Annotated in this window: 203 protein-coding genes, 1 tRNA gene, 2 other RNA genes and 5 pseudogenes (1 of these 211 only partly in view); 75 read left to right on the top strand and 136 right to left on the bottom strand. The window is 63.2% G+C overall.

The features are described 5' to 3' along the window. The 6 genes in view from cobW to NKH50_RS01030 are tightly spaced (at most 18 nt apart) and all read left to right on the top strand, a layout consistent with a single transcriptional unit that may run on beyond the window. Positions 1–108, top strand: the 3' portion of a protein-coding gene (gene cobW / locus NKH50_RS01055; RefSeq protein WP_352876095.1) for a cobalamin biosynthesis protein CobW. The gene continues 933 nt to the left of window position 1, outside the view; 108 of the gene's 1,041 nt are visible here — the last part of the coding sequence; the start codon falls outside the window, past its left edge; its stop codon occupies positions 106–108. 18 nt (positions 109–126) lie between these two features. Then, complete coding sequence (locus tag NKH50_RS01050) at positions 127–3,798, top strand: cobaltochelatase subunit CobN (RefSeq protein ID WP_352876093.1); 3,672 nt, start codon at positions 127–129, stop codon at positions 3,796–3,798. Further along, positions 3,795–5,285, top strand: coding sequence for a precorrin-3B synthase (gene cobG, locus NKH50_RS01045; protein WP_352876091.1), 1,491 nt, complete (start codon positions 3,795–3,797; stop codon positions 5,283–5,285). The genes NKH50_RS01050 and cobG overlap by 4 nt, the downstream gene beginning before the upstream one ends. A 2-nt stretch (positions 5,286–5,287) precedes the next feature. Further along, positions 5,288–5,920: a precorrin-8X methylmutase gene (locus NKH50_RS01040; protein WP_352876088.1), complete on the top strand. Its 633-nt coding sequence runs from the start codon at positions 5,288–5,290 to the stop codon at positions 5,918–5,920. Continuing rightward, complete coding sequence (locus tag NKH50_RS01035; RefSeq protein ID WP_352505692.1) at positions 5,917–6,675, top strand: precorrin-2 C(20)-methyltransferase; 759 nt, start codon at positions 5,917–5,919, stop codon at positions 6,673–6,675. The genes NKH50_RS01040 and NKH50_RS01035 overlap by 4 nt, the downstream gene beginning before the upstream one ends. After that, entirely contained in the window at positions 6,672–7,436 is a 765-nt protein-coding gene (locus NKH50_RS01030) for a precorrin-3B C(17)-methyltransferase (protein WP_352691656.1), read from the top strand. The genes NKH50_RS01035 and NKH50_RS01030 overlap by 4 nt, the downstream gene beginning before the upstream one ends. Here NKH50_RS01030 and NKH50_RS01025 read toward each other — a convergent pair. Beyond that, positions 7,400–8,182, bottom strand: coding sequence for a cobalt-precorrin-6A reductase (locus NKH50_RS01025; protein WP_352876087.1), 783 nt, complete (start codon positions 8,180–8,182; stop codon positions 7,400–7,402). The genes NKH50_RS01030 and NKH50_RS01025 overlap by 37 nt on opposite strands. 1 nt (position 8,183) lies before the next feature. On the opposite strand from NKH50_RS01025, the gene cbiE reads away from it, so the two are divergent. The 7 genes from cbiE to cobT are packed head-to-tail and all read left to right on the top strand — an operon-like array spanning position 8,184 to position 14,469. Further along, on the top strand, positions 8,184–9,425 hold the full coding sequence (gene cbiE, locus NKH50_RS01020; RefSeq protein ID WP_352505689.1) for a precorrin-6y C5,15-methyltransferase (decarboxylating) subunit CbiE: 1,242 nt from the start codon (positions 8,184–8,186) through the stop codon (positions 9,423–9,425). Continuing rightward, on the top strand, positions 9,422–9,802 hold the full coding sequence (locus NKH50_RS01015; RefSeq protein WP_352876084.1) for a cobalamin biosynthesis protein: 381 nt from the start codon (positions 9,422–9,424) through the stop codon (positions 9,800–9,802). Before cbiE ends, NKH50_RS01015 begins: the two co-directional genes overlap by 4 nt. Next, on the top strand, positions 9,799–10,563 hold the full coding sequence (gene cobM / locus NKH50_RS01010) for a precorrin-4 C(11)-methyltransferase (protein ID WP_352876082.1): 765 nt from the start codon (positions 9,799–9,801) through the stop codon (positions 10,561–10,563). Before NKH50_RS01015 ends, cobM begins: the two co-directional genes overlap by 4 nt. Continuing rightward, a complete protein-coding gene (cobA, locus tag NKH50_RS01005) occupies positions 10,560–11,366 on the top strand; it encodes a uroporphyrinogen-III C-methyltransferase (RefSeq protein WP_352691651.1) in 807 nt (268 codons plus the stop codon). Before cobM ends, cobA begins: the two co-directional genes overlap by 4 nt. Beyond that, positions 11,363–12,676, top strand: a complete 1,314-nt coding sequence (locus NKH50_RS01000) for a cobyrinic acid a,c-diamide synthase CobB (protein WP_352647041.1) — start codon at positions 11,363–11,365, stop codon at positions 12,674–12,676. The genes cobA and NKH50_RS01000 overlap by 4 nt, the downstream gene beginning before the upstream one ends. Then, a complete protein-coding gene (locus NKH50_RS00995; protein WP_352876079.1) occupies positions 12,673–13,434 on the top strand; it encodes an adenosylcobinamide-GDP ribazoletransferase in 762 nt (253 codons plus the stop codon). Before NKH50_RS01000 ends, NKH50_RS00995 begins: the two co-directional genes overlap by 4 nt. 24 nt (positions 13,435–13,458) lie before the next feature. Continuing rightward, entirely contained in the window at positions 13,459–14,469 is a 1,011-nt protein-coding gene (cobT, locus tag NKH50_RS00990; RefSeq protein ID WP_352821521.1) for a nicotinate-nucleotide--dimethylbenzimidazole phosphoribosyltransferase, read from the top strand. A 183-nt stretch (positions 14,470–14,652) separates the two neighbouring features. Here the strand turns inward: cobT and NKH50_RS00985 are convergent, their stop codons facing one another. The 3 genes from NKH50_RS00985 to NKH50_RS00975 form a co-directional block, all read right to left on the bottom strand. Continuing rightward, positions 14,653–15,636 (bottom strand): endonuclease domain-containing protein, encoded by a 984-nt coding sequence (locus NKH50_RS00985; RefSeq protein WP_352876077.1) that lies wholly within the window; start codon positions 15,634–15,636, stop codon positions 14,653–14,655. A 178-nt stretch (positions 15,637–15,814) separates the two neighbouring features. Beyond that, a tRNA-Lys gene (locus tag NKH50_RS00980) sits at positions 15,815–15,890 on the bottom strand. A 105-nt stretch (positions 15,891–15,995) separates the two neighbouring features. Next, positions 15,996–16,901, bottom strand: a complete 906-nt coding sequence (locus NKH50_RS00975; RefSeq protein ID WP_254820692.1) for a PhzF family phenazine biosynthesis protein — start codon at positions 16,899–16,901, stop codon at positions 15,996–15,998. Positions 16,902–17,012: 111 nt separating this feature from the next. Between NKH50_RS00975 and NKH50_RS00970 the strand changes: the two genes are divergently transcribed. From NKH50_RS00970 to NKH50_RS00955, 4 genes are all read left to right on the top strand, one after another. Further along, on the top strand, positions 17,013–18,305 hold the full coding sequence (locus NKH50_RS00970; RefSeq protein WP_352876075.1) for an efflux RND transporter periplasmic adaptor subunit: 1,293 nt from the start codon (positions 17,013–17,015) through the stop codon (positions 18,303–18,305). Between the two features lie 2 nt (positions 18,306–18,307). Then, positions 18,308–19,018 carry an ABC transporter ATP-binding protein gene (locus tag NKH50_RS00965; protein ID WP_352876073.1) on the top strand — a complete coding sequence of 237 codons (711 nt, stop codon included), beginning with the start codon at positions 18,308–18,310 and terminating at the stop codon, positions 19,016–19,018. Positions 19,019–19,020: 2 nt separating this feature from the next. After that, positions 19,021–20,238 carry an ABC transporter permease gene (locus NKH50_RS00960; protein ID WP_352876070.1) on the top strand — a complete coding sequence of 406 codons (1,218 nt, stop codon included), beginning with the start codon at positions 19,021–19,023 and terminating at the stop codon, positions 20,236–20,238. A gap of 114 nt (positions 20,239–20,352) precedes the next feature. Continuing rightward, positions 20,353–20,595, top strand: coding sequence for a hypothetical protein (locus NKH50_RS00955; RefSeq protein ID WP_352876067.1), 243 nt, complete (start codon positions 20,353–20,355; stop codon positions 20,593–20,595). Here the strand turns inward: NKH50_RS00955 and NKH50_RS00950 are convergent. Next, positions 20,592–21,314 carry a hypothetical protein gene (locus NKH50_RS00950; RefSeq protein ID WP_352644589.1) on the bottom strand — a complete coding sequence of 241 codons (723 nt, stop codon included), beginning with the start codon at positions 21,312–21,314 and terminating at the stop codon, positions 20,592–20,594. The two genes, NKH50_RS00955 and NKH50_RS00950, sit on opposite strands and share 4 nt — an antisense overlap. 7 nt (positions 21,315–21,321) lie before the next feature. Further along, positions 21,322–22,434, bottom strand: a complete 1,113-nt coding sequence (locus tag NKH50_RS00945) for an endonuclease/exonuclease/phosphatase family protein (protein WP_352876064.1) — start codon at positions 22,432–22,434, stop codon at positions 21,322–21,324. Between NKH50_RS00945 and NKH50_RS00940 the strand changes: the two genes are divergently transcribed. The 3 genes from NKH50_RS00940 to NKH50_RS00930 all read left to right on the top strand — a co-directional run bounded on the left by NKH50_RS00940 (position 22,433) and on the right by NKH50_RS00930 (position 23,666). Then, positions 22,433–22,570, top strand: coding sequence for a hypothetical protein (locus NKH50_RS00940; RefSeq protein ID WP_352876061.1), 138 nt, complete (start codon positions 22,433–22,435; stop codon positions 22,568–22,570). The two genes, NKH50_RS00945 and NKH50_RS00940, sit on opposite strands and share 2 nt — an antisense overlap. Before the next feature lie 51 nt (positions 22,571–22,621). Beyond that, entirely contained in the window at positions 22,622–23,206 is a 585-nt protein-coding gene (locus tag NKH50_RS00935) for a BA14K family protein (RefSeq protein WP_352876058.1), read from the top strand. Between the two features lie 175 nt (positions 23,207–23,381). Continuing rightward, positions 23,382–23,666, top strand: a complete 285-nt coding sequence (locus NKH50_RS00930; protein ID WP_352509657.1) for a PilZ domain-containing protein — start codon at positions 23,382–23,384, stop codon at positions 23,664–23,666. 12 nt (positions 23,667–23,678) lie between these two features. On the opposite strand, the gene NKH50_RS00925 is transcribed toward NKH50_RS00930, so the two are convergent. The 5 genes from NKH50_RS00925 to NKH50_RS00905 all read right to left on the bottom strand — a co-directional run bounded on the left by NKH50_RS00925 (position 23,679) and on the right by NKH50_RS00905 (position 28,346). After that, positions 23,679–24,176: a hypothetical protein gene (locus NKH50_RS00925; RefSeq protein ID WP_352509637.1), complete on the bottom strand. Its 498-nt coding sequence runs from the start codon at positions 24,174–24,176 to the stop codon at positions 23,679–23,681. A gap of 118 nt (positions 24,177–24,294) precedes the next feature. Continuing rightward, positions 24,295–24,816: a hypothetical protein gene (locus NKH50_RS00920; RefSeq protein ID WP_352738750.1), complete on the bottom strand. Its 522-nt coding sequence runs from the start codon at positions 24,814–24,816 to the stop codon at positions 24,295–24,297. 498 nt (positions 24,817–25,314) lie between these two features. Then, positions 25,315–26,292 carry a DUF3592 domain-containing protein gene (locus NKH50_RS00915; protein ID WP_352738753.1) on the bottom strand — a complete coding sequence of 326 codons (978 nt, stop codon included), beginning with the start codon at positions 26,290–26,292 and terminating at the stop codon, positions 25,315–25,317. Between the two features lie 357 nt (positions 26,293–26,649). Further along, positions 26,650–27,669, bottom strand: coding sequence for a ketol-acid reductoisomerase (gene ilvC / locus NKH50_RS00910; protein ID WP_352876054.1), 1,020 nt, complete (start codon positions 27,667–27,669; stop codon positions 26,650–26,652). Positions 27,670–27,692: 23 nt separating this feature from the next. Further along, complete coding sequence (locus NKH50_RS00905; RefSeq protein WP_352876051.1) at positions 27,693–28,346, bottom strand: TetR/AcrR family transcriptional regulator; 654 nt, start codon at positions 28,344–28,346, stop codon at positions 27,693–27,695. Between the two features lie 156 nt (positions 28,347–28,502). Here NKH50_RS00905 and NKH50_RS00900 point away from each other — a divergent pair, with 156 nt between their 5' ends. Next, entirely contained in the window at positions 28,503–28,931 is a 429-nt protein-coding gene (locus tag NKH50_RS00900; protein WP_352477519.1) for an anthrone oxygenase family protein, read from the top strand. Between the two features lie 36 nt (positions 28,932–28,967). Here NKH50_RS00900 and NKH50_RS00895 read toward each other — a convergent pair whose 3' ends face one another. After that, the gene (locus NKH50_RS00895) at positions 28,968–29,420 is read right to left on the bottom strand and encodes a MarR family winged helix-turn-helix transcriptional regulator (RefSeq protein ID WP_352509627.1); all 453 of its coding nucleotides are present in this window, start codon (positions 29,418–29,420) and stop codon (positions 28,968–28,970) included. Positions 29,421–29,521: 101 nt separating this feature from the next. On the opposite strand from NKH50_RS00895, the gene NKH50_RS00890 reads away from it, so the two are divergent. Together NKH50_RS00890 and NKH50_RS00885 are read left to right on the top strand one after the other, a co-directional pair. Beyond that, positions 29,522–29,827: a Rieske (2Fe-2S) protein gene (locus NKH50_RS00890; protein ID WP_352876047.1), complete on the top strand. Its 306-nt coding sequence runs from the start codon at positions 29,522–29,524 to the stop codon at positions 29,825–29,827. Between the two features lies 1 nt (position 29,828). Next, positions 29,829–30,554 (top strand): glutathione S-transferase family protein, encoded by a 726-nt coding sequence (locus tag NKH50_RS00885; protein ID WP_352876044.1) that lies wholly within the window; start codon positions 29,829–29,831, stop codon positions 30,552–30,554. Here the strand turns inward: NKH50_RS00885 and NKH50_RS00880 are convergent. Together NKH50_RS00880 and NKH50_RS00875 are read right to left on the bottom strand one after the other, a co-directional pair. Beyond that, positions 30,502–31,741, bottom strand: a pseudogene (locus tag NKH50_RS00880) (FAD-dependent oxidoreductase). The gene NKH50_RS00885 and the pseudogene NKH50_RS00880 sit on opposite strands and share 53 nt — an antisense overlap. A gap of 74 nt (positions 31,742–31,815) precedes the next feature. Then, on the bottom strand, positions 31,816–32,226 hold the full coding sequence (locus NKH50_RS00875; protein ID WP_352466906.1) for a winged helix-turn-helix transcriptional regulator: 411 nt from the start codon (positions 32,224–32,226) through the stop codon (positions 31,816–31,818). Between the two features lie 136 nt (positions 32,227–32,362). Here NKH50_RS00875 and NKH50_RS00870 point away from each other — a divergent pair, with 136 nt between their 5' ends. After that, positions 32,363–33,253, top strand: a complete 891-nt coding sequence (locus NKH50_RS00870; protein ID WP_352509621.1) for an SDR family oxidoreductase — start codon at positions 32,363–32,365, stop codon at positions 33,251–33,253. A gap of 43 nt (positions 33,254–33,296) precedes the next feature. On the opposite strand, the gene NKH50_RS00865 is transcribed toward NKH50_RS00870, so the two are convergent. The 3 genes from NKH50_RS00865 to NKH50_RS00855 form a co-directional block, all read right to left on the bottom strand. Then, positions 33,297–35,216: a potassium transporter Kup gene (locus NKH50_RS00865; protein WP_352876041.1), complete on the bottom strand. Its 1,920-nt coding sequence runs from the start codon at positions 35,214–35,216 to the stop codon at positions 33,297–33,299. A 158-nt stretch (positions 35,217–35,374) separates the two neighbouring features. Next, positions 35,375–37,288 (bottom strand): potassium transporter Kup, encoded by a 1,914-nt coding sequence (locus NKH50_RS00860; protein ID WP_352505658.1) that lies wholly within the window; start codon positions 37,286–37,288, stop codon positions 35,375–35,377. A 96-nt stretch (positions 37,289–37,384) separates the two neighbouring features. Then, positions 37,385–38,125, bottom strand: a complete 741-nt coding sequence (locus NKH50_RS00855) for a pyridoxine 5'-phosphate synthase (RefSeq protein WP_254818915.1) — start codon at positions 38,123–38,125, stop codon at positions 37,385–37,387. A gap of 115 nt (positions 38,126–38,240) precedes the next feature. Between NKH50_RS00855 and NKH50_RS00850 the strand changes: the two genes are divergently transcribed. After that, positions 38,241–38,645: a SpoIIAA family protein gene (locus tag NKH50_RS00850; protein WP_352876038.1), complete on the top strand. Its 405-nt coding sequence runs from the start codon at positions 38,241–38,243 to the stop codon at positions 38,643–38,645. A gap of 6 nt (positions 38,646–38,651) precedes the next feature. On the opposite strand, the gene NKH50_RS00845 is transcribed toward NKH50_RS00850, so the two are convergent. The 12 genes from NKH50_RS00845 to NKH50_RS00790 all read right to left on the bottom strand — a co-directional run bounded on the left by NKH50_RS00845 (position 38,652) and on the right by NKH50_RS00790 (position 50,926). Beyond that, positions 38,652–39,779 (bottom strand): ATP-dependent DNA helicase, encoded by a 1,128-nt coding sequence (locus NKH50_RS00845; protein ID WP_023720791.1) that lies wholly within the window; start codon positions 39,777–39,779, stop codon positions 38,652–38,654. A gap of 140 nt (positions 39,780–39,919) precedes the next feature. Next, positions 39,920–40,252 carry a nitrile hydratase accessory protein gene (locus tag NKH50_RS00840; RefSeq protein WP_352876879.1) on the bottom strand — a complete coding sequence of 111 codons (333 nt, stop codon included), beginning with the start codon at positions 40,250–40,252 and terminating at the stop codon, positions 39,920–39,922. 19 nt (positions 40,253–40,271) lie between these two features. After that, on the bottom strand, positions 40,272–40,931 hold the full coding sequence (gene nthB / locus NKH50_RS00835) for a nitrile hydratase subunit beta (protein ID WP_352703589.1): 660 nt from the start codon (positions 40,929–40,931) through the stop codon (positions 40,272–40,274). After that, the gene (gene nthA, locus NKH50_RS00830) at positions 40,928–41,533 is read right to left on the bottom strand and encodes a nitrile hydratase subunit alpha (protein WP_352876035.1); all 606 of its coding nucleotides are present in this window, start codon (positions 41,531–41,533) and stop codon (positions 40,928–40,930) included. The genes nthB and nthA overlap by 4 nt, the downstream gene beginning before the upstream one ends. A 55-nt stretch (positions 41,534–41,588) precedes the next feature. Continuing rightward, positions 41,589–44,747 carry an efflux RND transporter permease subunit gene (locus tag NKH50_RS00825; RefSeq protein ID WP_352876032.1) on the bottom strand — a complete coding sequence of 1,053 codons (3,159 nt, stop codon included), beginning with the start codon at positions 44,745–44,747 and terminating at the stop codon, positions 41,589–41,591. Continuing rightward, positions 44,744–45,991, bottom strand: a complete 1,248-nt coding sequence (locus tag NKH50_RS00820; RefSeq protein WP_352876029.1) for an efflux RND transporter periplasmic adaptor subunit — start codon at positions 45,989–45,991, stop codon at positions 44,744–44,746. The genes NKH50_RS00825 and NKH50_RS00820 overlap by 4 nt, the downstream gene beginning before the upstream one ends. 168 nt (positions 45,992–46,159) lie before the next feature. Further along, the gene (locus NKH50_RS00815) at positions 46,160–46,756 is read right to left on the bottom strand and encodes a LysE family translocator (RefSeq protein WP_352876026.1); all 597 of its coding nucleotides are present in this window, start codon (positions 46,754–46,756) and stop codon (positions 46,160–46,162) included. 61 nt (positions 46,757–46,817) lie between these two features. Beyond that, complete coding sequence (gene ilvN, locus NKH50_RS00810; protein ID WP_023676680.1) at positions 46,818–47,390, bottom strand: acetolactate synthase small subunit; 573 nt, start codon at positions 47,388–47,390, stop codon at positions 46,818–46,820. Positions 47,391–47,456: 66 nt separating this feature from the next. Beyond that, the gene (locus NKH50_RS00805) at positions 47,457–49,208 is read right to left on the bottom strand and encodes an acetolactate synthase 3 large subunit (protein ID WP_352644617.1); all 1,752 of its coding nucleotides are present in this window, start codon (positions 49,206–49,208) and stop codon (positions 47,457–47,459) included. Between the two features lie 291 nt (positions 49,209–49,499). Further along, on the bottom strand, positions 49,500–50,024 hold the full coding sequence (locus NKH50_RS00800; protein WP_352703577.1) for a GNAT family N-acetyltransferase: 525 nt from the start codon (positions 50,022–50,024) through the stop codon (positions 49,500–49,502). A 22-nt stretch (positions 50,025–50,046) separates the two neighbouring features. Continuing rightward, positions 50,047–50,358 (bottom strand): hypothetical protein, encoded by a 312-nt coding sequence (locus NKH50_RS00795; protein WP_352876023.1) that lies wholly within the window; start codon positions 50,356–50,358, stop codon positions 50,047–50,049. Between the two features lies 1 nt (position 50,359). Continuing rightward, on the bottom strand, positions 50,360–50,926 hold the full coding sequence (locus NKH50_RS00790) for a helix-turn-helix domain-containing protein (RefSeq protein WP_352703575.1): 567 nt from the start codon (positions 50,924–50,926) through the stop codon (positions 50,360–50,362). Positions 50,927–51,077: 151 nt separating this feature from the next. On the opposite strand from NKH50_RS00790, the gene NKH50_RS00785 reads away from it, so the two are divergent. Further along, a complete protein-coding gene (locus NKH50_RS00785) occupies positions 51,078–52,904 on the top strand; it encodes an ATP-binding protein (RefSeq protein WP_352505648.1) in 1,827 nt (608 codons plus the stop codon). 36 nt (positions 52,905–52,940) lie between these two features. On the opposite strand, the gene NKH50_RS00780 is transcribed toward NKH50_RS00785, so the two are convergent. The 3 genes from NKH50_RS00780 to miaA form a co-directional block, all read right to left on the bottom strand. Next, positions 52,941–53,327, bottom strand: coding sequence for an ester cyclase (locus NKH50_RS00780; RefSeq protein WP_352703571.1), 387 nt, complete (start codon positions 53,325–53,327; stop codon positions 52,941–52,943). 147 nt (positions 53,328–53,474) lie between these two features. Then, complete coding sequence (locus NKH50_RS00775) at positions 53,475–54,269, bottom strand: GGDEF domain-containing protein (RefSeq protein WP_352505646.1); 795 nt, start codon at positions 54,267–54,269, stop codon at positions 53,475–53,477. Positions 54,270–54,373: 104 nt separating this feature from the next. Further along, on the bottom strand, positions 54,374–55,342 hold the full coding sequence (gene miaA / locus NKH50_RS00770; RefSeq protein WP_352876876.1) for a tRNA (adenosine(37)-N6)-dimethylallyltransferase MiaA: 969 nt from the start codon (positions 55,340–55,342) through the stop codon (positions 54,374–54,376). On the opposite strand from miaA, the gene serB reads away from it, so the two are divergent. Both serB and NKH50_RS00760 read left to right on the top strand, forming a co-directional pair. Continuing rightward, positions 55,332–56,219 carry a phosphoserine phosphatase SerB gene (serB, locus tag NKH50_RS00765; RefSeq protein WP_352505645.1) on the top strand — a complete coding sequence of 296 codons (888 nt, stop codon included), beginning with the start codon at positions 55,332–55,334 and terminating at the stop codon, positions 56,217–56,219. The genes miaA and serB overlap by 11 nt on opposite strands. After that, the gene (locus NKH50_RS00760; protein ID WP_352505644.1) at positions 56,216–56,788 is read left to right on the top strand and encodes a GNAT family N-acetyltransferase; all 573 of its coding nucleotides are present in this window, start codon (positions 56,216–56,218) and stop codon (positions 56,786–56,788) included. Before serB ends, NKH50_RS00760 begins: the two co-directional genes overlap by 4 nt. A 46-nt stretch (positions 56,789–56,834) precedes the next feature. Here NKH50_RS00760 and NKH50_RS00755 read toward each other — a convergent pair whose 3' ends face one another. From NKH50_RS00755 to NKH50_RS00735, 5 genes are all read right to left on the bottom strand, one after another. Then, positions 56,835–58,352, bottom strand: coding sequence for a DegQ family serine endoprotease (locus NKH50_RS00755; protein ID WP_352505643.1), 1,518 nt, complete (start codon positions 58,350–58,352; stop codon positions 56,835–56,837). Positions 58,353–58,495: 143 nt separating this feature from the next. After that, a complete protein-coding gene (gene hflC, locus NKH50_RS00750; protein WP_352505642.1) occupies positions 58,496–59,452 on the bottom strand; it encodes a protease modulator HflC in 957 nt (318 codons plus the stop codon). Beyond that, positions 59,452–60,546: an FtsH protease activity modulator HflK gene (hflK, locus tag NKH50_RS00745; RefSeq protein ID WP_023676693.1), complete on the bottom strand. Its 1,095-nt coding sequence runs from the start codon at positions 60,544–60,546 to the stop codon at positions 59,452–59,454. Before hflK ends, hflC begins: the two co-directional genes overlap by 1 nt. Positions 60,547–60,707: 161 nt before the next feature. Further along, entirely contained in the window at positions 60,708–61,226 is a 519-nt protein-coding gene (locus tag NKH50_RS00740) for a dihydrofolate reductase (RefSeq protein WP_352876016.1), read from the bottom strand. Continuing rightward, complete coding sequence (locus NKH50_RS00735; RefSeq protein ID WP_352876013.1) at positions 61,226–62,236, bottom strand: DUF4424 domain-containing protein; 1,011 nt, start codon at positions 62,234–62,236, stop codon at positions 61,226–61,228. The genes NKH50_RS00740 and NKH50_RS00735 overlap by 1 nt, the downstream gene beginning before the upstream one ends. Positions 62,237–62,377: 141 nt before the next feature. On the opposite strand from NKH50_RS00735, the gene cobF reads away from it, so the two are divergent. Continuing rightward, positions 62,378–63,151 carry a precorrin-6A synthase (deacetylating) gene (cobF, locus tag NKH50_RS00730; protein WP_352876010.1) on the top strand — a complete coding sequence of 258 codons (774 nt, stop codon included), beginning with the start codon at positions 62,378–62,380 and terminating at the stop codon, positions 63,149–63,151. A 33-nt stretch (positions 63,152–63,184) separates the two neighbouring features. Here the strand turns inward: cobF and NKH50_RS00725 are convergent, their stop codons facing one another. The 6 genes from NKH50_RS00725 to NKH50_RS00700 all read right to left on the bottom strand — a co-directional run bounded on the left by NKH50_RS00725 (position 63,185) and on the right by NKH50_RS00700 (position 67,731). Then, the gene (locus tag NKH50_RS00725) at positions 63,185–63,526 is read right to left on the bottom strand and encodes a winged helix-turn-helix domain-containing protein (RefSeq protein ID WP_352876007.1); all 342 of its coding nucleotides are present in this window, start codon (positions 63,524–63,526) and stop codon (positions 63,185–63,187) included. Positions 63,527–63,607: 81 nt separating this feature from the next. Further along, positions 63,608–64,720: a molybdenum ABC transporter ATP-binding protein gene (gene modC / locus NKH50_RS00720; protein WP_352475329.1), complete on the bottom strand. Its 1,113-nt coding sequence runs from the start codon at positions 64,718–64,720 to the stop codon at positions 63,608–63,610. Further along, on the bottom strand, positions 64,717–65,421 hold the full coding sequence (modB, locus tag NKH50_RS00715) for a molybdate ABC transporter permease subunit (RefSeq protein ID WP_352799572.1): 705 nt from the start codon (positions 65,419–65,421) through the stop codon (positions 64,717–64,719). The genes modC and modB overlap by 4 nt, the downstream gene beginning before the upstream one ends. A gap of 16 nt (positions 65,422–65,437) precedes the next feature. Further along, positions 65,438–66,229, bottom strand: a complete 792-nt coding sequence (modA, locus tag NKH50_RS00710) for a molybdate ABC transporter substrate-binding protein (protein WP_502906826.1) — start codon at positions 66,227–66,229, stop codon at positions 65,438–65,440. 282 nt (positions 66,230–66,511) lie between these two features. Next, positions 66,512–67,306: a thymidylate synthase gene (locus NKH50_RS00705; RefSeq protein WP_352876004.1), complete on the bottom strand. Its 795-nt coding sequence runs from the start codon at positions 67,304–67,306 to the stop codon at positions 66,512–66,514. A gap of 113 nt (positions 67,307–67,419) precedes the next feature. Continuing rightward, positions 67,420–67,731: a DUF2853 family protein gene (locus NKH50_RS00700; protein WP_254818940.1), complete on the bottom strand. Its 312-nt coding sequence runs from the start codon at positions 67,729–67,731 to the stop codon at positions 67,420–67,422. A gap of 161 nt (positions 67,732–67,892) precedes the next feature. On the opposite strand from NKH50_RS00700, the gene ssrA reads away from it, so the two are divergent. After that, positions 67,893–68,248, top strand: a transfer-messenger RNA (tmRNA) gene (gene ssrA, locus NKH50_RS00695). 309 nt (positions 68,249–68,557) lie between these two features. Further along, positions 68,558–69,298, top strand: coding sequence for an SDR family oxidoreductase (locus tag NKH50_RS00690; protein ID WP_352876001.1), 741 nt, complete (start codon positions 68,558–68,560; stop codon positions 69,296–69,298). Positions 69,299–69,370: 72 nt separating this feature from the next. Here the strand turns inward: NKH50_RS00690 and NKH50_RS00685 are convergent. Then, positions 69,371–70,186 (bottom strand): annotated as a pseudogene (locus tag NKH50_RS00685) (LysR family transcriptional regulator); the annotation flags it as partial. Between the two features lie 101 nt (positions 70,187–70,287). Beyond that, entirely contained in the window at positions 70,288–71,493 is a 1,206-nt protein-coding gene (locus tag NKH50_RS00680; RefSeq protein ID WP_352875998.1) for a multidrug effflux MFS transporter, read from the bottom strand. A gap of 167 nt (positions 71,494–71,660) precedes the next feature. Between NKH50_RS00680 and NKH50_RS00675 the strand changes: the two genes are divergently transcribed. The 4 genes from NKH50_RS00675 (at position 71,661) to NKH50_RS00660 (ending at position 73,478) form a co-directional block, all read left to right on the top strand. Beyond that, positions 71,661–72,344, top strand: a complete 684-nt coding sequence (locus NKH50_RS00675; RefSeq protein WP_352875996.1) for a TetR/AcrR family transcriptional regulator — start codon at positions 71,661–71,663, stop codon at positions 72,342–72,344. Between the two features lie 134 nt (positions 72,345–72,478). Beyond that, positions 72,479–73,015, top strand: a complete 537-nt coding sequence (locus tag NKH50_RS00670; protein WP_352875993.1) for an SspB family protein — start codon at positions 72,479–72,481, stop codon at positions 73,013–73,015. 18 nt (positions 73,016–73,033) lie between these two features. Then, positions 73,034–73,237, top strand: a complete 204-nt coding sequence (locus tag NKH50_RS00665) for a DUF4169 family protein (RefSeq protein WP_352739953.1) — start codon at positions 73,034–73,036, stop codon at positions 73,235–73,237. A 19-nt stretch (positions 73,238–73,256) separates the two neighbouring features. Further along, positions 73,257–73,478, top strand: a complete 222-nt coding sequence (locus NKH50_RS00660) for a ribbon-helix-helix domain-containing protein (RefSeq protein ID WP_254818946.1) — start codon at positions 73,257–73,259, stop codon at positions 73,476–73,478. 3 nt (positions 73,479–73,481) lie between these two features. Here the strand turns inward: NKH50_RS00660 and NKH50_RS00655 are convergent, their stop codons facing one another. Beyond that, positions 73,482–75,275, bottom strand: a complete 1,794-nt coding sequence (locus NKH50_RS00655; protein WP_352875989.1) for a chloride channel protein — start codon at positions 75,273–75,275, stop codon at positions 73,482–73,484. A gap of 153 nt (positions 75,276–75,428) precedes the next feature. On the opposite strand from NKH50_RS00655, the gene NKH50_RS00650 reads away from it, so the two are divergent. Continuing rightward, the gene (locus NKH50_RS00650; protein ID WP_352622738.1) at positions 75,429–75,866 is read left to right on the top strand and encodes a MarR family winged helix-turn-helix transcriptional regulator; all 438 of its coding nucleotides are present in this window, start codon (positions 75,429–75,431) and stop codon (positions 75,864–75,866) included. Between the two features lie 11 nt (positions 75,867–75,877). On the opposite strand, the gene NKH50_RS00645 is transcribed toward NKH50_RS00650, so the two are convergent. Continuing rightward, entirely contained in the window at positions 75,878–79,936 is a 4,059-nt protein-coding gene (locus tag NKH50_RS00645; RefSeq protein WP_352875986.1) for an AsmA family protein, read from the bottom strand. Positions 79,937–80,032: 96 nt separating this feature from the next. Then, positions 80,033–81,448 (bottom strand): FAD-binding oxidoreductase, encoded by a 1,416-nt coding sequence (locus tag NKH50_RS00640; RefSeq protein ID WP_352687622.1) that lies wholly within the window; start codon positions 81,446–81,448, stop codon positions 80,033–80,035. Positions 81,449–81,567: 119 nt separating this feature from the next. Between NKH50_RS00640 and NKH50_RS00635 the strand changes: the two genes are divergently transcribed. Together NKH50_RS00635 and NKH50_RS00630 are read left to right on the top strand one after the other, a co-directional pair. Continuing rightward, a complete protein-coding gene (locus NKH50_RS00635; protein WP_352687620.1) occupies positions 81,568–82,053 on the top strand; it encodes a thioesterase family protein in 486 nt (161 codons plus the stop codon). A 164-nt stretch (positions 82,054–82,217) separates the two neighbouring features. Continuing rightward, complete coding sequence (locus NKH50_RS00630) at positions 82,218–82,415, top strand: hypothetical protein (RefSeq protein WP_352466944.1); 198 nt, start codon at positions 82,218–82,220, stop codon at positions 82,413–82,415. Between the two features lie 253 nt (positions 82,416–82,668). On the opposite strand, the gene NKH50_RS00625 is transcribed toward NKH50_RS00630, so the two are convergent. Next, positions 82,669–83,148, bottom strand: a complete 480-nt coding sequence (locus NKH50_RS00625) for an Lrp/AsnC family transcriptional regulator (protein WP_352687656.1) — start codon at positions 83,146–83,148, stop codon at positions 82,669–82,671. A 90-nt stretch (positions 83,149–83,238) separates the two neighbouring features. On the opposite strand from NKH50_RS00625, the gene NKH50_RS00620 reads away from it, so the two are divergent. Next, complete coding sequence (locus NKH50_RS00620) at positions 83,239–84,147, top strand: EamA family transporter (protein ID WP_352687619.1); 909 nt, start codon at positions 83,239–83,241, stop codon at positions 84,145–84,147. Here NKH50_RS00620 and NKH50_RS00615 read toward each other — a convergent pair whose 3' ends face one another. Then, positions 84,148–85,047, bottom strand: a complete 900-nt coding sequence (locus NKH50_RS00615; RefSeq protein WP_352875981.1) for a dienelactone hydrolase family protein — start codon at positions 85,045–85,047, stop codon at positions 84,148–84,150. A gap of 429 nt (positions 85,048–85,476) precedes the next feature. Between NKH50_RS00615 and NKH50_RS00610 the strand changes: the two genes are divergently transcribed. Beyond that, complete coding sequence (locus NKH50_RS00610) at positions 85,477–85,908, top strand: hypothetical protein (protein ID WP_254818955.1); 432 nt, start codon at positions 85,477–85,479, stop codon at positions 85,906–85,908. 10 nt (positions 85,909–85,918) lie between these two features. Here NKH50_RS00610 and NKH50_RS00605 read toward each other — a convergent pair whose 3' ends face one another. After that, on the bottom strand, positions 85,919–88,231 hold the full coding sequence (locus NKH50_RS00605; protein ID WP_352875978.1) for a glucose/quinate/shikimate family membrane-bound PQQ-dependent dehydrogenase: 2,313 nt from the start codon (positions 88,229–88,231) through the stop codon (positions 85,919–85,921). 253 nt (positions 88,232–88,484) lie between these two features. Here NKH50_RS00605 and NKH50_RS00600 point away from each other — a divergent pair, with 253 nt between their 5' ends. Further along, positions 88,485–91,208, top strand: a complete 2,724-nt coding sequence (locus NKH50_RS00600; protein WP_352875976.1) for an ATP-dependent helicase — start codon at positions 88,485–88,487, stop codon at positions 91,206–91,208. Positions 91,209–91,217: 9 nt separating this feature from the next. Here NKH50_RS00600 and NKH50_RS00595 read toward each other — a convergent pair whose 3' ends face one another. The 5 genes from NKH50_RS00595 to NKH50_RS00575 form a co-directional block, all read right to left on the bottom strand. Next, entirely contained in the window at positions 91,218–92,267 is a 1,050-nt protein-coding gene (locus NKH50_RS00595; RefSeq protein ID WP_352875973.1) for an ABC transporter permease, read from the bottom strand. Then, the gene (locus NKH50_RS00590; protein ID WP_352875970.1) at positions 92,264–93,061 is read right to left on the bottom strand and encodes an ATP-binding cassette domain-containing protein; all 798 of its coding nucleotides are present in this window, start codon (positions 93,059–93,061) and stop codon (positions 92,264–92,266) included. The genes NKH50_RS00595 and NKH50_RS00590 overlap by 4 nt, the downstream gene beginning before the upstream one ends. An 86-nt stretch (positions 93,062–93,147) precedes the next feature. Continuing rightward, positions 93,148–94,161 carry a substrate-binding domain-containing protein gene (locus tag NKH50_RS00585; protein ID WP_352875968.1) on the bottom strand — a complete coding sequence of 338 codons (1,014 nt, stop codon included), beginning with the start codon at positions 94,159–94,161 and terminating at the stop codon, positions 93,148–93,150. Between the two features lie 165 nt (positions 94,162–94,326). After that, on the bottom strand, positions 94,327–95,232 hold the full coding sequence (locus NKH50_RS00580; protein ID WP_502906825.1) for a sugar phosphate isomerase/epimerase family protein: 906 nt from the start codon (positions 95,230–95,232) through the stop codon (positions 94,327–94,329). A gap of 2 nt (positions 95,233–95,234) precedes the next feature. Next, complete coding sequence (locus NKH50_RS00575; protein ID WP_352875962.1) at positions 95,235–96,266, bottom strand: Gfo/Idh/MocA family protein; 1,032 nt, start codon at positions 96,264–96,266, stop codon at positions 95,235–95,237. Positions 96,267–96,462: 196 nt separating this feature from the next. Here NKH50_RS00575 and NKH50_RS00570 point away from each other — a divergent pair, with 196 nt between their 5' ends. After that, positions 96,463–97,488 carry a LacI family DNA-binding transcriptional regulator gene (locus NKH50_RS00570; RefSeq protein WP_352875959.1) on the top strand — a complete coding sequence of 342 codons (1,026 nt, stop codon included), beginning with the start codon at positions 96,463–96,465 and terminating at the stop codon, positions 97,486–97,488. Positions 97,489–97,796: 308 nt separating this feature from the next. Further along, entirely contained in the window at positions 97,797–99,275 is a 1,479-nt protein-coding gene (locus NKH50_RS00565) for an esterase-like activity of phytase family protein (protein WP_352875957.1), read from the top strand. A 147-nt stretch (positions 99,276–99,422) separates the two neighbouring features. On the opposite strand, the gene NKH50_RS00560 is transcribed toward NKH50_RS00565, so the two are convergent. Continuing rightward, positions 99,423–100,088 (bottom strand): L,D-transpeptidase, encoded by a 666-nt coding sequence (locus NKH50_RS00560; protein WP_352703521.1) that lies wholly within the window; start codon positions 100,086–100,088, stop codon positions 99,423–99,425. Positions 100,089–100,409: 321 nt separating this feature from the next. Between NKH50_RS00560 and NKH50_RS00555 the strand changes: the two genes are divergently transcribed. Next, complete coding sequence (locus NKH50_RS00555) at positions 100,410–101,882, top strand: MATE family efflux transporter (protein WP_352875954.1); 1,473 nt, start codon at positions 100,410–100,412, stop codon at positions 101,880–101,882. A gap of 9 nt (positions 101,883–101,891) precedes the next feature. Here the strand turns inward: NKH50_RS00555 and NKH50_RS00550 are convergent, their stop codons facing one another. Beyond that, positions 101,892–103,079 (bottom strand): MFS transporter, encoded by a 1,188-nt coding sequence (locus tag NKH50_RS00550; protein ID WP_352875951.1) that lies wholly within the window; start codon positions 103,077–103,079, stop codon positions 101,892–101,894. Positions 103,080–103,257: 178 nt separating this feature from the next. On the opposite strand from NKH50_RS00550, the gene NKH50_RS00545 reads away from it, so the two are divergent. Then, entirely contained in the window at positions 103,258–103,833 is a 576-nt protein-coding gene (locus NKH50_RS00545) for a TMEM175 family protein (protein ID WP_352475354.1), read from the top strand. Between the two features lie 113 nt (positions 103,834–103,946). Here the strand turns inward: NKH50_RS00545 and NKH50_RS00540 are convergent, their stop codons facing one another. Beyond that, the gene (locus NKH50_RS00540) at positions 103,947–104,228 is read right to left on the bottom strand and encodes a hypothetical protein (RefSeq protein ID WP_023721174.1); all 282 of its coding nucleotides are present in this window, start codon (positions 104,226–104,228) and stop codon (positions 103,947–103,949) included. 127 nt (positions 104,229–104,355) lie between these two features. On the opposite strand from NKH50_RS00540, the gene NKH50_RS00535 reads away from it, so the two are divergent. Then, positions 104,356–105,219: an SDR family NAD(P)-dependent oxidoreductase gene (locus tag NKH50_RS00535; RefSeq protein WP_352875948.1), complete on the top strand. Its 864-nt coding sequence runs from the start codon at positions 104,356–104,358 to the stop codon at positions 105,217–105,219. Positions 105,220–105,260: 41 nt separating this feature from the next. Here the strand turns inward: NKH50_RS00535 and NKH50_RS00530 are convergent, their stop codons facing one another. The 3 genes and pseudogenes from NKH50_RS00530 to NKH50_RS00520 all read right to left on the bottom strand — a co-directional run bounded on the left by NKH50_RS00530 (position 105,261) and on the right by NKH50_RS00520 (position 107,004). Next, entirely contained in the window at positions 105,261–105,692 is a 432-nt protein-coding gene (locus NKH50_RS00530) for a low affinity iron permease family protein (protein ID WP_352703676.1), read from the bottom strand. A gap of 87 nt (positions 105,693–105,779) precedes the next feature. Then, positions 105,780–106,421, bottom strand: coding sequence for a DapH/DapD/GlmU-related protein (locus NKH50_RS00525; RefSeq protein ID WP_352703514.1), 642 nt, complete (start codon positions 106,419–106,421; stop codon positions 105,780–105,782). A 96-nt stretch (positions 106,422–106,517) separates the two neighbouring features. After that, positions 106,518–107,004: pseudogene (locus tag NKH50_RS00520) on the bottom strand (CreA family protein). Between the two features lie 204 nt (positions 107,005–107,208). On the opposite strand from NKH50_RS00520, the gene NKH50_RS00515 reads away from it, so the two are divergent. Together NKH50_RS00515 and NKH50_RS00510 are read left to right on the top strand one after the other, a co-directional pair. Continuing rightward, positions 107,209–107,787: an SCO family protein gene (locus tag NKH50_RS00515; RefSeq protein ID WP_352875944.1), complete on the top strand. Its 579-nt coding sequence runs from the start codon at positions 107,209–107,211 to the stop codon at positions 107,785–107,787. A gap of 11 nt (positions 107,788–107,798) precedes the next feature. Continuing rightward, positions 107,799–108,671 carry a 50S ribosomal protein L11 methyltransferase gene (locus NKH50_RS00510; protein ID WP_352687590.1) on the top strand — a complete coding sequence of 291 codons (873 nt, stop codon included), beginning with the start codon at positions 107,799–107,801 and terminating at the stop codon, positions 108,669–108,671. Between the two features lie 39 nt (positions 108,672–108,710). Here the strand turns inward: NKH50_RS00510 and NKH50_RS00505 are convergent, their stop codons facing one another. Beyond that, a complete protein-coding gene (locus NKH50_RS00505; protein ID WP_254818972.1) occupies positions 108,711–109,055 on the bottom strand; it encodes a hypothetical protein in 345 nt (114 codons plus the stop codon). 36 nt (positions 109,056–109,091) lie between these two features. Here NKH50_RS00505 and NKH50_RS00500 point away from each other — a divergent pair, with 36 nt between their 5' ends. Further along, a complete protein-coding gene (locus NKH50_RS00500) occupies positions 109,092–110,936 on the top strand; it encodes an aminopeptidase P family protein (protein WP_352875940.1) in 1,845 nt (614 codons plus the stop codon). Here the strand turns inward: NKH50_RS00500 and NKH50_RS00495 are convergent. The 3 genes from NKH50_RS00495 to NKH50_RS00485 form a co-directional block, all read right to left on the bottom strand. Continuing rightward, complete coding sequence (locus NKH50_RS00495) at positions 110,926–111,816, bottom strand: LysR family transcriptional regulator (RefSeq protein WP_352752497.1); 891 nt, start codon at positions 111,814–111,816, stop codon at positions 110,926–110,928. The genes NKH50_RS00500 and NKH50_RS00495 overlap by 11 nt on opposite strands. 316 nt (positions 111,817–112,132) lie before the next feature. Next, positions 112,133–112,429: an AzlD family protein gene (locus NKH50_RS00490; RefSeq protein ID WP_254818975.1), complete on the bottom strand. Its 297-nt coding sequence runs from the start codon at positions 112,427–112,429 to the stop codon at positions 112,133–112,135. Further along, positions 112,426–113,154, bottom strand: coding sequence for an AzlC family ABC transporter permease (locus NKH50_RS00485; RefSeq protein ID WP_352687587.1), 729 nt, complete (start codon positions 113,152–113,154; stop codon positions 112,426–112,428). The genes NKH50_RS00490 and NKH50_RS00485 overlap by 4 nt, the downstream gene beginning before the upstream one ends. Positions 113,155–113,387: 233 nt before the next feature. Here NKH50_RS00485 and NKH50_RS00480 point away from each other — a divergent pair, with 233 nt between their 5' ends. Beyond that, the gene (locus NKH50_RS00480; RefSeq protein WP_352505607.1) at positions 113,388–114,185 is read left to right on the top strand and encodes a class I SAM-dependent methyltransferase; all 798 of its coding nucleotides are present in this window, start codon (positions 113,388–113,390) and stop codon (positions 114,183–114,185) included. A gap of 16 nt (positions 114,186–114,201) precedes the next feature. Here the strand turns inward: NKH50_RS00480 and NKH50_RS00475 are convergent, their stop codons facing one another. The 21 genes from NKH50_RS00475 to mraZ all read right to left on the bottom strand — a co-directional run bounded on the left by NKH50_RS00475 (position 114,202) and on the right by mraZ (position 140,248). Next, positions 114,202–114,894 (bottom strand): DUF2461 domain-containing protein, encoded by a 693-nt coding sequence (locus NKH50_RS00475; RefSeq protein WP_352875935.1) that lies wholly within the window; start codon positions 114,892–114,894, stop codon positions 114,202–114,204. Beyond that, the gene (ligA, locus tag NKH50_RS00470) at positions 114,894–117,101 is read right to left on the bottom strand and encodes an NAD-dependent DNA ligase LigA (RefSeq protein WP_352875933.1); all 2,208 of its coding nucleotides are present in this window, start codon (positions 117,099–117,101) and stop codon (positions 114,894–114,896) included. The genes NKH50_RS00475 and ligA overlap by 1 nt, the downstream gene beginning before the upstream one ends. Before the next feature lie 240 nt (positions 117,102–117,341). Next, positions 117,342–119,015, bottom strand: coding sequence for a DNA repair protein RecN (recN, locus tag NKH50_RS00465; RefSeq protein WP_352875931.1), 1,674 nt, complete (start codon positions 119,013–119,015; stop codon positions 117,342–117,344). A gap of 13 nt (positions 119,016–119,028) precedes the next feature. Beyond that, positions 119,029–119,898: an outer membrane protein assembly factor BamD gene (locus NKH50_RS00460; RefSeq protein ID WP_254818981.1), complete on the bottom strand. Its 870-nt coding sequence runs from the start codon at positions 119,896–119,898 to the stop codon at positions 119,029–119,031. Positions 119,899–120,102: 204 nt separating this feature from the next. After that, positions 120,103–121,050, bottom strand: a complete 948-nt coding sequence (gene lpxC / locus NKH50_RS00455) for a UDP-3-O-acyl-N-acetylglucosamine deacetylase (RefSeq protein WP_352703487.1) — start codon at positions 121,048–121,050, stop codon at positions 120,103–120,105. A gap of 279 nt (positions 121,051–121,329) precedes the next feature. Continuing rightward, positions 121,330–123,000 (bottom strand): cell division protein FtsZ, encoded by a 1,671-nt coding sequence (gene ftsZ, locus NKH50_RS00450; protein ID WP_254818983.1) that lies wholly within the window; start codon positions 122,998–123,000, stop codon positions 121,330–121,332. A 67-nt stretch (positions 123,001–123,067) separates the two neighbouring features. Next, a complete protein-coding gene (ftsA, locus tag NKH50_RS00445; protein WP_254818984.1) occupies positions 123,068–124,375 on the bottom strand; it encodes a cell division protein FtsA in 1,308 nt (435 codons plus the stop codon). Continuing rightward, positions 124,372–125,313, bottom strand: a complete 942-nt coding sequence (locus tag NKH50_RS00440) for a cell division protein FtsQ/DivIB (protein WP_352875927.1) — start codon at positions 125,311–125,313, stop codon at positions 124,372–124,374. The genes ftsA and NKH50_RS00440 overlap by 4 nt, the downstream gene beginning before the upstream one ends. Then, complete coding sequence (locus NKH50_RS00435; RefSeq protein ID WP_254818986.1) at positions 125,301–126,227, bottom strand: D-alanine--D-alanine ligase; 927 nt, start codon at positions 126,225–126,227, stop codon at positions 125,301–125,303. The genes NKH50_RS00440 and NKH50_RS00435 overlap by 13 nt, the downstream gene beginning before the upstream one ends. A gap of 310 nt (positions 126,228–126,537) precedes the next feature. Further along, on the bottom strand, positions 126,538–127,503 hold the full coding sequence (gene murB, locus NKH50_RS00430; RefSeq protein WP_352505601.1) for a UDP-N-acetylmuramate dehydrogenase: 966 nt from the start codon (positions 127,501–127,503) through the stop codon (positions 126,538–126,540). Next, positions 127,500–128,906, bottom strand: coding sequence for a UDP-N-acetylmuramate--L-alanine ligase (murC, locus tag NKH50_RS00425; RefSeq protein ID WP_254818988.1), 1,407 nt, complete (start codon positions 128,904–128,906; stop codon positions 127,500–127,502). The genes murB and murC overlap by 4 nt, the downstream gene beginning before the upstream one ends. Continuing rightward, positions 128,903–130,030: an undecaprenyldiphospho-muramoylpentapeptide beta-N-acetylglucosaminyltransferase gene (gene murG, locus NKH50_RS00420; RefSeq protein WP_352505599.1), complete on the bottom strand. Its 1,128-nt coding sequence runs from the start codon at positions 130,028–130,030 to the stop codon at positions 128,903–128,905. Before murG ends, murC begins: the two co-directional genes overlap by 4 nt. Position 130,031: 1 nt before the next feature. Beyond that, entirely contained in the window at positions 130,032–131,183 is a 1,152-nt protein-coding gene (ftsW, locus tag NKH50_RS00415; RefSeq protein WP_023676765.1) for a putative lipid II flippase FtsW, read from the bottom strand. After that, positions 131,183–132,583 carry a UDP-N-acetylmuramoyl-L-alanine--D-glutamate ligase gene (murD, locus tag NKH50_RS00410; RefSeq protein ID WP_352475373.1) on the bottom strand — a complete coding sequence of 467 codons (1,401 nt, stop codon included), beginning with the start codon at positions 132,581–132,583 and terminating at the stop codon, positions 131,183–131,185. Before murD ends, ftsW begins: the two co-directional genes overlap by 1 nt. Positions 132,584–132,591: 8 nt before the next feature. Continuing rightward, the gene (gene mraY, locus NKH50_RS00405; RefSeq protein ID WP_254818991.1) at positions 132,592–133,674 is read right to left on the bottom strand and encodes a phospho-N-acetylmuramoyl-pentapeptide-transferase; all 1,083 of its coding nucleotides are present in this window, start codon (positions 133,672–133,674) and stop codon (positions 132,592–132,594) included. 24 nt (positions 133,675–133,698) lie between these two features. After that, positions 133,699–135,132 carry a UDP-N-acetylmuramoylalanyl-D-glutamyl-2,6-diaminopimelate--D-alanyl-D-alanine ligase gene (locus NKH50_RS00400; RefSeq protein ID WP_352875922.1) on the bottom strand — a complete coding sequence of 478 codons (1,434 nt, stop codon included), beginning with the start codon at positions 135,130–135,132 and terminating at the stop codon, positions 133,699–133,701. Next, complete coding sequence (locus tag NKH50_RS00395; RefSeq protein ID WP_352687570.1) at positions 135,129–136,583, bottom strand: UDP-N-acetylmuramoyl-L-alanyl-D-glutamate--2,6-diaminopimelate ligase; 1,455 nt, start codon at positions 136,581–136,583, stop codon at positions 135,129–135,131. Before NKH50_RS00395 ends, NKH50_RS00400 begins: the two co-directional genes overlap by 4 nt. A gap of 54 nt (positions 136,584–136,637) precedes the next feature. After that, a complete protein-coding gene (locus tag NKH50_RS00390; RefSeq protein ID WP_352875920.1) occupies positions 136,638–138,383 on the bottom strand; it encodes a peptidoglycan D,D-transpeptidase FtsI family protein in 1,746 nt (581 codons plus the stop codon). After that, positions 138,380–138,757: a cell division protein FtsL gene (ftsL, locus tag NKH50_RS00385; RefSeq protein ID WP_352875918.1), complete on the bottom strand. Its 378-nt coding sequence runs from the start codon at positions 138,755–138,757 to the stop codon at positions 138,380–138,382. Before ftsL ends, NKH50_RS00390 begins: the two co-directional genes overlap by 4 nt. A gap of 4 nt (positions 138,758–138,761) precedes the next feature. Further along, complete coding sequence (gene rsmH / locus NKH50_RS00380) at positions 138,762–139,793, bottom strand: 16S rRNA (cytosine(1402)-N(4))-methyltransferase RsmH (RefSeq protein ID WP_352875916.1); 1,032 nt, start codon at positions 139,791–139,793, stop codon at positions 138,762–138,764. Further along, positions 139,790–140,248, bottom strand: coding sequence for a division/cell wall cluster transcriptional repressor MraZ (gene mraZ, locus NKH50_RS00375; RefSeq protein WP_352875914.1), 459 nt, complete (start codon positions 140,246–140,248; stop codon positions 139,790–139,792). The genes rsmH and mraZ overlap by 4 nt, the downstream gene beginning before the upstream one ends. Before the next feature lie 405 nt (positions 140,249–140,653). Here mraZ and NKH50_RS00370 point away from each other — a divergent pair, with 405 nt between their 5' ends. Next, positions 140,654–141,769, top strand: a complete 1,116-nt coding sequence (locus NKH50_RS00370; RefSeq protein ID WP_352875911.1) for a cystathionine gamma-lyase — start codon at positions 140,654–140,656, stop codon at positions 141,767–141,769. Here the strand turns inward: NKH50_RS00370 and NKH50_RS00365 are convergent. From NKH50_RS00365 to NKH50_RS00335, 7 genes and pseudogenes are all read right to left on the bottom strand, one after another. Next, positions 141,749–141,970, bottom strand: coding sequence for a type II toxin-antitoxin system RelE/ParE family toxin (locus NKH50_RS00365; protein ID WP_352875908.1), 222 nt, complete (start codon positions 141,968–141,970; stop codon positions 141,749–141,751). The genes NKH50_RS00370 and NKH50_RS00365 overlap by 21 nt on opposite strands. Before the next feature lie 72 nt (positions 141,971–142,042). Then, positions 142,043–142,326, bottom strand: a pseudogene (locus tag NKH50_RS00360) (type II toxin-antitoxin system ParD family antitoxin). 153 nt (positions 142,327–142,479) lie between these two features. Beyond that, an RNA gene (gene rnpB / locus NKH50_RS00355) (RNase P RNA component class A) lies at positions 142,480–142,878 on the bottom strand. Positions 142,879–142,937: 59 nt separating this feature from the next. Further along, positions 142,938–143,681, bottom strand: coding sequence for a lytic transglycosylase domain-containing protein (locus NKH50_RS00350; protein WP_352687560.1), 744 nt, complete (start codon positions 143,679–143,681; stop codon positions 142,938–142,940). Between the two features lie 185 nt (positions 143,682–143,866). Next, entirely contained in the window at positions 143,867–144,634 is a 768-nt protein-coding gene (locus NKH50_RS00345; protein ID WP_352740809.1) for an N-acetylmuramoyl-L-alanine amidase, read from the bottom strand. Continuing rightward, entirely contained in the window at positions 144,631–145,350 is a 720-nt protein-coding gene (locus NKH50_RS00340; RefSeq protein ID WP_352740811.1) for a TerB family tellurite resistance protein, read from the bottom strand. Before NKH50_RS00340 ends, NKH50_RS00345 begins: the two co-directional genes overlap by 4 nt. 247 nt (positions 145,351–145,597) lie before the next feature. Beyond that, entirely contained in the window at positions 145,598–145,798 is a 201-nt protein-coding gene (locus tag NKH50_RS00335) for a hypothetical protein (protein ID WP_352740812.1), read from the bottom strand. A gap of 174 nt (positions 145,799–145,972) precedes the next feature. Between NKH50_RS00335 and NKH50_RS00330 the strand changes: the two genes are divergently transcribed. The 3 genes from NKH50_RS00330 (at position 145,973) to NKH50_RS00320 (ending at position 151,840) form a co-directional block, all read left to right on the top strand. Next, positions 145,973–149,848 carry a hydantoinase B/oxoprolinase family protein gene (locus NKH50_RS00330; protein ID WP_352876870.1) on the top strand — a complete coding sequence of 1,292 codons (3,876 nt, stop codon included), beginning with the start codon at positions 145,973–145,975 and terminating at the stop codon, positions 149,846–149,848. An 82-nt stretch (positions 149,849–149,930) separates the two neighbouring features. After that, complete coding sequence (locus NKH50_RS00325; RefSeq protein WP_352875904.1) at positions 149,931–151,178, top strand: BtaA family protein; 1,248 nt, start codon at positions 149,931–149,933, stop codon at positions 151,176–151,178. Continuing rightward, entirely contained in the window at positions 151,175–151,840 is a 666-nt protein-coding gene (locus tag NKH50_RS00320) for a class I SAM-dependent methyltransferase (protein WP_352875902.1), read from the top strand. The genes NKH50_RS00325 and NKH50_RS00320 overlap by 4 nt, the downstream gene beginning before the upstream one ends. A 209-nt stretch (positions 151,841–152,049) precedes the next feature. On the opposite strand, the gene NKH50_RS00315 is transcribed toward NKH50_RS00320, so the two are convergent. Continuing rightward, the gene (locus tag NKH50_RS00315) at positions 152,050–153,429 is read right to left on the bottom strand and encodes a serine hydrolase domain-containing protein (protein WP_352875900.1); all 1,380 of its coding nucleotides are present in this window, start codon (positions 153,427–153,429) and stop codon (positions 152,050–152,052) included. 406 nt (positions 153,430–153,835) lie between these two features. On the opposite strand from NKH50_RS00315, the gene NKH50_RS00310 reads away from it, so the two are divergent. Next, positions 153,836–154,627, top strand: coding sequence for a glycoside hydrolase family 25 protein (locus tag NKH50_RS00310; protein WP_352644738.1), 792 nt, complete (start codon positions 153,836–153,838; stop codon positions 154,625–154,627). 80 nt (positions 154,628–154,707) lie between these two features. Continuing rightward, a complete protein-coding gene (locus NKH50_RS00305; protein ID WP_352875898.1) occupies positions 154,708–155,880 on the top strand; it encodes a lytic murein transglycosylase in 1,173 nt (390 codons plus the stop codon). 89 nt (positions 155,881–155,969) lie between these two features. Here NKH50_RS00305 and NKH50_RS00300 read toward each other — a convergent pair whose 3' ends face one another. Continuing rightward, positions 155,970–156,863, bottom strand: coding sequence for a LysR family transcriptional regulator (locus tag NKH50_RS00300; RefSeq protein WP_352875895.1), 894 nt, complete (start codon positions 156,861–156,863; stop codon positions 155,970–155,972). A 123-nt stretch (positions 156,864–156,986) separates the two neighbouring features. On the opposite strand from NKH50_RS00300, the gene NKH50_RS00295 reads away from it, so the two are divergent. Then, positions 156,987–157,718: an SDR family oxidoreductase gene (locus tag NKH50_RS00295; protein WP_352875893.1), complete on the top strand. Its 732-nt coding sequence runs from the start codon at positions 156,987–156,989 to the stop codon at positions 157,716–157,718. A gap of 80 nt (positions 157,719–157,798) precedes the next feature. Here the strand turns inward: NKH50_RS00295 and NKH50_RS00290 are convergent, their stop codons facing one another. Further along, the gene (locus NKH50_RS00290; RefSeq protein WP_352505580.1) at positions 157,799–159,019 is read right to left on the bottom strand and encodes an alanine racemase; all 1,221 of its coding nucleotides are present in this window, start codon (positions 159,017–159,019) and stop codon (positions 157,799–157,801) included. Positions 159,020–159,244: 225 nt separating this feature from the next. On the opposite strand from NKH50_RS00290, the gene NKH50_RS00285 reads away from it, so the two are divergent. Then, positions 159,245–160,162 (top strand): DMT family transporter, encoded by a 918-nt coding sequence (locus NKH50_RS00285; protein WP_352505579.1) that lies wholly within the window; start codon positions 159,245–159,247, stop codon positions 160,160–160,162. A 461-nt stretch (positions 160,163–160,623) separates the two neighbouring features. On the opposite strand, the gene metF is transcribed toward NKH50_RS00285, so the two are convergent. Both metF and NKH50_RS00275 read right to left on the bottom strand, forming a co-directional pair. Next, positions 160,624–161,541, bottom strand: a complete 918-nt coding sequence (metF, locus tag NKH50_RS00280) for a methylenetetrahydrofolate reductase [NAD(P)H] (RefSeq protein ID WP_254819012.1) — start codon at positions 161,539–161,541, stop codon at positions 160,624–160,626. Next, positions 161,541–162,563 carry an ArsR/SmtB family transcription factor gene (locus NKH50_RS00275; RefSeq protein ID WP_352875890.1) on the bottom strand — a complete coding sequence of 341 codons (1,023 nt, stop codon included), beginning with the start codon at positions 162,561–162,563 and terminating at the stop codon, positions 161,541–161,543. The genes metF and NKH50_RS00275 overlap by 1 nt, the downstream gene beginning before the upstream one ends. A 139-nt stretch (positions 162,564–162,702) precedes the next feature. Here NKH50_RS00275 and tsaA point away from each other — a divergent pair, with 139 nt between their 5' ends. Both tsaA and NKH50_RS00265 read left to right on the top strand, forming a co-directional pair. After that, entirely contained in the window at positions 162,703–163,227 is a 525-nt protein-coding gene (tsaA, locus tag NKH50_RS00270) for a tRNA (N6-threonylcarbamoyladenosine(37)-N6)-methyltransferase TrmO (RefSeq protein WP_352875888.1), read from the top strand. Continuing rightward, the gene (locus NKH50_RS00265) at positions 163,224–163,535 is read left to right on the top strand and encodes a DUF2293 domain-containing protein (protein WP_254819015.1); all 312 of its coding nucleotides are present in this window, start codon (positions 163,224–163,226) and stop codon (positions 163,533–163,535) included. Before tsaA ends, NKH50_RS00265 begins: the two co-directional genes overlap by 4 nt. 56 nt (positions 163,536–163,591) lie before the next feature. Here the strand turns inward: NKH50_RS00265 and NKH50_RS00260 are convergent, their stop codons facing one another. The 8 genes from NKH50_RS00260 to ettA all read right to left on the bottom strand — a co-directional run bounded on the left by NKH50_RS00260 (position 163,592) and on the right by ettA (position 169,219). Further along, positions 163,592–163,768: a hypothetical protein gene (locus NKH50_RS00260; protein WP_352875886.1), complete on the bottom strand. Its 177-nt coding sequence runs from the start codon at positions 163,766–163,768 to the stop codon at positions 163,592–163,594. After that, positions 163,769–164,386, bottom strand: a complete 618-nt coding sequence (locus NKH50_RS00255; RefSeq protein ID WP_352875884.1) for an MOSC domain-containing protein — start codon at positions 164,384–164,386, stop codon at positions 163,769–163,771. It lies immediately after the preceding gene. 140 nt (positions 164,387–164,526) lie between these two features. Next, a complete protein-coding gene (locus NKH50_RS00250; protein WP_502906833.1) occupies positions 164,527–165,597 on the bottom strand; it encodes a beta-ketoacyl-ACP synthase III in 1,071 nt (356 codons plus the stop codon). Between the two features lie 172 nt (positions 165,598–165,769). After that, positions 165,770–166,105, bottom strand: coding sequence for a hypothetical protein (locus NKH50_RS00245; protein WP_352875880.1), 336 nt, complete (start codon positions 166,103–166,105; stop codon positions 165,770–165,772). 114 nt (positions 166,106–166,219) lie between these two features. Continuing rightward, entirely contained in the window at positions 166,220–167,011 is a 792-nt protein-coding gene (tam, locus tag NKH50_RS00240) for a trans-aconitate 2-methyltransferase (RefSeq protein ID WP_352875878.1), read from the bottom strand. After that, entirely contained in the window at positions 167,008–167,271 is a 264-nt protein-coding gene (locus NKH50_RS00235; RefSeq protein ID WP_352740460.1) for a type II toxin-antitoxin system RelE family toxin, read from the bottom strand. Before NKH50_RS00235 ends, tam begins: the two co-directional genes overlap by 4 nt. A 2-nt stretch (positions 167,272–167,273) precedes the next feature. Further along, positions 167,274–167,510, bottom strand: a complete 237-nt coding sequence (gene relB, locus NKH50_RS00230) for a type II toxin-antitoxin system RelB family antitoxin (RefSeq protein ID WP_352740459.1) — start codon at positions 167,508–167,510, stop codon at positions 167,274–167,276. A gap of 59 nt (positions 167,511–167,569) precedes the next feature. Then, a complete protein-coding gene (gene ettA, locus NKH50_RS00225; RefSeq protein WP_352740457.1) occupies positions 167,570–169,219 on the bottom strand; it encodes an energy-dependent translational throttle protein EttA in 1,650 nt (549 codons plus the stop codon). 242 nt (positions 169,220–169,461) lie between these two features. On the opposite strand from ettA, the gene NKH50_RS00220 reads away from it, so the two are divergent. Continuing rightward, the gene (locus NKH50_RS00220; protein ID WP_352875874.1) at positions 169,462–170,757 is read left to right on the top strand and encodes a GGDEF domain-containing protein; all 1,296 of its coding nucleotides are present in this window, start codon (positions 169,462–169,464) and stop codon (positions 170,755–170,757) included. A gap of 48 nt (positions 170,758–170,805) precedes the next feature. On the opposite strand, the gene NKH50_RS00215 is transcribed toward NKH50_RS00220, so the two are convergent. The 4 genes from NKH50_RS00215 to NKH50_RS00200 form a co-directional block, all read right to left on the bottom strand. Continuing rightward, positions 170,806–171,399, bottom strand: coding sequence for a hypothetical protein (locus NKH50_RS00215; RefSeq protein WP_352740453.1), 594 nt, complete (start codon positions 171,397–171,399; stop codon positions 170,806–170,808). 73 nt (positions 171,400–171,472) lie between these two features. After that, positions 171,473–172,486 (bottom strand): ribonuclease T2 family protein, encoded by a 1,014-nt coding sequence (locus tag NKH50_RS00210; RefSeq protein WP_352875872.1) that lies wholly within the window; start codon positions 172,484–172,486, stop codon positions 171,473–171,475. Positions 172,487–172,605: 119 nt separating this feature from the next. Next, positions 172,606–173,055 (bottom strand): MarR family winged helix-turn-helix transcriptional regulator, encoded by a 450-nt coding sequence (locus NKH50_RS00205; RefSeq protein ID WP_352875870.1) that lies wholly within the window; start codon positions 173,053–173,055, stop codon positions 172,606–172,608. Continuing rightward, positions 173,052–173,837, bottom strand: coding sequence for an alpha/beta fold hydrolase (locus tag NKH50_RS00200; RefSeq protein WP_352875867.1), 786 nt, complete (start codon positions 173,835–173,837; stop codon positions 173,052–173,054). Before NKH50_RS00200 ends, NKH50_RS00205 begins: the two co-directional genes overlap by 4 nt. 265 nt (positions 173,838–174,102) lie before the next feature. On the opposite strand from NKH50_RS00200, the gene NKH50_RS00195 reads away from it, so the two are divergent. The 3 genes from NKH50_RS00195 (at position 174,103) to NKH50_RS00185 (ending at position 177,938) form a co-directional block, all read left to right on the top strand. Continuing rightward, entirely contained in the window at positions 174,103–175,038 is a 936-nt protein-coding gene (locus tag NKH50_RS00195; RefSeq protein ID WP_352740446.1) for an alpha/beta fold hydrolase, read from the top strand. Between the two features lie 78 nt (positions 175,039–175,116). Beyond that, on the top strand, positions 175,117–176,292 hold the full coding sequence (locus NKH50_RS00190; protein ID WP_352740444.1) for a CaiB/BaiF CoA transferase family protein: 1,176 nt from the start codon (positions 175,117–175,119) through the stop codon (positions 176,290–176,292). Further along, positions 176,289–177,938, top strand: coding sequence for a thiamine pyrophosphate-binding protein (locus NKH50_RS00185; RefSeq protein ID WP_352740442.1), 1,650 nt, complete (start codon positions 176,289–176,291; stop codon positions 177,936–177,938). Before NKH50_RS00190 ends, NKH50_RS00185 begins: the two co-directional genes overlap by 4 nt. A 69-nt stretch (positions 177,939–178,007) precedes the next feature. Here NKH50_RS00185 and NKH50_RS00180 read toward each other — a convergent pair whose 3' ends face one another. The 5 genes from NKH50_RS00180 to NKH50_RS00160 all read right to left on the bottom strand — a co-directional run bounded on the left by NKH50_RS00180 (position 178,008) and on the right by NKH50_RS00160 (position 182,887). Then, a complete protein-coding gene (locus NKH50_RS00180; RefSeq protein WP_254819028.1) occupies positions 178,008–178,460 on the bottom strand; it encodes a CHRD domain-containing protein in 453 nt (150 codons plus the stop codon). A 147-nt stretch (positions 178,461–178,607) separates the two neighbouring features. After that, a complete protein-coding gene (locus NKH50_RS00175; RefSeq protein WP_254819029.1) occupies positions 178,608–179,579 on the bottom strand; it encodes an ABC transporter substrate-binding protein in 972 nt (323 codons plus the stop codon). A gap of 40 nt (positions 179,580–179,619) precedes the next feature. Then, positions 179,620–180,756 carry an ABC transporter permease gene (locus NKH50_RS00170; protein ID WP_352740440.1) on the bottom strand — a complete coding sequence of 379 codons (1,137 nt, stop codon included), beginning with the start codon at positions 180,754–180,756 and terminating at the stop codon, positions 179,620–179,622. Further along, positions 180,753–181,631, bottom strand: a complete 879-nt coding sequence (locus NKH50_RS00165; protein ID WP_254819031.1) for an ABC transporter permease — start codon at positions 181,629–181,631, stop codon at positions 180,753–180,755. Before NKH50_RS00165 ends, NKH50_RS00170 begins: the two co-directional genes overlap by 4 nt. Positions 181,632–182,095: 464 nt before the next feature. Next, positions 182,096–182,887 (bottom strand): ABC transporter ATP-binding protein, encoded by a 792-nt coding sequence (locus tag NKH50_RS00160; RefSeq protein WP_352453396.1) that lies wholly within the window; start codon positions 182,885–182,887, stop codon positions 182,096–182,098. 161 nt (positions 182,888–183,048) lie between these two features. Between NKH50_RS00160 and NKH50_RS00155 the strand changes: the two genes are divergently transcribed. Beyond that, positions 183,049–183,453 carry a cupin domain-containing protein gene (locus tag NKH50_RS00155; RefSeq protein WP_254819033.1) on the top strand — a complete coding sequence of 135 codons (405 nt, stop codon included), beginning with the start codon at positions 183,049–183,051 and terminating at the stop codon, positions 183,451–183,453. Positions 183,454–183,488: 35 nt separating this feature from the next. Here the strand turns inward: NKH50_RS00155 and NKH50_RS00150 are convergent, their stop codons facing one another. The 6 genes from NKH50_RS00150 to aptA form a co-directional block, all read right to left on the bottom strand. Beyond that, positions 183,489–183,821, bottom strand: a complete 333-nt coding sequence (locus NKH50_RS00150; protein ID WP_352875862.1) for a hypothetical protein — start codon at positions 183,819–183,821, stop codon at positions 183,489–183,491. A gap of 38 nt (positions 183,822–183,859) precedes the next feature. Beyond that, a complete protein-coding gene (hydA, locus tag NKH50_RS00145) occupies positions 183,860–185,311 on the bottom strand; it encodes a dihydropyrimidinase (protein ID WP_352875860.1) in 1,452 nt (483 codons plus the stop codon). 87 nt (positions 185,312–185,398) lie between these two features. Beyond that, a complete protein-coding gene (locus NKH50_RS00140; protein ID WP_352875858.1) occupies positions 185,399–185,779 on the bottom strand; it encodes an endonuclease domain-containing protein in 381 nt (126 codons plus the stop codon). A gap of 246 nt (positions 185,780–186,025) precedes the next feature. Beyond that, positions 186,026–187,276 carry a Zn-dependent hydrolase gene (locus tag NKH50_RS00135; protein ID WP_352875856.1) on the bottom strand — a complete coding sequence of 417 codons (1,251 nt, stop codon included), beginning with the start codon at positions 187,274–187,276 and terminating at the stop codon, positions 186,026–186,028. Positions 187,277–187,279: 3 nt separating this feature from the next. Then, positions 187,280–187,726, bottom strand: coding sequence for an endonuclease domain-containing protein (locus NKH50_RS00130; protein WP_352875854.1), 447 nt, complete (start codon positions 187,724–187,726; stop codon positions 187,280–187,282). A gap of 112 nt (positions 187,727–187,838) precedes the next feature. Continuing rightward, positions 187,839–189,167 carry an omega-aminotransferase AptA gene (gene aptA, locus NKH50_RS00125; protein ID WP_352703430.1) on the bottom strand — a complete coding sequence of 443 codons (1,329 nt, stop codon included), beginning with the start codon at positions 189,165–189,167 and terminating at the stop codon, positions 187,839–187,841. 243 nt (positions 189,168–189,410) lie between these two features. On the opposite strand from aptA, the gene NKH50_RS00120 reads away from it, so the two are divergent. Next, positions 189,411–190,052: a TetR family transcriptional regulator C-terminal domain-containing protein gene (locus tag NKH50_RS00120; RefSeq protein WP_254819042.1), complete on the top strand. Its 642-nt coding sequence runs from the start codon at positions 189,411–189,413 to the stop codon at positions 190,050–190,052. Between the two features lie 22 nt (positions 190,053–190,074). Here NKH50_RS00120 and NKH50_RS00115 read toward each other — a convergent pair whose 3' ends face one another. Further along, the gene (locus tag NKH50_RS00115; RefSeq protein ID WP_352703428.1) at positions 190,075–190,947 is read right to left on the bottom strand and encodes a helix-turn-helix transcriptional regulator; all 873 of its coding nucleotides are present in this window, start codon (positions 190,945–190,947) and stop codon (positions 190,075–190,077) included. 105 nt (positions 190,948–191,052) lie between these two features. Between NKH50_RS00115 and NKH50_RS00110 the strand changes: the two genes are divergently transcribed. Both NKH50_RS00110 and NKH50_RS00105 read left to right on the top strand, forming a co-directional pair. Further along, positions 191,053–191,904, top strand: coding sequence for an SDR family NAD(P)-dependent oxidoreductase (locus NKH50_RS00110; RefSeq protein WP_352875851.1), 852 nt, complete (start codon positions 191,053–191,055; stop codon positions 191,902–191,904). After that, a pseudogene (locus tag NKH50_RS00105) lies at positions 191,901–192,622 on the top strand (SDR family oxidoreductase). The gene NKH50_RS00110 and the pseudogene NKH50_RS00105 overlap by 4 nt, the downstream one beginning before the upstream one ends. A gap of 27 nt (positions 192,623–192,649) precedes the next feature. Here the strand turns inward: NKH50_RS00105 and NKH50_RS00100 are convergent. The 5 genes from NKH50_RS00100 to NKH50_RS00080 all read right to left on the bottom strand — a co-directional run bounded on the left by NKH50_RS00100 (position 192,650) and on the right by NKH50_RS00080 (position 196,860). Continuing rightward, the gene (locus NKH50_RS00100) at positions 192,650–193,027 is read right to left on the bottom strand and encodes a DoxX family protein (RefSeq protein ID WP_352475415.1); all 378 of its coding nucleotides are present in this window, start codon (positions 193,025–193,027) and stop codon (positions 192,650–192,652) included. A gap of 52 nt (positions 193,028–193,079) precedes the next feature. Further along, a complete protein-coding gene (locus NKH50_RS00095) occupies positions 193,080–193,538 on the bottom strand; it encodes a carboxymuconolactone decarboxylase family protein (RefSeq protein ID WP_352475416.1) in 459 nt (152 codons plus the stop codon). 13 nt (positions 193,539–193,551) lie between these two features. Further along, positions 193,552–194,070, bottom strand: a complete 519-nt coding sequence (locus tag NKH50_RS00090; RefSeq protein ID WP_352644794.1) for an RrF2 family transcriptional regulator — start codon at positions 194,068–194,070, stop codon at positions 193,552–193,554. Between the two features lie 109 nt (positions 194,071–194,179). Continuing rightward, positions 194,180–195,493, bottom strand: coding sequence for an NAD-dependent dihydropyrimidine dehydrogenase subunit PreA (gene preA / locus NKH50_RS00085; RefSeq protein WP_352644796.1), 1,314 nt, complete (start codon positions 195,491–195,493; stop codon positions 194,180–194,182). Between the two features lie 2 nt (positions 195,494–195,495). Further along, positions 195,496–196,860, bottom strand: coding sequence for an NAD(P)-dependent oxidoreductase (locus NKH50_RS00080; RefSeq protein ID WP_352740676.1), 1,365 nt, complete (start codon positions 196,858–196,860; stop codon positions 195,496–195,498). A gap of 471 nt (positions 196,861–197,331) precedes the next feature. On the opposite strand from NKH50_RS00080, the gene NKH50_RS00075 reads away from it, so the two are divergent. Together NKH50_RS00075 and NKH50_RS00070 are read left to right on the top strand one after the other, a co-directional pair. After that, a complete protein-coding gene (locus NKH50_RS00075) occupies positions 197,332–198,108 on the top strand; it encodes a VOC family protein (protein ID WP_352875847.1) in 777 nt (258 codons plus the stop codon). A 156-nt stretch (positions 198,109–198,264) separates the two neighbouring features. Next, positions 198,265–198,657, top strand: a complete 393-nt coding sequence (locus tag NKH50_RS00070) for a DoxX family protein (protein WP_352875844.1) — start codon at positions 198,265–198,267, stop codon at positions 198,655–198,657. A gap of 105 nt (positions 198,658–198,762) precedes the next feature. On the opposite strand, the gene NKH50_RS00065 is transcribed toward NKH50_RS00070, so the two are convergent. Beyond that, positions 198,763–201,198, bottom strand: coding sequence for a GcvT family protein (locus tag NKH50_RS00065; RefSeq protein WP_352875841.1), 2,436 nt, complete (start codon positions 201,196–201,198; stop codon positions 198,763–198,765). 79 nt (positions 201,199–201,277) lie between these two features. After that, positions 201,278–202,816: a trimethylamine methyltransferase family protein gene (locus NKH50_RS00060; protein WP_352703411.1), complete on the bottom strand. Its 1,539-nt coding sequence runs from the start codon at positions 202,814–202,816 to the stop codon at positions 201,278–201,280. Positions 202,817–203,031: 215 nt separating this feature from the next. Between NKH50_RS00060 and NKH50_RS00055 the strand changes: the two genes are divergently transcribed. Next, positions 203,032–203,622, top strand: a complete 591-nt coding sequence (locus tag NKH50_RS00055) for a transglycosylase SLT domain-containing protein (protein WP_352740674.1) — start codon at positions 203,032–203,034, stop codon at positions 203,620–203,622. A gap of 14 nt (positions 203,623–203,636) precedes the next feature. On the opposite strand, the gene NKH50_RS00050 is transcribed toward NKH50_RS00055, so the two are convergent. From NKH50_RS00050 to NKH50_RS00025, 6 genes are all read right to left on the bottom strand, one after another. Further along, positions 203,637–206,057: a dipeptide ABC transporter ATP-binding protein gene (locus tag NKH50_RS00050; RefSeq protein ID WP_352752280.1), complete on the bottom strand. Its 2,421-nt coding sequence runs from the start codon at positions 206,055–206,057 to the stop codon at positions 203,637–203,639. Between the two features lie 95 nt (positions 206,058–206,152). Then, the gene (locus NKH50_RS00045; protein ID WP_352475425.1) at positions 206,153–207,310 is read right to left on the bottom strand and encodes an ABC transporter permease; all 1,158 of its coding nucleotides are present in this window, start codon (positions 207,308–207,310) and stop codon (positions 206,153–206,155) included. Positions 207,311–207,322: 12 nt separating this feature from the next. Next, a complete protein-coding gene (locus tag NKH50_RS00040; protein WP_352475426.1) occupies positions 207,323–208,357 on the bottom strand; it encodes an ABC transporter permease in 1,035 nt (344 codons plus the stop codon). Positions 208,358–208,575: 218 nt separating this feature from the next. After that, positions 208,576–210,228 (bottom strand): ABC transporter substrate-binding protein, encoded by a 1,653-nt coding sequence (locus tag NKH50_RS00035; protein ID WP_352740670.1) that lies wholly within the window; start codon positions 210,226–210,228, stop codon positions 208,576–208,578. A gap of 261 nt (positions 210,229–210,489) precedes the next feature. After that, positions 210,490–216,540, bottom strand: coding sequence for a translocation/assembly module TamB domain-containing protein (locus NKH50_RS00030; RefSeq protein ID WP_352875834.1), 6,051 nt, complete (start codon positions 216,538–216,540; stop codon positions 210,490–210,492). Then, on the bottom strand, positions 216,540–218,468 hold the full coding sequence (locus NKH50_RS00025) for an autotransporter assembly complex protein TamA (RefSeq protein ID WP_352799438.1): 1,929 nt from the start codon (positions 218,466–218,468) through the stop codon (positions 216,540–216,542). Before NKH50_RS00025 ends, NKH50_RS00030 begins: the two co-directional genes overlap by 1 nt. Positions 218,469–218,741: 273 nt before the next feature. Here NKH50_RS00025 and NKH50_RS00020 point away from each other — a divergent pair, with 273 nt between their 5' ends. The 4 genes from NKH50_RS00020 to NKH50_RS00005 all read left to right on the top strand — a co-directional run bounded on the left by NKH50_RS00020 (position 218,742) and on the right by NKH50_RS00005 (position 228,584). Further along, positions 218,742–224,222 (top strand): alpha-2-macroglobulin family protein, encoded by a 5,481-nt coding sequence (locus tag NKH50_RS00020; protein WP_352875830.1) that lies wholly within the window; start codon positions 218,742–218,744, stop codon positions 224,220–224,222. Between the two features lie 262 nt (positions 224,223–224,484). Continuing rightward, positions 224,485–226,575, top strand: a complete 2,091-nt coding sequence (pbpC, locus tag NKH50_RS00015; protein ID WP_352505540.1) for a penicillin-binding protein 1C — start codon at positions 224,485–224,487, stop codon at positions 226,573–226,575. A gap of 27 nt (positions 226,576–226,602) precedes the next feature. Further along, positions 226,603–227,334, top strand: a complete 732-nt coding sequence (locus NKH50_RS00010) for a M15 family metallopeptidase (RefSeq protein WP_352875827.1) — start codon at positions 226,603–226,605, stop codon at positions 227,332–227,334. Between the two features lie 221 nt (positions 227,335–227,555). Next, on the top strand, positions 227,556–228,584 hold the full coding sequence (locus tag NKH50_RS00005) for a sulfate ABC transporter substrate-binding protein (protein ID WP_352505538.1): 1,029 nt from the start codon (positions 227,556–227,558) through the stop codon (positions 228,582–228,584). Positions 228,585–228,636 lie beyond the last annotated feature (52 nt).

Below are 228,636 nucleotides of genomic sequence, written 5' to 3'. Positions count from 1 at the left end.
TATTACGACCGCGCCTGGACGGCTGAAGACGATCGCCGCTCGCGCCTTGTCGTCATCGGTCTGAAAGGGCTGAACCGCCCGGCGATAGAGCGTATCCTCGCCGGCTGACCCCAGGTACGAGCCGCGATGCACATCCTCACCACCACATCCGCCTCGCTCGACGATCTCGCCGAGCCTGTCGATCTCAGGCAAACGCCTGCGGATGTCGTGGCTCTGTCCTTCACCGACAGCGACCTGGCCGGGCTGGCGGCGGCGTGGAAGGCGGATGCGGACCGCCTGCCCTCGATGCGGCTCGCTGCCTTGCGCGACCTGCGCCATCCGATGTCCGTCGACCTCTGGACCGAGAGCGTCGCCCGCCACGCCAAGGTCATTCTGGTCCGCATTCTCGGCGGCTACGAGTGGTGGCGCTATGGCTGCGACCAGCTCGCCGTTATCGCGCGAAATCGCGGTATCAAGCTGGCGCTCCTACCGGGCGAGAGCCACGACGAGGATTTGCGACTGATCGAAGGCTCGACGCTGTCGCGCGAGGAGTTGGACGCCCTGCTGGGCTATTTCCGCGAGGGCGGGCCGGCAAATATGACGGCGCTGGTGCAGAGGCTGGCAAGTCTCGCTGGATCGGGTGCGGCGATAGCCGAACCTGTTAGTGTGCCAAAGGCGGGATTTTACGAGCCGGGGCTGGGGGTCGTCCCCCTCCCCCTCGAGGGGAGGGTCCGGCCGAAGGCCGGCGGTGGGGTCCTCTCCGAAGCGCGCCAACACTTTGAAGCGCGCCGACAGAAAAAAATGTCGAGCACTGCCGCAACGACCCCCGGCCCTTCGGGCCACCCTCCCCTCGAGGGGGAGGGAGAAGTCGTGCCGATCCTCTTCTACCGCTCGATGCTGCTCGCCGCCGACGTCGCGCCCATCGACGCGCTTTTCGAAGCGCTGAGCGCGCGCGGCATGGCTCCCGTGCCTATCTTCGTCTCCAGCCTCAAGGACCCGGCCTCACTCGCCTTTGTTGAAACCGCGCTTGCAACGCTGAAGCCTGCCGCCATCATCACCGCCACAGCTTTCGCCTCCGGGGCCGAGCCGGGCGTTGAAACCCTGTTCGACCGCGCCGGCGTGCCGGTGTTCCAGGTCATCGTCGCAACCACCCGCCGCGACATCTGGCAAACCAATCAGCGCGGCCTGGCGCCCGCCGACCTTGCCATGCATGTCGTCCTGCCCGAGCTCGACGGCCGCATCCTGGCCGGCGCCATTTCCTTCAAGGGCGAAAGCGAAACCGATCCCGCATTGGCCTTCCGCGCCTTCGCCAACCGGCCAGAGCCCGACCGCGTCGCGCAAGTGGCGAACCGTATCGAGGCATTCGTGCGCCTGCGGCGGACGCCGCGCGCGGAACGCAAGCTCGCCATCCTGATCCCCGACTATCCGAGCGCCCCCGGTCGCACCGGCTACGCCGTCGGCCTCGACGTGCCGTCCAGCGTGCTGGCAATGCTGCACGACCTGAGCGAACAGGGCTACGCCGTTGAAAGGATTCCGCAAACGCCAAGGGAGTTGTTGGATTTGCTGGAACGGGGCGGCCATGGGCTGGCATTGAAGGAGTATTTGACCTTCTCGACGGAATTGCCGCCGTCGGCCATCGCTGCGGTGGAAGCCGCATGGGGAAATCCAGAAGATGAGACAGGTTTGTGCGAGGCACCCCCCTCTGTCCTGCCGGACATCTCCCCCTCAAGGGGGGAGATTAGCAGTTCCGCCACCGGCTCTCCCTTAAGGCCCTCGGTAATTGGCGAAAGTAGAGACAACAGCGCAATCTCCCCCCTTGAGGGGGAGATGTCCGGCAGGACAGAGGGGGGCGCGACAGAACGCCAACCTTCGCTGCTGGTCAGCGAAAAACAATTCGCCTTCCGCACGGCCACGTTCGGCAACATCACCGTGGCGCTCGCCCCCGATCGCGGGCGCTCGGTCGACCGCCGCGCCGACTATCACGACCCGACATTGCCGCCGCGCCATGCGCTGGTCGCCTTTGGCCTCTGGCTGCACCAGTCGCTCGGCATCCATGCAATTGTCCATGTCGGCGCCCACGGCACGCTGGAATGGCTGCCCGGCAAGACCGTTGCGCTCAGCGAAAACTGCTTTCCCGAAATCGTCACCGGCGCCCTGCCCGTCATTTATCCGTTCATCGTCTCCAACCCCGGCGAGGCAGCGCAGGCCAAGCGGCGCGTTGCCGCCGTCACGCTTGGCCATCTGCCGCCGCCGCTGACCGGCGCCGGGCTGGACGAAAACCAGCACAGGCTCGAACGACTGGTCGACGAATATGCCCAGGCCGACGGGCTCGACCGCCGCCGCCGCGACCGCCTGGCGAAGCTGATAGTCGAAACGGCGGAAAAGACCGGCCTCGCCTCAGAGGCTGGTGTCGCCAGGACCGACGCAGCCGACGAGGCTTTGCGCCGCATCGACGCCTGGCTCTGCGATCTCAAGGATTTCGCCATCAAGGACGGCCTGCACATTTACGGCCGCTCGCCGGAAGGCGAAGCTGATCCGGTACGGCGGCAAAGTGCGGCAGCTGAAAAAACCGCGCTGCTTGCCGCCCTCGACGGCCGCCACGTCGCTGCCGGTCCGGCTGGCGCGCCGGCGCGTGGCCGGAGCGATGTGCTGCCGACCGGCCGCAATTTGTTTACCGCCGACCCGCGCACCATGCCGACGCCGACCGCCTATGATCTGGGTAAGGCGGCAGCGGAAGAAGTCGTCCGCAACTACATGCAATCGCATGGCGACTGGCCGCGCTCGCTGGTCATCGACCTCTGGGGGTCGGCCTCGCTGCGCACCGGCGGCGAGGAGATCGCGCAAGGCCTGGCGCTGATGGGCTGCCGGCCGCAATGGGATTCAGCCACCGGCCGCATCACCGGCATCGAGGTGCTGCCGCCGGCAACGCTCGGCCGCCCGCGCGTCGACGTCACCTGGCGCATATCGGGCCTGTTCCGCGATATGTTCCCGACCCAGATCGCGCTGATCGACGCCGCGGCCAACGCCGTGGCGACCCGCGACGAGCACGATTCGGAAAACCCGCTGGCGGCCAGGACCCGCATCGACGGCAAGATCAGCCCGCGCATTTTCGGCACTTCGCCCGGCACTTACGGCGCCGGCGTCGAGGACATGTTGTCGAGCGGCGACTGGTCGGCGCGCGAAGAGATCGGCCGCGCCTATCTCGACGCCACTTCGCATGCCTATGGCGGCGCCGAGGGCGAAGGCATTTCGGCGCCTGGCGCGTTTGAGGGTCGCATCGCTGAGGCCGACCTTCTGGTTCATACCGGCGACGACCCCGGCCGCGACATCCTCGAAGGCTCGGCCGACGTCGCCTTTATCGGCGGCTTTTCGGCAGCGCTTGCCGCGCTCGGCAAGAACGCCGACGTGATCGTGCTCGACACCACGGACCCGCAAAAGCCCAAGCCGCGCTCGGTTGGTGAGGCCGTATCCCGGGTAGTTCGCGCCCGCGCGGTCAACCCGCGCTTCATCGCCGGCCAGATGCGGCACGGGCCGCGCGGCGCCTCGGAATTCGCCGAGACGGTCGACCGGCTGGTCGGCTTTGCCGAGACTACCCATGCCATATCAGGCACGCTGATCGAGGCCGTGCACGACGCCTATCTCGGCGACCCCGTGGTGCGCGCCTTCATCCTGCGCGAGAACCCGGCGGCGGCGAAGGTGATTGCCGAGCGTTTGCTGTCAGCACGGCGGCGCGGGCTCTGGCATCCGCTGCGCAACTCGATCGATAACGATCTCGCCGCACTGATTGCCGAAGCGCAAGCTCTGGGAGTGGCGGCATGAACGCTTTCTCGCGCCGTGGCGCCTGCCCTGCCTTGTCCGCGCCGATGCAAACCGGCGACGGGCTGCTGGTGCGGCTCAATCCGGTCGCTGGAGGACTGTTGCCGAAGTCGTTGATCGGACTCTGCGAATCCGCCTTGCGCCATGGCAACGGCATCATGGAAGTGACCGCCCGCGGCGGCCTGCAGATACGCGGCCTGACGCACGAAAGCGCCCGGCTACTGGCGATGGAGGTCGATGCGCTCGGCATCGCCGTGCGCACCGGCGTGCCGGTTGAGACCGGCCCACTGGCCGGGCTCGACCCGGAGGAGATAGCCGACCCGCGCCCGATGGCGGAGCGGATTCGGGTGGCGATTGAAGAGGCTGGTCTGACGGCAAGGCTCGGTCCGAAGGTTTCAGTCGTCATCGACGGCGGCGGGCAACTGACGATGGATGCGGTGACGGCCGACATACGACTGGCTGCGATCAGAACCGACGCGGGCGTCCGCTGGCTGATAGCCGTTGCTGGCGACGGGCAGAATGCCAAGCCTCTCGCCATGGCCGAGGAGGAAGCAGCCCGTGATATCGCCGTCGCGATTCTCAGGATGGTCGCCGAAAAAGGCCGCGACGCTCACGCAAGGGATTTGACGGAACGGCAGCGCAGATCTCTCGCAAGCTGGCATTCCTTCGCGCCCCCCTCTGTCCTGCCGGACATCTCCCCCTCTAGAGGGGAGATCGGCAGTTCCGCCGACGGCCGTCCTTCTGCTGCCTTGGTATTTGGCGCGACTTCGGCGATTAGCGAAGGCGGAGACCAAGGCGCAATCTCCCCCCTAGAGGGGGAGATGTCCGGCAGGACAGAGGGGGGCGCCGTAGAGCGCCATCGCCCGCCCATTGGTATCTTCAACCTGAGTAACGGCCACGCTCTCGGCATCGGCCTGCCCTACGGCAGCATGCCCGCAGATAAACTCATCGGCCTCGCGCAGAGTGCCCTCACTCTTGGCACAGTCGAAATCCGCCTGGCCCCGAGGCGGGGCCTGCTTCTCCTCGGTCAGCCGGCAGCCGCCAACCAGCCCCTTCAAAACACCGCCGCAACCCTCGGCTTTGTCACCGACGCAGCCGATCCGCGCACGAAAATCGCCGCCTGCCCTGGCGCACCCGCCTGTGCCTCCGGCCGCATCGCCACCCGCGACATCGCCGAGATCATCGCTACAGAAAACGGCGACATCCTCGATTCCTCGCTGACGCTGCACATCTCCGGCTGCGCCAAGGGCTGCGCCCATCCCGGTCCGGCGGAGCTGACCCTGGTCGGTGGCGAAAACGGAGCCGGACTTGTCGTGGACGGGACGGCAAAGGCATTGCCCGCCGGATACAGGCCGGGCTACGACGCCGCGCACGGCATCGGCCGCGTTGCAGCGGCGATCCGCAGCGCACGACATCCCGGCGAAACCGTTGCCGCCTGCCTGGCGAGGCTCGGCACGGCGGGCGTCGTCAAAGCTTACCGACAGGAATGAACATGACCGCCTACGACTACATCCATGATGGCACGGCGATCTATGAGCGCTCCTTCGCCATCATCCGCGCCGAGGCCGACCTGTCGCGCTTTTCCGAAGCCGAGGCCGACGTCGCTATCCGCATGATCCATGCATGCGGCCAGATCGAGGCCGCGCGGCACTTCGTTTTCTCGACCGATTTCGTCGCCGCCGCGCGCACAGCGTTGGGCGCCGGCGCGCCGATCTTCTGCGACGCGCAGATGGTCTCGCACGGCGTCACGCGCGCCCGGCTGACTGCCGGCAACGAGGTAATCTGCACGCTGCGCGATCCGCGGACCGCCGACATCGCGAAAAAGATCGGCAACACCCGCTCGGCCGCGGCGATCGACCTGTGGGGCGAGCGCATGGCCGGTTCGGTCGTCGCCATCGGCAATGCGCCGACCGCCCTGTTTTATCTGCTGGAAAAGCTGCGCGACGGCGCGCCGAAGCCGGCGGCGATTATCGGCATGCCGGTCGGGTTTGTCGGTGCCGCCGAATCGAAGGATGCGCTGGCCGAAAATTGCTATGGCGTGCCTTACGCCGTCGTGCGCGGCCGGCTGGGCGGCAGCGCCATGACCGCCGCCGCCCTCAATGCATTGGCGAGGCCGGGCCTATGAACGTGATCGCAAAAGGTCGACTGGTCGGCGTCGGCACCGGTCCCGGCGACCCCGACCTGCTGACGCTGAAGGCGGTGCGTGCGCTGGCCGAGGCCGATGTCGTTGCGCATTTCGCCAAGCGCGGCAACAACAGCAATGCGCGCGCCATCGTCGGCGCCCATTTTCGCCCCGATTTGATTGAACTGCCGCTGCTCTATCCGGTGACGACCGAGATCGACAAGGATCACAGCGATTACCGCTCGCAGATCACCGATTTCTATGAGCAATCGGCCGAAAAGGTCGCCGCGCACCTCAGCGCCGGCAGGATGGTCGCGGTGCTTTCGGAAGGCGATCCGCTTTTCTACGGCTCCTACATGCATCTTCATGTCCGGCTGGCGCACCGTTTTCCGACCGAAGTCATCCCAGGCGTCACCGCCATGTCCGGCTGCTGGTCGGCGACCGGCCTGCCGATCGTCCAGGGCGACGACGTGCTGACGGTGCTGCCGGGCACGATGAGCGAATTCGAGCTGACGCGTCGCCTCGCCGATACCGACGCTGCGGTGATCATGAAGGTCGGCCGCAACCTGCCCAAGATCAGGCGCGCGCTGGAGGCAACCGACAAGCTGGCGCGGGCCATCTATGTCGAGCGCGGCACCATGCCGGGCGGCGTCTCGATGCGGCTGGCCGACAAAAAGGACGACCAGGCGCCCTATTTCGCCATCGTGCTGGTGGCCGGCTGGTCGGGCCGGCCTAGCGCATTGAGAGCCGAAGCATGAGCGGCCGCCTCACCGTCATCGGCCTCGGGCCCGGCAATGCCGATCAGGTGACGCCGGAAGCCAGCCGCGCCGTTGGCGAGGCAAAATTCTTCTATGGCTACAAGCCTTATCTCGACCGGCTAGATCTGCGCCCCGAGCAGACCCGCGTCGCTTCCGACAATCGCGAGGAACTCGCGCGCGCCAGGGACGCGCTGCTGAAGGCTGCGGAAGGCCACGATGTCGCCGTCGTGTCGGGCGGCGATCCCGGCGTCTTCGCCATGGCGGCGGCCGTCTGCGAGGCGATCGAGGCGGGCCCACCCGAATGGCGCACGGTCGACATCGCTATCGTGCCCGGCATCACCGCCATGCTCGCCGTCGCCGCCCGCATCGGCGCGCCGCTCGGCCATGATTTCTGCGCCATCTCGTTGTCCGACAATCTGAAGCCGTGGGATTTGATCGAGCTGCGCCTGCTTGCCGCGGCGGGCGCCGGCTTCGTGATCGCGCTCTACAATCCGATCAGCAAGGCACGCCCTTGGCAGCTTGGCCGCGCCTTCGAGTGCCTGACAGCGATCCTGCCCGGCACCACGCCGGTGATCTTCGGCCGTGCCGCCGGCCGTCCCGACGAGCGCATCGAGGTTTTTCTGCTGGCCGACGCCGATGCCGCGAAGGCCGACATGGCGACCTGCATCATCATCGGCTCGCCGGAAACCAGGATCATCAAGCGGCGTGACAAGGCCGCGCTGGTCTACACGCCGCGTTCGGCAGCGGGCCCAAGAACATGAACGACCAGAAAATGATCGACCATAGCGGCAAGCGATTCGATGGTTTCGGCCGACGTAACGTCCGGCAACGCCGGCCTGCGGATCATGACCACCTCGACGCCGAGGGCCCGCGCCGCCGCGATCTTGCCGTAGGTCGCCTCGCCGCCGCTGTTTTTGGAAACGACGACATCGATGCGGTGCTCTTGAAGCAGCGCGCGCTCATCGACCTCATGAAACGGCCCGCGCGCCAAGAGATAGGCCGCGTCGGGCACAGCGAGCCTGGGCTCGACCGGGTCGACACTGCGGATGAGATAATGATGCCGGGGAGCTGCCTCGAAGGCGGCGACCTCCTGTCGCCCGAGCGCCAGGAACACACGGCGCGGCACCGATCCCAAAGCCGTCACCGCGCTGGCAACGGTGTCGACCAACGTCCAGCGATCACCTTCGACCGCCTCCCATCCGGGACGCCTGAGCGCAACGATAGCCACGCCGGTCATGCGCGCTGCTTCCGCCGCATTGGCGGAGATTTGCGCCGCATAGGGATGCGTGGCGTCAATCAGCAGGTCGATCTTGTTCTGGTGGAGATAAAACGCCAGCCCGCCGGCACCGCCGAAGCCGCCGACCCGCACCGGCACCCCCTGCGCGGCCGGGTTTTCGGTGCGACCGGCCAGCGACAGCATGACCGAAATATCCGCGCGCGCGGCAAGCTTGCCGGCCAGTTGCCGTGCTTCGGTGGTTCCGCCGAGGATCAGAATGCGGTGGGTCATCATGCCTGCTGAAGCTCCGCGCGGCGCCAAGCTCACCTCAAAGTGGCTCACGATCGTCGGCATCGGCGAGGACGGTGTAGCGGGTCTCGGCGACGAGGCCAAGCGGTTGATCGCTGAGGCCGAGTTCGTCTTCGGCGGCAAGCGCCACCTCGCCCTTGTCGCATCACTGGTCAAAGGTGAAGCGCGCGCCTGGCCGACGCCTTTCGATGCCGAGATGCGCGACGTGCTGGCGCTCTCCGGCAGACGCGTCTGCGTGCTGGCCTCCGGCGATCCCTTCTACCACGGTGTCGGCGTCATCCTCGCCCGCAAGGTCGCGGCAGAGGATATGCGGGTGATCCCCGCGCCCTCGGCCTTTTCGCTGGCCGCCTCACGCCTGGGCTGGGCGCTGCAGGACGTCGAGACCGTCTCGCTGCATGGCCGCTCGCTCGACCTGATCCGGCCGTTGCTGCATGATTGCACCCGCATTCTCGCGCTGACTTCGGACCGCGATGCACCGGAAGCGATTGCCCGTCTCCTGACCGAGCTCGGCTTCGGCGCGTCGCGGCTGACGGTGCTGGAGGCGCTGGGTGGGCCGAACGAAAGGCTGCGCTCGGCGAGCGCCGGCACCTTCGACCTCGCAAAGATCAATCCGCTCAACGTGCTCGCGATCGAAGTTGAATCGACTCCGCAAGCACCCATCCTGCCGCTGACAGCGGGACGTGCCGATCTTTTGTTCGAGCATGACGGCCAGATCACCAAGCGTGAAGTGCGCGCCGTCACCCTGTCCGCTCTCGCGCCAAGGCGCGGCGAACTGCTGTGGGACATCGGCGCCGGATCGGGCTCCATCGGCATCGAATGGATGCTGGCCCATCCTTCCATGCGTGCCATCGCCGTTGAGGCCGATCCGTCCCGCGCCGCCCGCATCCGACGCAACGCCGCGGCCTGCGGCGTTCCCGGTCTCGCCGTCGTTGAAGATTCGGCACCGCAAGCTCTTGCCGGGCTGGAAACGCCGGCAGCGATCTTCATCGGCGGCGGCGGCAGCGATGCCGGCGTGCTGGAAACAGCCATCGATGCCTTACCTGCCGGCGGCCGCCTAGTCGCCAACGCAGTGACCCTGGAGATGGAGGTACTGCTGCTTTCCCGTCACGCTGCGCTCGGAGGCGAGCTTACCCGGATCGCTATATCCCGTGCTTCGCCGGTTGGTTCGATGCAGGCCTGGCGGCCGGCTATGCCGGTCACGCAATGGAGTTGGGCCAAGCCATGATGGTCGCGGGCATCGGCAGCCGCACAGGTGTCAGCGCACGCGACGTGCTTGCTGCGGTAGAAACCGCGCTGGAGGCGCACGGGCTTGCCCTGCCCGCGCTTTCAGCCCTCGCGACCGCGTCTCTCAAGCAGGATGAAGCGGCAATCTTCGCCGCCGGACGTGAACTCCGCCTCCCGGTGATCGTTGTCGAGCAGGACGAACTCAAAGCTGCATCTACGACCAGCCGTTCCGACCTATCACAGGAGCATGCCGGCACGCCGTCTGTTTCCGAAGCCTCGGCGCTTGCCGCCGCCGGCAAAGGCGCAAAGCTGCTCGGGCCGCGCACGGTGCTCGGTGCTGTCACCTGCGCCATCGCCATCAGCGGAGATGCGGCATGACCGTTCACTTCATCGGTGCCGGCCCGGGTGCTGCCGATCTCATCACCTTGCGCGGCAGCCGCCTGCTCGGCAGTTGTCCCGTCTGCCTCTATGCCGGATCGATCGTCGCGCCGGAGCTGTTGCAGCACTGCGCGCCCGGAACGAGGTTGATCGACACCGCGCCGATGTCACTCGACGAGATCGAGGCCGAATATTTGGCCGCCCACGCGGCCAGCCATGATGTCGCCCGCCTGCATTCCGGTGATCTGTCGGTCTGGAGCGCAGTTGCCGAGCAGATCCGCCGGCTGGAGAAGCATGGTATCCCTTATACGCTGACGCCCGGTGTGCCGTCCTTCGCCGCTGCGGCGGCAGCGCTGCGCCGCGAGCTGACCATTCCGGAAGTCGCGCAAAGCCTGGTGTTGACCCGAATCTCCGGCCGCGCCTCGAAAATGCCGCCCGGCGAAACGCTGGCCGGCTTCGGCCGCACCGGCGCCACGCTGGCCATCCACCTTGCCATCCACGCCATCGACCGCGTCGTCGCCGAGCTGACGCCGCATTACGGCGCCGACTGCCCGGTCGCGGTCGTCTTCCGTGCCTCCTGGCCGGACGAGCGCGTGCTGACCGGCACGCTGGCCACCATCGAGGCGCAATTGGCCGCCGATCCGATGGAGCGCACGGCAATCATCTTCGTCGGCCGCTCGCTGGCGGCGGAAGGCTTTGGCGAAAGTTCACTGTATGACGCGCACTACCAGCGGCGCTTTCGCGGACGGGACGGATTGTGAGCGGCAGCAATAGAAACACTACGGTCGAGCAGGCGCTCACCCGGCTGAACTTCAAGCCGCGCCAGCTGGAGCCCGGTCATGTCTGGCTGGCCGGTGCCGGCCCTGGCGATCCCGGCTGCCTGACGCTGGAAGTGCTGGCCGCCCTCGGACAGTGCGACGCGCTGGTTTATGACGCGCTGGTCTCGCCCGCGGTAGTCGCCGTCGCGGAGGGCGCGGAACTGTTCTATGCCGGCAAGCGCGGTGGCAAGCCATCGATGAAGCAGGACGACATTACCGCTCTGCTGGTTCGGCTGGCGCGCGCGGGCCGGCGCGTCGTCAGGCTGAAGGGGGGCGACCCCTATATTTTCGGGCGTGGCGGCGAAGAGGCGCTGGCGCTGGCCGGGAAAACCATCCCGTTCCGCATCCTGCCTGGCCTGACGTCCGGCCTCAGCGCGCTGGCCGCCACCGGCATTCCCGGCACCATGCGCGGCATCAACAAAGCGCTGATCCTGGCGACCGGTCACGCCGCCGGCACCGATGACGACCTCGACTGGGCGGCCATCGCCCGTACCGGCCAGCCGGTGGTCATCTATATGGGCATGGCCAATCTGCCGCTGATCGCCGCCTCGCTGCTCGAGGGCGGGCTGGCGCCTTCGACGCCCACCGCGGTGATTGTCGCTGCGACGACACCGCAGGAACGGATCGTCGTCGCCACGCTCGCCACCATTGCGGAAGAGGCAGCAGCCGCCGGTCTGACCTCGCCGGCGCTGATCGTCGTCGGCGGTATTGTCGCTATGCGTGCGGCACTGGCGGGCGAGCCATGACCCGCGCCATCATCATCGGCGCGCCGCGCTCGGGCTCGGGCAAGACCAGCGTCACCATCGGCATTCTGCGCGCGCTCGCCCGGCGCGGCCTGAAGGTGCGCGGCGCCAAGTCCGGCCCGGACTATATCGATCCCGGCTTCCACACCGCCGCCACAGGCTTGTCCGGCATCAACCTCGACAGCTGGGCAATGCCGCCCGCCCTGCTTAACGCACTGGCCGGCGAAGCGACCGAAGATGCCGATTTTATCTTCCTCGAAAGCGCCATGGGCCTGTTCGATGGAATTCCGGCTGCTCCGGGCCGCACCGGCTCGGCCGCCGACCTTGCCCGACTTTATGGCCTGCCGGTGCTGCTGGTGCTCGACGTTTCCGGCCAGTCGACCACGGCGGCGGCCGTTGCCAAGGGCTTTGCTACTTATGACCCCGATGTGCGCATGGCCGGTGTCGTGCTCAACCGATTGGGCAGTGAACGCCACCGCCGACTGTGCGGCGATGCCATCGAAGCGCTCGGCTTGCCTGTCGTCGGCGCTATCCTGCGCGATCCCTCGCTCAACCTGCCCGAACGTCATCTCGGCCTCGTTCAGGCCGGCGAATATGAGAATCTGATGGCGCATCTCGACCGGCTGGCCGATATGGTCGAGCACTCGCTCGACCTCGACGCCATCATGGCTCTGGCGGCGCCATTCACGCCCGCGCCGGGCAATTTCGGCGACGCGCTGCCGCCCCCCGGCCAGCGCATTGCACTCGCCGAGGACGCCGCCTTTACCTTCCTCTATCCGCACGTTGCCGCGCATTGGCGCAAGGCCGGCGCCGAGATCGTCCCATTCTCGCCGCTCGCCGATGAAGCGCCCGGCGACAATTGCGATGTCTGCTGGCTGCCCGGCGGCTATCCCGAGCTCCACGCCGGCCGCCTCGCCGCCGCTGCGAATTTCAGGGCGGGCATGGCGAGGTTCGCCGCCACGCGGCCGGTGCATGGCGAGTGCGGCGGCTTCATGGTGCTCGGCGAGGCGCTCGAGGACGCATCGGGCGAGACGCATCGGATGCTTGGCCTGCTCGGCCATTCGACCAGCTTCGCCAAGCGCAAGATGAATCTCGGCTACCGCGAGGCGCGGCTGCGGTCCGGCTGTCCGCTCGGCAGCCAAGGCACGCTGATCCGCGGCCATGAGTTCCACTACGCGCAGATGGTTGCGACCGGCAATGACGAGCCGCTGGCCGATCTCGCCGACGGGCAAGGCAACCCGCTCGGCGCCTCCGGCTACCGGCGCGGCAATGTCAGCGGCACGTTCTTCCATGCCATTGCGAGGGGCGGATGAAGGCCTCGCAACAGCAAATTCTCGATGATATCGCGCTTTGCCTCGTCTTCTTTACCCGGCTGCCGCTGCCGCGAGCCGACTTCCGTGGCCGCAGCCTTGCCGCTGCGATCTGGGCTGCACCGGTCGCCGGTCTCGCCGTCGCTATGGCCGGTGCGCTGGCCTACGCCGTCGGCACGAGGCTGGGCCTGGCCGGAGGTCCTGCTGCAGCGTTCGCCCTTGCCGCGATCTTGCTTGTCACCGGCTGCCTGCATGAGGACGCGCTGTCGGATGTTGCTGATGGTTTTGGCGGCGGCAAGACCCGCGACAGGAAACTGGAGATCATGCGTGACAGCCGCATCGGTGCCTACGGCGCCTGCGCGCTCGGCATCTCGCTGCTGATCCGCTGGAGCGTGCTCTCTGGATTCGCCGGCCCAGCCCACGTGTTCTTGGCTTTGATTGCCGCGCATGCCGCCTCGCGCGGCCTGCTCGGCGCCTTCATGCACCTGCTGCAGCCGGCCCGCAGCGACGGCCTTTCGGCCGAAGCGGGCACCGTCTCGGCTAAAACAGCTGGCATCGGTGCCGTACTCGGTGCGGTCGCACTGCTGACGCTTGGGTTCGGCGCTGCCGTTTTCGCGATCATCCTGCTCGGTCTGTTATTCGCCGCCTTCCGCGCGCTTTGCCTCAATCAGATCGGCGGCCAGACCGGCGACACCGTCGGCGCCCTTCAGCAGCTGGGCGAGATCGCAATCCTGCTCGTCGCTTCCATTTCCCTTTCCTGACTCTGTTTCGGAGATTTTGCCCCCATGCCTTTCAAATCGCTCGATGAACTGCGCGCCGCCTGCCTCGGCCTGCCCATTGGCAGCGACGCCGCGGCCAATACCGTCGCCCGCCGCCAGGACACGCTGACCAAGCCGCAAGGCAGCCTTGGCCGGCTGGAGACAATAGTCGCCTGGCTGGCGCGCTGGCAGGGCCGCGACATGCCAAAGCTCGACCGTGTCAAGGTCTTCGTCTTCGCCGGCAATCACGGCGTCACCGCGCAAGGCGTGTCGGCCTTCCCGTCGGAGGTCACCGTGCAGATGGTGGCGAATTTCGCCGGCGGCGGCGCCGCCATCAACCAGCTTGCCCGCATCGCCGGCGCGGAGCTAGACGTCATCCCGCTTGATCTGGATCATCCGACCGGCGATATCACGCAAGAGGTGTCGATGGACGACGAGGCCTTCCTCGCCGCTGTCTCGGCCGGCTACGACGCGGTCAGCAAGGACCTCGACCTCGTCTGCTTCGGCGAAATGGGCATCGGCAACACCACGCCGGCGGCGGCCATCTCAACCGCGCTGTTCGGCGGCGGCGCCGAACGATGGACTGGGCGCGGCACCGGCGTCGACGATGCCGGCCTCGTGCGCAAGATCGTCGCCATCGAGGCCGGCCTGAAGCGCCACGCCCCGGCGCTGGCCGATCCGCTGAAGGTAGCGGCAGCCCTCGGCGGCCGCGAGCTCGCGGCGATCCTTGGTGCGACGCTGGCTGCGCGTCATCTCGGCGTGCCGGTATTGCTCGACGGCTTCGTCTGCACCGCCGCAGCGGCACCCTTGGCAGCGCTGCACCCTGCTGGCCTCGCCCACACGCTGGCAGCCCATGTCTCGGCCGAATCCGGCCACCGTCGTCTATTGGAGGCGCTCGGCCTGCCGCCCTTGCTCGACCTCGGCATGAGGCTCGGCGAAGGCTCCGGCGCCTGCCTCGCAGTCAACATCGTCCGCTCGGCACTCGAATGCCATGCCAGGATGGCAAGTTTTGCGGAGGCTGGTGTTTCGGAGAAGTGATCCAGTTCAACATCGGCCTATGAGCTTGATCCGCAAGAGGTTGCGGCTGGCATTCTGGGACCGCAGCATGGATCCTGGTTCGCAGATCACAGTGACCCGCTAGATTGCCATGAAGGTCAAGTTCAAGCCCGGCCTTGACAAGCCCGCCCATAACACAGCTGTGGCCGGCCGGGCCTGCACATTCTACGGCGCTCTATTGGACTTACTCACACGCTCGATGCCGACCAACGTGCATATTTCGTCAAGGCAGTGGTCCAAGTTCTGATGAATTTCCGTCCCTGTAAATCGTAAGACGGTCCATCCTTGGCCATACAACCAGCGGTCTCGTTTTGCATCGTGGGTACGCTGGTACTTGGTCTTATGATATTCATGTCCATCGAGTTCGATGGCTATGCGCTTGTCGGGGATCGCAAAATCCAAGCGATATTTCCCGACAGGATGCTGTGGATATATATGCAGGTCTAGAAAGGCGAGCTCGTAGAACATCCGCTCAAGGGGAGAATCGAAGATATTCGGAGAAAAGGCATGGCGAACGGACGGGTCGCGCGTCAGCATCTTCGAAATAATTTCTTCGCCCTCAAAGACCGGAAGGATCAATTCTCCTTCTGCAGAAGCCCTCCCCTCTGAGATATCCACCGCAGGTGTGATATGGCCGGGCGCCTTGGTGTACCACATATCTACGATCCGGCATCCGACGCATGGGCAGTGCGGTGTTGCCCGGCAACCCCGTGATATGACACGCCCGTCCACGGTCGGCGAAACATAAGAATGGGTAAAAGTGCCGTCCTCCTCACGTTTGATGATGACAACGGCATCTGGAAATCTGAAAATCTTGTCAAGCTTCTCTTTGTTAATCGTACCCTTGTAAGCCTTGTACTTGTGCTTAGGGCCGAAAAGAAAGGTTTCTCCTTCCTCTGTGAATGAATAAGCCATCAGATTTTCATCCAGAGCCTTCGATCCATCAAGCTCAAGGACCGAGAATTCGGCTTCGCCAATCAGCACTTTCGACGAGAACATCATGCAGCCGATGCAGCCGCAATTCGAGCCGGAACAGCTCTTGGTAAGGACAAAATCACCGAAAATTTCAGAAATTATCACGAAGATTCTTCGCGTCTCTTCCGTATAAACGATGGCATAGTGATCAGGTACCAAGCGTTTTCTTCTCAATGACTAGAAGACAGCAAGCTCGGAAATTGCCATCTGTCTTTCCGTACGTCTAGCCAAGAGAAAAAATTTACTGCTGCTTCGCAGCTGAGCATCAAACCGGCGCCTTATCGCCACAGGCCCGAGACGCGTCAACGCGTCTCGCATTCCAGGGTCTTTTCCACCAAATTTTTGAAATCTTTGGTGGGTGCGCACAGGATTGAACTGTGGACCCGCTGATTAAGAGTCAGCTGCTCTACCAACTGAGCTACGCACCCACTCGGCCGGTAAAACCGGCGTTGGCGGGCATATAGCCGCCGCCATCCGCCATGTCCAGCCCCGTGGGATTCATTTCCCGACAAATCGCCGAAGTGCCGAGGTCGTCAAACAAAAAGCCTGCCTTCAGCCACCTTCACCGCATGGCCGCCGATGCGGGCGGCGGCCAGTTTGCCGCCGTCGACATTCAGTTCGAGGCGAATGCGCGAAGGCCGGCCCATCTCCAGCCCCTGCTCGATCCACAGTTGTGAAACGCCGTCTGTCGGGCCGTCGAAATGCATGATCGCGCCGGCGAACGCGGCCGCCGCTGATCCGGTCGCCGGGTCTTCGTAGGACGGATTGCCGGGCACCATCATGCGGACGTGGAAGGCACTGTCATGGTGCACCGTCTCGCGGCAATAGACATAGGGGCTGGCGAAGGCCCATTCGCTCTTGCGTGGTGCCAACTCCGACCACGCCTGGTTGTCCAGCCTGATCCGGGCGGCCGCCTCCAGATTGGCGACGGGGATGGTCACGTAGGGCACTCCCGCCGACCAGAACGAAACGCGGTGGTTCTCGAAGCCGATCTCGTGCGGCCCAAGGCCAAGGGCCGCGCCGATCGCCTCGGGATCGGCCGACAATTCCAGCTGGGCCGGCAGTTTCGCCAAGTCGAACTCGGCAAAGGTCGAACCATCGTGCTTGCTGACAGCGCAGCGCACCGGGCCGATATTCTCCTCGAGCACGAAGATACCGGCGGCCTCTCCCGCCATTTCGGCGAGCGCTATCGCCGAGCCAACGGTCGGGTGGCCGGCGAACGGCATTTCATAGTCGGGCGTGAAGATACGGATGCGGGCCCGGTGCTTCGGGTTATCAGGCGGCAGCACGAAGACGGTTTCCGACAGGTTGAACTCGCGCGCCACCGCCTGCATCGCAGCAAGGTCCAGCCCGTTACAGTCGAGCACCACGGCCAGCGGATTGCCCGCCAGCCGGTTGGTGGTGAATACGTCGTAAAGTAAGTAATTCCGCGGCTGCATCTCAGTAAGTCCTCTGCCTCATTCCCAACATGGGCGAAATTTAATTTGAATTTTGAACCATAAGGCCTGATTTGTGCACTGATGGGAAATCACTGAACATAGGGGTCCGGCGTGGACCAGATTGTCAATCTGCCAAAGACGGAATCCGCTTCCGCCATCGAGACGGCGCTCGGGCTCGACCACCAGGGCCTGAAGACAAAACGCCGTCGCGGTTGGCTTTACGCGCTGCTTGCGCTACTCGCGGTGGCCGCGGGTGTCGTCGGCTACCCCTGGTATGCGGGCGCGCCAGCCAAGATCGAGTATACCACGACACTGGCCGCCATGGCCGACCTTACCGTCGCGGTTTCGGCTACCGGCACGCTGCAGCCCCTCACCCAGGTCGATATTTCCAGCGAACTCTCCGGCGTCGTCCGCTCGGTTTCGGTCAACGAGAACCAGCTGGTGAAGAAGGGCGATGTGCTGGCTGCGCTCGACACCGCAAAGTTGGAGGTGCAGATCGAGCGCGCCCAGGCCTCCGCCAAGGCAGCGACGGCGAGCGTCGAGGACGCCACTGTGACCCTGGCCGAAAACGAAAAGGCGCTGGTGCGCGCGGCACAACTGACCAAGCGCGGCATGGCGACGGACCAGTCGCTCGAAGCGGCAACCGCCACGCGCGACCGCTCGAAGGCGGCGCTCGATATTGCCAAAGCCAACCTCGCCATGGCCAGTGCCGATCTCAAGGCGCAGCAGACGGATCTTGCCAAGAGCACCATCTACGCTCCGATCGACGGCATCATACTGACGCGCTCGGTCGATCCAGGCCAGACGGTCGCCTCTTCGCTGCAGGCGCCGGTCCTGTTCGTCATCGCCGCCGATCTGAAGAACATGGAGTTGAAGGCGGCGGTCGACGAGGCCGATATCGGCGCCGTCAAACCCGGCCAGCATGCGCGCTTCACGGTCGATGCCTTCCCGGAACGGCCGTTCGACGCCGAAATCCGAGACATCTCCTATGCCTCGGTCACCACCGACGGCGTCGTCACTTACGATGCAAGGCTGGATGTCGACAACAGCGAACTTCTGTTGCGGCCCGGCATGACAGCCACCGTCTCGGTCGTCACCAAGCAGGCCAGGAACGTGCTCACCGTGCCGTCGATCGCCTTCCGCTACCGGCCGGCCCAGACGGCGGAGCGCGGCTGGAGCCTCACCGACCTGTTCACCGGCCGCATGGGACGCCCCGGCGGCAACCGCCGGCACCAGGCGGCGACGAAGCCCACCGACGGCTCGCGCACGCTCTACGCGCTGGAGAATGGGCGGCCGCATCCGGTCAACGTCAGGGTCGGCTCGACCGACGGCGAACTGACCGAGATCGTCTCCGGCCTGGAGGAAGGCGCACAAGTCATTACCGCCTCGCAGCAGCGGAGTTGATCGTGGCATCGGGCGCGATCACCCTCATAGGCTTCGACAAGGTGTGGAAAAGCTATGGCCGGGGCGAAGCCCAGGTACATGCGCTGGCCGGCGTCGATCTCGCCATCAGGCGCGGCGAATTCGTCGCCATCATGGGCCCGTCCGGTTCGGGCAAATCGACGGCGATGAACATCATTGGCTGCCTCGACACGCCGACCGCTGGGACTTACAGCTTCGAAGGCATCGACGCCGGCCGTCTCGACCGCAACCGCCGTGCTCAGCTGCGCAATCTCTATGTGGGCTTCGTCTTCCAGGGCTATAATCTCTTGCCGCGCACTACGGCGGCGGAGAATGTCGAACTGCCGCTGATCTACCGCGGCGTTGGCGCCCGCGAGCGTCGCGGCCTTGCTATGCAGGCACTTGCCGAGGTTGGCCTTGTTGGCCGCGAGCATCATACGCCAGCCGAGCTGTCCGGCGGCCAGCAGCAGCGCGTGGCGATCGCCCGCGCCATCGTCACCAAGCCGACGCTGCTCGTTGCCGACGAGCCGACCGGCAATCTCGATACCGCCCGCACGCACGAGATCATGGAGCTCCTGACGCAGCTGAACAGCGAGCTCGGCCTGACCATCGCCATGGTCACGCACGAAGCAGATGTTGCCGGCTATGCCCAGCGCACGATCCGTTTCCTCGATGGCCATGTCGCCTCGGATACAGCCAGTCTCGAGATGGCCTAGCCATGATCTGGGAAACCGTCCGCCTCTCGCTCCGCTCCATCCGCCGCAACGTGCTGCGCTCGTTCCTGACGCTGCTCGGCATCGTCATCGGCGTTGCCGCCGTCATCGCCATGCTGACCATCGGCTCGGGCACCACCGAAAAGGTCAAGTCCGATATTTCCAAGCTTGGTAGCAACCTGCTCGTCATTCGTTCCGGCCGTCCGGCGGGGCCTGGCGGACCTGGAGGGCTCGATCAGGTCGTCCGACCGCTGAGCGACAGAGATCTTGCAGCGCTTGTCGCGCACCTGGACGGCGCGCGCGCCATCTCACCGGCGTCGCAAAAGCAGGTGCGCGTCATTTTCGGCACCGGAAGCCTGACCTCGGGCGTTACCGGCACCGACAGCGCCTATCTCGAGGCTCGCGACTGGAAGCTGGTTTCGGGCCGCCCGTTCAGCGATTCGGAAACCCGCTCGGGGACCGGCGTCTGCCTCGTCGGCGAGACGGTGCGCCAGCAGTTCTTCGGCGCCGGTGACCCCGAAGGCGAGATCATCCGCGTCAACCGCACCTCCTGCAAGATCATCGGCTTGCTCGAACCGAAGGGCTATACCGGCTTCGGCCAGGACCAGGACAATGTCGTGCTGATGCCGCTCGCCGCCTATCAGCGTCGGATTGCCGGCAATCGCGACATCGAATCGGTCTATGTCGCCGCCGACGACCGTACGCCAACCACGGTGCTGCAGCAGCGCGTCGAGGACATCTTGCGCGACACACGCCGCATCACGCCCGACCGAGACGATGATTTCTCGATCCGCGACATGACCCAGATCGCCGATGCCATGGCCAGCGCCACCACCACCATGACTGGCATGCTCGGCGCCGTCGCCGGCGTCAGCCTGCTCGTCGGCGGCATCGGCATTATGAATATCATGCTGGTGTCGGTAACCGAGCGCACGCGCGAGATCGGCATCAGGCTCGCCATCGGCGCCCACGAAAAGCACATCCTCATCCAGTTCCTGGTCGAGGCGACGGTGCTGTCGCTGCTTGGCGGCATCATCGGCATCCTGATCGGCCTGGCATTGGCCGGCCTCGCCTCGCTGACGCTGACGATCCCGTTTGCGCCAAGCCCGGCGGTCATCCTGCTTGCGGTCGGCTTTTCCGCGCTGATCGGCATGGTGTTCGGCTTCTTCCCGGCGCTGCGCGGCGCACGGCTCAACCCCATCGACGCGCTGAGGCATGAATAGAGCGTTGCAGCAAATGTCGCCTTGCGACGCTGCCAATTTTATAAGCAACCTGCCCTTGTCGCAGCACAATCTGCAATGATAACAATGCTGTTGGGGACTAAGGGGGAACAATGGATGAGCAAGAGAGGGCGACTGGCTCTGGCGATGGTGATCGTCGAAGCCGCATGGGCAGGGCTTTGGTGGAATTTGATCCGTTATGGAATGGATAATCCCGATCGCGTCACAGCTGACTTCCAGCAGGTAATTGGGCAGACGATGGGAACGGCCATGGGGGCACTCCTGGGTCTCGGCGTGCTGCTGTATTTTGTCGCTGCCCGCAGCGACCGCAAGGCTATTGAAGGCAGGTCGCGACGTTAGAGTCGGAATCCTTGCGCGAAGTGCCATTCGATCAGCGGTCTCATATGCGGCATCAATCCGTCCGGCAGGTCGGCTGCATTGCGGATGATCACAGGACCTTCGATTTCAGGCTCTGACTCGGCCGCGACGAAAGCGCGGATCCGCTGTGCCAGGTCGTCGGCGGAGGCCGTCTCGCGGTAGCGGCGAAAGATCACCGTGCCGCTTGCCGTCGACAGGGCGTAGTGGCGCCTGCCGCGTGTCGCGCCTGATAGGTCGAGGCCGGTTTCCTCCCGTACCTCGCGGATCATGTTGAAGTCGACGTCGACAAGGCCGTCGCGGAAATCGGTTGGCTCGAACGAACCGGCGGCGAAGTAGATGCGGCCGGCATTGACCGTATGCGGCGCCATGCGGATCGCCACCAGCGCATTGTCGCCAGCGACCAGCATGGCGTGCGCGTAGGCATGTTCGGCGCCAGGCACCTGTCTATTGCTGCGCCAAAGCATGAAGGTCGAATACCGCACGGCATGGCAGCGGCCGACGAGGCGATTGTCGCGGTAGCTGAGTGCGGAAAGCAGCACCACAGTGCCGTCGAAAAGCGCCGGCTTCGATGCGGTCTCACGCCGCCAGTTCGCCGCGATCGCCTCGGCATTATCGCGCTCGAACGGATGCGGGCCAGGATCGAGCCTGACGTCGATGGCATCGACCGGCAGGATGACGTTGCGCGGCAGGTCGAAACTCACGCCTGTCTCACGCCATGTCGAGGCCAATTGCTACCGGGCAATGGTCGGATGCCTTCGGCCGGTCCCACCCGGCGCGTGGGAAGCGCTCGACCTCCTGGCCTGCCGGAAATATGGTGCGCCAAGGCTGCCCGTTACGGATGATATCGGGAACGGCGGTGGCGTTCTGCCTGGCTAGCGCCCTCGACAAAAGGATGTAGTCGAGTTGGCAGAGATGCCGCTCTTCCGGTCCGCGCGTGTGATAGAAAGTCCAACGGTCCATTTCCGGCCGCCGCTCGACCGCGTTTTCGCAAAAACCGCCGGCGGTGAGCACGTCGATGCAGGACCGGGTCTCGTCGATCACCTCGAAGCGATAGCCGTCGAAAACATCGCCAGTGATCTTCACGCGCTGCCGGTAGTCGTTCATGTCGCCGCAGATTGCCCAGCGCTTGTCGGCGGCATGGTCCTTGCCGAAGCGCTCCTCGATGATCCGGCGCACCGCCTGCGCCTCGGCGATGCGCAGCGGCATTGTCGCCTCGCGGCCGTCGAGGCCGTTACGGGGCGAGCCCATCGACTTGAAATGCACGAGATAGAGCGTCAACGGCGCGCCAGCCACGGTCAGATCGATTTCCAGGCAGTCGCGCCGGAAGATGCGCTCATTGGCCTGATGTCCAAGTGCTGCCAATTCCGCCGTGTGCAGCCCGAATTGCTCGAACGTGACATAGGCGTAGCTGGTCATGCGCACGAATTCGATCGGCTGGCCCTGCGCGGTCTCGTTGCGCATCATCACGGCGACGTCGATGCCGCGCGAATCATTGCCGGCGGTGGTGTATTTCTGCCGGTAGCCTTGCCCCACCATCTTGAACAGATAGCCATATTCGAAGGCCCTCAGCGCCTCGATATTGTCGACCTCCTGCATGCAGATGATGTCGGCGCGGGTGGCCGCGATCGCCAGCGCCGTCAACTGCCGCGTATCGTCGGACTGCGCGATGGCCCGCGCCTGCTCGAGCATCTTGTATTCGGCCTCGCTCTGGATGTCGAAAAGCGCCAGCGTGCGATCTTCGTTGAGCTGATTGCGGTATCCGGAATAGTCAAACCTGTTCATCAGGTTTTCGACGTTGAAAGTGGCAAGGCGCAGCGACATGGCTTTGACCTTTGCCCGCAAGCGCGCCCGAAAACAAGGGCGCAGAAATCAGGCGGCTCTGCTTGATCGCGCGCCCGCTATGGCTGACGGAACCTTTTTGTTCATCTTCCGTTCAGATGGAAAGTTCCATCAATAGGCCCTTCCCCGGGGTATTCTGGGCGTGGGGCCTGAATCTTCGGAGAGTGCGATGAAACCGCTCTTTTTATCTTCTGTCAGATCCGGGCTGATGGCCCTCGGTCTGATCTCCGGCCTCTCGGCCCCCTCGCTTGCCGGGCCAATGCCCAAACCCCTGCTGCCGGTGGCGGGCAACGCTGCCGACATCGTGCAAATTCGTGAAGATTGGGCAGGCGGCAATGACAGGCAGATCTGGCGTTGGCGCAATCGCGGCTTTCGGCAATGGCACGGCGGCGACGATTGGAGATGGCGGTCCCACAATTTCCGCGGCCGTCATTTTTCGAGACACTGGGATAATGGCGGCTGGGACGACAGCTGGCGCTGGCGCCACCATCGCCGCCATTACCGCGGCGGCTACTATGATGATGGTGCGGGTGCCGCGATTCTTGGCTTGGGCCTGGGGCTCGGCCTTGGCAGCCTGTACAACAGCTACAACTACTACGACGCGCCGCCACCGCGCCGCTATTATCGCGCAGGGCGGCTTTCCAGTGCACATGTCCAATGGTGTTACAATCGCTACCGGTCGTACCGCGCCTGGGACAATACCTTCCAGCCCTATTACGGGCCGCGCCAGCAATGCTACTCGCCCTATAGGTAAGCAGGCCGACAACAAGCATCGTTCGGCGCCGTGCTTCGCGGCGCCTTTTTCTTCCAGCCAGGAACCGCGAACATCTCCCAGTCCCGACTGCTGATAACGCTATTTTTATCAGGCAGGTCTAATAATCCTCCCGATCAGAACGCCCGAGACGCGAAAAATGGCTGGATTGCGTGCGATGGCCGAGGACGAACAGAGGGACAAACGCCGGCAGCGCGTCTTGAAGGGCGCAACGATCCTGACCGGCATGACCAATTCCGAGGTCACATGCACGCTGCGCAACATGCATGCCGGCGGCGCCGAATTGAAGGTCTCGATCGACGCGCGCGTGCCCGATGAGTTCCTGCTCTATGTTCCGACCGACGGCATCGCCTACAAGGCCGTGGTCCGCTGGCGCCGCGAGGACCGCATCGGCGTGATGTTCACCGGCACCGAACCAAAGCCCAGTTGGCACTACGGCTGATATCTACCGGCGCTATCCGGGTGGCAGGACTTGCAGTGTCTGCTCGTCAAACAGCGGCTCATCCTGGCCGACGCGAACGAATAGAAGCTTTCGCAGTTCGGGTGATTGCACCTCGAAATACTGAATGCCGTCCGGGGCTTCGCCCCATTCGCCGCAAGGCGGTTCGCCGACCTCGTCAGGGTTGGCGACGGTCTTCAATTCCTCACGATAGGCGGCATCGGGACTGAAAACATACCGGAGGATGCGCGCGGGCGTCGCCGCGTCGGTGTAAGGCGTGAGCACGCAACGTGTGCTGATGGCTTTCTCGGTCTTCTGCGTAAAAATGCGCTGCAACGCAGCATCGGCGGCCTCGCCCGGCAGCATATCGAAGACTTCGACGACGGGATCGGCCGAACCGCCATCGCTGTATTTGATGGCAAGAGCATTGCCGCCAAGCTCGAAATGAATCCGGCGAAAACCGAAATCGCAGCGCTGTACCCAGGCAGCCAGCCCGACATCCCTGTCCGCCAAGCGTTCCCAGCTGCATTTATCGATAGGTGGACGCGACGGCTTGCTTTGGTCGGCACCAGCCCCCGTGGCCATGGCCACAAGGAACGACAGGGTGCAGATACAGGCCGGCAGACTCTTGTTATTCATCGCTGCAACCCGTCAACGTAAAGGCATCCCAAGCCACGCCGTCGGGATTGGCTTTGGCGAAATCGGGCCATTCGATAAAAATCGCGCCGAAGTCAGGCAACAGCAACCCTGCCGGTGCCGGCGAGGCTTCGCGGGAACTCAGCTGCTCGGCACCGCCTGCATTGAACGCATAGACCTGCCCATCCCACACTCTGCACAGTCCGGTGCCGTCCTCGAGACCCGCCTCGCGATCGTCGTCGGTGCAGGTGTGCCGGATCGTACCCACAGGAAATGAGTACTTGCCATTGGTCCAGGTGATGTCCGACGGCAGACGAAGGTCGGTGTTGGGTACGATCAGCGAAAAGACCTCGGTCGTCAGCGCAGCCGGCTCGTTGTCTGTGGGCCGGAACTGTATCGTCGCTCCCGAGCGCGGCTCGCGATAGGTCGCATGGCTGAGCGAACATTCTGTTGCGTTCGCTGCTTGCGACAGGCTCAGCATGCCCAGAAAAATAGCTGCTGCTTTGCGGATGATCATTTAAGTCCCTGGAGCAGCATCATTGTGAAGTCTAAGCATCGATGCTTTAGCATGGCCGATGTCATGGTCGAAAGAAAGAATCGATGATCCGAAATCTCTTGATGCTCATTTCGATCTCAACATTTTCGTGCGGGAGCGCCTTTGCCACGGAACCCTATGTCGGCACATGGTCCCGGGACAGATCGAACTGCACCGCCGTTGCGGATGTTCAACGCCAGACTGTCTACACATTGTACCGCGATGCGCTGTCGGTCCCTGCTCTCGGCTGTGAACACGCAATGTTTCTCAAGACACCCACGGGTTGGGTGGCGCGGGCCAGCCAATGCTACGGATCCGACCCGTCGGCGGAAGAGCCGTTCTCCCGTGTCATCCATATTGTGGTCGACGGGGCGACGGTGAGATTGACATGGCCTGGCTTCGACAGCGGAGTTCTTGTCAGGTGCTGAAGACAAGTGCCCTTCCTCTGGATCTACAGCGTCGAGGACGGCAGCTTCAGCCTTAGATCACCCCCACAAGCAGCGCGGCTCCACCTATGAAGCCAACTGCGCAGACCCACAGAAGCCAAAGCCCACTCACCCTGCATTCGAGAACCGCGGCAGCCGGATTGGCGGGATCGTAGTGGACTTCGACCTTGTCGCCCTCGAGGTAGCGCCGTGATTGGCCGCTGACGAGGCTCGGCAGCGAAGCCGTCACGTTTGCGCCGAAAGCGATGCGATCGGCGGCGTAGCGCTGGCCGGCGACGCTATAGCTGTAGACGATGCGGGATTTGAAGACTGTTCGCCAGGGCCGATAGCCGCCTCCGGACCTGTCGCGGGTCTCAAATTTCTGCAAGCCCGAAGCATCGATGTGTCCTGCCGTGATGGGCCATTTCGCCGCCTGTTCCGCTAGTGACTTCTGGGCGAAGCCCATGCGCAGGACAAACAATCCCATGAACAGCAGCAGGGCCGCGGCGCCGAGGTTCTGCGGCTTGGGCAAAAACGGCCGGATCGCTTCCAGGGCGCCGCCGACGGAGAAGACCAATACCAGCGCGCCAACCACCAGCCCAGCCGAAAGCTGGACCATGAATTTGAAGGAACCTTCGGGCATGGTGCGTTCGATCACGGCCTTGGCTGGATCGGCCGGATTGTAGAAGACGGTTACGCCAGAGCCGTTTGGAAATTTCGCAAGGGTTTCCGCCACGGCAAAGTTTCCAAGGTTCTCCTGCACGCTGTAGTGCGAACTGCGAAATGTCTTGCCGTTCACCTTGTATTCGAAGGTGATCGCCGGGAAGTTGCGCATTTCGGTCGACCCTCTGCTGTCCGAACCGGATCCCGAACTGGTCACCTCGCGAGCCTCGACCCGCGACGAGACGATCTTTCCCAGCGTCGGAGACCAGCGGCTGACCGCCCTCACCTCCCACCACTTCAGGAACGTGACGAGGGAGAGCATGCCGGCAACCGCGCAGGCAAACCCGACCAACAGAAATTTGAGTTCCAAGTCTCAGCCCCCTTTGGCACTTCTGTGCCATGCCCCGCACAGGCATACCACGGTGATGAGGATAATGCGCCTGTCCACAAGCGTGGGAACCACACAATCTTTATGCGAAAAGGCCGGCGGATCGCTCCGCCGGCCTTTCTTGATCGGCAATGAAATTGCGATAGTTCTTGGCCTTGTCGACCAGCTTGTTTTTGGAAATCCCCCGCGCGCCCGCAGCGCGAAGCCTGAGGACGCGCAACGAAACGAATGTGGATTTCCTTCAGTTCTTGGCCTTGTCGACCAGCTTGTTTTGGAAATCCCCCGCGCGCCCGCAGCGCGAAGCCTGAGGACGCGCAACGAAACGAATGTGAATTTCCTTCAGTTCTTGGCCTTGTCGACCAGCTTGTTCTTGGAAATCCACGGCATCATCGCGCGCAGCTTGGCGCCGACTTCCTCGATCTGGTGGCTGTCATTGTTGCGGCGGATGCCCTTGAAGCGCGACATGCCGGCGCGGTATTCCTGCATCCATTCCGAGGTGAACTTGCCGGTCTGGATATCCTTCAGCACGCGCTTCATCTCGGCCTTGGTCTCGGCGGTGATGATGCGCGGGCCGGAGACGTATTCGCCCCATTCGGCGGTGTTCGAGATCGAGTAGTTCATGTTGGCGATGCCGCCTTCATAGATCAGGTCGACGATCAATTTGACCTCGTGCAGGCACTCGAAATAGGCCATTTCCGGCGCGTAGCCGGCTTCCACAAGTGTCTCGAAACCGGCGCGGATCAATTCGACCAGACCGCCGCACAGCACAACCTGCTCGCCGAACAGGTCGGTCTCGCACTCCTCGCGGAAATTGGTCTCGATAATGCCCGAGCGGCCGCCGCCAACGCCGCAGGCGTAGGAGAGCGCCAGGTCGAGCGCATTGCCCGAAGCGTCCTGGTTGACCGCGACCAGGCACGGCACGCCGCCGCCCTTCTGGTATTCGCCGCGCACCGTATGGCCGGGCCCCTTCGGCGCGATCATCACGACGTCGACCGAGGCTTTAGGCTCGATCAGGCCAAAATGAACGTTGAGGCCGTGGGCAAAGGCGATCGCTGCGCCATCGCGGATGTTCGGCGCGATCTCGGATTTGTAGATGTCGGCCTGCAGCTCGTCGGGCGTGGCCATCATCATCAGGTCGGCCCACTTGGCGGCATCGGCCACGCTCATCACCTTGAGCCCGTCGGCCTCGACCTTCTTGGCGGTCGCCGAGCCGGCCTTGAGGCCGATGGCGATGTCCTTGACGCCGGAATCCTTGAGGTTGAGCGCATGCGCCCTGCCCTGGCTGCCATAGCCGATGATGGCGAGCTTCTTGCCTTTGATCAGGTTGAGATCGGCATCGCGATCGTAATAGACACGCATTTTTCTTCCTTCCCGTTTTGAATTCAGAGGCCTTGCGGCCCGGTTTTTGCCCCGTAAAGAGCTAGAAACTGCTGCGTCGCCCGGACGGCATCGCCGCCGATCGCCGCATCAGTCAATTCCAGCCGGTCGCCAAGCAGCAGGCGGATCTGCACGTCACGGGCGACCAGCCCGAAAAAGGTGCGGAACGCCGTCTCAGCATCGGAAAACTCGAGGAAACCAGCTTCCTTGCCTGCCTCGAGCACCGGCTTAAGGCGCCTGGCCAGTGCGAAGCGGCCGTTCTCCAGCACGATGGCGCCGAGATCGTCTTTCCCCGAACTAGCCTGGCCGACCGCCACCCGGTTCAACGCGATCGAGGTGTCGCTCGAAATTACCTTGAGCCAGTCCGAAGCGAAGCGTTCGAGGCTCCCCGTCAGCGAAGCAAGGTCGAGCCCCTTGCGATCAACCGGCACTACCCGCACCTTGGACGCCTGCCATTGCACCGTTGCCGTCAACAGCCCGTCGCGATCGCCGAACCATTTGTAGAGCGTCTCCTTAGAGCAGCTCGCCCGCCGCGCCACCGCGGTCATGGTCAACTGATCGCCCTCTTCGACCAGCAGGCGAAGGGCAGCGTCGAGCACGGCTTTCTGCCGCTCCGTCAGCGTCTCGCTGGTGTCGACGTCGGTCACAGCGTGCAACACGGTCTTTCCTCAGGAGGCGAACTCGCCCGCAGTTCAGATAGGAGCTCGATAGCGTACCGTACGTTACGGTTCGGCTTTATGGCGTATTGCCCGACCCGGCGCAAGCCTTTATTTCTGTAGCTTGCTCCATGCGGGGCATCACGGGAGACAGGGATCATGCTCGCCGGATTGCTTGCCTTGACCGTTACCGCAGTGTTCGCAGGCGCGGCTATCTACGTCAGCGTAGCCGAACAGCCGGCGCGGCTTCGCCTCGAGGACAAAGCATTGCTGCAGGAATGGCAGCCTTCCTACAAGCGCGGCGCCGCCATGCAGGCCTCGATCGCCGTCATCGCCTGTATTCTAGGCCTCGTCGCTTGGTGGCTGACCAGCAATCTCGCTTATCTGGCCGGCGCCGTGCTGATCATCCTGCCTTGGCCATGGACGCTGCTGGTGATGATGCCCGCAAATAGGTTGCTGGAGGCGATGGACGCGAACACCATCAATGCTGAAGCTCGGACATTGATCGTCAAATGGGGCAATCTGCATATGGTCCGCGTCGGGCTTGGTGTTCTGGCGACATTGGCATTCCTGTTGGGCAGTGCCTGACCTCGCCAATCGGCGCGTCTTCGCCATGAAGGCGTGTCACTCCAGGGCGGGCGGAACTCGCAGGCGCCCAAGCAGAGCTGACAGCGCATCGAGCTCATCATTGGAAAGCCGGGAGCCGACCAACTCCGCGATCGAGCGGCCGTAGACAGCCCACATGCGGCGACGCGTCTCGCGCCCCTTGTCGGTGACACGGACGGTTTGCCCGCGGCCGTCATCGGCAACGGGAAGCTTCTCGACCAGCCCGTCGGCTTCCAGCCGCGCCAGCAGCCGGGAGATGTTGTACTGCGCAAACAGGGTGCGCTCGGTGAGTTGGAACGGCCGCAATCCACCCTCGCCCGCCTCGGCAAGCTCATGCAGGACGTCGTACCAGGCAAGCGGCGGCAGGCCACTGTCCTTCAGCGCGTCCTCGGCTCGTTCCAACAACTGGCGCGAAACCCGCATCAGGCGGGCCCAGGCTTTGATTGCTGGAGGTGTAGGAATCCCGGTCATGATTGCATCGTAGGGGATAGATGCAATTGCATCAAGCTTGACGATCGATGCAAATGCATCTATATAGATGCAGTCGCATCAATCATGAGAGGCAAATTCCGATGAAGTATGAAATCTGCAGGATCGCCGGCGTTCCGGAAACAGGCAGCCTGATCGCTCCGTTCTTCGGCCGCGAGGTCCATGTCTACCGCAGCGGCGAGCGTATCCGCGCTGCCGCCAACGTCTGCCTGCATTTCGGTGGCCCGCTCGACTGCAAGGACGGCAAGCTCGTCTGCCAGTGGCACGGCGCCTCGTTCGACATGGCTAACGGTGATCGCCTCGAAGGCCCGGCGCCGAAGGGCTCCCGCCTGATGTTCCTCTCCACCCGCGTCGAGGACGGCGCCTTGAACTATGTCTGGGGAGAGTGAGATGACCGGTAAGCTCATCCTCGTCAGCCACCATCTTTGTCCCTATGTGCAGCGCGCGGCGATTTCACTTCGCGAAAAGGGCGTGCCGTTCGAACGCATCACGGTCGATCTCGCCAACAAGCCTGCCTGGTTCAAGGCGATATCACCGCTCGGCAAGGTGCCGCTGCTTCGCGTTCAGCATGACGGCCAGGAAACGGTGATCTTCGAATCGGCGGTCATCCTCGAATTCCTCGAGGAGACCAAGCCAAATCCACTGCATCCCACCGACCCCTATGTCCGTGCCCGGCATCGCGGCTGGATCGAGTTCGGCTCGGCAATCCTCAATGCCGTCGCCCGCTTCTATTCAGCGCCTACGGAAGCCGCGCTGCTCGCTGAAAGCGAGACGCTATCGGGAATGTTCGATCGCCTGGAAGTGGAACGGGCGAATGGCGCGGCTGGGCCATGCTTCGACGGCGAGCGCTTTTCACTGGTCGACGCGGTCTACGGCCCGATTTTCCGCTATTTCGACGTCTTCGACCGGATCGGCGATTTCGGCATCCTGGACGGAAAGCCGCATGTCCAGGTATGGCGCGAGGCGTTGCGCATACGCCCATCCGTGAAGGGCGCGGTCGCTCCCGATTATCCGCAACGCCTCCATGCATTCTTGCAGGCTAAGGGTTCGCACCTTTCGGAAATCATCCGCCAAGGCGATCCGGCCATAGCGCTTCCGCAAGCCCTATCGGCTTGAATGGATTGATCACCGTTCCTGTAACCATGGAAGCAAGAAACTGCGGCGCCGGCGGGACTTTTGCCAGCGTCGCCACCAGCCTGTCGCGGACGAACGGCATCACAATCGAATCCGACTGATAAAACGGCGTCAGCACCAGCGACAGCGCCTGGAAGACCCGCACATGCCATCGCCGCGTCCGGACATAGGCCTCCAGTGCAGTGTCGACACGGTCCGTTCCCATGAGTGCGTAGTTGAGCGCGGCTGCATCGAGCAGCGCCATGTTCGCGCCCTGGCCGAGCTGCGGGCTGGTTGAATGGGCCGCATCGCCGATGACAGCCAATAGCCGTCCGGCTGGCGTCTTCATCGTGTGATGGCCATAGCGCGCCAGCGACAGCTGCTCGAAACTGTCGATCTGGTCGATGAAGGCCGCGCATTCAGGCCACAGCCCGACCAATCTCGCCATCCATGCCTCGAGACCTGCCCCCCAGACGTACTCGGCATCCGCCGGCTTGAGGCTCCAGAAGAATGCCGCCATCTTCTGGGCATCCGGCTCGGGCCGGCCGATTGGCAGCACGCCGATCATCACGCTTGCGCTGTCGTAGCGCTGCAGCAGCGCGTGCTCGTCGAAACCCTCGCCGCGCCAGCCAAGCGATGCCCAGAAAGCGCCATAGGCGAGCGATCGCGGTTCGCCCGGATTGTTCACGCACCGCCGCAGTTTGGAGCGTGAACCGCTGGCGTCCACTACCAGGTCGAACGACCCCATCCGTTCGTCCGTTGCCGCAGATCAACGTTGCCCGTTCGCCGGTTTCCAGCGTCTCAAGCTCGATACCTGTCTCGATGTGGACCGCTTGGCGCCGGGCGGCGCGGAAAAGCACGCCGAACAGAGCCGCGCGATGTACCGCCAGCCCGAAACGGCCGCCACGCCGAGCATCGTAGCGGACGTCGAGCACTGTGCGGCCGGTCTTGGCATCTGCACCATGCAGGCGGTCTATGCGGCAGCCCAGCGCCAGAATGTCTTCGAGCAGGCCGGGATCGGCAAGCACCGTCAGCCCGGTCGGCTGCAGGATCAGCCCGGACCCGACCGGTTTTGGCTGGTCGAAGCGCTCGAAGATCGTGACCCTGTGTCCGGCGCGCTCGAGATAGAGCGCGGTGGCAAGTCCAGCCGGCCCGGCGCCGGCAATCGCGATATCCAGAGAATTGCCCATCTGCCCGCCCCAACCCAGGCCGGACAATCCTTCAGCGCTGTCGCTAAATCAAGGCGCCGTCTCGGCCTGGAGGCTCAGCCTTCGGCAGCATCGAAAACCTTCCGCGCCTCGCGTACAGCGCCGTGATTGAGCTCGGCCCATTGGATCAGCTGATGCAAGGGTCCAAACATCGAGCGCCCGAGATCGGTGAGGCTATATTCGACGCTGGGCGGCTTGGTCGGGAAGACCTGGCGATGTACATACCCGTCGCGCTGCAGATCGTGCAACGTCTGGGTGAGCATGCGCTGTGAAATATCGGGCACGAGGCGCCGCAACTCGCCGAAGCGGTACGGCTTCTCGGCCAAGGCCTCCATCAGCAGCGAACTCCATTTATTGCTGATCCCCTGGATCACGTCGCGAACCGGGCAATCCGCAAGGTTTCCGCCCCCGCTGCCTGCTTTGTATATCTCGAGCTTCGATCTCAGATTGACGATCTTGCCGTCCATGGCTGGTTCCCTGAGTGTGCCTACCTCCCGCAAAACTGCCTTCTTTACGAGGATGGGTCAATTCCTATTTTAGTGCTGGTCTCTTTTTGAGACTAACATATGCACCCGCCGCTCCGGCGCAACGTCAGGACCTTTCATGACCGACACCCTTCTTGTCACCGGCGCCTCCGGCCAGCTTGGCCGCGGCGTCATCAATCATCTGCTTGACACGCTCAAGATCTCCCCTCAGCGCATCATCGCCGCCACCCGCAATCCGGAAAATCTGGCCGATCTGGCAGCGCGCGGCGTCACTATTAGGGCGGCCGACTTCGACGACACCGCATCGTTGGCCAGTGCATTTACCGGCGCCGACAGAGTTCTGATCATTTCGACAAACGAGCTTGCCCTTCCGGGCAAGCGCCTGAAGCAACATGAGACCGCGGTCGCCGCCGCAAAAAGCGCCGGCGTTTCGCATCTGCTCTACACATCGATGCCCAATCCGGAGCCAGGATCGCCGGTGCTGTTTGCGCCCGATCACCACGGCACCGAGCAGGCGATCAAGGCGAGCGGCATTCCCTACACCATCTTCCGCAACGGCTGGTACCAGGAGAACCTGTTCATGGCGCTGCCGCACGCCATCGCCTCGGGGCAGTGGTACACATCCGCCGGAGACGGCCGTATTGCCCATGGCGCGCGCGACGATATGGCCGCGGCAATCGCCGCCGGTCTCGCATCGGGGGCAACCGAAAGCACGACATACACGCTGACCGGTCCGCAGGCCTATACGGTCGCTGAAATCGCGGCCCTCGTCACCGAAGTTACCGGCAAGCCAATCGAGGTCGTCCAGCTTTCGGACGAAGCGCTGACCGGGGGATTGAAGGCAGCTGGCGTCCCCGAAGGTTTCGCCCCGGTCATCGTTTCCTTCGACACCAATACCCGCTCCGGCCGCATCAGCATGGTGACGGACGCGATCGAGACGCTGTCTGGCAGGAGACCGCGGCCGCTGAAGCAATTTCTTGAAGCAAACAAGGCGGCTCTGGTAAGCTAAGCCTGACAAATGGTCGTGCCCTTCGAAGGGCACGACCATTTGTTCAGATAGCCACCTGCGTCCCGATCTCGACGACGCGTCCGGTCGGGATCTGGAAATATTCCGTTGCATCGGCCGCCGAGCGCGCCAGCCCGATGAACAGCTTGTCCTGCCAGACCGGCATGCCGGAATTGGGCGAGGCCTTGAGCGAGCGCCGCGACAGGAAGAAGGAGGTCGTCATGATGTCGAACTTCCAGCCCTGCTTGCGGCAGATCGCCAGCGCACGCGGGATGTTGGGCTGCTCCATGTAGCCGAAGGTCAGCGTCACCCGCATGAACAGCTCGTTGACGGTCTCCATCTTCACCCGCTCGCTGTCGGGCACGACCGGCTGCGGCGCCGTCACAACCGAAAGGATGACGTTCTGCTCATGCAGCACCTTGTAGTGCTTGAGGCTGTGCATCAGTGCCGTCGGCGCGCTCAGCGGATCGCTGGTCAGGAACACCGCGGTGCCCGACACCAGATGCGGCTTCTTCTTCAGCAGATTGCCGGCGAGGAAATCGAGCGGGATCTCGTTCCGGCGGGTCTTGTCGAACAAATAGCGGCTACCGCGGATCCATGTCCACATAGTCATCACGATAACTGCGGCGATGGCAAGCGATGCCCAGCCACCTTCAAACACCTTGACTATGTTGGCGGCAAAGAAGCCGGTATCGACGAAGGCGAACACGGCCATCAAGGCGATCGCGACGCCAAGCGGCCATTTCCAGATGCGCGTCATCACAACAAAAAGCAGCACATTCGTCACCAGCATGTTGCCGGTCACCGAAATACCGTAGGCCGAGGCCAGGCGGCTGGATTCGCCGAAGCCGACCACCAGCAACATCACGACCAGCGCCAGCATCAGGTTGATGCGCGGCAGATAGATCTGGCCCGACTGTTTTTCCGACGTGTGCTGGATGACGAAACGCGGCAGCATGTTGAGCTGCACCGCCTGCCTGGTCAGCGAGAAAGCGCCGGAGATCACCGCCTGGCTTGCGATGACGGTCGCAGCGGTGGCGAGAACGACCATCGGAATAAGCGTCCAGCCTTCGTTCATCTCGAAGAAGGGATGACCGACCACTCCGTTTTTCGCCAGCACGAATGCGCCTTGTCCGAAATAGTTGAGGAGCAAACAAGGGAACACGATGGCCAGCCAGGCGAGCACGATGGGCCTACGGCCGAAGTGGCCGAGATCGGCATAAAGCGCCTCGGCGCCGGTGACGGCGAGGAAGATGGCGCCGATCGTCACGAAGGCGACGTCTGGTGAATTGATCAGGAACGCGACGATGTAATGCGGGCTGACTGCCAGCAGGATTTCCGGATCGGCGATGATGTGGTTGAGACCGGAAAGGCCGATGGCCAGGAACCAGACTGCCGTGATCGGGCCGAAGATCAGGGCGACGCCGCCGGTTCCAAACCGCTGTGCCGAAAACAGAATCGCCAGGATGACCAGCGTCAGCGGCACCACATAGGGCTGGAAGGTCGGCGTGACGACGTTCATGCCTTCGACCGCCGACAGCACCGAGATCGCCGGCGTGATGACTGCGTCACCAAAAAAAAGCGAGGCACCGACGATGCCGATGCCGAGGATCACCGCCGAGCGGGTCGGGAAACTGTTGCGCGCCAGCGCCATCAGCGACAGCACACCGCCCTCGCCGCGATTGTCGGCCCTGAGCACGAACATGATATATTTGATGGTGACGATGATCGTCAGCGACCAGATGATCAGCGACAACACGCCGAGGATGTCGCCACGGTTGGCGACTTCGCCCCCCGACGATGCCACCAAGGCCTCGCGGAAAGCATAGATCGGGCTGGTGCCGATATCGCCGTAAACCACGCCGAGTGCGCCCAGCATCAGCACCTTGGTGCTGTGCTGCTCGACCTCAGAATGGCTCGATTGTTCGACCGGTTCTGCCTCGTTACCAGTACTGGTAAGGGCCATAGACAACACTCCGATAAGCGCGCGGTGCTCTACGCTTGCTGCGCTGCAATATCAAGTGCCGTCACGTAATGGCTCCGTCCCGATATTGCGAGTCCTCCACGACCTGGCAGACTCAGTCCCATCGGCAGACTACCTGGAATGTCGCAACGGAAACGTTTTTAAATAGCCACCTGCGTCCCGATCTCGACCACCCGTCCGGTCGGGATCTGGAAATATTCCGTTGCATCGGCCGCCGAGCGCGCCAGCCCGATGAACAGCTTGTCCTGCCAGACCGGCATGCCGGAATTGGGCGAGGCCTTGAGCGAGCGCCGCGACAAGAAGAAGGAGGTCGTCATGATGTCGAACTTCCAGCCCTGCTTGCGGCAGATCGCCAGCGCGCGCGGGATATTTGGCTGTTCCATGTAGCCGAAGGTCAGCGTCACCCGCATGAACAGCTCGTTGACCGTTTCCATCTTCACCCGCTCGCTGTCGGGCACGACCGGCTGCGGCGCCGTCACAACCGAAAGGATGACGTTCTGCTCGTGCAGCACCTTGTAGTGCTTGAGGCTGTGCATCAGTGCGGTCGGCGCGCTCAGCGGATCGCTGGTCAGGAACACCGCGGTGCCCGACACCAGATGCGGCTTCTTCTTCAGCAGATTGCCGGCAAGGAAATCCAGCGGGATCTCGTTCCGCCGGGTCTTGTCGAACAAATAGCGGGTGCCGCGGATCCATGTGGACATGATCAGCCCCATGCCGCAGGCGACCGTGATCGACACCCACCCGCCTTCGAGGATCTTGACGACGTTTGCGAGGAAAAATCCGGTATCGATCGTGCCGAACAGCAGTGTGAGCGCGGCCGCCAGTGCAAGCTGCCATTTCCACCGGAACCGCATCACCACGAACAGCAGGATGGTCGTCATAAGCATTTCGCCAGTCACCGAAATGCCATAGGCGGAAGCTAGCGAACTCGAACTGCCAAAGCCGACCACCAGCAACATCACGCCCAGCGCGACCACCAGATTGACCCGCGGCATGTAGATCTGGCCGGACTGCATCTCGGAAGTATGCTGCACCTCGATACGTGGCAGCAGATTGAGCTGCACCGCCTGACGGGTCAGTGAGAAAGCGCCGGAGATCACCGCCTGACTGGCGATCACCGTCGCTGCCGTGGCCAGCCCAACCATGGGCATTAGCGCCCAATCCGGCAGCATCTGGAAGAATGGATTGGTGGGTTTGCCGCCGTTGGCAAGAACGAACGCGCCTTGTCCGAAATAGTTGAGGAGCAAACAAGGAAACACGACAGCAAACCATGCCAGCACGATCGGCCTGCGCCCGAAATGGCCGAGATCGACATAGAGGGCTTCGGCCCCGGTGACCGCCAGGAACACCGCCCCGACCGTGACGAAAGCGCCGGTGGGCGTATTGGCCAGATAAGCGACCGCGTAATAGGGATTGACCGCCAGCAGGACCGACGGATCGTCAAGCAGATGGTAGACCCCGGCGGCGCCGATGGCCAGGAACCACGCTGCCGTCACCGGCCCGAACACGGCCGCCACCCTGCCGGTGCCGAACCGTTGCACGGCAAAGAGCATTGCCAGGATGACAAGAGTGATCGGAACGACAAAGGTTTCGAGCGTCGGAGCCATCACTTCCAGGCCCTCGACAGCCGAAAGCACGGAGATGGCGGGCGTTATTATCGCGTCGCCGAAAAAAAGCGCCGCGCCGCAAAGTCCGATCCCCAGAATGAACGGGGCTCCCTTTGGATAAGCACTACGCGCAAGCGACATCAGCGACAGCGTGCCGCCCTCGCCCTTGTTGTCGGCTCTGAGGACGAAAGCGACGTATTTTATCGTGACGATGATCGTCAGCGCCCAGACGATAAGCGACAGCACGCCGAGGACGTCGTTGCGCGCTACCGGTCCCGACGACGCGTGCAGTGCTTCGCGAAACGCGTAAATTGGGCTGGTGCCGATATCGCCGTAAACCACGCCCAACGCGCCCAGCATCAGCACCTTGGTGCTGTGCTGCTCGACGGTGGAGTGGCTGGATTGCTCGATGGGTTCTGCCTCGCTACCAGCGTTGGCAAGGGCCATGGACGACACTCCCATAGACGTTCGGTGCTCTATGCTGCGGGGATGGAAAGGGTGCGCTGCCATGCCGGGGACGCAGGGCTATCGGCTCGCCTCTCTCTACCAGCCACAAGCCTTCAGAAACCGCCTGACCGTTCCAGCCATGCCATACTCCAACGCATCGGCTGTCAACCCATGCCCGATCGACACTTCGGCCAATGCCGGGATGCGCCTGGCCAGTGCCGGCAAATTGCTCACCACAAGGTCGTGCCCGGCGTTGACCTGGAGCCCTGCGGCCAGTGCGGCATCCGCCGTCTTTCCCAATTTCTCCAATTCCTTCGCCGCTTTTGCCGAATCGGAATGATAGCTGCCGTACGGACCCGTATAGAGTTCGATCCGGTCGGCGCCGGTGTCGCGAGCGGCTTTCACGCCATCGGGGTCAGGATCGGAAAACAGCGACACGCGAAAGCCTCCCTTCTTCAGGCGCTTGACAACCGGTGTCAGGAACGCAGCCTCGGCAGCGAAGTTCCAGCCATGATCGGAAGTCGCTTGCGCCGGGTCGTCGGGCACCAGCGTCACCTGCTCGGGCTGATGCTTTTCCACAAGCGCCAGGAACTCCGCGGTCGGATAGCCCTCGATGTTGAATTCCGCATTCGGGAACTCGTCGTCGATCAGCGCCCTGATCTCAGGCAGATCGGAATGCCTGGTGTGCCGCTCGTCGGGTCGCGGGTGCACCGTCAGCCCGTGCGCGCCGGCGGCAAGGGCAATGCGTCCGAGCCCGGTCACGCTTGGCCACGGCAGGTCCCGCCGGTTGCGCAGCATGGCGATGGCGTTGAGGTTGACGGAAAGCTTTGCAGGCATTTGCACGGTTCCAGACTGATCTCGGCGCGCATCTATACCGCCTTTAAGGGGAACAGACAGAGGGTTTCAGGTGTTCCAAGGTGAACTAAGAAAATCGAGCGCAAGGAGTTGCCTGTTGAATTTTCTCGATGCCGTGCCGGCGATCCGCCGCATCGATACCGATCGCGAAGACCTCCTCGCCATCGATGTCGTCGGCCATGTCGCAGCGGCCGACGCCGAAAACCTGTTTGGATTGCTGGAAGCGGCCTACGCGCTGCACTCGAAAATCGACGTGCTGGTGCGCCTGATCGATCATGAGGGTGTCGACTGGACCGACGTATCGGACGAGACGATCGAACAGGGCATAGCTCATGCAGTGGAGCATATCGGCAGCTGCGCCGCGGTCGGTGAGCCGAACTGGATAGCCGAGGCAAGAGCCTTTCTGCCTGCCTCTGTGCCTATCGAACTCCGGCATTTCGAGGCCAAGGACGAGGCCGCCGCTTGGGAATGGCTTGGCGCCAACCCGATCGCCCAGCGCTGATGCGGCCTATCGAACGATCGTCAGCCGTTCGGCCGCGCGCGTGATAGCGGTGTAGAGCCAACGCTGCCGGGTTTCCTTGAACGCCCAGCTTTCGTCGAAAAGCACGATCTCGTTCCATTGCGACCCCTGTGCCTTGTGCACGGTCAGCGCGTAGCCATAGTCGAAATCGTCGAAACGCTTCTTCTGCTGCCAGGGAATGTCGGCGTCCGGATCTTCGAACGCCGCCTTGAGCAGCTTGATCTTGGCGACGCCGCGATCCGGGTCGTCTTCCTCCGGCGAAACCAGCAGATTGATGCCGGGCTTGACCGTCTCGCGCGACGAGGTCATCACCTTCCACAGCGAGCCGTTGAGCAGTCCCTTGGCCGGATCGTTGCGCAGGCAGACCAGCTTGTCGCCGGCTTGCGGATAATCGGCGTTGAACCCCTTCAGCTCGCGCAGCCGCTGGTTATAGCGGCGGCGCGTGCGGTTGGTACCGACCAGCACCTGGTCCGCCTTCAGCACCAGTTCCTGGGTGACGTCTTCCTTGCCGATCACTTGCGCCGCGCCATAGTCGCCGCGCATGAACTCGCGGCCCTCGCGCACGTCGAGCGCCAGCCTGATGATCGGATTGTCGCGCGCCTGGCGGTGGATTTCGGTGAGCAGAATGTCCGGCTCGTGGTCGGTGAAGAAGCCGCCGCCGGAGATCGGCGGCAACTGGCCGGGATCGCCAAGCACCAGGATCGGCGTGCCGAAGCTCATCAGGTCACGGCCAAGCTGCTCGTCGACCATCGAGCATTCGTCGATGACGACGAGCTTGGCTCGCGAGATCGGGCTCTGCCGGTTGAGCGAAAAGGTCGGCGACATCGAGGTTTTGCCGGTCACCTCGTCCGCTACCGATTCCTCGCCTTTCGGCCGGTAGATCAGCGAATGGATGGTGCGGGCATTGACCGCGCCCTTGGAACGCAGCACCTGCGCCGCCTTGCCGGTAAACGCGGCGAACTGCACCTGGCCGTCGACATGCTCGGCGAAATAGCGCGCCAGCGTCGTCTTGCCGGTGCCGGCATACCCGAACAGCCGGAACAGCTGCGGCTTGCCGGCTTTCAGCCAGCCGGCCACTGCCTTCAGCGCCTCGTCCTGTTGAGGAGAGAATTCCATCAGCGCGACAGACCGGATTCGCGAGGGAAAGACAAGGTGAGTGCCATCACCATCAATATCACCGCCGGCAACTGCGCCGCTGCGACAGGATTATCAGTGACGAACAGGAACGTAAAGAGAACAAACCAGGCGACCGCAGCTTACCGAGCCCGCTGTGGATCGTTCTCCAGCAGGATCGGCTTGCCATGCGGTGTTGCGTGCGCGGCGCGTTCCCAGGCAGCGGCAAGGCTGTCGACGTCGTTCTTGCCGGCAATGGCTTTGGCCGACAGCAGCTTTTCCAGCGCCGCCAGCCAGTGCTCGTAGTAATCGTGACCGTCGCGCGCGGCGCCCGGCCGCTTCACCTCTGCCGACAAAGCATCCGCCCATTCGCTCCACGAAAACAACCCGTTATCGTGCAGTGCTACCGTCATGGCAAAGGCCTCTGCTTGCCACGGCTCGGCAAACACAGGCGCCTCGACACCGGCTGGCGGCATAGCGGCGATTGAGCTCGTCTCACGCCGGCTCAAGGTAGTCCTCCCAGGCATCGATCGAAACGACAAGTGTCGGGTCGGCGCCCTCGCCCCAGATTTCGCTGCCGGTGAAGGCCACCGTATAGACCCATTGCGGGTTTTCACCCTGGCCGTGCGCGTTTGTGTCGGGAAAAACAAAGCCGCCGCGCACAGCCTCGACGACACCTTGCTTGCCGCGTGCATAGCGCGGGAGCCTGGTGTGGCCCGTCGGATGGAAATTCTTCGTACGCACAGTGTCGCCCGCCTTGAACCGCGCCGGCGTAGCGACCGGCCGGTCGCAAGGCCCGCCCTTGGCCAGCACCGCCGGAACATCTTTAGCCTTCAGCACCCGTTTGGGTGTCGCTGCCGGGTCGACTGCGTCGCCCGTGGTCAGGTCGCGGTCGCTGACGAAACCATGGCGTTTGAGCAGCACCTCCAGCGCCTTGATCCATATCTGGTAGTAGCTGGAGGCATAATAATCCGCTGGATGCAGCGATTCCCGCGCGTGCCGGCTCTCGTCGATGTTCCAAGCGCCCATGGCGCCGGCGCACAACGTCACACCCAGCGCCCGCCTTTCCCAATCGGCATGGAAATAGGGTTCGTCCGGTTCGGGCGCGACCGGCCCGAAACCCATCTGGCCGCCGAGATCCTGCGGCCCGTTCATGCCGACTCCCGCGCCAACGCGGTGCCGATCATGGCATCGCGCGTCACAAGATCGGCGAGCCGTGCCTCATCCCAGCCCTCAGTGCCCCTTGGCTGCATAGGCACCACCAGATAGCGAAGCTCGGCGGTCGAATCCCACACCCGGATTGTTGTCGTCGCCGGCAAGATCAGCCCGAATTCCTCGAGCACGCCGCGCGGATCGATCACTGCGCGCGAACGGTAGGGCGGCGCCTTGTACCAGACCGGCGGCAGGCCGAGCACCGACCACGGATAGCAGGAACATAGCGTGCAGACGACGAGGTTGTGTGTGTCGGCCGTGTTGAAGACCGCCTGCATGTGCTCGCCTTGCCGGCCGGTGTAGCCTAGCGATTCGATTGCCGCCGTCGCATCACGCTTCAGCCATGCGGCAAACGCGGGATCAACCCAGGCTTTCGCCACCACCTTTGCGCCGTTGCGCGGCCCGATCTTGGTCTCGTAGGTGTCGACAATGACATCGATCGCCGCCGGATCGATCAGGCCTTTGCGGGTGAGAATCGTTTCCAGTGCGCGCACGCGAACCGCAAAAGGATCAAGCTCGTTGTCATGGTGGTGACTATGCGGCATGCGTCAAATTACGATCGCGGACCCCCGGCCGCAAGCACCACGGCTTGGGCCAGCGCTATTCGGCTGCCGCCTTTTGCGGCACTGGTTCTTCCTCCTCGTCGAACAGTGACGGCTGGTCGACCGCTTCGACCGGCATCGGCTCGCCCAGGCGCCGCGCCCACAGGCTGACCAGCCAGCCGGAAAAATGCTCCATATAGACGTAGATGACGGGCGTGACGAACAGCGTCAGTGCCTGCGAGGCGACCAGACCGCCGACCACCGCCACGCCGAGAGGCTGGCGCAGTTCCGCACTGGCACCGGTGCCGAGCGCGATCGGGATGGTACCCATCAGCGCCGCAAGCGTGGTCATCATGATCGGTCGGAAGCGCATCAGGCAGGCCTTGTGGATGGATTCGACAGGCGACATCCCCTCGCGCCTGAGCTCGAGCGCCACGTCGATCATCATGATGCCGTTCTTCTTGACGATGCCGATCAGCATCAGGATGCCGATCACCGCGATCACCGACAGGTCCATCCCCGCCAGCCGCAGTGCCACCAGCGCGCCAAGCACCGCCGACGGAAGCCCGGTCAGGATGGTAAGCGGATGAATGAAGCTCTCATAGAGCATGCCGAGAACGATATAGATGGTGAGGATCGCGCCGCCGATCAGCAGTCCCTGGTTGGAAAGCGAATCCTGGAAGGTCTTCGCCGTGCCCGAGAAAGTGGTCGAGATCGTCGGCGGCATGCCGATCTTTTCCTTCAGCGCATTGATGTGGCTCACGCTGTCACCGAGGGCTACGCCCTGCGGCAGATTGTAGGAGATGGTCACAGCCGGAAGCTGGCCGAGCTGGTTGACGGTCAAAGCACCGGCGGTCCGATCGACACGGGCGAACGCGCCGAGCGGCACCAGGCTGCCGCTCGCCGTTCTCACCTTGATGGCCAGCATCCGCTCGGGCGACCACTCGATCTTCGGATCGAGTTCCATGATCACGTCGTAGCTGTCGGCCGAGCCGAAGATGGTCGACACCTGCTGGGTGCCGAAACCGCCATAGAGACTGGAGCGCAACGTATCGGTATCGACACCGAGGTTCGCCGCCTTGTCGCGGTCGATCACCAGCGTCGCCTGAAGCGCATTGTTCTGCAGGTCATTGGTAACGTCGGTGAAGGCGGCATGGTCGGCAGCCATCGCGTCCGTCAGCTTCTGCGCCCAGACGTTCGTCAGGCGGGTATCGAGGCCCTGCACGGCAAGCTGGTAGGCACTCGCCGAAGAACGCGCGCCGAGCCGCAGGTTCTGCACCGGCTGCATGTAGGTTTCGATGCCGGGCACGTTGGCAAGTTGGCGCCGCAGGTCCGAAAGCACCTTGTCGATGCTCGGTCGCTGGTCCTTGTCTTTCAGCTGCACAAACAGCTGGCCCTGGTTGAGCGCATTGCTTCCACTGCCCGCCGACCAGCCGACATGCGCGACGTAGGGCGAATGGGTGAAGACATCCGCCACTTGCCCCTGCAGCTTCACCATGGCGTCAAACGAAATATCCTGGCGCGCAATGGTCGTCACTGAGACCTGGCCGATATCCTCCTGCGGGAAAAAGCCCTTCGGCGAGATCTGGATCAGCCATACCGACAGCCCGGCGGTCACGAGGAAGACAAGGAAGACAAGGAAATTGTGGCGCAGGCAGAATGTCAGCAGCCTGTCATAGCCCCGCATGAAGACGTTTTGTCGGTGGTCTCCGCCATGCGCTGCTTTCTGCTCGGCTTTCGATAATGACAACAGCCGCGAGCACAGCATCGGCGTCAGCGTCAGCGAGACGAACATCGACGCCAGGATGGCGACCGTCACCACTACCGCGAATTCGTTGAAGATGCGCCCGATCACGCCGCCCATCAAAAGCACCGGAATGAACACTGCGACCAGCGAGATCGAGATCGAGATGATGGTGAAGCCGATCTCGCGCGCGCCCTTGAGCGACGCCTCGAGGGCCGAGAGCCCGTCCTCCTCCATATGGCGGAAAATATTTTCCAGCATGACGATGGCATCGTCGACGACAAGGCCGACCGCCAGCGTCAGCCCCATCAATGAGACGTTGTCGATGGAAAAGCCGAACAGGTACATCACACCCATCGTGGCGATGAGCGAAATCGGCACCGCCACGGCGGGGATCACCGTCGCCGTCACCCGGCGCAGGAACAGGAAAATCACCATCACCACCAGCGCGATGGTGAGCAGCAGCGTGAACTGCACGTCGTCCACCGCCTCGCGGATCGACGTCGAGCGGTCGTTGAGCAACTGGATGCTCGCCGCCGCCGGCATCTGACCCTCGAAGGAAGGCAGCATCGCCTTGACGCGGTCGACGACATCGACGGTATTGGCATCCGGCTGACGCTGCACCGCCATGATGATGGCGCGGGTGCCGTCGTACCAGCTTGCCGTCGTCGTGGTCTCGACCGAATCGATGACGCGGGTCACCTCGCCGAGCCGCACCGGATGGCCGTTCTTGGTTGCGATGATGATGTTGGAGAATCCCGCCGCGTTGGTCAGCTGCGTGTTCGCGGTGATCGTCAGCTGCTGTTTGTTGTTCTTGAGCACGCCGAGCGGCGTGTTGCTGTTGGCCGAGGCAATGGCCGCCTGCAGCTGGTCGATCGAGATGCCGCGCGCGGCGAGCGCCGTCGGATCGATCTGGACGCGTACGGCATATTTTTGCTGGCCGTAAATCGAAACCTGCGCAACGCCATCGATCGTCGACAGCGATGGCGAAATCACATTCTCGGCAAAGGCATCGAGATCGGTCAGCGGAATGGTGTCGCTGACCAGCGACATCAGCAGGATCGGCGCGTCGGCTGGATTGACCTTGCGATAGCTCGGCGGGCTGGTCATCTCCGGCGGCAATTGTCGTTGCGTGCGTGCGATCGCCGCCTGCACGTCGGCGGCGGCGTCGTCTATGTCGCGGTTGAGTACGAACTGAATGGCGATCGAGGTCGAGCCGAGCGAGTTGGTCGTCGAAATCGAATCGATGCCGGCGATGGTGGCAAACTGCTTGATGAGCGGCGTTGCCACCGAGGTCGCCATGGTTTCTGGCGAGGCCCCGGGCAGCGAGGCCGAGACGTTGACCACCGGAAATTCCGCGCTTGGCAGTGCCGCCACCGGCAGGAATTTGTAAGCAAATAGCCCGCCCAGAACCAGAGCGAACGACATGAGCAGCGTGGCGACGGGCCTGCGGATGCAGAATTCGGAAATCATGGCTGTGTTCCGCCCGTCCGGTCAGCCTCGGCGACCTTCGGAGCCGCCTGGTCGCCGGTGCCGGTCGAAGCCTTGCCTTCGCGCACCGCCGCGCCGTTTTTCAGCTTGGTCTGGCCCTCGACGACGACACGCTCGCCGCTTTTCAATCCTTGGCTGATCGCGGTGTTGGCGCCTTCTGTCAGCGCGACCTGCACCGGCCGCATTTCAACGGTGTTGTCCGGCTTGATCACATAGACGAACGGTCCCTTCTGGCTGGGCTGGACGGCAACCGTCGGAACCGACGTCATTTGCGGCATAATGCCGGCATCGAGCACGACATTGACATATTGGCCCGGCCACAGCGAAAGATCGGCGTTGGGCACGCTGGCCCGCGTTGCGATCGTGCCGGACGCCGTGTCCACGCTGGAATCGACGAAATCCACCGTTCCCTTGCCGATCGGCTTCGGGTCGCCATCCTTGGTCAGCGTCACCGCGCCTTGCTGCGGCGCCGCCAGCGCTTTGTGCAGTAACGCAAGATCGCTTTCGGGGAGATTGAAATTCACCTGCAACGGGTCGACCTGCGTGATCGTCACCAGCGGGGTCGACGTGCTGCTGCCGTTGCTGGTGGTGACGAGATCGCCGACGGCGACGCTGACCGCGCCAAGCCTGCCGGAGATCGGCGCCCTGATCGTGGCGAAGCCAAGCTGGATTTGGTCGGCATCGATCGTTGCCTTGTCGGCGTCGACGGTGGCCGCCGCGGATTTCTGCGCCGCGACAGCCTGATCGTAGGTCTGCTGTGTGCCGGCTTGCCTGGCGACAAGATTTTTGGCCCGCAGAAGATCGGCCGTAGCGCTGGCAAGCAGCGCCTGATCTTTTGCGAGCGTCGCCTGATCGCGTGCCAATTGCGCCTTCAACGAACGATCGTCCAGCGAGAACAGAAGGTCGCCTGCCTTCACCATCTGTCCGTCCTTGACCGCGATTGCGACGATCTGGCTCGAGACCCGTGCGTTGATGCTGACCACGGCAGGAGAGGACACGAAGCCGATGGCATAGCGCCGGACCGGAAAATCGGCCGTCGAGGCGGTGGCGGCAACCACCGAAGTCGAACGCGCTGCACTTGCCGCTGCAGCGGGTTTGTCCGCCGCCGCCGTCTGCTTCGCCGACAGCAGGTGCTGAAGATCGCTCATTGCGCTGGGCGAAAGATAGAGCCACGCCGCGGCAACGCAGGCTGCAGCGATCACCGCAAATACGATCTTTCCGCGCATCGACAAAAGGCCTCTCGATCCGACACGCCGCTATCCGGTGGCCGTAGTCTAGCTCAACTCGCAGCCGATTGCCGCGCTTTTGCCAGATAATAGAGGATGCCGAAGGCGAAAAAGGGCCAAAACCCGTCATTACGAAGATTTAATGTGCAGTGCACAATAAATCGGCAGCTAACGCAGCATCGGCCACAGCGTAGCCGCCAGCATCATGCCCATGGCGATGTTGAACCATTTGAGCCGCACCGCATCTGCCAGAAAACCGCGCAGCGCCATGCCGAAACCGGCCCAGGTCGAAATGCTCGGCAGCATGACGACGGCGAACGCAGCCGCGATCAGCACCACGGACACAAACGGGCGCTCCGGGTTCGTATAGACGGCCATGGCCGTAATCGCCATCACCCAGGCCTTGGGATTGACCCACTGGAAAGCCGCAGCCTCGATGAAGCGCATCGGCTGGCCCTTCGCCTCGCCTTCGCCGCCGAGCGACCGCGACATGGCGATCTTCCAGGCGAGATAAAGCAGGTAAAGGCCGCCGGCGATCTTCAACCCGGTATGCAGCACCGGAAAGGCCGTCAACACGGCGCCAAGCCCGAAGCCTACGGCAAGCAACAGCACGAGGAAGCCGAAGCCGATGCCGAGCATGTGTGGCACAGTCTTGACCAAGCCGAAATTCACACCCGAGGCCAGAAGCATGAAATTGTTCGGACCCGGCGTGACCGAGGTCACGAAGGCATAAACCAGCAGAGCAAGGAATGCATCGAAGGTCATGCCGTTTCCCTAAATCAATGCGATCGGTGGCAAAGCGATGAGACAGAGCCAAGCTGGATGACTACATCCCTTGCGGGCCGCGGTTCATCGCCGCCACCCCGGTGCGGCAGATCTCGACGAGCCCGAGCGGTTTCATGATGGCGATGAACTGATCGAGCTTGGACCCCTTGCCGGTGATCTCGAAGATGAAATGCTCGGTGTTGGCATCGATGACGCTGGCGCGGAATGCATCGGCGAGCCGGAGCGCCTCGACGCGGGCTTCGCCGGTGCCGGCGACCTTGACCAGCGCGAGTTCCCGCTCCAGTGGCCGCTCCTGTCCAAATTCCTGCGACCGCACGGTGAGATCGACGACGCGGTGCACCGGCACGATGCGCTCGAGCTGGTGCTTGATCTGCTCCAGCACGTGCGGCGTGCCGCGCGTCACGATGGTGATGCGCGACAGGTGCTTTTCGTGCTCGGTTTCCGAGACCGTCAGGCTCTCGATGTTGTAGCCACGTCCGGAAAACAGGCCGATGACCCGGGCAAGCACGCCCGGCTCATTGTCGACCAGGACCGAAAGCGTGTGGTTCTCTGGTTTTTCCGTCTCCTTGGCGATGAAATAGGCAGAGCCGGTCGGTTGCAACTGTGCGTTCATGACATGAATCTCGATTTAAAACTTTTGCGCTAATCTGCTGTTTCCGCACAGCTTCCTCGAACCAGGCTACACCAGTTCCCTGCCCTTGGCGTCGATCGCGTTGGCCACAGCTTCGTCGGTCGCCTCGTCAGGCAACAGCATCTCGTTATGCGCCTTGCCGGACGGGATCATCGGGAAGCAGTTGGCGAGCGTCGCCACGCGGCAGTCGAAGAGGACGGGCTTCTTGACCGCGATCATCTCCTTGATGGCGTCATCGAGCTCGTCCGGCTTGTCGCAGCGAATACCGTGGCCGCCATAGGCTTCGGCGAGCTTGACGAAATCCGGCATCGCCTCGGTGTAGGAGTGCGACAGCCGGTTGCCGTGCAGCAGCTGCTGCCATTGCCGCACCATGCCCATATACTGGTTGTTGAGGATGAAGATCTTGATCGGCGCCTCGTGCTGCACCGCCGCGCTCATCTCCTGCATCGTCATCTGCACCGAAGCGTCGCCGGCGATATCAATGACCAGCGCATCCGGGTGCGCGATCTGCACACCGAGTGCCGCCGGCAGGCCGTAGCCCATCGTGCCCAGTCCGCCGGAGGTCATCCAGCGGTTCGGTTTCTCGAAATGATAGTGCTGCGCCGCCCACATCTGGTGCTGGCCGACCTCGGTGGTGATGTAGGTGTCGAGGTCCTTGGTCAGCGCATAGAGCCGCTGGACGGCATATTGCGGCATGATCACCTCGTGGTTCATCTTGTAGGCGAGCGAATCGCGGGCGCGCCATTTGGCAATCTGCTCCCACCACGGGTGAAGCGCTTTCTTGTCGGCCTTGGCGGTTGCCCGCCACAGCCGCACCAGATCCTCCAGCACACGCCCGACATCGCCGATGATCGGCACGTCGGTGTGGACGTTCTTGTTGATCGACGACGGGTCGATGTCGATGTGGATCTTCTTCGAATTCGGCGAAAACGCCGTCAGCCGCCCGGTGATGCGGTCGTCGAAGCGCGCGCCGATGCAGAGCATGACGTCGCAATCGTGCATCGCCATATTCGCCTCATACGTGCCGTGCATGCCGAGCATGCCCATCCAGTTCTTGCCCGACGCCGGATAGGCGCCGAGGCCCATCAGCGTCGAGGTGATGGGAAAGCCGGTCAGGTCGACCAGCTCGCGCAGCAGATGGCTCGCCTCCGGGCCGGAATTGATGACGCCGCCGCCCGAATAGATGATCGGCTTCCTGGCGCCGGCCATCAGCTCGACCGCCGCCTTGATCTTTTCCAGGTCGCCCTGGACCTTCGGCTGGTAGCTGGTGCGCGGCGCCGTCTGCGGCGGGACATAGATACCCTTGGCGAACTGAACGTCCTTCGGAATGTCGACGACGACCGGACCGGGGCGCCCTGTCGTTGCCACATGGAAGGCCTCGTGGATCGTTGCCGCAAGCTCGTTGACGTCCTTCACCAGCCAGTTGTGCTTGGTGCAGGGCCGCGTGATGCCGACCGTGTCACACTCCTGGAACGCATCCGAGCCGATCAGCGAAGTCGGCACCTGGCCGGTCAGGCAGACCAGCGGGATCGAGTCCATCAGCGCGTCCTGCAATGGCGTCACCGCATTGGTGGCGCCCGGCCCCGAGGTCACCAGCATGACGCCGGCCTTGCCGGTCGAGCGCGCATAGCCTTCCGCCGCATGGCCCGCTCCCTGCTCGTGGCGGACGAGGATGTGCTCGACCTCGTCCTGCTGGAAGATTTCATCGTAGATTGGCAGAACCGCGCCGCCCGGATAGCCGAAAACATGCTTGACGCCATTGTCCTTCAGCGCCTGCACCACCATTTCGGCGCCAGTCATTTCAGTTCTTGGCATTTCAGTTCTTGGCATGTCGCGCCGCTCATTCTGTCCGCTGCTCATCGGTCTGGTCCCGTACTGTTCGCCATCTGGCGATTGCTCGTCGTTTAGTCGTGTTTCGGGCAATAAAAAAGGCCCCCGAGGGAGCCTGTGTCTTGCGCATGGGAGGTCATCGCCCGGCGGTTACACCGCCTCGCCCACGCGCTTTCCTACGAGAATGAGTGCCTTTTTCATGGTGGCGGACAATAGAATTGGTTTGACGCCGCTGTCAACGGCGAATGTGCACGGGCCGGATCAGGCTGAACCAATGCGTTTCCAGTAGATGAGGGTGGCTGTGAGCCCGCCATGCGGCTTCAGCGCATAATCCGGTATTTCGCCGGCCAGCGTGAAGCCGAGCTTTTCATAGAGGCCGGAAGCCCCCTCCTCTTTTGCCGTGTCGAGGACCAACAGCGTGCGGCCTTTCTCCACGGCAACGACTTCCGCCGCCTCCATCAGGCGGGTTGCTATGCCCTTGCCGCGGCAATCGAGGCGGGTCATCAGCTTGGCGATCTCGGCCCGGTGCGGCTGGTTGGGAGGGCAGTCGAGCAGCAAGGTGACTGTACCGACCAGAGCCTCGCCGTTCCAAGCCCCAAGCACCGCCCTTTTGCCTTTGGCGGCCGCCTGAAGCGACTTGCTCCAGAAGGCCGCGGCCATCTCCGGCGCTAGCGGATGCATGAAGCTGACCGAGCCGCCGGCAGCGACTGTCCCGATCAGCAGATCCGCCAGCATTTTTTGCGTTCCGTCAGTATTGCTGAGTGGCCTGATTTCGATCGAACTCATGTGGTTTCCCCTTCGCCGCCCGTCAGTCGAAATGACTGGTCCGCTTCCGCTTCCTGGCCCGGCGGATTTCCGCGATGCGATCGGCGTCTTCCTCTTGCAGATGTCGCCCGCGTTCCAGCAGTTCGAGCGTGTATTCCTCATAGGTCAGGCCCAGCCGCTCGGCGTTGTCCAGCCGCATCAGCATGATCTCGCGGCTCGGCGCTTTCCATGCCTGGGCATGGGCGGTCCGCCAGGCAAGAAAGACATAGGGATCGCCCTTGCCCCAGGGCGGACCGTCATAGTCGTCGAGCGGCGGCCCACCATTGTCGGAGCGTTTCGGACGGCGTGCCTTCACCTCAGCGCCTGGCCAACGCAACCAGATAGTCGGCGGCGTCCGGCCCCGGAGCGTGGAAGACGCAATCTGATGGCGCGCCGAGCGCCAGGCAGTCGCCGGTTTCGAGCTTGTGAACGATGTCGCCCTCGGTGAATTCGATGCGCCCGGAGATCAGCCATATCTGTTGCCTGATGAAGGCATAGGACGCCGCCGGGAAACTTACCTTGGCGCCGGCCGGCAACTGGACCCGGATCAGTTCGAGCGGCATGTCGGAGACCGGCGAAAGATGCCGCCGCACATAACCCGTAGCCGGATCGCGCCACAGCGGCTGGTCACCTTCGCGAAGCAGGCCACCGCCCTGCAATTCCGCCCTTGCGATCAATGTGGACAGCGTCATGCCGAAGGCGGCCGCAATGCGCACGAGGAGTGCCGCCGTCGGGCTGGTCATGCCGCGCTCGATCGTGCTCAGCATGGCTTTCGAGACATCGGACCGCTCCGCCAATTCAGCCAGGGACCAGCTGCGAGCCACCCTTTCGGTGTGTATCCTTCTGCCGATAGTCGAGGATATATCGTTCGCTATATCATCCATTAATCCAATATATCGAAATTTTTCTGCGAGGCAACAACCGTTTCGTCCAGTTTTCGCAAACTCCTTAATGTCCGCTAAACCATCCGGCCTCATCCCACCTTAACCCCGTTCGCCTAGGCTCATCGCTTGGGAAAAGGGGACCGGCCTGTCCATGCTCGTTGAACGCGAAGCCTCCATTGGGGAACCGACTTTGTTGGAGCGCCGCAGGGCGGAGCAGAACGACAAGCGCATTCTGGGCAATGTCGTGCAATGCGACGGCGCGCGCGCCACCATCAGCGCCTATGCCGACGACATCGAAGGCACGGTCACCGGCCTGTGGAGCGTCGGCAAGATGATCTCGATCAATCTCGGCACATCACGAACCGTCGGCCTTGTCTATGAAATCGGCAAGTCGGATCGTGCCTGGAGCAGCGAGGGCCAGAATCCGATCGAGGTCAGCATCGAATTGATCGGCGAGGTGCGCGACGGTGCCGAACCCGGCGCGAAGCCGATCTTCGACCGTGGCATCACAACCTACCCGCATATCGGCGCCATTGCCCATCGTATCCGCAGCCGCGACCTGCAGGCCGTCTACGATCTCGCCGGTCGTCATTCGATCACCATCGGCACGCTGTCGCAGGACGAGGCCATCGACGCCAATATCGCCATCGATGATACGCTGGCGCGCCATTTCGCCATTGTCGGCACCACTGGAGTTGGCAAATCGACCGCCGTGTCGCTGCTCTTGCGCAAGTCGATCGCCGCCCGGCCCGATCTGCGCGTGCTCATCCTCGATCCACACAATGAGTTCGCCGCATCGTTGCCCGAACATTGCGTCAGGGTCGATTCGACGACGCTCGACCTGCCCTTCTGGATGTTCAAGCTCGAGGAATTTGCCGAGGTGCTGTTTCGCGGCCGCGAGACGGTCCCGGAAGAGGTCGACGCCTTGCGCGATCTCATCCCCGCGGCCAAGAACCTCTACCGCAATCCGAACTCCGGCAACTACCTACGGCGCAGCACCGACGCGCTGACCGCCGACGCGCCGGTGCCCTATCGCATTGCCGACCTCATCAAGCTGGTCGACGAGCGCATGGGATTGCTGGAAAGCAAGAACGATCGCCCGACCCTCAGGTCACTGAAGGCACGTATCGAATCGGCGGCATCCGATCCGCGCTACCGTTTCATGTTCAACTCGCGCCTGATCGAGGACACCATCCACGAGACGATCGGCAACATTTTCCGCGTGCCGCATCACGGCCGCCCGGTAACCTGCTTCGAAATGGCCGGCATGCCGTCCGAGGTGGTCAATTCCGTTTGCTCGGTGCTGGCGCGGCTGGCCTTCGACCTGGCATTGTGGAGCGAAGGCCGCTTGCGGCTGCTCTTCCTGTGCGAGGAAGCGCATCGCTACATGCCGGCCGATCCGCGCCTCGGTTTCGCGCCGACGCGGCACGCGCTGTCGCGCATCGCCAAGGAAGGCCGCAAATATGGCTGTTATCTGGGCGTCGTCACCCAGCGCCCGGGCGAACTCGAACCGACCATCCTGTCGCAGTGCTCGACGTTCTTTGCCATGCGGCTCGCCAACGAGCAGGACCAGGCGATCATCCGCTCGGCGATCGCCGATTCCTCGGCCTCGACGCTGGCGTTCCTGTCTTCCATGGGCCAGCGCGAGGCCATCGCCTTCGGAGAAGGCGTGGCGACGACGATGCGGATGAAGTTCGAAAAACTCTCCGAGGATTTGATCCCAGGCACCGCCAAACGCGAGAATGCCTTGCCGTCCGAAACCGGCGACGAGGTCGACCTAGTGGCGATCGTCGAACGGCTGCGCAACATGCCGAAATCACAGCAGGCAATGCCTTTCGCGGAAGTCGTCGATCCGGGCCGGCAGGCCGGCGATTCGGACTATCGCAAGCCGTCGGCCGCACGCACCCAGCGGAACGACGATTTCGACTTGCGATACGGCCTCAAGCCGGCGACCTTCGGGCTGCGTCCGCCAGAATGATCGAGCCGAGCGACTTTTAGGCAGCGCTCGCAGATATTACAGCTGAGCTTCGATGGCTGTCTTGTCTATAATTGACCACACCTCGCGAATTTTCCCTCTCTGAAACTCATAGAATACGTTCTCGGCAAACGAAATTCTCTTCCCGCTCACATCGAGCCCAAGGAACATTCCCCTTGGCGTGCAGTCGAAGCTTAGCCGGCTCGCTACATAAGGCGGATCGGCAACCAATAGCTGAATGTCGAAGTAAAGGTCCGGAATTTGGTCGAAGTCTCTCACCAACATTTCGAGATAGCCGGACAATCCGAGCTTGCGACCGTTGTGGGTCACTTCATCATGGACAAACCGCCCCAGGTTTGGCCAATCCTGCTTGTTTAGACATGCAATATAGCCCCGATAACGATCTGAGAGGTCGGATTTAGTCACGGCAACACCTCTATTTCCGGCAAGCCCCACAAAGGCAGCATCTCAGCTTGACTGGGTGACGTCGGTCTGCGTGCACCGGAAACGCAAAAAAGGATACCAGACGGCCAGCATCACGAATTTCCACATCACGAATTTGACGACGGAATTTCAGGCGCAGACGCGGTTGCGCCCTTGCCTCTTCGCCTCATAGAGCTGGCGATCGGCGCGGCGATAGAACTCCTCGGCGGTTTCCTTGCGATCCCAGACAGCAAGCCCGACGCTGGTGGTGATTTTCAGTCGGACATTACCTGTCAGCACCGACATGTTGGCGATCGCCTTGCGGATGCGCTCGGCGAATTTGGATAGCAGCTCGGCATCCATATTGGGCGTGACCACCGCGAACTCCTCGCCGCCGAGGCGCGCCACCACGTCGTGATAGCGTGTCATGTCCTTGAGACAGTTGGCGACCGCCCGCAACACCTCGTCGCCGACATCGTGGCCGTGGCTGTCGTTGACCTGCTTGAAATGGTCGAGGTCGAGGATCATCAGCCCGACTGGTTTCTCGATGCGGCGGAACTCTTCGAGATATTCCTTCAGCGCATCGTCGAAGTAGCGCCGGTTCTGCATGCCGGTAAGGCTGTCGGTGAGCGCCGCATGCTCCAGCGTCTCTGAACGCGCGCTGAGCGAAACGGTCATGGCACGCAGCTTGCCTTCTTCCGTCGCCTGCTTTCGGATCAGCGGGTAGATGAAGAAAATGCCGAAGAACAGCGCAGTCGCCAGCAGCACGCCGGTCACAAACAGCAGCTTGTTGAGATAGATGATTTCATCGAGTTCCGAAGGCGTATTGCTAATGTCGGCGGCCAAGGTTTGCAGGAGCCCATAGGCGTAAAGCGTCACCAGGCCGGCGGCCAGGATCACAAAAATAAAGACGAAAAAGGCTGATTCCGCCTTGTGGAAACGCATCTGCTCCCCGTTGGAAAGTTCCTATCGATCTTATGGCATGCGGGAACTTACGGACAGTTAACCTGGACAACTTCAACGCGAAATGGCCCCTCGGTGTCGACTTTTCAGGTTGCGCTCGAAGGAGGGGGTGAGGGCATCGAGTCGATCCCCTCACCCGGACGCAATCTCCGCCATTCCGGGCCCAATTGGTGCCTGAACCAGGTCGTCTGCCGTTTGGCATATTGCCGCGTCGCGATCTTCGCGCGCTCGATGGCCTCGGGAAAACTGATGGCGCCGGCCAGCGCGGCCTGGAGCTCGCGAACACCGATCGCCTTCATCGCCGGCAGGTCGGGATCGAGGCCGAGCGCCGAAAGCTGCTTCACCTCGTCCAGTGCCCCCTTGTCCAGCATGCTGTCGAAGCGGGCATCGATCCGCTCCACCAGCGCCGCTCGCTCCGGCTCGATGACGAAAAAGCGCGCGCTGCTCCTGTCGATCAACGGCCGGCCACGCGCGGCCTGCCATTCCAGGATGGAACGGCCCGATGCGTCGAGCACCTCCAGCGCCCGCACGATGCGCTGGCCATCCGTCGGCCTCAGCATCATGCCGGCCGCAGAATCCTCGCGCAACAGGATGCGGTGCAATCTCACTGCGCCCTGTTCCTGGAGTTCGTAGCGCCAGCGATCGCGGATCGACTTCGGAATGTCGGGCATCTCCGAGATACCTTCCGTGAGCGCCCGGAAATAAAGCCCGGTACCGCCGACGAAAATCACTGGCCGCTCCGAGAGCGTGCCGTCGTCCATCAGCTTCGTGACATCACGCAACCAGGCGCCGGTGGAATAGGCGGTGGACGGATCGACGTGTCCATAAAGAAAGTGAGGGACGCGGGCGAGTTCGGCAGGACCTGGCCGCGCCGTCAGCACGTCGAGCACCGAATAGCCTTGCATGGAATCGGTGTTGACGATGACACCGCCATTGCGCTCGGCGAGGTCGAGTGCGATCGCCGACTTGCCGCTGGCGGTCGGCCCGGCTATCAGGATCGCGTTCTTCACGCGGCCTTCGCCCGCCTGTCCGCTGGAATTTTCGATGCCGCTGATCGCCACGCTTCTATCCCATCCCGCTGGCCGCGCATTGACGCCGACGCTAGCGAATATGGCCTCGCGGTCGGTCGGCGCAAGCGCTGTTCGCTGGCTGGCCGAAGACATCGCCTGCGAGCTCGACTTGCCGGAGACCGCCGACGCTTCCGAAATAACGGCGCGCCTGCATGCCGCGCTTGCTTCCGAACCGATCGACGTGGCCGTCCAGCCGGCTGAGAACAGGCGCAAGAAGATCCTGATCGCCGACATGGATTCGACGATGATCGACCAGGAATGCATCGACGAGCTTGCCGACGAGATCGGCGTCAAGGATCGTGTCGCCGCCATCACCGCGCGATCGATGAACGGCGAGATCGCATTCGAGCCGGCCTTGCGCGAGCGCGTAGCGCTGCTCAAGGGTCTCGATGCCGCAATCATCGACCGCATCATCGACAATCGCCTGACGCTTGCCTCCGGCGGCCGCACGCTCGTCCAGACGATGGCGGCCCGCGGCGCCTGGACGGCGCTGATCTCCGGTGGTTTCGACATCTTCACCAGCCGCATCGCGGCATTGCTCGGCTTTCACGAAAATCGCGCCAACCGCCTGATCGAGCAGGATCGCCGCTTCACCGGCTTGGTCGCCGAACCGATCCTCGGCCGCGCCGCCAAGGCCGAAGCCCTTATCGAGATTTCCGGCCGCCTCGGCCTGACACCTGCCGATGCCATTGCCGTCGGCGATGGCGCCAACGATCTCGACATGATCCGTCTTGCCGGCATCGGCGTCGCCTTGCATGCCAAGCCGGCCGTGGCAGCCGCGGCAAAGATCCGCATCGACTACGGCGACCTCACCGCCTTGCTTTATCTGCAGGGTTATCGCCGGGAGGAATTTGTCGAATGACGCCGATCTGCACCGAGCGCCTGATCCTGCGCAACTGGGAAGATCGTGACCGCGAGCTCTTCCATCGCATCAATTCCGACGAGTTGGTCATGGAATTCTTTCCGTTTCGCCGCGACCGCGCCCAGGCTGACGCCAAGATGGAGGAGTTGCGCGTGGCTATCGATCGCGACGGCTTCGGCTTCGCGGCCGCTGAGATCGCAGCCACAGGTGAATGCATCGGCTTCGTCGGCATAACCCGAACGGATCATTTGCCATTCCTGCCGCCCGGCACGATCGAGATCGGCTGGCGGCTGGCACCCGAATTCTGGGGCCGCTTCTATGTCACCGAAGCAGCCGAAGCCTGGCTCACCTATGGCTTTGAAAGACTTGGCCTCGACGAAATCGTGTCCTTCGCAGTCAAGGATAACAGCCGGTCCACTGCCGTCATGGAGCGCCTGGGCATGATCGCCGACCCCGCCTCCGACTTCAACTATCCAGGTGTTCCGGACAACCACACCGCACTCAGGCGACATGTCTTCTACAGGCTGTCACGCACAGACTGGCAGGCAAGAAAAAGAGCGGCCCGCTAGCCGCCCTTTTCCTTTCAACATCAGAGTGTTGCAGGCTCTTCCGGACTCAATCCATCCGGATTGTCACAAACCTCAGCTCGCCGGTCTTCGACGCCAGCATCAAAAGCGCGTTCTTGCGCCCCTGCTCCTTCAGCGCGCCGATCCGGTCCATGACGTCCTTGGGCGTTGCGACCGATTCCTGCGCGATCTCGGTGATCACCTCGCCCGGCTGGATGCCGCGTTCGGCCGCCGCCGAATCCTTTGAGACGTCGGTCACGACGACGCCGGAGATGTCGGCGGCGATGCCGAATTTCGTGCGCGTCTCGTCGTTGAGCTCGCCGATCGTCATGCCGAGCACGGAAGCCGTCGAAACCGCAGGCGCCTTGTCGGCGTCGTCCTGGTCGGTGTTGCCGTTTTCACCGCCGCTGGCGAGCTTTTCGCCGTCTTCGAGCCGGCCGAGCGTCACCTTGACCATCTGCTCGACCCCTTTGCGCACGATGATTACGTCGACCGCCTTGCCGACTGGGCTCTCCGCCACGACGCGCGGCAGGTCGCGCATTTCATGGATGTCCTTGCCGTCGAACTTGATGATGACGTCGCCGGCCTGGATGGTGCCGTTGTCGACCGGCCCGCCCTTGATGACGCCGGCGACCAGCGCGCCCTTGGCGGTCGCCATGCCCAAGCTCTCGGCAATGTCGTCGGTCACCGGCTGGATGCGCACGCCAAGCCAGCCGCGCCGCGTCTCGCCGAACTGGCGAAGCTGGTCGACGACGCCCGTGGCAAGCTGCGACGGGATCGAGAAGCCGATGCCGATCGAGCCGCCCGACGGCGAGATGATTGCCGTGTTGATGCCGATGACCTCGCCGCTGCTGTTGAACAGCGGTCCACCTGAATTGCCGCGGTTGATCGCGGCATCGGTCTGGATGAAATCATCATAGGGACCGGAATTAATGTCGCGATTGCGCGCCGAGACGATGCCGACCGTCACCGTGCCGCCGAGACCGAACGGATTGCCGATCGCCATTACCCAGTCGCCGACACGCATCTTGTTGGAATCGCCAAACTTCACAGCCGTCAGCTTGTGCCCTTTCGGATCGACCTTCAGCACCGCGACGTCGGTCTTGGTGTCGGTGCCGACCAGCGTCGCCTTGAGCGTCACCCCATCGGAGAAATTCACCTCGATGTCGTCGGCATCGGCAATGACGTGGTTGTTGGTCACCACGATGCCCTGCTCGGCGTCGACCACGAAGCCGGAGCCCAGCGATTGCACCTTTTGCCCGCCGCCGCCCTTGTCGCCGCCACGGTTCTTGAAGAAATCGTCGAAGAAGTCCTGGAAAGGCGAGCCTTCCGGCAGCTGCGGCATCGGCACTGCGCCCGGCCCCTCAGTGCCTTTAACAGTCTGCGACGTCGAGATGTTGACCACGGCGCCAAGCAGGCCGGCGGCGAGATCGGCAACCGAGGGCGGCCCGTCGGCTGCCATCGTCGGCGCCACGAACGAGGGAACGGCAACGGCGCCGACCAGAAGCGCAGCGGCCCCGGCGATGAACGTCCGCCTCGCTGCACGCAGAAGGGTGGTGGATGTCATCGAAAGGCCTCCGGGTGTTCTGAAAAAACCGCTTCGGCAAAAATGCCGGTCCGCGTCATGTTGGCAAGAAATAAGGCACGTTTGCGGCTATGGCTACGGCCAGAGGATAAATCCTCCGTTACGCCGGCGCCCCTGCACCGGCCCTACTGGCCGGTGCCTGGCTGTGCCGCCGGTGCGGCGGGAGCGGCAGGCGGTGGTGCCGCCGGTGCCGCAGGCGTTTCCTTGCTGTCCGGGTCGCGGAAAAAGCGGAAGAACTCGGAATTCGGCGACAGCACCATTGTCGTTCCGGTGCTGTTCAGCGCCGTGCCATAGGCATTCATCGACCGATAGAAATCGAAGAAGGCCGGATCGCGCTGATAGGCACCGGCAAACGTGGCGCTGCGCTGGGCTTCACCTTCACCACGCAGGATTTCAGACTCTTTTTGCGCTTCGGCGACGATTTCCACCACTTCGCGGTCGGCGCGAGCCCTGATCCGCTGCGCTGCTTCGTTGCCGCGCGCTCTCAGCCGCTCGGCTTCGGCGAGACGTTCGGCCTTCATGCGGTCGAAGGTCTGCTGCGAAACTTCGGCCGTGAGATCGGTGCGGCGGATGCGGACATCCTCGATCTGCAGGCCAAGCGAGGTGGCATCGGGCCTCAGCTGATCGCGCACCTCGCGCATCATCACGGCGCGCTCTTCCGAGAGCGCCGCCTCGAAGTCTCGCAGGCCATAGACGCGGCGCAAGGCGGCGTCGAGACGCGTCCTCAGCCGGGCCTCGGCCAGTTCGATCTGGCCGGAGACCGCGGCGCGGAACACACGCGGGTCCGAGATACGATAGGCGATAAAGGCATCGACCTCATAGAACTTGCCGCCCGAGACCTGGACGCGGATGTTGTCGAGGTCGAAGCGCAGCACCCTGTTTTCGATCAGCTGCACGGTGTCGGCATCGAAAAAGGAGAATGGCGCCTTGAAATAGATGCCCGGCTGGTTCTTGACGTCGACGATTTCGCCGAACCTGAGCACCAGCGCCTGCTGGCGCGCATTGACGACGAAGACCGACGAATAGAGCAGGAACAGGATGACCGCGGCGATGACCGCAATGACGGGAAGACGGTTGGCCATCACTGGTTTCCTCCGGTGGCCGGTGCCGGCGCCTTCTGCTGCAATGCCGGCAGCGGCAGGTAGGGAACCACCCCTTGCCCATTGCCCTGCTCGACGATGACCTTGCTCGAATCCTTCAGCACCCTCTCCATCGTCTCCAGGTAGAGCCGCTTGCGCGTCACTTCCGGCGCCTTTGCATATTCGTCATAGACCGAGATGAAGCGCTGCGCCTCGCCTTCGGCCTCCTGCACGACCCGGTTCTTGTAGGCGGCCGCGTCTTCGCGGATCTGTGCGGCCGCACCGCGCGCCTGGCCGAGCTTCTGATTGGAATACTGATTGGCCTGCTCGACGAACTTGTCCTCGTCCTGTTCGGCCCGCTGCACCTCGTCGAACGCGTCTGCCACCTCACGCGGCGGCGCGGCGTCCTCGATCGAAATTGCGTTGACGTTGAGGCCGGCCTTGTAGCCGTCCAGCGTCGTCTGGATGATCTCACGCACCGACGCTGCAATGCCTTGCCGGTCGTCGCGGAAAATGTCCTGCGCCGGGCGCCGGCCGACCGCTTCGCGCATCGCGCTTTCGGCGACCTGCTGCAGCATGCCGTCCGGGTCGGACACGTCGAACAGATAGGCCTTAGGGTCGGAGACCTGATAGGCCACAGAGAACTGCACGTTGACGATGTTCTGGTCGCCGGAAAGCATCAGGCCATTGCCGCTGGAACTGCCGCCGCCGATACTGACAAGCTGCTCGGCGATGTTGGCGGTCTCGACCGTTTCGATGGGCCACCAATGGAAATGCAGGCCAGGCTGCGAGAGCTCCGCCTTCGGCTTGCCGAACCTGAGCTCGACCGCAACTTCGTCGGGCTGCACAGTGTAGACCGCCTTGAACGCCCATAGCACCACCAGCGCCGCGGCAATCAGCCCGAACACGGCCGGGCTCGCGCCACCGCCGCCCGGCAGCGCGCGCCGCAACCTGTCCTGCCCGCGCCGGATGATATCCTCGAGATCGGGAGGCGAGCCTTGTGGGCCGCTGGGTCCCTTGGGTCCCTGACCCCAAGGCCCCTGATTGTTGCCGCCGCCCCACGGGCCGCCGCCGCCGCTCTTGTCGTTCCAGGGCATGGGTGTCCTTTCGCTTGGAATTCCCTCAAGCGCCGGCTCACCGGCGCAAAATCCAATATTATTCTTCTATAGGGATGCAACGGCACGCTTTCAACGCGATCGGCTGCCGCCACTGTCCGCCTTTTGGGTCCATTTAGACCTGTCGCGATCCTTTGTCGTCTTCAATGCACGTCGCGCCGCCGCTCGTAAACCGAATAGCGCGTCGCATGGCTGTCCTTTTCGCCAGCCGCCACGTCTTGCGAGCGGACGATCCGCCACCGCGCCGGATCGATCGGCGGGAAATGGGCATCGCCTTCGACCGTGGCCAGAACATGGGTCACGTGCAGCCGATCAGCCAACGGCAGCGCCTGAGCGTAGATCTCCCCGCCGCCGATGACGCAGATCTCGTCGGCGCCGGCCATGCAGCGCCCGCGCACCGTCGCCAGCGTGATCGCGTCCTCGATCGAGTGCGCGACTTCGACGCCCTCGGCGCGCCATGCCCTGTCTCGTGTCACCACGATGTTGAGCCTGCCCGGCAATGGCCGGCCGATGCCTTCATAGGTCTTGCGACCCATGATGATGGGCTTGCCCATCGTATCGGCCTTGAACCGCTTGAGATCGGTGGAAAGCCGCCACGGCAACCCACCCTCGCGTCCGATCACGCCGTTCTCGGCGATGGCGACATAAATCGCGAGATCCATCAGCCGCCGTTCCCGCCATCGGATGGCTCCAGCAGCAATATGTCGATGTCGTGCTCGGGGTAGAAGTCCTGCGCCTTCATCTCGAACGTGGTCGGTCCGATCTTCCTGACGTTTTCGCCGCAAAACGAGACAAGGTTCTTCGGATCGCCCTTGTCGACGGTCAGCTTGAACGTACCGATGTTTCCCGAGGCCCAGTTGCCGCCCGTGGTCAGGATATAGGCGATGCGGTTCTCGAAATATTTGGGGTAGCCGTCGGGATCGTCCTTGGCTGCCTTGCGCACGGCATTCTCGAAGGCATCGTCCATGCAGTAGCGTGTCTTGTAGGCGGCATACTGGCCCTGGAACTGGCCGTCATAGAAGAAGCTGACCGAGGAGGTGCCGCCGACGCTCGGCTTGTAGCGATGCGAGACATGGACCGCCTTGTTGGCCGGAAAGGTCGAGCGCCACCAATAGGTCGAGCGCAATTGCCAGAACGGCGTATAGACGGTCTTCATGCCCGAACCGTCGTCGGCGGTGTCCTCGATGATGATGCCGCGATTGACCCAGTCGTCGGTGACCGCTTGCGGCAGCTTTGCCAGCGCTGCCTTGGCCGCATCGCCGAACGGATAGAACGGCACGCCCTGCGCCTTCAGGTCAGCGCCGATGTCGATGCCGAGCGCGAACACCTTCTGCTCGAGCTGCGGCTTTGCCGGCACCCCGTCGACCGTCACTTCGAAGCCGAGGAAATTATCGCTCTGCGCGTCCGGAATTGCCGGTATTTCTTCGGGGTCGCCTTCGATGTCGGGCATCGGGAAGGCGACGATCGCATTGACATCCTTGTCGGTGTTGTTGCGGAAGACGTAGTCGACCGTCACCTTTTCCGGCGAGATGTAGAGATCCTCGCTTTCCATCGCCACCGCATCGCTGCGCGAAAGGATCAGCCCACCAGTGCCGAGTTCGGCGACCGAATCATTGGCGAGCGCAGGCGTAGCCGAGAGCGCCAAGGCTGCGGTCAGGACGTAACGGAACATGGAGACTCCCCCGGCGAGAATGCCAACATGACTCTAGCTGTTCAATGTGGCGTTTCAAAGCCTTTCGGCAAATGCGCCGGCGCCTGCCGGCATGTCGTGTCGGTCTGGACACACCGGTTCCGATCGGGCAGGAGTTGGCCCATGCGCAAGCTTCTCGTCATCGGCATCGGCGCCGGCAATCCGGAGCACATAACGGTCCAGGCCATCAACGGCCTCAATCGGGCCGACGTGCTGTTCATTCCCGACAAGGGCGCCAAGAAGAGCGATCTCGCCGAATTGCGCCGCCAGATCTGCGACCGCTTCGTCACTAATCCGAACTCGCGCCGTGTCGAATTCGAGGTGCCGGTGCGCGCCGAACCGGCGCCTTCCTACCGCTCGACCGTCGACGACTGGCACGAAGCGATCGCCGTGATCTACGAAGGCCTGATCCGCGACGAACTCCCCGAAGATGGCTGCGGCGCCTTCCTGATCTGGGGCGATCCATCGCTCTACGACAGCGCGCTGCGCATCCTGGATCGCGTGCGCCTCAGAGGCAATATCGCGTTCGAGCTGGAGGTCGTCCCTGGCATCACCGCCATCCAGGCACTCGCCGCCAGCCACAAAATGGCATTGAACCGAATTGGCGACGCCATTTTGATCACCACCGGCCGCCGGCTCACCGAGGAAGGTCTGCCCGAAAACGCCGGCAGCACCATCGTCATGCTGGACGGCAAATGCGCCTTCAACACGCTGGACGACAAGGACGTCACCGTCTACTGGGGGGCCTATCTCGGCACCCCCGACGAGATCGTCATCTCGGGCCGGATTGGCGACGTTGGCGACAAGATCGTGAGCACCCGTGACGAGGCCCGCCGGAAAAAAGGCTGGATCATGGACACCTATCTGCTGCGCAAGCCGGGCGAGCCGGAGGAGTAGCAGGGATCGAGCGCGGCATGAATTCCGCCGAGTTCACGCAGCGTCGATCTCGGCCTGCAGCGCCTCCATATGCGCCGCCGCTGCTGAAGACGCAGCCCGCTCGATGGCGCGGAAGCGGCTGACCACAGCAAGCCCGACCGACGTCAACTGGGCGCCACCGCCTTTCTTGCCGCCCGTCTGTGCCGCAACCAGCGGCTTGCCGAACACCCGGTTCATATCTTCGACCAGATCCCATGCGTGCTTGTAGGACATCTCCATGCCGCGTGCCGCGGCCGAAATCGAGCCGAAGGCGGCGATCTCTTCCAGAAGCTCGATCTTGCCCGGCCCGATGCGGCCATCCGGATCGAGATTTATCCGCAAACTCAGCGACGGCATTTGCTCCTCCGCGGTCACGCTATTCTACAAGTTCTGCAGCGATACCGCTATTCCCAAACGATATAGCGAATCATCGGCCGTTCACCCATCCGCCTCGGCCGGCAAGCCGGTGCCGGTATTCGCCCGGTCGAAGCTCACTGTCTTGACCACGGCGAAGACCTGTCGACCAAGCCGGAGCCCCAGCGTCTGCCGCGACTTTTCGGTGATGCGGGCAAGCACGGTTGCGCCATTGCAGTCGAGGCCAATCTCGACCGTAGGCCCTTCGCCCGGCTCTATCGCCACGATCGTGCCCGGCAATATGTTGAGCGCGCTGAGGCCAACCGGCTGCTCGGTGGCGATCATCACGTCGCGGGCTCGGATGCGGACGCGCACCGGCGCACCGACTGGCGTTGCCAGAAGCGGCACCCGGATCTCGCCCGCCAATGAGCCTAGCACCGTCATGCCAAAGGCTTCGTCGTGGCGCAGAACCGCGGTATCCAGCACGGCACCGCCCTCGCCGCGCTCTTCGGCCGGCAATAGATCCAACCGCTGCATGATCGCTCCGGTCGGACCGGAAGCGGCGACCTTGCCTTGCATCAGCACCACGACGTCACTCGCCAGCCGCGCCACTTCGGCGATCGAGTGGCTGACATATACGATCGGAATTTTTGTCTCGTCGCGTAGCCGCTCGATATAAGGCAAGATCTCGGCCTTGCGCGCCTCGTCGAGCGACGCCAGCGGCTCGTCCATCAGCAGCAATTTCGGACTGGCAAGCAGCGCCCGGCCGATTGCCACGCGCTGCTTCTCGCCACCGGAGAGTTTTGCCGGCCGCCGGTCGAGCAGATGACCGATGCCGAGCAGTTCGACCACGCCATCGATATCAGCGTAGCGCTCGGCAGCCGGCGTGAACCAACGGCCGTAGCGCAGATTGCTCGCCACGCTCATATGCGGAAACAGCCGCGCATCCTGGAACACCATGCCGATCCGCCGCTTGTGTTTCGGCACGAACAGGCCGGCGTCGCTATCGACCAGCACGCGGCCCTCGGCCGCGATACGGCCTTTGTCGGGGCGGATCAGCCCGGCAATCAAATTTATAAGCGTCGTCTTTCCGGAGCCGGAAGGCCCGAACAGCGCAGTCAGCCGCCCGGCGCTCTCGAAGCGGGCATTGACGGCGAAACCGCCAAGCCGGTGGCTGATGTCGACCTGAACCGTCATTCGATGTCCATCCGCCGGCCGACACGCCGCGCCAGCACTTCCGAGGCCACGAGTGCCGCCATCGATATGACGATCGAGATCAGCGTCAGCCTGAGCGCTCCGGCGTCGCCGCCGGGAACCTGCGTGAAAGTGTAGATAGCCGACGGCAGCGTCTGCGTCTCGTTCGGGATGTTGGAGACGAAGGTGATCGTCGCGCCGAATTCGCCCATCGCCTTGGCGAAGGAGAGGATCGCACCGGCGATCAGGCCGGGCAGGATAAGCGGCAGGGTGATCGTGCCGAATACCCATAGCGGATTGGCGCCGAGCGTGCCGGCGGCCGCCTCGATTTTGCGGTCGACGGCCTCGATAGACAGCCGGATCGCCCGCACCATCAGCGGAAAACCCATTACGCCGCAGGCGAGCGCGGCGCCCGTCCATCGAAAGGAAAAAACGATGCCGAAATGCTCGGCCAGGAAAGCCCCGGCCGGACCGCGCTTGCCGAAAGTCAAAAGCAGCAAATAGCCGGTCACCACCGGCGGCAGGATCAGCGGCAGATGCACCACCCCGTTGAGCAGCGTCTTGCCCCAGAACTGGCCGCGGGCAAGCACGAGGGCGATTGCTACGCCCGGCGGCAGGCTGGCGATCATCGCCACGGTCGCCACCTTGATCGACAGCCGGACCGCGTTCCATTCGTCGGGAGTAAGATCCAGCAGCCAGTTCATACGTCAGCGCGTTGCCCTAATTGCTCGGCGCGAGCACGGTAAAACCTTGCGCCTTGAAGAGTTCGCCAGCCTTGGCGGATTGCAGGCATTTTAGGAATGCCGGGGTATCCTTGCTCTTAGAATCCGCAAGCTGGGCGACTGGATAGATGATTGGCGGATGGGTACCCGCGGGGAAAGTGCCGATCACCTTCACGCCGGGCTCGGCATGCGCGTCGGTGGCATAGACGATGCCGAGTGCTGCCTCGCCGGTCGATACCAGTTCTAGAGCGGCGCGGACATTCTCGGCCTGCGCCACCTTGCCTTCGACGGAAGACCAGACACCGAGCGAGTCGAGGGCTGCCTTGCCGTATTTGCCGGCCGGCACCGCCTTGACATCGCCCATGGCAAGTTTGCCGTCGCCGACGAGCCCGGCAAGAGCGAACCCCTTTTCAATCCTGGTCTCGACCTTGGAATCCCGCGGCGCGACCAGCACGATCTGGTTACCGAGCAGTTTCACTTCGGTTTCGGGCTTGGTCAGCTTCCTGTCGGAAAGATATCTCATCCAGTCGAGATCGGCCGAGATGAACACGTCTGCCGGCGCGCCGCTTTCGATCTGCCTGGCCAGCGCCGAGCTCGCCGCGTAGGAAATGGTTGCCACCTCGCCGACGTCGGCCTCGCAGGCTTTGTTGACGGCGTCGAGCCCTTCCTTGAGGCTCGCCGCGGCAAACACGACCACCTTGTTATCGGCATAGGCCGCCGGCACCACGACCATCAGCATGGCGGCGAGACCGACTTTGGCAATCGTCGTCGAACCCTTGCGCGTCAGCATGAAACTCTCCTCGTCCCGGATCGCCCGAAGCCGTCTATCGATATATCCATGTGAACATAACAAGGAAAGGTTCTTTACCGGCCACGGTCTTCTGGGCTGAGGTTTTCCTGGCCTGCGATAATCTTCGTTGGATACAGCGGTATCGAGGCCGAAGGAAATATTGCATAAAAACAGCGACCAGGGATTGCGTCAGGTCGACGTCGGCCGATCAAGTTGAATGCTGACAACGCCCAAGGGCGTAGCCGCAGTAGGCAATTTCGATAGGGACGGTCAGGTAGGGTGCTAAACCGCGATCGGTGCCTTGATCGTCGCGTCGGCGAAATAGTTGTCGAGCCGGAAATCCTCGAAGCGGAAGGCAAAGAGATCCTTCACCTCGGGGTTTATCCATAGCGTCGGCAACGCCTTGGGCGTGCGCCGCAATTGCTCGCGCGCCTGCTCGAAATGGTTCGAGTAAAGATGCGCATCGCCGAGCGTGTGGATGAAATCGCCGGGTTTCAATCCGGTCACCTGCGCCACCATCAGCGTCAGCAACGCATAGGAAGCGATGTTGAACGGCACACCGAGAAAAATATCGCCCGAACGCTGATAGAGCTGGCAGGAAAGCTTGCCTTCCGAAACATAGAACTGGAACAGGCAGTGGCAGGGCGGCAACGCCATGGCTTCCACCTCGGCCGGGTTCCACGCCGAAACGATCAGCCGCCGCGAATTAGGATCTTTGCGTATCTCCTTCAGAAGATTCGCAATCTGGTCGATGGCGCCGCCATGGCCGTCCGGCCACGACCGCCACTGTTTGCCATAGACCGGGCCAAGATCGCCGTTCTCGTCGGCCCACTCATCCCAGATCGAGACGCCGTGATCGTTGAGATATTTGATGTTGGTGTCGCCGGCCAGGAACCACAAAAGCTCGTGGACAATCGACTTCAGGTGCAGCTTCTTGGTGGTGGTGACCGGAAAGCCGCGGGCCAGGTCGAAGCGCATCTGGTAGCCGAATACCGAGCGCGTTCCGGTGCCGGTACGGTCGCCGCGATCAGCGCCGTTTTCCAGCACATGCTTCAGAAGATCGAGATACTGGCGCATCGGCTCCGGTCCGATTCGGGTTGTCAGCCATCATAGCCGAATGACCGTCGGCCGAACACAGCAAAGCGAGACGATTCCAGCAGAAGCATCACCAGCATCAGCGGCGAGGTTGCTCAGAGCGAGCCGAGCATGCCCAGATCCCTGGCGACAAGGTAATAGAACGTCACCCGGCTCTTGCTGTTGTCGGCCGCCATCGCCTTGCAGGCCTTTTCGATAGCCGCATCTGCCTTGGCGCCGTCGGTGACGCCGAGCTTGCCGGCGACCCAGCTGTTCCTGACGCGCTTCAGTTCCTCCGGGTCGGTGCAGGACACCAGCGAGGAATCGCGGTTCCTGAGCGCGATGCCCAGATGTTTGACGATCTTGGCGACCGCGTCGGCATCCGCCGCCGCATCATATTTCTTTACGTCTGCAAGATAATCGGCCATCGAATTTCCCCTCGTCGGCGCCACGGGATCCGGTTGATGAGGATTGTGGCGCGCTGCCGCAAGTATGCGCTAGGTCTCCCCACCGCCACAAAGCTTCGGTTGAGACCGGCTGCAAGTCAACCCTTCATGATCCACTTTGGTACGGACGAAAGTGGCATTCCGGCCTTTCATTTTCCACCGCCAGTCCCTATATTCGCTTCGTCGGCTCGACCGACTATGGCGATAAACAGGCGATGAAATAAGCCGTTCGGACCCGGGGGCGGTACCCGGCGCCTCCACCAAAAACCGCTGCTCAGGAGCGGCTTTTGCTGGGGGCGAAATAGGATCGACGAAGGTGTAAAGATCGTACTTTTGCCCGGCATTGTACCACCGTTATCGGGCTAAACTTATAGTTGCCAACGACAACTATGCGGAAGCACGTCTCGCCGCGTAAGCGGTGCGATAGCTTCAATTCAAGCCCTAGTGGTTCGCACTTCTAGGCGGGGTTCGGAGGTACCTGGCAACAGAAACCTCCATTTCTCCCTTTTTGATATGCGCAGCTGCAGGTTGGCCGGCGGCTTTTTTATGCGCCCTGACAGACCCAAGGCGCCGCGGCGTTTATACCAATCCCTGGCTGACCGCATCGATCGCGCCGGCGAATGTCTCATCAACGTCTCAGGCTGAGGCGTCTCAGGCTGAGGCGAAAGCCCAAGGGCTTGCCATTATCGGAACCTCCGATGGCAGCATTCGTATCTTCCCGTTTCCCTTCTCTCATGCCTTTGCGGGACAAGGCCTCAGGTTCTCGCCGCGTGTGGTCATGCCCGGCGAGCTACCTGATGGAGACAAGATGAACCAGGAAACCACACCAAAACACGAACGCATCCTGATCGTTGGCGGCAGTTCCGGCATGGGGCTTTCGCTGGCCGAACAGCGGCTTGCCGCCGGCGCTGAGGTTACGATCGTCGGCCGCTCCCAGGACCGGTTGTCGGCCGCACGGCAGCGCTTGCCTCACCCGGAAAGGCTGAGGACGATCGCAGCCGACGTCACAAGCGAGGACGAGGTCCGACGCCTGTTCCAGGATGTCGGTACGCTCGACCACATCGTCTCGACCGCCGCCGACGTCACCGGCGTCTATGTATTGCTTCCCGAGATGGACATCTCGTTGGCGCGGAAAGTGATGGATTCCAAGGTCGTCGGACCGCTTCTTCTTGCCAAACATGGCGCGCCTCGTCTGACGCCCAGGGGATCGATCACGCTGACCTCGGGCATCGCCGCCTATCGTGCGGCGGCGAAAGGTTCGGTGGTGGCAGCCGTTAATGGGGCCCTTGGCTCACTCGCCTACGCGCTTGCCGTCGAACTGGCGCCGATCCGCGTCAACGTCGTCTCCCCGGGCTGGGTCGACACGCCGATTTGGGATGCCGTCGCCGGCAGCGGAAAGACGGCTGCGCTGGACGGCATGGCAAAGCGCCTGCTCGTCGGCCGGATCGGGCAGGCAGCCGACATTGCCCACGCCATCACGTCCCTGATGCATAACGGCTTCATCACCGGAACGGTGCTTCATGTCGATGGTGGCCAGCGGCTGGTCTAGCAATGGCCAAATTTCGCGAACCATTGCGAGGAACAGCCGCAACACCGGCGCTTGAATGCGCCGGTGGCGCCATACCATGGTGACCGGCGTCACCGGGCTGCTTCCGACCCAAGGCAACACGACGATATTGGCATCGGCCGCGGAAGCCACGAGACGAGGAACCAGCGCGCATCCAAGGCCAGCTGCAACAAGGCCCCGTATCGCACCCATGCTGGCGAACTCGCCGACGAGTTTTGGACGGTCAGGCAATGTTGCCGCAAACGTTTCGTCGAACATCCGCCTATAGACGCAACCGGGCTGGGTGACGAGGAAGGCCTCGTCAGCCAGGTCGTCGGACCTTATGGCAGTATATCCGGCCAACCGGTGATTTGCCGGCATTATGACGACGAGCTCTTCCTCGGCTATCTGCTCGCTTCGCAGCTCCGGCGCCGCCGCCGGGACGGCTCCGAAATGGAACGATACGTTCAGCGCCCCGCTTGTCACGCCGGCACGCAACCCACTGCTATCGTTCGCCCTGAGGTCCAGTTCCACATCGGGATGGCGCCGATGGAATTCCCCCAGCAAAGCAGGCAAGCATGTCGAGCAAAGCGTCTCCAGGCCGCCGACCGTCAGGCGACCGGCAACCGTACCGCTCGCGTCGGCGACAGCGGAACGGGCTTCGTCCGCAAGGTCGAGGAGATCGTTTGCGTAGTCCAGCAGGCGCTGTCCTGCCGCCGTCAGCTTCAAGCCACGCCGTGACCTGTCGAACAGCGACGTGCCCAGATCGGCTTCCAGCGCCTGGATCTGTTCGGTCACGCTCGATTGGGCAAGATGAACCCGCTCGGAGGCGCGCGTGATGTTCAAGGTGGTGGCGACCGCCACGAAGGTCTTGAGATGTCTAAGCTGCATGTCTTGAACCCGTCGTATAGGCATAGGCTGCTTTGAACCGGGACCGCAAACGTGAAAAGGCCGGGAACATCGCCCGGCCTTTTTGTCTCGATAGGTGAAGCTTACTCCGCCGGCGCTTCCGCAACGTCCCGGCTGCGGCCGAGCGTTATCTTGGCCAGTGTGAAGGAGATCGCCGCGCACAGCGTGATGCCCGCCACCATCGGCAGCGGCGTGCCGTCGAAAAACACGCCGGCGACGCCCATGGCGACCGCGCCGATGGCGAAGTGCAGCGTGCCCATCAACGCCGAAGCGGTGCCGGCGATCTCGCCATGCTCTTCCATGGCCAGCACCGACGTTGTCGGGATGACCAGGCCGAGAAAGCCGTAGCCGATGAACAGCAGCGCCGCCATTACGTCGAGCCGGTCGACACCCGATGCCATCACCGCAAACAGCACCACCATCGTCGTCGCATAGCCGGTCACCGCGACGCGCACCACGCGCTGCAGCCCGAACCGCTCCGATAGCAACCCGGTCAGCTGCGACATGCCGATGAAGGCAACCGCATTGATCGAGAAGAACACGCTGTAAACCGAAGGGGACAGACCATAATGGTCGATCAGGATGAAGGACGAGCTCGACAGATAGACGAAGAAGCTCGCAATGCCGAAGCCGGCGATGGCCGTCAGGCCAAGGAAGTTGCGGTCGCCCATCAGGAAGCGGTAGCCGGAAAGTGCCGTCCCGAAGGACGAACCGGCGCGCTCTTCGACCGGCCGCGTCTCCTTGAGAGAGGTCGCCAGCAGGATGGTCGCGAGCACGGCCGCGCCCGTCACCGTCCAGAACACGGCGCGCCAGCCGAAGTTCTCGATGATCTGGCTACCGGTCAGCGGCGCCAGGATCGGCGAGACCGAAAACACCAGCATCAGCAGCGACATCAACTTGGCGGCCTCGGTGCCGGTATGCAGGTCGCGGACGATCGCGCGCGGTACGGCCATGCCGGCGCTGGCGCCGAGCCCTTGCAGGAAGCGGAAGGCGATCAGCCATTCGATCGAGGGAGCCAGCGCCGAGCCGACGCCGCCGACCATGAACAGCGCCAGGCCGCCGTAGAGCGGCAGCTTGCGGCCGACCATGTCGGAGATCGGTCCGACGACGATCTGGCCGAAGCCCATGGAAAGAAAGAAGATCAGCAGGCTCATCTGCACCGCGGCAGTGCCGGCCTGCAGATCCTCGCCGATTGACGGCAGGGCCGGAAGATACATGTCGATGGCAAACGGGCCGATCGCGGACAATAGGCCGAGCACGACCGCAATGCGGAGGAATTTGGCGTTCATGATAGCAGGCTCTTTCGAATTCTGGTTGCCGCCGAGGACCGGCGCGTAACCCTAGGACGTTCCATCCCATGGAGTTCCGACTCTTCTGCGGAACGAAACTCCCTTCGTGCAGTCCACAAATTTAGACAGGCTTGTCTAATTCGTCAACCACCTCTATATAGTTTTGCATGAAGGCCAACGTTTCTCCTGACATTTTCCCGCCACGGGGCCATGAGGCCAAGCGGATGTCGATTGTCGATGCCGCCACCTCGGTCTTCTGCCGCGAAAGCTTCGCCGGTGCCAATATCGACATGATTGCCGCCGAAGCCGGCGTCTCCCGCCAGACCATCTACAATCATCACGGCGACAAGGAAAAACTCTTCGTTGCCATCGTCCGCGACCTCACCGAACGTTGCAACGCCGGCATCTTTGCCACGATTTCCACTTTTCCCGATCAGCCGAAGGATCTCGAGGCCGACCTCATCGCTTTTGCTGTGCGGATGAATCACAACTGCATCTGCAACCGCGACGGCAAATTCCTGCGCAAGCTGATCCAGACCGAGGGCGGGCGCTATCCCGAGTTGTTCGCCGAATGGCGCGAAGAAGGACCGGGCAGGACATGGCCGGCGATCGCCGCCCGCTTCGCCCGCCTCGCTCATGCCGGCTTCCTTGATATCGATGATCCCGACGTCGCAGCGCGCCAGTTCATGGCGCTTGCCAATGCCGAGTTGCAGACGACGTTCATGCTCGGCGGCACACCGACCGAGGACGAGGTGGTGCAGTCGGCGACAAATGGCGTGCGCGCCTTCCTGCGCGCCTTCGGCAAGCGGCGGCCTGTGGCTGGTAAACAGGGCGCGCTCGCCAGCGCTTGACGATCAAAGCCGTTTGACGATCAAATCGTCGCCGATGGGCTTCGCTTCCGCACGCAGGCGATCTATATCCGGTTTACGCCGCGCTCAAGCTTGATTACAGCTATCAGGACGATTCAACGGAACCCGACAGCCACATGGCCGACGACCACATCCGCTACGACATTCTGGCCCAGGAGGCGTTGCGCGGCGTCATGCGCAAGGTCCTGGCCGAGGTCGCGCGCACCGGTCTCCCGGGCAACCATCACTTCTTCATCACCTTTCTCACCGGCGCTCCGGGCGTGCGCGTGTCGTCACGGTTGCGCGAGCGCTATCCCGAACAGATGACCATCGTCATCCAGTTCCAGTATTGGGACCTGAAGGTGAGCGACACCGGCTTCGAAGTCGGGCTGTCGTTTTCCGACGTGCCGGAGAAACTGGAAATCCCGTTCTCGGCAGTGCGCGGCTTTTACGATCCATCCGTCAACTTCGAGCTCGAATTCGACGTCAAGACCGATACCCCGGCGGAACAGGAGACAAAGACCAAGCCTGCTCCCGAGCCGCTGGCCATCGTCGCCGAGAAAAAGCCTGAGACGAAGAAGAAAAACGCTGAGGTGGAAAAGAAGCCTGCCGCGGCGGACGCCGGTGCCAAGGGCGCCGACGTGGTGTCGCTCGACGCCTTCCGCAAGAAATGACCCGACGGGCGGCGTGACATGGCCGAGATCGTCAATCTCCGTCAGGCACGCAAGCAGAAGGCGCGAACCGAGAAGGAGCGCCTGGCCGAGCAAAACCGGGCGCTGCATGGCCGTTCCAAAACCAGCCGGGATCGCGACCGCCTGATCGCCGACAAGGCCGATAAGTTCGTCGCCGGCCATCGCCGCGAAAAATCGGGCGATTCGGACAAATCCGATGCTTGAATGTGAATAGGATCGTCGCGTGAGCCCGGTCGAAAAGCGCTCGGTCACGATTCGCGGCCACCGCACCAGCTATTCGCTCGAAAAGCCTTTTTACGACGACCTGATCGCTATTGCGGCCGTGCGAAAACTGACGCTCGCCGCCCTTGTCGCCGAAATCGACGAGAGCCGCCCGCGCGATGCGAACCTCTCCTCGGCGCTCAGGCTCTATGTGCTGGATTGGGCCAAGCGCGGCAAGTTTTAGCCTTCAGGCAACGCTATCCTGTTTCCTGCGCCGGATACGGAAGCCCAGCAAAGCCGAGCGGTCGCGTTCTTCGGCCTGTTTCTTCGATCTGACGCGCATCAGGTCCTTCCAGCCGACATAGCCCACCAGCCGGGCATTTTCTCGCGTGACGACCGGCAAATGGGACACGTTCGCCATCAGCAGCTTGTCGGAGAGACCCTCGAGATACTCATCCGGATAGGCCAGCGTGACCTTGCTGCCGGCCAGCAGTTCGCCAAGCGTCGTCGTGCGGTGCTTGCCGGCGCGCCTCCAGCGCAGGATCGCCGGCGGGTCGATGACGCCGAGCACGTGGCCCTCTTCATCGACGACCGGAAAGCTCGGATGCCGTGTCTCGGGCGCCGTCAGGAACGCTGCCGCGCCGTGCAGCGTCATTGTCGCCGGCACACTCTCGACCTCGCTGGTCATCACCTCGCGCACCTTGGTCAGGGCGAACGGATCGACACGGTATTCACGAACCATGTGATGCCCTCGCCGTGCGATTTTTTCGGTGAGGATCGAACGCTTCATCAACAGCACGGTCACCGCATGCGCAGTGGCAGTTGCCGCGATCAGCGGCACCAGGACATGGGTGTTGCCGGTCAGTTCGACCGCAAAGAAGGTGGCGGTTAGCGGCGCACGCATGGTGCCGCCCATCGTCGCCGCCATCGCCAGCAGCGCCCAGAAGCCCGGATCGGCGGCCGGCAGGAAGCCGGCGAGGACCGCGCCCATCGCCCCGCCCATGATCAGCAGCGGCGCCAGCACACCTCCCGACGTTCCCGAGCCGAGTGCGACCGACCAGATGATCGCCTTCACCACCAGCAGGGTGAGCGCAGCGGTCGCTATGGTGCGGCCATCCAGCATGTCGGCGATATTGTCATAGCCGACGCCGAGCGCCTGCGGCTCGATCAGCCCGCCAATGCCGACCACCAGGCCGCCGAGCATCGGCCACCACATCCAGTGGATGGGCAGCTTCTGGAAACCGTCCTCGCAGGCATAGACCATCTGGGTCAGGAACCCCGATAGCAGCCCGGCTGCCATGCCGACCAGCACCCAGCCGGCAAGGCCTGGAAATGAAACCTCCATGCCGCCCTGAAACGGGAAGATCGGCCCCGGCAGATGCAGCATGGTGCGCTCGACCTCGGCAATAACCGCGGCGACCGCTACGGGAATGAAGCTGCGCGGCGTCCATTCGAAGAGCAGCAATTCCACCGCAAGCATGATGGCAGCGATCGGTGTTCCGAACACGGTGGTCATGCCGGCCGCCGCACCCGCCACCAGCAGCGTCTTGCGTTCATTGTCGCTGACCGGCAGCATCTGCGCGATCAGCGAGCCGATGGCGCCGCCGGTCATGATGATAGGCCCTTCCGCGCCGAATGGCCCACCGGTGCCGATCGAGACTGCCGACGACAACGGCTTCAGGATCGCCACCTTGGCGTCGAGCCGCGAGCGTCCGAGCAGGATCGCCTCGATGGCTTCGGGAATGCCATGGCCGCGAATCTTTTCGCTTCCGAAGCGAGCCATCACACCGATGATCAATGCCCCGATGACCGGAACAAATACCGAGGCATAGCCAAGCGGCGTATCCTGCAGTTTCAGGTCGGCGAGCGTGAACTGGCCAAAATAGGCGATGTTCGTGGCAAGCCGGATCAGCTTCAAAAGGGCAATGCCGGCAAACAGCCCCACCGTCGCCACCACCACCGCTATGCCGGCAATGAGCAGCACCCGGGCATCGGTGGTAAAATCGCGCAGATGGCCGGGGTTGGCGTGATCGGACTTCATTTGCAAACCTTGCTTTCTGGCGGCGTGCCGACTTGCGGATGGGTCGCTGGCCGTGCCACCGATGATGGCGGGCACGAGCCATGTTGGTGCGCTCTGTATCGTAACACGATATAAATGTTCAAGGCCGTTTGCGGCTTTGTCGGAAAGGATTCGATGGCAGACACTTCGAAGCCACAAAAGCGCGGCGCAACGATCGGGCCGGCCGATTACCAGAGGCTGTCCGAATTTCGTTACCTGATCCGCCGCTTTCTCGAATTCAGCCAGATCCAGGCGCAGGAAGCCGGCCTGACACCACGCCAGCATCAGGCCCTGCTTGCAATCAAAGGGTTTCCCGGCGGAGGGCCGGTGACTATTGGCGACCTCGCGGAGCGCCTGCGCATCCGCCATCACAGCGCAGTGGAATTGGTCAACCGTCTTTGCGAAGCCGGGCTCGTCGCGAGGGACCACGACGAGGAGGACCACCGCCGCGTGCTGCTGCGGCTGACCGAGCGCGCCGACGACAGTCTCGCCGATCTGTCAGCCGCTCATCTCGACGAACTCGGGCGGATCGAGCCGATGCTCAAGCGCTTGCTTGCTGGACGCGACACATAAGGGATGCGCCGTCACCCGCCATTCAGCGATTTTAGCAAATCGTCGATCGACGAGGGATCGAACTTGAGCTTTGGCGGGGGCTGCACTGGCGGTGGCACGTTATTTGTGGCCGGTGGCGCCCGTTCCGCTCGCTCCGCCGCGGCCTTGCGTTCGGCGTCGAGCCTTGCCTTCTCTTCCGAGGCGATCCGCAACGCCTCTTCCGCCCTCTGGCGTTGCTGTTCTTCGGCCTGCGCTGCTTCCTCGGCAGCCTGTTGCGCCGCCTTGGCTTTGGCTTCGGCATCCGCTTTGGCCTTTGCAGCCGCCTCGGCTTTCACCCTCGCCTCGGCTTCGGCCTTCGCCGCTGCATCCGCCTTCGCCTTGGCTTCGGCCTGCGCCCTGGCCTCCGCTTCGGCTTGGGCCTGCGCCTCAGCTTCGGCCTTTGCCCTGGCGTCCGCTTCGGCCTTTGCCTTGGCTTCAGCCTGCGCCCTCGCCTCCGCTTCGGCTTGGGCCTGAGCCTCGGCTTCGGCCTTTGCCCTGGCGTCGGCCTCAGCCTTCAGCCGCGCCGCTTCCTCCTCCTGCTTGCGCCGTTCCGCCGCCGCTCTTTCACGCTCGGTTTGCAGGGCAGCGTAGTAGCGCACCTCACGCCGCAGCCTTTGTTTCTCGAGCAGTGCGGCTTGCATGGCTTCGACTCGCTGCTGCTCCTTTTCCAGCGCACGCTGGGTCAGGAACTGGGCCAGCGGCTCGCTGTCGAACTGCCGTTTGGTGGCGCCGAACGGACCGTCGACCCTGAAATTCAAAATCGGTTCGGAGCCGACCAGCGCCTCATCGCCGGGCCGATAGGCGATCTCGCCCTTGGCATCGACGGTGCTGGTGTTCAGATCGGCGGTGATGTCGGCGGACAGCGTCGCGCCCGGGCTTTCCAATTTGACCGGCGGCGCCCTCAGCGTGCCGCCGGCGATGGTGAAGGCAATATCGGTGTCCTGCGCCGGAAAACTGCCCGCCGCGGCGATCTGCGGCACAAAGCCGGCAGTCTTCGACGCGTCGATATCGCGCCCGATCGCGTCGGCCTTGGCAATAAATGCGCCAAAGGCATCGGGATTAAAGCCGGCAATAGTCATACCCTTCAGCGTCGCCGTGCCGGAACCGGACAGCGCCGCGACCATCGCGTCGACCGATTTGCCGCTGGTCGAAAGCGCCGTCGAGAAATCGCCGCTTCCGCTGATGCCGGCCTCCGGCAGCACAGCTGTCAAATCGGAGCCGGCGAGTTTCATCTGACCGGAGAAAAGCCCGGTGCCGTCATTGTTCTTGAGCTCGAACAGGCCACTCAACTCGCCCCCGAGGAATTTTGCCTTGAGGTCGGAAACACGGATGCCCTCCTGGTCGAGCTGCAGCGAAAGCGCAGCGTCATAGGCGGTGGCAAGCGGGCCAGCGGCAAGCGACGCCGCCGTCAGATCGAGATCGGCGGTAAATGGCAGACTGGATTTCTGGCTGAACGGTGCCGTCGGCCAGGTCCTGTCATTGACAAGGAAAGCCTGGTCGCCGAACAGCATCACCGCCATCGGATCGAGGTCCAGCTCGTCCAGCGACAGCGCGCCGGCAAGATGCGGCAGTCCCTCTTTGATGTCGATATTTACGTCACCGGAAACCGCCGCTTCGTTGACGGCGCCGCTGAGCCCGCTCAGCACCAGGAGACCATTGCCGTAGTCGGCATCGGCAGCAAGCGACGTCGACATGCCGGTCTCCATGCCGGGCAGGCCGACGCCGGTCGTCATCAGCCATGGCGAGATGTCGGCTGTTTCAAGGCTGACCTTGCCCTTGGCGGCCGCGCCCTGAGGCGTGTCGGCAATTGTCCCGTCGAAACCAGCTTTGAAGTCATTGCCGGCCAGGCTGAATCGTGTCGCCAGGCCGCCGCCAAGCGTGCCTTTGGCCGAGACGTCGGTGGTCGCCTCGCCGAGCATGCCGAGCGGCAGCGCCGGCAGACCGTAAAGCGCCAGAAGCGCGGTGGCGTCGGCGTTCCTTGCGTTGAAGGTCAGCGTCACCGGCGCTTCGAGAGGCCGGTCGAGCGCCCCTTTGCCGGACAACGACGCCGAAAAGGCCGAGCCACCGGCCTTGCCCTGTGCGCTCATGGCCAGTCCGGTCGTACCATCGCCATTGTCTGCGGCACTCGTGACCGCGTCGATACGCGCATCCTGGAACAGCTCGGGATAGGCAGCAGCGCGCTCCGCCAGCCACTTCAGCACCGCATTATCTGGATAATGCTGGACGGCGACGTCGATCAGCGGCTTGAGGTCGACGGCGACCACCGAGGCGTCGAGCTTGCCGGTCGGGCTCGCCGGGAAATCCTTGATCCGGCCGGTGGCGCTGATCGAGGCGCCGGCAAGTCCGCCGACCGACAGGCGGTCGATCTCAAGCAGCCCCTCACGCAATCTAAGTGAAGTATCGACGCTATCGGCGGTCAAGCCGCCGGCGCTGACCGGCCCGGCCTTGATCTGGAAATCGAGGTCGCGATCGGAAAAGCGGTTGGCGCCCTTGTCGCTGACGAAGATCGAGGCGAAGGCAGCGAGCCCATCGACGTCGAGTTCGCCACCTTCGAGTTGCATCAGCACCGATGGACGGGTTTCGTCGGGCTGGTTGGAATCGATGCGGCCGGAGAACTTCGCCTTGCCGAGGATGAGTTCGAGATCGCTGAAGGCCTGGTGTTTTTCGCTCAAATCCACCTTGGCCTTGAAGCCCGCGGCCGGCAAACGGCGGATCGCCTCGTCGACGTCCTTCGACAGCCAGGCGGCAAAGCCGGAGGGCTGCGCCACCGCCAGAAGCAGCGATCCGGTAAAACCGAAATGGTCCTCGACGCTGACCAAGCCATTGGCTTCCAGCTTGGCGCGGCCGGGCAGCGTGGCGGCCAGCAATTTTACCGCCCAGCCGCCTTCGGCCGGCTCGGCGGACAGATGCACGTCGCGAACCGTGGTGTCGCCTGCGACCACCGCCGGCAGTTTCACCTCGACCTTGCCCGGTATGGTCGGCTTCGGCAGATCGAGCAGCGCCTGCTCGAGCGCCGCCACCCGTTCGGACAGCGTCAATCCGGCCCCGGCCGCCGCCCCGACGGCCTCGTCGAACTGCACCTGCGCGCCATTGGCCTCGATAGAGAAATGCGGCTTCAGCCCAAGGTCGACCGCAGCCTTGCCGTCGGCGGTGTAGGGATTGTCGAGCGGCCCGGTCTCGAAGCGGAATTCGTCGACGCCGAGCTTCTGGTGGTCGAGCGAAAACTTGCCGTTCAGCCTGAAGCCCGGGTCCGGTTTGCCGGCGCTGACCTTCAGCGCCTCGCCGCCGGTGCCGCGCGGCCGCGCCGCGGTCCGGTCTGCGCCCGATATCTTGAACTGGCCCGAATAGACGGCGGCCCCCTCGACGAGGCCCACATTGCCGTCGGTCTCGATGACCAGCGGATAGGCATCCGGATCGGCCTTGAGCCTGAGCCGCATTTGCCCGTCCGGTTCGGCCTTGCCGGTAGAAGCGGCGATCGTGGTCCGCAACCCGTCCAGCAACAATGAGCCGTCCAGCCGCCAGGGGCCGGCCAGCGACTTGGCCGAGATCGTTGAGTTGATCTCGGAAATAAGATGGCTGCGCCCGCCGGCGGCGTGGCTGAGCGCGATCTGTCCTTCCGTCACCGTCAGCTTCTCGATGGAAATCTGACCGGGATCGAAGGGCGAGGATGGCCGTATCGTCCAGTCGACCGTGCCGTCGGCGGCGATGTCGATCGTCGCCTTCGGCCGCACCAGCCGCATGTCGAAGATCAGCACTTCACCGCGCAGGAATGGCGCGAGTTCTGCATCCATCGAAAAGGTTTCGACCGTCATCGCCGGCTGGCCGTTGGGGCCACCGGCAACGGCGACGTTGGAAAAGGTCACCGAGGGAAACGGCAACAGCCTTGCCGTCGCATCGCCTTGCACAGTCACCTTGCGGCCGAGGACGGCACTCGCCTCGCGCTCGAAATCGGCACGGTAACCCGTCCAGTCGACAAAGTACGGCACCACCAGCGCCGCACACAGCACCAGCACAAGAAGCCCACCGAAGATCACGAACAGGCGTGCGAGCATGAGCTCCTGGATAGTTTTGGTTGAAAGTCAGTGGCACTCTACCCGCATCAGCGTGTCGATAAAGAGGCAAATGGGGGCACGGCAGCGGCCTGAAGGTCAGCCCTTTCCAGGCAATATCTTGCCGGGGTTCATTATATTCAGCGGGTCGAGCGCCTGCTTGATCGTGCGCATGATGTCGACGCCATGGCCAAGCTCGTGCCGCAGGAAGCCGATCTTGCCTTGCCCTATGCCATGCTCGCCGGTGCAGGTGCCGTCCATCGCGATAGCGCGCATGTTGAGCCGCGCCACGAATTTTTCCGCCAGCGCGATCTCCTTCGGATCGTCCACGTCCATCAGCACCAGCACATGGAAATTGCCGTCGCCGGCATGGCCGACGATCGGCGCGATCAGGCCCATCTCGGCGATATCCGCCTCGGTCTCGGTGACACATTCGGCAAAGCGCGAGATCGGCACGCAGACATCGGTCGACAGGCCCTTGGCACCCGGCCGCAGCGTCAGCGACGACCAGTAGGCATCGTGCCTGGCCTTCCACAATTTCGTCCGCTCTTCGGCGACGCTGGTCCATTGGAACGGACCGCCGCCATTTTCCTCGGCGATCATGCCGAAGGTTTCGGCCTGCTCGGCGACGCCGGCATCGCTGCCGTGGAACTCGACGAACAGGCACGGGCTCTCCGGATAATCAAGCTTTGAATAGGTCTTCATCGCCCGCATCTGCAGCGCGTTGACCAATTCGATGCGCGCCACCGGAATGCCCATCTGGATGGTCGCGATCACCGCATTGCACGCCGCCTCGACACTGGGGAACGGGCAGACGCCGCCCGAAATCGCCTGCGGAATGCCCTGCAGCTTCAACGTCAGCTGAGTGATGATGCCGAGCGTGCCTTCCGAGCCGATCAGCAGCCGTGTCAGATCGTAGCCGGCCGAGCTTTTCTTGGCGCGCTTGCCGGTCGTCACTGCTTCACCGTCGGCCATCACCGCAGTCAGCGACAGGACGTTTTCGCGCATCGTGCCGTAGCGCACGGCGTTGGTGCCCGAGGCCCGCGTCGCCGCCATGCCGCCGAGCGAAGCGTTGGCGCCCGGATCGATCGGAAAGAACAGGCCGGTGTCGCGCAGGTGCCGGTTCAGATCCTCGCGCGTCACACCGGGCTCGACGGTGCAATCGAGGTCCTGCGGATTGACCGCTATGACCCGGTTCATCCGTGACGTATCGAGGGAGATGCCCCCGCCCGGCGCGTTGGTGTGGCCTTCCAGCGAAGACCCGATGCCGAAGGCGATCACCGGCACGCGATGTGCCGCGCACGCGCGCACGATCTCCTGCACCTCCTGCGTGGTCTCGGCAAAGGCGACCCCGTCCGGCGCCTGCGTCGGAATATAGGTCGTGGTGTGCGCGTGCTGGGCGCGGATCGCCTGGCCGGTCTGGAATCGCTCGCCGAGCTGCTGCTTCAGGATGCCGAGCACGGCGGCGATGCCTTCTTCGTTGCGCTCGACCGGATTGAGGTCGCTTAGAGCCATCGATTCCTCCGCGAATGGACCAGCGTCCACCCTTGTTCTGCATCTAGGGATGCGTAGTCTCACCAACCACGCTCTGTCCAGTCCACGCTCATCCCGGCATGACGAGAAGGAAGTTTCCAATGCCCATCCCCGCCCCTTTCGTCTCTCGCGCCATGGACATCGAGGAGGCCTGGATCGACTACAACGGCCATCTCAACATGGCCTATTACAACGTGCTGTTCGACCGGTGCTCCGACGAAGCCTTCGAGATGATGGGGATGGGGCCGGATTATGTGAAAGAACGGCGGCTGACCATCTACACCGCGGAAGTCCATGTCTGCTACGTCCAGGAATTGCATCTCGACCACAAGGTCACAGTCTCGTTCCAGTTGCTGGACCATGACGAGAAGCGGCTGAGGGCCTACCAGGAAATCCGCCATCTCGACGGCTGGCTCGCCGCCACCTCCGAAACGCTGTCGCTGCATGTCGACATGGCTGGCCCGAGGGTCGCGCCCTTCCCCGCTGACGTCCTGGCCAGGGTGGAAGCGATGCGCGCCGCCCATGCTGCCCTGCCGATGCCGGAGCGCGCCGGCCGCTCGATCGGTATTCGTCGTAAGCCGGCTTGAACCAAGAGAGCGCTTGAACCACTGGCCAACCGCCGTTAACCTTACCGAGGTTTTAACGTGAACAAGCCGAATTGAGACGTTGAACGACTCAGCGCGGCGTTGGAAAACCATCCGCATCGAATTGCGATACGGGCGGCGGAGCAGCAGCGGTTCGGGGAACGTGCATGAAAACCGACATCAAGGTCGAGGCGGACAGGCTGGCGGCTGATCCACGCATCACCGACTATGATTTCTGGCGCTCGCTGAAGAACCTCAACAACGAGATCTTCCACATCGCCAACAACAACGAGCCGATTCCCTTCGCCATGATCCGCTGGCGCGCCATCCTGAAGCAGGCGCGGATCAAACGCGGCCACGCCTGAACGGTGCGGGAAGAAACAGACCGGCCGTCCGGTTTGTATTTCTGGTTGCGCTGCCCTTCATCCGGCTGCCGCCACCTTCTCAGCTTATAGTGACGGGGAAAAGGGTTGGCCGCAGCCTCGGCGCTCTTTCAGCAAACGCTGGCAATTGACGAAACCATTGATGACAGCGTCCGAGAAGTGCCCGCAGGGCGATGAAGGGGCGGCGCGACGTTTCGAGTTAAGCGGACGACGTGCTGACGAACGACCCCAAGCATCAAAGCTGGCGCTTCACCGCCCCCAGCGGCGAGCGCGGCACCACCGGCGACGACTGGATGATCGCCGTGTTGGTCATCGCATGGGGTATGATCCGGTCGATCACTCGCTCGAGCTCGGCCACCGAGGCGACATGCGCCAGCGCGATGAAGCAGTCCTCACCAGTGACCCGGTCGCATTGGGCGATTTCCGGCAGGTCGCGGATGATTTCGGCCACGACGGCGAGTTGCCCCGGCACCGGCCTGATGCGCAGCCATGCCGACAGCTTCATGCCCAGCGCGGCCGGATTGATGCGCACCGTATAGGCCTCGATCACACCGCTTTCCTGCAGCCGCTTGATGCGCTCGGCCACGCTCGGCGCCGACAGGCCGACCGATCGCGCCAGTTCGGCGGTGCTGGTGCGCGCGTCCTTTTCCAGCAGGCGCAGGATTTTCAGATCCGCCGGGCCCAGATCGGTATTTTCATTTCGAAGGCGTTTCAGCGGAATACTCCTTGATTTCGGAAAGCAAATAGCCGCAATGACCGGCCATCATCCATATCAATGGCAAAAATCGCCTGCGATACTGATCCCATGCAAGATCGGACGCAAGCCCCCGCAGCAAGTCCGGCACTCGCCGGCCCCGCCTTTACCTTGGCAAACGCGGTCCCGCCGCATCTCTGGTTCGGCGTCAGCGCCGTGTTCCACTATCTCGGACCGGCCTTCGCGGTGCTGCTGTTCCCGCATGTCGGCGTGCTCGGCATGGCTTGGCTGCGCATCGCCACCGCGGCACTCGTCTTTGCCCCGTTGACCCGGCCATGGGCGGTCTTCGCCCGCGCCGATCGCTCGACGCGGTTGTTGCTTCTGGCCTTCGGCGTCTGCCTTGGCGTGATGAATTGCTCGTTTTACCTGGCGCTCGACCGGCTGCCGATCTCGCTGGTGGCGGCGATCGAATTCGTCGGCACTATCGGCGTTGCGCTTGTTGGCCTCAGAAGCCCGCGCAATCTCGCCGCCCTCGCAATCGCTGTCGCCGGCACCCTGTTGCTGATCGACGTCAAATGGTCGAGCGATCCCGTCGGTCTGTTCTGGGCCTTTCTCAACGGCACGCTGTTCGTTGGCTACATCGTGCTCGGCCACCGCGTCGCGCGCGGCGGCGCCGGCGATGGCATCGTCGGGCTGGGTGCCGCCATGGCGGTCGCCCTTCTCGTCGTTCTGCCGATCGGTTTCGCCGATGCTCTGCCGGCTTTCTCGGCGCCGCCGCTGCTGCTTGCGGCGGTCGGCGTCGGCATCTGCTCGTCGGTCATCCCCTATATATGCGACCAGCTTGCCATGTCGCGGCTGCCGCGCTCCAGCTTCGCGCTGATGCTGTCTTTGCTGCCGGTCACCGCGACGTTGATCGGCGTCATTGTGCTGCGGCAGGTGCCGAGCCTCACCGACTGCATCGGCATCGCGCTGGTGGTGGCCGGCGTCGCCCTTCACAAACCGGCGCCGGCGCCCACCTGATCAGGCCAGCTTCTCCTTGAGGAAAGCGATCGTCCGGCCCCAGGCGAGGTCAGCCGCCTTCTTGTCGTAGCGGGCCGCCGACGTATCGTTGTTGAAGGCATGGTTGGCGCCTTCATAGACATAGACCGAGTATTCGACATGAGCCGCGTCGAGTGCCTTCTTGAAGGCATCGATGCCGGCATTGGTGCGGGTGTCGAGGCCGGCATAATGCAGCATGAGCGCGGCCTTGATCTTCGGCACGTCCTCGGCCTTTGGCTGCATGCCGTAATAGGCGACGGCGGCGGCGAGGTCCGGCGCGTTGACGGCCAGCATGTTCACCGTGCCGCCGCCCCAGCAGAAGCCGACGGCGCCGACCTTGCCGTTGCCGTCCTTGTAGCCTTTGAGGTAGGCGACAGTTGCGACGGCATTGGCGGCGACCTGTGCTGGATCGAGCTGGGAAAACAGGTCACGTGCCCTGTTTTCATCGTCCGGCGTGCCGCCGAGCGGTGTCATGAAGTCCGGCGCAAGCGCCACGAACCCTTCCAGCGCAACGCGCCGCGCCACGTCGCGAATATGCGGGTTGAGACCCCTGTTCTCGTGCACCACGATGACGGTGCCAAGCTTGCCGGTCTGGTCCGCCGGCCTGACCAGATAGCCCTTCATCTCGCCAGTGCTGCCGGGATAGCTGATGTCCTCGCCTTTCACACGCGGATCGTCTTCCGCCACGATTGCCGCCTGGGCCGAGTTCGCCGCCAGCAGCGGCGCGATCGCGGCAGCTGCCGCACCCGATCCGGCAAGCCTGGTCAACTGCTCCATGAAGCGCCGCCGGTCGAGCGTCAGATGGGTGTATTCGTCATAGGCATCGATCATCGCCTGGGTAATGACAGGCTCGGCGGCAGTGGGTCCGGCAGGTGTTGTCATGGCTTGCTCCTCGCCCCCCCGCGGCAACATAGAGCCGAAGCTTGCCTGGTCCAGTCACGGCTGAGTGAGGCTGCCATAAGTCCCTGCACGAGGGCCGTGATGCCGCGCGCCGCACTGTCGTTAAATTTTGGTCCTTTGTGGCAATGCTAAATGCACGCACCACGATGTAAAAAGAAGTTACCGGGCTATGCCTCATTCGGGCCATCTGGCGAACGAGAATGGCCATTTGGCGGGAAAAGAATGCGTGATTGAGACGAAGGAATACGCCCATGACCTTTCCCTCCCCGCTTCTGGCAAGTGGGTTCGCCCTCGCCGCCATGGCTTTGCTGGCGCTTCGGTTCACTGCCTTCCCCGCCTTCAAACGATCGTTGATCAAGATCCGCGTCAACCGGCACCCGCCCGCAAACACCAAAGGTCTGAGGAAAGATCATGGACGTTCAGGACATCATCAACACCGTCTCCCAGAAATCCGGTCTCAACCAGGCTTTGACGGAAAAGATCGCCGGCACGATTTTCTCGGTGCTTGAACACGAGGCGGAAGGCACGACCCTGTCCAGCTTCTTTGCCAAAATCCCGGGAGCCGACGCCCTGGCCAAGCAATATGATGTCATGGCTCCCGGCGCGGCTTCCGGTGGTGGCCTCCTGTCCTCGCTGGAGGGCGCGCTCGGCGGCGCTCTCGGCGAAAAGACCGGCGCGCTGATCAACGGCGTCGCCATACTCAAGGCATCAGGCCTTACGCTCGCACAGATCAGTCAGGCCGGCACGATGCTGGTCCAGCAGGCCGAGGCAGCCGCCGGCCCGCAGCTAACCAATGAGGTCCTTGCATCGGTACCCGACCTGAAAGGGCATCTCGGGCTCTGAAGGAACTTCTCTATTTCGGCAGCGTATAGGCCATTACATAATCGCCCGGCTTGGTGCCGACCGAGCCGTGGCCGCCGGCAACGATGACGACGAACTGGCGTCCGTCGGCTACCGTGTAGGTCATGGGTGTCGACTGCCCGCCGGCAGGCAGCCGCGCCTGCCAGAGCTGTTTGCCGGTCGTCAGGTCATAGGCGCGCACATAGTCGTCGACCGCCGCACCGAGGAAGGCGACGCCGCCGGCAGTGATCATCGGCCCGCCAATGCCGGGCACGCCGACCTTGAACGGCAGCGGCAGCGGCGTCATGTCGTAGACGGTGCCGTTGCGATGCTTGTAGACGATCTTGCCGGTCCGAAGGTCGGCACCCGCCACATAGCCCCAGGGCGGCGCCTGGCAGGGAATGCCGAGCGGCGACAGGAACGGCTTCAATATCACTGCGTAAGGCGCACCCTCATTGCGGTTCAGGCCTTGTTCGCTGCCCTTGGTGTCACCGGGCGGCGGCACGTCGGCGCGCGGCACCAGTTTGGAGATGAACGCCAGGTATGTCGGCATGCCGAACATCACCTGCCGGACCGGATCGACTGCCACACCGCCCCAGTTGAAGGTGCCGAAATTTCCGGGGTAGATCAGCGAGCCCTGCAGCGATGGCGGGGTATAGCGGCCCTCATAGCGCAACTTCCGAAGCTCGATCCGGCAGGCCAGCTGGTCGAACATGGTAATGCCCCACATGTCGGCGCCGGTCAGCGGTTTCGGACTGAAGCTCAGGTCCGAGAACGGCTGCGTCGGCGAGGTATGGTCGCCCTCGATCGCGCCGCCGGGTGCCGGCACTTCCTTGACCGGAACGATCGGTTCGCCACTGCGCCGGTCGAGAATATAGAGGTCGCCCTGCTTGGTCGGCCCGACCAGCGCCGGCACCACGCCACTTTCCGTGGTGATGTCGACCAGCGTCGGCTGCGCCGGCACATCCATGTCCCAGAGATCGTGATGCACGGTCTGCCGCACCCAGCGCAATTGTCCGCTGTTGAGATCGAGCGCGGTGATCGACGAGGAGAATTTCTCGTCATTGGCGCTGCGCCCGGCGCCGAGCTGGTCCGGCGTCTTGTTGCCGAGCGGCACATAAAGCAGGCCGAGCTTTTCGTCGGCGCTTGCCGTCGACCACATGTTGGGCGAGTTGTTGGTGTAGGTCTGGCCCGGCGGCAGCGGCGTTGTCTGGTCTGGATTGCCGGAATCCCAGTTCCACAACAGCGCGCCTGTGTCGGCATCGTAGGCACGGATGACCCCGGACGGCTCCTGCGTCGAATAATTGTCGTTGACCGCGCCGCCGACGATGATCTTGTTGGCGACGATCAGCGGCGCCGAGGTCGAATAATAATAGCCGGGCTTCGGATATGGCATGTTGGCTAGCAGGTTCAGCGTGCCACCCTCGGCAAATGTGGGGCAGACTTGGCCATTCGCCGCATCGAGGGCGATCAGCCGGGCGTCGGATGTCGGCAGATAGATGCGTGTGGCGCAGGGCTGGCCGGCGGCGATCTTGGCGTCGGCATAATAGGACACGCCGCGGCAGGTCTGGTGCTGGCGGTCCTTGTTGAGCTTGACCTGTGGATCGAAGTGCCATTTCTCCTTGCCGCTCGCGGCATCGATGGCGATGGCGAAATTATGCGGCGTGCAGATGTAGAGCGTGTCGGCAATCTTCAGCGGCGTCACCTGATAGGTCGTCTCGCCGATGTCGTCGGGCCCTTTCACGTCGCCGGTTTGATAGGTCCAGGCCGGCTGCAGATTGGCGACGTTTTCCGGGGTGATCTGGTCGAGCGGCGAATAGCGCTGGCCATAGGGCGTACGGCCGTAATAGTGCCATTCGCCGGGCGGCACATTGCCGCCGAGATCGGCCGTCGGCGTCACCTTGTCGGTGTTGAGTTCACCCGTAATATCCTTTGGATCGACCGTCATCGAATAACCGGCGACAGCAAGCGATGCCAGCACGGCGAGGATAAGCGGTGCGCGTCCGTCGGGACCGGTAAGCCCGCGCCGCGCCCATGGCGTCAGCAGCCATAGCGCGACAAGCACGATGATGCCGCCGCGCGGGCCGAGCTCCCACCAGTCGAAGCCGATCTCCCAGACCGCCCAGGCGAGCGTGCCGAGCACGATCGCCGCGTAGAGCCACAGCGCGGTGGATCTGCGCCTGTAGAGCAGCCAGGCCGCGACAAGGAAAGCTAGACCGGCGATGACGTAATACCAGCTGCCGCCCAGCGTCACGAGCCAGATGCCGCCGCCGCCAAGCGCCAGGCCGATGAGGAAAAGGATCAGGGAGGTGATGACCACAGCCAAGACGGTGCTCCTTCGACTGGTGCGCTCCGCGACGCGTCCATGGGCAACCCGGCATTGCGCTCCTGCCCCGAGCACAACTTTCTCCGGCCCGCCTCCCCTGTCAAGCAAGCTCGGCGTTTTGCGGCGCCAGCCCGTCGCAAGCCCGGCGTTTTGGTTAGCAGACCTATTCAGATTGTGAGTCTACCGACTGGACAGAGAACAAAACGGAGACGCTTCTGGCCTTTCGCTGCCGAATCACTACATTCGGGGAGAGATGTCCGGCTTTTCGGAAGACATGCCCTTTTTTGACGAACCGAACGCGCGGCCTGTGGCCCCGTCGGGCATTGCCGCGCGCGCCATGGCTGCCCGCAGCAACCAGAACAACGCGCCCGATTATCTCAACGGCCTCAACCCCGAGCAGCGGCTGGCGGTGGAAACCACCGAAGGCCCGGTGCTGGTGCTGGCCGGCGCCGGCACCGGCAAGACGCGGGTGCTCACCACCCGCATCGCCCACATCCTTGCCACCGGCAAAGCCTTCCCTTCGCAGATCCTCGCCGTCACCTTCACCAACAAGGCGGCGCGCGAGATGAAGCAGCGCATCGGCCTGTTGATCGGCGAAGGCAATGTCGAGGGCATGCCGTGGCTCGGCACCTTCCATTCGATCGGCGTCAAACTGCTGCGCCGGCACGCCGAGCTGGCCGGGCTCAAATCCGACTTCACCATTCTCGACACCGACGACGTGGTGCGCCTGATCAAGCAGCTGATCCAGGCCGAAGGGCTGGACGACAAGCGCTGGCCGGCCAAGCAGTTCGCTCAGATGATCGACGGCTGGAAGAACAAGGGCCTCGGTCCCGCCGACATCCCCGAGGGCGATGCCCGTGCCTTCGCCAACGGCAAGGGCCGCGAGCTCTACAAAGCCTATCAGGAGCGGCTGCAAACGCTGAACGCTTGCGACTTCGGCGATCTATTGTGCCACCCGATCCGCATCTTCCGCGCCAATCCGGACGTGCTGAAGGAATACCACAAGCGCTTCCGCTACATCCTCGTTGACGAGTATCAGGACACCAACACCGCGCAATACATGTGGCTGCGGCTGCTGGCGCAGCGGCCGCAATCCTCCCCCCTTGAGGGGGAGGTGCCCGCGAAGCGGGCGGAGGGGGTTGCCGCAGAAGGCACCGCTAGAGCGTCGAGCACTGCCGCCGGTAGGTCGAGCACTGCCGCACGGACCCCACCCGACCGGGCTTCGCCCGGCCACCCTCCCCTCAAGGGGGAGGGAAGCCCGCGCCTGTCCACCGTAAATATCTGCTGCGTCGGCGACGACGACCAGTCGATCTATGGCTGGCGCGGCGCCGAGGTCGACAATATCCTGCGCTTCGACAAGGATTTTCCTGGCGCCACCATCATCAGGCTGGAGCGCAACTACCGCTCGACCGCGCACATCCTCGGCACCGCCTCCCACCTCATCGCCCACAATGAGGGCCGTTTCGGCAAGACGCTGTTCACCGAAAAGATCGCCGAGGACGACGAGAAGGTGCATGTCCACGCCGCCTGGGATTCCGAGGAGGAGGCCCGCGCCGTCGGCGAGACGATCGAGGCCTACCAGCGCCAGAAGCACAATTTGAACGATATGGCGATTCTCGTCCGCGCCTCCTTCCAGATGCGCGAATTCGAGGACCGCTTCGTCACGCTCGGCCTCAATTACCGCGTCATCGGCGGCCCGCGCTTTTATGAGCGGCTCGAGATACGCGATGCGCTGGCCTTCTTCCGCGTCGTCGCGCAAGGCGCCGACGACCTCGCTTTCGAGCGCATCGTCAACGTGCCGAAACGCGGGCTCGGCGAGGCCACCATCCGACAGATCCACGACACCGCACGTGCGCTGCGCATCCCGATGCTGGAGGCGGCGGCAAAACTTGCCGAGAGCGACGAGCTGAAGCCCAAGCCGCGCGCGGCACTGCGCGAGGTATCGGCCAATTTCGAGCGCTGGCAGAAGGCGCTGGAAACCACGCCGCACACCGAGCTCGCCGAGACCATTCTCGAGGAGAGCGGCTACACCGACATGTGGAAGAACGACCGTTCGATCGAAGCGCCCGGTCGGCTCGAGAACTTAAAAGAACTGATCCGCTCCATGGAGGAGTATGAATCGCTGCGCTCCTTCCTCGAACATGTCGCCTTGGTGATGGACGCCGAGCAGAACGCCGAGCTCGATGCCGTCAACATCATGACGCTGCATTCGGCCAAGGGCCTGGAATTCGAAACCGTGTTCCTGCCCGGCTGGGAGGAAGGCCTGTTCCCGCACCAACGGTCACTGGACGAAGGCGGCCGCTCCGGGCTGGAGGAAGAGCGCCGCCTCGCCTATGTCGGGCTGACCCGCGCCAAGAAGAACCTGCACATCTGGTTCGTCTCCAACCGCCGCATCCGCGGTCTGTGGCAATCGACCATTCCCTCACGCTTCCTCGAAGAACTGCCGGAAGCCCATGTCGAAGCTTCCGAGAGCGGCAACAGCTACGGCGGTTACGGCAATTCCTACGGCGGCGGCTCGTTCGCCTCCGGTCGCGGCGGCCAAGGGGCAGGCAGGCAGAACCCCTATGGGGCGTCGCGCTTCGACAACATAGGCGGCAATTCCGGCGCCGAGAAATCCGGCGCTTTCTCCAGCACCTATGCGACGCCGGGCTGGCAGCGCGCTCAGGCGAACCGCACCGAGGCGACCGACCGCAATTGGGGCACCCGCTCCGGCCACCAGGTCGAGCGCATCGGCTATGGCGAAACCGACTCCGGCTACGGCGCCGGCCGCACCTCGGTCAAGGGCCGCACCATCGACGGCGAGCTGGTCGCCAAATCCGTCGCCGACACGCCATCCCCCTTCAGCGTCGGCGACCGCGTCTTCCACCAGAAATTCGGCAACGGCAACATTGCCGCCATCGAAGGCAACAAGCTGACCATCGACTTCGACAAGGCCGGCCAGAAACGCGTGCTGGACGGGTTTGTGACGGGGGTTTGAGGTCGCCGGTCACCGATACCGCGCCTGGTTCCACTTGTGGCCGAGCAGCGACAGGATGATGATCAGGCCATTGAAGAACTGGACGTAGAAGCCGCTCAGGCCTGCCGCGACGACGCCGGTCTGGATGAAAGAGACCGTGACCGCGCCGATCGCGCCGCCGACCACCGTGCCGATGCCGCCCCAGGTCGGCGTGCCGCCGACGAACACCGATGCCAGCACCGGCAGCAGGTATCCGTCGCCAGCCGTCGGCCACCAGGTGAAGTTGATCATCACCGAAAACGTGCCGGCGATCGCAGCGCCAATGCCGACGAAGACGAACACTTTTACCCGCACGCGCTTGACGTCAATGCCCATCTGCTGGGCGCTGTCGGGATTGTCGCCGACCACCTTGACCTGCGCGCCGAAGCGATGGCGGTTGTAGAGCAGCGCCGACAGCACGACGAAGCCGATGGCCCAGAAGATCTGCACCGGAATGCCATAAAGCTGGCTGGAGAAGATCTTGTAGGCCCAGCTGTCGGCAAGGCCGGTCAGTGCCGTCGACCTGCCCTCGTTGATGATCTGGATCAGGCCGCGCAGCAGGAAATTCATGCCGAGTGTGGCGATCAGCGACGACAACCCGCCATAGACGACCAGGGAGCCGACCAGGAAGCCGAGCAGCATGCCGGTGACGATTGCGGCGGCGATGCCGAGGAACGGGTCGTAGCCGGCCTGCACGACCAGCGCAAACACCCATGAGGCGAAGCCCATCGTCGCCGGAAACGACAGGTCGATCTCGCCGCAGGTGACGACGAAAACCAGCGGCACAACTACGAACAACGCCACCGGCAGCGTGGTCAGCACGGAACTGTAGAGATACCAGGTGGTGAAGACCGCCGGATTGGCGATCATGAACACCGCCATCATAACGATGAACACGGCCAACGTGCCGAGTGCGGCGCGGTTGTCGAGGATGAACCCGCGCAGCCAATTGTCGGACGGGTGTCGCCACTCTTTCCCGGCGGCTTCGCCATGCGTGCCGCCGAGGGGGCTCTGCAGATCGGGTTCCATGGTCTTGCTCATCGTGCCGCCCTCCCGGCGTCGCCCGCGTCGTGCAACCCCGGCAACCCGCTGGGGTGGGCGACGTCTTCCATAAAGTTGATCAGGTCTTCGGCCGACTTGACCTCGCTGCGGTCGGCGGTGAGCGCGACCTTGCCGCGGTCGAGCACCACGAAGCGATCGGCGATATCAAAGACGTGGTGAATATTGTGGCCGATGAACAGGATCGAGCGCCCGCTCGCCCGCACCTGGCGCACGAAGTGGAAGACCTTGGCGGTCTCGGTCAGCGATAGCGCGGTCGTCGGTTCGTCGAGGACTATCAGCTCCGCCTTCTTATAGATGGCCCGTGCGATCGCCACGCCCTGGCGTTCGCCGCCCGAGAGCTGGCCGACGATCGACTGTGGCGTGAATACTTTCGAGGTGAAGCCGATCTCGCGCATCAGCCGGCTCGCCTCCGCGACCTCCTTGTTGACCTTCAGCCAGCCAAGCCAGCCGGTGAGTTCGCGGCCCATGAAGATATTGCGCACGATCGTCTGCTGCACGGCGAGGGCCCGGTCCTGGAACACCGTTTCGATGCCGGCGTCGCGCGAGCGCGCAGGGTTCCATCCGGTCACCGGCTTGCCGCGGACGAGAATCTCGCCGCTGGTCGGTTTGACCACGCCGGACAGGATCTTGATCAGCGTCGACTTGCCGGCGCCATTATCGCCGATCAGGCCGACCACCTCGCCGCGATCGACGCTGAGATTGACCCCGCCCAGCGCATAGACCTGGCCATAGGACTTACTGATGTCGCGCAGTTCGATGATGCGTTCCGCCATGGCGATCCTCGCTTGATTGTCGCGTGCCGGCCTTTTCGCCGGCGGTCCCGCCGGCCGGGCTCGATCCCGGCCGGCGGCTTGGGAGGTCAGCGCAGCGCCTGCTTGGCGAGCTCGGCGACGATCTCGTAATTCTGCGGCGTGACGAAGCCGGCGCCGGTGTCGACATTCATCGGTGCGAGACCCAGCACAACCTGCTGGCAGAGGCTGAGGATCGGCAGATAGCCTTGCAGGAACGGCTGCTGGTCGGCCGTCAGCTGCACCCAGCCGCCCTTGAAGCCCTCGACGATCTGCGGGCTGGTGTCGAAGCCGAAGTTGAAGATATCGCCCGGCTTCCTGCCCGCCGCCTGCATATAGGTGGGCACATTGCCCAGCATCTGGCCGCCGGGATAGCCAACCGCCTTGACGTCGGGATTGTTGAGCAGTGCCGCGGTGATCACCGGAAGGGCCAGATTTGGGTCGGAAGCCCATTCGCCGCTCGGCGGCGAGGAGAGCTGTATGACCTCGACACCCGCTTCCTTAAGGGCAGCGACAGTGCCGCGCTCGCGCGCGCCGCGGCTCTCGTTCTCGAACGGGCCGATCATGATTGCCTTGTCGCCGGCCTTGAGCCCGGCCAGCTTGACCGCCTCGGCGCCGAGCGCGCGGCCCTGCTGCTCCTGCTGGGCGCCGACATAGCCGCCGCCGAACGCCGCCGTGACCGTCGGCACCGGCACGTTCTGGTACATCATCTTGATGCCGTCCTTGTGCGCCTGTTCGGCCAGCGGCATGATCGCGGCGTCGCCGGGGTGGCCCATCATGGCGATGCCTTGGGGCTTGACCGCGACAGCCTCGCGCAATTGCTGCACCATCTTCTCGACATCCCACTGGGAAAAGATGTAGTCGACCTTCGGCCCGAGATCGGCCGCCGCCTGCTTCGCGCCATTATAGACGATCGTGCCGAAGGCATCGCCCTCGGCGCCGCCGACGAAGAAACGGATATGGACATCCTTGCACCACTGGGCATCGAGCGCCTGCGCCGGCAAGGTCGAGAGTGCGGCGGCGAGCACCATCGCGGCTGCCGCGACGGTCGAGCGCAGAACTGTCCTTCTCATCGCAATGCTCATGCACTTATCCTCCCTTTGTTCCCTCGCTAGCCGAGGGGTTTCGACGATCGCTTCGGCATTGCGCCGCAATCTTTCGCTGGCCGGCACCTCCCGCCGGCTTGTCCTGTTTTTATGCATGTCGTTGTCGCAAAACCGCTGGGCACTTTTGCGCGACATGCATTAGCCTCACACCGGGTTCGGCAGGTAGCTCGCGCCTCCCCGGCATTGTTGGAGATAATCCAGCGCACGCGCCTGGCCGGTGATCTCGAGATCGCCGCGATAGACCGGGTCGTGCCAGCCCTCGATGTCGATGGCACCTTTGTAGCCGGCCAGCCGCAGCTCACTGATCACCCGCGCCCAGTCGCTGTCGCCGAAACCCGGCGTGCGCATCTGCACGAACGGCAGGCGGCCGAACACGCCATGTTCGCGGATCACGTCCCAGCGCACCGTCGCGTCCTTGCCGTGGACGTGGAAGATACGCGGCGCCCATTTGCGGATCTGCGGGATCGGGTCGATCAGATAGACCAGCTGGTGGCAAGGCTCCCACTCCAGGCCGAGATTGTCGTTTGGCAATTCGTTGAACATCAGCTCCCAGGCGTCCGGGTTATGGGCGATGTTCCAGTCGCCGCTGGCCCAGTTGCCGTCCATGGCGCAGTTCTCGAAGGCGATGCGCACGCCCTTGTCGGCGGCCCGCTTTGCCAGCTTCCCCCAGACCTCGCGGAAGCGCGGCAGGCTGTCGGGCAGCGGCTTGCCGCGGATGCGGCCGGTAAAGCCGCTGACCACATTGGTGCCGAACAGATGCGCGTTGTCGATGATCGTTTCCCACGCCTGGAGCACGCCGCGATCGACTTCACCGCTCTCCAGCGGGTTGCCGAACACCCCGATTGACGAGACGACGACATCGGCATCGCCGATCGCCTCGCGGATCTCGCCTGCCAGCCGTGGAATGTCCTTGCCGCCCAGCGTCTGCCAGAAGAACGGCTGGATGCTCTCGAAGCCGAGCGGCAGAATCTGCCTGACATAGGCGGCCGGGTCGTCCAGATTGGCCCGCACCATTGTGCCGATCCTGATGTCGAGCAGCGGGTTTGGCATCATCATCCTTCCTTTTGAGCGATAGCGACCCGGCGCCCGGTTTCGGCGCTCTCGATCGCAGCGAAAACCATGGCCAGGCTTTTGATGTTGTCGGCGCCGCGCGTCTCCGGCGCGGTGCCGGTCTCGACGGCGCGGACGAAATCCTGGATGATGCCGAGATGGCCGCCGACGCGATCTGCCGGGTCGAGCGGCGGCACGGCTATCGATTCGGTGCGGTCGAACAGGCCTTCACGGACCGGCCGCACGACTTCCGCCTTCAACCCGTCCGCGCCGTCCCAGACAATGCTGCCGCGCTCGGCGACGATCCGCCATGTACTGTCCCAGCTGGTACGGAAGCCGGCCGCGCACCAGCTGCCGGCATAGGTGAACAGCTTGCCGCCGCCGAGGTCGAAGCTTGCGGTTGCCGACGACCCTTGCCGATACCAGGAATTGACCGGCTCCCACTCCTGGCAATAGACGCCGGCCGGTTCGCCGGCCACCATGTAGCGGGCTGCATCGAATGTGTGGATCGCCATATCGAGCAGCAGCACATGGCGCATCTCTTCGCGAAAACCGCCGAAATGCGGCGCAACGAAGAAATCGGCGTGGATGCTGGTTGGCGCACCAATGGCGCCGGAATCGAGAAAGCGCCGGATGCGCCTGACATTGGCGACATAGCGGCGGTTCTGCACGACGGCATGGATGCGGCCGGCGCTGCGGGCCGCCTCGACAATGGCACGCGCATTGTCCGGGCTGTCGGCCAGCGGCTTTTCGGTCAAGAGATGGCAATGGTGGGCAAAGGCGGAAAGCGCGACCTCGCGGCGGGCGGCGGGAACCACGACGTCGAATACCGCGTCGGGCCTGGTCTGGTCGAGCACGGCGTCGAGCTCGGTTCCGATGACGGCACTCGAAAGCTCGTATTCGCGCGCCCTTGCCCGCGCCCTTTCGGCGTCGATATCGACCAGGCCGACAATGGCGAGCTCGTCGATCTGCCTGGCTGCATCGAGCCACGCCTTGCTCATCGCTCCGCAGCCGACCAGGACGACATTGATCATCCAGCACTCCTCCCTCTCGGCCCCTCCAGACCGATCGTCACGACGTTCACGGCAGAGCCGCAAACGTTCTTCCGTAAACGTTTACGAGAACACACCCGATGGCGTAGAATGTCAATTGGCCGGCTGTGAAAAATCGTGGCGTCGGCTTGGCCCGGAGAGCAGCCGGTGCTAGCCAAGCAAGGGGGAGAACTGTCCTTTGGCGTCCAGCATTCACGACCTTGCGCGTCACCTGAATATTTCGATCGGCACGGTGTCGCGCGCGCTCAACGGCCGCGCCGACGTCAATGCCGACACACGCCAGCGCGTGCTCGATGCGGCCAAGAAGCTGAATTATTCGCCGAACCAGTCCGGCCGCAGCCTGCGGCGCGGCGCTACCCATTCGATCGCCTTCATGCTGCAGCCGCATCCGGGCGACCAGGAATATGGCGAGCCGTTCTTCATTCCGTTCCTGACCGGGTTGCAGGCCAAGCTCGCCGAAAGCGGCCTCGACCTGATCGTGGTGATGGGCGCGCCGGGCGACTATCAGCAGGAGCGCCTGCGCCGTGTCGTCGAGACGCGGCGGGCCGATGCCGTGGTGCTGGCCTGGACGCGGCGCGAGGACGAGCGCATCGACTATCTGACCCAGGCCGGTTTCCCGTTCGCGACGCTCGGCCGCAGCCGCTCCGGCGGCGATTCCTATCCCTCGCTCGACCTCGATTTCGAAAAAGCCGGGGCTGACGCGGTCGATCGTCTCGTCGCGCGCGGTCACCGCCGCATCGCCGCCATCCGCCCGTCGCTCGACCTCAATTTCGGCTATCTGTTCCTCGCCGGCTATCGCAAGGCGTTGCGGCGGCACGGCATCGAATTCGACCCCGAGTTGATCGCCGACGGCTTCATCAACGAGGCCGGCGGCTACGCGGTGATGCCGAAGGTCATGCACTCCAAGGACCCGCCGACGGCCATCATCTTCAACAACGACGCGATGGCGCTTGGCGGCTGCAAGGCTCTGGCCGAGGCGGGCATCAGGCCCGGCCACGACGTTGCGGTGATCGTCATCGTCGACACCCCGCTCTGCCGCTATTTTTCGCCGGCGCTGACCGGCTTCCGCCCGGCGCTCGAGCCGATGGGCGAGCGGTTGGCCGAAATGCTGCTGGCATCGATCCCGGCTTACGCCGGCGCCGAAGGCGCACGCATCATCCGTGAAGTCTGGCCGCTGCAGCTGATCGCGCGCGACAGCGATTGAGCGCGGCACTTCCCTTCTCCCCTTGGGGAGAAGGTGGCCGAGCCCACGGGTCTTGCCTTCGGCAAGCCAGAGGACAGGCTCAGCTCGGTCGGATGAGGGTGCTCCAGCTCGGCACCGAGGCACTCCGTCCAGCACCCCTCTTCCGTCTCGGCGCTGCGCGCCGATCCACCTTCTCCCACAAGGGACGAAGGAACAAGCGCCCTCTGTCACGCAAGTATCATGTTCGCGTCCTAGACATTTTTCGGAAAGCGCTGGCGGCATGTCGATGCGACGCCCGCTTCGGCTGTTTTGTCACAAAGAGGATTTCCATGAAAAACCTGCACCGAAACGCGTCCCTCGCGGTCGCGCTGGCGATGTTCACCGCCTTGACTCCGGCCTTGGCTGAAAACGCAGCGACCGTCGGCGGCGTCAGCTTTGTCAACAAGGGCCTGGTCGGTGTCGGTCGCATCCCGGCCAGCCAAAGGGACAAGTTCGGCGAGACGTTTGGCTCCGGCTCGGGCATGGCGATCGACGCTGCCGGCTGGACGCATGGCGCCGATGGCTATAAGGGCTCGCTGTGGCTGCTGCCGGATCGTGGCTACAATGTCGTCGGCACCACCGATTACCGTCCGCGCATCAACACGATTGCCATCGAATTCGCCCCGATCGCACCGGGTGCGGCACCAGCCGCCGGCCAGGAACAGTCGGGCCTCAAGGCAACCCTTGCCGACACCATGCTTTTGACCGACGACAAGGGCGCCGACGCAACCGGCCTCGATCCGCTCAACGGCGTGCGCGCCGCGACCGACGACATGCCGATCCTGCCCGAAGCCAACGGCAAGCTCGCGCTCGATAACGAGGCGATCGTGCGGCTGCCCGACGGCACCATGTTCATCTCGGACGAATATGGTCCGAACATCTACCACTTCTCCGCCGATGGGCGTCTGATGTCGGCAACGCAGTCGCCGGCGGCGCTTGTCCCGATGCGTCATGGAACGCCGAACTTCGCGTCCAACAATCCGGGACCGGGCGCGGCAGACCCAGATCCGACGGATCCCGAAACCGGCCGTCAGAACAACCAGGGCCTCGAAGGCATGGCACTGACGCCGGACGGGAAGTTCCTGATCGCTGTGCTGCAATCGGCCCCCAGACAGGATGGCGGCGATTCCGCTTCGACGCGCCAGAACACGCGCGCGCTGGTCTACGATGCCTCGGATCCGGCCCAACTCAAGCTTGCGCATGAATATGTTGTGCCGCTGCCGGTGTTCACCGATGCCAAGGGCAAGACCAAGATTGCCGCGCAGAGCGAAATCGTGGCTCTGTCGGACAAGACCTTCCTGATGCTGGCGCGCGACAGCGGCAACGGCCAGGGGGTGAAGGGCGACACCTCGCTCTACCGCGAGATCAGCGTCGTCGATGTGTCGGCGGCAACCGACATCGCCGGCACCGAGTTCGACAAGGACAAGCCGGTTGCGCCCAAAGGTGAGCTCGATCCCTCGGTGACGCCGGCCAAGCTGACGCCGTTCATCGACATCAACGACAAGACCGAGCTCGGCCACTTCGGGCTGCACAATGGCGCGCCCAATGACCGCAACAACCTTTCGGAGAAGTGGGAGGCGATGTCGGTGGTGAGCGTCCTCGATCCAACACGGCCCGACGACTATTTCCTGTTCGTCGCCAACGACAATGACTTTCTCACCCAGGACGGCTTCCAGGTCGGCGCGGCCTACAAGGCCGAAGATGGCGCCGATGTCGACACGATGTTCCTGGTCTATCAGGTCACGCTTCCAGGCCTAGCCGGGAAGTAGCGACACCCCCAGGCAGGCGGACGCGCCGAACGCGTCCGCCTGCCTGGCACGATCGAACGGTCGGGCCCTTCAGTTGCGGCTCGCCGGCACAAGGATTGTGTTCTAGTGGGTTTGCAAAACCTAAGACTGATGATCCGTCGAAGGCACTTACCTCAACATCTCCGCGTCCTTTGGCACGCCCGCATCGATCGGCTCGGCCGTCCTGTCCGACACGGCGGCGATCTTCCCGGCGGCCGACAGGTTCGGGCGCACGAAGACCGGCGCGACGCCGTCGACGCGGCTGTAGAGGTCGATAATGTCCTGATTCATGAAGCGCACACAGCCGGAGGAAGCGTTCTTCCCGATGGAATCCCACTCCGGCGTGCCGTGCAGCCGGTACATCGTGTCCTTGCCGTCGCGGAAGAGATATAGCGCGCGTGCGCCCAGCGGGCTGTGCGGGCCGGGCGGCATGCCGTCCTTGTATTTCGCCAGTTCCGGCCGGCGCTGGATCATCTCCGGCGGCGGCGTCCAGACCGGCCACTTCTTCCTCGCCTGAACCACGGCGCTGCCGGTCCATCCGAAACCGGCCTTGCCGAGGCTGACGCCATAGCGAATTGCCTTGCCGCCGTCGCGCACCAGATAGAGGAAGTGCTCGGAGGTATCGACGACGATCGTGCCGGGTTTTTCTCCGGTCGGATCGGACACGATTTGGCGCACGAATTTCGGATCGACCTTGGCTACCGGGATTGCCGGCAGTTGATAGCCCTCGTCGACGCGCGCCGCATACATACTTGCGGCATCGCCGAAAGCCGGATCGCTTGGCGCCGCGGTCACTGGCGGCGCCGCTACGTCCGTCGTGGTGCACGCCGAAAGAGCCACGGAGGCCGCGCCCAAAGCGGATGCACCAAGAAACGCACGCCGTTCAGGCGCTCAAAAAACAGCGGAATATCGGACATGAACCCCCGGCTTGCCCATGAGATCTAGGAAAGATGCGGCCCCACGCGTGCAGGATCAATATACGATTCCGGAAGCTTTGAGAACATGATTGGATCAAGGCACGCCAGGCGGAATTCGCAACGCTGCGTCGACCTGTCTCGTTAAATCGGCAATCATTGCGGACCGGACTCAAGATAAGCCTTCGCCGAGTTGCCTGCCATGGACGACAAGATGCCCGCACGCCGGCGGACCAGCGACCTCACCAGTGGACCTATCCCGCGTACATTGCTGCTGTTCGCCCTGCCGGTGCTCGGCTCCAATGTTCTGCAGTCGCTCAACGGCTCAATCAATGCCGTCTGGGTCGGTCGTTTCCTCGGCGAAGCGGCGCTGACCGCCACGTCCAATGCCAACCTCGTGCTGTTTTTCATCCTCGGCACCGTCTTCGGCATCGGCATGGCGGCGACCATCCTGGTCGCGCAATCGGTCGGCGCCCGCGATCTGCCCGAAGCCCGCCGCATCGTCGGCACCAGTGCCACCTTCTTCTTCCTTGTCTCGGTGGTGTTCGCGGTCTGCGGCTGGATCTGGGTCGATACAATCCTCAATGCGCTCGGCACGCCGGCCGATGCGTTGCCGCTGGCGCGTTCCTATCTGCGTATCATTTTTCTCGCCGTACCGATGATGAACCTGCTGTCCTTCGTCATGACGGTGCTGCGCGGCGCCGGCGATTCGCGCACGCCTTTCCTATTCATGGCGCTGGCCGTCGTGCTCGACGTCATTTTGAACCCGTTGCTTATTCTCGGCATCGGCCCGTTCCCCGAACTCGGCATCGCCGGCTCGGCCGCCTCGACGCTGATCGGCCAGACGGTAAGCGTGGTTGCCATCCTGATCGTGCTTTATGCGCGCAAGCACCCGCTGCGGCTGGCCGGCGCCAATCTCGCTCTGCTGCGGCCGGACCCGGCGCTGCTGCGCATTGTCGTCTTCAAGGGCGTGCCGATGGGCCTGCAGATGATCGTCGTTTCGGCCGCGGCGCTGACGGTGATGGGCATGGTCAACTCGTACGGCTCGCAGGTCGCGGCTGCCTACGGCATAGCCGCACAGCTCTGGACCTATATCCAGATGCCGGCGCTCGCCATCGGCGCCGCGGTCTCGTCCATGGCGGCGCAAAATGTCGGCGCCGGGCGCTGGGACCGGATTGGCCGCATCGCCACCTCCGGCGTCGGCTTCAACCTTGTGCTCACCGGCATGCTCGTCGCGCTGCTGTTCGTATTCGATCGCGCGGTGCTCAGCCTCTTCCTTGGCAGCGACAGTGCAGCAATCGACATCGCCACTCACATCAACAAGATCGCGTCGTGGTCCTTCATCCTGTTCGGCATCACCATCGTGCTCTTCGCCACCGTGCGTGCCACCGGCGCGGTGATGCCCCCGCTGATCATCCTGGTGATCTCGGTGCTGCTGGTGCGCACCAGCTTCGCCTATTTCTTCCGAAGTGCGATCGGTGAGGAAGCGTTGTGGTGGAGCTTTCCGGCCGGCTCTATAACCTCGCTCGTGCTGGCCGCGGCCTATTATCGCTTCGGCCGCTGGCGCAGCCTGCACATGATCGAAAGCCGGCCGGCTGCCGGCGAACCGCCGGATACCGGCCTCGGCGTACCGCGCCAGCGCGCGCATCTTTCGCCCGAGACACCGAACGGCTGAAAGGTCGGCTCAGCGCGCGTATTTCGCGCCAAACCCGAGAGCGACCAGGGAAAAGACGACAATCATGCCGGCAAAGGCCAGGCTTGCCACGGTCGCACCTGCCACCGTCGACAGAACGCCGATGCCGATCACCGGCAGCGCGTTGCCGCAAAAACAGCAGATGAAGAAGGCCGAGACGACTTCGGCGCGCCGGTCCGCTGGCGCGATCTCGTTCACCACTTGCAAGCCGCCGCGATAACCGAGCGCTGCCGCCACGCCGCACAAGGCGGTCCCGGCAATCATTGTGGCCATCGATGCGAAGACCTGCGCCGCAACAATCAGCGCGACGGTTGGAATCATCAGCGCAAGCGCCGCGAACATCGCGGCTCGGCTCGAAAGACGTGCCGTCACTACAATGGTGGCGGCCGTCACGATCGCCAATTCAAAGAACAGAGCGCCCGCTTCGGCATGGTTGGTTACCTGCAGCTGCTGCGCCAAAATGCTCGGTGCGAGTGCTGCATAAAAGCCGACCAGTGCCATTGCGCCAAAGCCGGTCACCGCCGGCGCAACGAAATTTGGGCGGATGGCATCGGGCACGGAAAGGCGCGGCCGCGTCGAAACGTCAGCCAGTTTCCCCGGCCGCGAAACGGTTTCCTGCGTGCGCCAGACCAGCAGGGTTACAGTCGCGAGCATCGCCAGGTAGACGACGAATGTCAGCCTGAGCGGCCAAGGCGCGTATTCGGCGAGCAACCCGGCCCCCAGCGCACCAAGGCCGAGACCGAGGAAATTGGTGCTGGTGGCAATCGTCGCCGCCTGTGACTTGTCGTCGGTCGGGAGCAATTCGGCAAGCCAGGCGGTGCCGGTACCCGCGCCGACGCCGATTCCCAATCCGCTCAGAATTCGGGCGACGTCGAGCCAGGCGACATTTTCGGCGAACAGGAAAACCACCGCGCTGACGACGGCCACCGCCATTCCGGCCAACGCCATCGGACGGCGCCCGATGACATCTGACACACGCCCCAACATCAGCAGCGCCGCCAGATTGCCGATGACATAGACGGCGTAGACCAGCGTCAAAGTGATCTGCGAGAAGCCGAAGACCTGCTTGTAGATGATGTAAAGCGGCGTCAGCGCGGTGCTGCCGGCGAAAAGAGCCGCGATCATGGCGGCCACGGCGGCCGCTGCAGCGCGCCCGCCGAGTTCGTAATCGCGCGTCATGACTTGAGCGTGAGCAGTCATTTTTCGGACCTTCTTGCTGTTCGGGATCTGACACCCTAACGCCTTTTTTTCGTCAGCCGTTCCCCCCTCCCCGACTTGCTCCTGACAATTTTGGCAGCTTTGCGATGGCGCTGAGCGAGATCCTCTTTTAACTTCAGCGGATTGTCAGGGGAGATTGATGGGCAAGGGACGAGTCGAGGCATTCACCGATGGCGTGGTCGCCATCATCATCACCATCATGGTGCTGGAATTGAAGGTGCCGCATGGCGAGGATTTTTCCGCGCTGGCGCCACTCTGGCCGGTATTCCTCAGCTATGTGCTGTCCTTCATCAATGTCGGCATCTACTGGAACAATTTGCACAACATGTTCCATACCGTGCAGCGGGTCGACGGCCGCGTGCTGTGGGCGAATCTCAACCTGCTGTTCTGGCTATCGCTGATGCCGGCGACGACAGCCTTCATGGGTGAGAACCATTTCGCGCCGGTGCCGGTCGCCGTTTATGGCGTCGACCTGGCGCTCTGCGCCATCGGCTTCAACATCCTCACCATAGCCCTGCATCGGCTGCACGGCAGCGAAACCCTCTTCGCCAGGGCTTTGGGCAATGACCTCAAGGGAAAAATCTCGCTGGCCCTCTATATCGCCGCCGTCGCGCTGACCTTCGTCAATCACTGGATCGGTGTCTCGATCTATGTCCTGGTGGCGATGGTCTGGCTAGTGCCGGACAGGCGCTTCGAGCGGCTAATCGAGAAATAGGCAGACCAAGATCCCGAACCGAAGGACCGCGTCAACGAAAAGTGGATGCCGGTTTTCGGAAAAGATCATGAGAAGATAGAGCCCATACCGAATCTTATCGAATGAAACAGGCTCTAGCCTCGCATTTCTTTGAGCTTTTCCGCTACCGAAGCGGCAAGGTCGGCGTAGCGCTCCTCCAGCCGCTCGGCCGCTTTGATCACTGAAAAATCATGGCCGAATTTTTCCAGCGCCATGCGCAGCTTTTCGACGAATTCGGCCTGTTTTTCGAGCGCCGAAAACAGCGTTTTCACTTGCGCTTCGCTGATGTCGGGGTTGGCAAGCATTTGCGGCACTTCGCGGCTCATCTGGTCGCCGGTTGCGGTCTGTTCTTTCAGGATCTCGATCCAGTCGGTCAATCGTCAGTCTCCTTTTCGATATCAGCATGCGCAGCGCCCGCCGACGCGGTCAACCCGAAGATGTCGCACCGGCTTGCGCGAGCCTCTTTCCGCGCTAAGTTCGCCGCGGCCAGAACAGGAGAAAATCATGACCACCGACGCCGAGATCCAGACCGCCCTGCCCGCACTTGCCTCCGGTAATGTCGCCGTCATCACCGGCGCGGCCAGCGGCATCGGCCTCGCCGCGGCCAAACGGCTGGCGGCGATGGGCATGAAGATCGTGCTGGCCGATATCGGCGGCGCACGCCTCGATGAGGCCCGACATGCCGTCGCTACCTTCGCCGGCGAGAGCGCCGTGCTTGCTGTCGCCACTGACGTCTCGAAAGCCGACGACCTCGAACGGCTGGCCGAAAGGACATTCGGCACCTTCGGCGACGTCTCGCTTCTGATGAACAATGCCGGCGTCGGCAACAACCCCGGCAAGCCGTGGGAGAACCGTGACGCCTGGAAGCGACTGCTGGACATCAATTTCTGGGGTGTCGTGCATGGCGTCGAGGCCTTCGCGCCGCGCATGCTGGCGGCTGGAAAGCCCGGCCTGATCGTCAATACCGGCTCCAAGCAAGGCATTACCACGCCGCCCGGAAACCTCGCCTACAACGTCTCCAAGGCCGGCGTGAAGACCTATACCGAGGGCCTTGCACACGCGCTGCGCAATGAGCCCGGCGCAAACGTCGCGGCGCATCTGCTCATTCCGGGGTTCACTTTTACCGGCCTGACCGAAGGCGCCACCGAAAAGCCGGCCGGCGCCTGGACCGGCGAGCAGGTCATCGACTTCATGCTGGCCTCGCTGCTGCGTGGCGACTTCTACATCCTGTGTCCCGATAACGAGGCGACCCGGTCGATGGACGAAAAACGCATGGCGTGGGCGATTGGCGACATCATCGAGAATCGTCCTGCTCTGTCGCGCTGGCACCCGGACTACAAGGAAGCCTTTGCAGCATTCATGGAATGATCCCGCGACCGTTCGGGCAGGAACCCGGACAACAAGCTCGCTCACGCCGCCGCGTGCTTCTTCGCGTTGCGCTTTTTAGCCACCGCCTTGGATGCGGCCATGTCGGCGATCTGTTCGTCGTGCCGCTTCGCCGCGCGTTCACATTTGGCGCGGATTTCCTCGAGCTCGGATTCGGTCAGGTGCTCGATGCCGATAAAGGTATTTTTGGCTTTGCTGACGCGGATCAGCTCGTCAAGCTTGGCCTGGATCGCCGCGCTGTCGCGGTTCTGGGTGTTCTGGATGAGAAACACCATCAGGAAGGTGACGATCGTGGTGCCGGTATTGATGACGAGTTGCCAGGTATCGGAAAAGCCGAAGACCGGACCGCTTACCGCCCAGACCACAATGATCAGGAAACAGACGGCAAACGTCGGCGGCAGACCGGCAAGATGGGCGATATAGTTGGCGATCCTGGTGAACAGCTTTTCGATCATGGCAGGGAGAAACAATCGGCAACTGCTTCGAGTTCCCTGCGAGGAGGAATTCACTGTCAAACCGTGCACGCGCCGCGCTCGCAACGATCAGGTAGCGTCGTTTTCCCAGCGGTCGAGGAAAGCCTCGATGGGCAAGGCCTGCATGTCGGGGACTGCCCTGGCCAGTTTCTCGACCGGCCAGTCCCACCAGCCAAGACGTTCGATCCGGGCCGCAGTTCCCGCGCTGAAGCGCTGCCGCAATGGCCTGGCCGGAACGCCGGCGACGATTGCATAGGCCGGCACGTCTCGCGTCACAACCGCATTGGCACCGACGATCGCGCCGTTGCCGATCACCATGCCAGGCATGATCACGGCGCCATGGCCAATCCAGACATCATGGCCGATGCTGACGGGTCTCGCCCGCCGCCGGTCGCGGAATGCCTGATCGACACCCAGCCAGCGAAAGTACTCGTTGGGCCGATAGCTGACTTTGTGCTGCGTCAGCCGCTCGACCGGATGCTCCAGCGCATTGATGCGGCTGTTGGCGGCAATCGAGCAGAATTTGCCGATCGTCGTATAGATCGCCTCGGCATGCCGCTCGAAGTAGGAAAAGTCGCCGACCATCACCTCGCGCAGGATGACCCGCTCGCCGATCGATGCGTAGCGTCCAAGCTTGCAGGCCTTCAGTTCCGCCGTCGGATGGATGCGCGGCTCGGGATCTTTCAGGACAAGGTGTTCGGGACGGTCCATGCGGGCGCTTTACGCCCGCGCGCATAGTCTCGCAAGCCGAGTGCAGCGCCGCGCATCCGTTTGGACGCGCCAAGGACCCCGGAGCACCTTCAGTCTCTATTTCGGCTTGCCGCTGGTCCACACCACATTCTGGCCGTAGAGCGGCACGGTGGTGACCGACATTTTTGCCGAGCCATCCTGCACCTGGCGCGAATGCGAGAGGTAGATCAGCGTCTCGTTGGCCTTGTCGTAGATGCGGCACCACCTGCTTTTTCCAGATCAGGCTGATGCCTTGCTTGAACACCTCCTCGCCGGCCTCGCTCATGTCGATGTCCCCAATGGTGATCGGCCCGGTCTGGCGGCAGGAGATCGAGGAATCGGACGGGTCCTCGAACCAGTTGCCTTTCTGCAGGCGGTCGATCATGCCACGGTCGAAATAGGAGACGTGGCAGGTTACCCCCTCGACCTTCGGATCCTTGATCGCCTCGACGATGATGTCGTTGCCGAGCCAATCGACGCCGACCTTGCCGACTTCCTCGGCGGCGGCGGCGCCAGCGCCAATGACAAGGCATGCGGCCAACGCGCCGCCAATCAGTTTTCGCAAAGAGGCCTCCTGCGGTTCGAATTTTGCCGACCTCAGGTGGGACGAACGGCCGCGCTTTGCAAGCAGATCTCCTCCCACAGCATTGCCGGTTGCGGCAACGCGACATCTTTGCGTCGGCGCGACCGAACCGCTAAGAGTGTTCGCCAAGCCAGGGCTTCATGGCGCCAATCCGGCGCCCGATGGAAATGACGACGGACTTCACTGATGATGCGTTCAATTCTGGTCGGTATTCTCGTCCTGATGGCCGCTGGCATCGGCTGGCTAACGTTCGACTGGTACCGCGGACATTATGGCGGCGAGCCGTTCGGCGCGCCGTTCACGCTGGTCGACCAGAAGGGCGCACCGGTCACCGAAGCCGCCTTTCGTGGCCACCCCAGTGTCGTCTTTTTTGGCTTCACGCATTGCCCGGAAGTCTGCCCGACCACGCTTTTCGAGTTGGCCGGCTGGCTGAAGACGATGGGCGACGACGGCAAGAACCTGCATGCATATTTCGTTACGGTCGACCCGGAGCGCGATACGCCCGAAATCATGAACACCTATGTCAGCAATTTCTCCGATCGCATCCTCGGCATCACCGGCGATCCCGATAAGGTCCACGCCATGGCCAAGTCCTTCGGCATCTACTGGAAGAAAGTCGACACGAACGACGGCGACTACACGATGGACCACACCGCTTCGGTGCTGCTGCTCAACGGCAAGGGCGATTTCGCCGGCACCATTGCCTATGGCGAAAGCCCGGACGCCGCCATCGCCAAGCTCAAGCGGCTGGCGGCGGAAGGTTGACGTATCCGGGAATGACGCAGACGCGTTTGTATTTCACCGCGGGCAAGATCGAGGCTGATCGCATCTTCGCGGCGCTCGGTGCGGCGTTCGACGAAGAGGGCCTGCCGGTTGCGGTGCTCGAGGTCGACGAGGACCGCGATATCCACGAAGTATCGCTCTATGCCGACGACGACGTCGATGCGGTCGAGGCGCGGCTTAGGGACATCCTGGCCGGACTGTCGCTGTCGAAACCGATAGAGCGAGAAGCGCTGCCCGACATCGACTGGGTGGCGCGCTCGCTGGAGGGATTGAAGCCGGTACGGGCCGGGCGCTTCTTCGTCCACGGCGCGCATGACCGCAGGAAGCGCCACAGCGGCGAACTCGCCATCGAGATCGAGGCCGGCCTTGCCTTCGGCACCGGCCATCACGGCACCACCGCCGGCTGCCTCGAAATGCTGGAGCAGGTCATACAGCGCGAGCATCCGCGCAACGCGCTCGACCTTGGCACTGGCAGCGCGGTGCTCGCCATCGCGGTGGCCAAGCTCGCGCATGTTCCGGTGCTGGCAACGGACATCGATCCGGTCGCCGTCAAGGTGGCCGCTGCCAATGCGCGGCTGAACCACGTCAAGGGGCTCATTGAAACGGTAGCGGCGCCCGGTTTTCATCATCCGATCTTTGCCGCGCGTGCGCCCTTCGACCTGATCGTCGCCAACATATTGGCGCGGCCGCTGATGCGTCTGGCGCCGCAAATGGCCGGGCATATCGCGCTCGGTGGCTCGATTGTTTTGTCGGGCATCCTCGAGCGCCAGCGCGATGCGGTAATCGCGGCCTATGTCCGCCAGAAATTCCGGCACGTCCGCACCTTGCACCGCGAGGGCTGGGTGACGATTCACCTCAAGCGCTGAGGCGCGACGCTTTCAACGCAAGCCGGAACCTGCTCGGACCTAGCGCGAGTTCGCCGCTTTCTTCAGCTGTTCGCGATCGTAGCCGTGAGCTTTCAGCGTTTCGTCATCAAAGCCAAGCAGAACGCCGCTCACATACCGGCTCGCTTCGCGCTGGCGAGCTTCGATCAGCGCTTTCACAGCGTTTCTGAAAAATCCGCGTCTGGCTGAAATCGAGGACATGACGGTCTCCTTTGCAGGGCAACAGGACTTTTCCTCCACGTTAAGAAGGTAAGCTCTGCTGACGCTTTTTGAAATCGCCGATTCTGCATGGCCTCCATGCACAAAAAGACACTGCGGCGACCAGGGATGATCGTTCCGAAAATCGATTCCGATTTTCGAAGTCATGCGCTACGGTCGCGCCATCATTCGAGGAGAGCCGACATGTTCCAGTCCTTCGATTCCGCCGGCGATCCGGCCGTTGGCAAGCCGCGCGTGGCAATGCTGCGCCAATGGTTGGCGTCGAACGGGCTGGATGGCTTCATCGTGCCCCGTGCCGACGAGCACCAGGGCGAATATGTCGCCGACCGCTCGGCACGGCTGAAATGGCTGACCGGCTTCAGCGGCTCGGCCGGTGTCGTCATTGTACTTGGCGAGCGCGCCGTCATGTTTGTCGACGGGCGCTACACGCTGCAGGTGCGCCAGGAGGTCGATCTCGACATCTTTTCGATCGAGAGCCTTGTCGACAACCCGCCGGCCAACTGGATCAAGGACAATCTCGGCAAGGGCGTGCGATTGGGCTTCGATCCGTGGCTGCATACGATCAGCGACGTCAAGGCGCTGAAAGCCTCGGCCGAGAAATCCGGCGCGACACTGGTGCCGCTCGAAGAGAATCCGATCGACGCGATCTGGCAGGACCAGCCTGGACCGCCACTGGCGCCGGTCGAGATCCACCCGATCGGCTTTGCCGGCGAACTGGCTAAGGACAAGCTGGTGCGGCTGGCAGCGGCCATCGAGAAGGATGGCGCCACCCATGCCGTGCTGACCGACCCCTCCTCGATTGCCTGGGCCTTCGACATCCGTGGCGGTGACGTACCGCACACACCGCTGGCGCTCGGCTTTGCCGTGCTGGCCGCCGACGGCTCGCATCTGCTTTTCATGGACCAGCGCAAGTTTTCGCGCACCGTTGCGGCCTACCTGACGCAGCTCGCCGAATTGCACGAACCAGGTGAATTCGGATCGGCAATCGTCACCCGGGCCAAGGGCGGCGCAAAAATCGCGCTGGACCCGGTTCTCGCGGCGGACAAGCTCAGAATGCTGGTCGAGGATAATGGCGGCACCGTCATTGCCACGGCCGATCCGGCCCGCATTCCACGCGCAACAAAGAACAAAGCTGAGATCGCCGGCGCCCGCGCCGCACATCGCCGCGACGGCGCCGCGGTCGCCAAGCTGCTGTGCTGGCTCGACCGCCAGAAGCCCGGCACGCTCGACGAAATCGCCGTTGTCACCAGGCTTGAGGAGACGCGCCGTCAGACCGGCGAAGAAACGCAGATGCCGCTGCGCGACGTATCGTTCGACACCATCTCCGGCGCCGGCCCTAACGGCGCCATCATGCACTACCGCGTCTCCCGCGCCACCAATCGCAAGCTGGGGGATGGCGAGCTGTTCCTGCTCGATTCCGGCGGGCAGTACCAGGACGGCACCACCGACATCACCCGCACCGTGCCGATCGGCGCGCCGACCGAAGAGATGCGCGAACGCTTCACGCTGGTGCTGAAAGGCATGATCGGCATCTCCATGCTGCGCTTTCCCCAGGGCACGCGCGGCTCCGAAATCGATGCGGTGGCGCGCCAGGCGCTATGGAGACACGGCTGCGATTTCGCCCATGGTACCGGGCACGGTGTCGGGTCCTATCTTGCCGTGCATGAGGGCCCGCAACGTATCGCCAAGACCGGCACCGAAAAGCTGCTAGCCGGCATGATCCTCTCCAACGAGCCCGGCTATTACAAGGAAGGTTCCTACGGCATCCGCATCGAGAACTTGATTCTGGTGACACCGGCCGAGGCAATCGAGGGCGGCGACATCGCCATGCACGGCTTCGAGACACTGACGCTGGCGCCGATCGACAAGCGGCTGGTCCGATCGGACCTTTTAACCCGCGACGAGTTGCATTGGCTTGACGAATACCATGCGCGCGTACTGGCCGAGATTGGACCGATGCTCGACGGCGAAACGCTGGCCTGGCTGGAAAAAGCAACCGCCCCTCTGCCGCACGACTTCAAGCAATAGCCGCGGCCGCAACGCCGAGTGACAGACTTTGCTCCGCAAGCAGTCCCTGCAAAGCCGTGACGTTGGGAGAATCGGCTCCCTTGCGCCAAAACAACACCGTGACGGCGTTGTCTTCGTCAGCGGGCAGTTCGTGCAGATTTAGCCAGTGGCTCTCTGGGAAACCCGAAAGCACACTTTTCGGCATCAGCGCTATGCCCATGCCAGCCACCACGCAACCAAGGATGGCATGGTATGAACCAAGCTCGATGGTTTTCTCGGCCATGAACCCTCTTCGCGCATACCATTGTTCCAGCCGCCGGCGGTGCGGGCAGCCGTGCTCGAAGGCTATCATTGTTTTGGGCATGTCCAGGCGGTCGTCGATCGAAACGCGCGATGCCGCCGAGACAATGACCAGCTGCTCGTGAAATGCGGGCAGCTTTTCGAACGGAGCGTCGGCGATCGGCTCGGCGGCGAACGCTGCATCGAGGTCGCCGGCAAGCATGGCCGTCGCGAGAACCTGCGGATTGCCGGTGCGCAACTGGATTTCCACGTCGGGATGACGTGCGTGATATTCGGCGAGCAGACTTGGAAGCCGTGCCGCGGCGGTGCTCTCCATGGCACCTAGGCGAAGCGTGCCGCGCGGGCGTGGATCAAGCATCGCCGTTCGCGCCTCCTCTGCAAGCGCCAGCAACCGATCCGCATACCCGACCAATTTGTGACCGGCGGGCGATACGTGCAGGCGCTTGCCCTCCCGGATAAACAGCTGCACGCCGAGATCCTCTTCGAGCTGCCGGATGCGTGTGGTCACGTTCGATTGCACGCGAAACAGTTTTTCCGCCGCCCTGGTGATTCCGCCCTCGCGCACCACCGTGCGGAAGATGCGCAGATCGGCCAAGTCCATACATCTCTCCTGGAGAACATAACGATCTTAATTATTCATTTTAGCTGATTATGCCTTTCCCGTAAATCGCCGGTGTAGCTGCCGATGAACACGGCAAACCTGGCGAGATGGAAATGTCGCGTGAGCCCTTCGGCATCCAGCCGACCGATCTAAGCGCATTGACGCCGAAGCAGCGCGAAGCGCTCTATAGCGACGCCGTCCGTCGCGCCCACCAGAAGAGATCGGAGGCGATCCGGCTGAGCCTGTCGCGGGTCAGCGCCGCAATAGTCGCTGCGGTAAAGCGCATGTGTGCTCTCGCCGCCAAGGCAAAAGTCGATCAGCCGACGACCTGCCGCGCGAGGATCAGCACGGCAGCACCCGCCAGGAACATCGCCATAAGGCCGCCGCGCAGCGAGACCAGGCCGGCGACGACCAAGGCCCCCCATTCCGCCGGTCCGGCGCTCAGCGCTGCCGGCGCCACAAGCGTGGTCAGCACCGCCGCCGGCACGGCGTTCAGCCCGGCCTCAACACGCGGATGGATATGGTCGAAGCGTGAGATCACCAGATGACCGCCAATGCGTGTCAAATAGGTCGCGATCGAAGCGGCGACGATGATCCACAACGTCGTGCTCATGGTCGTACCTCCACGCCGCTGTGGCGGGGCGGCAGGATGACGGCGAGCAGCACGCCGGCCAGCGCGCCGATGGAGACATGCCAGGGCGAGCCGACCGTCTTGTAGGCAATGATGGAGGCGGCAGCGCTTGCGACGACCACCGGCAGCCACAGCGGCCGCTTGCGGAAGCTCATGACCAGGCCGAGAAAATAGATCGGCAGCAGGAAGTCGATGCCCAGCGCGTGGGTGTCGGGAATAAGTTTGCCGAACACCGCCCCGAGCGCGCTTTCGATGACCCAGAACACGTAGACCGGCAGCCCGAGCCCCATATACCAGGCAAAGCCGACGGTCTCGCCGGCCTCCGCCTTGCGCTCGGCCACCGCGAACTGCGGATCGGTCAGCACGAAGTAGCCTATCGCCTGCTGCACCAGCGGCCAATGCGCGATTCGCCGGCCGATACCGGCCGAATAGAGCACATGCCGAAAATTCACGGCGAAGATCGACAGCACGATCAGCCACGGCGCGACATGCTGCCCGAACAGCTCGATGCCGACCATCTGGCTGGCGCCGCCGAACACCGTCGCGCTCATCAAGAACGCCTCGATCACGGAAAAGCCGTTGTCGACGGCGAGCGCCCCGAACAGCAATGCAAACGGTGCCGACGCCACCACGACGGGCATGCTCAGCCGCACGCCGTCCCAGAAATCGCTTCTCGCACCGTTTTCGGAGATTGCTTCCGCCGACATCGACCGCTCCTTGGGAAGGGCCGTATGTAGAGAGGGCGGTCCGGCTTGTCACACCAATTCGCTTGAGGCAAACGATCAGCGGAAATGATAGCTGAAGCATCGCGGCAAGTTCGCTTCCAGACTTGTGGACAAAATCAGAGGCTTGGTACCTGAGCGCATATTCGTTGGCGACGATCGGTCCTTGCCGAAGCGACGGCCATAGACCAACCTGCTGGGCCGGACAGGTGGTTCCAATGAGCGAATTTTTCATCGATCCAAAATTCGGCCGCCTGGCCTTCGGCGCCGATCCCGGCAGCTATCACGCGACGCGACCTGGGTATCCTGATTGGGTATTCGAAATTCTATGTGAGCGGTGCCGTCTCGCGCATGGCACGGCGACGTTCGAGATTGGCGCAGGTACAGGAACTGCAACGCGCCGCTTACTCGAACTGGGCGCGAGCCCGTTGCTCGCCATTGAGCCGGATTCCCGCCTCGCGACTTTCCTTTGCGAGACTATTCAGGACAAGGCGCTCTCGGTGAGCGTCTCTGCGTTTGAGGATGCCGTCCTTGAGAAGGCCGGTTTTGATCTCGGTGTCAGCGCCACTGCCTTTCATTGGCTGGATGAGGACACGGCGCTGATCAAGGTCGCAGAGCTGCTTCGGCCGGGCGGCTGGTGGGCAATGGTCTGGAATGTATTCGGCGACGACAGTCGCCCCGATCCCTTTCATGATGCGACCAAGGCGCTGCTTGACGGGCCTTCGAGCCCGTCGGCGGGCTCAAATGGTATTCCGTTCGCCCTTGATGCCGAGGCCCGCGTGGCGGCACTGGAGCGAACCGGCGCGTTCGATGCCATCGAACATCGGACAAGTGTCTGGTCGCTCGTCCTCGATCCTGACCAGACGGTCGCCCTCTATGCCACTTTTTCCAATATCAACATCCGCAGTGACCGCGAAGCAATCCTGGCGGAGCTGGGTCGCATCGTCCGCGACGAGTTCCAAGGCTCCATAACCCGCAACATGACCACCAGCCTCTACACTGCGCGGCGCAGCTGACCGTCTGACTTTTCCGCTAGCGCTGCGAAGCCTTGCCTTCGATCGCCCTGCCCCAGTCGAGCAGCGGTTTTGCCCGCATGACGAAGTCGACGAGTTCGTCGACCAATCCAGCTCCGTAGATATCCGCCGGCTCGATTGCGTGCCGGACGGCGAAATGCCGGTTGCGGATGGCGGCCACGAGATCGGGCTCGATAACGTGCTCGAAGCCGCGCGGCGTGCGCTTCATACAGCCGTCCGGGTCGAGCTCGAGATCATTCTTCTTCAGCGCCGCGACGAGCGTGCGGAACTCAGCGGGCCGCTTTGCGATGGCGTTGCGCAGCGCCAGCAATAGCTCCGGTCCGGGCTGCCACCAGGCAACAGCGGCAAAGCAGCGCTCGAGCCCGATGTGGATGTAAAACACGCCCTGTTCCATCTTGGTGCCGTCGGGCGAAAGGATCGCCGACAGATGCCGGTTGTAAGGCCGTTTGTCCTTGGCGAAACGCACGTCGCGATTAATCCGGAACAGCGACTTCTTGCGGTCGCCGCGCAGGCCGAGCCCCAATGCCGTGAAGCGCTCGGAGAGCGCCTCGACCAGATCGCCGAAGGGATTGCGCAGGTCCCGCTCGAAAAGGTCGCGGTTTTCCAAAAACCACTCCCGGCTCTGATGAAAATCCAGTGCCTTGAGGAAGGGAATGGCCTTGTCACCAAAACCATTGAATTCAGCCGGCATCACGAGCCCTTGCCGATCCGCTCGAGCCAGGCATCCTCATCGATGACTTCGATACCGTGTTCGGCAGCCAGCTTGAGCTTCGAGCCAGCACCGGGCCCGGCGACGACGAGGTCGGTCTTCGCGGAAACCGAGCCGGCGACCTTCGCGCCGAGACGTTCAGCCATCGCCTTGGCCTCGGGGCGCGTCATCCTTTCGAGCGTGCCTGTAAACACGATCGTCTTGCCGGCGACCGCACTATCGGCTGAGACGTTCACGATGTACGGCTTCGGATGGACCTGCGTGAGCAGCGCTTCGAGCACGGCGTCGTTGCGTTCATTGCCGAAGAAATCGCGAAGAGCGCCTATCACGGTATCGCCGATGCCGTTGATCGAAGGAAAAACGCTGTGTGGATCGGCTGCCGCTGCTGTCTCCTTGCCAATGCGGATCAACTCCTCGATCGTCGAGAAGGTTCGAGCGAGCACAGCGGCCGTCGTTTCGCCGATATGGCGGATGCCCAGCGCAAAGATGAAGCGATCAAGTTCCGGTTCGCGGCGAGCGTCGATGGCAGCGAAGAGCTTGTCGAGACCTTCATAGTTGCGTTCCTCGACACCGCGTACATTCTTCCGCGTTTTGCCCGATGCGGCCTCACGCTGTCTGGCCTGCTCCTCCCGCCGCTCCGCCAATGCCTTGATGACGGCGGGGCGGCGATCCCGGAGAGTGAAGATATCGGCTGCTGTCTTGACCAACCCGGCATTGAAGAACAGGTCAATGTTTTCAGCGCCCAGGCCTTCGATATCCATGGCGCCGCGTGACACGAAGTGACGCAATCCTTCCACGGCCTGGGCGGGGCAGATCAGTTCGCCAGTGCAACGTCGGCGGGAATCTTCCTTGCCGGTCTTCTCGTTGATCTCGCGCGTTGCCGGCGAGCCGCAGATCGGACATTTGTGCGGGAATTCGTAGGGCACGGCATCTGGCGGACGCTTGTCGACCACAACGCTGACGATCTGCGGAATGACGTCCCCCGCCCGCTGGATGACCACCGTGTCGCCGATACGTATGTCGTTGCCGTCGCGGATCGGCTGGCCGTTGCTGTCCAGACCCTTGATGTAGTCTTCGTTGTGAAGCGTGACATTCTCGACCACGACGCCGCCGACCGTGACGGGCGCAAGCCGGGCAACGGGCGCCAGCGTACCGGTACGGCCGACCTGAATGTCGATCCTGCGCACGGTCGTCATCGCCTGTTCGGCCGGAAATTTGTGAGCGATGGCCCAGCGTGGTTCGCCGGTGACGAAGCCCCATCTGCGCTGCAGCTCCAATTGATCGACCTTGTAGACCACGCCGTCGATGTCGTAGCCAAGCGATGAGCGCTGGGCCTCGATGAGGTGATAATGCGCGATCAGTTCGTCGACCGACTTTGCCCGGACCATCAGCGGACTGACCTTGAATCCCCACTCCGCGAATTTTTGCACGGAATCGTATTGGGTCGGAGCTGGATCCTTCGAAGTATAGCCCCAGGCGTAGGCAAAGAATTTGAGGTTGCGGCTGGCGGTAACGGACGGGTCCTTCTGACGGAGCGACCCGGCCGCCGTATTTCGCGGATTGACGTAATCCTGGCCGCCGATCGCCGCCGAGCGTTGCTTCAGCGCCTCGAATTCCGCGTAGGTCATATAGACCTCACCGCGTATTTCGATGACCTCGGGCCAGCCCGATCCCTTCAAGGTCTTGGGAATGTCGGCGATGGTCTTGAGATTGGCTGTGATGTCCTCGCCGACGACGCCGTCGCCGCGCGTTGCCCCCTGCACGAACACACCGCCTTCATACCGCAGGGAAGCCGATAGCCCGTCGATCTTCGGCTCTGCCGTGAAGGCGATGTTCAGATCCTTGTCGCGATCAAAGAATCGCCGGCCCCGTTCTATGAAGTCCGCGACGTCCTGGTCGCTATAAGCCTTGGCCAGGCTGAGCATCGGCACCGCGTGCCGCACCTTGGCAAAACCTTCCGCCGGCGGCGCGCCGACCCTGCGCGAGGGCGAATCCTCGCGCACAAGATGCGGGAACCGCTGTTCGATGGCGAGGTTGCGCCGGGTCAGCGCGTCATATTCCGCATCCGTGATTATCGGCGCGTCCTCGCCATGGTAGCGCCGGTCGTGCTCGGCGATCTCGTGCGCCAACCGCTTCAACTCGCTTGCCGCCTCGCTGTCGCTGAGCGAATCAACTGGTTTTTCGTCCATGCACTGCTCCCTCCACGGTGGCGCGACACAGTAGAACAGGAATCTCTCATGAGGGAGAGACCAGACGCCGAAAATCATTCCTGAACAGCAGGATGGCGCCATCCCCTGACTCCGGTCGCGAGCGCCGGAAACGAACTCGTCTGGAGCAATTCCAGGAAAACTGTGAAACGGTTTTCCGTCCGGAATTGCGCAAAACAAAGAGGTAGAGCGGTTCGGCGTTTCCGTGAAGGATGAACCGCTCTAGGCTGCCGCGGTGTTCTCCCGCAGCAGCCGCTCGGCCGCCGCGCGCGCCTCGTCTGTAATGGTGGCGCCGGCGAGCATGCGTGCGATCTCTTCCTGCCGTGCCGCCCGGTCCATCTCGGCGATGCCGGTCGAGACGCGGTCGGCACCGCCTGATTTGGAGATCAGGAAATGCGTCGCCGCGCGCGCCGCCACTTGCGGTGCATGCGTGACCGAAAGCACCTGCACGCGTTTTGCCAGCCGCGCCAGCCGCTGGCCGATGGCGTCGGCAACCGCGCCGCCGACGCCGGTGTCAATCTCATCAAAGACCAAAGTGGGCGCCGACCCGCGATCGGCCAGCGCGACTTTCAACGCCAGCAGGAAGCGCGAAAGCTCGCCGCCGGAAGCGACCTTCATCATTGGGCCGGGCCTGGTGCCGGGATTGGTGCGCACCCAGAACTCGACCTGGTCGATGCCTTCTTCCATGCGGCTCTCGGCATCGCTTGCGATCTCGACGATGAACTCGGCCCGTTCGAGCTTCAGCGCCGGCAGTTCGGCCATTACCGCCTTGGTCAGCCCGACGGCCGCCTCATGGCGAAGCGACGACAGCTGGGCCGCCGTAATGTCGTAGGCCTGGCGCGCCGCCGCAGCCTGTTTCTCCAGCGCATGCAGGCGCTCCTCGCCGGCGTCGAGATCGGCAAGGTCGGCAGCCATGGTGTCACGCAATTGCGCCAGGTCATCCACGGCGACGCTGTGCTTGCGCGAGGCGGCACGCAGCGAAAACAGCCGCTCCTCAGCCTTCTCCAGCCGCTGCGGATCATATTCGGTCGCGCGAAGTGCTGCTTCGACGCCCGACTGCGCCGCGTCGAGCGACAGCATCGCTTCGTCGAGCGATTTGACGACGTCCTCGAGCAGCCCCGGCGCTTCGGTCGCCTTTCGCTGCAGCCGCCTGAGCAGGCTGGCCAGTTGCGGCAAGGGCGAGGACGGGCCCGAGAGCACATCCTGCGCATCGTGGATTTCCGAGGCGATCTTTTCGGCACGCATCATCGAGGCGCGCAGTTCGGCCAGTTCGGTCTCTTCGCCCGGTTGCGGATCGAGCCTGGTCAATTCGGCGACCGCAGCACGCAGATAATCGGCCTCACGGGCAGCTGCCTCGACTTTGGCCCGGTGCCGTGAAAATTCCTGCTCGCAGGTACGCCAGTGCCGCCACGCCTCGCCGGTTGCCCGAGCAGCGCCGAGATGGCCGCCGAAACTGTCGAGCAACTCGCGATGGGCGCCGGGATCGACCAAAGCGCGCTCGTCATGCTGGCCGTGGATCTCGACCAGCGCACGGCCGATGTCGCGCATCAGCGTCACGCTGGACGGCTGATCGTTGACGAACACGCGCGTGCGGCCGTCAGCCGTCTGGACGCGGCGCAGGATGATGTCGCCGTCGTCCTCGATGGCATTCTCGGCAAGCAGCATGCGAGCCGCGTGGTTGCGCGGCACGTCGAACACGGCGATGATCTGGCCTTGTGCCGCGCCATGCCGCACCAGCGAAGCGTCGCCGCGGGCGCCAAGCGCCAGCGACAAAGCGTCGAGCAGGATAGATTTTCCGGCGCCGGTTTCGCCGGTAAGGACCGAAAGGCCGGACGAGAAGTCGATGTCCAGCTTCTCGATCAGAACGATATCGCGGATCGACAGTCTGGAGAGCATGGTGACGCGCCGCTCAGGCGCCGGTGATCAGCTTCCCGGCCTTGGAGATCCACGATCCGGCATTCTCGCGCGGCTCGAGCCCACCACTCTGCAGGAGCTTGTAGGAGTCCTTGTACCACTGGCTGTCGGGATAGTTGGTGCCGAGCACGGCCGCAGCGGTCTGCGCTTCCGACGTCAGCCCCATCGCATAGTAGCTCTCGGTAAGACGCGCCAGCGCTTCCTCGACATGACGTGTGTTGGAATAGTTCTCCACGACGTTGCGGAACCGTTTGACGGCCGCGATGTATTCGCGGCGCTCGAGATAGTAGCGGCCGATCTGCATCTCCTTGCCGGCGAGCTGATCGTTGGCGAAGCGGATCTTCTCCTTGGCATCGTCGACATATTCGGAAGTCGGCCAGCGCGTCACCAGGTCCTGCATCGTCTGCGCGGTAAGACGCGCTTCCTTCTGGTCCTGGGTGACGTCCTTGATCTGGCGGTAGTAGCTCAGCCCGATAATATATTGGGCATAGGCTGCATCGTCGGTCGACGGGTAGAGGGTCAGGTAGCGCTTGGCCGAACCGATCGCCTCATCGTAATTGCCCTGACGGTAGTCGGCAAAGGCACCCATCACCATCGATTTGCGGGCGAATTCGGAATATGGATGCTGGCGGTCGACGGCATCGAACTTGCGGCTTGCCTCCTGCAGTCGCCCGGCATTCAGATTGGCGAGACCCTGATTGTAGAGCACGTCGGCCGGCTCGGTTTGATCGACATAGGTCGACAGGTCGACGTCCTTCTCAGACGACATGCAGGCCGACAGGAACAGCGATGGAACGACCACCGAAAGCGCCAGGAAAACAGCCCGCCGCAGCGCCTTCGATTGACCAACTCGCTTGAAAAACATGTTTGGATTCCGCCCTTTCGGCGTCATTTCAGTCGACGGCAGCAGCCATAAACCATAATTGCCTTGCCCGGCAACGCTATCCCCGGCCAATCGCACATTTTTGTGGCGGTTTGGCGCCACCTGGAAAGCCGTGTAATTTGGCCGGCCAGTGATGCATCCATGCAACACAGCTTGACCGCAACGTGGGCCGCAAGACCTTAAGAATCAGATCATCCAGGGCGCATAGAGGGGTGCGTTGACGGCGCTCATCTCCGCGGTACGCCCGCGCTCGCGGCGCGTCGTCTCGACGATCTCGAAAGCCGAACGGTCCGACAATAGACGGCGCAGCGCAGCGGCGTTCAGCCTGTGGCCACCACGATAGGAGCGGAAGCAGCCGATGAACCGGGCGCCGGCGAGCGCCAGATCGCCCATCGCATCCATCGTCTTGTGGCGCGCGAACTCGTTGGGATAGCGCAGGCCTCCCATGTTGATCACGCGGTTGTCATCGCCGATCACCAGGGAGTTTTCCAACGAGGAGCCGAGCGCATAGCCGGCCGCCCACAGCCGCTCGACGTCCTTCATGAAACCGAAAGTGCGGGCCCGCGCGACGTCACGCCGGAAAATGTCGGCGTTCATGTCGGATGCAAAAAGCTGGCGCCCGATCGCCGGGCTTTCGAAATCGACCTCGATCTCGAAGCGCGTGCCGTCATAGGGCCGGAACTCCGCCCAGCAGGCGCCGTTCTCGATACGAACCGGCTTGACCACCCTGATGTAGCGACGCTTGACCGGCAGCGTTTCGATGCCTGCCTGGTCAATGGCCTCGACGAACATCACTGCGCTGCCGTCGAGGATAGGCACCTCATGGCCATCGATTTCGATGACGAGATTGTCGATCCCAAGCCCGAAAAGCGTCGCCATCAGATGCTCGACCGTAGCGATGTGCTCGCCTTGCGGATCGCCGAGCATGGTGCAGAGGTCGGTGGCACCGACCTCGGAAACGAGCGCGCGAAATTCGTGGCTTCCGTTTGCATTCGAAAGCTGGAAGACGACTCCCGTATCGGCGTCTGCCGGTAGGAAATGGACAGTGACCGGATTGCCACTGTGAACGCCGATGCCGGTCAGCGTCGCACGCGATTTAAGTGTCGTCTGATAGTCGTGCAAAACAATCCCCATAGCCCGTACTGCCTAGGTCCGCTTCATCTGCCCTGAGGGCGCGGCTCTTAATTGATCGGCAGGCAGGGCCACTTCCCCGAGACTCCCAGCAAACCGACTTTGGTCGGTGCCGAAGATAATGGTCCCGCAGGGAGACTCCAAATCACGGTTTCTTACTCGTTGTAACCGCGGCCCAGCGCGGGATTGCCGCATAAGTCTTTGTTTTAAAAGTGTTTTTAATATTAACAGGCGAACAGTTTCCTGCTCGCCTGTTAACAACTGTTACGAACCGTTAACAGATCAATTGGCCTGTCGGCGCAGGAAGGCGGGAATCTCCAACTGATCGTCTTCCTGGACAGCCCGGCTCTGCGGCGTCAGGCGGCCCTGCTCATCCAGCTGGCCGCGACGCGGTGCGTAAAGCTGCGGATCCTGGCTGGCTAGGCGGCGCACTTCCGCCGGCGCCTGGCGCAGTTTCGGTTCGCGAGGCTGCGCCGGCTGCAGTCTTGCAGGTTCCTCTTCGCGGCGGGTCAAGCCGTTGGTCAGGCGCTTGAGCAAGCCCATCGGGCCGCTGTTCTCGTGGTCGGCCGGGCGGGCCTTGGCTTCCACTTCGGCCTTCACCTGCGGCGGGAAATCCTCGACCCGCGGCATGCGCTGGGGTGCCGCGGCAACCGGCTGCGGCATTTCACGATGCGGAGCGGGCTGCATCGCTTGCTGAACCGCCGGCTGCATCATTGGCTGCGGCTGAGCGGGAGGCGCCTGGAAGATCTTGCTCTGCGGACGGAAGTCTTCCGCATGGGCGACCGGTGCCGGGCGGGCCTGCGCCATCGCTGCCGCATTCGCCTCGGCGAGCTGAATGGCCTCGGCGACCGGATCGGCAGCACGTGGTTCATAGATCGGTTGCTGGACAGGCGCCGGGCGCATTTCCGTGACCTGGGCCGCCGGGCGGCTGACCGGCTTCGGCGGAGCCGCGCGGATGGCGATCGGCGCGGCAGCGATTTCGGCCGCCGATTTGTCGATGCCGGTGGCGACCACCGACACGCGGATAACGCCTTCAAGTTCCTCGTCGAAGGTGGCGCCCAGAATGATGTTGGCGTCCTGATCGACCTCTTCGCGAATGCGGGTTGCGGCCTCATCGACTTCGAACAGGGTCAGGTCGCGGCCGCCGGTGATCGAGATCAGCAGGCCCTTGGCGCCCTTCATCGAGGTCTCGTCGAGCAGCGGGTTGGCGATGGCGGCTTCAGCCGCGGCCATTGCGCGGCCCTCGCCCGAAGCCTCGCCGGTTCCCATCATCGCCTTGCCCATTTCGCGCATGACCGAGCGGACGTCGGCGAAGTCGAGATTGATCAGGCCTTCCTTGACCATCAGGTCGGTAATGCAGGCAACGCCCGAATAGAGCACCTGGTCGGCCATGGCGAAGGCATCGGCGAAGGTGGTCTTATCGTTGGCCAGCCGGAACAGGTTCTGGTTGGGAATGACGATCAGGGTATCGACGCATTTCTGTAGTTCCTCGATACCCATGTCGGCCGTCTTCATGCGGCGCTGGCCTTCGAAGTGGAACGGCTTGGTGACGACGCCGACGGTAAGGATACCCTTTTCGCGGGCAGCGCGGGCAACGACGGGAGCCGCCCCGGTGCCGGTGCCGCCGCCCATGCCGGCAGTGACGAAGCACATATGCGTGTTGGAGAGATGATCGATGATCTCGTCGATGCACTCTTCCGCCGCCGCGCGCCCGACTTCAGGCTGCGATCCGGCGCCGAGACCCTCGGTGACATGCGCGCCGAGCTGGATCAGCCGCTCGGCCTTCGACATCGTCAGTGCCTGTGCGTCGGTGTTGGCCACCACGAACTCGACGCCGCGCAAGCCGGCGGTGATCATGTTGTTGACGGCATTGCCGCCGCCGCCGCCGACACCGAACACGGTGATGCGCGGCTTGAGCTCGGTGATGTCCGGCTTCTGCAGATTGATGGTCATTGTCTTCGTCCTTTGCCTTTCCCGCCGCTTCGCCGCCGCGGCCGCCTATGGGGCTGTCCCCGTCAAATTAAAAACTGTCTCTCAACCACTGACTCATTCGATGCAGTTTTCCACCTGTTCCGGTCATCCGAAGACCGGAAATTCCCTTCGCCGGGCGGCTCTCAAAGCTCGCCATCTGCGGGTAGATCAGAAGCCCGACGGGCGTCGAAAAAGCCGGCCCCTTGGCCGCCTCGGGCAGGCCTGCCACGCCAAGCGGGCGGCCAATGCGCACATTGCGGCCGAGAATGCGGCGTGCTGCTTCGGGCAGGCCGGCAAGCTGGCTGGCGCCGCCGGTCAGCACCACACGCTTGCCGACGGCATTGCCGTAGCCGGACTTGTTCAGCCGGTCGCGCAGCAATTCCAGCGTCTCGTCGATGCGGGCGCGGATGATGCGCGTCATCACCGAGCGCGGGATCTGCAACGGCACCTCGCCGTCCTCGCCGATCGGATGGATGGAAACCAGGTCGCGGTCGTCGGCACTGCCAGGCAGCGCCGAGCCATGCATCACTTTCAGCCTTTCGGCGGCATCGAGCGAGGTCGACAGGCCCTTGGCCATATCTAGCGTGACGTGGTTGCCGCCGATCGCGATGGCGTCGCCGTGGACGAACTTGCCTTCCGAAAATACCGAGATCGTCGTCGTGCCGCCGCCCATGTCGATGCAGGCCGCGCCCATTTCGAGTTCGTCGTCGACCAGCGCGGCAAGCCCGCTGGCATAAGGCGTCGCCACCATGCGCTCGACCGACAGATGCGAGCGGTTGATGCAGAGCTCAAGATTGCGCAAAGGCGCCGCGTCGCCCGTCAGCACGTGCATGTCGACGCCAAGCTGGTCGCCAACCATGCCGCGCGGATCGCGCACACCGCGCTCTGCATCCAGAGAAAAGGCTACGGGAAGCGAATGGATCACCTCGCGCTCGGCCCGCAGCGCCTGCTTGGCGCCGGCGGCAAGCACGCGCTTGATGTCGGCCTCGTCGGCCTCATGGCCGCCGAGATTGATGGTGGCCGAAAAAGCCTCGCTCTTCAACCGGCCGGCAGTCATGTTGACGATCAGCGAATCGACCGTCAGTCCCGCCATGCGTTCGGCGGCGTCGACGGCAAGACGGATGGCGTGCTCGGCGCGGTCGAGATCGATGACGACGCCCGATTTCACGCCTTGCGATTTCTGGTGGCCGATGCCGATCACCTGGACGCGATGCGAGCGTCCGCGCAGCAGCTTGCCATCCTCGCGCGGCTTGAGCTTGGCCACCACGCAGCAGACCTTGCTGGAACCGACATCCAGCACCGTCAAGATGCCCGACCGGCGCGCCGAAGCATCGCTATTGCCGCCAAGCCAGCTCATATCTTCGTCTCCGGCTTGCGCTTCAGCATCTTGGGCTTTTCGTTGAGCGCGGCCTGGCGCTGTGTCGCCGCCTCCGGCGTCAGCTGGACGACCAGACGATCGGAAAGGCGCATGTCGACGGCAGCGATGTCGCGCGTCAAAAGCCCGTTCTCGTGGTCCATCCTGACCAGGTCGGCAATCGCCTGGTCCTCGCCGTCTTCGGGAAGTTTGATCGTGATGCCGTTTTCAAGCTTGAGATCCCAGCGCCGTTCGCCGATGCGGATATAGCCCTTGATCCGCGCGGCGAGCTCCGGATAGTTCTTGATCTTCGCCAGGAAATCCGGCGCTTTGGCCGGTGCGCCGGTGCCGATGATCAGCGGCAGCAATATCTGCTTGCCGCCGGAGAACGGCGCAATGACGGCGCCGGATTTCTCGATGACCGAAAGCGCGCTGCCTTGCTGCCACAGCGCGAACGGCTCGCGCTCCTCGACGCGCACTTCCAGCGTATGCGGGTAGACCTTGCGCACTGCCGCGGCTTCGACCCAGGGTAGCGTGGTGATGCGTTCGCGCGCGGCTTCGGCATCGAAGCCGATCAGCGAGGTCCAGCCGTCGAGTTCCAGCCTGTCGAGAATATCGATCTCGGAAGTTTCGCGGTTGCCGACGACCTTGACCTGGTCGACGGCAAAGCCGGTGCGGGCGGTGACACTCTGGACGATGGCGTCGGCATGTCCGCCGAGATAGGCGCCATAGGCACTACTCGAAACAAGCAACGCCGCCGACAGCATGGCAGCGCAATAGGGCGGCGCTTCGAAGTCGCCCTCGCCGAGGCGCGCCAGCACGCGCACCGGCCGGCGGAGCAGGCGCGGCAGCACGAAATGGTCGAACGACAACGGCATGCCGAACAGCGCCGGCCCGGCCGCGCCCTTCCCCCTGCCCTGTCCCCACTTCAACGCAGACACGAAGCGTCCTCCACCATCCAACTCAACAAATCGCCGAACGAGTGTCCCGCTTGCGCGGCGATTTCCGGCACCAAAGACGTCGGCGTCATGCCCGGCTGGGTGTTGACCTCGAGCCAGACAATTTCGCCGTTTTCGGAGTGACGATCGTCATAACGGAAGTCCGATCGGGAAACGCCCCGACAGCCGATAGCTTGATGAGCCTTGAGTGCCAGTGTCTGTATTTTTTGGTAAATATTCGGTGAAAGTTTTGCCGGGCATTCGTGTTTTGATCCTCCCGCGACGTATTTTGAATCATAGTCGTAGAAGGAATGGCCGGTCGGGATGATCTCGCAGACACCGAGCGCCACATCGCCCATCACCGCGCAGGTCAATTCCCGCCCGTGCACATAACGCTCGACCATGACCGTATCGCCGTATCTCCACTCGGACGAGCCGATGATCTGCGGCGGATGCGACTGGCCTTCATGCACGATGACGACACCGAAGCTCGACCCTTCGTTGACCGGCTTGACCACATAGGGCGGCTTCATCGGGTGCTTGTTCTGGATGGCGAAGCGATTGGCCACCTTCGATTCCGCCACCGGAATGCCGGCCGCCTTGGCGACCTTCTTGGCCTGTTCCTTGTTCATCGCGAGCGCCGAGGCAAGCACGCCCGAATGCGTGTACGGAATGGCGAGGTACTCGAGGATGCCCTGGATGGTGCCGTCCTCGCCGAAAGGGCCGTGCAGTGCGTTGAAGACGACGTCAGGCTTGAGCGCGCTGAGCACCGAGCCGATGTCGCGCGAGACGTCGACGCGGGTGACCTGGTAGCCCTCTCCCTCGAGCGCATCGGCGCAGGCTTTGCCCGACGACAGGGACACGGGCCGCTCGGACGAGAATCCTCCCAGAAGGACGGCCACGTGCTTGCTTGTCATTCCCCGTTATTTCCTCTCACAGCAGGCCCGCACTATCGTGCATGACCCGAAAAACATCGCGCACACTCACACGCCGAGCAACTTCGCTCCGTGTTTCCGCAACATTGAGTCCGAGTCTCCCGGCAGGTTGCCCCCCAGACGGAAACGCGAGCAACGCGTCGAAACGACTCAAATCAGGAAACGCTTCAGGGCAGAGAATCAGAGAGTTGATTCGCTGGCAAGTGCTTACGATTCCGATGGATTCACTTTCCGCAAAAACGGCAGCAAAATGTGAATTCATGAGTCCGAAAAGCAACGGCGGTCGACTTGCCTAAAGCAACTGCCCAAGAAATTCCTGGACCGCATGGCCCGGCCGAAAATTACCGATGCGCTTGATCTCCCACTGCAGCCGGATGCCCGATTTTTCGAGCACGCGCGCACGCACCGTCTCACCGAGATATTCAAGCTCGTACCCGGTGGCGGTTCCGGTGTTGATCATGAAGTTGCAATGCATCGGCGACATCTGCGCCCCGCCGACCATCAGGCCGCGGCAGCCGGCCTTGTCGATTTCCTTCCAGGCCGAGGTGCCCTCGGGATTCTTGAAGGTCGAGCCTCCGGTTTTTTCGCGGATCGGCTGCACGGTCTCGCGATGGTTCTGGACAGCATCCATCGCGGCCTTGATCGCCGCCTTATCCTCTGGAACGCCTTCGAGCAGCGCCGATGTGAAGATCAGCCCCGACGGCGCCGCTGAATGGCGATAGGCATAGCCCATGTCGGCATTGCTCAGCGTATGAACATTGCCCTTGCGGTCGAGTGCCCGCACCTCGACCACACGCTCGCGTGTCTCGACGCCATTGGCGCCGGCGTTCATCCTCAGCGCTCCGCCAATGGCGCCGGGAATGCCGTGGTAAAAGTGAAAGCCACCAATGCCGGCCTCGTAGGCAACGGCCGCAAGACGCTTGTCGGGCGTTGCGGCGCCCGCCTTGATCATGGTCGGCGCAATCACTTCGGTCTCGCCAAAGCCTTTGGCCGAAAGCCGGATGACGAAGCCCGCAATGCCGCCGTCACGGACAAGCAGGTTCGAGCCGACGCCGACGATGGTCAGTGGTATTTCCTCGGGCACCGCCTTCAGGAACGCGGCAAGATCGTCCTCGTCGGCCGGCTGGAACAATGCGTCGGCGAGCCCGCCGGCTCGGAACCAGGTGATCTTGTCCATCTCGGCATTGGGCGTGATGCGGCCGCGCAGTCCGGCAAGCCGGTCGCCAAGCTTCTCGATCAACGCCTGGCCGCGCATCATGAGATGGTCCCGCCGAGTTCCCTGGGCAGCGCATAGGCCCATTGGGTGATGTTGCCGGCGCCGAGGAAAACGACGAAATCGCCCGGCTTCGCCACCTCGCGAACGATCGGCCCGATCGCCGCCGGACCTTCGATGTAGCGTGCGTCGCGATGGCCGCCGGAGCGGATGCGCGACACCAGTGCGTCGGACGTAACGCCGTCGATCGGTTCCTCGCCGGCCGCATAGACGGGCGCCACCATTACCGTATCGGCGTCGTTGAAGCAGACGGAAAACTCGTCGAACAGATCGCGCAGCCGGGTGAAGCGATGCGGTTGGGTAACGGCGATGATGCGGCCCTTGGTGGCGCTGCGCGCGGCCTTCAGTACCGCCGTGATCTCGACTGGATGATGACCGTAATCGTCGAACACATCGACACCGTTCCACGAACCGGTATGGGTGAAACGCCGCTTGACGCCGGCGAAGGACGACAGGCCCTTCTTGATTGCCTCAGCCGAAAGGCCGAGCTCATGCGCGACGGCAATCGCCGCCGTCGCATTGGAGACATTGTGACGTCCGGGCATGGGTAGCCGCAGACCTGATATCGTTATCTGGCCGTGCGTCTTGCGATCGCGGATCACCACGTCGAATTCCGAGGTCGGGCCGTCCATGCGGTGATTGGTGAAGCGCACGTCGGCCTGCGCATTTTCGCCATAGGTGATGACGCGCCGGTCCTCGATGCGGGCGACCAGCGCCTGCACCTCGGGATGGTCGGTGCACATCACGCCGAAGCCGTAGAACGGCACATTCTCGACGAACTGACGAAACGCCTCGCGCACTTTGTCGAAGGAGCCGTAATGATCGAGATGCTCGGGGTCGATATTGGTGACGACGGCAATCTCGGCCGGCAGCCTGAGGAAGGTGCCGTCGCTCTCGTCGGCCTCGACCACCATCCATTCGCCGTCGCCCATGCGGGCATTGGTGCCATAGGCATTGATGATGCCGCCATTGATCACCGTCGGGTCGAGCCCGCCGGCTTCGAGTAGCGTCGCCACCATCGAAGTCGTCGTCGTCTTGCCATGCGTGCCGCCGATCGCGACCGCTTGGCGGAACCGCATCAACTCGGCTAGCATTTCGGCGCGCCGCACGATCGGCAGCAACTTCTCTCTCGCCGCCTTCAGTTCCGGATTGGATTTCTTGATTGCGGTGGAGACGACGACCACCTCGGCCTCGCCGAGGTTTTCGGCCTGGTGGCCGACGAAGCATTCGATGCCCTTGTCGCGCAGCCGCTGCACATTGGCGCTGTCGGCCTGGTCGGACCCTTGCACCTTGTAGCCGAGATTGTGCAGCACCTCGGCGATGCCGCTCATGCCGATGCCGCCAATGCCGATGAAATGCACGAGGCCGATCGTCTGTGGCATCTTCATTCGTGCGTCTCCTTCCTGAATTCCGAAACGGATTTCCTGGACGCAATAGCCTCTGTCAGATCGGCGAGCAACCGCGCGGCATCCGGTTTTCCGGATGATTTCGCCGCCGCGGCCATTGTCGCCGCCCTGCCCGGATCATCCATCAAGGCCCCGATCAACGCAGCAATGTGCTCGGGCGAAAGCGTGGATTGCGGATGCACCTCGGCGCCGCCCGCTGCCGCAAGGGCCGCCGCATTCGCCGCCTGGTCGTGGTCGAGCGCGTGCGGATAGGGCACCAGCAGCGCCGGCCGGCCGATCACCGCGATTTCCGATACGGTCGATGCGCCGGAGCGCGACATCACCAGATGCGCCGCCGCCAGCCGCTTTGCCATGTCGGTGAAGAACGGCGACACCTCGGCCCCAATGCCAAGTGCGGCATAGGCGGCTTTCACCCGCGTCACATCGTCGGCGCGCGCCTGCTGTGTGATCGCCAGCCGCCTGCGCTGTGCGTCGGAAAGCCGGGCGATTGCCGCCGGCACCGCGTCGGAAAAGAACTGCGCGCCTTGGCTGCCGCCAAACACCAGCAATCGGAACGGCTCTTCGCCGGCCGATGCGGCATAAGGTGTCTTCGCCGCCTCCAGCACTTGCGGTCTGACCGGATTGCCGGTGGTCACCGTCTTGGCGCCTGCGGCACTGCTGTCTTCAGGCAGGAACCCACCGGCAATGGCGTCGACGCGGCCGGCAAGCGCGCGGTTGGCGCGGCCCATCACCGCATTCTGCTCGTGGATCAGCGTCGGCACCTTGCGCCGGGTCGCCGCGTAAAGCGGCGGCAGTGTCGGATAACCGCCGAAGCCGACCACGATGGCGGGCTTGATGCTGGCGATGACGGCCGATGCCTGCCGCACGCCGCGCCAGATTTTCCAAAACGCGGCGAGCACGGCAAAAGGATTTTTCGACCCCATCGTCGCCGACTGGATCGGATGGATGGCGGCTGCCGGGAACTGTCCGGTAAAGCGCTCGGCGCGCTCGTCCGTCGCCAGATGCACCGTCCAGCCGCGCCTGGTCAGTTCGTGCGCCAACGCCTCGGCCGGGAACAGGTGTCCGCCCGTGCCGCCTGCCGCCAGCAGGATGACCCCCTTCGCCATCTCACTCCGCCGGCATCGCACGCGGCGACGGCATGAAGCCCAGCTGCTTGCGCTTTTCCGGGCGCTTGCGCGTCAGCGCCAGCACCATGCCCATCGAGATGGCGATCGCGATCTGCGAAGAGCCGCCGTAGGAGATGAACGGCAGCGTCATGCCCTTGGCCGGCATCAGCTGCAGATTGACGGCCATGTTGATGACCGACTGCAGTCCGAAGACCGTGACCAGGCCGCCAACCGCGTAGCGGGTGAAATCGTCCTGCTCCTTGAGCGCCGTGTTGAGACCGCGCAGCACGATGAAGCCGAAGATGGACATGATGAAGAAACACATGATCAGCCCGAATTCCTCGCCGGCGACGGAGAAGACGAAGTCGGCGTGGCTGTCGGGGATGACCCGCTTGACGGTACCCTCGCCCGGCCCGACGCCGAACCAGCCGCCATTGATCAGCGCCTCGCGGCCCATATCGACCTGGAACGTGTCGCCCTCGCCGGTCATGAAGCGGTCGATGCGGCCGGCAACGTGCGGGAACACCGCATAGGCGGCGAACACGCCGCCGACGCCGGCAGCACCCAGCGCGACGATCCACAGCCACGGCAACCCGGCCATGAAGAACATCACCCCCCAGGTGCCGAGCACCAGCATAGTCTGCCCCAGGTCAGGCTGCGCCACCAGCAGCGAGATAACCAGTGCAAGCAGCAACATGGCGAACAGATTGCCGGGAATGTCGGGCTGCCGCTTGTGCTCGGCGAACAGCCAGGCGCAGATGATGACGAAGGCCGGTTTCAGGAACTCGGATGGCTGGATCGACAGGCCGGCAAGCGACACCCAGCGCCGCGCGCCCTTCACCTCGACGCCGATATAGAGCACTGCCACCATCAGAAACAGCATGATGCACAGCATGACCAGCGCCATGCGCCGGATCTGCCTGGATTCAAGGAACGAGACAGCCAGCATCACCCCAAGTGCCGGAATGGTGAAGATGATCTGGCGCGTCGCGAAGTGGAAACTGTCGAGCCCAATGCGCTCGGCTACCGCCGGGCTTGCGGCGAAGGACAAAACGATGCCGAGCCCCATCAGCGACAGGAACGCCGCCAGGAACCAGCGATCGATCGTCCACCACCAGGTCGCAACCGGGCTTTTGTCGAGACGGCTTTGCATTATCGTGTCCCTCCGATGGGCATCACGCCATCAATGGCGGTTACGGCTTGCCTGAACGCCTCGCCGCGCACTTCGAAATTCTTGAACTGGTCGAAACTGGCGCAGGCCGGCGACAGCAGCACCACCGCTTCGCCGCTACTATCCCTGGCTGCATCACGGGCGGCGTGTTCGACTGCCGCGGCCAACGTGCCTGAGATCTCGTAAGGCACCGCCTCGCCCAGCGTCGCCGAAAAGGCCGGTGCAGCTTCGCCGATCAGATAGGCCTTGGCGATGCGCGGGAAGAAGCCGCGCAAGGGCTCGATGCCACCCTCCTTCGGCAGGCCGCCGGCAATCCAATGGATACGCGCAAAGCTCGACAGCGCCGGTGCAGCGGCATCGGCATTGGTCGCCTTGGAATCGTTGACGAACAGCACATGCCCTTTGCGGCCGACCTGCTCCATGCGGTGCGCCAGCCCCGGGAAACTCTCCAGTCCGGATTGGATCTCGCCGAGTTCGAGCCCGACCTTGAGGCAGGCGGCGGCGGCGGCCAGTGCATTCTGCGCATTGTGCTGGCCGCGCAAGGAGCCGATGCCTTCGAGGAAGGCGACCCGGCTGTAGCGGCCGTGCACGGCTTCCATTAAATTCGTACCGTCGGCAAAATAACCGTCGGTCAGTGGCAGGCGCTTGGAAATCCGAATGACCTGCCGGCCGGCCCGCTCCAGCCGGTCCGCGATCTGGGCGCACCAGGAATCGTCGACGCCGATGATTGCCGTCTCGCTGCCGGCCACCAGCCGCTCCTTGATCGAGGCGTAATGTTGCATCGTGCCATGGCGGTCGAGATGGTCCGGCGTCAGATTGAGCAGGACGCCGGCCGTCGGATTGATCGAGGGGGCAAGGTCGATCTGGTAGGAAGAGCACTCAACCACATAGTGCCGCTCGGGCTGCGGCGGATCGAGCGTCATCACCGCACGGCCGATATTGCCGCCCATCTGCGTGTCGCGCCCGGCCGACTTGAGTATGTGCGCCGTCAATGCCGTGGTCGTCGACTTGCCGTTGGTACCGGTGATCGCAATGAAAGGTGCTTCCGGCGCCCGCGCCGTCCGCTCGCGGCAGAAAAGCTCGATATCGCCTATGATCTCGACGCCGGAGCCCCGCGCGAGCTCGACAGTCCAGTGCGGCTTCGGGTGCGTCAGCGGCACGCCGGGCGACAGCACGAAGGCGGAAAACCTCGCCCAGTCCGCGCCGCGCAGGTCCGCGGTTGCAATACCGACCGCGCCAGCCTTGGCGACGCTGTCGGGATTGTCGTCCCAGGCCAGCACATCTGCGCCGCCTTCGATCAGCGCGCGCGCCGTGGCGATCCCCGAGCCGCCGAGCCCGAAGAGCGAAACGCGCTTGCCTGAAAAGGATGCGGCGGGGATCAAGCGGCCTCCTATCTGAGCTTCAGGGTCGACAGGCCGACCAGCGCCAGGATGACAGCGATGATCCAGAAGCGGATCACCACCTGGCTTTCGGTCCAGCCGAGCTTTTCGAAATGATGGTGGATCGGCGCCATCAGGAAGACGCGCTTGCCGGTCATCTTGAAGTAGCCGACCTGGATGATTACCGAGAATATCTCGACAACGAACAGGCCTCCGACAATGACCAGCACGATCTCGTGCTTGGTCGCCACCGCGACCGTGCCGATCAGCCCGCCCAGCGCCAGCGAGCCGGTATCGCCCATGAAGATGGCCGCCGGCGGCGCATTGAACCACAGGAAGCCGAGCCCGGCGCCGATCACCGCTCCAAGGACCACCGCCAGTTCGCCGGTACCGGGCACGAAATGGATCTGAAGATATTCGGCGAATACCGCGTTGCCGGAGAGATAGGCGATGACGCCGAAGGACGCCGCCGCGATCATGATCGGCACAATCGCCAGTCCGTCGAGGCCGTCGGTCAGGTTCACCGCATTGCCGGCGCCGACGATGACGAAGCACGAGAACGGGATGAAGAACCAGCCGAGATTGACGAGAAACTCCTTGGCGAAAGGGAATGTCAACGATGACGAGAACGGCGCCTGGCCGTTATGCATGATCACCCAAGCGGCGATGCCTGCGATGGCAAATTCGAGCCCCAGCCGCGCTTTGCCGGAAAAGCCGAGATGCGATTGCTTCGTCACCTTGAGGTAGTCGTCGTAAAAGCCGATCGAGCCGAACCCCAGCGTCACCAGCATCACCACCCAGACGTAGATGCTCGACAGGTTCGCCCACAGCAGTGACGAACCGATGATGCCGGACAGGATCATCAGCCCGCCCATGGTCGGCGTTCCCGCCTTCTTGAAATGCGTCTGCGGCCCGTCGGCGCGGATCGGCTGTCCCTTGCCTTGCCGCAGCCTCAGCGAATTGATGATGGTCGGTCCGAAGATGAACACGATCAGCGCCGCTGTGATCAGCGCCCCGCCGGTGCGGAAAGTTATGTAGCGGAAGACGTTGAAGACCGAGATCTTGTCCGCAAATTCGACGAGCAGTGTTAACATGCGCTTGCGTCCCCCGGACCGATCCTAGGTCTGTCTGCTGGTTGTGGCTTCCGCCGGAAACTTGCCGAGCAATGCCTCGACCAGCTTTGAGAAGCCTATGCCTTTCGACGATTTGATCATAACCACGTCGCCGGGCCTCAACTCCGACAGAAGCACCGGTTTCAGATCTTCCGCGCCGGCGCGGTACTCCGTCCTGATCTCGCCGGGCAAAACGTCGGCCAGCGCCCGCATTTCCGGGCCGCCGAGAAAAACTGTGCGCGTGTCGGTGCCGACGATCAGGTCCGCAAGGGCGGCATGCAATTTCGCCGAATGGCCGCCGAGCTCGAGCATATCGCCGAGCACGGCAATGCGCCTGCCCTCGCCCGACACTGGCGTCGTGTTGAGCAGCGCCATTGCAGCGCTCATCGACGCCGGATTGGCGTTGTAGCTCTCGTCGATCAGCGTGATCGGCCCCTTGGGGTGGCGCAGCATATAGCGTTTGCCGCGTCCGCGTTCGGGCGAAAGATCGGCCAGCGCCTGCGCAACCCTGGTGACGTCGGCTCCGACAAGATGCGCTGCACCCAGCACCGCCAGCACATTCTGCACCATATGGCGGCCCGGCGCGCCGATCCTGGCGACGATCTCATGCCCGCCAATCTTGGCGGTTATCACGGAATGATCGGCATCGAGTTCGCATTTGATCAGTTTGAAGGTCGCCCGGGCATTCTCGCCGAATCCGTAAACATGCTCGACGCCGGCCTCTTTCGCCATCTTCTCCAGCAGCTTCCAGCGCGCATCGTCGCGGTTGAGAAGGGCGGCACCGCCGGGTTCCAGTCCCTCGAAAACCTCTGCCTTGGCCTTGGCGATCTCGTCCAGGTTGCGGAAGAAGCCGAGGTGAGCGGCCGCGATCAGCGTAATGATGGCGACATGCGGCCGGACCATCTTGACCAGAGGCCGGATCTCGTCCGGATGGTTCATGCCGATCTCGAAGACGGCAAAATCGCAATCCTGCGGCATGCGCGCCAGCGTCAGCGGCACACCCCAGTGATTGTTAAACGACTGGGCCGATGCATGCACGGTACCGACCGCGGAGAGAGCGTGGCGCAGGGCTTCCTTGGTGGTGGTCTTGCCCGCCGATCCGGTCACGGCAATCACCCTCGCCTTTGAGCGTGCGCGCGCCGCAACGCCGAGCTTTTCCAGCGCGACGAGCACATCCTCCACGACGATCATCGGTGCCGTCAGCCGCCCCAGCGACGGCAGCTTGCCCTCGGCGACGACCAGCACGCCGGCGCCCGCCTTGATGGCGGCGGTGACGAAATCATGGCCGTCCATGGCCTCGCCCTTGACGGCGAAGAAGGCGTCTCCCGGCTGCAGGCTGCGGCTGTCGATGGAAATGCCGGCGATGCCTTCAGGCATCGGACCGAGCGGCCGGCCATCCATGGCGGCAACCAGCGCCTCGGAGGTCCACAGATAGCTCACGCCGCTTGCTCCCTGAGCGCCGAGCGAACTTCCTCGTGATCGGAAAAATGCAGCGTCTCGGCACCGATGGTCTGGCCTTCCTCATGGCCCTTGCCGGCCACGATCAGCGTATCGCCGGCGTGAAGCATCCCGACTGCCTGGTGGATGGCCTTGCGCCGGTCGCCGATCTCGATCGCCCCCGGTGCAGCCGCCAGGATCGCGGCGCGGATCGTCTCGGGGACTTCCGAGCGGGGATTGTCGTCGGTGACGATGACGACATCGGCCAGCCTCGTGGCGATCTCGCCCATGATCGGCCGCTTGCCCCGGTCGCGGTCGCCGCCGCAACCGAATACGACGATGACGCGGCCGGTGGTAAAGGGGCGCACCGAAGCCAGCACGTTTTCCAGTGCATCCGGCTTATGAGCATAGTCGACATAGACGGGCGCCCCGTTGGCGGCCGTCCCGACAAGGTCGAGCCGTCCCGGCGCGCCCTTCAATTTCTCCAGCGCCATCAAGGCTTTGGCAACAGATGTTCCAGTCGAAATGGCGAGGCCGGCCGACACCAGCGCATTTGCAATCTGGAAGTCGCCAGCCAGCGGCAAGTCGACTTCATGGAGAACGCCGTCCGCTTCAACCTCGGCGCGCTGGCGGTGGCGCTCGTGCTCGACCCGCTTCAGCCGCAGGAAATCGCCGTGGCGTCCGACCGTCAGCACGTTCAGTCCCGCTGCATGCGCCGCTTTGATCGTCGGCTCCGACCACGGGTCGTCGGCAAAGATGACGGCCGGCGCGCCCTTCGGCAGCAGCGCGTCGAACAGACGCAATTTGGCGCGATGATAGTCCTCGACCGTCGGATGATAGTCCATATGGTCGCGGCCGAGATTGGTGAAGCCGCCGGCCGTAAGCTTGACGCCGTCGAGCCGGCGCTGGTCGAGGCCATGGCTGGACGCTTCCATCGCGGCGTGGGTGACGCCGGCCTCCGCCAGCTCCTTGAGCAGCCTGTGCAATGCCACCGGATCCGGCGTGGTCAGCGAGCCATATTCGTTGCGGCCCGGCGCCACCACGCCGGTCGTACCGATCGAGGCGGCGGCGAAACCCGCCTGCTCCCATATCTGCCGGGTGAATGCGGCGACCGAGGTCTTGCCGCTGGTTCCGGTCACCGCGACCATGGTTTGCGGTTGCTTGCCGAAATAACGGGCCGCACTCTGCGCCAGCGCAAGGCGCGGATCGTCTACGACAAGAACCGGAACTGGCAGCCCGGCGACCGCACTCCCCTTGCCGACCACGATCGCTGCAGCGCCGCGGCTTGCGGCGTCGGCTGCATAGGCTGCGCCATCCGCCTTGGAGCCGGTGAGCGCGAAAAAGACGATGCCCTCTGTTACCTGGCGGGAATCCGACGAAATCCCTGTAACCTCCATGTCGAAGGGAGCTGTCCCATCGACAGGCAGGATACCGGCTAGATTTTTCAGCTTCATCGAACCCCGTTCATCGCAACAAAATAGCGCGCAGTTGCCGGCGCGCCCGAAGAATCACTGATAGGAAACCAGCGTTGCACCATTTTCATGGCTGAAATCTGGCTTCACGCCAAGCATGGAAGCCGCACGTCGGATGATGTTTGCAGCCATGATGCCCGCGTTCGAGGCGGCCGTAGCACCCATGCCGGGCTTTTCCGGCTTCGGTTCGTCGGCGATCGTAAGCACTATGTATTGCGGATCGTCCATCGGGAAAGCTGCAACGAAGGCGTTGAAATTCTTTTCCTTCGAGTAGCGGCCGTTGACGACCTTCTCCGCCGTTCCCGTCTTGCCGCCCACCCGGTATCCTGGCACCCGTGCATTGCGACCGGATCCCTTTTCGGCATTGAGTGCATAGAGATAGCGCATGCCCTCGACCGTCTTGTCGCTGACCACTTTCTTGGCCACCGCCATCGCCTGCTCCTGCGTGCGAGGCAGGAAGGTTGGGTCCATCAGATAGCCGCCATTCATCAGCGCGGCGCAGCCGACCGCTGTCTGTAGCGGAGTCGTCGACACGCCGTGGCCGAAGGCGATGGTGATCGAATTGACCTGCTTCCAGACCTTGGGCTCGGTCGGCCGAGCGACTTCCGGCAGTTCGGTCTGCATCTTCTCGAGGATTCCCAGGCGATGCAGGAATTCGCGGTGTCCGTCGATGCCAACCGCTTCGGCTTCCTTGGCAGAACCGATATTGGACGAGTAGATGAACACTTCCGGAACTGACAGTATCCGGCCCTTGGCATGGAAATCATGGATGGTTTGATGGCCGATCCTGATCGGGCGCGACGCGTCGAAGCGGCTTTGCAGCGTTATCTTGCCGGAATCGAGCGCCATGGCGGTGGTGAAGCTCTTGAAGGTCGACCCCATTTCGTAGAGGCCTGCGGACATTCGGTTGAGCCGGTCCTTGTCCTGCGCATTATAGGGGTTGTTCGGATCGAAATCCGGAACGGAGGCCATCGCCAGCACCTCGCCGGTCTTGACGTTGAGCACGACGGCGCCCGCCGCGATCGCGTGGTACTTTTCCATGCCGGTGGCGACCTCGTCGCGCACGACATGCTGGACGCGCAGGTCGATCGAGAGCTGCACCGGTTTCAAATCCTTGGCCACCGCCAGGCCCGACGCCTGAAGGTCGCTCAAGCCTTGTTCGTCTATGTATTTCTCCATGCCGGAGATGCCCTGATTGTCGATGTTGGTGAGGCCGACAATGTAGGACGAGGTTTCGCCGGCCGGATAGAACCGGCGCTTTTCGGTGCGGAAGCCGAAGCCGGGGATGCCGAGCTGCATGATGTCGGCCTGCTGCTTCGGCGTCAGTTGCCGCTGCAGCCAGACGAAGCCGGCGCCGCTCTTCAGCTTGTTGTATGTCTGCTCGTAGTCGATCTCGGGAAGCACCGTCGACAGTTTTTCGATCGCCTCGTCGGCATCGACGATGCGGCGCGGCTCAGCAAACAGCGACGCCGTCTTGATGTCGGTCGCCAGCACTTCGCCGTTACGGTCGACGATGTCGGGTCGCGATGCCGTCACCCGGCTCTGCGGGCCGCCCGACAGGTCGGGATTCTGGAAACCCAGATAGACCAACCGCCCGGCAATGGTAGAATAGATGCCGAAGAACACCGCCATCGTCATGACGATGCGGGTCCTGCCCTTGCCACCGGTCGCCTTGCGGGCGCCTTCGACCACGATCGATCCGCCCGCACCGGGCCTCGAACCGCGCTTCAGCAGCCTCCCAACCTTTGGAAATCTGGCGGCGATTGGAAATCCGCTGATCATTGGATGATGCCTCCGGTCACCACGGGATCCTTGCCGCCGACATCGGCCATGCCGCCCAGCCGCTGCGATGAAAGGTCCTCGATGTTGACGGGCTTCGCCGGCAGATCGTCCAGCCCGACGATCTGCCGCGCATTGACCGGCTCGAGTCCGAGTTGCGATTTGTAGATTTCGGTGAGCTTTTGCAGGCGCGACGGCTGGGTAAGCAGGCTCCAGTCCGCCTTGAGCAGGTCGATCGTGTCCTCTTCATAACGGATCTGCGCCTGGATCTTGTGCACTGTCGCCAGTTGCTCCTCGGCCTCGCGCTTGGTCTTGTAGGTCAGGGCAGCCGCCGAAACCATGACGGCGATCAGGACTATGTCGCTGGTACGAAACACGTGCTCACCTCTCTCCCGGTCGATCGGCGCCGGGAAGCTTTGGGCCAGGCAGTTTTGGCAGGCCGAAAATCGAAAAATCGCCGGCACGCGCCGGCGCCTCTGTACGGATCGCAGCGCGCAGCCTTGCCGAGCGCGCCCGCGGATTTGCCGATATCTCGGCATCGCCAGGCGTCACGCCGCCGCCCTTCTTGGTGAAGGTGGCGGTGCGCGCCTGGGCCTCGGGCAGATGCCGCGATCCGGTCGCTGAATCGGCTCTGTCGGCGATGAAGCGCTTGACAATGCGGTCCTCGAGGGAATGGAAGGTCACCACGACAAGCCGCCCGCCCGGTTTCAGCGCGCGCTCGGCGGCAAACAGTGCCTTGGCCAGTTCGCCGAGCTCGTCATTGACGAAGATGCGCAGCGCCTGGAAAACGCGGGTGGCCGGATGGATCTTGTCTTTCGGCGCGCGACCGATATGCGTCTCGATGGCATCGGCAAGGTCGAGCGTGCGCTCGAAGGGGCGTTTTTCGCGACGGCTTTCGATCATGCGGGCGATGCGCCCGGCATGGCGTTCCTCGCCGAGAAAACCGAAGATGCGGGCAAGATCGCCCACCTTGAAGGTGTTGACGACGTCGGCGGCGCTCAGGCCCGCCTGCGCCATGCGCATGTCGAGCGGTCCATCGGCCCGGAACGAAAAGCCGCGCTCCGGCTGGTCGATCTGCATGGAGGAGATGCCGATGTCGAGTACGACGCCATCGGCACTTTCAACCTGCTCGTCGAGCGTCGAGAACGGTGCCTGGACAAGCCTGAGCTTGCCGCCGGACTGCTGTTCAAGGGCCCGCCCCGCCGCGATCGCATCCGGATCGCGGTCGATGGCGACGACCGAGGCTCCGCTTGCCAGAATGGCCTTGGTGTAGCCGCCGGCACCGAACGTGCCGTCGACGATCACCTCGCCTTTTGTCGGGGCCAGCGCCTCCAGAACTTCGGCAAGGAGGATCGGAATGTGGCGGGCTGGTCCGCCAGCGGCATGAACTTCATCGCCGTCGCCCGCCATCATTCCGGCCGCTCCCTGGGCTTCGTCCCCTGCCGAAGCTGCAAAAGCCGGGCGCGTGCTTCCGTCCCATAGGCGCTGAGCCGTCCGGGCTCCCAGATTTGAAAGAAATTGCCGCGGCCAACGAAGGCCACTTCCGCTGAAATGCCGGTATGCTCGCGAATGAAATCGCTCATCGTGATACGGCCGTCCTGGTCGAGCTTCAGAAACGTTCCATCGCCATGGCAGAAGAACGACATGTCGTCCGCCGTCTGCAGGAACGGGTCTTCCTGGGCGATGCGCTGCTCGTAGCGATCGAGCAGGTCGAGCCCACCGACATCCATCGCCGGGCGATCCAGGCAGCGTAGCGCATAAAGTTCCGAATAGCCGCGTTTCTGCACAACGGCACGGAAATGCGCCGGCACGGACACCCGTCCCTTCGCATCGATCCTGTTCACCGCGTTCGACAGAAACCGGTCCATTACGCGTTACGGCCGCTTGCGCCGCCGCACCCCTCTGTATCTTCCTGTCCGCGCCGCCCCAGCCCGGTCGGCGTCCAAAACCCACTTCGTTATGACGGGCGAACGCAGGCAAACGCGCAGCCGCCGCGGCTGCCCGATTGGCGTACGCTTCACCCTGACACGGAACGAAGGCTTGAGTATCGGAATGGGATATCATGGGGTGTTATGGGCGTCAACGGGAACAGTCTTCAAAACGCGCCTGCCACAACTGGGGAGAGCAGCTTTGACGGCACTCCCGTCTTTATCCTCTATTAAGCCTAACGAAGCGTTTAGAGCCGTGTGGCCCAACCGGAGCCGACTTGCTGCGGATCGCTGCCGCGCATAGCCTCGGCATCTCCTTTTCCGGTCAGTAACGAGGTTGAAATCATGTCCGAAACAGCCAAGTCACGCGCCGCAGCACTTCCCCATCTGCGCCGCGGCGGGCTGGCCAAGGGCGACCCGATCCCCTTGCCCCTGACCATGGCCGCCATCTTTCATGCGCCCGGCGACGCCACCGGCTTCGATCAATATGGCCGCTTCAGCAATCCGACCTGGGATGCGGTCGAGCACATGCTGGCGCATTTGGAGGACGCCCCATGCGTCGCCTTTCCCTCGGGAATGGCTGCCATCTCGGCGGTATTTTTCGGCCTGCTCAAAGCCGGCGACCGTATCCTGCTGCCGTCCGACGGTTATCATACGACGCGAGCGCTGGCAGACCGTTTCCTGAAAGCCTTCGGCGTTGCCTACGATGTCCGGCCAACGTCGAGCTTCCTCGACGGCGGCTTCGACGGCTATCGGCTTGCCTTCGTCGAAACACCCGCCAACCCAGGACTGGACATATGCGACATCGCAGCCGTCGCCGAAGCCGTGCATAGAGCGGGTGCGGTGCTTGTGGTCGACAACACGACGATGACACCTTTCGGCCAGCGCCCGCTCGATCTCGGCGCAGATATCGTCATTGCTGCCGACACCAAGGCACCAAACGGCCATTCCGATGTGCTGTTCGGCCATGTCGCCAGCCGCGACGCGGACATTGTCTCGAGGGTGACCGACTGGCGCGAGACGTCGGGCGCCATCCCCGGGCCGTTCGAGGCATGGCTGGTGCATCGCGGCCTCGAAACGCTGGACGTGCGCTTCGACCGCATGTGCACTTCCGCCGAAATGATAGCGCAACGGCTGAAAAACCATCGCGCTATCAGCGGCTTGCGCTTTCCGGGACTGGAGAGCGACCCATCGCACAATCTTGCCCGCGCCCAGATGGAGCGCTTCGGCTTTCTCATCTCGTTCGTGCTCGCCTCGGAGGACAAGGCCGAGGATTTCATCAACAATTGCGCCTTGATGCAGGCCGCGACATCGTTCGGCGGCGTGCACACCTCGGCCGAACGGCGATCAAAAAGGGGAGATGCCGTTCCGCCCGGCTTCGTTCGCCTGTCGGTCGGCTGCGAGCCGGTAGAAGAGCTTTGGCAAGCGATCGAAGCGTCGCTAGATGCAATCGGTGGCTGAGCCGGCGTCGATCTTGCGCCGGCCGTGGAGGACGCGAACGATTTCGATCGCCTCTTCGACGACACGATACAGGGTGAGGTATTCGCCGACGATCAGGTGACGGATGCCGGGCGCGATGTCTTCGCGCGCGCACCTGAGAAGGGGTGCAGGGCAGCAAATCTCACCGCCTTTGCAAGAGATCCACGAGCCGAACCGCCGCATTTGGATTCTGTTCGGCAATGTAGTCGCCGATGGCTTCGACGTCGATCAATGCCTGAGGAAGCAGGCGGTATTTCACTCCTCAAGGCCTTTGGTTCCGGCCATTTTCAGATATTTGGCGCGCAGCCGTTCCATGATTGGCGGCCCGTCCAGCCCCGGCCCGCTGTCGATCCCTTCCTGCACCAGTCTGCGCAATTCCTCGACGGTGTAGCCGAGCAGGTCGCGCCGATCCTTCCACTGTCGCAGCGCATCGCGGATCACCTCGCTCGCCGAGGCATTCGCCGGCGGCGACCACGTCATCGACCGCCGCCGCCAGTTCCGGCGACAGCGTGAATGCTGCGTTTGTCAACGTGGCCCATGGCGCCCTCCTGATCACCCCCCTCAAATGGTACGACTAAATCGTACCATTTCAAGGTTGTCGCACTCGGCTGCAGGGGTCGAAAGTGAATCAACAGCTGCGCCCGAAGGCGCAACCTGCTGATATCAGGGATTTCCGCCATAATGGGTAGAAAACTGCCAGCTGGCCTGTAAGCCGGGTTCTGTATGGCCCTCGCCCCTTGCGGGGCGAGAACGCGGCGGCCATTCATCTTGGGCACATGTTGCCATGCGCCTCACGCAACCTACCCGGACGGTGAGCCGGAAACAGCCCCCGAGGGTTTCCCCTCGCACCGTCCCTATTCGGTCTTGCTCCCGGTGGGGTTTACCGTGCCGCTCCTGTTGCCAGTCGCGCGGTGGGCTCTTACCCCACCCTTTCACCCTTGCCACGATTGGATCGTGGCGGTTTGCTTTCTGTGGCACTTTCCCTGGGGTCGCCCCCGCCGGCCATTAACCGGCACCGTGTCTCCATGGAGCCCGGACTTTCCTCACCCGCAGCCTTTCGGCTTCGCGGGTGCGGCCGCCCGGCCAGCTGGCAAGGCGTATAAAGGGGTTCGGGCCCGAAAACGCAAACGAAAAAGCAAGTTATCCCTTGTCAGGCGGGCGCTCCAAGCGCTGCCAGTTGCACCTTGACCTTGCCGCAATAGGCTGCGGACACCGGGTTCATCCGTGTGGCGGCGTGGCCGGCATTGTATTTCAGGATCGTGCCGCAGGTCGTGCCGCCGCCGAGATCCCGCGCCATGGCAAGGTACTTCATGCCGTATTTGATGTTGGTATCGGGATCGTAGAGACCCTGAACCGAACCGCTATAGCCCATCATTCTTGCCGTCGCCGGCTTGATCTGCATCAGGCCGATCTCGCCAGCGCTGCCGACCTGGTTCGGCTGGTAGTTGCTTTCGATCTTGATGACGGCATTGGCGAGCGACACCGGCACGCCATAGCTGGCGGCATAACGCGCAATGATCGCCGAATACTGTCCGCTGTCGCCGACAACCGCCGCCTGGGGCGCTGGCCTGCTCTTCGGAGCGACTGACGCCGTTGCCATGCGGTCGATGCGTTTGCGGTTACGCTTCACATGCTGTTTGGCGATTGTCTTTCTCGCAGCGGTTGGCCTTTTCGCGGAGACTGGCTTTTTCGTCCTTACCGCGGCCGCTTTTTCCACTTTCGCGATGGCGGTCTTCTCTACTTTTGCACCACCCTTCGGCATGGCGGTTTTGCCGGCTGCGGCACTGAAGCCCTGATCGGCCCGCTGGCTCAGCGGTGCGCTGTTTGCCGCACTGAAGGCAAAAGTCATTACGCCGGCAGCAATGGCTGCCGTTAAAACGGTCAATTTCTGCATGTGATCCTGTTCTGTTTGATCCGCACAAAGAACTTCGCGCAGATACCCTCAATCAACATCGGAACATCTGGGGGGATAGACGTCCGACAATCTGTACGGATCGCCTTTGACGACGGAATTGGCGCCAAAGAAGGCGACGCAAGTCACTTTGAGTAACAGATTGTAACTTTTAATCTGGCAAAAGGTTATTTGAGAGAGGCTATCCTTACGGAAGCGAGCAGCCTTTCCAGCGTGCGGATCGTCGATCCGTCAGCCACGCCGTCGACCAAGCGCTGCCGGAAATGCCGTTGAAATGCCTCGACCACGATTTCGGTCTGCCGGTCGAAAGCGCCGGTGATCTCGACGCCATAACCATAAAGCGCCAGCATCGACTGCAGTGCCTCAACATCGGCGCCGGTATCGCCTGGCCTCAGCACGGCGCCGCGCCGGATCGGTGCTGCCGGCACAACATGGCCGATGCCGGCGGCAAACAAGGCCTTCCATGGAAACTTCTCGCCCGGATCGACCTTGCGCCCCGGTGCCACGTCGGAGTGGGCGAGCACCCGCTGCGCCGGAACGGAATGGCGCTTGACGATGCCGGCACACAGGCCGATCACCGCGTCGATCTGCGGTTTTGGAAAGTTGCGATAGCCGAGCGTATGTCCCGGATTGACGATCTCGATGCCGATCGAGCAGGAGTTGATGTCGCTCTGTCCGAACCACGAGCTCTTGCCGGCATGCCAGGCGCGGTCGCTTTCCCTTACCATCTGAACAATGCGGCCGTCCTCATGGACCAGATAGTGCGACGACACCTCGCTTGCCGGATCGCACAACCATGCCTCGGCAGCGGCCCCGGTTGCCATGCCGGTGTAGTGCAGCACGATCATATCGGGTCCGGGCGTCCCGCGCCGCGGCCCGAAATTCGGCGATACCCTGACCTCGGCGCTCGGCTCGTCGGGCGGAAAGCCGCTCATGCGTGCCGCAGGCCTCGCTCGATCATTTCATAGGCCGCGTTGATCGCCGCCAGCCTGGTCGTCGCGATCTTGATGAATTCCTGCGGCAGGCCGCGTGCGATCAGCCGGTCCGGATGATTGTCGGAAACCAGCTTGCGGTAGCGCCTGCGGACCTCCTCGAACGGCTTCCCACGCTCGATGCCGAGCACAACATAGGGGTCGGCGGCACCCAGATCGACATGCCGCGCCAGGATGCTCTGGTAATGCGCCTCATCGATGCGGAAGATCTCGGCGATCCGGTGCAGGAATTGGCCCTCGCGCTCATGCACCAGCCCGTCGGCCTTGGCAATGTGGAACAGCCCGTCGAGTATATCCTCGAGCATCAGGCAGTTGGTATGGCCCGAACCGCAAAGCTGCGCCATCCGCTCGGCATAGGTCTCGAAACCGGCAATGTCGCGTTTGGCCAAATCGTAGAGCCGCGCCACATTGCGCCTCTGTTCCTTCGGCACCTCGAATATTTCCTGGAAGGCGCGCACCTCGTCTTGCGTGACGATGCCGTCTGCCTTGGCCATCTTGGCCGAAAGCGCGATCATCGCCACCGAGAAGGCGACACGCCGGCGCAAATCGGCATCGCCGGAGAAAACCGTACGCACGGCTTCGACCACTTCGGCGACGCCTGACGACGCTGAAGATGAAACGCGTGTGACGAAGTCGCCGAGGCGGTCCCAAATCGACATGGGGGCTTCATAGGACCAACCACCCATCGCTATCAAGCCAAGACAGTGCCGCAGGGGCTGGCCCAATCGATTTGGTGGAATGCCTAAGGCGGCTGGCGCTAGTGCTTGCCCATGGAAATCGGCAGACGGAAACCGCTGCACGCAAACCCGCGTCGTCGCACTCGGCCACAATGCGCGGGTATCGTAGGCAGCAGAAAGGCCGGCGTGTGAGGCCGGCCTTTCTTGGTTGTCACGTTGACTACTGCGACTACTGCGCCGGGGCAGCCGGCGCAGGCGCCGGAGCCGGCTCGGCAGGCTTGTTGGCGTCAGGAGTAGCCGGCTTCATCGTCTGGTCGGATGCCGGCGGGTTGGTGCTCTGCGTCGTGGTGTTGTCGGTGCCGCTATCGCTGCAGGCCGCAACGCCAAGCAAGGCAAGCGCCGAGACCGACGCAAGAATGAGTTTCTTCATGATATATCTCTCCTCTAATCACGCCACCGTTACCGGCGACGATCGAGGGCACAATGCATCAGCGCATGATGAGTTTCGTAACGTTGCGTTTCCGCGTGTAACATCAAGCGCTTGGCCGTACAAAGCGTTGAGCACTAACAGGATGCCTAAATGAAAATGCCCGGAGGCGCTGCCATGACCGCAAAATGGGATTTCTGGATCGACCGCGGCGGTACCTTCACCGATGTCATCGGCCGTGACCCGCAAGGCGGGCTGCATCCAAGGAAACTCCTTTCGGAAAATCCCGAAGCCTATGCCGATGCAGCCATCCAGGGCATTCGCGAACTGCTCGGCGTCCAGCCCGGCGCCCCGATCCCCTCCGCGCTGATCGGCGATGTCAAGATGGGCACCACGGTCGCCACCAATGCGCTTCTCGAGCGCAAGGGCGACCGCGTGCTGCTGCTCATCACCAAAGGCTTCCGCGATGCGCTGAGGATCGCCTATCAGGCCAGGCCCGATATCTTTGCCAAGCAGATCATCCTTCCCGAACAGCTCTATGAGCGTGTCGTCGAAATCGACGAACGGGTTCGCGCCGACGGCAGTATCGAGCGCCTGCTCGACATTGCTTCCGTACGCCCGGCTATTGAGCAAGCCAAGGCGGACGGCATCGATGCGGTCGCGATCGTCTTCATGCATGCCTGGAAACACCCCGAGCACGAAAAGGCCGTCGCCAAAGTCTGTCGAAAGCTCGGATTCTCCCAGGTCTCGGTCAGCCACGAGGTCTCGCCGCTGATCAAGCTGGTCGGCCGCGGCGACACCACGGTGGTCGACGCCTACCTGTCGCCCATTCTGTCAAGATATGTGCAGAAGGTGGCGAAGGAGCTCGGCGTCCTCTCCCCCCTCGAGGGGGAGATGGCCGCGCAGCGGCCAGAGGGGGTCATCTCAGAAGGCACCGCCAGAACGTTGAGCACTGCCGCAACGACCCCACCCGGCGGCTTCGCCGCCACCCTCCCCTCGGGGGGGAGGGAAAGCCCTCGCCTCATGTTCATGATGTCGTCGGGCGGCCTCACCGCCGCCGACATGTTCCAAGGCAAGGACGCGCTGTTATCCGGCCCGGCCGGCGGCGTCGTCGGCATGGTCGAGACGGCAAAACTCGCCGGTTTCGGCAAGGTCATCGGCTTCGACATGGGCGGCACCTCCACCGATGTCGCCCACTATGATGGCGACTACGAGCGCGCCTTCGACACCGAGGTCGCCGGCGTGCGCATCCGCGCGCCGATGATGCGCATCCACACCGTCGCCGCCGGCGGCGGCTCGATCCTGCATTACGAGGCCGGCCGCTTTCGCGCCGGGCCGGATTCGGCCGGCGCCAACCCCGGCCCGGCCGCCTACCGGCGCGGCGGTCCGCTGGCCGTCACCGACGCCAACGTCATGCTGGGCAAACTGCAGCCCGAGTTCTTCCCGGCTATTTTTGGACCGGGGCAGGACGAACCGCTCGACGTGCAGACGGTTCGCGAAAAATTCACCGCGCTTGCCGCCGAGATCGGCGACGGCCGCTCGCCGGAAGCCGTCGCCGAGGGGTTCGTCACCGTCGCGGTCGAAAACATGGCCAACGCCATCAAGAAGATTTCCGTGCAGCGCGGCTACGATGTCACCGAATACCTCCTGAACTGTTTCGGCGGCGCCGGCGGCCAGCACGCTTGCCTGGTTGCCGATGCGCTGGGCATGGAGGCGGTGCTGATCCATCCGTTCTCCGGCCTGCTATCGGCATACGGCATCGGCCTGTCCTCTGTATTTGCGTCACGCCAGCAGGCGCTGCTGAAGCCGCTGGTGGAGGACTCCGGGGCGGCGATCGATGAACTCATCGCAACGCTGCGCAAAGCCGTCATCGACGAACTCGCCGCACAAGGCATCGCCGAAGACGCGGTCGCCTCGAAGCCGGTGCTGCAGGTCCGCTATGACGGCACCGATACCGCGCTGCCTGTGAACTTTGGTCACGGCTCGATCGCGCAAGCCAAGACGGACTTCGAATCGGCGCACAAGGCGCAGTTCGGCTTTGTCTACGACGACAAGCCGATGATCGTCGAATCGATCGGCGTCGAAGGTACCGATACCGGCGGCACCGGCCGCGATGAAAGCGATTCAGTTGTTGCAGATATGGCCGCAAGTCCTTCCGGGAACCGGAAAATCTTTGTCGACGGCGTCTGGCGCGACGCTGGCATCTTCCCTCGCGAAACGCTGAAGCCTGGTAACAAGATCGCCGGCCCTGCTTTGATCATCGAGCCGAACCAGACCATTGTCGTCGAGCCGGGCTGGCAGGCCGAGATCACCGCCAAGGACCACGTATTGATGCGGCGCGTCGAGAAGAAGCGCCGGCACGCCGCACTCGGCACCGAAGCCGATCCAGTGATGCTGGAGGTCTTCAACAACCTGTTCATGTCGATCGCCGAACAGATGGGCGTAACGCTGCAAAACACTGCCTATTCCGTCAACATCAAGGAGCGGCTTGATTTCTCCTGCGCCGTCTTCGACCGGAACGGCGCGCTGGTCGCCAATGCACCGCACATGCCGGTGCATCTCGGTTCCATGGATCGCTCGGTGGAGACCATCATCCGGCTCAATTCCGGCGACATTCACCCCGGCGACGTCTTTGCGCTGAACGCGCCTTACAATGGCGGCACGCATCTGCCTGATATCACCGTGGTGACGCCTGTTTTTTCCCTCCCCCTTGAGGGGAGGATGGCCGCGGAGCGGCCCGGTGGGGTCATCTCAGGAGGCACCACAAGAGTGTCGAGCACTGCCGCGGCGACCTCCTCCGCCGCCTTCGGCGGCACCTCCCCCTCAAAGGGGGAGGAACCCCTCATCCTCTTCTACGTCGCCTCGCGTGGCCACCACGCCGACATCGGGGGCACCGCGCCCGGGTCGATGACGCCGCTTGCCACCACCGTCGACGAGGAAGGCGTGCTGTTTGACAATTTCCGCATCGTCGATCGCGGCCGGTTCCGCGAGAAGGACCTGGAGACGCTGCTCACCGACCACCCCTACCCGGCGCGCAATCCGCACCAGAACATCGCCGACCTCAAGGCGCAGATCGCCGCGAACGAAAAGGGCGTCGCCGAGCTGCGCAAGATGGTCGCGCATTTCGGCCTCGATGTGGTCGAAGCCTACATGGGCCATGTTCAGGACAATGCCGCCGAAAGCGTGCGCCGCGTGCTGGAGCGGCTGCCCGACAGTTCCGAATACGAATATCCGACCGACACCGGGCAAAAGATCACAGTGAAGATCACTATCGACCGGCGGAAGCGCGAAGCCACCGTCGACTTCACCGGCACGTCGCCGGTCATGAAGAACAATTTCAATGCGCCAGAGCCGGTCGCCCGAGCCGCGGTGCTTTATGCCTTCCGCGTCATGGTCGAAGACAACATCCCGATGAATGCCGGATGTCTGCGGCCGATCAACATCATCATTCCCGACGGCTCGATGCTTAGGCCCACCTATCCCGCGGCAGTCGTGGCCGGTAATGTCGAGACCTCGCAACATGTCACCAACGCGCTGTTCGGCGCCATGAAGGCGATGGCCAATGCGCAAGGCACGATGAACAATCTCACCTTCGGCAACAAGCAGTACCAGTATTACGAGACGATCTGCTCGGGCTCGCCGGCCGGCCGGATGAACGACGGCCGCGGCTTTGCCGGCACCTCCGGCGTCCACACCCATATGACCAATTCGCGCCTGACCGATCCGGAAGTGCTGGAATTGCGTTTCCCGGTATTGCTCGAGGATTTCCATATCCGCGAAGGCTCCGGCGGCAAAGGCAAATGGAATGCCGGCGACGGCACCAAGCGCATCATCCGCTTCCTCGAAAAGATGGAATGCGCGATCCTGTCCTCGCATCGCAGCCACCCGCCGCGGGGGCTGGACGGCGGCGGTGATGGCGAGACCGGTTCGACCAAGGTCCGCCGCAAGACCGGCGCGATCGAGACGCTGAAAGCCTGCGATCAAACAGTGCTCGACGCCGGCGAGGCAGTCATTGTGACGACACCCACCGCAGGCGGATTTGGCGAGGCCTGAACTCGCTTCAACAGGTTGTCACCGGCCTGTCATCCACCTGCGTTACCCGCTTGCGGCAAAGCAAACGGGGAATCGCGTTGCCATGACGGACATTTCTGGGGAACTGGTTTTTCGCCGCGGCAAGGAGGTCGGCAAGGCCGTCTACCAGAACCGCCCGCTGTCGAAAGCCGGCATCTCCGAGCGCTTGTTCGCCTTCCTGTTCTCCGGCCTTGTCTACCCGCAGATCTGGGAAGACCCCGAAATCGACATGGACGCGATGCAACTCGGCAAGGGCCACCGCATCGTCACCATTGCCTCCGGTGGCTGTAACATCCTCGCCTATCTTACCCGGTCGCCAGAAAGGATCGATGCCGTCGACCTCAACGCCGCGCATATTGCGCTGAACCGCATGAAGCTCGCAGCGGTGCGTCACCTGCCGTCGCAGGGCGACCTGTTCCGTTTCTTCGGCGCGGCTGGGACCGGGCACAATTCGCAGGCCTACGATCGCTTCATCGCCCCGCATCTCGACCCGGTCAGCCGCCATTATTGGGAGCGCCGCAACTGGCGCGGTCGTCGCCGCATCGCTGTCTTCGACCGCAATTTCTACCAGACCGGCCTGCTTGGCCTGTTCATCGCCATGGGCCACCGCACCGCAAAATTCTTCGGCGTCGACCCGGCCGGCATCATGGACGCCGAGAGCATCGCCGATCAGCGCCGCTTCTTCGACGAAGAGCTGGCGCCGGTCTTCGAAAAACCGCTGCTGAAATGGGCGACCTCGCGAAAAGCCTCGCTGTTCGGCCTCGGCATTCCGCCGGCCCAGTACGATTCGCTGATCACCTCGGGTGACGGCACCATGGCCAGCGTGCTGAAGGCACGACTGGAAAAGCTCGCCTGTGATTTTCCGCTGAAGACCAATTATTTCGCCTGGCAGGCTTTCGCCCGCCGCTACCCTAATCCGGGCGAGGCCGCCCTGCCCGCCTACCTCGAAAAGCGCAACTATAAGACGATCCGCAACAATGTCGATCGCGTTGCCGTCCACCATGCCAATCTGATCGAGTTCCTTGCCGGCAAGGATGCCGGCTCGGTCGACCGCTTCGTGCTGCTCGATGCACAGGACTGGATGACCGACGGCCAGCTCAACGGGTTGTGGGCCGAGATCACCCGAACCGCCTCCACAGGCGCCCGCGTCATCTTCCGCACCGCAGCGGAACCCAGCCTGCTGCCTGGCCGCGTCTCGAATTCGCTGCTCGACCAGTGGCGCTACGAGAACGACGCCTCGCGCGAGTTTTCGGCCTGCGATCGCTCGGCCATCTATGGCGGCTTCCATCTCTATGTGAAGCGGTCCGCATGAGCACGACCGAATTGCCGGCCAGCCATGCCGAACTGATGGACGGTGTCTACCGCTGGCAGCGTCATATCTACGACCTGACCCGCAAATATTATCTGCTCGGCCGCGACCGGCTTATCGCCGGACTGGATGTGCCGGCCGGCAGCACGGTGCTCGAGCTTGGCTGCGGCACCGGCCGCAACATTGTCCTCGCTGCCCGCCGCTATCCCGGCGCGCGCTTCTTCGGCCTCGATATTTCGGCCGAGATGCTGGAGACGGCCACCGCCGCTCTCGCGCGCGAAGGCCTCTCCGGCCGCGTCACCCTGGCGCGCGGCGACGCCACTGATTTCGACGCAAAGGCGCTGTTCGGCGTCAAAAGTTTCGACCGCGTCTTTGTCTCGTATTCGCTGTCGATGATCCCCGGCTGGGAGAAGACGGTGTCTGCGGCACTTGCTGCCCTATCCCCGGGCGGCTCGCTGCACGTCGTCGATTTTGGCCAGCAGGAAGCCTTGCCCAGCTGGTTCCGCATGCTGTTGCGTGGCTGGCTGAAAAAATTCCACGTCGAGCCGCGTGAATCGTTGCGCGCGGTTCTGGATTCGGAATCTGCAAGAACCGGCGCAAGCTTCCGTTTCCAAACACTTTGTCGCGGCTATGCGTGGCTCGCCGTGATCGGCCCAGTTCGATAGCCAGGATGTGTTGAGATTCAGGTCAGGCCAAGTCGAAAACGGGGGTTCCGAGAACCGGAGCGGAGCGTCCTTTTGGCTACGTCAGCACCGGCCTACGCCGGCCGTAGCCTTAACTGCCACGACCGCTCCATAAGTGCTTTGGCCGGCGAAGGCCGCAAGCGCAGGAAACCGCCGTTTGCAGGCCGGCATCACCTTAATATCGATACCGCCTAATGCAGCGCCTTGACCAGCGCCGCCACCATCGCCTGCGGCCGGTAGCCGAGCCTGGCCGGCGTCAGGCCGAGCCGCACCACAACCAGCTGCTCCGAGGGGACGATGGCGACCGTTTGCCCGTCATGCCCCTCCATCCAATAGGTGTCCTTGGGCAGGCCGGCGGCAATGCCGGCGCCGGGGTTTTCTTCGTCGCCCGGTCCTTCGATCCATAATTGCCCCTTGCCGTAGACCTTCGAGGCAGTTGCAGGTTCCCGCATCCAGTCGACGAAGCCGGCGGGCAGTATCTCTTTGCCGTTCCAGACGCCGCCCTGCAGCAGGAACTGGCCGAAGCGCGCCCAATCGCGTGCGGTGGCATAGAGATAGGACGAGCCGACGAAGGTGCCGTGCTCGTCGGCTTCAAGCACCGCGCTGTGCATACCGAGCGGATCGAACAGCGCGGCCCTCGGCCAGGCCAGCGCCTCGTCCTTGTCGCCGATCGCGTCCTGCCATAATCGGGACAGCATCACCGCCGTGCCGCTCGAATAGGAAAACACCCTGCCGACCTCGCCGGTCAGCGGCTTGGATCCGGCAAAGCCTGCCATGTCCGGTTCGAGATAGAGCATACGCGTCACATCGGCGACGTCGCCATAATCCTCGTTGAATTCCAGCCCGCTCGACATCGCCATCATGTCGGCGAGGCTGATCATGGCGCGGCCATCTCCCTTCCAGGGACCGAACAGGCCCTGGTTGGTCATCGCCAGCTTGCCGCCCTTCACCAGCGTGCCGACGATCGCCGCATTCACCGTCTTGGTCATCGACCAGCCCAATAGTGGCGTCTTTTCGGAAAAGCCGTCGCCATAGCGCTCAGCGACGATGCGGCCGCTCTTGACCACCACCACCGCCCGCATCCCGGCGCCGGTCATTGCTGGATCGTCGAGGGCCTTCACAACCTCGGGATCCTGCGAGGCACCGACATCGTCGCCTTCCGGCCACATCGCATCGGGCAGCGGCGCCGGCGTCGGTGGAGCGCCGGCGATAGCCTTGGCGGCGGCAATATCCCCGTCGGGAACCGAGGCGCAGCCGAGCCCCTCGCGAGCGACCGCGACACTTTTTCCGAGCGCGCCGAACAGGCCCGCCGAAACCGTTCCCTTCTCCTTGTCCACCGACACTCTCATCAGCTTCAGCAGCGGATGACCCGGCGCCTGCACATCGACGGCGAGCACGTCGTTGGCGTCGCGCCCGGCGATGAAGACGTTCGAGCAGACGATCTTGGCCGCATAGCCGGAACCGACGCGGATCAGTTCCGGCGGCGCGAAATACAGCCAGCCGGCGAGTATCGCGGCGGCCAGCACAGCCAGGCCGAGCAGCCATTTGACGAACTTCAAAAGGATCTGCATTTTGAGTTCCCCCGGCGCGCTCGATCTATGTCATCGATTTGCCGCCATTGTTTCGGCAAAATCGCGGCTCTTGTCGAGCGCCGTCAACCGAATATCAACCATGATCGGCGATCACAGGTGCATGTCGCCCAAAAGCGCGCAGCGGTTTTGGGACCACGACATGCACAGACAAAAGAGCCAAGCGCGTCGAAGCGACGCGCTTGGACAGACCGGGCGATCCTGTGGGGTGACCGTCCGGCGGGGCTTGAATGCATGCGTCCCAAAACTGCGCAACGGTTTGGGAAATGCATGAAACGAAGATCCAGGCGCGTCGCGTAAGTCGGTTTCAGACACGCTGCGCCCGGTCGAGGGGCCACCCGCGGAAAGACCCATCAGCGGCCGGCTGAAACCGGCTCGGGAAGTAGCGATGCGCCGTTTCGCGGTCCTCATCACGCTGATGCTGCTTGGTGCCTGCTCGACGGTCGAGGATCTGACGCCATCGTCGTCCAGTGCCGCGACGGTTGTGGTACGCGCGCCGCGTTTTGCCGATTCCGACCCGCATGAATGGGACAGCGGCGCACCGTGGAGCTATGCCGTCCACGGCACCGACGTCTCCAAATACCAGACCTCGATCGACTGGCCGGCGGCCAGGGCCAGCGGCATCTCTTTCGCTTTCATCAAGGCAACCGAAGGCGGAGACCGGTTCGATGAAGCTTTCAACGAGCATTGGAGCCGCACCAAGGCCTCGGGCATCCCCCGCGCCGCCTATCACTTCTTCTACTTTTGCACGCCGGCCGCGACCCAGGCGCGCTGGTTCATCCAGAACGTGCCCAAAGACAGCTCGGCGATGCCGCCAGTTCTCGACATGGAATGGAACCCGAAATCGCCGACGTGCAAGCTGCGGCCCGATCCCGCCACGGTACGCAGCGAGATGAGCACGTTCCTCGAAATCGTCGAAAAACACTACGGCAAGAAGCCGATCATCTACACGTCGGTCGACTTCTTCGAAGATAATGGTTTGTCGGGTTTCCGCAGCTACCCCTATTGGCTGCGCTCCGTCGCCGGGCATCCGCGCCAGAAATACGGCAGCCATCCCTTCACCTTCTGGCAGTATACCGGAACGGGCGTCGTGCCGGGCATGGCCGGAAACGCCGACATCAACGTCTTCAACGGCTCCGAAGCCGCGTGGAAGAAGTGGTTGCGGCAGAACACCCGTTGACACCGGGCCTGCCGCCTGCTTTTCGACACAGCCAATAACGAATGCCTGCAACCGCTGGTAATCTTTTCGGAAGGATGGCGATGCGATTGCGCTTTGGACTTCTCGCGGCGCTGCTCCTGAGCGCCGTGCCGGCCGCGGCACAGCAATGCGGCGGCGATTTCGAGGCATGGAAGCAGGGCGTGGCGGCGGAGGCCAGGGCAGCCGGCGTCGGCGCTGCCGGCCTTGACGCGCTGGAAAACGCCACCCTCGATGAGAAGGCGTTGGCACGCGACCGCGCCCAGGGCGTCTTCACCCAGACCTTCATCGAATTCTCGAACCGCATGATCTCGTCGCATCGGCTGAAGCAGGGTGCGGCCAATCTGCAAAAATATGCCGAGGTCTTTGCCCGCGCGGATCGCGAATACGGCGTCCAGGCGCCGGTCATTGCCGCCTTCTGGGCCCTGGAAACCGATTTTGGCGCCGTGCAAGGCGCTTTTCACACACTGAATGCGCTGGTGAGCCTCTCGTATGACTGCCGCCGCCCGCAGTTGTTCCGGCCGCAGATCGTGCCGCTGCTGATCTTGATCGATCGCGGTGTGGTGCCGGCCGACGTGACCGGTGCCTGGGCCGGCGAGATCGGCCAGACGCAGATGTTGCCTTCCGACTATCTCGGCCACGGCGTCGACGGCGACGGGGATGGCCTGGTCGACCTGCGCGGCAGCGCGCCGGACGTGATCATGAGCACGGCCAGCAAGATCCGGTCGCGCGGCTGGAAGCGCGACCAGCCCTGGATCGAGGAAGTCCGTGTGCCCGACAACTTGCCGTGGGAGCAGACGGGACGCACCAACAAGCTGCCGTTGACGCAATGGAGCCAGTGGGGCGTTACCAGGCCAGACGGCACGCCGCTTCTCGACAACGGCCTGAAGGCCGGCCTGGCGCTGCCCATGGGTCGCAAGGGGCCAGCCTTCCTGACCTACGACAATTTCGACGTCTATCTCGAGTGGAACCAGTCCTTTACCTATGCCCTGACCGCGGCAAATCTTGCCGCCCGGCTGGGGGGCGCTCCGCGATTCGATCCGCGCAACCCCGACCCGGGCCTCGACGGCGACCAGATGAAGGCGCTACAGACCAAGCTCGAGGCGAGAGGCTATGACGTCGGCACCGTCGACGGCATCCTCGGCACCAACACCCGCGAAGCGATCCGCAAGGAGCAGATGCGGCTGGGCTTGCCGGTCGACGGCTGGCCGACGCCGGAGCTGCTGGCCAGGCTGTGAGGGTGGTGATTGGTAAAAAGAATGGCGCCGGAGCCGCATTGAGCACCAGAGCTACCACTATTCACCATTCACTATTCACTATTCACTATTCACCGCCTCGCCAGCAGGAAATCGATAAACACTCGTAGCGGCGCGGGAACCTGCCGGGAACTCGCGTGATATAGATAAAAGCCCGGAAATCTCGGCGACCAGGCTTCGAGAAAGCGGATGAGCTTTCCCGCTTCGATCCACGGCCGGACCTGATATTCCAGCATGTACGCCACCCCGACCCCATCCAGAACCGCCCCCATCATCAGGTCCGTATCGTTTACCGTCAGGCCGCCGCTGACGGCCACTTCCAAGGCACGCTGGCCTCGGGCGAACTCCCAGCGGTAGAGATTGCCGCCGCTCGGCCACTGGAAATTGATGCACTGGTGCTGATGCAGGTCCGCGGGATGGCGGGGTATCGGGCGATGCTCCAGATAGCTCGGCGCCGCCACTGCGGCCATCTCGAGTTCCTCGCTGAGCTTCACCGCCACCATGTCCTTGTGCAGCCGCTCACCCAGTCTGATTCCGGCATCGAAGCGACCTTCGACGATGTCGGTGAGCATGTCGTCAACGATGATGGTGAGGGCGATATCGGGATAGGCGCGGCGGAAGTCGCCGAGGATCGGCGCGATGAAACGCGTGGCGGCGATGCGCGGAACATTGATGCGCAGCGAGCCTGCCGGCCGGCCGCGTGATGCATGCGCGTCGGCGACGGCCCCTTCCAGTTCGCTGAACGCCGGCGCGATGCGGGCAAACAGCTTCTCACCCTCAGCGGTCGGCGCCATGCTGCGCGTGGTACGGTTGAGCAGGCGGACACCGAGACGCTCTTCCAGCCCGCGTATCGTCTGGCTGAGTGCTGGAGGCGAAATTCTGAGCTTGGCCGCGGCGCGGACAAAGCTGCCCTCTTCGATGATTGTTGCAAATGCCGTGAGTTCGGAAAACTCGGTTCCGCGCATTATGTACCCCAGGCTTAATAAGTCAGTTAGATAATAGGCTATTCTCTGAGCAATAGCATGCCCCTAGCTATCGCTGGAACGCCGCTCGATCGGGGCGGCCGTATCCAGACGGAAGGAACAGCCATGCATCGTCCACTCGAAGGCAAAACCGCACTTGTGACCGGCAGTTCGCGCGGCATCGGACGCGCCATCGCGGAGGGGCTCGCAACCAAGGGTGCTGCCGTGGTCGTCAACTATGTCGGCAACGAGAAAGCCGCCAGGGAAGTCGTTGCCGCCATTGAAGGGAATGGCGGAAAAGCCGTCGCCATCCAGGCGGACGTCTCCAGCATCCCCGACATTCGCAGGCTGTTCGACGAAACCGAAATGCAGATGGGGCCGATTGACATCGTCGTCGCCAATGTTGGCGTCGCCGTCATAAAGCCGCTCGTCGAGGCTACCGAAGCGGACTTCGACCATGTGTTCGGCACCAATGCCAAAGGCACCTTCTTCACGCTTCAGGAGGCCGCGCGCCGCGTTCGCGACGGTGGCCGCATCATTGCCGTCTCCACCGGTGGAACCAAGATGTTTTTCACGCAGACGGCGCTCTATCTCGGCAGCAAGGGAGCCGTCGAGCAGTTCGTCCGCGTCCTCTCGCGCGAACTCGGCCCGCGCGCCGTTACCGTGAATGCGCTGTCGCCAGGCTTCACCGACACCGACCTGCTTCCGGAGCGGGACCGGGCCGTGGCCGCAGGCATGTCGCCCTTCGGCCGGATCGGAGCACCGCGCGACGTCGCCGATGTCGCGGTTTTCCTGGCTTCGGACGAAGCTCGCTGGCTGACCGGCGAGAACATCCAGGCCGGCGGCGGAGTAGCCTGACTACGGGGAGGTGAATATGAATGGTGGTGACGATTCACCGAAGCGGACGGAACGCAAGAACTGCTTCCATTCACCATCAACTAATCGGCCATCGTCTCCAGGCTGGCAAACCCCTGCGGTGCATCGCCTTCGTCGAATGGCGTCGCCACCTCGACGAAAGTATCGGGATAGAAGCCGTTGAACCGTGTCCGGAGTGACAGCGAATAGGCGCCGATATGGCCGATCTCGATCCAGTCACCGGTATCGACGGTTTCGGGCAGCCAGAACGGCCGCGACAGTATATCCACGGAATCGCAGGTCGCGCCACAGACCTTGAACGGCACGATGGTCCTGTCCTCGCCATTGCGCGAGCGGATCGCCGGATCGGGGATGAAGCGTGCCGGCAGCGTGATCTTGCCGGTCCATGAATCCGACAGCGACGCCCAGATGCCGTCATTGATGTAGAGCCTTTTGCCCTTGCGCAGCAGCACGCGCACGATCAGCGACAGGCAGCGCGCCACGATCACGCGGCCGGGCTCGGCCACCAGCTGCATCTGGTCGAATTGATACTCCTGGAGGTCGCCCGACAGCCGCGACATGATCTGGCCGAGCGACGGCATTTCCGGCTTGCGGCTGTTCGGATCATGACCGTATTCGGCGGGAAAGCCGCCGCCGACATCGAGCCCGGCAATGTCGAAGCCGACGCGGTTGCGCACCCAGTCGGCGGAGGCCAGCGCCCGCTCGTAGGTGTCGGGATCCTCGATCTGGCTGCCGACGTGAAAGCACAGCCCGACCTTGTAGCCGGTTCGGTTCAGCCGTTCGGCCAGTTCGACCGCATTGGCCGGTCCGGCGCCGAACTTCTTCGACAGTTCGTAGGCCGCCGAGCCTTTCGTCTGGATGCGCACGAACACGGTGATGGCGCCCGGATCGATGTCGAGAGCCCGCACCACCCTGGTCAGCTTGGTGATCTCGTCCTCATGGTCGAGCGAAATGACGCGAATGGCGTATTTTTCCAGCGCCAGCCTGATGTCCGACTGCGCCTTCACCGGGTGCATGTAGAGCATCTCGGCGTCCGGCGAGACGGCGCGCACGGCGGCGAATTCGCCGGGCGAGGCCACATCAAAGGCGCTGACGCCGGCCTCGACCAGCGCGTTGAGCACGATCTGCTCGCCATTGGTCTTGACCGCATAGGCGGTCTTGCCGGGAAACATGCCCATGAACTGTTTGGCGTCCGCCTTCAGCACCTGCGGGCGGAAGCAATAGATCGGATCGTCCGGGCGAAGCGCCAGCGCTGCCTCGCGGGCATTTTCGAATCGCTGCATGGACGAATCCCTTGACTGAGGCTGCGCACAATTAATCCAAGCTAGCGGCTAATGAAAACAATTCTATGTCTCGCCGCCCTGGCTTCGCGGCGCTACGCCGTTCTGTGCGCCGGTTATGAGCGAGCTAGGCCATCACTCAGGTTTCGGGTGGCCCTTGCCGCCGGACCGGTAGAGCGTGAACAGATGCCTGAAGAGAGCAAGGCATCTCGTCTGGGAGGACGACCAATGGCGATAGCTGCCACCACCACGATGCGCGGGCCGATGGTGCTCAAGGACTGGGCCCAGCTTCTGCTGCTCGGCGCCATCTGGGGCGGTTCGTTCTTCTTTGCCCGCATTGCGGTGTCGGAACTCCCTCCGCTGGTGCTGGTGCTGTTTCGCGTCGCCATCGCGGCGACCGCGTTGCAGCTCTACCTTGCGGTTCGCGGTCCGTCCTTTCGCCTCGCCTTGCCGCATGCCGGACTGTTTTTCCTGCTGGCGCTCGCCAACAATGTCATCCCTTTCTCGCTGATCTTTGCCGGCCAGACCGAGCTCGGCGCCGGTGTCGCCTCGGTGCTTAATTCGACCACGCCGTTCTGGACGCTGATCCTCGCCAACGCCCTGACCAGCGACGAAAAACTGTCGTGGAACAAGCTTGCCGGCATCGCCCTCGGTATCGCGGGGACGGCGGTGATGATCGGTCCTGGCCTTGTCGCCGGGCTCGGCGGGCCGGTCTGGGCGAAATTCGCGCTCATCGGTGCCTCGGTCTCCTATGCGGTTGCGCTGATGATCGCCCGCCGCTTCAAGGGTGTGCCGTCACCGGTCATTGCCGCCGGACAATTGACCTGCTCGACCATCATCATGATCCCGGTCGTTCTGTTCACCTATGACGCTGCCACTCTGTTTTCGGCCTCGCCGCCGGTATGGGCGGCGGTGCTGGCGCTGGCGCTGCTGTCGACCGCCTTCGCCTACATCCTCTATTTCAACCTCGTCGCCTCGGCCGGCGCCACCAACGCCTCGCTGGTCACGCTCATCGTGCCGGCCAGTGCCATCCTGCTCGGCTTGCTGTTCCTGGGCGAGCGGCTCGAACTGTTCGAATTGGCGGGCATGGCGCTGATTGCGCTCGGCCTCGTCACCATCGACGGTCGCTTGTTCGGGCGGCGTTAGAGCATGTTCCCCGACTCTCAGCTCGAAATCGATTCCGATTTCCGCCGCGGTAGCGCTGCCATTCTCGTTGCTGCCCCGGCTTCGCCACAAATTATTCACAGGTCCAACGCCGGCTTTTGACCAAGAGTTTCAATGCCTAACGGCAAACGGCAGGTCGCAAATTCCACAATCTCGTCGCATTGCAGCAAAGTTTCTGCTTGCCTGTGGCACAAATGACCCTAGACTCTCGCCATAGCTCTTAAGAGGAGGCTATGACATGGGACTGACGAGGCCGATCAACGCATTGATGATTTGTGCTGCGTTTGCATTCATCGGCGCCCTCATTATGGGCGTCCTTCCATAAGGCCGCTGAGCGGGGGAAGACCAGCACCGAATATTACAAACCATTGAAAAGGCCGGGCATTTTGCCCGGCCTTTTGCATTCCCCCGATCTTTGACATTTCAAAAAGGAGCTTGCCGTCTTACGCCGCGGCGGATCCCGCCGCCTCGACTTCGTGCGACCTGATGCCGATCATGTGGCAGATGGCGAAGACCAGATCGGCCCGGTTCATCGTGTAGAAGTGGAAATCGCCGACGCCGCGCTCGACAAGGTCCAGCACCTGCTCGGCGGCCACGGCAGACGCCACCAGCGCATGCGTTTGCGGATCGTTCTGCAGCCCATCGAAACGCTCGGCCAGCCATGCCGGCACCAAGGCGCCGCACCGCGCCGAGAAGTTGGCGACCTGGGTGAAATTGTGCACCGGCAATATGCCCGGCACGATCGGTATGTAGATGCCGGCCCGCCGTGCCCGCTCGACATAGCGCTCATAGAGATCGTTGTCGAAGAAGAACTGGGTGATCGCCCGCGTCGCCCCGTTGTCGGCCTTGCGCTTCAGCATGTCGAAATCGGTGGCGAAATCCGGACTCTCCGGATGTTTTTCCGGATAGGCCGAGACCGATATGTCGAAATCGCCGGCGCCCTTCAGCGCATCGACCAGTTCGGCGCCATTGGCATAGCCTTCCGGATGCGGCCGGTAAGCCGCGCCGACGCCCTCGGCCGGATCGCCGCGCAGGGCGACGAAACGCTTGACGCCCATATCGGCGAACTCCCGGATCACCGCATCGACCTCGTGGCGCGCCGCGTCGACACAGGTCATGTGCGCCGCCGGCGTCAGCGACGTTTCGTTGAGGATGCGCTTGACGGTGCGGGCCGTGCGCTCGCGGGTCGAACCACCGGCGCCATAGGTGACCGAGACGAATTTCGGCTTGAGCGGCTCCAGCCGGGTGACCGTGTCCCACAGCCTTGCTTCCATCTCATCGTTTTTCGGCGGAAAGAACTCGAACGACACCCTGACCTTGTCGCCGATGTCGGGGCGGCGGGAGAAGCGGAACTGGTTCATCAGGCGGTTTCCCCTATCGGATACGCATTGGCCGGTTGTCTGTCGTTGGAAGGCTCGGCAATCAGCATGCGCCGATCGCGGCCGAGCCAGAGTTTGACGGTGAGCTTGGCCTCGTTGCCACCGCGCGGTTCGAATTCCTGGCTGTCCTCGAGGTCGAGGCCGGCCTCGGAAAACCAGTCGGCGATTTGCCGGTCGGAAAAGCCGAGGCGCATATGCGCGTGCTCCTCGCGCAAGAACTCCAGCGTGTGCGGCGCGAAATCGACGATCACCAGCCGGCCGGCCGGGCGCAACAGACGCGCCGCCTCCCGGATGGCGCGGGCAGGATCGTCGAGATAGTGCAGCACCTGATGGATGGTAACGAGATCGAAGGCGTCGCGTTCGACCGGCGGCGCGAAAATGTCGCCCTGCCGCACCTGCGCATTCGAAATGCCGGCCTTGTCGAGATTGGCGCGCGCCACCGTCAGCATTTCGCGCGACATGTCGATGCCGATACCGCGCCGATAGAGCGGCGAAAAGATCTCGAGCAGCCGTCCGGTGCCGGTGCCGAGATCGAGCATCGAGTGGAACGGCCGCTTGCCGACGAGCTTGATGAGGGCTGCTTCGACGGCGCGGTCCGGCACATGCAGCGAGCGGATATGGTCCCAGCTTGCGGCGTTGACCGAGAAATATTCGGCAGCCCGGTCCTGCCGCTTGCGCTTGACCGCGGCCAGCCGTTCGAGATCACGCTCGACCTGCGGATCGGCGCCGCGGATGCCGGAGACCAGCCTGAGCACAAAATCGCGCGACGTGTCGGAATCCGAAAGCCGGAAGAAAGCCCACGAGCCCTCCTGGTAGCGGCCGATCAGCCCTGCCTCCAGCAGCAATTTCAAATGGCGCGAGACGCGCGGCTGCGACTGGCCGAGGATTTCGGTGAGATCTGAAACGGTCAGATCGCCGCGCGACAGCAGCGCCAATATACGCAGCCGGCTGGATTCGGCAGCCGCCTTCAATGTATCTACCATCGTGTCGAGAGCGACATGCATGCGAGCATTCTCTTTGAAAAGATATAAACATATGTTTATGTCGATTTTGATAGGGTTGCAAGCGCTATGTCGCTTCCGGACAAGAAAATGACGCATGCGCAGCGGATCGCGCAAAGCCGGATGCATCGAGGCGAGGCCCATGTTCGAAACGCGCAGCGGCGAAAAGCTCCTGGAAACCGACCCGGCAACGATGCCGCCGGATGGCCATGTCGTCTTCATCGGCCGCATCGCTTCGCCCTGGACCACGCGGGAGACTTGCCCCAAAAACATGAAGGCCGCGCGGGAGACGGGACAGCCGGCGCACTTGGTCATCGACCCGCTTTATCGTGAGGGCCTGCTTGGGCTGGAACGCGCCAGCCACGTGATCGTCCTGTCCTGGCTGCACCATGCGCCGCGGCAACTGATTATCCAGAAACCCCGCCATGCCATGGAGCCGAAAGGCGTCTTTTCGCTGCGCTCCCCTGCCCGGCCGAACCCAATTGGGCTGCATGTCGCCAGGCTGGTTGCCGTCGATATCGATACCGGCCGCATCGATCTCGATGCCATCGACGTGCTCGACGGCACGCCGGTCATCGACATCAAGCCCTACTTCGCCTCGACCGATGCCTTCGCCGCGGCGACCATGGCCGGGCGGGACCAGTTGTCCAGATCGGACGGGCAGTGAGCGCCCCGACCGGCCGCCGCCGCGCCATCGCCAAGGCGCTGACAGCGCTCCTGCCACTGGCGCCCTATGCCGACATGGAAAAGATCCGTGCCGATGCCGGCGCCGTGCACATGAAGACCTTGCCACCGAGCATTGCCGTGTGGCTGGCGACGATAGCGCATATTCGCCACGCCCATACCGACTACGAAAAGCTGCTGGCCGAAGGCTATGACCGCGATTCCGCGCGCTTCTTCGTCATCGAGCAAACCAACATCGTGCTAACCCGCTGGCGTGCCACCCGTCTGCTCGATGACGAGGACGAGGAATAGAGCGATGGCAGACACACGCGTCGAGTTCTATGGCGCCCCCCTCTGTCCCGCCGACGTCAGGCCGGCAACATCGGAACTTTCAAAGCCAGAAACAAAAAAACCGCCTCGGAGGGCGGATCATTGGAGCCAATTAGCACCATACCGAAATCAGTAGCATAGCTGCCGGCACAAAGCAAGAACAAAATACGCAGCGCGCGGCTTTGACTGGCTTTGCCGCCTTGCCTGGCAAACAATCAGGCCCGGTAAATCCACTGCTCCGGCACACGCACCGAAATCTCCTCGCCGGCAGTGATCGTGCCGGGTTTCTCGACCCAGGCGACGAGCCCGCGCAACCGCTTCGCCGCTTTCGGGAACAGCAGCGCGCCGGCCTCGACATCGGCCATCCCGGCATGCTCGGCGACCGACCTGCCCGCGATCCGGCAAGGCCCGTTCTGCGCGTCGACCTTGACGGTTGCGCCGCCTTTGAAGAACAGCAGCGTGCCGGATGGCAACATCGAGAGGTGCGGCAGGCCTTCGATCACGAGATTGGCGCCGATCCATTCCGGCTTGATCTCGGCGACGCCCATCCGTTCGGCGACAATTGCCAGTTCGTCCGCTGCCATGATCGACAATTGCCGTTCGTTGCGCATCTCGGTGCCGCGCGGATACCAGGGCTCGCGCCCGCCAGAGCGCCGCGTCGTGCCGGCGTGGAAATCGCCATCGATGCCATCGAAGCCGAGCTGCAACATGTCCACTGCCCGTGTCTCGAAATGATCGAACGGTGCGAGGTAAAGCGCTGCCACCCTGGCGGCGAGTTTTCGCGCGGGCACGATCTCGACCGGAGTTTCGGCTTCGGGAAAAAGATCCAGCATGGGTTCGTGCCTCGCGTGATACGCGCAATTAGCCGCGGTCAGCTCATCAGGTCCAGTCGAAAGCGCTGATGCTCCGATCAAGCGGACTGATGCGATTTGCCAAGCGCGCTCCGATGCCGGTGCCGTCCGCGCCGAAATAGTCAGAGCATGCGTAACAGCGCACCGCCGATCGAGTAGCCGGCGCCGAACGCGCAGAGCAGGCCGTAGTCGCCGGCCTTCATATCGGCATGGTTCTCCGACAGGGCGATGATGGCGCCGGCGGCGGCGGTGTTGCCGAGGCGCTCCAGCACCATCGGCGCCCGGTCATGGTCGACCTCATGACCGAAGGATAGTTTCAGGATCATGGCGTTCATCCGCGCATTGGCCTGATGCAGCCAGAAACGCCGGATCGCTTGCGGCGTCAGCCCGTGCTCGGCCAGGAACTCGACGATGAATTTGTGGCCGGCAACGGTGACTTCCTTGAACACCTTGTTGCCGATCTGCTTGATCAGATTGCCTTCCAGATCGATCATGTACGGATCGTCCTGGGTGGCGCGGGTATAATAACCGAGATTGGTGCGGATGCTGTTCGACATCTGCGTCCAGGTACGCGTATCCAGCACCTCGAATCGGCCCGGCCGCTTCTCGCCCTGGGCGAGCCCTTCGACGACCATCGACACGGAAGCGTCGCCAAAGATGAAATGCGTCTGCCGGTCGCGAAAATTGAGATGGCCGGTGATGATCTCCGGCGTCGACACCAGCACGCGTTTGTGCGCCCCTGCCCGCACCAGGTTGACGGCGATGTGCAACGCGGCCGCCGCCGACGAGCAGCCAAGCCCCATGTCGAAACCGGCGCCCTTCGTCCCCAGTGCCTGCTGCATCTCGATGGCGATCGCCGGATAGGGCCGCTGATGATGCGAGGCCGAGCAGATCACCAGGTCGATATCCCCAGGTTTCAGCCCGGCATGATCCAGCGCCTTGCTGGCCGAGGCGATGCCGAACTCGGCCTCCAGCGACAGCGCATCGTCGGTCCGCGCCGGGAAGCGCGGCGCCATGCGGGTCGGGTCGAGGATGCCTTCCCGTTCGAGGACATGGCGGGTCTGGACGCCCGAGGCATGGACGATGAAAGCACTGTCCGATTTCTGCAGCAGCGGCTCGCCCGACACCTCGCGGCGGACGTTCTCCATGTCCACCCAGCTGTTGAAGCTTGCGACAAGCTCCTCATTGGTGATCGAAGCTTCGGGGATCTCAACGCCGATGCCGCTGATGATGACGCGATGCATTTCCAGTTCGTCCCATGCGCAGGCGTTGCGGCTTCATGTCGGCGCCGCAAAAAGCTCGGCGCAACCTCTTTTGCACCTAGCCAGTTTATGCCGGCTTAAATCAAGTCCCTGGAAAGGGTCTTTACCAGGCGCAGAGCTTGGTATTGGTCTGCGGGTTGTTCCAGCAGGCGCCGTCATCGCGGCTGCGCACGAATTGCCCGGGCAGCGGCACGTTGCGGCGGCCGAGATTGACATAGCCGTAGGCAAAACCCGGCCCGTCGATCTCCAGGACGTAAGTCGGATAGCCCGGCGCCGAGATGCGAAAGCTGCCGTCATCGTCCAGCGCCCGATAGCTGCAGGAGAAATACCTATCGTCGCTGGTGAAGCAGCGCGCTCGCTTGGCCTCCGCCGATAGAGACAAGGCAAGCACAGCGGCCGCACAAATGCTGCCGCCGAAAACGAGCTTTTTCAGTGTCATCATCCACCCCCGTGGGCCATGAAGGGACGTTATCCCTGCCCCAGCGAGATGCGCACGACGGCGAAAGCCGGTCAAGCATCCGCCATGCACTGTTTTTGGGTGTAGCTAGAGTTTCTAAGCGGAACGCCGCGCCACGATGAAGAGACGGGGAAAGCGCAGCAACACCTTGCTGCTTGCCGTTTTCGGATAGGCTTCGCTGATCCTGGCCGTGTAGCGCTTCAGGAAAAGCTGCCGCTCGTCTTCGTCGAGCGGATCGAGGAACGGCTTCAGCCCCGTCGACTTCACCCATTCGACGATCGCCTCGGCATCGGCCAGCGGATGGTTGTAGATCGTGTGCCAGATATCGAGCCGGTCCGAGAATGGTGACAAAAGGTCGTAATAGAACGCGACCGGCGGCAGCGGCGCGCGGGCAACGTCGCCCAGCTTTTCGGAGAACGGCATCTCGGCCGCCGTCTCGCGCATCAGCCGGTGCGAGGGCTCAGCCATGTTGTCCGGCATCTGCACGGCAAGCGCGCCGCCGGGAGCCAAGAATCCCATCAGCCGCTGGAAGACTGCCGGATGCTCCGGCAGCCACTGGAACACCGCGTTAGCGAAGATCACGTCGACGGGTTCGGTCGGCTGCCACGCCGCCGCATCCGCCAGCGCAAAGCTGACGCCGGGCAGGCGCGCCTTGGCCTTCTCGATCATGTCGGGCGAGGTATCGAAGCCGCTGATTTGCGCCTGCGGCCAGCGCCCGACCAGCAATTCGGTCGAATTGCCCGGTCCGCAGCCAATATCGACCACCCGGCGCGGTTCTGGCACCGGCACCTGCGCAACGAGATCGCGCGCCGGCCGCGTGCGCTCATCCTCGAATTTCAGGTAGAGGGCGGCGGACCAGTCGGGTCTCACCTTCGCGACTGGAGTCATCGATAGACCTCGCGACGGTCGCCGATTTGAACCACCCAAATTGCGACGGCGCTATCGTCGATCCTTGTCAGAATTCGGAATGAGCCCACACGATATTTCCAGAGACCTGCCAGCGGTCCTGTTAGCGCTTCGCCAAGTTCGCGTGGATTATCGCGCGGGGCGAGCCTGTTTTCCAGGAAGTCCACAATCCGACGCTGATCGGACCTTTGCAATCTGGAGATCTCCTTCAGTGCACGCTTCTCGACACGAATTGTCCACACGATCAGCCGTCACTGCGGTCGCTTGCATCGTCCAATCCCAGTCGTTCCTTAACTTCGGCCAGAGAAAGCCATTCACCTTTACCATCGTTAAGGCGCTCAAGGGCGATTAGTCCGTCCTCCAAATCCTGAATTTGCTCGGCAATGGCCTCAACGACTACGTCGTGTTTTGTCCGGCCAGTTTTCCTTGCGACGATCTCGAGGCGTTTTTCCAGCGCGGTAGGAAGCTCCACACTAAGCATGTCTGTCTCCTTCCTGTAATTCTACGAGCAGCCTGGGACGCTTGCAACCAATCCGTTCCCTACCGCGTCAGCCGCTTATACGTCATGCGGTGCGGGTTGACGGCGTCCGGGCCGAGGCGGCGGATCTTGTCCTGCTCGTAATCCTCGAAATTGCCTTCGAACCATTCGACATGGCTGTCGCCCTCGAAGGCGAGGATGTGCGTCGCCAGACGATCGAGGAACATGCGATCGTGCGAGATGATGACGGCGCAGCCGGCGAAGTTTTCTAGCGCGTCTTCGAGTGCGGCAAGCGTTTCGGTATCGAGATCGTTGGTCGGTTCGTCGAGCAGCAGCACATTGCCGCCGGTCTTCAGCATCTTGGCCAGATGCACACGGTTGCGCTGGCCGCCGGACAGGTTGCCGACCTTCTGCTGCTGATCGCCGCCGCGAAAGTTGAACGACGCGCAATAGGCGCGCGTGTTGGCCTCGAACTTGCCGAGCTTGACCACTTCGGCGCCGCCCGAGATTTCTTCCCAGACGGTCTTGGTCGGGTCGAGCGCGTCGCGGCTCTGGTCGACATAACCGAGCTTGACCGTCTCGCCGACGCGAACGGTGCCGGCGTCCGGCTTTTCCTGGCCGGTGATCATGCGGAACAGCGTCGTCTTGCCGGCGCCGTTCGGGCCGATGACGCCGACGATGCCGCCCGGCGGCAGCTTGAATTCGAGGTCGTCGATCAAAAGCGTGTCGCCAAAGCCCTTCGACAGGCCCTCGACCTCGATCACCACATTGCCGAGCCGCTCGCCATGCGGAATGACGATCTGCGTGTCGCTCGGACGCCGCTTGTCGGCTGCATCCAGCAGATCCTGGAAGGCCTGGATACGGGCCTTCGACTTGGTCTGCCGGGCTTTCGGGCTGGACTGGATCCACTCGCGCTCGCGGCCGATCGCCCGCTGGCGCGCATCGTCCTCGCGGCCTTCCTGCTTGAGCCGCTTGGCCTTGGCTTCGAGGTATTTGGTGTAGTTGCCTTCGTACGGGATACCGCGGCCGCGATCGAGCTCGAGGATCCAGCCGGTGACATTGTCGAGGAAGTAGCGGTCGTGGGTGATGATCATCACCGCGCCCGGATAGGCACGCAGATGCTTTTCCAGCCACGCCGTCGTCTCGGCGTCGAGATGGTTGGTCGGCTCGTCGAGCAGCAGCAAATCGGGCTGGCGCAGCAAGAGCTGGCAGAGCGCGACACGGCGGCGCTCGCCGCCCGACAGCTTGGTGACATCGGCCTCCTTGGGCGGACAGCCGAGCGCTTCCATCGCCATCTCGACCTGCTGTTCGAGATCCCAGAGGTTGAGCCGGTCCATCTCGTCCTGCAGCTTGGCCGACTCGTCCGCCGTCTCGTCGGAATAGTTCATCATCAATTCGTTGTAGCGCTCGATGATGGCGGTCTTGGCCGCGACGCCTTCCATGACGTTTTCGAACACGTTCTTGTTCGGATCGAGTGCCGGCTCCTGCGCCAGGTAACCGACGGTAGCACCCTCGGCCAGCCAGGCCTCGCCGCTCCACTCCTTGTCGATGCCGGCCATGATCTTGAGGATCGTCGACTTGCCGGCGCCGTTGGGGCCGAGGATGCCGATCTTGGCGTCCGGGTAGAAGGACAGATGGATGTTCTCGAGCACCTTCTTGGTGCCGTAGGCCTTGTTGAGGCCGGCCATGTGATAGATGAACTGGCGTGCCACGCGCGCTTTCCCTGAAAAGTCGACTGATGTCGGATTGAATGGAAGTTGGGGGCTATGTAAGCGATGCGGCCCCGAACGGCAAACAGTTTTGGCCCCAAGCGGATTTGGTCGCACCCACAAACGCTTAGCCGCTTCATTTCGTGACGGCACCCGGGCGAAAGCTCCGGTTAACCATTCGGCGTCAAAACAGTGTTGGATGGGAAATCGCTGGCAGCCGCGATTTCGTGGAGAGAGATCGGGCCGTGCTGAACAGTTTCCTGCTTTTTGCCGAAGCGGTTCTCTATTTCGGCATCATGGTCACGCTTTTCCGGTTCAGAGGCCGCATCGGCCTCGGCGTCTTTGTCTGCGCCCTTGGCGTCATGCATTTCCTGGAAACCTACCTCGCCAGCGTCTTCTACGTCGCGCTGCCGTTCGGCATGGTATCGCCGGGCTCGGCTGTGCTGTTTTCCGGCAAGCTGGTCATGCTTCTGTTGCTCTACATCAAGGAGGACGCGGCAACCGTCCGCCAGCCGATCTACGGCCTGCTGCTCGGCAATGCCCTGATGATCGGGCTCGTGCTGATCCTGCGCCTGCACGACATCGCACCGCTGCCCGGCGGCGGGCTTCCCGACATCGGCTTCATCGACGAGATGGGCTGGCTGATGGTGTGGGGCACGACGCTGCTGTTCGTCGACGCCATCCTGATCATCCTGCTCTATGAAAAGCTCGGCAAATATCTGCGCAAGGCGCTTTTCACCCGCATCCTGGTCTCCGTCGCCTGCGTGCTCACCTTCGACCAGGCAGGCTTTTTCACGGCGCTGCATTTCGTCACCGGTGCGCCGGTCGCCGTGTTTTTCGGCGGCTGGTTCGCCAAGATGGCAGCGGCCTTTGTCTACAGCACCATGCTGGTCGCCTATATCAGGTGGTTCGAGGCGCGGCAGGTGCCGGCGCCGCGCGGGCTTTCCGACATTTTCGACACGCTGACCTATCGCGAGCGCTATGAGGCGCTGGTCGAGCATGTCGGTCGCGACGGCCTCACCGGCCTGCTGCACAGGGGGCGCTTCGACAGCGACGGCGAGGCCGCTGTGGCAACCAGCCTGCGGACCGCCAGGTCGCTCAGCCTGCTGATCATCGATGTCGACCACTTCAAATCGATCAACGACCGCTTCGGCCACGCCGAGGGAGACAGGGTGCTGAAAGCCCTGGCGATTTTGCTTGGCGAACTTGTCGGGACCGACGATCAATTGTTCAGGATCGGCGGTGAGGAATTCGCGATCCTCGGCTGGCGTCCGCAGCCGCTCGCCAGGCTGCTGGGCGAAACCGTCAGGCAAGCGGTCAGGATGTCCGCGAGCACCAGCCGGTTCGACATTACCGTCAGCGCCGGCATCTCGACGGTCAGCGAGACGACCCGTTGCCTTGCCGATCTCTTCGCGCTGGCCGACCAGCGTCTCTACAAGGCCAAATCCACGGGACGCGATCGCGTTGTCGGCGAACCGGGCGGCAACGAAGCAGACGGACGCAACACATGGACCAGGCCGGAGCGCAGCGCCGGCGCGTAACGCTACCCTGGCCTGCGATTGGCTCAATCCGGATTGTTTGCGCCGCCGCTATGCGCCGATCGCAACCGAAACCGCCATCAGCGCGATCGCCAGCCATTTCAACGCGGCAATAATCGGGCCGGCTTCGATGTCGTAGGCAATGAACAGAAGAATGCCCGGTACCAGCAGGCCGCAGAGCACGAGCGTGATCCGGTTGATCTGCCATGACACTTTTGCCGCAAGCGCCTGATCGCCGGGCACGGCGACAAGCGCGGCATGTAGCGACGTCGGCGCCACCAGCGCGGTCGAAAGACGCAGCGAAATCGGCAGGCCGATGCCGATGATCAGGAACGCGCATGCCGCCAGGAGCAGCGAAAACTTGAGCGCACTGGTTTCGGCCGGTAGCGGGAACAGCAGTGCCGCCAGCGGCAGGAAGATACAGAAGATTCCGAGCGCGGCGATGGCGATGAAGATCGCCGCGTTGACCAGCGTGAACAATTGGTACGTGCCGCCGTCGACGGGTTTGGCGAGCGTGGCCATGCGCGCCCACTCCACTTCGGTGTAGGAAAAGCCCGGCCACTCCATATGGCCGTCGCGGATCGCCGTCATGCCCTTGGCCCAGAACGCCAACCGCGCCAGCGCGCCGCTCGTCACGCCACTCATCGCCACCCCCTGCGAATGATACCCCCCGGGATCATACCATCCCCGGTGCAAAGCGACAGTCGCGTACGGCCTGTTACTGGAACCCGACGGCATCGACCGCGCCCTTCGGGCAGCCGGCCTTGGCTGTCGGCGCCGAGGCAAGCAGCAGGGCACCGAGCGAGGCGTTCGACGCAATCGGGCCGGTCAGGCCGAGCGTCAGCTCGCCGATCAGCCGCCTGCCGTTCGAGGGATCGACCACGCAGGAAACGCGGACCCGGTCGCCCGCGCCTTTGCCGAAGGTAACGTCGAAGGTGCTGCGGATCTGATCGGATGTCAGTTGCTTGCCGATGTTCTGCATGAAGAGATCGCGCACCGGCGACGCGTTCACCGCGCGCATCAGGTTCAAGGCGTCGGAGAAATACTCCTGCTGGCTCTTGCCGTAGCAGGTGCCGTGCTTGATCCACTCGTGCCTTTCGAGTGCGGACGCGGTGCCCGGCATCACCTGGTCGAGTTCCGATCGCGTTTTCGGGTCAAGGGTGACCGGCGGCAAATCCCGCCAGTGCGCCGGATCGTCATTCGCCTTGTCGCTTGCCGCGACCTGACAATAGAAATTTCCATTCGGCTGCGGCCACAATCCATGCAATGTGAAGTGGGTCGCATCGAAACCGGCGGCGGTCTGCGCCCGGCATTCGGTCTTGCTGGATTTGGTCTCGCAGAAAGCGGGCTGCCAGCTCAGCGCGAAGACATATTCCGGCTTTCCGGACGCCGATGGCTTGTTCGGCTCGGCAGGCGCCGGTGCAGCCGGCATCGTCGACGCGCTGCCGCCCGAAACGTGACCGCAGCTGATCTTGACCCAGCGGCGCTCCGGATCGGCGCCCGGCACGCGAATGAGATAGTGAGTAGGCGCGTCCTTGTTGCCGGCCAGCAGATCATAACTCTGACCAGCCGCGGTCGAGACATTGCCGGGATTCTTGGCGCTCTTGATCGCCTGCGTTGCCGGACAGGCGGCATCGGCGACGAAAGAGCCGGTCATCTTCACATCGGCCCGCGCCGCGCTTGCGCCAGCAAACGCAAGAAACACCGCCCCCCATATCGCCCAAATCCGCATTCCGGCACTCCTCGTGATTCACGCCGCAAGCTAGAAACTTGCGACATGTCAGAATTACGATTTCTTTCGCCGGCCGTAAAAACAATCGCCAGCGCATTGAGAGGCTCCCGCGTGGTCGATCAGGATCCGCCCGCCTCCACCCGTTCCGTCAGGGTGCGCAGCAGATCAAGCGAGGCTTTCAGCGCGTCGGCGTCCATACCCTCCGAAACGCGGTTCGCCCATACATGCTGGCGTGTACCGATATTCTTGACCGCTGCCCGGCCGGCATCGGTTATCGACAACAGCTTGGCGCGGCGATGCGCCGGGTTGTCGGCGTAGGCGGCAAGCCCCTCCGCAGCCAGTATGTCGGCCAGCCGCTGTACACTCTGACGGGCGAGACCCATGTCGCGGGCGATGTCGGCCACAGATTTCGGCTCCTTCAAAACTGCACCCAAAACCTGCCAGCGCGCTGCCGTCAGCCCGGTTGGAGCGGCCAGCCGGTCGGCCGCATCCAGAAAACGGCCGTTCATCCTGAACACGGCAAGCACCAGTTCGGTGAGCACATTTGCCGCTTCGGTCCTGGTCGTCATTTCTGGCCGGCCTCGATGGTCGCGACGAAATTATTAACGGCTTCGGCTACGACCTCGGGCTTGTCAAGCATCACCCAATGGCCGCTGCCCGCCACGATCTGGCGCGGAATGTCCGTGCGCAGCCGGTAGAGCGCGGCTGGAGTGTCACTGGCTTCGGTAGCCAATACCAATATAGGCCCGCGATACGCATCGAGTGCCGGCTCCGGGTTCCATTCGGCGAGTGCCTTGCCGACACCTGCCCTCGCCGCCGGATCGACCATTGCCGCATCGGCCAGAACACGCTGGCGAACAGCCTGGTTAGGGCCGGCAATCGACGTGTAATAGGCGTTCAGGACATCACCGCCTTGCGGACCGGCCAGATCGCGGACAAAGCCGTCACGAATCGCCTGCGGCAGCGCACGAGGATCGGTCGCCGGGTCGACGAGCAAGACACCGGCGACCCGGTCGGCATGCCTGGCGGCATAAGCGAGCGCCACGCCACCGCCGCCGCTGTGCGCGACAATGAGAAACCGCTTCAGGCCAAACGCGTCGGCCACGGCACCGACATCCATTACACGACCGTCATAACCGTAGTCACCGTCCTGCGCCGGCGCGGAGGCGCCATGACCGCGAAAATCGAAGGCTACCGCCTCGCGGCCTTCGACGGAGAGCTGCATCACGCGGTCCCAGTGGGAAGCGCGGCTGCAATCTCCATGCAGGAACATGATCGGCAGGCCATTGCCGGCGTTGATCCTATAAGTGGCAAGCTGGCCTTGCGGGCCTGGAATAGTGGACGTCATCATGGTCATCTCCCTGGTTTCCTGACTGAACGCAGCAATCCCTGACAACAGGGTGGCCGTCGTGAAGGCGAAGCCCGCCAGCAAGATTGCACACCGCGAAATGGCCCCGGTGGTTTTCACAGTCATACCCCCAATCTGCCGCTGACCATTTGACAGTATGCTGTCATGCAATCACATTGACAGCATGCTGTCAATTACGTCGAATGGGCACCTACGTCCCTTGACGTCGATCGCTGCGTCGCCCAACAGTCGCCGACGGGAGCGAGACATGCCATTTGACAAGCAGAGGATGCTGGCATCGCCGACCGGCGCCGAGCTCAACCTTTATGTGAAACACGCCACTGGCCTACCGCACGCCATTGTCCAGATCAATCACGGGCTGGCCGAGCACGCGGCGCGCTATGCCCGCTTCGCCGCTTTCCTCGGCGAGCGCGGCTACCAGGTCTACGCGCACGACCACCGTGGCCACGGCGCCACCAAGGCGCCCGATGCGCCACCGGGCAGGTTCGCCGATGCGGATGGCGGTGCCAAGGTCATCGCCGATGTCGCCGCCGTCCATGATCTCATCGCCAGGGAACAACCTGGCCTGCCGGTCATCGTCTTCGGCCACTCCTTGGGCGCGTCGGTCGCGCTGAACTATGTCCTCCGCCACTCGCCACGCATCCATGCCGCCGCGATCTGGAACGGCAATTTCTCGGCCGGACTGCTCGGCCAAATCGCGCTGGGCATGCTTGCCTGGGAAAGGTTCCGGCTTGGCTCAGACGTGCCGTCGCGCATGCTGCCCCGGCTGACGTTCCGGGCCTGGGGCAAGGCAGTGCCCGATCGCCGGACGCCATTCGACTGGCTGTCGCGCGATGCCGCCGAAGTCGAGAAATACATCGCCGACCCGCTCTGCGGCTGGGACGCATCGGTGTCGATGTGGCAGGACATCGTCAAGATGACGCTGCATTGCGGCAGCGACCGCAATTTTTCCGGCGTGCGGCGCGACCTGTTCGTCAATCTGGTCGGAGGCGAGGAGGATCCGGCCTCGGACGGCGGCAAGGCGGTCAGCCATCTGGCCGGCCGGATGCACATGATGGGTTTTTCGAATCTCGTTTCAAAGGTTTACGCCAAAACCCGCCATGAAAGCCTGAACGAGATCAACCGAGACATCATCATGGAGGATTTTGCCGCCTGGGCCGACCGCGTGCTGAGGCCACAGTGATACTGGCCCATTGCAAGGGCCGTGACAGCGGCGCGCGGGATTGATAGAGGCTGCGCTTTCGACCAACCATGGTGATCCATGACTGAGCCGCCGCTCAAAGGCATCCGCGTCATCGAACTCGCACGCATCCTCGCCGGGCCATGGGCCGGACAGCTGCTTGCCGACCTCGGCGCCGACGTGATCAAGGTCGAGAGCCCGGACGGCGGCGACGACACCCGCAAATGGGGACCGCCCTTCGTCATCGGCCATGACGGCGAGAACCTTTCAGCCGCTTATTACCATTCCTGCAACCGCGGCAAGCGCTCCATCGCTATTGACTTCTCGACGCCCGAGGGTGCCGAGACGGTGCGCCGGCTGGTCGCGACATCGGATGTGCTGATCGAAAACTTCAAGGTCGGCGGACTGAAGAAATACGGCCTCGATTATGACAGCCTGAGGAAAATCAACCCACGGCTGATCTATTGCTCGATCACCGGTTTTGGCCAGTCGGGGCCGTACGCGCCGCGCGCCGGCTATGATTTCATCATCCAGGGCATGGCCGGCATGATGTCGATCACCGGCGAAGCCGGGCGCGAACCGCAAAAGGCGGGCGTCGCTATATCGGATGTTTTCACCGGGCTTTATTCGGTCATCGCCATCCAGGCGGCGCTTCGCCATGCCGAGAAGACCGGCGAAGGCCAGCATATCGACATGGCGCTCTACGACACCCAGATCTCGACGCTCGGCAACCAGAACCTCAACTATCTCGTCTCCGGACAATCGCCGGTGCAGATGGGCAATGCGCATATGAACATCGCGCCCTACGAAGTGGTGCCGGTGAAAAATGGCCACATCATCCTGGCGGTCGGCAATGACGGCCAGTTCGCAAAGTTCTGCGCTGCCGTCGGCCTCGACGAGCTGGCGTCGAACCCTGACTTCGCCACCAATCCCGCCCGCGTCGCCAACCGGGCAAAGCTGCGCGAGCACATGATAGAGGCGCTGAAGGCCTTCGATCGCGATCCGCTGCTGGCCAGGCTCGAAGCCGCCGGGGTGCCGGCCAGCCCGATCAACAACATAGGCCAGATGTTTGCCGACCCGCAGACTATCGCGCGCGGCATGCGGCTCGACCTCGATGACGGCCATGGCAATGTCTTGCCCTCGGTGCGGGCGCCGATGGTCATGTCCGGCACGCCGCTGGTCTATGAACGTCCGTCACCGCGTCTCGGCGAACACACCGAAGAAATCCTTGCCGAACTGGAGAGGTCAGGAAAATGAAGACCGGCGGACAACTCATCGTCGATGCGCTCGAAGCCAACGGAACGGACCGTATCTATTGCGTGCCCGGCGAATCCTATCTGGCGGTGCTCGACGCGCTGCACGACTCGCCGATCCGCACCATCGTCTGCCGCCAGGAGGGCGGTGCCGCGATGATGGCCGACTGCCACGGCCGCCTGACCGGCAAGCCCGGCATCTGCTTCGTCACCCGCGGCCCAGGCGCCACCAATGCCTCGGCCGGCATCCACATCGCAATGCAGGATTCAGTCCCCCTCATCCTGTTCATCGGCCAGGTCGCCAGCCACGCCAAGGGGCGCGAGGCCTTCCAGGAAGTCGACTACGTCAGGTTCTTCGGCGATATCGCCAAATGGGTGGTCGAGATCGACGACGCCGCACGCATCCCTGAATTCGTCACGCGGGCCTTTTCGGTGGCGACCTCCGGCCGGCCCGGCCCGGTCGTCATCTCGCTGCCCGAGGACATGCTGACCAGCCTCGCCGAGGCACCGCAAGCCCGGCATTACACCCCTGTCGAGACGCGGCCCGGCGAAGTCGAGCTCGACGCGCTGGAAGTGTTGCTCAACAAGGCAAAGCGGCCCTTCGTCATCCTTGGCGGCACGCGCTGGGATGCGCAGGCTGTTGCCCAGATGCGGACGATAGCCGAAGCCTGGTCGCTGCCGGTCGGCTGCTCCTTCCGCCGCCAGATGCTGTTCGACCATCTCCACCCGAACTATGCCGGCGATGTCGGCATCGGCATCAACCCCAAGGTAGCAACCGCCATCAAGCAGGCCGACCTTGTGCTGCTCATCGGCGGCCGTATGGGCGAGATGCCGTCATCCGACTACACGCTGCTGAAGAGCCCCTACCCCGACCAGACGCTGGTCCATGTCCATGCCGACGCCGGCGAGCTTGGTCGCGTCTACCGGCCGGCGCTGGCGATCAATGCCTCGCCTGCCGCTTTCGTCGAAGCCTTTGCCCGGAGCAAGCCGGCTGCAACGCCGGTGTGGGCGGCTGAGGCAGCGAAGCTGCATTCCGCCTATCTCGACTGGTCAACGCCTCCGGAGAGCGGCCCCGGCGCCGTCCAGATGGGGCCGATCATGAATTATCTCGAAACGATACTGCCGGACGACGCCATCCTCACCAACGGTGCCGGCAACTACGCCACCTGGGTGCATCGTTACCATCGCTTCCGGCGTTTCGGCACGCAGGCAGCACCCACATCCGGCTCGATGGGCTACGGCACGCCGGCGGCGGTCGCCGCCAAGCAGCTCTATCCGGATCGCGACGTGATCGCCTTTGCCGGTGACGGTTGTTTCCTGATGAACGGCCAGGAATTCGCCACCGCCGTGCAATACGCACTGCCGATCATCGTCATCGTCGTCAACAACGGCATCTACGGCACGATCCGGATGCACCAGGAGCGCGAATATCCCGGCCGTGTCGTCGCCACGGATCTGAAGAATCCCGACTTCGCGGCGCTCGCGCGTGCCTATGGCGGTCATGGCGAAACAGTCGAGAAGACCGCCGACTTCGCGCCGGCCTTCGAACGCGCCCGCGCGAGCGGCAAACCGTCGATCGTCGAGATCAGGCTCGATCCCGAGGCAATCACGCCGACGCGGACCATGACCCAGATACGGGACAGGGCCTAAGCGCCAAAGGGATAGGTCGAATTCCCTTCCCAAACTTCAACAGGTTGATACAGCGCTATGATCGCTGCGCTACATCGTCGATGGCGCCTTTTCGATCTGCCCGCGGATCTCGCCATCCGCGTGGGCCGCGGTGTGGATGTTGACGTAGTACTTGCCCGCCTCCAAATCGGTCGCCTGGGCATCGGTCAACGTCGCCGAGCCCTTGATCGGGCTCCTCAGCTTGCCTTCGAACGGTATCACCGGGTCGGCGTTTTCGCCCTTTGCCGCCGGGCCGTGAATGTGTGCGGCCTTCGCCGGCCCGCTGAGGCCGGAATATCTCACTGTCCAGCTGAGTTTCTTGGTTGTGGTGTTGAACCTGAGCGTGGCGGTGCCCTTGCCCTTCGTTGTGACGGGCGGGCTCTGCTGAGCACCATCGAGCGTCGCAGTCATCTTTATGGTTTCGGCCAGGGCCGGTGAAGCAGAGAAGATGGCTGCAGAAATGGCCAGCGCCGAAAGCATCGGCGTGAAGGACTGGATGCGCATGGAAACCTCCGTTGTGACACCCTTGAGGCGGATGCACCGGCACAACGATTTTGCGAGCGGATGTTTCCGCCGGTAACGTTCATTTTACATCCCACTAAAAAGGGGCGGTCGCCCGCCCCTTTTCCGCTACAAGCCAGTTTGACAGCCCTATTTGATGGCCTTGTCGGTGATCGCCGTCGTGTAGGCGCCGGTAGGCTCCTTGCTGATGATCTTCTGGTCGAGCAGCGCCTTGGCGGTGCGCTCGTAGGTCGCCGGATCGAGCTTGCCATCGGCATTGTCGATCAGCTTGGCGACTTCGCCCATCATGCGTTTCTGGTGATTCTCGTCCTGGCCGCCATTGTCCATGACGATGCCGGCCGCTTCGTCGGAATTGTCGACGGCGTATTTCCAACCCTTCATCGAAGCGCGCACGAAACGCACCATCTTGTCCTCGAAGGCCGGATCCTTGAGCTTGTCCTCCAGGGCATAGAGCCCGTCTTCGAGCAGATCGTTGCCCATGGCGGAATAGTTGAAGACGGTCAGCTCTTCCGGCTTGTAGCCGGCGTCGATGAGCTGCCAGTACTCGTTATAGGTCATCACCGAAATGCAATCCGCCTGCTTCTGGATCAGCGGCTGCACGTCAAAGCTCTGCTTGAGCACGGTGACGCCGTCCGGCCCGCCATCGGTCTTGAGGCCAAGCTTGTTCATCCAGGCATAGAACGGATACTCGTTGCCGAAGAACCAGACGCCGAGCGTGTGGCCCTTGAAGTCGGCTTCTGTCTTGACCGGCCCGTCCTTCGGGCAGACCAGCTCCATACCGGCTTTCTTGAACGGCTGGGCGATGTTGACCAGCGGCACGCCCTTTTCGCGGGCAGCCAGCGCGCCGCCCATCCAGTCGACGATAACGTCGGCACCGCCGCCGGCGATGACCTGCTCCGGCGCAATATCAGGACCGCCGGGCTTGATCTCGACGTCGAGGCCTTCGGCCTCATAGAAGCCCTTGTCCTTGGCGACATAATAGCCGGCAAACTGGGCCTGCGTGACCCATTTCAGCTGCAGCGTCACCTTGTCCGCGGCCATCGCCTGGAACGCGGCAAGCGACATCGCGCCGGCCAGCATCGAAACAACTAGTCTTTTCATGTTTTTACCCTCTGAAGTTAGCGCCCTAAACCCACCGCCCCTATCCACCACGGACAGAGGGATGCCAAAACGTGATTGCTCTCTCGAAAAAAGCGACCACGCCATAAAAGACCGAACCCGCAAGTGCTGCAACTGCGATTTCGGCCCACACCATGTCGATGTTCATCCGGCCGACTTCCGTCGAAATGCGGAACCCCATGCCGACCACCGGGGTGCCGAAGAACTCGGCGACGATGGCGCCGATCAGCGCCAGCGTCGAATTGATCTTCAACGCATTGAAGATGAAGGGCGCGGCCGCCGGCAGCCGCAGCTTGAACAGCGTCTGCCAATAGCTCGAGGCATAGGTGCGCATCAGGTCGCGCTCCATATGGCCGGAGGCGGCAAGCCCGGCGACGGTGTTCACCAGCATCGGGAAGAAGGTCATGATGATGACCACCGCTGCCTTCGACTGCCAGTCGAAGCCGAACCACATGACCATGATCGGCGCGACGCCGATGATCGGCAGCGCCGATACCATATTGCCGATCGGCAAAAGCCCGCGCCGCAGGAACGGCACGCGGTCGGCGGCGATGGCAACGAGGAAGCCGGCGCTGCTCCCCACCACATAGCCGAAGATGACCGCCTTGAAGATGGTCTGCCTGACATCGGCCCCCAGCACCGGCAGCGAGCCGACGATGCGGGCACCGATGGCGCTTGGCGGCGGCAGCAGGATGAAGGGAATGCCGGCACCACGCGTCACCGCTTCCCAGATGATCAGGATCCAGGCGCCGAAGATGGCCGGAATGATCAGGCGCAGGGCGGTTGACGCCCAGCGCGATATCGGGCGAAACGACGACAAGACCGTGACGCAGCGCCAGGCCAAAAACCACGCGGCGGCGAGCAGCAGATAGAAGGATGCGCGAGCGCTGCCCTCATTGCCGGTTATGCCGGCGAGCAGCATCCACGCCGCGCCATGCGCGCCAAGGAACAGCAACATCACCCCGATCATCGGTGGAAAGTTGTCGGCCTCGATTGCCACGAGCAGCAGAATGAAAATCGAAAGCGTAGTCGCCATGCCGTAACCGGGCGTAGCACTGACGAGCGGCAAAACAAGCAGCGCGCCGACAAACAGGACAAGCGCGGCATACCCCTGCCAGGATCGAGGCGTGATTGAGGAAAGGCTCAGGAGCGAGCTCATGCCGGCCTCCCGCCCATGGCGCGGTCGACAAGGCGCCCGGCAATGCCGACCAGCATAACCAGCAGCGCCGCGACCACCGACCCGGCAACCAGCGCCGACCAGATGTCGATGGTCTGGCTGTAATAGGCACCGGCGAGCAGTTTGGCGCCGATGCCGGCGACGGCGCCGGTCGGCAGCTCGCCGACGATGGCGCCGACCAGGCTGGCGGCCACCGCCACCTTCATCGAGGTGAACAGGAACGGCACCGAGGCCGGCACCCGCAATTTCCAGAAGGTCTGCGAAGGACTGGCATTATAGGTGTGCATCAGGTCGAGATGGGTAAGCTCGGGCGAGCGAAGCCCCTTCACCATGCCGACCGCCACCGGGAAGAAGGACAGATAGGTCGAGATCAGTGCCTTCGGGATCAGCCCGGTGATGCCGACAGCCGCCAGCACAACGATGATCATCGGTGCCACCGCCAGGATCGGAATGGTCTGCGACGCGATGATCCACGGCATCAGGCTGCGGTCGAGCGTCGCCACATGCACGATGCCGACGGCGATGACGATGCCGAGCGCCGTGCCGAAGGCAAAGCCGAGCAGCGTCGACGACAGCGTCACCCAGGCATTGTAGACAAGGCTGCGGTTCGAGGTGATGCTGCGCAGAAAGGTGTTTTCGAAAAAATTCACTGCCACCTGATGCGGCGCCGGCAGCGTCGGCTTCGGCTGCGCCAGCGTCTTGCCGATGAATTCCACAATACCCGGTGTCTGATTGGCGCGGCGGTCGAGATCGCGCTGGAACGGCGTGTTGAGGATGACAGCCATAACGTACCAGACGACGACGACGCCCAGGAGGATCGAGGTCACCGGAACGATCTTGTCGCGAAACGAGTCCATTCTAGCAGGCCTCGCCGGGTAAGCGCCCTCCTCTCCCCAACGGGGAGAGGGTGGCTGGAGCGAAGCGGAGGCCGGGCACTTTCGCCCCGGCATTCGTTTCTTTCGAAGGGCGGAGCAGCCGCGAAGCGGCGTGCGTAAAGGGCGCCCCCAACCACCCCTTCGTCATCCTAGGGCGCAGCGAGGAGCGAAGCGACGCGGCGCAGACCCTAGGATCCATTCCGTTACCTTCCCGTTCCGAAGCGGTGCTGAAAATAGCTCCCTCTCTGGAAGGAACGGCGCTTGCAGTGGCTTGCCCGGCGCTTATTCTCGACCGCTTGCGCGTTTCGGCCGACCTCACGGCATGGATCCTAGGGTCTGCGCACGCCGCTTCGCGGCGGCTCCGCCCTAGGATGACGAATGCACGGTTAGCGCCTCCCTCGCGAGGGCGATGCACCTCCGAACGCGCAAGCCCGTTCCGCGCCGCCTCAATCATCATAGCTGTGCCCCGCCCTCAGCCCGTCCCGCACCCGCGCGGCGATGGCCAGGAACTCCGGCGTCTCGCGGATATCGAGCGGCCGCTTTTTCGGCAGCGTCGATTCTATGACGTCGCTGACACGCCCCGGGCGCGGCGACATGACAACGATGCGCGTTGACAGATACACCGCCTCGGGGATCGAATGCGTGACGAAGCAGATGGTCTTGTTGGTTCGTTCCCAAAGCTCCAGCAACTGTTCGTTGAGGTGATCGCGCACGATCTCGTCGAGCGCGCCGAACGGCTCGTCCATCAACAAAAGGTCAGCGTCGAAGGCGAGCGCCCGCGCGATCGAGGCGCGCTGCTGCATGCCGCCCGAGAGCTGCCAGGGGTATTTCTTCTCGAAGCCGCTGAGGTTGACGAGGTCGAGGGTTCGCTTGATACGCGCCGCCTGCTCCGCCCTGGACAGGCCCATGATCTCCAGCGGCAGCGCCACATTGCGCTCGATCGTGCGCCACGGATAAAGTGCGGCCGCCTGAAAGACATAGCCATAGGCGCGGCTCTGGCGCGCTTGCTCGGGCGTCATGCCGTTGACGGAGATGGCTCCCGATGTCGGCTTCTCCAGATCGGCGATCACGCGCAGCAAGGTTGTCTTGCCGCAGCCGGAGGGCCCGATGAAGGACACGAATTCGCCCTTGCCGATGGTCAGGTCGACATTGGACAGCGCCTGCACCGGACCATCGTTGGTCTGGAAGGTCAGGCCAAGCTTGCTTGCCGAAACAACGGCTGGCGATACTCCCGTCATCGGCCGTAGCCTGTCGCTTCCGGCCACTGCGGCGCCGGCCGGAATCCCATTGATTTTACCCCGATGTTGCTTTCCACTCGCCCAGTCCTACTCGCCCCAGTTTTACTCGCCCCAGATCGACGCGCCCTTGTCCCATCAGATAGACGCCCGGAGTTGCCCCGATGTCGCCCAAACCGACGTGCCATCTTATCCGCCCTGAAAGCTCTTATGAAGGCAAACAGGGCCTGAGTTATTTCGCCGGCATCGCCGCCGAAACAGTCGGCTCGTCCGGCATCTGCATGCATCTGCTGACCATGCCGCCGGGTGCCCGCGCCAAAGCGCATTTGCACGAAAACCATGAAACCGCGATCTATGTGCTCTCCGGCGAAGTCCATACCTGGTATGGCGACCGGCTTGAACAGCATATCGTGGTCAAGGCCGGCGATCTTTTCTACATTCCGGCCGGCGTGCCGCATCTGCCGGCCAATCTGAGCGACAGCCCCGCCTCGGCGGTCATTGCCCGCACCGATCCCAACGAACAGGAAAGCGTCGTCCTGCTGCCGGCACTGGACGGGTTGGTCGCCTGAAGCCGGCATCGAGGCGGCGGCCGTCATCGGCACCGTCACGAACATGATTTCAGCGGCCCTATCTCATCAAGGCCGGGGATGGTCACGAAGAAACCGTCCTCTCGTTTGTTGACGACCTTGACGACATCCGTGGTCGTCCCCTCCTCGCCCTCGGCGAAACAGGTGGAGTTCAACAACCGGGTGCCAGGCATCGTCGTCAATCGCTGTGCGAACTCGCAGCCGCTGCCATAGGTTTCGACGCCGTCGGCGGTCAGCACGACATAATCGTCGCTGTCCTGATAACCGAGCCGTACGCCGGCGCAACCGACCTCATTGCCATAGGAACCGGCAAGGACGTCAGCCGCCGCCGGCCCGGCGGCAAGGATCACCGCGGCCAGTGAGATAATCGCACCGTGGCTCGCCAAGCTCAAACGCCCGTCGCCGGGATGCCTGTACGTTCCACCTTGCGCGGCGCGGAAATCTCCTTCCAGGTCGACAGTGCCCGGTTGACCGCCGCGTTGGGCTCGCGAGCGACGAACTCGCCATGGCCGGGCTTTGCCTTGACTTCGTTTTCCTCGATCGACAGTTCGCCGCGCGAGAAGACGAAGCGCGGCAGGCCGGTCACCTCGAAACCTTCGAAGACGTTGTAGTCGATCACCGACTGCTGCTTCTTGGCCGTGATCTTCTTCTTGCGCTTCGGGTCCCAGACGAGGATGTCGGCGTCCGCGCCTTCGACGATGGCGCCCTTCTTCGGGTACATGTTGAGTATCTTGGCGATGTTGGTCGAGGTCACCGCGACGAACTCGTTCATCGTCAGCCGGCCGGTGTTGACGCCGGTCGTCCACAGCACCGGCAAACGATCCTCGAGCCCGCCGGTGCCATTCGGAATCTTGGTGAAGTCGCCGACGCCGTTGCGCTTCTGTTTGGTGGTGAAGGCACAATGGTCGGTCGCCACCACTTGCAGCGACCCGGCCTGCAGGCCGGCCCACAGCGAATCCTGGTGCCATTTGTTGCGGAAGGGCGGGCTCATGACACGGCGCGCCGCATGGTCCCAGTCCTTGTTGAAATACTCGCTCTCGTCCAGCGTAAGATGCTGGATCAGCGGCTCGCCGAACACCCGCATGCCTTTCTGCCGCGCACGGCGGATGGCCTCGTGCGCCTGCTCGCAGGAGACATGCACGACATACAGCGGTACGCCAGCCATATCGGCGATCATGATGGCGCGGTTGGTCGCCTCGCCTTCCACTTCCGGCGGGCGCGAATAGGCGTGCCCCTCCGGGCCATTGTTGCCCGCCGCCAGCAGCTTCTGCGACAGGGCGGCCACCACGTCGCCATTCTCGGCATGGACCAGCGGCAGCGCGCCAAGATCGGCGCAGCGCTGGAACGACGAATAGAGCTCGTCGTCGTCGACCATCAGCGCGCCCTTGTAGGCCATGAAATGCTTGAACGAGGTAATGCCCCTGTCGACGACGGTGGCCATTTCATCGAACACCTGCTTGCCCCACCAGGTGATCGCCATGTGGAAGGAATAATCGCAGGACGCCTTCGAGGTCTTGTTGTCCCACATCTGCAGGGCCTCGAGCAGCGATTGCTGCGGCGCCGGCAGGCAGAAATCGACGACCATCGTCGTGCCGCCGGCAAGGGCCGCGCGGGTGCCGGATTCGAAGTCATCGGCCGAATAGGTGCCCATGAACGGCATTTCGAGATGGGTATGCGGGTCGATGCCGCCCGGCATCACATAGCAGCCGCTGGCGTCGAACTCATGGTCGCCGTGAAGATTGGAACCGATGGCGACGATCTTGCCGTGGCTGAACAGCACATCGGCCTTCCACGTCCGGTCGGCGGTGACGATGGTGCCATTCTTGATGACTTTGGTCATTTTCGTTCCCTTGTTCTCTCGCGCTTCTTGTGAGCGTCTTCTCGGTGTTACAGGTGGGGTCAGGACCAACGGGGCTGTAAATGGCCTCTACATGACTCCAACTTCCCGCAGTATCTCTTCGATACACCTGTCGAAAGATTCCGCCAGATCTCCGGTCGAAAACCGCAGCACACGATAGCCCTGCCGGCCAAACCATGCATCGCGTATCCGATCCTTGTCCATTTGCTCCGGCGTGAAGTGATGCTCTCCGTCTACTTCGATGACGAGGTTCTTCTCATGCAGAACGAAGTCCGCAATGTAAGGCCCGATCGGCGCCTGCTTCCTGGCATGCAGGCCGTAGAGACGACGGAACTCTTTCAATTCCGACCAGAGCTTGCGTTCGCCATCCGTCATGTTTCGGCGTAATGCCCTTGCACGTTTGATCGCGGCGGGGTCGATACCGGTCGGTGCCAAAACGAGTACCCCCACCCTCAATCTCTTCCCGCAAAGGCAGAGAAAAATCGCGTATGAATTTTTTGCGAAGAGGGACCCCCACCCTAACCCTCCCCACAAGGGGGAGGGAATGCTGCCGCGCAATCCGACTTACGACCTTGGCGTTGGAAACGTTGGTAATTTGCCGCAAATCGGCGCTGACAGGAGTTCCCTCCCCTTTGTGGGGAGGGTTAGGGTGGGGGTCCCTCTTCGCAAGAATCCGTCTGCTCCAGCCCAAACCTCTCACCCTACGATCTCCGCCGTGTCGACCACCGCATGGAACAGCACATCGGCGCCGGCCGCTGCCCATTCCTTGGTGATTTCCTCGGCCTCGTTGTGGCTGAGACCGTCGACGCAAGGGCACATCACCATTGCGGTGGGCGCAACGCGGTTGATCCAGCAAGCGTCATGGCCGGCGCCCGAGACGATATTGCGATGCGTATATCCCAAGCGCTCCGCCGCATCCCGCACAGCCTTGACGCAGCCCGCGTCGAAGGTGACCGGGTCGAAATGGCCGACCTGCTCGATTTGATATTTGATATCGAGCGCGTCGCAGATCGTGTCGATGCCTTCGCGGATGCGCCCGTCCATGACGTCCAGCACCTCCTTTTCCGGCGAGCGGATGTCGATGGTGAAGACGGTGCGCCCGGCGATGATGTTGCGCGAGTTCGGATAGACCTCCATATGGCCGACCGCGCCGACGGCGTCGGGTTGGTAGTCCATGGCGATCTCGTGCACCAATTCGATCACCCGCGCCATGCCGAGCCCGGCATTGCGCCGCTTCGGCATCGGCGTCGAGCCGGTGTGCGCCTCCTTGCCGGTCAGCGTCACCTGCAGCCATTTCAACCCTTGCCCATGGGTGACGACACCGATGTCGATGCCCTCGTCCTCGAGGATCGGGCCCTGCTCGATATGCAATTCGAAGAAGGCGTGGATCTTTCGGTCACCGACTTTCTCGGTGCCCTTCCAGCCGATCCGTTCGAGTTCCTCGCCGAATTTCTTGCCGTCCTTGTCGACATGTGAATAGACGTCGGCCTGGTCGAGCACGCCGGCGAATACCCCGGACGCCATCATTGCCGGCGCAAAGCGGGCGCCTTCCTCGTTGGTCCAGTTGGTGACGACGATCGGGTGCTTGGTCTTGATGCCGAGATCGTTGAGCGAGCGCACGACCTCCAGGCCGCCGAGCACGCCGAGCACGCCGTCATACTTGCCGCCGGTCGGCTGGGTGTCGAGATGGCTGCCGACATAGACCGGCGGCAGGCTGGGGTCGGTGCCTTCGCGGCGGGCAAACATCGTGCCCATCTCGTCGACGCCCATGTCGAGCCCCGCCTCATCGCACCAGCGCTTGAACAGGTGCCGCCCTTCGCCGTCCTCGTCGGTAACGGTCTGGCGATTATTGCCGCCGGCAATGCCGGGGCCGATCTTCGCCATCTCCATTATCGAATCCCACAAACGGTCTGAATTGATTCGCAGATTCTCGCCGGGGGCGGCCATATTCTAAAACCTCATCGGTTGCGGCACGCCAGCCTCCCCCTCCCCCTCGAGGGGAGGGTGGCCGCGAAGCGGTCGGGTGGGGTCGGCTGACATGCGCGCGACCTTCTCCTTGACCACCTGTGCGACATGCCAAGCGCTGTTTATGACATCGGGCTCATCGACGCGAAAGATATTGAACCCAAGCGATCGCAGATAGGCATCACGGACGGCGTCGTGCCGTTTGCCCTTCTCCTGTTCGTGCAAGTCGCCATCCACTTCCACCACCAGCTTTACAGCGAGGCAAGCGAAGTCGACGATATACGGTCCGATGGGGCACTGGCGCCGGAACTTGATGCCGGCCGATTTCAGCTCGCGCAGTTCATACCAAAGCAGGGATTCGCCCTTGGTCGCGTGAACTCGCAGCGCCCGTGCCTTTTGGCGCATTTCGAAGCTCACACGGGTACGGGGCATCAAAAACGACCTCGCAGCAAAAGATCAGGTCGGCGCACTGCCGCACCGACCCCACCCGGCCGCTTCGCGGCCACCCTCCCCTCAAGGGGGAGGGATATCCGCGCCCGGTTCTTCAATCCACCGCCCTCAGCACTTCGCGCACATGGTCGATCAATTCGTTGATCTGGCCTTTGGTGATGATCAGCGGCGGTGACAGCGCGATGATGTCGCCGGTGGTTCGGATCAATGCACCGCGCTCGAACGCCTTCACAAAAGCCGAGAAGGCGCGTTTCGTCGGCTGGCCGGCGATCGGCGCCAGTTCGACCGCACCGATCAGGCCGATATTGCGGATGTCGATGACGTTCGGCTCGCCCTTCAGCGAATGCAGCGCGTCCTCCCAGTACGACGCCAGTTCCTCGCCGCGCGTCAGCAGCCCCTCTTCCTTGTAGGTGTCGAGCGTGCCCAGCGCCGCGGCGCAGGCGATCGGATTGCCCGAATAGGTGTAGCCGTGGAAGAACTCGATCATGTGCTCGGGCCCGGTCATGAAGGCGTCGTGGATTTCCTTCTTCACGAACACCGCGCCCATCGGGATGACGCCGTTGGAGACGCCTTTGGCGGTGGTCATGATATCGGGCGTGACGCCGAAATAGTCGGCGGCAAACGGCGTGCCGAGACGGCCGAAACCGGTGATGACCTCATCGAAAATCAGCAAGATGCCGTGCTTGGTGCAGATCTCGCGAAGCTTCTGCAAATAGCCCTTCGGCGGCAGGATGACGCCGGTGGAACCGGCAACCGGCTCAACGATGACGGCGGCGATTGTCGAGGCGTCGTGCAGGGCAACGATACGCTCTAATTCGTTCGCCAGTTCGGCGCCATGCTCGGGCACGCCCTTGGTGAAGGAGTTCTTTTCCGGCAGATGGGTATGTGGCATGTGATCGACGCCGCCGAGCAGCGTGCCGAACATCTTGCGGTTTGTAACGATGCCGCCAACCGAAATGCCGCCGAAATTGACGCCGTGATAGCCGCGTTCGCGGCCGATCAGGCGGGTGCGCGAGCCCTCGCCTTTTGCGCGGTGATAGGCGATGGCCATCTTCAGCGCGGTCTCGACCGATTCCGATCCAGAATTGGTGAAGAACACATGGTCCATGCCCTTCGGCGCGATATCGACCAGCCGATTTGCAAGCTCGAACACGATCGGGTGACCCATCTGGAACGCCGGCGCATAATCGAGCTCTGCCGCCTGGCTCTGGATCGCCTCGGTGATTTTCGGACGGCAGTGGCCGGCATTGACGCACCACAGACCGGCGGTGCCGTCGAGAACCTTGCGCCCGTCGCTGGTCGTGTAATGCATGTCCTTGGCGGACACGAACATGCGCGGCGCCTGCTTGAACTGCCGGTTTGCCGTGAACGGCATCCAGAATGCGCTGAGATCGTTCGGCGTGACTTTCAGCCGGTTGGACATGACCAAGACTTCCCCTTGTAACCCGTTTCGGTGCGGCTAACGCCTGGTCTTTCCAACACTTGGTCTTTGCTGCGTTTTCGTGCTACGCAAATTTTTGACCGGTTGGACAAACGTTAGCACCGCCTTATCAGCGGTCAAGGGATTACTAGCGGAAATGCGGCTTTCGAAGTGCGCTCCACAGGGCGGAGAAAAACTGGTCCAGAGAATTGGTCCAGACACCCCTCGCGGCGAAGGTTTTTCGAGGTGACGGGGGCGGTCGAAAGCTCCGCTCCTCGCCGCACCCGCATTCAGCTGGAAAAGCGCGAGCTCATCCTAGAGGCGGCGCTCGAAGTCTTCTCCACCAACGGTTTTCGCGGCTCGACCATCGACCAGATAGCCGAAGCCGCCGGCATGTCGAAGCCGAACCTGCTCTATTATTTCCGCCGCAAGGAGGACATCCACGAGACGCTGATGCAGCGGCTTCTCGACACCTGGCTGGCGCCGCTGCGCGAACTCGACGACATTGGCGATCCCTTGACCGAACTGCGCAGCTATATCAGGCGCAAGCTCGAAATGGCGCGCGATTTCCCGCGCGAGAGCCGGCTGTTCGCCAACGAGATCCTGCAGGGCGCGCCGCGCATCATGCCGATGCTGGAGGGCGAATTGAAGACACTGGTCGACGAGAAGGCCAACGTCATCAAGGGCTGGATGCGCGCCGGCAAGATTGCCCGCACCGACCCCTGGCACCTGATCTTCTCGATCTGGGCGACGACGCAGCACTATGCCGATTTCGACGTCCAGGTCCGCGCCGTGCTCGGCCCCGATCGCGGCGGCGACGGCCGCTTCGAGGATGCCGCAAGGTTTCTCGAGCAACTGTTCATTGACGGGCTGAAGCCGAAGGGCTGAGGCTTCAGCGAAGCGATGGGCATCACGCGCTGCGCCGCTCGGCCGGAAGCGTCTCCAGCAGTTGTTCGAGCTTGGCGATCGAGTTTTGCTCGGCGAGCGGCGTGTAGACGATCAGCTTCATGTCCGAGCCGTCGTCGATCGACAGGCTCATATGCTCGAAAGCCATAGCGCCCGCTATCGGGTGCCGGACATGCTTCACACCCGATAGGTTGCGGGCCACGTCGCGTAGCGGCCACCAGGCGCGAAACTCCGGGCTCGAGCGCGTCATCAGCGCGATCAGCCGCTCGAAATCCGGATCGCCGACATATCTGGCGCTTTCTGCCCGGAATGACGCCAGCACGGCACGCGCCAGTTCCTCCCAGTCGACGAGCAGGCGCCGGTGCTGCGGGCTGGTGAACACCATATGGACAATGTTGCGGGCATCGCCCTCCAGCAGACCATAGTCGCCGAACACGGCTGCCGCGGCAGAGTTCCAGGCCAGCACGTCCCAGCGCCGCCCAAGGACATAGGCCGGCTGCAGGATCAGGCTCTGCAGCATGTGCAGTAACGGGCTATCGACTTTTTCCGGCGCGTCGAAGCGACGCTCCGGCTGCGGTCGGCCGGCAAGGATGAACAGATGCCGTTGCTCGGCCGCGTCCAGGCGCAGCGCCCGGCTGAGCGCCGTCAGCACCTCTGCCGACGGCCGAACGTCGCGGCCCTGCTCCAGCCAGGTATACCAGGTTGTGCCGACGCCGGCGATCATCGCCACTTCCTCACGCCGCAGCCCGGGCGTGCGCCGGCGCAATCCCGTCGATATGCCGGTGGCCGAAGGCGTCAGCCTTTCGCGCCGCGAGCGCAGGAAGGCGCCAAGCTCGCGGCGGCGGCTGTCTTCGGCGGAGTGCGTGGTGGAATCCATCGGCGCTATTATAGCAGTACCGATACCAGGATAAAGTTTGAACTGTTTGGCAAGTGGCTGGTGCCCCATCTTTCCGCTCAGAGCTATGAGATGGAGGCTCCGAACATGGAACTGAAAGACAAGACAATCCTCATCACAGGGTCTACCGACGGTGTCGGCCGCGTCGTCGCGCAAAGGCTCGGCGCCGGCGGCGCGCGCATCCTGGTGCATGGCCGCGACGCGACAAGGGGCAAGGCGATCGGGGCCGAAATCGAAGCCGCCGGCGGCAAGGCCGAGCTGCTGGTCGCCGATCTCTCCTCCCTGGCGGAAGTTCGCCGCCTCGCCGAGGCCGTGCGCGCAAGGACCAAGCGGCTCGATGTCCTCATCAACAATGCCGGCGTCGGCACCGCCGGCCCAAACGCGAAACGGCAGGTCAGCGCCGACGGCTACGAGTTGCGCTTTGCCGTCAACTATCTCGCCGGTTTCCTGCTCACCACGGAGCTGCTGCCGCTGCTCAAGTCCAGCGTGCCGGCGCGCATCGTCAACGTCGCCTCGGCCGGCCAGCAGGCGATCGACTTCGACGACGTCATGCTGACCCGCTCCTATGGCGGCGTCCGTGCCTACTGCCAGAGCAAGCTGGCGCAGATCATGTTCACCATCGATCTGGCGGAGCAGCTGAACGGCACCGGTGTCACGGTCAACAGCCTGCATCCGGCAAGCTACATGAACACTACGATGGTGCGGCAGGCGGGCATCACACCCTGGAGCTCCGTCGAAACCGGCGCCGAGGCCATCATCAACCTCGCCACATCGCCGGCGCTTGAGGGGCGAAGCGGCCTCTATTTCGACGGCCAAAGAAAATCCCGCGCCGATGCGCAAGCCTATGACGCTAAGGCGAGGCAGCAGTTGCGCGAATTGAGCCTCGGCCTTGTCGGGCTCGCACCCGCTTCCGCAACATCGAAGAAAGAAAATTCATGATCGAGAAAACCAATCACACCGTGGTGGTCGGCGGCTCCTCCGGCATCGGCCTGGCCACCGCGAAAAAGCTGCTCGGCCCGGGCATGAAGGTGACGATCACCGGGCGCAACCAGGAAAGGCTCGACAACGCATGGCAAGGCCTTGGCGGCGCGGTCGAAAAAGCTGCCTTCGACGCCGCGAAGCCGGACGAGGTTCGCCGGTTCTTCAGCGATCTCGGCCCTTTCGATCACCTGGTGCTGGCCGCTAGCGGCGGCAGGGGCTCGGCCCGTTCGAAACACTTGACCTGACCGACATCGGCGGTGGCGTCGACGAGAAGGTCCGGCCACAGCTCTCCTGCCTGCAGGCCGCCTTGCCGACGCTGAACAAGAGCGGTTCGGTGACTTTCATCTCGGCGGTGTCGGCGCAATTGTCGGCGCCCGGCGTCGCCGGCATCGCCGCCGTCAACGGCATGCTGCTGACCGTGGTGCCGATCCTGGCGATGGAGCTGAAGCCGTTACGCGTCAATGTCGTGGCGCCGGGTGTCATCGACACGCCATGGTGGGATTTTTTGCCCGACGATCAGCGGCAGGCGGTGTTTGCCGAATATGCCGGCAAGACGCCGGTCGGCCGCATCGGCCGCGCCGAGGACGTCGCCGAGGCGATTGCGTTCCTGGTTTCGAACAGCTTCGTCACCGGCCAGGTCCTGACCTGCGACGGAGGTTTGCGGTATGCGGCGTAAAGCGGCTGCCCCAGGCGACGGTCGTTGTCAAAGCGGCTGCGCGATCAGCGCCAGAAATCCTCCGGTCAACGCCACGTTGCCCACAAAGCCATTGATGCGGGACGCGCGCTCCGGGCCCTGATGATCCCAGAAATTATGGAACATCGGCGTAGCGACAATCAGGAACAGGATCAGGCATGCCGCCGCCAGAGCGGTCCAGATGCCTGCGATCACCAGCGCTCCGGCGATGATCTGCAGGACGATCCCCAGCCACAGCACCAGCCGCGCCTGCGGCACGCCGCGCGTCGTCATCAATTGGCTCACCAACGCCGCGTTCTGAATGTTGCGTAGGCCGGCAAAGACAAAGGCGCCGCCAAGCAGCAGGCGGGCGGCGAATAGGATCTCATTATTAAAGCTTGAAAACATGCTGTCGGTCCTTGGAAAAGAGGCGCGCGGCGCAAGGCCGCGCGCCTGGTTCTCAAGCGGCCATGACCGCCGGCATCGGATGGATTGCATGGAACGGAACGCAAAGCCGGTTCCAGGTGTTGATCATGCCGAGCGCAACCGACAGCTTGACCAGCTCCTCTTCCGAGAAATGCTCGAGCGTCCTTGCATAGAGTTCGTCCGAAATATCGTTATCGGCGATCCTGGTCAGCGCGTCGGTCCAGGCGAATGCTGCGCGTTCACGCTCGGAAAACAGCGGCGATTCCTTCCAGGCGGAGACCAGATAGAGCCGCTGCTCGCTTTCGCCGTCGCGGCGCGCTTCGCGGCTATGCATCTCAACGCAATACGAGCAGCCATTGATCTGCGACGCCCTGAGCTTGATCAGATGCAACAGGCTTTTTTCGAGCCCGCATTCGTCGACTGCCTTGTTGAGCGCCGACACCGCCTTCATGATCTCCGGCGCCGCGCCGAAAAATTGCAGCCTCTGTTTCATCGTCTGTAGCCTTTCATGCTTGCTTGGTTGAACTTGATTTCTGCGGCCGCTGATGGCGCTCGACGAAGGCGCAGTTCGCGGCGATCGAACGGGGATCGGCATCGGCCGTGTATTCTGCAACGATGTCGGACAGCCGGGCGTCGGCGAGCGCGGCGCGATAGGCGCGCTCGGCCTTCAGCATGGCTACGTTGATGCCGCAAGGTTTGACATAGACCGAGGCATCGAGCTTCGCTGGGCCGCGCTGGCGGATTTCGGCGCAGCGGAAGGCCGGTTCGCGCCCCTCGACGGCCAGCACGATATCGAGCAGCGTTATGCGTTCCGCCGGCCGCGCCAGCCGGTAGCCGCCGTATGGCCCCGGCACCGATTCCAGAATGCCCGACGTTGTCAGCATGTTGAGATGCTTAAGCAGATAGCTCGGCGACAGCCCGAACGCTTCCGCCATGGCAGCACCCGGCATAGTCGCCGCGCCTTCCATGCCGGCTAGCATGGCGGCGCAGTGGATGGCCGCTTCGACGCCCTCGCCCAGCTTCATTTCGCTCTCCTATTCATGGATACATGTTATCATGGATAATAAGCATCCGCAATATCTATTTGAAAAAAGCGGCGCCCGCAGGTGCCGCTTTCCCACAACGCGCTGTTCGCTACTCCGCCGCCACCTTGGCCATCGGATTGTTCGGATGCGTCGTCCAGTTGGCATAGATCGGCGACACCGGCCTGCCGGTGCGCTGGTCGATCACGCCGGCCGCCAGCGGCTCCATGGTGATGCAATTCTCGACCGGACAGACATTGACACAGAGATTGCAGCCGACACATTCGGCCTCGATCACCTCGAAATGCCTGACGCCGTCGACCATGCTGGTGATCGCCTGGTGCGAGGTGTCCTCGCAGGCGATGTGGCAGCGGCCGCATTTGATGCAGGCGTCCTGGTCGATATGCGCCTTGGCGACGTAGTTGAGGTTGAGATACTGCCAGTCGGTGACGTTGGGGGTGGCGCGGCCGACGAAGTCGTCCAGCGAGGCATGGCCCTTCTCGTCCATCCAGTTTTCCAAGCCGGCGATCATCTCCTGCACGATCTTGAAGCCATAGGTCATCGCCGCCGTGCACACCTGCACATTGCCGGCGCCGAGCGCCATGAATTCGGCGGCGTCACGCCAGGTGGTGATGCCGCCGATGCCGGAGATCGGCAGGCCCTTCGTTTCCGGATCGCGCGCGATCTCGGCCACCATGTTCATGGCGATCGGCTTCACCGCCGGGCCGCAATAGCCGCCATGCGAACCCTTGCCGTCGATCGTCGGCTCCGGCGCGAAACTATCGAGATTGACGCCGGTGATCGAGTTGATGGTGTTGATCAGCGACACCGCGTCGGTGCCGCCGGCAAGGGCAGCGCGTGCCGGCTTGCGTATGTCGGTGATGTTGGGCGTCAGCTTGGTGATGACAGGCATGCGGGTGTTGGCCTTGCACCAGCGCACCACCATTTCGATGTATTCCGGCACCTGGCCGACCGCCGCACCCATGCCGCGTTCCGACATGCCATGCGGGCAGCCGAAATTGAGTTCGATGCCGTCGGCGCCGGTCTCCTCGACCACCGGCAGGATCGCCTTCCAGGCATGCTCCTCGCACGGCACCATCAGCGAGACGACTATTGCCCGGTCGGGCCAGTCCATCTTGACCTGCTTGATCTCGCGCAGATTGACCTGCAGGTCGCGATCGGTGATCAGCTCGATGTTATTGAGGCCGAGCAGACGACGGTCGGCGCCCCAGATCGCGCCATAGCGTGGCCCGTTGACGTTGACCACCGGTGGGCCCTCTTCCCCGAGCGTCTTCCACACCACGCCTCCCCAGCCCGCCTTGAAGGCGCGGATGACGTTGTAAGCCTTGTCGGTCGGCGGCGCCGAGGCCAGCCAGAACGGGTTCGGCGACTTGATGCCGACGAAATTGTTGCGGATGTCTGCCATGCTCATGCCCTCCCGTTCGAGGTCAGTGCCCGATGAATGCTCTCCGCCGCATCGCGGCCTTGCGCGACGGCTGAAACAGTCAGGTCGTCGCCGCCGAAAATGCAGTCGCCGCCAGCCCAGACATTGGCCAGCGAGGTGCGCCCTTCCGCGTCGACCTTGATGCGGCCGGCTTCCAGGGCAAGCAAGGCTCCGCTGCCGTTGAGCGCAGCCGGGACAAAGCTCTGGCCGATCGCCTTGAACACCTGATCGGCGACGAGCGTCAGCCGCTCGCCGGTGCCGACGAGCCGGTCGCCGTCCATCGCGGTGTATTCGAGCTCGATCGCCGACACCTTGCCGGCGTCGGCAATGACCCGCTTCGGCTGCAACCAGTGCCGGATGATGACGCCGTTGGCGGCAGCCAGATCCTGTTCGAATTCGGAGGCATTCATGTGCTCCGGGCCGCGCCGATAGCAGATCGTCACCTCTTCGGCACCGAGCAGCTTCGATTGCACCGCCGCGTCGATCGCCGTCATGCCGCCGCCGATGACAACAACACGCCGTCCGACCGGCAGGCTGGCCAGATCACTGGCCTGACGCAGCTCGGCAATGAACTCGACGGCATTGGTGACGCCTTGCGCCTCCTCGCCGTCCGCTCGCAAGGCATTGACGCCGGCAAGCCCCATGCCGAGGAACACCGCATCGTAATTCCTGATCAGGTCCGACAGCTGGTAATCGCGGCCGAGCGCCTTGCCGTTCTGGATGTCGATGCCGCCGATCGACGTGACATAGTCGACTTCGGCCTGAGCGAAATTGTCGACGCTCTTATAGGCCGCGATACCGTACTCATTGAGGCCGCCGGGCTTCGGGCGGGCTTCCAGGATGGTCACGTCGTGGCCATGACGGGCAAGCCGATGCGCGGCCGCAAGCCCGGCCGGTCCGGCGCCGACCACGGCGACCGTCTTGCCGGTCGGTTCGGAGCGTTTGTAGAACTGCTTGTTTTCGGCCATCGCGACATCGGTGGCGTAGCGCTGAAGGCGACCAATCTGCACCGGCTTGCCTTCTGCCACCTCGCGCACGCAGACCTCTTCGCACAGCGTCTCGGTCGGGCAGACGCGGGCGCACATGCCGCCCAAAATATTCTGGTCGAAGATCGTCTTGGCCGAGCCGATCGGATTGCCGGTCGCGATCTGGCGGATGAACAGCGGGATGTCGATCGAGGTCGGGCACGCATTCATGCACGGCGCGTCGTAGCAGAAATAGCAGCGGTCGGATTCGACCAGCGCCTCGTGATGATCGAGCGGCGGATGCAGATCGGAAAAATTGTCGGCATATTGTTCCGGCGAAAGTCGCCCGCCGGCAATGCCTTGCTTGAACTGGCCTTCTGGCATCGTCAGTTCCCCATGTTCTTGTTTTGGGGAAGGCTAGCACGTTTTATTTTTTTATCAATTGGTCAATTTTCGGCGCAAGCCGCTGGAACGGTTCAACCAACATGATAATCAAACTCATATTTTGACCTGCCTGATGGCTCTGTCGAAAGGCCGAAATGCCGCTTCGTCGGCGCTAGGCGCTTGCATAAGCTTGAGCACTTGATGCCATCCCCCGCGAACGAGGAAGAAACGCATAACAACCATGCGGATGCACGTCTCGCCGGCTAAGCCGCCACGAGCGATATAGGCCGCCGGCGTTCCAGCCGGGTGGTATAGACCGAAGATCCTCCGCTGTAGGAAAATCCAAACACAAAGCGCGCAGGCCACGGGCTGTGCGCCATAACTTTTTTGGCCGCTGTCTGATTTTCGTCGCGAAGATCGTCCTAGAATGGATCGCGCATGATCGATGTACAAACCGCAAGGAGCACGACAATGCCACAGTCCCCGATGCCCTTCTTCTGGTACGAGTTGATGACCACCGATCTCGACGCCGCCGAGGCGTTTTACACCTCGGTGGTGGGCTGGAGGGGGCAGCCTTTCGAAGGCGCCCCGAGCATGCCGCGCTATATCGTCATGAATGTCGGCGAGCGCGGCGTCGGCGGGCTGATGACGCTGCCCGAGGACGCGCGCAAGATGGGCATGCCGCCGGCCTGGATCGGTTATATCCTCACCAGGGACGTCGATGCCGCAACGGCGTCCCTCAAGAAGGCTGGTGGCGCGGTTCACCGCGAGCCCGACGACATTCCTGGCGTCGGCCGCTTCGCCGTCGTTGCCGACCCGCAAGGCGCGATATTCAACTTCCTGCAGCCCAGCGGCCCCGACCAGCCGCCGCTACCGTTGACGACACCCGGCAACATCGGCTGGCATGAGCTCTACACGTCAGACTGGAAGGCGGCGTTCGATTTCTATTCCAGCCAGTTCGGCTGGGAGAAGGGCGACGCCATGGATATGGGTCCGATGGGCGTCTACCAGCTTTTCGTCTTCGGCGGCGAGCCCGTTGGCGCCATAATGAACAAGCCCGAGCAGATCCCGGCGTCGGTCTGGCAGTTCTATTTCAACGTGCCCGGCATCGACGCGGCAGCCAAGCGTGTCACCGACAATGGCGGCAAGATCCTCATGGGTCCGATGGAGGTTCCCGGCGGCAGTTGGATCGTGCAGTGCACGGACCCGCAAGGCGCCCATTTCGCGCTAATGGCACCGACGCGGTAACAGGCCGCGCCAATTGCGGGGCCGCCTTCGTGCGGCCCCAAGACTGCAGCACTTCTCACGACTCACTCACCGACAGTTGATGGCAGGCCGGATCATGTGAATGGTCCGGCCTTTGGCGATGACCTATGGCCGGGCGAGGTGAAAATGGAGTCGTAGATGAAGCTTTTCGAAGGCCTGGCCGGATATCAACCGTTCGCTCTTGCCGCGTTGCGCATCATGACGGCGCTGCAGTTCATCGAGCACGGCACTCAGAAACTTTTCAATTTCCCTGTCGGCGACCATGCCGGCACCCTGAGCGGGCTGTCGCTGACTGCGGCCATCCTGGAATTCGCCGGCGGCATCCTGCTGGTATTGGGGCTTTTCACCAGGCCGGTGGCATTCCTTCTCAGCGGCGAGATGGCGATCGCCTATTTCATGGCGCACATGCCGCGCGACTTCTTCCCGGTCAACAACGACGGCGATGCGGCAATATCGTTCTGCTTCATCTTCCTCTATCTGGTGTTCGCCGGCGCCGGCGCCCTGGCGCTGGATAACCGCCGGGTTTCGTAATTGACCGTCTCCCGGCCGTGGGCCCGCTGCCTCCGGCAGCTCCCCGGCGTTCGGAACCTTTCGCCGTGCCACCGGCACGGCGAATTCGCTGTGCGAACCGGTTCCTCACCCTCTCATCCGTTCGAAATTCGCGTCGAACAGCGGGGTCGGCTGCATGCGCGCGGCGTGGCGTTTGCCCAGAAGCTCAATCTCGAAACCGTAGGCCTCGTCGGCGATCTCTTTCGGCACATAACCGATGGCGACAGATTTTTTGGAATGATGTGCGTAGCCGCCGGACGTGACCCAGCCGCGCACGGCGCCGCCATACCAGATTGGCTCGTCGCCGATGACGTCGGCATCGGCAGCATCGACGACAAAGGCCCGCAGCCGCAGTCTGCCGCCTTGCTTGCGCTCGGCCAGCGCCGCCTGCTTGCCGATGAAATCGGCCTGCTTGCCGTAGGCGACGAAGCGGTCGAGGCCGGCCTCCAGCGGCCCATAGATCGGCCGGTATTCGCGCGCCCATGAGCCGTAATTCTTCTCGAGCCGCAGCGCATTGAGCGCGCGCGAGCCGAACAGGCCGATGCCGAATTCCTCGCCCGCCGCCATCAGCGCCTGATAGGCGGCACGCTGATATTCCGGCGCCACCCAGATTTCGTAGCCGAGGTCGCCGGTGTAGCTGACGCGCCCGACCAGGCACGGCGCCATGCCGATATCCATCCTGCTGATGGCCATGAATGGAAAGGCCGTATTCGACACGTCAGATCGTGTGACCTTTTCAAGAAGCTTCCGCGCGCTCGGCCCGGCGATCGATAAGCCGGTGAGTTTTGCTCCCAGCGCCTCGATGCTGACAGAGCCGTCCTCCGGCAGATGCGCTTCGAACCAGCGCATATGGTACTGCTCGGCGACGCCGGAGCCTGCCAGGAACCAATCGTCACTTTTAGAATTGCCGAGATTGGCCAGCGTGAAATCGCCGATCAGCCTGCCGTCTTCCTTCAGCATCGGCGCCAGCGTCATGCGGCCGGATTTCGGCAGCTTGCAGGCAAGCAAGCGGTCGAGCCAGGCCGCAGCGCCCTCGCCGGTTACCCTGTATTTGGCGAATGACGAGATTTCCGACAGACCAACGCCTTGCCGAACCGTCTCCACTTCTTTCGCGACATGCTCGAAATCACTCGAGCGGCGCCAGGAGAATTCGTCCTTGACCCCTTCGGGCGCGTACCACAGCGGCACCTCCAGCCCATAGGCGACCCCCCATTGCGAGCCCTTCGCCGACAACAGATCGTAGACCGGTGTCGTCTTGAGCGGCCGGCCGGCCGGTAATTCCTCGTTTGGGAAGCGGATCGAAAACCGCCGCGAATAGTTTTCGCGCACCTTGGCGTTGGTGTAGGCCATTGTGGCCCAGTCGCCGTAGCGCGAAACGTCCATCGCCCAGATATCCGCGCCGGGATCGCCTTCGATCATCCAGTTCGACAGCGCCAGCCCGACGCCGCCGCCCTGCGAGAACCCCGCCATGACACCACAGGCCACCCAGAACCCCGGCAGGCCGCGCACCGGCCCGACCAGCGGATTGCCGTCCGGCGCAAAGGTGAAGGGTCCGTTGATGATCTGCTTGATGCCGGTGTTCTGGAACGCCGGGAAATGCCGGAACCCGACCTCCAGCGACGGTGCGATGCGGTCGATGTCGGGTTCGAGCAGTTCGTGGCCGAAACTCCATGGCGTCTGGAACTCGGACCATGGCTTGTTGGCCTTTTCGTAAGTGCCCATCAGCATGCCGCCGCGCTCCTGGCGCAGATACAGCTCGCCGTCGAAATCGACTGCATGGATGATCTCCGTACCAGTCTTCTGGTTCCAGGCGGCGACTTCCGGCATGTCCTCGGTGATCAGGTACATGTGCTCCATCGCCAGCACCGGCAGCTCCAGCCCGACCATGCGGCCGACCTCACGCGCCCACAGGCCGCCGGCGTTGACGACATGCTCGGCCACCACCTCACCCTTGTTGGTGATGACACGCCACAACCCGTCGGCGCGCCGCACGATGTCCTCGACCTTGGTGAAACGCTCGACCTCGGCACCAAGCTTCCTCGCGGCCTTGGCGTAGGCGTGGGTGACGCCGGAGGGGTCGAGATGACCGTCCTCCTTGTTGCGAACGGCGCCGACGAACTGCTTGGGGTCGAGCAACGGCATCAGCTCGGCCGCCTCATCAGGCGATATCTCCTCGAGCTCGATGCCGAGATAGCGGCCCTTGGCGACGACGCCGCGCAGCCAGTCGAGGCGCGCCTCGGTCGCCGCCAGCAAGACGCCGCCAGTCAGATGCACGCCGGTCGCCTGGCCGGACAGTTCCTCGATCTCCTTGTAGAGCGAGATTGTGTATTTCTGCAGCTTGGCGACATTGGGATCGCCATTGATGGTGTGCATGCCGCCGGCGGCGTGCCAGGTCGAGCCGGAGATCAATTCATTGCGCTCCAGGAGCACGATGTCGGTCCAGCCGTGACGGGCCAGATGGAACAGCACGGAGCACCCGACAACGCCACCGCCGATAACCACGACCTTTGCATGCGATTTCATGGGATTCTCTCTGACGTCAACGAGTTGGATGGGAACGATGAATTCGGGGAGGAGCCCCACGAGCGCGAGCCTTCGATCATCACGGCTCGCTTTGCCCGATCGCTTCCTTGCGCTTGGCCACGTATGCCTCCAGCGCTTCGCGCCTGGAGATTTCCATCACCGGCTCGACATAGTCCTCCAGCGCCTTCTTCCACAGCCGCGTCGCCCGCGCCGTGGCATCGAGCCCGCCAGCCTCCTGCCAGGCCTCGAAATTTTGCCAGTTGGACAGCATCGGCTGGTAGAAGGCTGTGGCGTAGCGCTCCAGCGTGTGCGGCTCGCCGAAGAAGTGGCCGCCGGTCGGAACCGCACCCAGAGCCTCGACAGCAAGCTCGGCCTCGTTGACCTCGATCGGGCGCAAAAACTCCATCATGTGCTGGATCATCTCGACATCGATGATGAACTTTTCGAACGACGCTGTCAGTCCGCCCTCTTGCCAGCCGGCGGCATGGTAGACGAGGTTGCCATGGCCGAGCACCGCGCCCCACAGCGCCATCAGCGTCTCATAGGCGCCTTGCGCGTCGGCGGCATTGGAAGCCGAGCCCGGCGTTGTGCGATAAGGCAGGTTGTAACGCCGCGCCAACTGTCCGGACGCGATATTCGCCTTGGTGTTTTCAGGCGTGCCGAACGCCGGCGCTCCCGATTTCATATCGACATTGGAGGTGAAGGCGCCATACATCACCGGCGCGCCGGGGCGGACGAGCTGCGTCAGCACCACGCCGAACAGCGCCTCGGCATTCTGCTGGGCGAGCGCGCCGGCAAGCGTCACCGGGCTCATCGCCCCCATCAGTGTGAACGGTGTTACCGCGACCGACTGGCCGAACTCGGCCATGGTCATCAGCCCCTCGGCCATCATCTCGTCGAAGCGGCGCGGCGAATTGACCGAGATGATGGTGGTGACGCCGGGATCGTCGCGCATCTCGTCAAGCGTCAGTCCGCGCGCGATTGCCATCATCTCGATGCCGTCGAGCGCCCTGCCGCGGCCGATGGCCGAGACGTGAAAGCTTTTGTCGGTCAGTGTCAGATTGGCGAAATAGGTGTCGAGATGACGGGAATTCGCCGGCAGTTCTACCGGCGCGCAGACCTGGTTGCCTAGCATGTGGATGCAGTTGAAATGCTGCGCCAGCCGGACGAGGTCGGAATAATCGCGCAAATTGCCGGCACGGCGGCCGCGCTCCATGTCGTGCACATTCGGCGGCCCGGCGACGAGGGTGAAGTTGATGGTGTTGCCGCCGAGGTGGACGGCATGGGCGGGATTGCGCGGCGTAAGCATATAGCTGGACTGTGTCGTCTTCAGCGCTTCCTCGACCATGCCGCGATCGATGCGGACGTTCATCGTGGCATGATCGACCTTGGCCCCGGCCTTCTCGAACAGCGACAGCGCCCGCGGGCTCATCACCTCGATGCCGAAATTCTCCAAGATATGCATCGACGCCTGGTGGATCGCCTCGATCTGGTCGGCCGAGAGCATCGCCATCGGCGGATAAGGGTTTGTCACCCGCCTGAGCGGCAGTTGCGGGATGGCGGTCGGTCCCCTGTTGCTGGTTCGCTCGGCGCCGCGCTTGCGTCTTGGTTCGATCATGCGGCGCATCAAAGCGCCGGCACGAGGATCGAGCTGTCAGAAATCCGCCATTTGCGGGCGTGATTTTAGCCAAGGCGGCATTCTTGGCAGTCATCCACTATGAAAGCGACGAAACAGGTCGAAATATCGACAATTGATCCGCTGGCCGGCAGAGATGGCGAGCGTTAAGAAACGCCGCAAGATTCCTTTTATGTTTTCGGCCTAATGCTCTTCCGATGCGTAGGTCGAGTTTTAGTAAAATTGTAGCGATTGCCGTGCCGCTGACGCTTTCGGCCTGCGCGACGCCGCCGAACCACATCAACGATGTCTGCGCCGTTTTCGACCAGAATGACGGCTGGTTCGACAATTGGCAGGCGGCGGCACAACGCGCCGAGCAGAAATACGGTGTGCCGGTTCCCGTGCTGATGGCGACGGTGCGCAAGGAGTCCGGCTTCAAGAGCAACGCCAGGCCGCCGCGCACCAAGCTGCTGGGCTTCATTCCCTGGAAACATATCTCCAGCGCCACCGGCTTCTCGCAGGCGCTCGACGGCACCTGGGCGCAATACCAGAACGAGACCGGCAGCTGGGCGGCGCGCCGCACCCGCTTTGCCGATGCCGTCGATTTCGTCGGCTGGTACCATTCCAAGACCGCCGAGACCCTCGGCGTCGCCCGCAACGACACCTACAATCTGTATCTCGCCTACTATCTCGGCTGGAATGCCTATAAGCGCGGCAATCGCGGCGACGCCGACGTGCAGCGCTATGCGCATGCCACCGAACAGATGGCGCAGGACTACGCCGCGCAGCTACGGCAATGCGCGCCCTAGCCTATTAACGGCTCTCAGCCGCCCTTGGGTTTGCGCGGCTTGCGCGTGGCGTCCTCGGCCTGGCGGCCGTCGCCGACAGTCGGCGGCATGATTGGTGCCACCGGGCTGTCGGCAGAGCTTGAGGTGCCGGTCTCTGAAACCTCGTCGCGAACCTCGTGACGGCGGGCTTTGGCGACCGCTTCGGCATTCTCCACTGCCTGGCCCTCGGCATCGGCTTCAACGCTGCCAGTCTTGCCATGCGGGCGCTTGGGCGGATCTCCGGCAAAGCCCGGGCCAACACCGTGGTTTGCATCATCCGGCACGCCCTCATTCGCGGCGTGCTCCTTGTCGAATTTGATCACCGGCTCCATTTTCGCCAGCACGTCGTCGGACAGCCAGCACAAGCTCATATGGCCGTCGCCGAGATTTTTGACTGGCGGCACCGTGGTTTCGCAAAGGTTGTCCGGCACCAGTTTCTTGTAGCCGCAGCGCGTCTGGAACGGACAGCCGGACGGCGGGTTCATCGCCGAAGGGATGTCGCCCTCCAGCACGATGTGCTTCTTGACCACGCTTGTGTCGGCGATCGGGATCGCCGACAGCAATGCCTCGGTATAGGGGTGATAGGGCGGCGCGAATATCTGGTCGGTCGTGCCTTGCTCAACGATATAGCCGAGATACATGACGACGACGCGGTCGGCGATGTAGCGCACCACCGACAGATCGTGGCTGATGAACAGCATCGTCGTCCTGTTCTTGCGCTGGATGTCCATCAAGAGCTCGGTCACCGCGGCCTGGACCGACACATCCAGTGCCGAGACCGGCTCGTCGGCCACCACCACCTTGGCGTCGCCGGCAAAGGCACGCGCAACGCCGATGCGCTGTTTCTGGCCGCCTGAAAGCTGGCGCGGCTTGCGCGACTCGAACGCCCTCGGCAGCTTCACCAGGTCGAGCAATTCCAGCATCCGCTTGCGGCGGTCGGCCACCGTGTCGCCGACATTGAACTTTTCCAGCGTACGGATGATCTGCGAACCGACCGAATGGCTGGGATTGAGCGTGTCGAACGGATTTTGGAACACCATCTGGATCGATGACACCGTGTCGACGCTGCGCTTCTCGATCCCGGTCGACTGGATCTCCTTATTGCCGAGCTTGACGCGGCCGGAGCTTGCCGTTTCGAGGCCGAGCAGCACCTTGGCCAGGGTCGATTTTCCGCAGCCGGATTCGCCGACGATAGCGACGGTCTCGGATTCGCGCGCCATGAACGAGATCGTCTCATTGGCCTTGACGACACGGCCCTCGCTCGAGCCGAACACTTCGCTGCCGCCGACCTTGTAGTACTTCCGGAGGTCTTCGATCTGGAGCACCGGCGCACCGGGCACCACCCGCTCGTTGACCTTCTTGGCGCCGGGTGGCAGCGCCTCCCAGTCGATCTCGTTGAAGCGCACACAGCGCGAGAAATGCCCGTCATGGCCTTCGACCGCGATCATCGGAATTTCGGCGGCGTTGCAGACGCCCTCGACGAAATGGTGGCAGCGCGGGCCGAAATTGCAGCCCTTCGGCCGCTCGTGCGGCAGCGGCAACTGCCCCGGGATCGAGATCAGCGGCCGCGAATTCTTGTCGGCGCCGGGCAGCGGGATCGAGCGGAACAGGCCTTGCGTGTAGGGATGGCGCATCCGGTCGAAGACGTCCTTGATCTTGCCGGTCTCCACCGCTTCGCCCGAATACATCACCGTAATGCGGTCGCAGGTCTCCAGGATCAGCCCGAGATTGTGCGATACGAAGATCATCGAGGTGCCGAACTTCTCGCCCAGCCCCTTGACCAGGTCGACGATGCCGGCTTCCACCGTCACGTCGAGCGCTGTCGTCGGCTCGTCGAGCAGGAGCAGCGCCGGCTTCGACAGCAGCGCCATGGCAATGACGATGCGCTGCTGCTGGCCGCCCGAAAGCTGGTGCGGATAGGAACGCATCATGCGTTCGGGATCCGGCAGCTTCACCGCGCGCACCATTTCCAAGGCGCGTTTATAAGCTTCGTCCTTCGACACCTTGTCGTGGATCAGTGGCACTTCCATCAGCTGCTGGCCGACCTTCATTGCCGGGTTCAGACTGGCCATCGGCTCCTGGTAGATCATCGCGATCTTGTTGCCGCGGATGGCGCGCAGTTCCTCGTCGGACAGTTCTCCCATGTCCTTGCCCTGGAACTTGATCTTTCCGCCGACGATCTTTCCGATGTTGGAGAGGTCGCGCATGATGCCGAGCGACACGGTCGACTTGCCGCAACCGGATTCGCCGACAATGCCCATTGCCTCGCCGGGCATGACCGTGCAGGAAAAATCCATGACCGCCGGGATCTCGCCCTTGCGGGTGAAGAAGGAGATCGACAGGTTCTCGATCTCGATGATCGGCCCATTGGTCGGGCCATTGGTCGGCTTGGCGGGATTTCGAACTGCCTCATTCATGGGTCGCTCCAATCCTTGTTCTTCAGGCACGTCGGGCCGAACCCGGCATCGGTCTTCCCAGCGTCAATCTTTCCCGGCATCAATCTTTCCCGGCATCAATCTTTCATAGACTGTTCGCGCAGCGAATCCGCCAGGAGGTTGAGGCCGAGCACGAACGACATCAACGCGATCGTCGGCGGCAGCGCCGGGTGGATGAAGGAGCGCAGCAGCCGGCTTGCATCCTTGATCGCCGTGCCCCAGTCCGGGCTTTCCGGCGCTAGTCCCAGCCCGAAATAGCCGAGCGTGCCGAGCAGGATCGTAGTGTAGCCGATGCGCAGGCAGGCGTCGACGATCAGCGGCCCGCGCGCATTGGGCAATATCTCCCACAGCATGATGTACCAGGGCGATTCACCGCGCGTTTGAGCCGCCGCAACATAGTCGCGCGTTTTGATGTCCATGACCAGGCCGCGCACGATGCGGAACACGCCCGGGCTGGAGGCGAACACCACCGCCACGAAGATGTTGAGCTGGTTGGGATCGATGTGGATGATTTTGAACGGATCGGCATCGAAGACAAGGCCGGCATAGATCCAGCCGCCAAGCACCAACGTCAGGCCAAGCAGGATATAGAGGCGGTCGGGACGGTTCTTGTAGCGCGTCCAGAACAACACACTGAAGAAGATGATCGGAAACAGGAAGAACAGCCCTGCCATCGCGTAGGGGATCGGCGTGTCCATGATGCCCGGCGTCACCAGCAGGTAGAACAGCAGGATCACCGGGAAGGCCAGCACAAGGTTTGCGAGGAAGGACAGCACCGTATCGATCCTGCCGCCATAATAGCCGGCCGGCAGGCCGAGCGTAATACCGACCATCAGCGCAAAACCGGTCGCCGCCGGCGCGATGATCAGCACGATCTGGCTGCCATAGACCATGCGGGAGAACACGTCGCGGGCGAGCTTGTCGCCGCCGAAATAGTATATAAGTTTCGACGCCGGCTCGATCGCGCCCGGCAGCGCGTCCTTCATGATCGGCACCTGGGCAAGCGGATCGAAGGGCGAGATGGTCGACGCGAAGATCGCCGTAAACAGCCAGAACAGGCAGATGCCAACGCCGACGATGCCGACGCCGCTGTCGAAAAGCTGGCCGTAAAGGCCTAGTTTCTTCTTGTAGCCGAAGCTCGCTCCCATCACCAGGGCGAGAGCGATCCAGACCGGCCAGAAGCGGGCAAGCACGCCGAGTACGACGTTGAGGGCGCTGAGATATTCGACCTGCATCCGCCCGGTCTCCTATTGAACTCTGATGCGCGGATTGAGGAACGCGTAGCCGACATCGGAGATGAGCTGTGTGATCAGGACGATAAACACCGAGACCAGTGAACAGCCGAGCAGAAGATCGATGTCGTTGTTGCCGGCAGCCTCGACCAGCGTGTAGCCGAAACCCTGGTAGCGGAACATCACCTCGACGATAACGACACCGGTGAGCAGCCAGGGAAACTGCAGCATGATGACCGTGAACGGTGCGATCAGCGCATTGCGCAGAGCGTGCTTTATCACCACGCTGCCGAAGGAGAGGCCCTTCAGCCGGGCGGTTCGGATATATTGCTGTGTCATCACCTCCACCATCGAGGCGCGGGTCATGCGGGCGATGTAGCCGATGCCGTAGATCGCCAGCGTCATTACCGGCAAGGTGAAATTGTAGAAGGTGATGCCCTGGCTGGCCGAGGCCGCCGAACCGTTCAGCACGCCGAGCCAGGAGGCGAAGATCACGGTGAAGATGACGCCCGAAACGTATTCGGGCGTCGCCGTCGAGGCGATCGAAGCCACCGACAATGTACGGTCGGTGCGTGAGCCCTCGCGCATGCCGGCGAGAATGCCGATCAAAAGCGAGACCGGCACCATCACGGCCAGCACGCAGAGCATCAGGATGCCGGTGGCGCTGAGCGCCGGGAAGAGTTTCGAAGCGACCGTCGTCTTGAACTTCGTCGAGCAACCGAAATCGCCTTGCAGGATGCCGGAGAATGTCGGCACGACCGGATCGTTGCAGAAGGAGAAACGCTGTGCGGGCTTGCCGGTCGCCGGGTCGGTCACCGGCTGCTTTGGCATGATGCCCAGCCATTGGCCGTAGCGGACAAAGAAATTCTGCCGATAGCCATGGTTGACCAGCCAGGCCTCAAGCTGCTCGGCGGATGTGTGCATTTCGGTCTGGCTGATCGCCAGCTTCTTCAGATTGGGCCCGAGATTGACCAGGAAGAAGACGATCATCGTCAGGCACAGCATCGTCAATGCCATGGTGCCGAGACGCCTGATAACGAAAGAAAGCATGGCGGTCCCCTGCCGGTCGGGTTGGGGGTTGGAACCGGTTTGCAAGCCGCCCTGCCGCCACGGCAGAACAAGCCTTCAGACCAGTCCCAGATGCAATACCCTTTTTATTGCAGACCCCGGCCGAAGAGTCCGCAACTTTTTGCTGCGCCGACTTCCGGTCCATGGATCATGCAAAGAGCGACGGAAAGGGGCGAGACGCCCCTTTCCGGATCGTCCGGTCAGGCCTGCTCGAGCCAGACCTTGCCATAGTCGCGCTCGAAGGTCGGGTGCATCTTGTAGTTCTGCACCGCCTTGACCGAATGGCTGTAGAGCTTGCGCCAATAAGGCTGGATGATAATGCCGGAATCCTGCAGGATCTGCTCGATGTCCTTCATCATTTCCTTGCGCTTGGCGGCGTCGGCGACTGCGAGCGCAGCATTGAGCTTGGCATCCCACTCCGGATTCGACCAGGCCGTCTCGTTCCAGGCTTCACCTGTGCGATAGCCGATCGCCAGAACCTGGACGCCGAGCGGCCGCATGTTCCAGTTGGTCATCGACAGCGGATACTTCGTCCAGTCGTTCCAGAAGGTCGAACCCGGCAGCACGGTACGCTTCACCTTGATGCCGGCGTCGCGCATCTGCGCGGCGATCGCATCGCCTGTATTCTTGTGCCAGTCCTCGTCGACCGTGATCAGCTCGTGCTCGAAATCGGCCTGGCCGGCTTCCGCCATCAGCGCCTTCGCCTTTGCCGGGTCGCGAGCAATCTTCGGCAGTTCGTAGTATTCCGGATGGATCGGGGCGACATGGTGGTTTTCGGCAACCGTGCCGGCATTGCCGTAGCCGAGCTGGAGGACGACATTGTTGTCGACCGCGAGTTGCAGGGCGTTGCGAACCTTCTGGTCGCCATAAGGCTTGTTGGTTACATTGGTGCGGCAGACGATCGTCGAGGCGGTGACGATCTCCGACTTCACCAGGTCCATGCCGTCGAGGATCGACACATAGTCGGCCGACGTCTCGAAATTGGTGTGTACCTCGCCTGCTTCGAAGGCGCTGACCATGGCCGCCGGATCGGTGCCGTAGTCGATGAACTCGATGCCGTCGAGGAAGACGTCACCATCCCACCATTTGTTATCTTCGCGGCGCTTGTAGACCACTTTCTGGCCGACATCGTAGGAGACCAGCTCGAACGGCCCAGTGCCGATCGGGCAAGACTTGAAGTCGCCGCCTTTTTCATCGAACGTCTTGTGGACGATGAGGCCGGGATAGTCGCACACGTTGGGAATGAGGGCGATATCCGGCTTGCTGAGCGTCAGCTTGATCGTGTGGTCGTCGACCTTGGTCACGGCGCTCTCATCCAGCTTGTCGTCCTTGACCAGCGAACCGAGGCGACCCGGCATGGAATTGCCTTCTGCCTTCTTGTCGGCCCAACGCTTGAGGTTGAAGATGACGTCGTCTGCGGTGAACGGATCGCCGTTGTTCCAGGTGACGCCTTTGCGCACATGCAGCGTGTATTCGGTAGCGTCGTCATTCACGTCCCAGCTCTCCAGCAGATAGGGGCGGAATGTGTATTCGGTGGTATATTTGACCAGCGGCTCGAGCGCCTGGCGCTCGGCATTGGCGATTTCCGACCAGTCGGCCTTGCGCGGATCCTTCGGATCCTTGATCCATTGCGCGACCTTCAACACGCCGCCTTTCTTGCCCTGGACCTCTTCCGCCTTGGCCGGCGTCGGGTCTGCAAGGCCAAGCATGCCATAGGCCATCGCCGTCGAAGCTCCGAAGACGCTGGCGAGAGCCAGAAATTCGCGACGATCCATCTTGCCTGCCTTGGCGTCTTCGGCCATGGCCAGGATGTGATCGGGAACGCGGTCGCCGTTACTCTTGTAGATCGTCATGACTAACTCCCATTGTTGGCTTTCTGCCTTTTAACATTCCGCATCCGCGCCATGATGTCAAAGACGGCACGGATTGGGAACATGCCAAGGAATGTGCAACTTTGAAAGCAGGCCGGTTCGCGCGATAGCGACAGTCTTGGCGCAAATTTGCTACTGCGCCAGGGATTTCGCCCGAAATCTCCACGGGCAATTAAACCGGGACATTCGCTGCTACGCCGCTCGTTCTTCGGGCGACCAGTTGTTCTGCGCGAACGCCCGGTTTCAATATTCACGTTCGTAGAAAACACCGCCTTTGGCTTCGCCGGCGTCGGTTGCCTCGCCACGCAGCTTGACGCCGCGCCCAACGTCGAGATCGACGGTTGCCTTGCCCGAGCCCGGCCTGTCGCCCTTCTGGATCGTCACGTAAGTGCGGTCGTTGAGATATTTGCCCGCCGAGACGGCGGTGCCGCCCTCTTCGTCGGTGATCACGTCGAGGTCGTCGACGCCGATCGCGCTGCGCAGGTTCTGCAGCAGGGAGGTCGAGCCGCCGATGCCGGCCAGTTGTCCGGCAGCCTCGGCAAGCTGAGCGATCTGCAGCGGCGACAGGTTCGACATCGAACGGCCGAAGATCAGCTGCGCCAGCACCTCGTCCTCCGGCAGCGCCGGTACCGAGGAGAAGGTGAATTTCGGGTTGGTCGCCTCGCCCGACACCACGATGGTCACGGTGGCGCTGGTCGTCTTCGATTGCGCAGTGAGATTGAGGTAGGGCACCAGAGAGCCGGAAAAACCGACCGTGCCTTCGGTGAAGGTCAGCCGCTTGGCAAGGATCGTCAGCCGCCCTCGCCGCAAGGTGAAGGTGCCGACCGCCTGGGGTGACGATGCCGGGCCGGTCAGCCGCAGCGACCCGCCGAGTTCGGCGTCGACGCCCCTGCCCTGGATGAAGATCTGGCTCGGCGCATTGACCGTGACGTCGAGAATGAGGCCGCTGCCGCCGCCACCGCTGCTTGCAGCGGCCGGGCGCAACGCCTTGTCCTGCGCACGCACGGCGGCCGGCGCATTCTTGTGCTTTACGTTGAGCTCGGCCAGCGAGCCGGGCAGCTTTTCGGGTACGGTGATGACGGTCTTGGCCAGGTTGATGGTACCGGAAATCACCGGCGCGGAGGTGAGTGGTCCCTTGACGGTCAGGTCGCCGCCAAGATTGGCGGTGACCACCTTGCCGTCGGTATAGCGGCCGTCGACGAGCTTGATCGACAGATCGGCCGGAAAACCCTTAGCCGGATCGATGCCGACGGTGCCGCTGGCCGAAAGGCTGCCGCGCGTCGACAGCGTGCCGGTCAGGCGATTGATCCTTGCCACGCCGCCACCGACGGCGACATCGGCAGTGATGTCGTTGATCGCAAGCCCCGAACGCGCGTCGAGCAGGCGGGCGCCTGACGTGCGGACCGTGCCTGAGATCACCGGCGACGTCGCCGGGCCGCGCACCTGTATATCGACGTCGGCCGTGCCGCTCAAGGACAAGCCTTGTGCGGCGAGTGTCCTGGTGAGGAAGGCGAACGGCACCTTGCCGGAAAAGTTGAGATCAAGGGTGGGCGCGCCTGATGTCGTCATCGTGCCGCCGCCCTTGAGGCCAAGGCCGGCGGCATCGCTCATGTTGGCGTCGAAGGTCAGTCTGCTGCCCGAATACGTACCTGAGGATGAAACGCCCATGGCGCCGAAGCCTGCACCACGGGTCTGCGACGTCTGAACGCCTGCTGCATCGATCTTGAAGGCAACGGCCGGATTGGCCGGCGCACCCGTCACCTTCACCGTGCCCGAGATGGAACCGGCGGCATCGAGGCCCGGCGAAAAACTGTTGGCTATCGAGATCGGGACGCGGGCCAGCGTCGCGTTGAGGTCGAGCGCCTGCCCAGCTTTGCCCGTGACCGTCGCCGTGCCGCCGCCGAGGTTGAGCACCAGCCTGTCGAGGCTGGGCACTCCATTGGCGATGTTGATGGTCGAGGCCTGGGCGATAGCCGCTTTGATGCCGCGGATGGTCGCCTCGCCGGAGGCAAGTTCGACCGTCGTCGTGCCCTTGACCGCCTTGACCCGCCCACCGGCTTTCAGCGGAATATCCTTGACGGTGGCGCCACCGGAAAAACCGGTCCATTCGCCGTCGCGCTTCAGATCGACGTCGACGCCACGGATAACCGTGCCGCCGGAGGTGACGCTGTCGGCACGGATTTTGCCCGAGATCACTGGTGCCGCCAGATAGTTGGCGATCAGCGCATCGATGGTCACGGCCTTGGCCGAGACATCGCCGCGCGAGATCGAGCCCGTCATCGCCTTGACGGCGACCTGCGGCACGGCGCCAGCCTTGGAGAAGGCGATAGTGCCGCGCACATCGCCATCGGCCTTTTCCAGTGCCAGGGCAGCAAGCGGACCGATATCGGGCAGGTCAAGTGCCACCGTGCCGACCGGGACGAAGGCATCGTCAAGCGCCAGGTCGCCGGAAATACGGTTCTTGCCCAGCGACAGCAAAAGCCCGTTGATGGCGCGTTTGCCGTCGGATGTCGCCAGCACGGCGCTGCCCTGCAGCGGTTGACCCGCGACGTTTCCGGTGAGTTGCACATTCGCAGCCGGGTTGGCGGCATCAGCCTTGCCGGTGGCAGTGAGCTTCAGGCCAGTGATCTCGCGCGCCGCGACCGAAAGCCTGTCGCTGTTGACAGTCAGGGACAGATCCGGCGCAGTGCTGGCGCCTTGCGCATTCAGCGCGAAAGAGATGGCGCCTTTGGCGTCCTTGGATACCAGCGAGACGTCGCCCAGCGCGCCTTTGACGTCGGCGCTGAGCTTGTTGGCGGCAAGGCTCGCCTGCCCGTCTGCCGTCAGCGAACCGGACGACAGCCTGACGGCGTTGGCGGTGACATTGCCGTTGGCGTCTCGCTTCAGCGCGGCACTGAGTTGTGTTCGCGCGGCGAGCACGCCACGTACCGCCGCCGGCAGCGCCGCCGACGCGGCATCCGCCTTGAGATTTAGATCGATGGCGCCGTCGGCCAGCGAGACCCGCCCGTTGAAGCCGCTGTTCAACGCGTCGCTGGTCACTGTGCCGCTATCGATGATGACAGCGTCGGCGGCAAGGCTGCCGGCGAGTTTGGCAGTGACCTTGCCGGCGATCAGCGGTGCGACTGTCGGATTGTCGATGCCGATTTTTTCAGCGGTCACGGTGCCGGAGATCGGCCCGCTCCGGGCTTTCACGTCGAAGCGATCGGAGTGCAGCGCAAGCGTGATGCCCTCGACCTTAGCCAGATTGGTGGCGGCCGATGGCAGCGTCGCGGAGATGTCGAGCTTCGGCTGCGTGCCCTGCCCGGCCGCCTTTAGCGATATCGCCTGCAGCTCGAGCTTGATCGGACTTGCCTTGCTGCCGAACGACAGCGGCAGGCTCGGACCGGTCGAGGCGAGGTCGAGCGAGAAATCGCTGGCGCCGTTCGGATTGATGGTGCCGGCTGCCTTGCCGGAGATTTTCTCGCCGGCAAGCGTCGCCTGCTCGATGGCCAGGCCGCTGACCGAGGAGAAGCGGCCTGCCGCATCGAGATCGAGCGGCCCGAGCCCGGCCCGCCGGGTCTGGTTGGTTTCGGCGCCGCTGAGCCGGGCGTTGAAACGGAGGTCGGGGGCAGCCGACGATCCCGTGACCTGCGCGGTGCCGCTGAGCGCGCCCACGGCATCGAGACCCGGTGAGAAATCATTGGCAAGCGCTGCCGGCACCGCCGACAAGGAGGCAGCGAGATCGAGCGTCTGGCCAGCCGTACCCGACACGGCAACCGAACCGCCGCCGACACCGAGCGCCAGGTTCTCAATGCTCACGATGCCATTGGCGATTGTCAGCGCCGACGGCTGTGCGATCGCTGCCTTGATGCCGCGGATGATTGCCTCGCCCGAGGCAAGCTCGATGCTGGTGATGCCGTTCGCGATCCTGACCCGCCCGGCCGCGCTGGCCGGAATGCCGGCGACCGTGGCGCCGCCGCTAAAGCCGGTCCAGTCGCCGTCGCGCTTCAGGTCGACATCGATGCCGCTGATCACCGTGGATCCCGAGGTGATCGTGTCGGCCTTGACCTTGCCGGCGATCGCCGGGGCTTTGAGATAATTGGCGACCAGCGCGTTGACGGCGATTGTCTTGGCCGCCAGTTCGCCGCGCGAAATCGCGGTGCTCGTCGCATCGATCGCGACCGTCGGTGCTCCATTGTCGTTGGCGAAGCGGATCGTGCCACGCACGTCGCCGGCTAGCGTTTGGCCGGCAAGTCTGGCCAGCGGGGCAATATCGGCGGCATCGAGGGCCAACGTGCCGAGCGGCAGCAGGTTGTCGTCGAGCCCGAGGTCGCCGGAGACCTTGTTGTCGGCCAGCGAGACGGCAAGTCCATTGATGGAGCGCTTTCCGTCGGTCGTGACCAGCGATGCCTTGAGGTCGAGCGGCTGGTCGTCGACCGAGCCGGTCAGCGAGACATCGGCGGCGGGACTGGCGATATCGGCCTTGCCGCGCGCGCTCAGCTTGATCTGCTTCACCGCATGGCCGGACGCCGTCAGGCTGTCGCTGCTGGCCGAAACCGAGAAGTCAGGCGCGGTGCGCGCACCGCTTGCGGTCAGCGCGAAATCGACTGCGCCGCCGACCTTCGCGCCAACCAGCGGCGACAGCACCGACACGTCGCCGAGCGTTCCTTTGATATCGGCTCGGATATCGGTGCCCTGCGCGCTGGCGGTGCCGCTGGCTTTGAGCGTGCCGGAGGTGAGCTGCAATGCATTGGCGGCAAACGCACCGTCCGGGTCGCGGGTCGCGGTTGCGGAAAACTGCACGCGCTGGCCGAGAACCGAACTGATCTGCGGCGGCAGCGCCGTCGAAGCCGCGTCGGCATTCATCTTGAGCGTCATCGACAGATCGGCCAGCACCACGGTGGCCGTTACGGACGCATTGAGCGCGTCGCTGCGCAGCGTGCCTTGGTCGACGACGACCTGGTCCTTGCTGACGGAGCCGGCGAGACCGGCGCTGACCCTGCCCGTTATCAGCGGCGCCAACGTCGCAACGTCGGTGTTCAGGCCGGCCGCCGTCAGCTTGATGGTGACAGGCCCGCTACGGTTCTGGATGTCGAAACCATCCGAATGCACTTGCCCGATCAGGTCGTCCACCCGCGTGCCGCCCGCCACCACCGAGACCAGCGACGCGCCGATATCGACCATCGGCGCCTTGCCATCGCCGAAAGCGCGGGCCGTGGCGTCCTTGATCGCCACGGTTATCGGCTGCGCCTCGCTGCCGAGACTAAGCACGATCGGCGGCCCCTTTGCGGCGAGCTTAACGGAAAGATCGCTGGCACCGTTCGGATCGACAGTGCCGGCGGCCGTCGCGTGCACGGCATCGCTGTCGATATTGGCGCGCTCCACGTCGACGCCGCCGGCCGCGGTCGCTGTGCCGGCGAGGTCGAAGCTGGTCTTGCCGGCAAACAGCGGCTTCAGATTTTCGGGCAGGAAGCGCTCGAACTCGCCGTCACCCTTGGCCTCGACATAATGACCCTTGTTCGTGAGCTGATGACGACCGGTAAGCTGGGTGACGATCCGGCGATCGACGACAAAGGTCCCGATGCCATTCCAGTTGGCGAGCGGTCCGGTGCCGGAAACGACAATCTCGACCGGCGGCGCGCCCGGCAGCTTGAGCAGGTTGGCGATGATGCCGCCGGCCGGCTCGGATGCCCTCAAGTCGAGGTCGAGCTTGTTGTCGGCCGGCGCGAATTGGGCTTTGGCGTCGACCGTGCCTTGCTTGCCGTCATGGCGAACGATGTTGAGATTGGTCTCGATAGCCAACGGCGAGGCATCCGCCTTGAGCGCTCCCTTGGCTGCGAGCTCGGCAACACCGCTGCCGGCCAGAGCCTGCCCGAGTGCGATTTCGGGAAGGTCGAGCTGCTTGACATCGATGGAAACCGGCAGCGTGGTCGCCCCGCTTTGGCGCGGCTGTGTATTGGCCACCGGCAGCCTTGCCAACTCGATACGCTCGGCCCCAATGCGATCGGCGCTGAAGCTCTTCGACAGGAGTGCCAGCGGCGACCAGTCGACGGCCACCTTGCGCGCCACCATCCAGGCGCCTTCGCGATCCTCCAGAACGACATGATCGACCCTCAGCGCGCCCGACCAGATACCGTCGATGCCGACGACAGTGACCTTGCGATCACTGGTCGAGGCCATGGTCGAGATGATGCCGGCAAGGTTTTCGCGGCCGCGCTCGGTCTTGGTCAGCACGACGAGCGCCCCCACCGCCGCTGCCACGACGATGAGCAGCGTGTAGAAAAGGATACGAAGGATGCGCCTGAATATTGCCATCAGAATGCCTGGCCGATGCCGGCATAAATGCCGAAATGAGGATCGTCGGGGCCGCGGTTGAGCGGCACTGCCGCGTCGATGCGGAGCGGCCCGAACGCCGTCAGATAGCGCAAGCCTACACCCGCGCCGACCTTCATGTCCGAAAAATCGGGAACCTGCCTCGTCGACACCGTGCCGGCATCGACGAACGGCACAACGCCGATCTTGTCGGTGACGGCGATGCGCATCTCGACCGAGGTCTCGAAGAAGGAAAGCCCTCCGATCGGCTCTCCATTGCTGTCCTTCGGGCCGATGCCTTGATAAGCATAGCCGCGCACCGAACCGCCGCCGCCTGAGTAGAAGCGGCGATCTGCCGGAACATCTTGAAGACTGGCGCCGATGATAGAGCCGATGGCGACACGTTCGGCGAAAACGAATTTCGAGGCCGAATCGAGCGACTGGTAGGCCGACCCCTCGCCCTTCAGCTTGACGAAGGCAGCCCCGCTCAAAATGTCGTAGCTCGGCTCGGCATAGGCCAGCACCCTGAAGCCCCGGGTCGGATTGAGCTTGCTGTCGCGATTGTCGTAGACATATTGCAGTGGAATGCTGGCGATCAGATAGGTGTGCTTGCCGAAAGCGTCGTGGATCCTCGAATAATCCAGCGCGACTTGCGCGGAAACCGTCTGCTTCTTGTCGAGTTCGTAGGATAGGCCGGTACTGCCCTTGACCGAGAAATGGTCATAGGCGTCGGGGTGCTCCAGCACAGCATTGACGCTGGCAATGAATTTCGACGCCGGCCCGACCACGCCCGGCTTTTCGAACATGACGCCGGCATTGTAATTGAGCTGGGTCAAGTCGTTGCTGCCGATGCCGCTGATCTTGCCGTCGATGCGCAGCTTTTCGGCGCGGCCAAACAGATTGCGATGCCCCCAATAGCCTTCGAGGCCCAGCCCTTCGGTGTTTGAGAAGCTGCCGCCAATGCCGAAATAGCGCGGCTTGCGTTCGCTGACCTGGACACCGATCGGGACATTGCCCTCGGCGTCGAGGGCGTCGGCTTCCTTCACCGTCACGCTGTTGAAGACCTCGAGGCCGAGCAGCCTGTCGCGTGCATCGTCGATCTCATCGGGCGAATACTGGCGGCCACGCTTCAGGCCGGTCATATATTCGGTGAAGTCGCGGTCGACCTTTTCGGTACCCTCGACAGTGGTGTCGCCATAGCCGGCGACCGGGCCGGCCGCGACGGTGAGCGTCACGTCGAGCGTCGAACCGGCGTGCTCGGCGACGATCTCGCGGCCCGTCACCTTGGCCAGCGGCCTGCCTTCTTGCTTGAGTGCCCGCACGATCGCCGCCTCGGCCTTGAGCACGGCGCCCGAACTGGCGTCACCGCCGGCGATCAGACCGAAATCGGCACTTGCCAGCCCCGCTGCATCGCCCTTCAGTCTGATGTTGCCAAGCGTGAATTTCGGCCCGGCTGCTATGCTTATCACCACCGGAATCGGCTGCGGGCCGGAAAACTCGGCATCGGGCGGCAGATCGTCGAGCGGCTTGCCTTGAATGGTGATGGTGACGACACCCTCGTAGCGCGCGTCCGCGTAGAGCGCGGCGACAAGTTGCTCACGGTCGCTGCGCGCCTTGGCCAAAAGACCCAGCGAACCTGATACCGGGTGTTCCTCGTCGGCTTTCAGCGCCGAGGCGTTTTCGAGCTTCTCGGCGAGATCCTTGTCGGCGTCGGGCGTCTCGATCGTCACGGCATAGCGCAGCGGGTCGACGATCTCGGCATCTTCGTCCTTCGACGATCCCCATAGCTTGATGCCGAAAATCTCGAAGGCTGCCGCATTTCCGGTCTCGACAATAAGTGCCGCCGAGCACAGCAAGGCGAAAAGCAGGGCGCGCGAAAGCGCGCGCCGTGGCGCGGTTCCTCCCGACATCTGCCTTTCATACGCCGGCATTACGCTCCTAGCCTAGCTCGCAAACCTAAAATTGGAATGAAGTTCTGAAGCACTCGTAAAGGGGCCACAATCCAATTGCTGAAATAGACAGGGCTTGGAACTCACACCTTCTGCGTCGCCGCAAGAATGCGTGATCCCCTGTCCTATGGAGCTACTACCGGTCATCGGCCGGAAAGCAAACCGTTGGCAGGCGGATCCTGCCGCGTCCTGATGTTGACAAGCGCGACTGAAGCTTGAAGATTTCTGGACGTCAGCACTTGTCTGGAGGGGTTTATGGCAATGCGCGCGGCTCGTGGTCTATCGATTCTTTTCCTTCTCTTTTTTGCCTGGAGCGGTGTCGCGCAAGCGGCCGAAGCCCGGCGGGTGGTGACATCGGACAATTCCGACTATTTTGGTTTCGATCTCAGATCCGACCAGAATGTCAGCCTCGACCAGTGCAAGACCACCTGCCTCGGCGACCCGGCCTGCCGCGCCTTCACCTACAATCTCAAGGCCAAATGGTGCTTCCTTAAATCCGATTACAACTCGTTGAAACCCTTCAGCGGCGCCGTCGCCGGCAAGGTCGTCAACATCGATGGCGATCCCGACATCGGCGCGCCACCCGAACTGGCCTTCTTCCCGAACTGGATGGCAGACCAGGCCCAGCAATACCGCAACAGGCTCACTGGCCCGACCTACACCAAGCCGACCGAGGGGCTGACGGCGCTGAGCGCCGCCGCCGAACAGTCGGCGCTGACGGGCGATCATCGCTCGGCCATGCACAAATACGAGGCGGCGGTTTCGGTGTTGCCTGACGATGGCCAGCTTTGGCTCGAGCTGGCGCGCGAAACGCTTGCCGTTCATCCGACTGCCAACAGTTCGGAGCCGTCGACGCTGCCGGCGAACGCCACTTCCGCCGCCTTCAATGCCTACAAATTGCTGCGCACCACCAGCACGCGCGCCGACGTGCTGGCGCTGCTCGGGGACGGCCTTGATCGCCGCGATCTCTACAGGCCGGCCCTGCAGGCCTACGAGGCGAGCCTCGCTCTCGTCAATTCGCCGGCAGTCAGGGCCGCCTACCAGGATCTCAAGGCCCGCAAGGGCTTCCGCGTCATCGATCATACCGTCGATGCCGACACCAGCGCGCCACGCATCTGCGCGCAGTTCTCCGAGGAACTGGTCAAGACCGGCGTCGACTACTCGCAGTTCGTTACTGTCGACAACGCCGCTCCCAAGGGCGTCGAAGCCAAGGACAAGCAGATCTGCGTCGAAGGGCTCGAGCACGGCCAACATTATGACGTGACCTTCCGCGCCGGCCTGCCGGCCGCCATTGGCGAGGTCACCGCGGCACCGGTGGTTCTGTCGATCTACGTACAGGACCGCGCGCCTTCGGCCCGCTTCACCGGCGACAGCTTCGTGCTGCCCGCCGGCGCACGCCGCGGCATACCGGTCGTCACCGTCAACATGAATGCCGCCGAAATGAAGCTCTTCCGCATCGGCGACCGCTCGCTGGCCCAACTTCTGTCGGGATATCAGTTCCTGCGCCAGCTTGACGGCTACGACATTTCGAACATCTCCGAACAGATGGGCGAGCCGGTCTGGCAGGGCCAGCTCGACATCGCCAACGACCTCAACAAGGAAGTCACCACCTCCTTCCCAATCGACGAGGCGTTGCCGAAGCGCAAGCCCGGCGTCTATGTGCTGACCGCACAAGCCGTCGACGATCGCAGCGACGACTATGATTCGCACGCCACGCAATGGTTCGTCGTCTCCGATATCGGCCTGTCGACCTATACTGGACAGGATGGACTGAACGTCTTTGCGCGTTCGCTCGCAACCGCCAAGCCGATTGCCGGCGCCGAGCTGACGCTGCTGGCCAGGAACAATGAAATCCTCGGCACCGCGACCACCGACGCGGAAGGGCGGGCGGTGTTCAATCCCGGCCTGACGCGCGGCGACAGCGGCATGGCGCCGGCCGTGCTGATGGCCAAACAGGGCGACGACGATTTCGTCTTCCTCGATATGGGCCGCGCCGGCTTCGACCTGTCCGACCGTGGCGTCGCCGGACGGCCGGCACCTGGCGCGCTCGACGTCTATGCCTGGACCGAGCGCGGCATCTACCGCGCCGGCGAAGATGTCCATGTCGCGGCTCTTGCCCGCGACAGTGCCGCCAAGGCGGTCGAGAACCTGCCGCTGACCTTCATCTTCTCGCGGCCCGACGGCGTCGAGGACCGCCGCATCGTCAGCGACGGCGCGTCGGCCGGCGGTCACTCGGTCGACCTGCCGCTGGAACCCAACGCCATGCGCGGCACCTGGACGGTGGCGATCCATACCGATCCCAAGCAGGCGGCGGTCGCCAGCCAGATGTTCCTGGTCGAGGACTTCGTACCGGACCGCATCGAGTTCGACCTGTCCTCCGACAAGCAGGAGATCGCCCAGGGCGAGACCGCCAACATTACCGTCGACGGCCGCTTTCTCTACGGCGCGCCGGCCGCGGGCCTCGCGCTTGAAGGCGAATTGACGCTGTCGACCGCCCGCGATTGGGACCGCTTCAAAGGCTATTCCTTCGGTCTCGCCGACGAACAGTCGGCTGAACCGACAGTGACGCCCTTCACCGGCCTGCCGGTGGTCGGCGAGGACGGCAAGGCGACCTTCCCGGTCTCCGTCGATCAATTGCCATCCACCACCAAGCTGGTCGATGCCAAGATCACTGTCAGGATGCGTGAAACCGGCGGCCGTGCCGTCGAGCGCTCGCTGAATATCGGCATCCGCCCGCAGGGCCACATGATCGGCATCCGCCCGGATTTCGACGGAGACGAGGTGCCGCAAGGCGGCACGGCCAAGTTCAGCCTGATCGCCGTCGACCCAGACGGCAAGCGTGAGGCGCTGAAGGCCGCACAGTGGTCGCTGGTCAAGGTCGAGCGCAGCTACCAGTGGTATCGCTCGAGCAACTCCTGGAACTATGAGCCGGTCACCTTCACCAAGGCGGTGGCCAACGGCCAGGTCGACCTGAGCGCCGATGGCGAGGCTACGGTGTCGCTGCCGGTCGACTGGGGCCGCTACCGGCTCGAGATCGAGACAGCGGATCCGGAAGGCCCGGCCACCAGCTATGAGTTCGACGCCGGCTGGTATGTCAGTTCCACCACCACCGAAACGCCCGACGGCCTCGAGATCGCCCTCGACAAGGATACCTATGCGGCGGGTGAAGTGGCCAAGCTCAAAGTGTCGCCACACTTTGCCGGCGAGTTGCTCGTCACCATCGGCGCCGACAAGCTCCTGAAGACCGTCACCGCCAGCGTGCCGGCCGGCGGCAGCACTGTCGACATCCCGGTTGGCGACGACTGGGGCGCCGGCGCCTACGTCACGGCAACGCTATTCAGGCCGGGCGATTCGCAAGAGACACGCATGCCGGCGCGCGCCATCGGCGTCAAATGGCTGAAGCTCGATCCCGGCTCGCGGAAGCTTGCGGTCAGCTTGGCGACGCCGGACAAGACCATGCCGCGCCAGCAGCTGTCGATCCCGGTCGCCGTTGCCGGCGTGCAGCCCGGCACCAACGCCTATGTCATGGTCGCGGCCGTCGACGTCGGCATCCTCAACCTGACCAACTACAAGGTACCGGATCCGGAGAACTGGTTCTTCGGGCAGCGCATGCTCGGTCTCGAGGTTCGCGACATCTATGGCCGGCTGATCGACGGCTCGCTGGGCACAACCGGTAAGCTGCGCACCGGCGGCGACGGCGCCAACATGCAATCGCAAGGCAGTCCGCCGACCGAAAAGCTGGTCGCCTTCTTCTCCGGCCCGGTCCAGCTCGACGCCGACGGCAAGGCGCGGATCGACTTCGACATTCCGCAGTTCAACGGCACCGTGCGCGTCATGGCCGTCGCCTGGACCAAGGAAGCGGTCGGCCATGCCCAGTCCGACGTCATCGTGCGTGATCCGGTGGTAATCACCGCCGGCCTGCCGCGCTTCCTGGCGCCCGGCGATTCCGCCCTCATGCGGCTCGACGTCGCCGACACCGACGGCCCCGCAGGCGACTACAAGCTGACCGTCAACACGACAGGCGACCTGTCAACCGGCAATGCCGCCTTGCCTGAAAAGCTGACGCTCGCCAAAGGCAAGCGGCAGACACTGACCGTGCCGTTGATTGCGCAGACCGCAGGCAACGCCTCGATCACCATCAGGCTTGCGCATGCCGACGGCACCGCCGTCGAGCAGACGCTCTATGTGCCTGTGCGCCCGGCGCAACTGCCGGTGACCACCCGCATGGTCGTCGACCTCAAGGGCAATGGCGGCGCGCTGCGCGTCGACAAGGAACTGCTGGCGGCAAGCCTGCTCGATGGCGCTTCGGTCAGCGTCGGCGTTTCGCAGGCGGCTGCCTTCGACGTGCCGTCGCTGCTGATGACGCTCGACCGCTATCCCTATGGTTGCGCCGAACAGACCACCAGCCGCGCCATGCCGCTTCTCTACGTCAACGACATGGCTTCCGGCATCGGCATGGCCAGCGACCCCGATCTGCATGGCCGCGTCCAGGACGCCATCTACAAGGTGCTGAGCTACCAGGCATCGGCCGGCAGCTTCGGCCTGTGGGGTCCGGGTTCCGGCGATCTGTGGCTCGACGCCTATGTCACCGATTTCCTGACCCGGGCGCGCGAGCAGAAATACGACGTGCCGGCCTTGGCGATGAACCAGGCGCTGAGCAATCTGCAGAACGCGATCGGCTACGATCAGGACGTCCAGGATCGTGGCAGCGAGATCGCCTACGCGCTCTATGTGCTTGCCCGCAACAAGAAGGCCTCGGTCGGCGATCTGCGTTATTATGCCGACACCCAGCTCGAGGCCTTTACCAGCCCGATGGCCGTCGCCCAGCTGGCGGCGTCTCTCGCGCTCTACGGTGACACGCAGCGCTCGGAGGCAACCTTCCAGGCCGCGCTGCAACTGGCCAAGTCGACACCCGAATATGACTATTACCGATCCGACTATGGCTCGCCGCTGCGTGACGGCGCGGCGATCCTGGCGCTTGCCGCGGAAAGCAAGCCGGTTCCGACCATCGTGCCGGCGCTGATCCAGTTGGTGACCAGGGAACGCGCCGACGCTAGGTGGACCAGCACGCAGGACGAGTCCTGGATGCTGCTGGCGGCCCGGGCGCTGAAGGCCGGCAATGATTCGATCGCGCTGACCGTCAACGGCGCACCGCATGCCGGCGGCTATTCGGACCAGATCGCCGGTGGCGACCTGGCCGACAGTCCGCTGACCATCGTTAATACCGGCAGAAATCCGCTGCAGGCGGTCGTCACCACTGTGGCCTCGCCGATCCAGCCTCTGCCGGCCGGCGGCAACGGCTTTACCATCAGCCGTACCTACTACAAGCTCGACGGCACAGAGGCCAACGTGACGGAGGTCAAGCAGAACGAACGCTATGTCGTCGTGCTCAAGGTTTACGAGCAGAACACCTGGCCTTCGCGGCTGCTGATCACCGACCTGTTGCCGGCCGGCTTCGAGATCGACAATCCGGGCCTGGTCTCCAGCGCTCAGTTGACGAACTTCTCCTGGCTGGCTCAGACCGATGCCGCCCATCTCGAATTCCGCGACGACCGTTTCGTCGCGGCGTTCAATCCCAACGACGGCGACGGCGACCGCAACATCACGCTCGCCTACGTCGTGCGCGCGGTGACGCCGGGCACCTATGCCCACCCGGCGGCAACGATCGAGGACATGTACCGGCCGCAATATTCGGCCCGCACCGCCACCGGCATGATGGAGGTCAAGGCGCCGTAAGGCAAAAAAGGGCGGATAGGAATATGGCGATGGCACCGTCGCAAAGGATTTCGCCAATCTTCAGCGTTGCAGAAAGGGAGCCGAGGTCGCGGCCGGCTCTCCCTTCTCCCCTTGTGGGAGAAGGTGGCCTCGCGAAGCGAGGTCGGATGAGGGGTGTTCCAGCTTGGCACCAATAGCGCTCTGGCCAGCACTCCTCAACCGTCTCGGCGCTGCGCGCCAATCCACCTTCTCCCACAAGGGGAGAAGGGAGAAGGGCGGTGCCGTGCTCTCCAGAAGATTCCTCCGCCGAACTGCCATCACCGCCGCCGCTTGCGCCGGCCTCGTGGCCATTTCCGCCGTCGCCCTCTGGCAGCTCGACCGCGCATTTCCGCCGCCGCTGCCGGCTGCTTTGACGGTCTCGACCGAGGTGCAGGACCGAGACGGCCAACTGCTGCGCGCCTTCGCCACGCCGGACGGCTACTGGCGGCTCGCTACCAGCCTGGACCAGATCGACAAGCAGTTCGTCGACATGCTGGTCACCTATGAGGACAAGCGTTTCTGGGGTCACCAAGGCATAGATGTGCTGGCACTGGCGCGTGCCGCCGGCCAGTTCGCGACCAGCGGCCATATCGTCTCCGGCGGTTCGACGCTCTCGATGCAGCTCGCCCGCCTGATCGAACCACGCGACAGCCGCAGCCTCGGCTCGAAGATCAAGCAGATGCTGCGCGCCCTGCAAATCGAACGGCGGCTTTCCAAACGCGAGATCCTCGAACGCTATCTGACGCTGGCGCCCTATGGCGGCAATCTCGAAGGTGTGCGCGCCGCTTCGCTCGCCTATTTCGGCAAGGAGCCGAAACGGCTGACGGTCTCGGAGGCCGCCCTGCTCGTCGCCTTGCCGCAATTGCCGGAAAAGCGACGCCCTGATCGCAATCTCGAGATTGCCCACGCTGCCCGCGACAGGGTGCTGACCCGCATGGTCTCGGCAGGCCTGCTCGGCGAACGTGAGGCCGCGCGTGCCGCGCTCGAGGATGTGTCGGGGCTGCGGCGCACCTTGCCTGCGCTCGCTGCCCATGCGGCCTATGCAATGCTGCCCAAGGCCATCCCCGGCCAGAAGCTGCAACTGACGATCCGCAAGAGTGTCCAGGAAGGGCTGGAGCAGGTGGCGAAAGATGCAGCCGCCAGGCTCGGCCCTCGCCTCTCGGTGGCCATGGTGCTGGCCGATGCCCGCACCGGCGATATCCTTGGCGAGGTCGGCTCTGCCGATTTCTTCGATGCCACCCGTTCGGGCTGGATCGACATGACCAAAGTCGTCCGCTCGCCTGGCTCGACGCTGAAGCCGTTCATCTACGGCCTCGCCTTCGAGCAAGGCCTTGTGGCGCAGGAGATGCTGATCGAGGACAGCCCAACCGATTTCTCCGGCTACCGGCCGAAGAACTTCGACATGGGCTATCAGGGCGATGTCAGCATCAGGCAGGCGCTGCAATTGTCGCTCAACGTTCCGGCAATCCGCGTGCTCGACGCGGTCGGCCCGGCCCGGCTGATGGCGCGCTTTCGCCAGGCCGATGTGATCCCTGTACTGCCCGTCAACGAGGCGCCTGGCCTGGCAATCGGCCTCGGTGGCGTCGGGATGACACTGCGCGACCTGGTTCAGCTCTATGCCGGCCTTGCCAATGGCGGCAAGGCACACACGCTGCGTGACGGCACCGAGCCGGAGAATGCCGAACGCTCGACCACAACCATTCTCGACGGACAGGCGACCTGGCAGATCACCGACATCCTGTCAGGCGTCAAGCCGCCTCAGGGTGCCGCCCAACGCGGCATCGCTTACAAGACCGGCACCTCCTACGGCTATCGCGACGCGTGGTCGGTCGGCTTTGACGGCCGCTATGTGCTCGGCGTATGGGTCGGCCGCCCCGACGCCGGCGCGGTGCCCGGCCTGTCCGGCTACATCTCGGCGGCGCCCATCCTGTTCGAAGGCTTTGTCCGTTCCGGCCTGGCCGCCGTACCACTGCCAAGCCAGCCGTCCGGCGTCCGGCGTCCGAAACGCGAGGAGCTGCCGGTGACGCTGACGCGCTTCGGCGCCGGCACCGATGGGCTGGTGCAGGCGACGCCGACCGAGCCTGCGCCAACCATCATCTTTCCGCCAGACGGCGCCCGCGTCGACCTCGGCACTTCCTCGGCCGACGCCTCGCCGCTGGTTCTCAAGCTGCAGGGCGGCCGCGCACCGTTCCGCTGGCTGGCCAACGGCAAGCCGCTGGTCGGCATCGACCGGCGGCGCACCGCAACCTGGCAGCCGGACGGCGCCGGCTATTCGACCCTGACCGTGATCGACGCGGCGGGACGCGCGGCCAGCGTAAAGGTTTTTGTCGAGTGAAAATTTCCCTTGAATAGATTCCGGCAGGTGATTCAAGGGATTGGGGTTTACGCCTTGCTTTCCGCCGCCGGTATTTCCTCGGCCTTTGCTGACACCCTCCCCGCCGGCTTTGTTCGGCTGGCCGACATCGATCCCAGTATCCGGCAGGATATCCGCTATGCCGGCCTCGAAAATTTCCTGCATCGCAAGGTAAGCGGCTACGATGCGCCGGTATGCGTCCTCACCAGGCAAGCGGCGCAAGCGCTTTCGGCAGTGCAGAAAGCGATTGCTGCCGAAGGGCTGACGCTGGTCGTGTTCGACTGCTACCGCCCTGCGCGGGCTGTCTCCGACATGAGTGAATGGACAAAAACGGGCGGGCCACCGGACCCGCAATGGTATCCAAAGGTCAAGCGCAAGGATCTCATCGCCAAGGGTTATATCGGCGAACTGTCCACCCATTCGCGCGGATCGACGGTCGATGTCGCGATCGCCCGGGTCAACCATAAAAAACAGGCCGGCCGCACGAGCGCTCCGAAACCGGCCTGCGGCGCGACCGATGCCGACACGCTCGATTTCGGCACCGGTTTCGACTGTTTCGATCCGGCGAGCGAAACGGCTCACCGAGCGATAGACGATGAAGCCGCGGCTAACCGCAAAAGACTTGTCGAGGCGATGCGCGCCGGCGGCTTCAAGAATTACCCACGCGAATGGTGGCACTTCACGCTGGAAAACGAGCCGTTTCCAAGAGAGCGCTTCAACTTTCCCGTTACCGGCGAATAAGCTGCCGAAACCTCGTTCGGACGAGACGCAGCCATTGCCGAAGAGCTGGCCGTCTCTAGTTAATCGCGTCGGGAGCGCGATCATGGTCCATGCGGGAAAATAGTTCCTCGCATCGCCGAAACCAGGCGAAAAATTGCTTCAATGAGCCAAAAAAGGCAACATTGATTGCATCTAAATTCTATCAATTCGGTAGATTTGGCGCGAGTTCAACGGAGGCGGAAATGACCAAACCTCATTTCAGGAAACTGCTCGGCGCACTGGTCGCCACATCCGTCCAGTTCGGCACGCTCGGTTTCGCGTTTGCCGACACCACCATTCTCAACGTGTCCTATGATCCGACGCGTGAGCTCTATAAGCAATTCGATGAGGCCTTCATTGCCCACTGGAAGGCAGAGACAGGCGAGACGGTCACCGTCCAGCAGTCACATGGCGGATCCGGCGCGCAGGCTCGCGCCGTGATCGACGGCCTCGACGCCGACGTGGTGACGCTGGCGCTCGAAGGCGATATCAACGCCATCGTTTCGAAAGCGAAGAAGATCAATCCAGACTGGCGGACGAAATTCGAAAACAATTCGGCGCCCTACACCTCGACCATCATCTTTCTCGTCCGCAAGGGAAACCCCAAGGGCATCCATGACTGGGGCGATCTGGTCAAGGACGACGTCCAAGTGATCACGCCGAATCCCAAGACCTCCGGTGGCGCGCGCTGGAACTACCTCGCCGCCTGGGCCTATGCCAGCTCCAAGGATGGCGGCGACGAGGCCAAGACCAAGGAATTCGTCGGCAATCTCTATGCGCATGTCCCGGTTCTCGACACCGGTGCGCGCGGCGCCACCGTGACCTTCGCGCAAAAAGGGCTGGGCGACGTGCTGCTCGCCTGGGAAAACGAGGCCTATCTGGCGCTCGATGAGTTCGGCGCCGACAATTTCGATATCGTCTACCCGCCGACCTCGATCCTGGCCGAGCCGCCGGTCGCCGTGGTCGACGCCAATGTCGACGCCAAAGGCACACGCAAAGTTGCCGAAGCCTATCTGAGCTATCTCTATTCCAAGGAAGGCCAGACGCTCATCGCCAAGAACCATTATCGCCCTTCGAAGCCCGACCTGGTGCCGGCGGAGGACTTGGCCAAGCTGCCTGAGATCAAGCTGATCACCATCGACGACCCGCTTTTTGGCGGCTGGAAGAAGGCACAGCCTTATCATTTCGGCGATGGTGGTATATTCGACCAGATCTACAAGCCGGCCCAGTAGCATTTAGATCAGGACGACATGACCACAGCACCCGCCAAGGCGGGGTGGCGAT

Origin of the sequence: Mesorhizobium sp. M1027, assembly GCF_040318745.1 — a bacterium.
GTDB lineage: Bacteria > Pseudomonadota > Alphaproteobacteria > Rhizobiales > Rhizobiaceae > Mesorhizobium.
Note: the sequence above shows the minus strand (reverse complement) of the source record. Positions and strands in the feature narration are given on the sequence as shown.

Coding starts and splice junctions, on each gene's coding strand:
- NKH50_RS01050 (WP_352876093.1), top strand. CDS start 127: ATGCACATCCTCACCACCACATCCGCCTCGCTCGACGATCTCGCCGAG.
- cobG (WP_352876091.1), top strand. CDS start 3,795: ATGAACGCTTTCTCGCGCCGTGGCGCCTGCCCTGCCTTGTCCGCGCCG.
- NKH50_RS01040 (WP_352876088.1), top strand. CDS start 5,288: ATGACCGCCTACGACTACATCCATGATGGCACGGCGATCTATGAGCGC.
- NKH50_RS01035 (WP_352505692.1), top strand. CDS start 5,917: ATGAACGTGATCGCAAAAGGTCGACTGGTCGGCGTCGGCACCGGTCCC.
- NKH50_RS01030 (WP_352691656.1), top strand. CDS start 6,672: ATGAGCGGCCGCCTCACCGTCATCGGCCTCGGGCCCGGCAATGCCGAT.
- NKH50_RS01025 (WP_352876087.1), bottom strand. CDS start 8,182: ATGACCCACCGCATTCTGATCCTCGGCGGAACCACCGAAGCACGGCAA.
- cbiE (WP_352505689.1), top strand. CDS start 8,184: ATGCCTGCTGAAGCTCCGCGCGGCGCCAAGCTCACCTCAAAGTGGCTC.
- NKH50_RS01015 (WP_352876084.1), top strand. CDS start 9,422: ATGATGGTCGCGGGCATCGGCAGCCGCACAGGTGTCAGCGCACGCGAC.
- cobM (WP_352876082.1), top strand. CDS start 9,799: ATGACCGTTCACTTCATCGGTGCCGGCCCGGGTGCTGCCGATCTCATC.
- NKH50_RS01000 (WP_352647041.1), top strand. CDS start 11,363: ATGACCCGCGCCATCATCATCGGCGCGCCGCGCTCGGGCTCGGGCAAG.
- NKH50_RS00995 (WP_352876079.1), top strand. CDS start 12,673: ATGAAGGCCTCGCAACAGCAAATTCTCGATGATATCGCGCTTTGCCTC.
- cobT (WP_352821521.1), top strand. CDS start 13,459: ATGCCTTTCAAATCGCTCGATGAACTGCGCGCCGCCTGCCTCGGCCTG.
- NKH50_RS00975 (WP_254820692.1), bottom strand. CDS start 16,901: ATGCAGCCGCGGAATTACTTACTTTACGACGTATTCACCACCAACCGG.
- NKH50_RS00960 (WP_352876070.1), top strand. CDS start 19,021: ATGATCTGGGAAACCGTCCGCCTCTCGCTCCGCTCCATCCGCCGCAAC.
- NKH50_RS00955 (WP_352876067.1), top strand. CDS start 20,353: ATGAGCAAGAGAGGGCGACTGGCTCTGGCGATGGTGATCGTCGAAGCC.
- NKH50_RS00940 (WP_352876061.1), top strand. CDS start 22,433: ATGGCTTTGACCTTTGCCCGCAAGCGCGCCCGAAAACAAGGGCGCAGA.
- NKH50_RS00945 (WP_352876064.1), bottom strand. CDS start 22,434: ATGTCGCTGCGCCTTGCCACTTTCAACGTCGAAAACCTGATGAACAGG.
- NKH50_RS00935 (WP_352876058.1), top strand. CDS start 22,622: ATGAAACCGCTCTTTTTATCTTCTGTCAGATCCGGGCTGATGGCCCTC.
- NKH50_RS00930 (WP_352509657.1), top strand. CDS start 23,382: ATGGCCGAGGACGAACAGAGGGACAAACGCCGGCAGCGCGTCTTGAAG.
- NKH50_RS00920 (WP_352738750.1), bottom strand. CDS start 24,816: ATGATCATCCGCAAAGCAGCAGCTATTTTTCTGGGCATGCTGAGCCTG.
- ilvC (WP_352876054.1), bottom strand. CDS start 27,669: ATGCGTGTCTATTACGATCGCGATGCCGATCTCAACCTGATCAAAGGC.
- NKH50_RS00900 (WP_352477519.1), top strand. CDS start 28,503: ATGCTCGCCGGATTGCTTGCCTTGACCGTTACCGCAGTGTTCGCAGGC.
- NKH50_RS00895 (WP_352509627.1), bottom strand. CDS start 29,420: ATGACCGGGATTCCTACACCTCCAGCAATCAAAGCCTGGGCCCGCCTG.
- NKH50_RS00890 (WP_352876047.1), top strand. CDS start 29,522: ATGAAGTATGAAATCTGCAGGATCGCCGGCGTTCCGGAAACAGGCAGC.
- NKH50_RS00885 (WP_352876044.1), top strand. CDS start 29,829: ATGACCGGTAAGCTCATCCTCGTCAGCCACCATCTTTGTCCCTATGTG.
- NKH50_RS00875 (WP_352466906.1), bottom strand. CDS start 32,226: ATGGACGGCAAGATCGTCAATCTGAGATCGAAGCTCGAGATATACAAA.
- NKH50_RS00870 (WP_352509621.1), top strand. CDS start 32,363: ATGACCGACACCCTTCTTGTCACCGGCGCCTCCGGCCAGCTTGGCCGC.
- NKH50_RS00865 (WP_352876041.1), bottom strand. CDS start 35,216: ATGGCCCTTACCAGTACTGGTAACGAGGCAGAACCGGTCGAACAATCG.
- NKH50_RS00860 (WP_352505658.1), bottom strand. CDS start 37,288: ATGGCCCTTGCCAACGCTGGTAGCGAGGCAGAACCCATCGAGCAATCC.
- NKH50_RS00855 (WP_254818915.1), bottom strand. CDS start 38,125: ATGCCTGCAAAGCTTTCCGTCAACCTCAACGCCATCGCCATGCTGCGC.
- NKH50_RS00845 (WP_023720791.1), bottom strand. CDS start 39,779: ATGGAATTCTCTCCTCAACAGGACGAGGCGCTGAAGGCAGTGGCCGGC.
- NKH50_RS00840 (WP_352876879.1), bottom strand. CDS start 40,252: ATGCCGCCAGCCGGTGTCGAGGCGCCTGTGTTTGCCGAGCCGTGGCAA.
- nthB (WP_352703589.1), bottom strand. CDS start 40,931: ATGAACGGGCCGCAGGATCTCGGCGGCCAGATGGGTTTCGGGCCGGTC.
- nthA (WP_352876035.1), bottom strand. CDS start 41,533: ATGCCGCATAGTCACCACCATGACAACGAGCTTGATCCTTTTGCGGTT.
- NKH50_RS00825 (WP_352876032.1), bottom strand. CDS start 44,747: ATGATTTCCGAATTCTGCATCCGCAGGCCCGTCGCCACGCTGCTCATG.
- NKH50_RS00820 (WP_352876029.1), bottom strand. CDS start 45,991: ATGCGCGGAAAGATCGTATTTGCGGTGATCGCTGCAGCCTGCGTTGCC.
- NKH50_RS00815 (WP_352876026.1), bottom strand. CDS start 46,756: ATGACCTTCGATGCATTCCTTGCTCTGCTGGTTTATGCCTTCGTGACC.
- ilvN (WP_023676680.1), bottom strand. CDS start 47,390: ATGAACGCACAGTTGCAACCGACCGGCTCTGCCTATTTCATCGCCAAG.
- NKH50_RS00805 (WP_352644617.1), bottom strand. CDS start 49,208: ATGACTGGCGCCGAAATGGTGGTGCAGGCGCTGAAGGACAATGGCGTC.
- NKH50_RS00800 (WP_352703577.1), bottom strand. CDS start 50,024: ATGAGTTCGATCGAAATCAGGCCACTCAGCAATACTGACGGAACGCAA.
- NKH50_RS00790 (WP_352703575.1), bottom strand. CDS start 50,926: ATGGATGATATAGCGAACGATATATCCTCGACTATCGGCAGAAGGATA.
- NKH50_RS00785 (WP_352505648.1), top strand. CDS start 51,078: ATGCTCGTTGAACGCGAAGCCTCCATTGGGGAACCGACTTTGTTGGAG.
- NKH50_RS00775 (WP_352505646.1), bottom strand. CDS start 54,269: ATGCGTTTCCACAAGGCGGAATCAGCCTTTTTCGTCTTTATTTTTGTG.
- serB (WP_352505645.1), top strand. CDS start 55,332: ATGCCGCTGATCGCCACGCTTCTATCCCATCCCGCTGGCCGCGCATTG.
- NKH50_RS00760 (WP_352505644.1), top strand. CDS start 56,216: ATGACGCCGATCTGCACCGAGCGCCTGATCCTGCGCAACTGGGAAGAT.
- NKH50_RS00755 (WP_352505643.1), bottom strand. CDS start 58,352: ATGACATCCACCACCCTTCTGCGTGCAGCGAGGCGGACGTTCATCGCC.
- hflC (WP_352505642.1), bottom strand. CDS start 59,452: ATGGCCAACCGTCTTCCCGTCATTGCGGTCATCGCCGCGGTCATCCTG.
- hflK (WP_023676693.1), bottom strand. CDS start 60,546: ATGCCCTGGAACGACAAGAGCGGCGGCGGCGGCCCGTGGGGCGGCGGC.
- NKH50_RS00740 (WP_352876016.1), bottom strand. CDS start 61,226: ATGGATCTCGCGATTTATGTCGCCATCGCCGAGAACGGCGTGATCGGA.
- NKH50_RS00735 (WP_352876013.1), bottom strand. CDS start 62,236: ATGTTCCGTTACGTCCTGACCGCAGCCTTGGCGCTCTCGGCTACGCCT.
- cobF (WP_352876010.1), top strand. CDS start 62,378: ATGCGCAAGCTTCTCGTCATCGGCATCGGCGCCGGCAATCCGGAGCAC.
- NKH50_RS00725 (WP_352876007.1), bottom strand. CDS start 63,526: ATGCCGTCGCTGAGTTTGCGGATAAATCTCGATCCGGATGGCCGCATC.
- modC (WP_352475329.1), bottom strand. CDS start 64,720: ATGACGGTTCAGGTCGACATCAGCCACCGGCTTGGCGGTTTCGCCGTC.
- modB (WP_352799572.1), bottom strand. CDS start 65,421: ATGAACTGGCTGCTGGATCTTACTCCCGACGAATGGAACGCGGTCCGG.
- modA (WP_502906826.1), bottom strand. CDS start 66,229: ATGCTGACGCGCAAGGGTTCGACGACGATTGCCAAAGTCGGTCTCGCC.
- NKH50_RS00705 (WP_352876004.1), bottom strand. CDS start 67,306: ATGCGCCAGTATCTCGATCTTCTGAAGCATGTGCTGGAAAACGGCGCT.
- NKH50_RS00700 (WP_254818940.1), bottom strand. CDS start 67,731: ATGGCCGATTATCTTGCAGACGTAAAGAAATATGATGCGGCGGCGGAT.
- NKH50_RS00690 (WP_352876001.1), top strand. CDS start 68,558: ATGAACCAGGAAACCACACCAAAACACGAACGCATCCTGATCGTTGGC.
- NKH50_RS00680 (WP_352875998.1), bottom strand. CDS start 71,493: ATGAACGCCAAATTCCTCCGCATTGCGGTCGTGCTCGGCCTATTGTCC.
- NKH50_RS00675 (WP_352875996.1), top strand. CDS start 71,661: ATGAAGGCCAACGTTTCTCCTGACATTTTCCCGCCACGGGGCCATGAG.
- NKH50_RS00670 (WP_352875993.1), top strand. CDS start 72,479: ATGGCCGACGACCACATCCGCTACGACATTCTGGCCCAGGAGGCGTTG.
- NKH50_RS00665 (WP_352739953.1), top strand. CDS start 73,034: ATGGCCGAGATCGTCAATCTCCGTCAGGCACGCAAGCAGAAGGCGCGA.
- NKH50_RS00655 (WP_352875989.1), bottom strand. CDS start 75,275: ATGAAGTCCGATCACGCCAACCCCGGCCATCTGCGCGATTTTACCACC.
- NKH50_RS00650 (WP_352622738.1), top strand. CDS start 75,429: ATGGCAGACACTTCGAAGCCACAAAAGCGCGGCGCAACGATCGGGCCG.
- NKH50_RS00645 (WP_352875986.1), bottom strand. CDS start 79,936: ATGCTCGCACGCCTGTTCGTGATCTTCGGTGGGCTTCTTGTGCTGGTG.
- NKH50_RS00640 (WP_352687622.1), bottom strand. CDS start 81,448: ATGGCTCTAAGCGACCTCAATCCGGTCGAGCGCAACGAAGAAGGCATC.
- NKH50_RS00635 (WP_352687620.1), top strand. CDS start 81,568: ATGCCCATCCCCGCCCCTTTCGTCTCTCGCGCCATGGACATCGAGGAG.
- NKH50_RS00630 (WP_352466944.1), top strand. CDS start 82,218: ATGAAAACCGACATCAAGGTCGAGGCGGACAGGCTGGCGGCTGATCCA.
- NKH50_RS00620 (WP_352687619.1), top strand. CDS start 83,239: ATGCAAGATCGGACGCAAGCCCCCGCAGCAAGTCCGGCACTCGCCGGC.
- NKH50_RS00615 (WP_352875981.1), bottom strand. CDS start 85,047: ATGACAACACCTGCCGGACCCACTGCCGCCGAGCCTGTCATTACCCAG.
- NKH50_RS00610 (WP_254818955.1), top strand. CDS start 85,477: ATGGACGTTCAGGACATCATCAACACCGTCTCCCAGAAATCCGGTCTC.
- NKH50_RS00600 (WP_352875976.1), top strand. CDS start 88,485: ATGTCCGGCTTTTCGGAAGACATGCCCTTTTTTGACGAACCGAACGCG.
- NKH50_RS00595 (WP_352875973.1), bottom strand. CDS start 92,267: ATGAGCAAGACCATGGAACCCGATCTGCAGAGCCCCCTCGGCGGCACG.
- NKH50_RS00590 (WP_352875970.1), bottom strand. CDS start 93,061: ATGGCGGAACGCATCATCGAACTGCGCGACATCAGTAAGTCCTATGGC.
- NKH50_RS00585 (WP_352875968.1), bottom strand. CDS start 94,161: ATGAGCATTGCGATGAGAAGGACAGTTCTGCGCTCGACCGTCGCGGCA.
- NKH50_RS00580 (WP_502906825.1), bottom strand. CDS start 95,232: ATGCCAAACCCGCTGCTCGACATCAGGATCGGCACAATGGTGCGGGCC.
- NKH50_RS00575 (WP_352875962.1), bottom strand. CDS start 96,266: ATGATCAATGTCGTCCTGGTCGGCTGCGGAGCGATGAGCAAGGCGTGG.
- NKH50_RS00565 (WP_352875957.1), top strand. CDS start 97,797: ATGAAAAACCTGCACCGAAACGCGTCCCTCGCGGTCGCGCTGGCGATG.
- NKH50_RS00555 (WP_352875954.1), top strand. CDS start 100,410: ATGGACGACAAGATGCCCGCACGCCGGCGGACCAGCGACCTCACCAGT.
- NKH50_RS00550 (WP_352875951.1), bottom strand. CDS start 103,079: ATGACGCGCGATTACGAACTCGGCGGGCGCGCTGCAGCGGCCGCCGTG.
- NKH50_RS00545 (WP_352475354.1), top strand. CDS start 103,258: ATGGGCAAGGGACGAGTCGAGGCATTCACCGATGGCGTGGTCGCCATC.
- NKH50_RS00535 (WP_352875948.1), top strand. CDS start 104,356: ATGACCACCGACGCCGAGATCCAGACCGCCCTGCCCGCACTTGCCTCC.
- NKH50_RS00530 (WP_352703676.1), bottom strand. CDS start 105,692: ATGATCGAAAAGCTGTTCACCAGGATCGCCAACTATATCGCCCATCTT.
- NKH50_RS00525 (WP_352703514.1), bottom strand. CDS start 106,421: ATGGACCGTCCCGAACACCTTGTCCTGAAAGATCCCGAGCCGCGCATC.
- NKH50_RS00515 (WP_352875944.1), top strand. CDS start 107,209: ATGATGCGTTCAATTCTGGTCGGTATTCTCGTCCTGATGGCCGCTGGC.
- NKH50_RS00510 (WP_352687590.1), top strand. CDS start 107,799: ATGACGCAGACGCGTTTGTATTTCACCGCGGGCAAGATCGAGGCTGAT.
- NKH50_RS00505 (WP_254818972.1), bottom strand. CDS start 109,055: ATGACTTCGAAAATCGGAATCGATTTTCGGAACGATCATCCCTGGTCG.
- NKH50_RS00500 (WP_352875940.1), top strand. CDS start 109,092: ATGTTCCAGTCCTTCGATTCCGCCGGCGATCCGGCCGTTGGCAAGCCG.
- NKH50_RS00495 (WP_352752497.1), bottom strand. CDS start 111,816: ATGGACTTGGCCGATCTGCGCATCTTCCGCACGGTGGTGCGCGAGGGC.
- NKH50_RS00490 (WP_254818975.1), bottom strand. CDS start 112,429: ATGAGCACGACGTTGTGGATCATCGTCGCCGCTTCGATCGCGACCTAT.
- NKH50_RS00485 (WP_352687587.1), bottom strand. CDS start 113,154: ATGTCGGCGGAAGCAATCTCCGAAAACGGTGCGAGAAGCGATTTCTGG.
- NKH50_RS00480 (WP_352505607.1), top strand. CDS start 113,388: ATGAGCGAATTTTTCATCGATCCAAAATTCGGCCGCCTGGCCTTCGGC.
- NKH50_RS00475 (WP_352875935.1), bottom strand. CDS start 114,894: ATGCCGGCTGAATTCAATGGTTTTGGTGACAAGGCCATTCCCTTCCTC.
- ligA (WP_352875933.1), bottom strand. CDS start 117,101: ATGGACGAAAAACCAGTTGATTCGCTCAGCGACAGCGAGGCGGCAAGC.
- recN (WP_352875931.1), bottom strand. CDS start 119,015: ATGCTCTCCAGACTGTCGATCCGCGATATCGTTCTGATCGAGAAGCTG.
- NKH50_RS00460 (WP_254818981.1), bottom strand. CDS start 119,898: ATGTTTTTCAAGCGAGTTGGTCAATCGAAGGCGCTGCGGCGGGCTGTT.
- lpxC (WP_352703487.1), bottom strand. CDS start 121,050: ATGGGGATTGTTTTGCACGACTATCAGACGACACTTAAATCGCGTGCG.
- ftsZ (WP_254818983.1), bottom strand. CDS start 123,000: ATGACCATCAATCTGCAGAAGCCGGACATCACCGAGCTCAAGCCGCGC.
- ftsA (WP_254818984.1), bottom strand. CDS start 124,375: ATGAGCTGGCTTGGCGGCAATAGCGATGCTTCGGCGCGCCGGTCGGGC.
- NKH50_RS00435 (WP_254818986.1), bottom strand. CDS start 126,227: ATGACAAGCAAGCACGTGGCCGTCCTTCTGGGAGGATTCTCGTCCGAG.
- murB (WP_352505601.1), bottom strand. CDS start 127,503: ATGATGCGCGGCCAGGCGTTGATCGAGAAGCTTGGCGACCGGCTTGCC.
- murC (WP_254818988.1), bottom strand. CDS start 128,906: ATGAAGATGCCACAGACGATCGGCCTCGTGCATTTCATCGGCATTGGC.
- murG (WP_352505599.1), bottom strand. CDS start 130,030: ATGGCGAAGGGGGTCATCCTGCTGGCGGCAGGCGGCACGGGCGGACAC.
- ftsW (WP_023676765.1), bottom strand. CDS start 131,183: ATGCAAAGCCGTCTCGACAAAAGCCCGGTTGCGACCTGGTGGTGGACG.
- mraY (WP_254818991.1), bottom strand. CDS start 133,674: ATGTTAACACTGCTCGTCGAATTTGCGGACAAGATCTCGGTCTTCAAC.
- NKH50_RS00395 (WP_352687570.1), bottom strand. CDS start 136,583: ATGAAGCTGAAAAATCTAGCCGGTATCCTGCCTGTCGATGGGACAGCT.
- NKH50_RS00390 (WP_352875920.1), bottom strand. CDS start 138,383: ATGATCAGCGGATTTCCAATCGCCGCCAGATTTCCAAAGGTTGGGAGG.
- rsmH (WP_352875916.1), bottom strand. CDS start 139,793: ATGATGGCGGGCGACGGCGATGAAGTTCATGCCGCTGGCGGACCAGCC.
- mraZ (WP_352875914.1), bottom strand. CDS start 140,248: ATGGACCGGTTTCTGTCGAACGCGGTGAACAGGATCGATGCGAAGGGA.
- NKH50_RS00370 (WP_352875911.1), top strand. CDS start 140,654: ATGTCCGAAACAGCCAAGTCACGCGCCGCAGCACTTCCCCATCTGCGC.
- NKH50_RS00365 (WP_352875908.1), bottom strand. CDS start 141,970: ATGCGGCGGTTCGGCTCGTGGATCTCTTGCAAAGGCGGTGAGATTTGC.
- NKH50_RS00350 (WP_352687560.1), bottom strand. CDS start 143,681: ATGCAGAAATTGACCGTTTTAACGGCAGCCATTGCTGCCGGCGTAATG.
- NKH50_RS00345 (WP_352740809.1), bottom strand. CDS start 144,634: ATGAGCGGCTTTCCGCCCGACGAGCCGAGCGCCGAGGTCAGGGTATCG.
- NKH50_RS00340 (WP_352740811.1), bottom strand. CDS start 145,350: ATGTCGATTTGGGACCGCCTCGGCGACTTCGTCACACGCGTTTCATCT.
- NKH50_RS00335 (WP_352740812.1), bottom strand. CDS start 145,798: ATGAAGAAACTCATTCTTGCGTCGGTCTCGGCGCTTGCCTTGCTTGGC.
- NKH50_RS00330 (WP_352876870.1), top strand. CDS start 145,973: ATGACCGCAAAATGGGATTTCTGGATCGACCGCGGCGGTACCTTCACC.
- NKH50_RS00325 (WP_352875904.1), top strand. CDS start 149,931: ATGACGGACATTTCTGGGGAACTGGTTTTTCGCCGCGGCAAGGAGGTC.
- NKH50_RS00320 (WP_352875902.1), top strand. CDS start 151,175: ATGAGCACGACCGAATTGCCGGCCAGCCATGCCGAACTGATGGACGGT.
- NKH50_RS00315 (WP_352875900.1), bottom strand. CDS start 153,429: ATGCAGATCCTTTTGAAGTTCGTCAAATGGCTGCTCGGCCTGGCTGTG.
- NKH50_RS00310 (WP_352644738.1), top strand. CDS start 153,836: ATGCGCCGTTTCGCGGTCCTCATCACGCTGATGCTGCTTGGTGCCTGC.
- NKH50_RS00305 (WP_352875898.1), top strand. CDS start 154,708: ATGCGATTGCGCTTTGGACTTCTCGCGGCGCTGCTCCTGAGCGCCGTG.
- NKH50_RS00300 (WP_352875895.1), bottom strand. CDS start 156,863: ATGCGCGGAACCGAGTTTTCCGAACTCACGGCATTTGCAACAATCATC.
- NKH50_RS00295 (WP_352875893.1), top strand. CDS start 156,987: ATGCATCGTCCACTCGAAGGCAAAACCGCACTTGTGACCGGCAGTTCG.
- NKH50_RS00290 (WP_352505580.1), bottom strand. CDS start 159,019: ATGCAGCGATTCGAAAATGCCCGCGAGGCAGCGCTGGCGCTTCGCCCG.
- NKH50_RS00285 (WP_352505579.1), top strand. CDS start 159,245: ATGGCGATAGCTGCCACCACCACGATGCGCGGGCCGATGGTGCTCAAG.
- metF (WP_254819012.1), bottom strand. CDS start 161,541: ATGAACCAGTTCCGCTTCTCCCGCCGCCCCGACATCGGCGACAAGGTC.
- NKH50_RS00275 (WP_352875890.1), bottom strand. CDS start 162,563: ATGCATGTCGCTCTCGACACGATGGTAGATACATTGAAGGCGGCTGCC.
- tsaA (WP_352875888.1), top strand. CDS start 162,703: ATGTTCGAAACGCGCAGCGGCGAAAAGCTCCTGGAAACCGACCCGGCA.
- NKH50_RS00255 (WP_352875884.1), bottom strand. CDS start 164,386: ATGCTGGATCTTTTTCCCGAAGCCGAAACTCCGGTCGAGATCGTGCCC.
- NKH50_RS00245 (WP_352875880.1), bottom strand. CDS start 166,105: ATGACACTGAAAAAGCTCGTTTTCGGCGGCAGCATTTGTGCGGCCGCT.
- tam (WP_352875878.1), bottom strand. CDS start 167,011: ATGACTCCAGTCGCGAAGGTGAGACCCGACTGGTCCGCCGCCCTCTAC.
- relB (WP_352740459.1), bottom strand. CDS start 167,510: ATGCTTAGTGTGGAGCTTCCTACCGCGCTGGAAAAACGCCTCGAGATC.
- NKH50_RS00215 (WP_352740453.1), bottom strand. CDS start 171,399: ATGAGTGGCGTGACGAGCGGCGCGCTGGCGCGGTTGGCGTTCTGGGCC.
- NKH50_RS00210 (WP_352875872.1), bottom strand. CDS start 172,486: ATGCGGATTTGGGCGATATGGGGGGCGGTGTTTCTTGCGTTTGCTGGC.
- NKH50_RS00205 (WP_352875870.1), bottom strand. CDS start 173,055: ATGACGACCAGGACCGAAGCGGCAAATGTGCTCACCGAACTGGTGCTT.
- NKH50_RS00200 (WP_352875867.1), bottom strand. CDS start 173,837: ATGATGACGTCCACTATTCCAGGCCCGCAAGGCCAGCTTGCCACTTAT.
- NKH50_RS00195 (WP_352740446.1), top strand. CDS start 174,103: ATGCCATTTGACAAGCAGAGGATGCTGGCATCGCCGACCGGCGCCGAG.
- NKH50_RS00190 (WP_352740444.1), top strand. CDS start 175,117: ATGACTGAGCCGCCGCTCAAAGGCATCCGCGTCATCGAACTCGCACGC.
- NKH50_RS00185 (WP_352740442.1), top strand. CDS start 176,289: ATGAAGACCGGCGGACAACTCATCGTCGATGCGCTCGAAGCCAACGGA.
- NKH50_RS00180 (WP_254819028.1), bottom strand. CDS start 178,460: ATGCGCATCCAGTCCTTCACGCCGATGCTTTCGGCGCTGGCCATTTCT.
- NKH50_RS00175 (WP_254819029.1), bottom strand. CDS start 179,579: ATGAAAAGACTAGTTGTTTCGATGCTGGCCGGCGCGATGTCGCTTGCC.
- NKH50_RS00170 (WP_352740440.1), bottom strand. CDS start 180,756: ATGAGCTCGCTCCTGAGCCTTTCCTCAATCACGCCTCGATCCTGGCAG.
- NKH50_RS00165 (WP_254819031.1), bottom strand. CDS start 181,631: ATGGACTCGTTTCGCGACAAGATCGTTCCGGTGACCTCGATCCTCCTG.
- NKH50_RS00160 (WP_352453396.1), bottom strand. CDS start 182,887: ATGACGGGAGTATCGCCAGCCGTTGTTTCGGCAAGCAAGCTTGGCCTG.
- NKH50_RS00155 (WP_254819033.1), top strand. CDS start 183,049: ATGTCGCCCAAACCGACGTGCCATCTTATCCGCCCTGAAAGCTCTTAT.
- hydA (WP_352875860.1), bottom strand. CDS start 185,311: ATGACCAAAGTCATCAAGAATGGCACCATCGTCACCGCCGACCGGACG.
- NKH50_RS00135 (WP_352875856.1), bottom strand. CDS start 187,276: ATGGCCGCCCCCGGCGAGAATCTGCGAATCAATTCAGACCGTTTGTGG.
- NKH50_RS00130 (WP_352875854.1), bottom strand. CDS start 187,726: ATGCCCCGTACCCGTGTGAGCTTCGAAATGCGCCAAAAGGCACGGGCG.
- aptA (WP_352703430.1), bottom strand. CDS start 189,167: ATGTCCAACCGGCTGAAAGTCACGCCGAACGATCTCAGCGCATTCTGG.
- NKH50_RS00115 (WP_352703428.1), bottom strand. CDS start 190,947: ATGGATTCCACCACGCACTCCGCCGAAGACAGCCGCCGCCGCGAGCTT.
- NKH50_RS00110 (WP_352875851.1), top strand. CDS start 191,053: ATGGAACTGAAAGACAAGACAATCCTCATCACAGGGTCTACCGACGGT.
- NKH50_RS00100 (WP_352475415.1), bottom strand. CDS start 193,027: ATGTTTTCAAGCTTTAATAATGAGATCCTATTCGCCGCCCGCCTGCTG.
- NKH50_RS00095 (WP_352475416.1), bottom strand. CDS start 193,538: ATGAAACAGAGGCTGCAATTTTTCGGCGCGGCGCCGGAGATCATGAAG.
- NKH50_RS00090 (WP_352644794.1), bottom strand. CDS start 194,070: ATGAAGCTGGGCGAGGGCGTCGAAGCGGCCATCCACTGCGCCGCCATG.
- preA (WP_352644796.1), bottom strand. CDS start 195,493: ATGGCAGACATCCGCAACAATTTCGTCGGCATCAAGTCGCCGAACCCG.
- NKH50_RS00080 (WP_352740676.1), bottom strand. CDS start 196,860: ATGCCAGAAGGCCAGTTCAAGCAAGGCATTGCCGGCGGGCGACTTTCG.
- NKH50_RS00075 (WP_352875847.1), top strand. CDS start 197,332: ATGCCACAGTCCCCGATGCCCTTCTTCTGGTACGAGTTGATGACCACC.
- NKH50_RS00070 (WP_352875844.1), top strand. CDS start 198,265: ATGAAGCTTTTCGAAGGCCTGGCCGGATATCAACCGTTCGCTCTTGCC.
- NKH50_RS00065 (WP_352875841.1), bottom strand. CDS start 201,198: ATGAAATCGCATGCAAAGGTCGTGGTTATCGGCGGTGGCGTTGTCGGG.
- NKH50_RS00060 (WP_352703411.1), bottom strand. CDS start 202,816: ATGATCGAACCAAGACGCAAGCGCGGCGCCGAGCGAACCAGCAACAGG.
- NKH50_RS00055 (WP_352740674.1), top strand. CDS start 203,032: ATGCGTAGGTCGAGTTTTAGTAAAATTGTAGCGATTGCCGTGCCGCTG.
- NKH50_RS00050 (WP_352752280.1), bottom strand. CDS start 206,057: ATGAATGAGGCAGTTCGAAATCCCGCCAAGCCGACCAATGGCCCGACC.
- NKH50_RS00045 (WP_352475425.1), bottom strand. CDS start 207,310: ATGCAGGTCGAATATCTCAGCGCCCTCAACGTCGTACTCGGCGTGCTT.
- NKH50_RS00040 (WP_352475426.1), bottom strand. CDS start 208,357: ATGCTTTCTTTCGTTATCAGGCGTCTCGGCACCATGGCATTGACGATG.
- NKH50_RS00035 (WP_352740670.1), bottom strand. CDS start 210,228: ATGACGATCTACAAGAGTAACGGCGACCGCGTTCCCGATCACATCCTG.
- NKH50_RS00030 (WP_352875834.1), bottom strand. CDS start 216,540: ATGGCAATATTCAGGCGCATCCTTCGTATCCTTTTCTACACGCTGCTC.
- NKH50_RS00025 (WP_352799438.1), bottom strand. CDS start 218,468: ATGCCGGCGTATGAAAGGCAGATGTCGGGAGGAACCGCGCCACGGCGC.
- NKH50_RS00020 (WP_352875830.1), top strand. CDS start 218,742: ATGGCAATGCGCGCGGCTCGTGGTCTATCGATTCTTTTCCTTCTCTTT.
- NKH50_RS00005 (WP_352505538.1), top strand. CDS start 227,556: ATGACCAAACCTCATTTCAGGAAACTGCTCGGCGCACTGGTCGCCACA.